The organism is Curtobacterium sp. MCPF17_031, from assembly GCF_003234035.1.
Classification (GTDB): domain Bacteria; phylum Actinomycetota; class Actinomycetes; order Actinomycetales; family Microbacteriaceae; genus Curtobacterium.
This window is the reverse complement of the sequence record NZ_QKSG01000007.1, coordinates 1-218,423: the sequence shown is the minus strand read 5'-3', so window position 1 is coordinate 218,423 and position 218,423 is coordinate 1. Positions and strand designations below refer to the sequence as shown.

Sequence of the window (218,423 nt, the reverse complement as noted above, 5' to 3'; positions counted from 1 at the left end):
CACGGGCGGCCTGCTCGTCGGCACCGCCACCATCACCGCCCAGATCAAGTAACACCCCGATCTGACACACCACGACAACGCCGCCCCGCACCCGCGAGGCGGCGTTCTCGCGCGTCCGGTCCCAGCGCGACGGCCGGGAGGCCCGGATCACCTCACCCGCGTCGGCGCCACCACCGGGACGGTCGGATCTCGGCCGCATGCGCGGCCGCAGCCGACGCGGCGGCCGCGGCACGGGCCTCCCGTCGGTCCCGCCACCGCGCGACCTCGGCGTCGACGTCGCGCATCGGCGTGACCACCGGCGGCCCGCCGAGGAGTTGCCGACGCGCCTCCTTCACACGCGCGTTGAAGTCCACCAGGACGTCCCGGACGTCCGACTCCACTGAGAGTGCGTCCAGGTGGTCGTCGAGCTCGGCGTCCTCGGTCCGCAGGGCGAGGGCCGGCGGCGCGATCCCGCGGATGTCCTCACGCTCGATCTTCGACTTGATCCACCAGTCCGGGTCGTGCTGGCCGTCGAGGCCCGGCAGCGGCTTGCCGTGGTACGGATTGCCCTCGAACACCCCGCGGCGCTCGGCCTCCGCGATCCGGGCACGGGCGTGGGCGGCGACGTCGGCGGCCTTGAGCAGCTGTCGTTCCTCGCGCTCGGCACGGACCTCGTCCGGGTCGAGGGAACCCCGTTCGACCTCGCTGTCCACGAGCTGCTGGTAGCGGTACCGCGCGGCCTTCCGCAGGCGGTCCATCCGGGCGTCGACGTCGTTCATCGTCGGGCCATGATGCCCTGGACCCCCGACGAAGCCGTCCAGCCGGCGCGTGCCGGAGGACGACCCAGCCGTCGGGGTGCATCGTCACCCTCGTGGATACCCTGCCCCTCTGGTTGCTCGTCGTCGTCTTCGTCGCCGGTGCGGCCGTGATCTGGATCGCCGGCATCCAGCTGTCCAAGACGACCGACGTGCTCGACGCCCGCCTGCACCTCGGCAGTGCGCTCGGCGGGCTCATCGTCCTCGCCGTGGCGACGAACCTCCCCGAGATCGCGATCACCGTCAGCGCCGGCCTCTCCGGCTCGATCGAGGTCGCCGCGGGCAACATCCTCGGCGGCATCGCGATCCAGACCGTCGTCATCGCCGTGCTCGACGCGTTCGGCAGGCGCGGGAAGGGCGTCAAGCCGATCACCTACCGCGCCGCCTCGTTGACGCTGGTGCTCGAGGCGCTCGTCGTCGTCGCCGTCCTGGCCGTCGTCATCGCGGGCAGCCAGCTCCCGCCGGACCTCGTCGTCGCGCGGCTCACCCCCGACGTCGTGCTCATCGCCGTCATCTGGGCCGTCGGGCTCCTCCTCGTGCAGCGAGCCGGCACGGGACTGCCGTGGCACGAGAGCGGGCACGCGCCGGACGCCAGCCCGCACGCATCCGGCCACCGCACTCGCAAGCAGGACACGACACCGGCGATGAGCACCCGGAAGGCGGTGGTCGTCTTCACGGTGTCCGCCCTCGCGACCCTCGTCGCCGGTGTCGTGCTCGAACGGGCCGGCGACGCGGCTTCGGGTCAGATCGGACTGTCCGGCGTGCTGTTCGGGGCGACCGTCCTGGCCCTCGCGACGAGCCTGCCGGAGATCTCCACGGGCCTCCAGGCCGTCAAGCAGGGCGACGACAACCTGGCAGTGTCCGACATCTTCGGCGGCAACGCCTTCCTGCCGGTGCTGTTCCTCGTCGCCACCGTGCTCTCGGGCAAGGCGGTGCTGCCGCAGGCGAACGCGAGCGACGTGTACCTGACGGCGCTCGCGGCGCTGCTGACCCTGGTCTACGCGGTGGGGCTCGTGTTCCGGCCGCAGCGGCGGATCGTCGGGATGGGCATCGACTCGTTCGTCGTCGTCGTGCTCTACCTGGTGGGGGTCGCCGGCCTGGTGGCGATCACGGTCGGCTGACCTCCTCGATGGTCAGCGCGGCCTGGATGAGCGCCAGGTGCGACAGCCCCTGCGGGAGGTTGCCCATGAACTCGCCTTCCTCGCTGATCATCTCGCTGAACAGACCCACCTCGTTCGCCTGGTCGACCATCTCGTCCATCAGGTGTTCCGCGTCGTCGTGCCGGCCCACGCACGCCATCGCGGCGGCCAACCAGAACGAGCACGCGACGAACGGCGACTCCTCGTCCTCGATGCCGGAGTACCGGTAGACGAGTGGGCCGCGCTGCAGCTGCTCCTCGATCGCCCGGATCGTCGACTCCATCCGGGGCCCACGGTCGAACGTCGACATCGCGTGCAGCAGGATCGAGGTGTCCAGGGCGTCCGAGCCCGGGTACATCACGTAGTGGCCGAGCTCCTCGTCCCATCCGTGCTCGCCGACCCACTGCTCGATGAGCTCGCGGTTCTCGACCCACTTGTCCCGCGGGCCGTCGATCATGCCGGCGTCGTGCAGCTCGACCGCGGCGTCGAGCGCCTGCCAGCAGCCGATCTTGCTCGTGACGTAGTGCTGCGCGTCCTCGAGTTCCCACATGCCCGAGTCCCGTTCCACCCAGCGGTGGCAGGCGTCGTCGGCCAGGTCCTGCAGCACCGACGCGGTCTTCCGGTCGAGCACGTTGCCGGCGTTGACGTACTGGCGCATGATCGCGAAGACGTCGCCCCAGACGCCGAGCTGCAGCTGGTCACCGGCGCGGTTGCCGATGGTCACGGGTCCGATGCCGGTCCACCCCGGGACGTCACGCTCCTCGACCGTGTCGCTCTTCGAACCGTCCAGGCCGTAGAAGATCGGCATCGTCTCGTCGTGTTCGGCGATGGTCCGCATCACCCACGAGACGGCCGCGTGCGTCTCCTCGCGCAGGCCGAAGCGCGTGAGCGCGTTGACCGTGTACGCGAGGTCCCGGACCCAGGCGAACCGGTAGTCCCAGTTCTTCCCGCCGTCGCGGTTCTCCGGGAGGCTCGTGGTCGGCGCCGCCGCGATCGCTCCGGTCGGCGAGGAGATCAGCAGCTTCAAGGCGAGGGCGCTCCGCTGCACGGCCTCGGACCATGGTCCGTCGTAGGAGAACTCCGTCGACCACGTCGACCAGTTCTCGATCGTGCGGTCGATGCCCTCCATCGAGCGCTGCGGGTCGGGCATGAAGATCGGTTCGTCGTGCGTGCCCACGATCGTCAGGATGTGCTTCGACCCCTCGGTCGTGTGGAAGCGTCCCGAGAACCGCGGCCCGTCGTCGTGCACCGGTTCGAAGCCCTGCTCGACGACCGCGATGGTGATGCCGTCGATCCCGATGACGGTGCCGTTCACGGTGTCGAGACGTTCCGGCTCGGCGGTGTTCAGCAGCGTGCCCGGGACGACGGCCCACTCCATCTCGACGGACCCCTCGACGCCCTGCACGCAGCGGCCGATCTCGGCCCACGGCAGGCGACCGGCGACCCCCGTCACCATCGCGTCCGTCACGGTGGCCTGTCCTGAGGACGTCGTCCAGGTGGAGAGCAGGACGTTCGTCCCCGGTATGTACTTCCGGGAGACCGAGGCGTCGTCGTCGACCGGCCGGAGGGCGACGTGCCCACCGTGCTCGGCGTCGAGGATGCTCGCGAACACCGGTGGCGAGTCCATCGCGGGGATCGGCAGCCAGTCGATCCGGCCGTCCCGGGCGATGAGTGCCACGGTCCTGCCGTCACCGATCGCGCCGTAGGAGCGGAGCGGGACGTACCCGTCGGTGCGCTCCTCGTTGTCGGTGGCGTCGGGGGTGTCCCGTGTCCGTTCGGTCATGGCTCCATCGTGCCCGGAACCGCTCGACGTGCCGCGGACGCCACGTACCCCGGATGTGCCCTCGTGCAGGTGTTCGTGGGCACGCTACGCTTCTCGGTTCTGCCCGGACGGGCGGACCGTCACCCCGACGTCGTCCGACAGGGACACCACCATGCAGAAGATCACGAACCGCTTGCTCTCCTGGGCCTCGATGCTCGAGGAGAGCACCGAGCAGCAGGCCCGCACGACCGCGGACATGCCCTTCGTCTACCCGCACCTCGCGCTGATGCCGGACGCGCACCTCGGGCTCGGCGCCACCGTCGGGTCGGTCATCCCGACCCTCGGCGCGGTGATGCCCGCCGCGGTGGGCGTCGACATCGGCTGCGGCATGATCGCGGTGCGCACCGGGTTCCATCGCTCCGACCTACCGACGGACCTCCGGCCGCTCCGGGAGTCGATCGAACGGGCGATCCCGGTGTCCGCCGGGGCGTCGAACCGGACGATCGTCGAGACCGCCGCCCCGCGCATCGCCGACCTCGAAGCCCGGGCCGAGCGGGCCGGCTTCGACCCGGCCGGGGCGCTCGCCAAGTGGCGGAACCAGCTCGGCACGCTCGGCTCGGGCAACCACTTCATCGAGGTCTCGCTCGACGAGGACGACCGGGTCTGGCTGTTCCTGCACTCCGGCTCCCGTGGTGTCGGCAACAAGATCGCCCAGCGTCACATCGCGGTCGCCAAACACGCCATGGAACGCTGGTGGATCGAGTTGCCGGACCCCGACCTCGCCTACCTGGTGGAGGGCACCGCGGAGTTCGACCGGTACATCGCCGAACTGCGGTGGGCGCAGCACTTCGCCCTGCTCAACCGCGAGGAGATGATGGACCGCGTCGTCCGGCAGCTCGCGGGCGTGGTCGACAGCGAGGTGCAGGAGCTCGAGCGGATCAACTGCCACCACAACTTCACCCAGCGTGAGGAGCACTGGGGCAAGTCGGTCTGGGTGTCCCGCAAGGGTGCGATCCAGGCGAGGTCCGGGCAGCCCGGGCTCATCCCGGGGTCGATGGGCACGGCGTCGTACGTGGTCGAGGGGCGGGGCAACAAGCCGTCGCTCGAGTCTTCGCCGCACGGCGCGGGCCGGTCGTACTCGCGGTCTGCGGCCCGGCGCACGTTCACACACGAGCAACTCCGGCAGGCGATGGTCGGCATCGAGTACCGCGACACCGACGCGTTCCTCGACGAGATCCCGGCCGCGTACAAGCCGATCGACCAGGTGATGGCGGACGCCGCCGACCTGGTCACGGTGCGGCACACGCTGCGGCAGATCGTGAACGTCAAGGGGGACTGACCCCGCGACACGACGACGGACGGGAGGGCCGTGACGGCCTGGCCACGGGCCTCCCGTCCGCCGCGGCCTCACCGGACCGGGACCGGCCGGACAGGGACCGCGTGGTCGGGCAAGCTCATGGGGTGACCGACGCAGCACAGGACGCAGCCCGCGAGACCGGACGACAGGCGCGCCGGGCCGCCGACAGTCGGTGGTTCGAGACCACGGCCAGGGCCGGGTTCGTCGGCACCGGCGTCGTGCACCTGCTCATCGGGTACCTCGCGGTGCTGCTCGGCATCGGCACCGCCGCGGCCGGCAGTGGCGCGCAGTCGGGGGACACCGACCAGTCCGGCGCCCTCGCGCAGCTCGCCTCGGTGCCCGGCGGGGTCGTGCTCCTCTGGATCGTCGCCGTCGGGACCGCCGCGCTGACCGTCCGACTCGTCGTCGAGGCCGTCATCGGCGGGCGCACCGACGACGCGCGCGCCTGGCTGGCCCGGGCGTCGAACGTCGGCAGGGCCGTGGTCTCCGGAGTGATCGCGTACTCCTCGGCCAGTCACGCGCTCGGTGCGGGGAAGAGCTCGAGCGGGTCGACGCGGAGCGCGGCGGCCACGGCCCTCGCGACACCGGGCGGGGTCGTGCTCCTGTTCCTCGTCGCGGCCGTCGCGATCGCCATCGGCGTCGGCCTCGTCGTGATCGGCCTCCGCGGGTCGTGGGAGAAGAAGCTCCGTCCGCAGCCGCGGTCCCTGCGTCGGCCCGTGGCGGTGCTCGCGACGCTCGGCTACATCGCGAAGGGGGTCGCCGTGGTCATCGTCGGGGTGCTCGTGGCCGTGGCGGCCGTCCGGAGCGACCCGGACCAGGCGAGCGGGCTGGACGGGGCGTTCGATGCCCTCCGGTCGATGCCGGGAGGCTCCGTCGTGCTCGTCGTGGTGGGGCTCGGGTTCGCGGCGTTCGGCGTCTACAGCTTCTTCCGGGCACGGTACGCGCGGATCTGACCGCGCCCACGGGATCGTGGCGGACGGTGCGGCCCCCGTGATGGGATGATGCATCGTCGAGTTCTCGACACCAGCGTCGGCGCATCGCGAGTCGCCCACACCGAAGACGAGGAAGCATGGTTCCGACGGAGGGACAGCAGGAGAGCGCTGCGCTCCTGGCAGGCCGGTACCGCTTGGAGCAGGTGATCGGTCGCGGCGGCATGTCCGTCGTCCACCGGGCGTGGGACGAGAGCCTGGACCGGCCCGTCGCCGTGAAGCTCTTCCACCCCGGCATCGTCGACATCGCGCGCCAGGAAGCCGAGCAGGGCGTCCTGGCCTCGCTCGACCACCACAACCTGGTCAGCCTGCTCGACGCCGGCGTCGTCGAGGACGAGCGCGGGTCCGTGCAGCGGTTCATCGTGATGGCGCTCGTGCACGGCCAGGACCTCGAGGAGCGGTTGTCGCTCGGGCCGCTCGCCTCCCGGCACATCGCCGAGATCGGCTTCGACATGGCCGAGGCGCTCGACTACATCCACGCGCAGGGCGTCGTCCACCGCGACATCAAGCCGTCGAACATCCTGCTCGTCGACTACGGCAACGGGTCCGACCGAGCGCGGGCGCGACTCACCGACTTCGGGATCGCCCTGGCCGCCGGGGTCGAGCGACTCACCGCGGACGGCGTGACGACCGGGACTGCCGCGTACCTCAGCCCGGAGCAGGCGCGCGGCACCGAGGTCGGCCCGGCCAGCGACGTGTACTCGCTCGGCCTGGTGCTGCTGCAGTGCTTCACCCGGCGGCGCGAGTTCCCGGGATCGCTCGTCGAGTCGGCGCTGGCGCGGCTGTCGCGGGACCCGGTGGTCCCGGAGCCGTTGCCCGAGCACTGGCGGCAGGCGCTCGCGGCCATGACCGCGCAGGACCCGGCGGCTCGGCCGGTCGGCGGCGAGCTGGTCGCGTTGCTCCGACACGTGGTGATCGCGGACACGGCAGCGGACGAGCCGCAGGCTGACGTCCCGCCGACGACGGGGCCCACCACCGGGGCGCCCGGCGGCACCGCTGCCGCCGCGGCGGGCACGGCCGACAGCGTCCCGGCGCGCCCGACGACGCTCGATGTCCTGCCGGAGGAAGCGCTGCAGCGGACCACCGCGATGGCGGCCCGGCTGTTCGACGCGCCGATCGCCCTCATCGAGGTGCTCGACGAGGACCGGGAGTGGTCGCAGTCCTACGTCGCGGACGGCATCGACAAGTCCGCACGGAGCATCACCTTCCGCAACGGCTTCGCACCGGTGCCGGTCCCGGTCGTGATCCCGGACGGGTCGACCCACCCTGAGATGCGGAACAGCCCGCTCGTCACCGGTCCGCTCGGCATCCGGTTCTACGTCAGCGTGCCCCTGGTCCGCCACGACGGCGTGACGATCGGCACCCTCGCGGTGCTCGACTCGCGTCCCCGCACGGCCGACGACGCCGACATGGCGAACCTGCGGGACCTCGCCGCACTGGCGGTCACCCAGCTGGAGCTCCGGCAGGAGTCCCTGCGCACCAGCGACGCGTTCCCCCTGCCGCACACCGGGGGAGCGCACACCGTCGGTCCCCGCACCGGAGGCTCCCACGCGGGGGCCCTGCACACCGGTGGCAGGCACACCGGGGATGTCCGCGCCACGCCGGAGCCGGACCGCGCTGGCTGACCACCGGTGAACCGGCGGTCGTCCCCGGCATCGCGTGACTAGCGTGGGGTCCGTGGACATGGACGACGAGGCATCCCGGATGGACGAGCGGGTCGCGGACGAGCAGATCACCGGCGACCGGCTCCCGGTGGGTGGTGTCCCGGAGCGGGGCGCCGACCAGGGCGACGACGAACCGGGCACCGAGGACACGACGTCGTCGGTTCCCGAGATCACCTACGACGAGCAGCTGTACCCGGCGCGACCCCGTCGCCTGCGGCCCCGGGTGAACCTGCGCGGCGGCAGTCTGCAGCGCCGGTTCTCCGACCCGCGCGCGGCGAACGGTGAGAACCCCGCCTACATCGAGTGGCTCGTCCGACAGTCGATGCTCAAGGACGCGGACGTCCTGAGTCGCCAGCTGTCGGGGACGCCCGCCATGTGGCGGAACCCCTACGCCCGACCGGACGCCCGGCGTGCCGTGGCGACCTCGGACGTCTGGTTCACGGCCTACCCGATCTCGCTCATCACCCGCCAAGGGGAGTCCTTCCTGACGGCGCTCGCCGACCCCGAGCTGTGGTCGGCGTTCGAGCAGATCGGCATCAACGGCGTGCACACCGGCCCGGTGAAGCGCGCCGGCGGCATCCGCGGCTGGCAGGAGACCCCCAGCGTCGACGGCCACTTCGACCGGATCGGGACGCAGATCGACCCGACCTTCGGCGACGAGGAGACGTTCCAGCGGATGACCGACGTCGCCGAGGAGCACGGCGGCAGCATCATCGACGACATCGTCCCGGGGCACACCGGCAAGGGTGCCGACTTCCGCCTGGCCGAGATGGCGTTCAAGGACTACCCCGGGATCTACCACATGGTGGAGATCCCGCCGGAGGAGTGGCACCTGCTCCCGACCGTGCCGGAGCACCGCGACTCGCTCAACCTGGACGCCGCGACCGAGTCGGCCCTCGCCGAGCGCGGCTACATCATCGGTGAGCTGCAGCGGGTGATCTTCCACCAGCCCGGGGTCAAGGAGACGAACTGGAGCGTCACGGCCCCGGTCGTCGGCGTCGACGGCACCACCCGGCGCTGGGTCTACCTGCACTACTTCAAGGAGGGGCAGCCGTCCGTCAACTGGCTCGACCCGACCTTCGCCGGCATGCGTCTGGTGATCGGTGACGCCCTGCACTCGCTCGGCGACCTGGGCACCAGCGCGCTCCGGTTGGACGCCAACGGGTTCCTGGGCGTGGAGAAGAGCGCCGAAGGTGCACCGGGCTGGTCCGAGGGACACCCGCTCTCGCACGCGGCGAACCACGTCATCGCGGGCATGGTGCGCAAGGTCGGTGGCTTCACCTTCCAGGAACTCAACCTGACGATCGAGGACATCCGTGACACCGGAGCCGTCGGCGCCGATCTGTCGTACGACTTCATCAACCGGCCGGCGTACCACCACGCCCTCGCCACGGGTGACACCGAGTTCCTCCGTCTGACCCTCCGCACCTCGCTGGAGCTCGGCGTCGAACCGGTGAGCCTCGTGCACGGTATGCAGAACCACGACGAGCTCACCTACGAGCTCGTGCACTGGGCGACCCTGCACCAAGACGACGTCTACACGTTCCACGGCGAGGAGACCACGGGTGGAGCGCTCGCCGAGCGGATCCGCGCGGACCTCACCGAGGCGCTGACCGGCGAGGCCGCGGACTACAACCTGGTGTTCACGACGAACGGCATCGCCTGCACGACGGCGTCGCTCATCGCCGCGACCCAGGGGCACACGACCCTCGACGACATCGAGGACGAGGACGTCCCGCAGATCCGCGACGCGCACCTGCTGCTCGCCGCCTTCAACGCCTGGCAGCCCGGGGTCTTCGCGATGTCCGGGTGGGACCTGCTCGGGTCGCTGACGCTCCCGCGGGAACTCGTCACCGACCTCATCGCCGAGGGCGACACCCGGTGGATCGAGCGCGGCGCACACGACCTGCTCGGCGTGGCACCGGACACCGAGCGCTCTGCGTCCGGCATGCCGCGGGCCCGCTCCCTCTACGGTCCGCTGCCGGAACAGCTCGAGCGGCGGGACTCGTTCGCGTCCCGGCTCAGCGAGCTCCTGCGGGTCCGCACCGAGTACGGCATCGCGTCGGCACGCCAGGTGGACGTCCCCGAGGTCGCGCACCGCGGGATGCTCGTGATGGTGCACGAACTCGAGTCGACGGACGAGACGGGTGAGCCGGTCGTGCAGATCACCGTGCTCAACATGACGGACACCGCGCTCGACGGGACCATCCGGTCGGAGTCGCTCCCGCACGGTGCGACGGTCCTCGACGCCACGGACCACAGCGAGCTCGGCACCGTCGACGACCTGTGCAGCTTCCCGCTGAGCATCGGCGCGTACGGCTCCCGCTTCCTGGTGCTCCGCCGCACGACCGAGCAGTGACGACGGCGCCCGCCGCCGTCCCGGTCCCGCGTGATCGGGACGGCGGCCGGTCGGCTGAACCCCGGCGGACCACGGCACCGGTAGAACGGAGGACATGACGACGAGCGCCACTGCCGGTCCTGCCACCGTGTTCTCCGACGTGCAGGTCACCCTCGCCGAGAGCATCGTGTGGGACCCCGACCAGGGGGTCGCCCGCTGGGCGGACATCCCGAACGGCACCCTCATGACCGCGGACGCGGACGGCCGGGTGCTGCGCACCGCCGAGCTCGGCCCGCCGCTGGCCTCCTTCCAGCCCAGGGCGGGCGGCGGCTTCGTCGCAGCACAGGACGACACCGTGGTGCTGACCGACGACGAGGGTCACGTCGAACGACAGCTGGCGAGCGTCGAGCACGCGAACCAGGAGATGCGCTTCAACGAGGGCAAGTGCGACCCGTTCGGACGGTTCCTGGTCGGCAGCATGGACCCGACGGACGGACCGCCCGCCGGGGTGCTGTACTCGTTCTCGCCGGACGGGTCGGTGCGGGTCCTGCGGACCGGGTTCGGCACGACCAACGGCATGGAGTGGAACGACGACGGCTCCGAGATGTACGTCACCGACACCGACACGGAGACGATCTACCGTGGCTCCTACGGCCCGGACGGTGTCCTCGGCGACCTCGTGCCGTTCATCCAGGGGTCAGCACACGACGGGCTCGTGCGCGACGACGCGGGCTGCTTCTGGGGCGCGATCTACGGCGAGTCCCGGGTCGAGCGCTACGGCCCGGACGGCACGCACCTCGAGACCGTCGAGATCCCGGCGCCGAACGTGACCTCGGTGGCGTTCGGCGGCACGGACATGTCCCTGCTGCTCGTCGGGACCGCGCGGGAGAACATGACCGAGGAGCAGCTCGCCCGGGCGCCGCACTCCGGTTCCGTCTTCGCGGTGCCGACCAGCGTGCACGGCCGTCCGGCCTTCCCGTTCGGCGGCTGAGTCCTGCCGCAGTCGACCCGGGTGCGGACCGGCATCGCGGGGACGGTCGCACGGCCGCGGTAGCCTGGGCGACCGCCAGTGACCGCGAGGAGCGCCAGTGAACGACGTGCACCACCCGGAGGGCCCCTTCCCACCCGGCGCACCCGACCCCGGCGGTGCTCCCGCCCGCACCACCGACCCGGCCCTCGAGGTCCGCGTCCACCGCGTCGCCGTGGACGGCACGCACGTTCGCGTCGGTTCCTCCGGGCAGCCCGGTGACCGTGCGTTCGTGCTCGTCGCGGGACCCGGCATCGCGGAGACCTCCCCCGAGCGGCTCGTGTCGCACCTCGACGGGAACGGCCCGGTGCACGCGCTGGACCTGCCGGGCTCCCCGGGAGTGCCGTGGTTCCGGGGAGCCGTCTCGATCGAGCGCTACGCCGATGCGGTCGAGCAGGTCATCGACCACCTCGGGTTGCACGACCCGGTGCTCATCGGCCACTCGATGGGAGCGCAGGTCGTCGTCGAGGTCGCGGCCCGTCGACCGGACGTCTCCGACGTCGTGCTCATCAGTCCGGTCCTCGAGCCGGGTTCGCGGTCGGTGTCGAAGGCCACGATCCGGTTCCTGCGGTCGGCGGTGCACGAACCATCCGCGGTCCGCTGGCACGGGGTCACCACGTCCGCGCTCGGTGGGTGGCACTGGTTCCGCACGCTGTTGCCGGCGATGATCGCCTACCCCATCGAGGAACGCGCCGCCGACGTGCAGGCACACACCCTGGTCGTCCGCGGCGAGCACGACGCGCTGGTGCCACGCTCCTGGATCAGACGCCTGGCCCGGGTGCTCCCGTACGCGGTCCTCCGAGAGGTCGTCGATGGTGGGCACTCGGTGATGCAGGCCCGGGCCGACGCGGTCGCACGGATCGTGGTCGCGCACGTCGACGGTCGTCTGCGGGACCGTGGCGTCTCGTCCCTGCAGCGTGTTCGTGACGACTCGATCGCGTCCGACCTCGACCGCCTCAGCGCGACGGACCGCTGGCTCGTGGTGCGGTCCCGCTTCCTGCAGCTCATCGGCAGGGCGGAGCGCGACGACGAGCAGCTCGGAGCGGCGGAGCAGTCGCACGTCGGCGCGACGACGGACGGAGACGGGGCGCCGGTCGTCCCCGGGGTCCGCGGGACAGTGGCCGACACGGCCCATCCCCGGCCCCGCGGCGACCGCCGCCCGTTCTGACCCGCGGGCGCACGGCAGGCCCGTCACCGGTTCCGCAGAGCCGGTCACGGGCCTCTCGTGTGAGCGTCCCGACCGACCGTCGGCGGCATGCCGACCGTCTGTCCAGGGCGCACGCGTGCGCTCAGATGGTGGCGACGGAGCCGGAGTCGACGCGGTAGTTCGAGCCGTTCACGAAGCTGGCGAGTTCGGAGCAGAGGAACGCCACCACGTTCGCGACCTCTTCCGGCTCACCACGACGCTTGAGCTCCAGGTACGGGCGCTCCTCGTCGAGGAAGCTCGAGATCGCCTCGTCGAACGACGTGCCGAGCTGCTTCGCCCGCTTGTCCATCATGGCGTCAGTCATCGGGGTGTGGATGAATGCCGGGGAGACGGTGTTCACGAGCAGCCCCTCCTTCGCGTAGGACCGCGACAGGCCCTTGGCGAACGACAGCACCCCGGCCTTCGCTGCGCAGTACGGCAACTCGTCGTCGTACGGTTGCGTGGCGTCTTCGGACACCAGGTAGACGATCCGCCCCCAACCGCCGTTCCGCAGGTCCCCGATGAACTCGCGGGTGATCCGGACCGGCCCCATCAGGTCGACGTCGAGCGTCTCCTGCCAGCCGGCCTCGTCGATCTCGTGGAACATCCCCTGGGCGCCGGTGACGCCTGAGGACTGCACCAGGATGTCGATCTCGCCGACCGCGTCCCGCACCTGCTCGTGCAACGCGGCGAGGCTCTCGGCGCTGCGGACGTCCGCAGCGAACGCGTGGAGTCTGCCGGGCGGCGCCTCGAGCTGGTCGGCGCTGGTGTCGAGTCGGCTCTGCTCGATGTCGGTGACGACCACGGTGGCACCCTCCGCCAGGAGGATGCGCGCGGTGTTCCAGCCGATGCCGGAGTCACTGCCGAAGACGAGCGCGGTCTTGCCCTGGATCCCGAGGTCCACGTGTGGCCCGGACTTACTCGTGCTCAGATGCTTCGGCCACCGCGGCGGTCGTCGCGCTCGCCAGCGGCGTCCGGGGGGCACGGTTCTCTGCACTGACCATCCAGGCGAGCTGCTCGAGGCGCTCGATGAAGCCGTGCAGCAGGTCGGCGGTCGTCGGGTCCTCGTCGTCGACCTCGTCGTGCACGTCGCGCATGGTCGCGGTGGCCTGGTAGAGGCGCAGCGTGACCAGGTCGATGGCATCGTGCGTGAGCACCTCGCCGTCGGGGAACGCGTCGAGGTGGGTGCCGGCAGCGACGGTCGCGGCACGGCCGTCCGGGACGGCGTAGAGCGCGCGCATGCGCTCTGCCATGTCGTCGGCGAACTCACGAGCCGCGTCGACGATCTCGTCGAGCTGCAGGTGGAGGTCACGGAAGTTGGTGCCGAGGATGTTCCAGTGGGCCTGCTTGCCCTGCAGGTGCAGGTCGATCAGGTCGACGAGGACCTTCTGCATGTTGGCGGCGAGCTTGTCCGATGCGTGCATGTGACGACTCCTTCTTCGCGGGACTGACCCTTCTGGTCTACGCGCTCCGCGACGACGAGTTCCCAGTGGGTGTCGAGGAACCGTGGCCCGGGCATCCCGACCGGGACGTCAGTGCGCGACGACGGGCGGGTCGACCTGGTCGACGGCGATGCGCATCTCCTCGAGGAACATCGCGACGACGCGGGCGTCGGTCGAGGACAGGTCCTCGGCGATCTGCATCATGCGGCGGTGCATGATGCCGAGCGTGGCCCGGACCTCGGCGTCGGTCTCGGTGGTCGGCACGATGATGAGCCCGCGGCGGTCGGTGGGGTGCGGCTCACGACGCACGTGCCCGCTCTTGACCAGACGGTCGACCAGGATCGTCGTCGAGGCGGACGAGATCTTGAGGTAGGCGGACAGGTCCTTCGGGCTGACCGAGCGGCCGGCGCGCTGGGCCTGCAGCAGGTGGCGGACCGCCAGCAGGTCTGTCTCGCCCATGCCCATCGAGTCACGGGTACGGCGGCGCATCGCCGTCTCGGAGGCCCGGTAGCGACGCAGTGCGTTCAACACGGCGACACCGCGCTGGGTGGCGTCGTCGTCCGGGAACCAGTAGCCGGACGGCTCCTCGATCTCCTGCGTCGTCATCCGATGATGGTAATCCGTCTGGTGACGAGGCTGCCGAACGATCTCCTGGACATGACGGACGGGAGGCTGCCCACCCGCTGGTGGGGAGCCTCCCGTCCGTCGTCGGTCGTGCTGGTCCGTGTCCTGTCCTGTCCCGTCGTGTCGGTTCGGGTCCGTCGCGACGTCGGGTGGGCTACGCGGCGACGGACTCGTCGGCGGCGTCGGCGAGCGCGGTCAGGGCGCCACGGACGAGGCCGACGACCTCTTCGTCCTCACGCGGGTGCGTCTCGGCGAAGCGGACGACGGACTGCGGGATCGCGACCTTGACGTCCTCCAGGACCTTCGCGCCCGCGATGCCGGCGGCCTTGCGGGCGTCGTCGTGGGCCCAGACGCCGCCGTACTGGCCGAACGCCGACCCGATGACCGCGAGCGGCTTGCCGGAGATCGGCGACGAGCCGAACGGACGCGAGGCCCAGTCGAGTGCGTTCTTCAGCACGGCCGGCATCGTGCCGTTGTACTCGGGGGTGACGAGCAGGAGGCCGTCGGCGGCGGCGACGGCCTGACGGAACGCGACCGCAGCGGCCGGCGGGGTGTCGCCGTCGATGTCCTCGTTGTAGAACGGCAGGTCCACGATGCCGTCGAAGACCGAGAGCTCGATGCCCTCTGGAGCGTGCTGGACGGCTGCCTCGGTGAGTTTGCGGTTGATGGATCCGGCGCGGAGGCTGCCCACGAGGGCGACGATCTGGGTCATGACGTTCCTTCTGGTCGTGATGGTTCGACCGACAACCAATCCATCCCGCGCGGGATTCCCGCGCTGACCAGGCGGGCGTGTCCGGGCCTCCCGACACGCGGAGCAGCCGTCGGTAGTGTCGGCCAGGTGACCCCGAGACGCACGCCGAGCGACACGCCCCGCACCACCGACCCGAACTGGTGGCGGCAGGCCGTCGTCTACCAGGTGTACCCGCGCAGCTTCGCCGACTCGGACGCGGACGGCATCGGGGACATCGCCGGCGTCACCAGCCGGGTGCCCTACCTGGCGGAACTCGGTGTGGACGCGCTCTGGCTCTCGCCGTTCTACCCGTCGCCCCTCGCCGACGGCGGGTACGACGTCGCCGACTACCGCGACGTCGACCCGAAGCTCGGTTCCCTCGATCAGATCGACGAGCTCATCCACGCCGCCCACGAGCACGACCTGCGCGTGATCGTCGACCTCGTGCCGAACCACACCTCGGACCAGCACGAGTGGTTCCGTGCCGCGCTCGCCGCGGCGCCCGGTTCCCCGGAACGGGCGCGCTACGTCTTCCGCGAGGGTGCCGGGACGGACGGCGAGCAGCCGCCGAGCGACTGGGTGTCCAACTTCGGCGGCAGCGCCTGGACCCGGGTCCCTGACGGACAGTGGTACCTGCACCTGTTCGCGCCGGAACAGCCCGACCTGGACTGGTCCAACCCCGAGGTCCACCAGGACTTCGAGCACACCCTGCGCTTCTGGTCCGACCGCGGGGTCGACGGATTCCGCGTGGACGTCGCGCACGGGCTCGCGAAGGACCTGTCGGAGCCGTACCGCCCGTCGAACGAACAGCAGCTGCCGCTCGACGGCTCAGACCCGCTGTACGACCGCGACGAGGTGCACGAGATCTTCGCCGCCTGGCGGAAGGTGCTCAACAGCTACTCGCCGCCCCGTGCCGCGATCGCCGAGGCCTGGGCGCCGGCGCCCCGCCGCGTCCTGTACGCCCGGCCGACCGAGCTCGGGCAGGCGTTCAACTTCGACCTCCTCGAGGCGCCGTTCGACGCGACCGAGTTCCGCACGCTCATCGCGCAGAACCTGGACGGAGCGCAGACCTCCGGGGGCTCGAGCACGTGGGTGCTCTCGAACCACGACGTCGTGCGGCACGCCACCCGGTACGGGCTGCCCGACGGTACGGACACCGACGAGTGGCTGATGACGGACGGGCAGACGCCGCCACTCGACCGTGACGGGGGACTCCGACGCGCGCGGGCTGCGACCCTCCTCGTCCTCGCGCTGCCCGGGTCGTCCTACGTGTACCAGGGCGAGGAACTCGGCCTGCACGAGGCGCCCGCGATCCCGCACGACCAGCTGCAGGACCCGAAGTGGCCCCGGACCGGGCACACCGTCAAGGGCCGGGACGGCTGCCGGGTGCCGATCCCCTGGACCGAGACCGGACCCTCGTTCGGCTTCGGTGACGCCGCACCGCACCTGCCGCAGCCGTCGGACTTCGGCGCCTCGAGCGTCGAGGCCGAGGACCGGGTGCCCGGTTCGACGCTGTCCTTCTACCGGGAGGCGCTGTCTGCCCGTCGGCGCCTGCAGCAGGGCGAGGAGCTCGAGTGGATCGAGACGTCGTCGCCCGAGGTCGTCGCGTTCGCGCGGCACGACGGGTGGCGGTCGTACACGAACTTCGGCGCCGAGCCGGTGCCGATGCCCGAGGGCGCCGTCGTGGTGACGTCCGCGCCGCTCACCGACGGCGAGCTCCCCGGGCACACCACCGTCTGGCTGGCGTAGTCGCGGGAGGGCCGCCCACCACCTGACCAGCTCCTCCTGCACAGCAGCCAGGCTCGCAGCGTCGCTCCACAGGTCGTCGACCAGGCCCCTGGGGGAGATCGCCGCGGCGCCACGATCGTGGCATGACACATGACACGAAGCGCACCGGTCCACCTCCGTTCCCCGCACCTCCGGACGTCCGGCCAGGGCTCCGTCGCCGGGCTGCTCGACGGGGGCTGCGGCGCTGGGCAGCCGGGGCGGCGGTCGCCGTCGCCATGGGCGCGGCGACCCCGCTCGGCGTCAGCGGGACCGCCGCGGCGGACGACCTCACCTTCCCGTTCTCGACCGGGTTCGCCACCGCGGACGGCGGCACGCTGAGCGGTGACGCCCACATCGTCGACGGTCGACTCCGCCTGACGGACGCCGTCTTCAACGCTGCGGGTGCCTGGGCGATGGACGACTCGTTCCCGTCCGACCGTGGACTCGACATCGAGTTCGACTACGCGATGTACACCGAGGACGCGCAGGGGGCGGACGGCCTGCTCCTGTCCCTGGCCGACGGCTCCGTGCCACCGGGTGTCGGCGCCTACGGTGCCGCCCTCGGGTACTCCTGCCGGGCCGCGGACACCCAGGGACAGTCGACCTGCACGTTGCCCGGTCTGCCGGGCGCGTTCGCGGCCGTGGCCCTCGACCAGTACGGCAACTTCTCGCTGCCGTTCAACGACAGCGGCCCCGGTCGCACCCCCGACACCGTGACGATCCGGGGTTCCGGTGACGGCACGACCGGGTACCGCTTCGTCCAGCACGCCGTGATCGACGGCGGGGTGGCGACCGGTTCCCGCGTCCCGCGGAAGGTGCGTGTCGTCCTGCAGCCCGAGGACGACGGCCTGACCCTCACCGTCCGGCTGTCCTTCCCGGGCGGTGCCGACCGCACCGTACTCGACCACGTGCAGTTGCAGGGCCCGGGCCAGGCGCCGCTCCCGGAGACCCTCCGGCTGGGTTTCACCGCGGCCACCGGGTCGTTCCGGAGCGTGCACGAGATCGACGCGCTCCGTGTGGCCCAGCCCGCCGACCTCCGTGTCGAGCACGACATGCCGCCGGTCGTCGCCGGGGACCGTGTCCGGTACACCGTCACGGCGTCGAACGTCGGGGTGAACGCATCCGACCCGAGCCCGGTGACGGTGGACGTCCCCGACCAGCTCCGTGACGTCACGTGGACCTGCAGCGTGCCCGGCCCCTCGACCTGCCGCGACGCGTCGGGGAGCGGGGACGTCTCGACCGCGGTCGGACTCACCCCCGGTGCCGCGGCGACGTTCACGATCGAGGGGCGACTCGACCCCGGGGCCTCCGGTCAGATCGCGAGCACGGCGACGATCGACACCGCTCCCGGGTTGTCCGACACGAACCCGTCGGACAACACCTCGCGGGCTGCGGCGCCCGTTGCCACGATCGCCCAGGTGTCGACCGACAAGAGCGTGACCCCGGGACAGGTCGAGCCGGGTGACGAGCTCGAGTACACCGTGACCGCACGCAACGACGGCCCGTCGACCGCGCGCGACGTGGGGGCCGTCGACGACCTGCCGGCGCAGCTGACGTTCGTCGGTCCGGGTGGCTCGGGTGGTGCGTGCACGGCTGCGGGGCAGCGGGTGACGTGCACCGGTGGCGGGGACCTGGCTCCGGGACAGGAGCACGCCTTCCAGTTCCGGGCGCGGCTCGACCCGCAGTACTCCGGAGACGGTTCCGACGTGGTGAACGTGGCCACCGGGACTTCCCCGACCGACCCGGACGGTGGCGAGGAGTCGCCGGAGGTGCCGATTCAGGTCGTCGACCCGGACGAGCCGGGTGAGCCAGATGGGCCGGGTGACCCGGACGGGCCGGGAGAGCCTGACGGGCCGGGTGACCCGGACGGGCCCGGTGAGCCGGACGGGCCCGGCGACCCGGACGGGCCGGGCGACCCGGACGGCCCCGGCGGGACCGGAGGGCCGGACGCGACAGCGACGCCGGGCACCGGCGGGCTGCCGGGCGCGGTCTCCGGACCGGGCGGGCCGAGCGCCTCGACCCCGGCGGGCACCGAGCCGGGGGACGCAGCACCGCCACGGGCGGGCGCGCTGGCCTACACGGGAGTGCAGGGACTGGCGCTCGTGGGGCTGACCGGGCTCCTGCTCACGACCGCCGGGGTCATCGTGTGGGTGCTCCGCCGCCGCCGGACCCATGACGGAGCGGAGTCCACCGAGTCGTGGCAGGTCACCGAGCAGAGCGCCGAGACGGGCCGGTGCGCGCAGACGGACCAGTGCACGCAGGCGGGACAGTGCGCAGGCCGGTGCTCTGGATCGGGCCTGTTCTCCGAGTTGGCCCAGCAGGCCGGACGGGGGTAGGGCGCCGGCGGGGTGGGTGCACCGCCCACCCCGCCGCGGTCCCGCCGGACAGGTGCCCACATCGACGGCGGTAGGATCGACCGTACGAACCGACAGCCCGAGAGAGGTCCCGTGTCCCACTCCGTGGACGACGCCGCGCAGCGAGCACGGTACTGGCCGGTCCCGGTCCTCCGGGCCGTTCCGGCAGCCGTGATCGCGATGGTGATCACGTTCTCCCCGAACCACTCGGCCGGCTTCGGCCTGGTGCTGTTCGGTGTCTTCGCCCTCGTGGACGGCGCGGTGCTCGCCTGGGGCAGCGCGTCCCGACTCCCCGGGGACGACCGCTCACGACGCTCGGGTCTCGCGCAGGCTGCGCTCTCGGTCGTGGCCGGTGTCGCGGCGCTCGCGTGCAACGGCCTCGGACTGCCGGCGTTCATCACCCTGGTCGTGGCGTTCGCCGTCCTGACCGGCGCACTCGAACTGTCACAGGGTCTGCGGGCCCGTCGGCGCTCGCCGTTCGCCCGCGACTGGACGACGGTCGGCGGCCTCACGCTGTTGCTCGCGATCGCGTTCCTGCTGACGCCGCCGGACTACTCGCAGCAGCTCGGCGGGGTGGAGCGGGTGACCGGCACCCTCGACGCGTCGATCGTCCTGGTCGGTCTCCTCGGCGCCTACCTCGCCATCGCGGCGGTCTTCCACCTGATCGCCGGCCTCTCGCACAAGTGGGGAACGGCTGCCCCGGCGGTCGCCCCGGACGGAGCACCACACGCATGAGCACCCCCACCCGCCGCGACCGTCTGCGTCCCGCCGAGCTCCTCGGGATGTCCGCCGTGATCGCGGTCGTCGTCGGGCTCGTCGTGCTGATGTCGACGCGTGAACCCACGCTGTCCTTGATCTTCTTCGGCGTGAGCTTCGTCGTCGTGGTCGTCGTCATGGCCATGCTCCAGCTGACCTCGACCACCGACCAGGACGACAACGACATGCTCGGCGGCCACAACACCCCCGGACGAGGAGACGACGACGGCTTCCACTGAGTCCACGACCCGACGAACCACGTCGGGATCGCACCGGCCCGAGCAGGGTGATCCGCGCCTCCCGGCTCGCTACCGGCACCGGTACCTGATCCTCGCGGTCTGCTGCATGAGCCTGTTCATCGTGTCGATGGACGCCACCGTGGTGAACGTCGCACTGCCGTCCATCGGCCGCGAACTCCACAGCACGATCTCCGGCCTGCAGTGGACCATCGACGCCTACACGCTCGTCCTCGCCAGCCTGCTGCTGCTCTCCGGTTCGACGGCGGACCGCATCGGCCGGCGCACGACGTTCCAGGTCGGGCTCGCGCTCTTCACGGCCGGGTCGCTGCTGTGCTCGCTCGCCCCGAGTGTCGGCTGGCTCGTCGTCTTCCGCATGGTCCAGGCGGTCGGCGGGTCGATGATGAACCCGGTCGCGATGAGCATCATCACGGCGACCTTCGACGACGCGAAGGAGCGAGCCCGCGCCGTCGGCGTCTGGGGTGCGGTCGTCGGTGTCTCGATGGGCGTCGGACCGCTGGTCGGCGGCGCGCTGACGGACACCGTGGGGTGGCGGGCGATCTTCCTCATCAACGTCCCGATCGGGATCGCCGCGGTCGTGCTGACGTTCCTCTTCGTCCCGGAGTCGCGTTCGCCGAAGCCGCGGAAGCTCGACCCGCTCGGGCAGGGCATCGTCATCGTGCTGCTCGCGAGCCTGGTCGGCGGTCTCATCGAGGGTCCGCGCCTGGGCTGGGCATCGCCCGGCGCGCTCGGACTCTTCGTCCTCGCGGCCGCGGCGCTGGTCGCCCTCGTGGTCGTCGAGGGGCGCACCGCCGAGCCGCTGATCGACCTCCGGTTCTTCCGGAGCATCCCGTTCTCCTCCGCCGTCGGCACCGCACTCGTGGCGTTCGGTGCGAACGGGGCGTTCCTGTTCCTCAGCGCGCTCTACCTCCAGGAGGTCCGGGGGATGACCCCGTTCGAGGCGGGCCTCTGGACGCTTCCCTCCGCCCTGATGACGATGCTCGTGTCGCCGATCTCCGGCCGGCTCATCGGCACCGTCGGTACGAGGGTGCCGCTCGTCCTCGCCGGCATCGGGATCGCCGGTGCCGGTGCGGTCCTGACGACCGTGCAGGCGTCGACGCCGATGTGGGTCCTCGTGGCGGCGTTCGTGCTGTTCGGCTTCGGGTTCGGCATGGTGAACGCACCCATCACGAACACCGCGGTGTCGGGGATGCCCCGCGCTCAGTCCGGTTCCGCTGCCGCCGTCGCCTCGACCAGCCGGCAGACCGGGGTGTCGCTCGGAGTCGCCCTCGCCGGGACGGTCACGGGAGCCAGCGCGGTCGCGACGGTCGGGTCCGGGTTCGCGGTGGCCACGCACCCGATGTGGTGGATCGTCGTCGGGATCGGCGCGGCGATCGTCCTCGTGGGCTTCCTGTCGACCACGGCGGCCGCACGACGGTCCGTCGAGAGCATCGCGCCGCTGCTCCGCGGCTGACGCACGGGCGGCGGTCCCGCTCGGTGCGGCCACCCGGCGCTGGGACGCCACCGCCCGGGACGTCCGTGCCCGGGACTTCCGTGCCCGCGACGTCAGCGCCGCGCTGCGACGATCGCCCGGGCCAGCGCCTGCGTCGCCCGGTTGGGCTCCGGGACGCTGCGCATCGCGAGTCCGATCCGGAGCGGCTCGACCTCGTCCTCGAGCTCCAGCACGGCACCGTCGTGGCGGACGCCCGAGTCCGGGACGACGCCCACGCCGATGCCCGCCGACGCGAAGCGCACCACCGCGGGCATGTCGTTCATCTCGGCGACCACCCGGCGCCGGATGCCGAGCCGGTCGAGTACACCGTCCAGGATCATCCGGTTGGCGAATCCGTGCGCGGTGTCCACGAAGGACTCGTCAGCCAGCTCCGCCAGCGACACCGAGGAGCGACCGGCGAGCGGGTGGTCGGCGGCGACGAACACCCGGAACGGCATCTCGCGCAGGGGTTCGACGACGACGCCGGACGGGGTCGTCGGCAGGCCGGTGTACGCGAGGTCCAGCCGTCCCGCGACCAGGTCCTGCACGAGCCCCGTGGTCCCGCTCGGTGAGGTCATGAGCTCGACGGCGACCAGCGGATGGCGCTGCCGGAAGCCGCGCAGGACGCCGGTCAGGTCGACGACGTCCATGCTCGTGAAGATCCCCAACCGGACCCGGCCGCGGAGTTCGGCGTCGGACACCGCGGCGACGTCGCGCATCCGGTCGAGCGACTCGAGGACGGCGCGGGCATGGGGCAGCAGGTCCTCGCCGGTGGCGGTCAGGACGAGGCGTCGGCCGCCGCGTTCGAAGAGCCGCACTCCGAGCGTCCGTTCCAGGCTCGCGATGCCGGCCGACACGGTCGACTGTGCAGCCCAGAGCCGTTCGGCCGCACGGGTGACGCTGCCCTCGGCCGCGACGTTGAGGAACTGTTCGAGCAGGCGGGTCTCCATGCCACCATCATCGATGATCTCGATGGCGCACATCAAGATGATCCGTTTGACCCGATGAACGGGCCGCGCGAGCATCGGAGCATGTCAACCGTCATCGAACCTCCGGCGACCGGCTCACCGGCCACCGCTCCGGCCCCTCGCGGCCGTCTTGCGCACACCCGCCGGCGCCACGGCTACGGCTTCTGGGCCGTCGCCTTCGCGTTCACATCGGTGATGGCCTTCGCGACCGTCCCCGCGCCGCTCTACGTCATCTACCAGGCACGAGACGGCTTCCCGACCTTCACCACGACCGTCGTCTTCGCCGCCTACGGGCTCGGTGTGGTCGGGTCCCTGTGGCTCGCCGGGCACCTCAGCGACGTGCACGGTCGTCGCCCGCTCATCCTCGTCTCGATCGCGCTGGAACTCGTCGCCGCGGTCCTGTTCCTGGTCTGGAACGACGTGACGGGTCTGATCGTCGCGCGACTCGTCACCGGTCTCGGCGTCGGGACACTCACCGCCACGGCGACCGCGCACCTCGGGGAACTCAAGGTCCGGGCGACCGGTGACGAGTCCTCCGCGAAGGGCGCGAGCGTCGCAGCTGGCGTGGTGAACCTCGGCGGACTCTCCCTCGGCGCACTCATCGGCGGCGCGCTGGCCGAGTTCGTCGGACGGCCGCTGATGGTCCCGTACGTGGTGTTCGTCGTGGCACTCGTGATCGCGTTCGTGGTCGTCCTCGCCGTCCCGGAGACCGTCGACCGTCCGACCGAGCCCGTGCCGTACCACCCGCAGCCGCTGCGGGCACCCGAGGGCCAGGGCGCCGCGTTCTGGGCCGCCGGCACCGGTGCCTTCGCCGCGCTCGCCGTGCAGGGGCTCTTCACGTCGGTCGCGCCGACGTTCCTCGGCACCACCTTCCACGTGACCGACCGGCTGGCCGCCGGCGCGACGACCTTCGGCGTCTTCGCCGCGAGTGCCCTGTCCCAGGTGGTGTTCGCGAAGCTCCCGCAGCGCACCCAGATCCGTCTCGGCGTCGTCCTGCTGGTCGGCGGGCTCGCCGTCCTCGCGGTGTCCGCGGTGGTCCTCCAGGTCGCCGGCTTCATCGGTGGTGGCGTCGTCGCGGGTGCCGGCGTCGGCCTCCTCTTCCGCGCCTCCATCGGCAGCGCCGGTGCCCTCGTCGGCCCGGAGGAGCGCGGCGGGGTCCTCGCGGCCACCTTCCTCATCGCCTACGCCGGGCTCACCGTGCCGGTCGTCGCGGTCGGCGCCGCGCTGCTCGTACTGCCCACCCTGCCGGTGCTCATCGGGTACGTGGTGCTCGTCGCGGCGCTCGCGGTCTTCGCCGGAGCCCGACTGGCCGCACGCGCCTGACCGGCACGCGCCTCCCGGCCGAGACGGGCCTGTCTGCGAGAGACGCCGCGGACTCGGCGAGACGCCGCCGGATCCAGCGGCGTCTCGGGCATGCGGCCCTCCGGCCGGGAGGCCCGCACCCCTCCGGCATACTGGCCGCATGCCCGCCCAGCGCTCTCGTTCCGCCCTGACCGGCATCGCCGCTGTGGTCGCCGCCGTCGTCGTGATCGGCGGCTTCGCGCTGACGAACGCCCGTGAGGGTGACGACGCCGTCCTCTCCGCGGCTCCCTCGGCAACGGCGACCGCTCCGGCCGGCCAGGGCGCCGACACCGGCAGCACCGACACCGGCAGCACCGAGACCAGCAGCGACAGCAGCGTCGCGGTCATCACCCGCAGCGGCCCGGACCTGCCCGGCACCGCGGTCCTCGACCGGTGCGCGTCGGACGGCCGCGCCTCGGTCGCGCGGTACGACACGGCCGCACTCGGCGAGGTCGTGCTGCAGTGCGGCACCTCGGCGCAGGGCTACGAGCACATCCGCGTCCGGCACACCCGCGACTGGCAGGACGTCCTGGCGGGGCACACCACGCAGCGGGACTGGGACGACGCCATGCTCACGGCGGTGCGGGCGGCGCTGACGAATCCGCAGAAGGGGCTTCCCGTCGACGCCGGGGACGGCAAGGTCTGTTACGCCGCACCCGTCCGCTTCGACGACGGCAGCACGCCCAGCCCGGACGGGTTCGTCAAGGTGATCGTCTCGGCGACCACCGAGCGGGTGATCACCGCGTACCCGACGCGCGACTCCGACTGCTGACCGGCTGGCGCCGGCCGGCCACCACGCCGAGACGATCGTCGGCATCGGCATCGGCATCGGCATCGGCATCGGCACCGGTACCGGTACCGGCATCGGCACCGGCACCGGTCAGGCGTGCACCTCGTGTTCGTGCCGCTGGTGCGAAGCGGGCTCGAGCTGGAACGTGGAGTGCTCGACCGGCACGTCGAAGTGCTCGGCGACGCACTGCTGCAGCTCGTCGAGGATCGCCGGCGCGTGCGCGGTCGTGAAGCAGTGGTCGTCCACCACGACGTGCGCGGTGAGGTTCGGGACGCCCGTCGACACCAGCGTGGCGTGCAGGTCGTGCACCGCGATGACGTGGTCGAGCTCCAGGATGTGTCCGCGGACGGCGTCCAGGTCCAGGCCACGCGGGGTCGCCTCGAGCAGCACGTCGGCGGTCTCGCGCAGGAGCTTCACGGCCCGGGGCAGGATGAGCACGCCGATGAGCAGTGCGGCGACGGAATCGGCTCGCTGCCACCCGGTCAGGAACAGCACGACGGCCGCGACGATGACGGCGACGGACCCGAGGGTGTCGTTGAGGACCTCGAGCCGAGCGGCCCGCGAGGTGAAGCCCTCACCGGATGCCCGGACCAGCACCGCGAACGCGACGAGGTTGCCGATGAGCCCCACGAAGCCGAAGACCAGCAGCGGTCCGGCATCGATCTCCTCCGGGACGAACAACCGTCGCACCGCCGAGATCACGACGTAGACGCCGACGGCGAGCAGGATCGCCGCCTGGGCCGTCGCGCCGAGGACCTCGGCGCGCTGGTACCCCCAGGTGCGCCGTGCGGTCGGGATGCGCCGGGCGAGCCGGGTGGCGACGAGGCCGATCCCGAGCCCACCGGTGTCGACGACCATGTGCCCGGCGTCGACGAGCAGTGCGAGCGACCCGGTGACGACCGCGCCGACGACCTCGGCCAGCAGGATGCTCGCCGAGATGCAGAACGCGATCAGCAGCGCACGCTCGGACGCGTGTCCGTGCGTGTGGCCGTGCTCGTGTCCCATGTCGCCCATCGTAGGAGCCGCCTCCGACGGCGTGCCAGGATCGGAGCGTGACCGGGTCGCCGTACCAACTGAGCGCGCCCGACGACGGCCTCGCGGCGCTCCACCCGCGGCTCCGCACCTACTTCGGGGCGGTTCCGCCCGGACACGTCGGCCGCGGCACCGGCGTCTTCTCCGTCGTCGGCACCCCGAGGCGCTGGCTCTGGCCGCTCCTGGCCGCCTTCGCGCGGGACGGGGTGATGTTCCCGGTGTGGGAGCACGACGTCCCGTTCACGGTCGAGAACCGCCCGGTCCAGGTGCGTCGCGGACGGCCGGGAACGGACCCCGGCCGGGAGGCGCGCCCAGCGGTCCGCGCGCACCGCACCTTCCACTTCGCGAACGGTGACCGCACCATGGTCGACGCGATCACGGCGGAGCCGGAGGGACTCGTCGACCACCTCGGCCACCGCGGCCGGGTGAGCGCGCTGCTGGCGGTCGAGGTCCCCGTGGCCGGACCCGACGCGGGGGCGCTCCGCCTGGTCTCCACCCGCGTGACCGTGCATGCGCTGGGTCGGGAGTGGAGCCTCCCGGTCGTCATCGCGCCGCGGGTGGAGCTGACGGAACGATTCGATGACGATGCGGACGAGCAGCGCGTGTCCCTGACGCTCTCCGCGCCGGTGATCGGCACGCTGTACCGGTACGAGGGGGCGTTCCGGTACGCCGTCGTGCCCGACGACGTGTGACCGGAGCCGGGAGGACAGCATGGACGAGCAGCAGCAACAGCGGCGTGTGGTGGTGGCGGGGGCGAGTGGTTTCGTCGGCCGGCACCTGCAGGACGCGTTCCGCGCCGAGGGGTACCAGGTCGTCACCGTCGGCAGGACCGGTGACGCGGTGTGGGGCAACACCCTGCGGATCCGCGAACTCGTGGACGGTGCCGACCTCGTCGTGAACATGGCGGGCAAGAGCGTCAACTGCCGGTACGGGCGCCGGAACCGAGCGGAGATCATGCGCTCCCGCGTCGACACCACGCTCGAACTCGCCGAGGCGATCCGGTCGGCCGAGCACCCGCCGCCGCTGTGGCTGAACGCCTCGACTGCGACGATCTACCGACACGCCGACGACCGGCCGCAGGACGAGGCGACCGGTGAACTCGGCGAGGGGTTCTCGGTCTCCGTCGCCCGCGCGTGGGAGGACGCACTCTTCGCGACGGACCTGCCCGGGACACGGCGTGTGGCGCTCCGGATGGCGATCGTGTTCGGCGACGGCAGTGCGTTGCTGCCGCTCCTGCGGTTGGCGCAGGTCGGACTCGGCGGTCCCCAGTACGACGGGCCGTGGTTCCCGACCCGAGCACGCCTGGCCGCGGGGACCTACCACCACGACCGGCACACCCACGGGCGGCAGCGCTTCAGCTGGGTGCACATCGACGACGTCCTCGGTGCGATCCGGTTCATCCGCGACCATGAGGACATCGACGGACCGGTGAACGTCACCAGCCCGGAGCCGTCCGACAACCGCACCGTGATGGCGACCCTGCGCGACGCCGTCGGGCGCCGCTTCGGCCTGCCGACCTGGCGGTGGATGCTCGAGCTCGGGTCGTTCGCCATCCGCACCGAGACCGAGCTCGTGCTGAAGAGCCGGTGGGTGGTACCGACGCGGCTGACCGAGGCCGGCTACGTGTTCCGCTACCCGCACCTGCACGGCGCGCTCGCCGGGATCATCACGGAACGGCGTCAGCACCGGGGCTGAGCTCGGCGGCCGGGGGCTGCTGCCCGCGGGACGCCGGTGTCGGCGCCGACGCCGACGTCCACGGTCGAGACGCCGGCGTCTGTGCAGGACGCCCCGGTGTGCTCGAGACGCCGCCGGATCCCGCGGCGTCTCGGACGCCCGGCGGCGTCTCGCGACCGGCAGCGCCGGCCCGCGGCGGCCGCGACGACCACAGCACCGCGCCCACGACCACCGCGCCCGCGAGCACCTCGACCAGGTCCGGGACCTCGCCGAACGCCGCCCACGATGCCAGCACCCCGACGACCGGCACCAGCATCGAGAACGGCGCGACCGTGCTCGACGGGTACCTGCCCATCAGCCGCGACCAGATGCCGTAGCCGACGACGCTCGCCGCCAGCACGATGTAGAGGACCGCGAGGTCCGCGGGTACGGCGGCGGCGGTGAACGCGGTGCCGAGCGCCTGCCCGATCCGGTCCGGCCCCTCGACCAGGAACGACAGGACGGCCATCGGGATCGGCGGCACCACGGCCCACCAGAGGGTGAGGTGCAGCGGGTTCACCGGGCCGGCCTTCCGGGTCGCGACGTTGCCGATCGCCCAGCCGAGGGCGCCGCAGAGCACGAGCACGACGGGCAGCAGTGCCGCGGTCTGGGCACGGTGCAGGGCGATCACGGCGAGGGCGGCCACGGCGATGCTGACCCCGACCACCTGCCGGGCGCTCAGCCGTTCGCGGAGCAGCACCCCGGCGAGCAGCACGGTGAACGGTGCCGAGGCCTGCACGACGAGCGACGCCAACCCCGAGGGCATGCCGGCCGCCATGCCGAGGTAGAGGAACGCGAACTGCAGCACGCCGAGCGTCGCGCCGACCAGGACGATCCACCGGAACGGGATCGGCGGCCGCGGCACGAACAGCAGCGTCGGGACGGCGAGCAGCGTGAACCGGAGTGCGGCGAGCAGGAACGGCGGGTAGTGCTCGAGGGCGATCGCCGTGGCGGGGAAGTTCAGCCCCCACGCGACGGCGACGACGAGGGCCAGGATGCGGTCGCGGAGCAGCACCGGACGATCGTCCCGCACCGGACGCGGTAGCACCAGCGAACGTTCCGACACTGTCGTTGTAGGGTCCCTGCATGGTCGGCTTCGACATCGCCCTGCTGCCCGTCCTCCGCGAACTCGCCGAGCGGGGCAGCGTCACCGCGGTCGCGACGGCGACGCACCGGACGCCCAGCGCGGTGTCCCAGCAGCTCCGGACCCTCCAGCGGCAGGCCGGTGTCCCGCTCGTCGAGCGCATCGGTCGCGGCGTCCGGCTCACCGAGCACGGCCGGGTCCTGGCGGGCCTCGCCACCGGCGTCGCCACGGCACTGGCGACCGTCGAGTCAGCCTGGACCGAGCACCTGGCGGGGGGCACCGGCACGGTCGACCTGGCGGTGTTCCCCTCGGCCGCCGAGCTGCTGCTGCCCGGCCTGCTCACCCGGATGCGTGCGCACCCTGGGATCGCGCTGCAGCTCTCGGACGTCGACGTCAGCGAGGGGGAGTTCGCGCCGCTCACCGCCGACCACGACATCGTCATCGGCCACCGCCCGGACGGCGGGCGGGGCGCGGACCGCCGGAGCGTCGAGACCGTCCCGCTGCTCCGGGAACCGCTCGACGTCGCCCTGCCGCTCGACCACCCGCTGGCGGACCGGCACCGTGTCGGCATCGAGGACGTCGTCGGCGCGACCTGGATCGGTGTCCCGGAGGACTACCCCATCGACCGGGTGCTCACCGCGATGGCCGCCGCGACCGACGCACCGCCCGAGGTCGCGTTCCGCACGATCCACCTGCCCGTCATCGAGAACCTGGTGGCGGCCGGACACGGCATCGCGCTCGTCCCGCGGTACACCTCGCGGACTCGGGCGCCGGGCCGGTTCCGGCTGGCGACCCTGGCGGACGTCCGCGCCGGACGACGGATCGAAGCCCTCGTCCGTCCCGACCGTGCGGTCCGACCCGCGGTCCGGATCGTCCTGGAGGCCCTGGTCGCCGAGGCCACGGCCGTCACGGCCTGAGACGGCCCGGACAGGCCACATCGCTCCGCTACGCACGGTGCGTATTGCCCGCCCTACCGGGAGCCGCTACGCTGCAGGCGTAGCACGGGGGGTGTTACGGGGCGACCGGTCGTCCGGGGTGCGTGGTTGAGGGGGTCGGGTGACCGGGCTGCATCGCCAGCCCGAGCGCGCGAACCAAGCGACGACCGGCCGGCCCTCGCCCCGGCCCCGGCCCCGGCCCCGGCCCGGGCCGCCCGCGTCTCGGCAGCCCGCGTCTCCGTAGGTCCCGTCCTGCAGGCCGCGTCCCGGGGCCCCTCTCACGACCGGCCGCGTGCCTCCTCGATCTCGTGCAGGAGCGCCGTCAGGCGGTCCAGGTGCTCGGCCGTCACGTCCTGGTTCAGCGTCCGGGCGGCGTAGAGGCTGACCGGGCTGGTGCGCTCCGCCAGGGTGAACCGGAGTGCGGCGTCGATCGTCTCGGTGAGCTGGCTCGCCGGACCGCTCAGGTACGACGGGTCGATCTCGAAGTACTCCGCGATCGCCTGCAGCAGCCGCTCGTCCTCGACCACGTAGCGGTTGCCCAGGCGCATGTACTCCCAGCGCGACCGGCTGAGCTTGACGTCCCGGTCGGCCAGCCAGTCGCGGATCTTCGGGTACGTCACCGGGCCACCGTCAGGGGCGGTGATGGTGCTGCAGAGCAGGTGCAGTTTGCGGGCGAGCTCGGCGCGCTGGGCCTGCTGGCTCGGCGCGCTGGGCCTGCTGTGCCTCGGTGAGCTTGTCGTGGTTCATGGCGTCGACTCGATCCGTTCCGGGTCTCGTTCGGTGTGCTCGTCGCCGGCCGGGACGTCGTCGTCGGGCAGGCTGAGTTCGTCGATCAGGGAGTCCGTCACGCCGGTCGTGGCAGCGACGCCCATCAGGTGGATGACCCCGCGTTCGTACCAGCGGGGCCGGAACTGGCGGAGGCGGATGTTGTCCTCGAGTTCCGCCCACCGCTGGTAGAGCGCCACCTCGGCCTCTTCTCCGCGGCTCCGGAACGCGTGGGCCCGACGGACGCTCCGCGGGTAGACGCTGAACTCCGGGTGCGCCTCCATCGCGCGATCGGTGATCGGCAGGCTGACCAGGAGCAGCAGGCGGCGCCACACCGGCACCACGACCGGGCGGGCGGCCGCGAACACGACCCCGACCGCGGTCAGGCTCGCCATCGACACCACGGCCAGTTCCCAGAGCGGGTCGACGGTGCCGACCATGGCGAAGTGCCGGTCGACGAACAGCCGCACCGCGCCCGCGGCCAGGCTCTCGGTGATCCAGGCGAGGTCGACGAGCGCGGCGATGCCGATCAGCCAGACGCCCCACCGCGTCGTCCACTCGCCGTAGAGGGGCAGCCCCCGGAACGCCACCGCGGCGACCTGCACGCCGTACAGTCCGACGCAGATCGGCAGCACCGCGGCGAACAACTCGCGGGTCGGTTCGCCCGTGTACCGGCCGAGGAACGGGTCCGAGACGGCCCAGTCGCTCATCGCGAAGAGGGCGACCTGCACGGCGACGGCCACCAGGACCAGTCCCCACGTCAGGCGTTCGCCGAGGGGTCGGCGCTCACCGTGCTCGGCGCGGATGACCATGACCTCGAGGCAGCCGAGCGCGACGACCACCGCGGACCGGTACACCAGGTTCGTGACGTTGTGCCCGCCGAGCAGACCGTCGACCCAGAGGTAGACGAACGGGGCCTGCAGCGTGCACCCCAGCGCCCAGACGAGCACCCCGGGGACGAGCATCGAGCGGGGGCCGGTCTGGTCGTCGGCGTCCGGATGCGCCGGCAGCGGCTGGCGCACGTTCGGGGACAGCATCGACAGCGCTGCGAGGCCGACGGACGCCACCGTCACCACGCTCGCCACGAAGACCCAGCCGTCCAGGAGGTTCATCCGCCGAACACCCGCCCGAACCGCACGTCCCGGCCCCGTGCGCGGGCGTGCCGCATCACGCGCACACTGAGCTCCACGCCGACCAGCTCCGCCAGGCGTTCCTCGTCCTCCGAGAAGTCCGTGTGCCCGTAGAGGAACTCGAGGTCCGGCGTGTACTCCTGCTCGAGGGTCTCCCCGGACCGGACCACCCGGCGGCCGGGCATGATGCCGTCGACCTTCTCCTGGACGAACCGAGCGAACCGAGGGTCGATGCCGTGCGACTCCCCCGGTCCGTCCGGGCTGATGAGCATGTGGCCGTGCTCGTGGTTGATGACGACGAGCTGCGTGCCGGAGGGCGCCGGCGGGTAGGACACGACCGCGGTCCCGTCGTCGTACCCGGCCCAGAGCCCGTGCACGTCCTGGTGTGCGAGCCCGCGGACCAACCGGTAGGTGACCTCACGGCCGGTGACCTCCTGCACGAGGCGGCGGATCGTGGACATCGGGACCGCGCCCGGCAGCCCGTGGTCGTCGACGATCTGCACGGCGGTGTTGCGGCTCACGTCCCTCGACACGGATCCCGCTCCCCACTCCTGGCCCCCCGCGGGGCAGCCTGCACGCCCGACGCAGTCAGCGTAGCCGCTCCCATCGCCGCGAGGGCGGTCGTGAGGGCGGTCGCCGGTAGGCTCTGGCCCCATGCAGGACACGGAATCCGATCAGCCCTGGGACGTCGTGGTCGTCGGAGCCGGCCCTGCCGGTGCCACCGCAGCCCGGCACGCAGCGCTCGGCGGCGCCCGCGTCCTGCTCCTCGACAAGGCGGTCTTCCCCCGGTACAAGACCTGCGGTGGCGGCATCATCGGGCAGTCCCGACGGCGGCTCAACGACCGCGCCCTCGCGACCATCGAAGCGGACCTACCCGAAGTCGGTTTCTCGCACCGCATGGGCCGCGTGACCCGGGTCCGCACCGAGGTGCCGTTCGTCGCGATGGTCGACCGGGAGCGGTTCGACCAGGCGAACGTCGACGCTGCGCAGGAGGCCGGGGTCGTCTTCCGCGACGGCGCCAACGTCCGCGCGCTCGCCGACGAGGACGGCCGCACCCGACTGACGCTCTCGGACGGCGACGAACTGGTCGCGCGCATCGTGATCGGCGCCGACGGCTCCGGCGGTCGGGTCGGACGGTACGTCGGCGCCGTGATGGCCGTCACGGACCTCGGACTCGAGGTCGAGGTCCCGCGTCGCCCCGGGGACGCCGCCACCGGTGTGCTCCTGGACTGGGGCCCGCACCCCGGCACGTACGCCTGGGTCTTCCCGAAGGCCGAGACCCTGACCGTCGGGGTCATCGAGCAGAAGGGCCACGCCGACCAGACCCGTCGCTACCTGGACGACTGGATCGAGCGCCTCGGCCTGCACCCGACCGACCAGGACCGCAGCAGCGGCCACCTCACCCAGTGGCGCACGGGGGACTCACCGCTCCGCCGTGGCACAGTCCTGCTCGCGGGCGAGACCGCGGGCCTCCTGGAGCCGTGGACGCGCGAGGGGATCTCGTTCGCCCTGCGATCGGGGGAGTGGGCCGGAACCGCCGCTGCCGCGCACGTCGCCGGTGACCGCGCGGCGCTCGACCGCTACGAGTCGCAGGTGCGCTCGGAACTGGTCCCCGAGATCGACGCCGGGGCACAGCTGCTCCGTGTCTTCACGCGGTTCCCGGCCGGCTTCCACTTCCTCATCTCGAAGACGCCGTTCGGCCGCGGCTACTTCGTCCGGTACTGCCGCGGCGAGACGACCCTCGCCCGGGCCTTCCGGCACCGCTGGGTGCGGAAGGTCACCGGCTGGCTCGGCTGACCACCGGCCGGCCAGGCCGACGAGCCGGCCGGACCGGTCGGGTCCGGCTCAGACCTCGAGGTGGTCGACGAGTTCGTCCGCCAGGCCCGTGTAGGTCGCCGGGGTGAGGTTCGTCAGTCGGGCCTTCGCAGCATCGGAGACGTCGAGTCCGTTCACGAACGCCACGAGCTCCTGCCGCCCGATGCGCTTGCCCCGGGTGAGCTCCTTGAGCATCGCGTAGGGGTCTTCGATGTCCGACTGCCCGGCCGTGACCTCGGCGCGGATCACGGTCTGGATGGCCTCGGCCAGGACCTCCCAGTTGTGGTCGAGGTCCTCGGCGAGGCGGATCTCGTTCACCGCGATCTCGCCCAGACCACGGCGCAGGTTGTCGAGCGCGAGCAGCGAGTGCCCGAACGCGACGCCGATGTTGCGCTGGGTGGTGGAGTCGGTCAGGTCGCGCTGCAGACGGCTCGTGACCAGGGTCTCGGACAGCGTGGAGAACAGCGCCGAGGAGATCTCGAGGTTGGCCTCGGCGTTCTCGAACCGGATCGGGTTGATCTTGTGTGGCATCGTCGACGACCCGGTCGCGCCGGCGACCGGGATCTGCGTGAAGTACCCCATCGAGATGTAGGTCCACACGTCGGTCGCCAGGTTGTGCAGGACGCGGTTGGCGTGCCGCACTCGGTCGTACAGCTCGGCCTGCCAGTCGTGCGACTCGATCTGCGTCGTCAGCGGGTTCCACGTCAGACCGAGGCCCTCGACGAACTCGCGGGACAGCGCGGGCCAGTCCGCCTCCGGGTCGGCGGCGAGGTGCGCCGAGAACGTGCCGGTCGCACCGGAGAACTTGCCGAGGTACTCGCCCCGCTCGACCTGGGACAGGATCCGCTCGAGTCGGTAGACGACGACCGCGATCTCCTTGCCGAGCGTGGTCGGCGTCGCGGGCTGGCCGTGGGTGTGCGAGAGCATCGGCACGGCCCGGAGGCTCGTGGCCATCTCCCGCAGGCGCTCCACGACCGCGCGTGCGGACGGCAGCCAGACGTGTTCGACGGCGTCACGGACGGTCAGCGCGTAGGAGAGGTTGTTGACGTCCTCGCTGGTCGCGGCGAAGTGCGTCAGCTCGGCGACGGCGTCGAGGCCCAGGTCGCTGAGACGGCGGCGGACGAAGTACTCGACTGCCTTGACGTCGTGGCGGGTGGTCGCCTCGATCTCGGCGAGCTCCGCGATCTGCTCCTGGCCGAAGTCGTCGACCAGGGCACGGAGCGCGGCCTTGTCGTCGACGGACAGCGGGGAGGTGGTGAACATCGCGTGGTCGGTGAGGAACACGAGCCATTCGACCTCGACCCGGATCCGGGCACGGTTGAGGCCGGCTTCGGACAGGTGCTCGCCCACCGTGTGCACGATCGGGTAGTAGCGCCCGTCGAGCGGGCTGATCGGCTGCGGGGGAAGGGGGGTCATGGGGCTCCCTGGCGGACTGCCGGCTCGAGCTGGTGGAAGAGCGCCCGGCAGGCCCGTTCGACCGTGCTGAGCACCCGGTCGAACTCGTGTCGGTCCGCGTAGTACGGGTCCGGCACGTCGGCCTGCTGAGGCCAGGCGTCGTCGTACCGCAACAGGAGCGTCACCTTCGCGGCGTCGTCCATGGTGGGGGCCCACGAGCGCAGGATGCGTTCGTGGGATCGGTCGAGTGCGACCACCAGGTCGAGGTCCGGGAACCGGTCCGGGTCGAACTGACGGGCGCGATGCCTGCTGCCATCGTATCCGCGTGCCGCGAGGGCTGCGATCGTGCGCTCGTCGGCGGGTTCGCCGACGTGCCAGTCCCCGGTGCCTGCGGACTCGACCACGAACCGGTCCGCCAAGCCGGCGTCGGCGGCCACCTGCGCGAAGACGATCTCGGCCATCGGGGACCGGCAGATGTTGCCGCTGCAGACGAAGGAGACACGGAAGGGCGACGGGGCGCCGGCGTCCATGGTCATGTGCACATCATGGCCCAGCCGGACGCCGGACGCGATGCCCGGCCACCAGGCGCGATGGTCGCCCGGCCTCAGGCGCGACCGCGGCCGCCCAGGACCGGACGGGCGACCAGGCCGACGAGCCAGGCGAAGACCGCCAACACGAAGGCCCCGACGATGCCCCAGCCGAACGACTCCACCGACAGGCCGAAGCCCAGCCCGGTCGAGATCCCGGCGACGATGAGCAGCAGGACCGCGTTGACGACGAACGAGATCAGCCCGAGCGTCAGGACGTAGAGGGGGAACGCCACGATCCGGATCAGCGTGCCGATCACCGCGTTGACGATGCCGAACACCAGCGCGACGAGCAGGTACGTCAGAACGGTCTCGACGGGACCACCGTCCCCGAAGGAGTCGACGGCGACTCCGCTCACGAGGAGCGTGGTGAGCCAGAGGGCGACGGCGTTGACGATGAGCCGGACGAGGAACCGCATGGCCCCATGATGCCCGCCCTCCCCGCGAACAGGCCGCCGGTACGCTGGGACGGTGACCGACCAGTCCGTGCCGACCGTGCACATCCGCCCCGAGATCGCCGTGCTGCCGCCCTACAAGCAGGGACGTCAGGCCGCTCCGGACGCTCTGAAGCTCTCGAGCAACGAGAACCCCTTCCCGCCGCTGGCCGGGGTGGTCGAGGCGGTGCAGGCGCAGACGGCCTTCAACCGCTACCCCGACGCCACGGCGCTCGCGGTCCGTGCGGTGCTCGCGAACCGGTTCGGCACCACCGTGGACGAGGTGCACGTCGCCCCGGGCAGCGTCGCGATCCTGCACGAGCTGGCGAAGGCGACCTCCGGCCCGGGTGACGAGGTCGTCTACGCCTGGCGGTCCTTCGAGGCGTACCCGGGTGTCGTCACGGTCGCCGGTGCCACGAGCGTGCAGGTCCCGAACCGTCCCGACGGTGGCCACGACCTCGACGCGATGGCGGCGGCGGTGACCGAGCGCACCCGCATGGTCATCGTGTGCACGCCGAACAACCCCACCGGCCCGATCGTCACCGGCGCGGAGTTCGGCGCGTTCATGGAGCGGGTGCCGACCTCGGTGCTCGTGGTCCTCGACGAGGCCTACGCCGAGTTCGTCACCGACGTCGATGCGGTCCGCGGGCCGGCGCTGCTCGAGCGGTACCCGAACCTCGTGGTGCTCCGGACCTTCTCGAAGGCGTACGGACTCGCGGGCCTCCGGGTCGGGTACGCGCTCGGACCGGCATACGTCCTCGACGCCGTCCGTGCCTGCGCCATCCCGCTGTCCGTCACGGCGCAGGGCCAGGCGGCCGCGCTGGCCAGTCTCGAGCGCGAGGGTGAGCTGCTGGACCGCGTCGCCGAACTGGCCGAGCGCCGGGACCGGATCCGCGCGGGGCTGCTCGAACAGGGGTGGGACGTCCCGGCGGCGCAGGGCAACTTCGTGTGGCTGCCGACTGGCGAGCACACCGCCTTCGCCGCCGAGGCCTTCGAGCACGCCGGGCTGATCGTCCGGGCCTTCGCGCCCGAGGGCATCCGCATCTCGATCGGGGAGCACGAGGCTGTCGCAAAGCTCCTCGAAACCGCGAGTGCCGTTGTGGAACGTCTCACAACGACGGCTCCTGAGCGGCCGGTACGCTGACGGACATGTTGTTCCGCGCCGCGGCTCCTGCGACGACCCCCGTCCAGCTCCTCGATGCCGAGGGCCGGTTCGTGGAGACCGACGAGAACGCCGAACTCGCCGCCGTCGCCCGGGCCCTCCCCGATGAGACCCTGCTCGCCATGCACCGCCAGATGGTGCTCACCCGACGCTTCGACCACGCCGCCGGCAACCTGCAGCGCACCGGTCAGCTCGGACTCTGGGCGCCGAGTCACGGGCAGGAGGCGGCGCAGGTCGGCTCCGCGTTCGCGCTCCGCCCCCAGGACCACCTCTTCCCCTCGTACCGCGAGCACGCCGTCGTGATGCAGCGCGGGGTCGAGCCGATGGAGATCATCTCGCTCTTCCGTGGCCAGGCCCACGGCAACTGGGACCCGGACGCCCGCGGCAACACGCACATCTACACGCTCGTCATCGGCGCGCAGACCCTGCACGCCACCGGCTACGCCATGGGTCAGGCGCTCGACGGCGTCGTCGGCACCGGCGACCCGGACGTCGACGAGTGCTCGATCGTCTACTTCGGTGACGGCGCGACCAGCCAGGGCGACGTGAACGAGGCGTACGTGTTCGCCGCCTCGCACACCGCGCCGGTCGTCTTCTTCCTGCAGAACAACCACTGGGCGATCTCGGTGCCGGTCTCGGTGCAGTCCCCGACCCCGCTCGTCGACCGTCCGCGAGGCTTCGGCATCCCGAGCATCAAGGTCGACGGCAACGACGTGTTGGCCTCGTACGCGGCGAGTCTCGTCGCGACCGACCACGCCCGCAGCGGTCAGGGCCCGGCGTTCGTCGAGGCCGAGACCTACCGCATCGGTGCGCACACCAGCTCGGACGACCCGACGCGGTACCGCGGCGACGACGAGCTCGCCGGTTGGGTCGCCCGCGACCCGATCACCCGGTCCGAGGCGTACCTGCGCAGCAAGGGCGCCACCGACGCCCAGTTCGCCGAGTTCGACGCCGAGGGCGAGCAGATCGCCGCCGACATCCGGACCCGCACGAGTGCCCTCCAGGACCCGCCGATGGAGGCGATGTTCGACAACGTCTACCGTGAGCCGCACCCGCGCATCGACGAGCAGCGCGCATGGCTCCGGGACTACGAGGCCGGCCAGGACGCAGGAGCCCACGCATGAGCACCACCGAGCAGCTCTTCGACTACACGTTGCGCACGCACCCCGGCGCGGGCGAGGTCCCCGAGGACCCGACCCCGACCCTCCCGATGGCCAAGGCGCTCAACGCCGGCCTGGCGAAGGCGATGGAGGCGGACGACAAGGTCCTGCTGATGGGCGAGGACATCGGCCGTCTGGGCGGCGTCTTCCGCATCACCGAGGGCCTGCAGGACCGCTTCGGTGCCGACCGCGTCCGGGACACCCCGCTCGCCGAGTCCGGCATCGTCGGCACCGCGATCGGCCTGGCGCTGCGCGGCTACCGTCCCGTCATCGAGATCCAGTTCGACGGCTTCGTCTGGCCCGCCTTCAACCAGATCACCTCGCAGCTGGCGAAGATGGCGAACCGACTGCCGGCCCACATGTCGCTGCCGATCGTCATCCGGATCCCCTACGGCGGGCACATCGGCGCGATCGAGCACCACCAGGAGAGCCCGGAGACGTACTTCGCGCACACCCCGGGGCTGCGCGTGGTCAGCCCGAGCACCCCGAACGACGCCTACTGGATGATCCAGGAGGCCATCGCGTCGAAGGACCCGGTGGTCTTCTTCGAGCCGAAGTCGCGCTACTGGCCGAAGGGCCAGGTCGACCTGGTCGACGGCCACGTGCCGATGCACACGACCCGCGTCGCCCGCACCGGCACCGAGGTCACCCTCGTCGGCCACGGTGCGATGGTCGCGACGCTCATGCAGGCCGCCGACATCGCGGAGGCCGAGGGCACCAGCTGCGAGGTCGTCGACCTCCGCTCGATCTCGCCGATCGACTGGGAGCCACTGCTCGCCTCGGTGCGCAAGACCGGCCGCCTGGTCATCGCGCAGGAGGACTCGGGCTTCATCAGCGTCGGCAGCGAGATCGCCGCGACCGTCGCCGAGCGGGCGTTCTACACGCTGCAGGCCCCGCCGCTGCGGGTGTCCGGGTTCGACATCCCCTTCCCGCAGTCGAAGCTCGAGCACTTCCACCTGCCCGACGCCGACCGCGTCCTCGAGGCCGTCGACCGCGCCCTCGCCTACTGACCCGCACCACTTCCGTACGAACGAACCCTGCTGAAGGAGCCGACGTGGCCGTCGCCGAATTCCCCCTGCCCGACGTGGGGGAGGGCCTGACCGAGGCCGAGATCGTCCAGTGGCGCGTCGCCCCCGGTGACGAGATCGCCGTGGACCAGGTGCTCGTCGAGATCGAGACCGCGAAGTCGCTGGTCGAGCTGCCGTCGCCGTTCGCCGGCACCGTCACCGGCCTGCTCGTCGCCGAGGGCGACACGGTCGAGGTCGGCAGCCCGATCATCCGCGTCGAGTCCGACGCGGTCGAGCCGGTGGGGAGAAGCACGGCCCCCGTCGCCGACAGCGCCCCGGCCGCGCAGGCCCCCGCGCCCGCTCCGGTGGCACCGGCTCCGGTGGCACCCGCTCCGGCGGCACCCGCGCCCGTCGCGCAGGCTCCGGTCCCCGCCCCGGCCGCTCCGGCCCATGCAGCTCCGGCTCACGCCGCCGCTGCCCCCGCGCCGGCCCAGGTCGCCGTCGACGCCGGTGTCGTCGGTGCCGACGAGGGCTCCGGTGCCGTGCTCGTCGGCTACGGCTCCGCCACCTCCGCACCCTCCCGCCGGAAGCCGGGTGCCCGCCGGGCCGCGGCCGCCGCTGCGGAGGCGAGCCGCGCCTCCAGTCGGGAGGCCGACCTGTCGTTCGTGACGGACGAGGGTGAGGCGACCACCGCCGACGCCGTCGCCGCCCAGGGGCGTCGTCCCGCGCGGCCGTCGATGCCGAGCGCCTCGGCGCTGCAGGTGATGGCGAAGCCGCCGATCCGGAAGCTCGCGAAGGACCTGGACGTCGACCTGAGCACGGTCGTCCCCACCGGCCTCGCCGGCGAGGTCACGCGTGACGACGTGATCCGGCACGCCAAGCAGGCGAGCGTCTTCCGCAACATCGAGACGCCCGAGTGGGGCGGTGTCCGCCAGGAGACCATCCCGGTCAAGGGCGTCCGCAAGGCCATCGCGACCGCGATGACCACCTCGGCGTTCACGGCGCCGCACGTGTCGCTGTTCGTGGACGTCGACGCGACCCGCACCATGGAGTTCGTCAAGCGCCTCAAGGAGTCGCCGACGTTCGCCGGGGTGAAGGTCAGCCCGCTCCTCATCATGGCGAAGGCCGTGATCTGGGCCGTCCGTCGCAACCGCTCCGTGAACTCGTCGTGGACCGACCGCGAGATCATCGTCCACCACTTCGTGAACCTCGGGTTCGCTGCGGCCACCCCGCGCGGGCTGCTCGTGCCGAACATCAAGGACGCGCAGGACATGTCGCTCCTCGAGCTCGCGAAGGCGATCGAGGAGATGACCCTCACGGCCCGTGACGGCAAGACGTCCCCGGCGCAGATGGCCGACGGCACGATCACGATCACGAACATCGGTGTCTTCGGCATGGACACCGGCACGCCGATCCTCAACCCGGGCGAGGTCGCCATCGTCGCGATGGGCACCATCAAGCCGAAGCCGTGGGTCGTCGACGGGGACGTGCGCTCGCGCATGGTGACCACGATCGGTGCCTCGTTCGACCACCGTGTCGTCGACGGGGACGTGGCGTCGCGCTTCGTGCACGACGTCGCTTCGGTCATCGAGGAGCCCGCGCTCCTGCTCGACTGAGCGGGGCGACCGCGCGGCCCGATCCGGCCGAACGACGCCGACGGATCGGTCCGGGTCGCGCGGTCTTGGTGTGCCGTTCACGCCGATGTCGGCGGAGCGGGGGATGATCAGCACATGGTCCACCAGCTGCTCGTGCCGCAGCAGGAGATCCGGACGGGTCGCCTGGTGCTCACGCCCGTGACGCCCGCGGACATCGACGCGGTCCACGAGCTCTTCTCGGACGCCCGGACATGGACGCACCTCCCGGCCGGGCGACACACCTCCCGCGCCGCAACGCAGGACCTGGTGCAGCGGAAGATCGGCGGGCGCGTCCGACACGGGCTCGGCTCGTGGGCGATCCGAGCGGCCGACTCCGGTGTGTTCCTCGGCATCGGCGGTGTCGACCTCACCGCCGGCGGCGTCTGGAACCTCGGGTACCGCCTGGCCCCGGAGCACCACGGCCACGGCTACGCGACCGAGGTCGCCCGGGCCGCGGTGGACGCCGCACGCGAACTGCGCCCGGACGTCCCGGTGACCGCCCGGGTGCTCACGAACAACCCGGCATCGGCTCGTGTGCTCGCCCGGGTGGGGCTGACCCAGGTCTGGCAGGGCTCGACACGGACGGCAGCGCCCGAGGGCGTCGAGTGCCAGGTGTGGAGCGACCGGACGCTGACGCCGGCGCAGCTGGACTGGCTCGTCGCGAACGCCTGACCGGCCCGGCGCAGGGCTCCCACGGCGGTTGCACGCGTGGGTGCGGCCGGTACTGTGGGTGAACTGGTCATGTCCGCACAGGACCACCTGATCCACACGAGGAGTCCGCTTGCCGAGCCGCATCACCGAGGGTGCTGAACCGAAGCACCAGCAGCTGCGGCGGATCCTGCTCGACCAGATCACGACCCGCCTCGCGCCGGGCGCCGCTATCCCCTCGGAGCGACAGCTCATCGCCGAGTACGGCGTCTCGCGCATCACCGTGCGGGAGGCCCTGGGCCAGCTGGTGAACGAGGGACACCTCGAGCGCGTCCGCGGCAAGGGCACCTTCGTCGCGAACCGCCCGATGCAGTCGACCCTGCACCTGGCCTCGTTCACCGAGGAGATGCGCGCGATGGGGCACGTGCCGACGACGGTCGTGCTGATCCGGGAGGAACGCGTCCCGCCCGCCGCGACGGTCGCGGCCCTGCACCTCGGCGAGGGCGAGACCGCGCACCACCTCAAGCGCCTGCGGATGGCCGACGGAGCGCCGGTCTCGGTCGACGACGCCTGGCTCGCCGCGGACGTGTTCCCCGGCTTGCTCGACCACGACCTGTCCGGCTCGGTGTACTCGATCGCGGCCGAGGTGTACGGGCACCCGATCGACCGGGCGCAGCAGACCGTGGCCGCCAACCCGGCGACCGACGACGTCGCGACCCTGCTCGGCACGAGGACCGGGGCGCCCCTGCTCGAGTTCGACCGGGTGTCGTACTCGGGGCCGCGGGCGGTCGAACACGCACGGAGCTGGTACCGCTCGGACCGCTACCGCGTGCAGATGGAGGTCACGGCCTCCCGGGCAGGAGCCTGACGCGGAACGGGCCGGGAGCGAGCGGCTGCTCGCTCCCGGCCCGTCCGGTCGTCGGGGTCGCTCAGACCTCGAAGAGCGCGTCGCCCTCGGCCACGGTGGTGCCGACCGTGCCCTGCGGGACGGAGTCCGGCGTCGACCCGAGCACGACCACGGGGACGACGGGGGAGTACCCGGCCGCGGTGATGGCCGCGGGGGTGAAGCGCACGACGGGGTCTCCGGCGGCGACGGTGTCGCCCTCCGCCGCGAGGAGCGTGAAGCCCTCGCCCTTGAGCTTCACGGTGTCGATGCCGACGTGCACGAGGACGTCGGTGCCCGCGGCGCCCTGCAGCGCGAACGCGTGGGGGTGCAGCTTGACGATGGTGCCGTCGACCGGGGCGACCGCGGTGACCGGACCCTCGGCGCCGGTCGGGTCGACCGCGACACCGGCGCCGACGAGCTGCTCGGCGAACACCGGGTCCGGGACGTCGGAGAGTGCGACCACCGGGCCGGCGAACGGCGTGCGGACGACCGTCACAGTTCGTCCTGGATGTCCTGCGCCAGGTTGTCCGCGATCGGACCGACGATGACCTGCCAGCCGGTGCCGCCACCGACGACGGCCTGGGCGCCGGCGGCCTTGAGTGCGTCCTTGTCGACGAGGTCGCCGTCCTCGACCTCGACGCGGAGGCGGGTGATGCAGCCTTCGACCTCGTCGATGTTGTCGGTTCCGCCGAGTGCGGCGATGATGTCGGCAGCCTTGATGTCAGCCATCTGTTTCCTCCTCGTTACGGGTTCGCTCACAGGTTGACATGCAGTCCACGGTCATCGACACTACGAACTGGTCATGACCGGACAGGACCGGGACCTGGCGACACTGCCGAGGGTACCTGCGCCGTCCACGCGACTCAACTCACCCCGAACAGCTCCACCCGATGACGAGAGGAACTCCGCATGAGCACCGCTGCCACCACGGACGTGCCGGAGAAGAAGACGCCGAAGAAGCAGTCACGCTTCTTCGCGAATGCCCAACGGCTGGGCCGGAGCCTGTTGCTCCCGATCGCGGTCATGCCGGCCGCGGGCATCCTCAACCGGATCGGGCAGCCCGACCTGCTCGGTGCGATCCCCGGGTTCGAGACCGGTGCGAGCGTCATCGGCGCCGCCGGCAACGCGATCTTCACCTGGCTGCCGCTGCTCTTCGCGGTCGGCATCGCGATCGGCTGGGCGAAGAAGTCCGACGGCACGACGGCGCTGGCCGCGGTCGTCGGCTACATGGTCATGTACGAGGTCTTCAAGACGATGTCGCCGATCGTCCTGGCGGGCGTCAAGGACTCGGCCGGCAACCAGGCGACCATCAACTTCGGTGTCCTCGGCGGCATCGTGATGGGTCTCGTCGCCGCGGGCCTGTGGCAGAAGTTCCACCGGACGAAGATGCCCGACTTCCTCGGGTTCTTCTCGGGTCGCCGTCTCGTCCCGATCCTCACCGCGGCCGCCGGTCTGGTCATCGCCGTGCTGATGTCCTTCGTCTACCGGTACTTCGACATCGGCCTCACGTGGGTCGGCGAGCAGGTCACGTCGCAGCCGGTCGTCGGTGGCGGCATCTTCGGGTTCGCCAACCGCATGCTCATCCCGGTCGGCCTGCACCAGCTGCTGAACTTCTTCCCGTGGTTCCAGCTCGGCAGCTTCGCCGGTCCGAACGGCGCCGTCTCCGGTGACATCCCGCGCTTCCTGGCGGGCGACCCCACGGCCGGCATCTTCCAGACCGGCTTCTTCCCGATCATGATGTTCGCCCTGCCCGCCGGTGCCCTGGCGATCTGGCGCAACGCCCGCCCGTCGCAGCGCAAGCTCGTCGGTGGCATCATGCTCTCCGCCGCGCTGACGTCCTTCGTGACCGGCATCACCGAGCCGCTCGAGTACTCGTTCATGTTCGTGGCCTGGCCGCTCTACGTGATCCACGCCGTGCTCACCGGCACCTCGCTGGCACTGGTGAACGCGCTCGGCATCCACGACGGCTTCTCGTTCTCCGCCGGGGCGATCGACTACGTGCTCAACTTCGGCAAGGCGCAGGGGGCGATCTGGCTCATCCCGATCGGTCTGGCGTACGCGGCGGTCTACTACTTCCTCTTCAGCTTCGTGATCAAGAAGTGGAACCTCCGGACGCCGGGTCGCGAACCGGAGGACGAGATCGCCTCGGCCTCGGTCGACGACCTCACCAAGGCGTAGGTCGCCGGGCGCGACCGAGTCACGGACGGGAGGTCCGGTGCCAGCTGCCACCGGACCTCCCGTCCGACGTTCGTGCTGATACCGGTTTTGACAATCGTTCTCATGTGGCGCTAGCGTCGTTCCCATGCACACCCGACTCCTCGCCCTGCCGCTCGTCGCCGGCGCCGCCGCGCTCGCCCTGACCGGTTGCGCGACCTCTCCCGGATCGTCCGACGGCGACGGCAAGGTCCGCGTCGTCGCCTCGACCAACGTCTACGGGTCGATCGTCCAGAGCATCGGTGGCGACCACGTCGACGTCACGAGCATCCTGGAGGACCCGTCGCAGGACCCGCACTCGTTCGAGTCGAGCGCGAAGACGCAGCTCGCCGTGTCGAAGGCGGACCTGCTGATCGAGAACGGCGGCGGTTACGACGACTTCATGTCCACGCTGGCGAAGTCCTCGAACACCGACGCCCCCACGATCAACGTGGTGGAGCTCTCGGGTCTCGACACCGGCGGTTCGGACGAGTTCAACGAGCACGTCTTCTACAGCTACCCGACCATGGTGAAGCTCGTCGCCGACGTCTCCGAGCGCCTGACGAAGCTGGACAGCGCGGACGCCAGCACGTTCCAGGCGAACGCGAAGACCCTCACCGGCAAGCTGCAGGAGCTCGAGTCGCAGACCGCCTCGGTCGAGAAGACCGTCGACGGCGACAAGGTGGCGTACACCGAGCCCGTGCCGGGGTACCTCTTCGACGCGATGGGCCTCGACAACGTGACGCCGCCGGACTTCTCCGAGGCGATCGAGGAGGGCGACGACGTCCCGCCGGCCGCGCTCAACGACACGCTCAAGCTCTTCACGAGCGGTGAGGCGAAACTGCTCGCCGTCAACGAGCAGACCTCGAGCCCCGAGACCGAACAGGTCCAGAAGGCCGCGAAGCAGGCGGGCGTACCCGTCATCGGTGTCACGGAGACGCTCCCGAAGGGGGAGGATTACGTCTCGTGGCAGCAGGCGAACATCGACGCGGTGACGGCGGCACTCCAGAAGTGACGACCCTCCAGGACCGGGACCGGACCGCCACTGCCGCGCGCAGTGGCGGTTCCGCCGTGCTCGCGCTCCGTGACGCGGGGCTCGCCTACGGCAGTCGCCGGCTCTGGGACGGCCTCGACCTCGACGTCCAGCCCGGCGAGTTCGTCGCCGTGCTGGGGCCGAACGGCGCCGGCAAGACCTCGCTGCTCCGCACCGTCCTCGGCCAGCAGCGGCTGACGAGCGGGTCGATGTCGTTCCTCGGACGCCCGGTCCGGCGCGGTCACCGGAGGATCGGGTACATCCCGCAGCAGCGGCTGATGGACTCCGGGACCCCGCTGCGTGCCCGCGACATGATCGCGCAGGGTGTCACCGGGCACCGCTGGGGCATCCGACCCGAACGCCGTGCCGAACGCGAGCGCATCGACCGGATCGTGGCGGAGGTCGGCGCGACCGCGTTCGCCGACGCGCCCGTCGCCGAGCTCTCCGGCGGCGAGCAGCAGCGAACCCGGGTCGGACAGGCGATCGCCGCCGACCCGGCACTGCTGCTCTGTGACGAGCCACTCGTCTCGCTCGACCTCCGGCACCAGCGCGGCGTCACCGAGCTCATCGACCGGCAGCGCCGACAGCAGGGTGCCGCGGTGCTCTTCGTCACCCACGACGTGAACCCGATCCTCGACGTCGTCGACCGGGTGCTCTACATCGCGGGCGGGCGCTTCCGGATCGGTGCCCCCGACGAGGTCCTGCGCGCGGACGTCCTCAGCGACCTCTACGGCACGCCCGTCGACGTCGTCCGCACGATGGGCCGCATCGTCATCGTCGGTGCGAGCGACGCCCACGACACCGCGGGCGACGGACACCACCACTGCGAGCCCTCGCCGCACGCCACCACCCCCGACGAAGGACGGATCTGATGGACGTCTGGTCGACCGTCTTCTCGTTCCAGGACTACGGCGAGCTGCTCGTCCTGGTGCGCAACTCGATCGTCGCGGGCGCCGTGCTCGGCGTCGTCGGCGGGCTCATCGGGCCGTTCGTCGTCGCCCGGAACATGCCGTTCGCGGTGCACGGCATCAGCGAGCTGTCCTTCGCCGGCGCGAGCGCCTCCTTGCTCCTCGGCGTCAACGTCGTCAGCGGCTCGGTCGTCGGGTCCCTGATCGCCGCACTGCTCATCGGGGTGCTCGGCAGTCGGGCCCGCGACCGGAACTCGATCATCGCCGTGCTCATGCCGTTCGGCCTGGGCCTCGGCATCCTCTGCCTGGCGCTCTACAAGGGCCGGGCCGCGAACAAGTTCGGCCTGCTCACCGGCCAGATCGTCTCCGTCGACAACCCGCAGCTCGGGATGCTCGTGGCCATCGCCGCGGTCGTGGTGCTCATCCTCGTGGTCATCTGGCGTCCGCTGATGTTCGCCTCGGTGGACCCTGACGTCGCCGCAGCCGCCGGCGTCCCGGTGCGCACCCTCGGTCTGGTCTTCATGCTCGCGCTCGGCCTGGCCACCGCGGTGTCGGTGCAGATCGTCGGGGCGCTCCTGGTGCTCTCGCTGCTGGTGACCCCGGCCGCCGCCGCACTGCGGGTGACGGTGAACCCGGTCCTCGTGCCGGTGCTCTCCGTCGTCTTCGCCGTGACCTCGGTGGTCGGCGGGATCCTCCTGGCCCTCGGCGGCGGACTGCCGATCAGTCCGTACGTCACCACCATCTCGTTCCTCATCTGGGTCGTCTGTCGGGTGCTCGGCGCTCGCAGGGACCGCCGTGGACGTGACCGCGTGACGGCGCGGGAGCAGCAGGTCGACCGTGGGACGGGCCTCCCGGCCGTACCGGAGCAAGGAGTCGCAGCATGAACGCCGTCCAGAAGCCACGACGCAACACCTGGCAGCGCGAAGCGGTGCGCGGAGCCCTCTCCGAGACCGAGGGGTTCGTCAGCGCGCAGTCACTGCACGCGCACCTGCGAGACGGCGGCTCCACCATCGGGCTGGCGACCGTGTACCGGGCACTGTCCGACCTGGCCACCGAGGGTGACGCCGACTCGCTGCAGCAGGACGGCGAGTCCCTGTACCGGGCCTGCACGACCGACAAGCACCACCACCACCTGATCTGCCGCGTCTGTGGGCGAACGGTCGAGATCCAGGCCGACCCGGTCGAGGAGTGGGCCCGCGCGACCGCCGCCGCGAACGGGTTCTCGAACGCCAGCCACGTCGTCGACGTGTTCGGCGAGTGTGCCGAGTGCACCGCGCGTGCCGCTGTCCGGGGTGGCGCGTAGTCTCCGCGACATGCACGTGATCCTGGTCCCCGGGTTCTGGCTCGATGCGAGCGCATGGGACGACGTCGTCCCGGTCCTCCGCGCGGCGGGCCACACCGTCGACGCCGTCACCCGACGCGGGTCGACGCTCGACGAACAGGTCGCCGACCTCGTCGCCCGGGTGGACGACGCCCCGGAGCCGGTCGTGCTGGTCGGACACTCCGGTGCGGGGCCGATCGCGTACATGGCGGCCGACCAGCGGCCCGACCGGGTGCTGCACCTGGTCTACGTCGACACCTTCCCGGGCCCGGACGGTGGATGCGTCAACGACGAACTGCCGGTCGTCGACGGACAGGTGCCCCTGCCGTCGTGGGACGTCTGGGAAGCGGCGACCCTGCGGGACATGACCCCGGAGATCCGTGCCGAGGTCGAACGACGGGCGTTCCCCGAACCCGCTCGCGTCGCGTCCGACCGGTTCCACTACGCCGACTCCGCACGGCACCGGATCCCGGCGACCGTCATCACGTGCGAGATCGCCCCGGACGAGCTGGCCGGCATGGTCGCGGACCACCAGGCCTGGGCGGCAGAGCTCGTCGCGACCGAGGAGCTCGAGATCGTCGGGCTGCACACGGGGCACTGGCCGATGTCCACCGCACCCCGGGAACTCGGTGCGCTGATCGTGCAGGCGCTGGCACCACGCCCGACCGACGGCGTCTGAGGCCGCGCTCGGGCCGGACCACGCGGGTCCGGACAGCCGTCGAGGGAGCCCGCGGGTAGCGTCCGGCGCGTGGATCTCGAGGCGTGGACGAGTTGGGCGGGCGCCGGCGACTACGACGTCGCCCGGTTCGTCCTGCAGCGCGGGGTCGCGGCGATCGCGTGCCTGGCGTTCCTGTCGGCGATCGCGCAGTTCCCGGCGCTGCTGGGGGAGCGGGGCCTCCTGCCCGTCCCGCGGTTCATGGAGCGCCGGTACGCGCAGACCCTGCCCGTCGTGTGGCGGTGGTGGCGGTACACCGATCGACGACTGCGGGTCCTGGCCGGAGGCGGGGCGCTGCTGTCGCTGACGATCGTCGTCGGCCTGCCGCAGCGGGGGCCGGCGTGGGTCCCGGTGCTCTGCTTCCTGGTGCTCTGGCTGGCGTACATGTCGATCTCCGACGTCGGCCAGACCTTCTACTCGTTCGGGTGGGAGTCACTGCTGCTCGAGTCCCTGTTCGTCGTGGCGTTCCTCGGCTCCGACCAGGTCGCGCCACCGATCGTGGTGCTCATCGCGATCCGGTGGCTCGTGTTCCGGCTGGAGTTCGGTGCCGGCATGATCAAGATGCGTGGGGACCGGTCGTGGCGTGACCTGACCGCGCTCTACTACCACCACGAGACGCAGCCGATGCCGAACCCGATGTCGCGCACGGCTCACCTGCTGCCCCGGCCCGTGCACCGGCTCGAGACGCTCGGCAGCCACGTGGTCCAGCTCGGGGTGCCGTTCCTGCTGTTCGCGCCGCAGCCCGTCGCCTCGGTCGCCGCGGCGCTCGTGCTGCTCACCCAGGCCTGGCTGGTGGTGTCGGGCAACTTCGCCTGGCTCAACTGGATCACCCTGGTGCTGGCCTTCGCGGCGGTCGACGACCGGTCGATCACGACGGTGCTGCCGTTCCTCAGCGGGATCGCGGACACCGGCCCGACCGCGACGCCGGCCTGGTTCGTCGGACTGACGGTCGCGGTCGGCCTGCTGCTGCTCGTGCTGTCCTGGCCGTCGGCGAAGAACCTGGTGTCGCGCCGGCAGCTCATGAACGCGTCGTTCAACCGCTGGCACCTCGCCAACGCCTACGGGGCCTTCGGCAGCGTCACGCAGGAACGCGACGAAGTGATCGTCGAGGGCACCATGGCGGAGGTCCCCGACGAAGCGGACTGGCTGCCCTACGAGTTCAAGGGCAAGCCGGGGGACCCGCGTCGTCGCCCGGGGCAGTTCGCGCCGTACCACCTGCGCCTCGACTGGCTGATGTGGTTCCTGGCACTCGGTGCGGACGACGGCTGGTTCCGGGTGTTCGTGCTGCGGCTGCTCGAGGCGGACCGGCCGACGCTCCGGTTGCTCCGGCACGACCCGTTCGACGGGCAGCGGCCGCGGTGGGTCCGGGCGCGGGTGTTCCGGTACCGGTTCGCCACCCGGGCGGAGCGGCGGGAGACCGGGCTGTACTGGATCCGGCAGGAACAGGGGTACCTCCTGCCGCCGTCCGGCCTCCGGCGGTGAGGGCGGACCGGAGGCCCGGCTTGCGACGCGCTCGGCTTGCGGCGCGCTCGGCTTGCGACGCGCCTGGCTTGCGACGCGCCTGGCCGTCGCGTAACGTAGGTGGCTGGTTCTCTGCGTTCATCGTGGAGTGCCCGTTGTTCTGCCCTCCGACCGTCGCGAACGCCGCGGTCGCGCGGTACCGGATCGAGCCTCCAGGCCCGACTGCCGGTCTGGGCGGTGCGCACAACCCCCTCGCTCGTCGCCGTCGTGGACTTCCACACAGGCGGCGCAGCGCGTGCGCGCCAGGCAAGTGACCTTGGGTGCAGCCGATCGGCTGCACGGTATTCATCAGGAGGAAACCATGGCTGCAGTGTGCCAGGTGACCGGCGCCGTTCCCGGCTTCGGACACAACATCTCGCACTCGCACCGTCGGACGAAGCGTCGCTTCGACCCGAACGTGCAGAAGAAGACCTACTACGTGCCGTCGCTGCGTCGTAACGTGACGCTCAACGTCAGCGCCAAGGGCATCAAGGTGATCGATGCTCGTGGCATCGAGTCCGTCGTGGCGGGCATCCTCGCCCGTGGGGAGAAGATCTGATGGCGAAGCGCGGTCAGGACATCCGTCCGATCATCAAGCTCCGTTCCACTGCGGGTACCGGGTTCACGTACGTGACCAAGAAGAACCGCCGGAACAACCCCGACCGTCTCGTGCTGAAGAAGTACGACCCGGTGGTCCGCAAGCACGTCGACTTCCGTGAGGAGCGCTAGGCCATGGCGAAGAAGAGCAAGATCGCGAAGAACAACCAGCGCGCCGTCATCATCGAGCGCTACGCCGAGCGTCGCCTCGAGCTGAAGAAGGCCCTCGTGGACCCGAACGGCACCGACGAGTCCCGCGAGGCCGCCCGCGTCGGCCTGCAGAAGCTGCCCCGCGACGCGTCGCCGGTCCGCTACCGCAACCGCGACGCCATCGACGGCCGTCCCCGCGGCCACCTCGGTGAGTTCGGCATCAGCCGTGTCCGCTTCCGCGACATGGCCCACCGTGGCGAGCTCCCCGGCATCACGAAGAGCTCCTGGTAAGCACCAGTTCTCCCGACGCCCCCGCGACCTCTCGAGGTCGCGGGGGCGTCGTCGTCGTCCGCGGGACGTCATCCACCGACCCGGCAGGACCACGGTCGTCACATCCGCCACTCCAGGCACTCCTGTCGCCGAGGAGGCCCGGAAAACCGGGCGGGTCGACCGGAAACCCCCGAACCGGCTGGTAGGTTCATCAGCGGTTCCCCGGGCCCTCGGCCCGACCGGGCCCACCGCTCGGGGCAACCGTCCCGCAGCATCCGGACGTTCCGCGTCCGACCCATACGCAAGAAGTCCGAGGAGGACATCCAATGGCTGACAAGTCACTGAACCGCACCGAGCTCGTCGCTGCCGTCGCCGCCGAGTCCGGCCAGAGCCAGGCCACCGTCAACGGCGTCGTCGACGCGCTCTTCGCCGTCGTCGGCAAGTCCGTCGCGGACGACACCAAGGTCACGATCCCGGGCTGGATCGCCTTCGAGAAGACCCACCGTGCCGCCCGCACCGGCCGCAACCCGCAGACGGGTGAGGCCATCGAGATCGCCGCGAGCGACTCGGTCAAGGTCAGCGCTGGCAGCAAGCTCAAGGCGTCGGTCAAGTAAGACCACTCAGCTCCACGGAAGGGACGGCGTTCGCGCCGTCCCTTCCGTCGTTCCCGGGAGGCCCGTCCAGCGTCCACAGGTCGGCCCGCGTCGTTGCGGTGGCGCGCTGGGCAGCGCCTAGGCTTGACGGGTGAACCGCATCGCGCGCATCGCCGGCCCCGGCGTCTTGCTGCTCGCGGCGTTCGTGTCCCTGCTCGTGGCGCTCGTCGTCGGCGGTGGTGCCGACGCCGCGCTCATCGCCGACCCCGGTGCGGTCGTCCGCTTCGGGCTCCCGATCGCGCGGATGCTCGTCGACCTGTCCGCCGCAGCCGCCATCGGCGGGCTCGCTCTCGCGACGATCGGACTCTCCCGCACGGCACCGGAGTGGGACCGCGCGATCGACGTCGCGGCCGCGGCAGCCGGTGTCTGGACGGTGACCTCGGCGGTCACGACCTTCTTCACCTACCTCAGCGTCGCCGGCGGCACGGTCAGTCTCGATGCGGAGTTCGGCCAGTCGATGGGCGTGTTCCTCACCGGGACCGACCTCGGTCTCGCCTGGCTCACCACCGTGCTCGTCGCGGCAGCGGTCACCGTGCTCTGCTTCGCCGTGCGCTCCCGGGGCATGGTCGCGCTGACGGCCGGCGTCGCCCTGATCGGCCTCGTCCCGCTGACGCAGCAGGGCCACGCGGCCGGTACCGCCAGTCACGACGCCGCGGTCACCGCACTCGGACTGCACCTGGTCGGTGCCGCGCTCTGGGTCGGCGGGCTCGTCATGCTCGTCCTCATCCGTGACGTCGTCCCCGGTGACCGTCTCGCAGCCGTCGTCGGCCGGTACTCCAGCGTCGCGCTGGGTTGCTTCGTCCTCGTGAGCGTCTCCGGCGTGGTGTCCGCCCAGATCCGGATCGGGGCCTGGGCTGAGCTCGGCAGCCCGTACGGCGTGCTCGTGCTCGTCAAGGTGGCCGCGATCGTCGCGATGGGCGTCATCGGAGCGATGCACCGCCGCCGGGTGATCGCCGCCCTGACCGCCGCACCCGCGCGCGTCCGGCCCTTCTGGACGCTCGTCGTGGTCGAGCTCGCCGTGATGGGCGTCGCGTCGGGCTTCGCCGCTGCGCTCGGCCGCACCGCCACCCCCGCAGGGCAGCTGGCGCTGAGCAAGACCAGCGACCCGAGTCCGGCCGAGGTCCTGACCGACGACCCGCTCCCCGCGGCGCCGGGGCCCTGGGGTTGGCTGACGAACTGGAACGTCGACCTGTTCTGGCTGATGGCCGCCGTGCTGCTCGTCGCCGCCTACGTCGCCGGGGTCGTCCGGCTGCGTCGACAGGGGCGTTCCTGGCCCCTCCGCCGCTCGGTGTCCGCCGGCATCGCGGTGGCGGCGCTCGTCGTCGCGACCTCGGGCTCGCTGCACACCTACGACCGCTTCCTGGTGTCGGCGAACGTCGGAGCGCACGTGCTGCTCGGGCTGGTCGTCCCCGCCCTCGTCTGGGCCGCAGCGCCCGTGCAGCTCATCCGGGCTGCCGTCCACCCGCGAACGGACGACAGCGCCGGTGTGTCCGAGTGGACCACGGTCTTCGTCGACAACGCCGTCGTGCGGTACCTGGTCCAGCCGTTCCCGGCGTTCCTGCTGCTCGCCGGCATCTGGTGGGGGCTGTACGCGACCGACGTGCTGCGCTGGTCCGTCAGCGACGCCATGGGCCGGACCGTGGTGGACCTGGTCTTCCTGCTCGTGGGGCTCCTGGCGCTGCCGACCCTCCTCACGCCGATCGCCCTCGGCGCCCGGCGGCCGTCGGCAGCGGCGTTCCTCGTGCGAGCCGTCGGAGCGGTCGTCGTCGCAGCGGCCACCGTCTCGCTCGGCATCGCGATGCAGGGGCCGCTCGGGCTGCTGCAGGCGTCCTGGTTCGGGGCGATGGGGCGCACTTGGGGTCCGGAGCCGCTCGTCGACCAGGGCCGGGCCGGCACGGTGCTGATCATCGCGGGTGTGCTCGTCGTCGTCGCGGTGGTCGTCGTCGGCGCGGTGCGCCTGCGTCTGGGTGCCGGGGCCGGCGCCGGCGGGGTCGAGGACCAGCCCATCGCACCGGCGGCCGCGTCCCCGGCGGACGTGCCCACGGGCCTCCCGGACACCGACACCGCGAGACCGGTCGGCGACAGCGGCGTCGCGAGCGGATCGAGGGCGCGATGAGCGTCGAGCTCTCCACCGAACAGCGGGCGGTCTTCGAGTACATCGAGTCGACGCGCGATCATGTCTTCATCACCGGACGAGCCGGCACCGGCAAGTCCACGCTGCTCAACCACCTGTCCTGGAACACCGAGAAGCAGGTCGTCATCTGCGCCCCGACGGGTGTCGCGGCGCTGAACGTCGGCGGTCAGACGATCCACTCGCTGTTCCGCCTGCCGATCGGCCTCATCGCGGACGCCGAACTGCGGCAGGGCCCGGACACCCGGAAGCTCCTCAACACCATCGACACCCTGGTCATCGACGAGGTCTCCATGGTCAACGCCGATCTGCTCGACGCCATGGACCGCTCGTTGCGGAAGGCCCGCGGTCGGCAGTTCGAGCCGTTCGGCGGTGTCCAGGTGGTCATGTTCGGCGACCCGTACCAGCTGCCCCCGGTGCCGGGTGACGGTGATGAGCGCGCCTACTTCACCGACCACTACCGGTCCATGTGGTTCTTCGACGCCAAGGTGTGGCTCGAGGCCCAGCTGCACATCATCGAACTCGCGACCGTGCACCGGCAGCGGGACGACGCCTTCGCGGCGATGCTCACCGCCGTCCGCCACGGCCGGGTCACCGCCGACGTCGCGCAGCGGCTCAACGAAGCGGGCGCCCGTCCTGCCCCCGACGACGCGATCACCCTCGCCACCCGGAACGACACCGTCGCCCGGATCAACAAGGCCGCGCTCGAACGGCTGCCCGGCAAGCTGAAGACCGCCAAGGCCGACGTCAACGGCGACTTCGGCGGTCGGAACTTCCCGGCGGACGAAGCCCTCGAGCTGAAGCCCGGCGCCCACGTGATGTTCCTCCGCAACGACCCGGACCAGCGCTGGGTGAACGGCACCCTCGGCATCGTGCGGAGCATCCGCGACACGGTGTGGGTCAGCGTCGACGGTGAGGACTTCGAGGTCCAGCCGTCGGTGTGGGAGAAGTTCAAGTACTCGTACGACCCGGACAAGAAGGAACTCAAGAAGGACACGGTGGGGGAGTTCCAGCAGTTCCCCCTGCGCCTGGCCTGGGCCGTGACGATCCACAAGTCGCAGGGCAGCACCTACGACCGTGCGGTGGTGGACCTCGGCAACCGGGTGTTCAGCGCCGGGCAGACGTACGTGGCGTTGTCGCGTCTGACGTCCCTGGACGGGCTGTACCTGACGCGGCCGCTCCGACCGGCGGACATCATCGTGGACCTCGATGTGCGGCGGTTCATGTCCGAGTCGCCGCGCGTCGTCGCGACCCAGCTCGAGCCGCCGAAGCCCGCCGCCGAGCCCTCGGACGCACCCGAGGCCTGACGCCGACGCGAGGCCGGCCCGCTCCGTCCGTGGTGCGCCCCCGCGTTTCCTGCGGCCTCGACGGGCCGGTGCCGAGGTCGCATGACGTGCCGCTCGCGTCCGTCGAGGTCGCACGATGTGCCTGCTGGGCGGCCGGCCGGCGGCCGTTCGTGCGACGTCGACGGCTGCCCGGCGGCGGTTCGTGCGACGTCGGTAGGTGGGCGGGTGAGCTGCCGCTCGCGTCGCCTGGTCGCTCGACGTGCCGCTCGCGTCCGTCGAGGTCGCACGATGTGCCTGCTGGGCGGGCGGCCGGCGGCAGGTCGTGCGACGTCGGGGAGTGGCCGGCGGCGCGTCGCGCGACCTGGCCGCGCCGCACGCACCCCACGAACGACGACGCCCGCCTGCCGGAGCGGCAGGCGGGCGTCGAAGGGGAGCAGGTCAAGCGCGGGCGCCCGAGGCCCGCAGCGCGCGGATGTTCTCCTTGTCGGCACCCAGCGCGGTGAGCAGCAGGACGACGCCGACGATGGCGTGGAAGACGTTGTCGGTCGTGTTCAGCGCGAGGACGTTCGCCGAGGTGTCGGAGAACACGAACCCGTAGACGGCGAGCACGAGCAGCACGACACCGATGACCCGGTTCACCGTGCGGGACCCGATCGTGTTGCCGAGGCCCACGATGAAGAACGCGGCGGCCAGGATCGTCCACAGCCCGCAGAGCGCCGGGTTGAGCCCGAACGAGTTCCAGAGGAACCCACCGGAGCGGCTGAAGAACGCTCCGCCACCGTCCTGGGCGAAGAAGAAGCCCAGGATGCCCCAGATCGCGAAGAGCGTGCCGGCGGTCATCGCCAACGCGCGGTTCGGCGAGGCGATGATGCTCGGTTCCTTGACGGCCACTTCGGTCTCCTCTTCCTGCGCGACGATCGCGCTGTACGACTGCCCGCCGTCGCGCTGGTCACGCACACTGTCAGCGGCACGCGCTCCGGTGCCGGACCGACCTGTGTCACGCTGTCCGGAGACCTGCTGCAGGACGGCCGTGGCCTTGCTGCGAAGGCCGGCGTTCCCAGCTTCGGACGGGTGCCTCAACGGTATCGTGTCGGACCCCGAGCGACCGAATCGCTTCCCGCTCAGCAGACGGACGACGAGGCCGACCACCATGACTCCCAGGAGGACGATGCCCGTGATGCGGACGCCTGAGCGCACCGCCCCCGAGTCCGTCGACGAGGGGCGTGGACCGAGCGTCTCCCGGAGGTTCCGGTGGGCTCTGCTCGCGGCTCTGGGGTTCGTGATCGTGCCTTCCGTCTACGCGGTCGCCGTGTTGACGCCGCTGGGGCAGCGGGTGGAGGACGCCGCGCTCGGCGGTGTCCGCGAGTCCGACCTGTTCGGGTCGGACACCGCACTCAACGTCATCTCGGTGCCGGTGATCCTGCTGTTGGTCGTCGTGATCGCCGCCGTCGCGTTCGCACGCAGGCGGCTCGCCGTGGGGCTCGGAGCGGGCTTCGTGGTGCTCGCGTCCGCGGCCACCTCGACGTTGCTCAAGCGTATCGCCGAGCGCCCGGAGATTGCTCAGTCGACGACGCCGAACTCGTTCCCGTCGGGTCACGCGACGATCGCCCTCGCGGCGCTGTTCGCCGTGCTGATGGTCACGCCGCGGCGGTTCCGGCCGCTGGTGCTGCTCGTCGGCGCCGTCTACGCGGTGTTCGTCGCGAACCAGACCGTCGTCTACGGGTGGCACCGGGTGAGCGACATCATCGGCGCCTGTGCAGTCGCGCTGTTCTGGCTCGGGCTCGTCCGGGCCGTCGGGCCGCAGGTGGACCGCGGCGCGCGGGGCGACCGCGACGGACGCCGGGGACCGCGACGCGCGGTGACGGTCGTGCTGCTCGTCGCCGTGGCCGCCGCGTTGGCGGTCGGTGTCGTCGCGCTGCTGGTCGGGACCCTGGGTGACGGAGAGCACGGCGCGATGCTGCTGGCGGGTCGGCTGGCCTCGTCCGCCAGCGTCCTGGCGGTGATCACGGCGGTGTGGTTGGCCGACGGCATGCACCACGTGCCGCCGACGACCAGCGCGGACGCGCCTCCCGTCCGCATCTGACCGAGGGCGGTGGCAGTGGCGGGAATGCTCCCGCCTGCGCTACGTTGTACTCGTCAGTTCGATGCAAACGCATAGAACAGCGACGAGTCAGCGACAGACGAGGCGGCACATCATGCAGTTCGGGATCTTCACGGTCAGCGACGTCACCACCGACCCCACCACCGGGACCACGCCCGACGACACCCAGCGCGTCCGGGACATCCTGACGATCGCGCAGCACGCGGACCAGGCCGGCCTCGACGTCTTCGCGACCGGCGAGCACCACAACCCGCCGTTCGTCGCCTCGAGCCCCACGACCATGCTCGGCTACCTGGCCGGCGTCACGAAGGACATCACCCTCTCGACGTCGACGACCCTCGTCACCACGAACGACCCGGTGCGCATCGCCGAGGAGTACGCGATGCTCCAGGTCATCTCGGGCGGACGCATGGACCTGATGATGGGCCGCGGCAACACCGGCCCGGTCTACCCGTGGTTCGGCAAGGACATCCGGCAGGGCCTGAACCTGGCGGTCGAGAACTACGCACTGATCCGCCAGCTCTGGGAGAACGAGGTCGTCAACTGGCAGGGGCAGTTCCGCACGCCGCTGCAGGGCTTCACCTCGACCCCGCGCCCGCTCGACGGCGTCGCCCCCTTCGTCTGGCACGGGTCGATCCGCACGCCCGAGATCGCGGAACAGGCCGCCTACTACGGCGACGGGTTCTTCCACAACAACATCTTCTGGCCGATCCAGCACACCGAGCAGATGGTCGGGCTGTACCGACAGCGCTACGAACACCACGGACACGGGCGTGCTGACCAGGCGATCGTCGGCCTCGGTGGACAGTTCTTCGCGCGGAAGAACTCGCAGGACGCAGTCGACGAGTTCCGTCCGTACTTCGACAACGCCCCGGTCTACGGACATGGCCCGTCGATGGAGGAATTCACCACCCAGACCCCGCTCACCGTCGGGTCGCCGCAGCAGGTCATCGACCGGTACGCCACGATGAAGGACCACGTCGGGCACTACCAGCGCCAGCTGTTCCTCATCGACCACGCCGGCCTGCCGCTCAAGACGGTGCTCGAGCAGATCGACATCCTGGCCGAGGACATCGTCCCGGAGCTCCGCCGCATCAACGAGTCCGATCGGCCCGAGCACGTGCCGTCGAACCCGCCGACGCACCTGGAGCGCGTCGCCGCTGCACGGGCGTCCGGCACGGCCGGTGCCGACCACGTGGCTGCTGTCGACGAGTGGACCGGCGCGTCCGTCTGACCGGTCCGGTGACCACCTGGCGGACGGGAGGCTCGCTACCGGTCACGACCGTCCCGGTGCCCTCGTTGCCTCCGCGAAAGCGACAGATCGCCGCGAAGCATTCGCGGCGATCTGTCGCTTTCGCGTCCCGCAGCCGTGCGGGTCAGCGCCGGACGTCCCGGAAGCCGCGCGGGTCAGCGCCGGACGTCCCGAGGGCCGGCGGGACGTGCGGGGCGTGCGGGGCGCGCGGGCACGAGCTTGAGGCCGACGACGCAGCCGACGATGCCGGCGATGAACAGCAGGCGGAGCAACGTGACCGGCTCCGCACCGGTCGCCATGCCCCAGAGCACCGTGAGCGCCGCTCCGGTGCCGGTCCAGACGGCGTACGCGGTGCTGATCGGGATGCGCTTGACCACGTACCCGAACGCACCCAGGCTCAGCACGATGGTGACGGCGAAGACGAGCGTCGGCCCCGGGCGGGTGAAGCCGTCGCTGGCCCCGAGTGCGGTGGCCCAGACGGTCTCGAACGCGGCGCTGACGAACAGCACGACCCAGGGCATCAGCTGACCACCTTGAGTCCGACGACGCACGCGACCAGACCGAGGACCAGGCCGATGCGGGCGAGCGACGCGGCCTCCTGCTTGCGCAGGACCGCGACGACGACCGTCAGCGAAGCGCCGATCCCCACCCACACCGCGTAGGCGGTGCCGACCGGGATCTCCTTCATGGCGAACGCGAGCCCGACCATGCTCAGGCCCATGCCGGCGACGAAGACGATCGTCGGCACCACCCGTTTGAACCCGTTCGACGCCCCGAGCGCGGTGGCCCAGACGGCCTCGAGCACGCCCGACAGCACCAGGACGACCCATGCCATGGAGTTCCTCCGATCCGAAGTCGTACGACTGTGCGACTTGCTGACGCCCAGTTCTAGCACGAAGTCGTACGAGCGTGCGAGCATGAGTGCATGTCGCGCAGCATCGACCTCGAGGAACGCCGTCGCGCCGTGTCCGCGGCCGCTTGTCGGGTCCTCGCCCGGGACGGCCTCGGCGCCCTGTCCGTCCGGAACGTCGCCGCCGAGGCCGGACTGCCCCCGAGCACCGTCCGCTACGCGTTCCCGACCCAGGCGAGCGTCCGGGAGCACGCGATCGCCTCGGTGTTCGACCGGACCAGGGAGCGCATCGAGGCGATCCCCACGGACCTGCCGCCCCGCGAGTGGGTGCGGGCCGTCCTCGTCGAGCTGTTGCCCCTCGACGTCGAGCGCGTGATCGAGCTCGACGTGTACCTGGCCCTCGGGAACGCGGCGCTGACGGACCCCGAGCTCCGGCCGACGCTCGACCGCGTCGTCGTCGAGATGCGCGAGTGGTGCGAACGCGTCCTCGGCGTACTCGGGGTGCCCGAAGCCGACCGCGAGTACGAGGCCTGCCGACTGCACGCGCTGCTCGACGGCCTCGCGATGCACGTCGCCCGGCTCGCGCCGGACGAATCCGGTGACTGGGCCATCGACGTCCTCGACCGACACGTCGACGGAGTCGCCCGGGTCTGACCGGGGAAAGCCGGACCGGGGGAGGCCTGACCGGCGGAGTCCCTGACCGGGAGGGCTGATCAGCGGAGGACCGGCCCCGGCCTGCCGGACCGGCCCCGGCCTGCAGGACCGGCCCCGGCCTGCCGGACCGGCCCCGGCCTGCAGGACCGGCCCCGGCCTGCCGGACCGGCGCCGACCCGCCGGGGGCAGGACGAGCCTCCAGGTCGGTGGCGCGGACGCCCCTTATCCTGTCCGGGTGACGAGCACCCCCGCCCGCCCCGTCACGACGCGCCCGCGCAGCCTGACCGGCCCCGGTCTGGTCCTCGCCGCCGTCGTGGCGCTCCTCGCCGTCCGCGTGCTCTCGCCGGCCGTCGGGACGGCCGGCCTGCCCGACGTGGTGCAGGACTTCCTGACGCTCGCGATCAGCGTCGTGGTCGAGTCGCTGCCGTTCGTGGTCCTGGGCATCGTGCTGTCGATCGTCGTCGAGGTCTGGGTCCCGCACGGGGTCCTCGAACGGATCCTGCCGACGCGGCCGATGCCCCGGCGTGCGGTCATCTCGCTGATCGGCATGCTGTTCCCGGTCTGCGAGTGCGGCAACGTCCCGCTGGCCCGCGGGCTCATGCTCCGCGGGTTCACCCCGGCCGAGGCGGTCACGTTCCTCGTCGCCGCACCGATCCTCAACCCGCTCGTCATCATCAGCACCGCCCAGGCGTTCGGCTGGTCGGGGTGGATCCTGCCCGCGCGGATCGTCGGCGGGTTCGTCGTCGCGAACCTGGTCGGGTGGATCGTCGCCGCGCACCGCCGCCCGGCGGACCTGCTCCTGCCCGCCTTCGAGGCCCGCTGCCGCGCGGCCGTCGGCGCCCCGCCGGTCCGCGACCGGTGGCGTGAGAGCGCGTCGCACTTCGGGGGCGAGACCGCGACGATGATGCCGGCCCTGTTCGTCGGCGCCGGGCTGGCCGCGGCGATCCAGGTCGCGGTGCCGCGGAGCGCCCTGGTCGCGGTCGGGTCGAACCCGGTGCTGTCGGTGCTCGCGATGATGCTCCTGGCGATGACGGTGTCGCTCTGCTCGAACGTCGACGCCTTCTTCGCGCTGTCCTTCGCGTCGACGTTCCTGCCCGGGTCGATCACCGCCTTCCTGATCATCGGGCCGATCATCGACGTGAAGATGATCGCCCTGCTCCGCACGACGTTCCGCGCGCGCTTCCTGGTGCTGCTCGCCGTCGTCTGCGTCCTGTTCGCCGCGACCGTCGGGTTGGTGATGAATGTCCTCGTCTGACCGCAGCCCGGCCGGGCACGAGCACGGTGCCGCCGCCAGTCACGCGGACCGCACCGCGACGCGGCGGGCACTGCTCGGCCTCGGGTCCGTCCTGGCCGTCGCCCTCGGCACGCTCTGGCTGGGGCTCGCCGACCACCTCGACCTCTACATCAACCCCCGGTACGCCGTCTTCACGCTGGTGCTCGCGGCCGTCGCGGTGCCCGCATCGGTCGCCGGCCTCGTCGTGGTCGCCCGCCACGGCGGCCACGCCCACGACGGGGACCCGGAACCCCGGCCGGGAGGCGGTGGTCGCCTCCTGCACGTCGTCCTCGGCTCGGTCGCGGCGCTCGTCACGATCGGCACCGTCGTCGCGATGCTCGTCCTGCCTCCGACGACCCTCTCCGCGCGGACCGCGCAGCAGCGGAGCGTGGGGTCGGCCTCGCTGTCCGACGCGACGGGTGCCGGGGCGCCGGTGTCGCTCCTCGGCAGCGAGTCGGTCGACACCTCGGGCTACGGCGTGAAGGACTGGGCAGCGCTCATCCGGCAGAGCACCGACACGACGGCGCTCGTCGGCCGCGAACTCACCCTCACCGGCTTCGTCGTGCCCGGCTCGGACGGCACGTTCACGCTGACCCGGTTCGTCGTCAGCTGCTGCGCGGTCGACGCCCAGCCCGTCGGTATCGGCGTCACGACCGACGGCGCACCACCGCCGGAGAACCAGTGGGTCCGGGTCGAGGGCGCCCTCGCCGCGAACCCGGACACGTCCTCGGACGCCCGGCTCGTCATCCGCGCCGCGACGGTCACCCGTGTCGGCCAGCCCTCGGACCCGTATGAGTACTGACGCCGAGCCGGGTGCCGTCCGCCCGCGACGTCCGGTCACCCACCGCTTCCGCCGTCGGTTCCTGGCCGTGGTGGTCGTCCTGGCCGTCGTCGCCGCGCTCGCCGCCGTGGTCGGTTCGCAGCAGGGCCCCCGGCTGCGGTCGGTGTCGTACGACGCCGGCGACCTGGTCACCCGGCCCGCCCAGCGCGTGATCCTCACCGCGAACCAGGCCGTGCAGCGGGTCCCGGCGTCGGCGGTCCGCGTCAGTCCCGCGGCACCGTTCTCGGTCACCTCGAGCGGCAACACGGTCGCCGTGGAGTTCGCCGGCCCGCTCGGGTACGACCGCGACTACACGCTGACGGTCCGCGGCGTCCGCGCCCCGGGGCAGGCGGCCGCCTCGGAGCTCCGCACCACGATCCGCACCGGCAGCACCGACGTCCTCGCCGTGCTGCCCGGCGGGAACGGCGACCCGGACCGGATCATCCGCCGCGACCTCGGCGCCGCCGGCACCCGCACCGTGTACCGCGCGTCGGGGATCGCGGAGTACGCGGTCCTCGCCCGGTCCCTGGTCGTGCTCCGGAACGACACGTCGGGCCACTCGGCGATCGACATCGTGCCGCTCGCCGGTGGCGTCCAGGACCCCGCGGTCCCCGTCGAACGGCTGTCGATGCCGAGCCCGGTCGGGACGGCGAAGGCCCTGCACGCAGCCGACGACGGCGCCTCGTTCGGGTTCGTCTACGCGGACACGTCCTCCGGTCGGTCCGAGGACGTCGGCCTGTACGACGTCGACCTGACGGGCACGCACCAACCGGAGCCGGTCGGGCCGGACGGCCGACCGGCGGTCGGGGCGACACCGCTCTCGGTCGCCCAGTGGGCCTACGTGCCGCGCACCGAGAGCGCCCTCGTCCGGACGGGCGCCGACGACCTGGTGCTCGTCGACATGGGCGGCCGCAACGAAGCCGTCCGGCTGGGCTCCGCGACGTACCTGCACGGCTTCGTCGGCTCCGGCACGACCGCGGTCGTCGAGACCGGCACCGGGATCGTGCAGCTCGACCTCACGGACGGCGACCGGACCCCGCTGCCCACCCCGACGGCGAGCACCGATCAGCCCTACCTCGGACGCATCGCGCCGCTCGCCGAGGGGCGGTACCTGCGGCTCGTCGGCTCGACCCGCGACGACGGCACCCTGGCGGCCCGCATCGTGCGGGTGGACGGGGCACGGGCCTCCCGGCTGGCGCTGACCATCCCCGACGACGCGAGCGTCACCGCGGTCTGTCCCTCACCGAACGGCCAGTTCGCCGCGGTGGCGACGCGTTCCGCCGACGGCGCGCTGGTCAGCGTCGTGGACACCACGTCGGGTGCACTCCAGGCTTCGCTGGCCGGGACCGCGATCGACTGGTGCACCGCCCTGCCGACGGGCGACGAGGTCGGCTGAACGCCGGACCCGGGCCGACCCGGGACCCGGACGCGTGGTCTCTCACTTCCGCAGCGTCTGCCGCGGGTACTCGCCGAATCGCCGCAGGTACTCGCCCGAGAACCGTCCCATGTGCGTGAAGCCCCAGCGTGAGGCGATGTCCGCCACCGACGCAGTTCCCGGCTCGGCGGCCACCAGGTCGTCGTGGACCTGGCGCAGCCGGACCTCGCGGAGGTAGTTCATCGGCGTGCGGTCGAGCGTCCGCTGGAACGACTCCTGCAGGGCACGGACACTGAGGTCGGCGGCACGGGCGATGTCCGACACGCTCAGCGGTTCCCCGGCGTGCTCGTGCAGGAACTCCACCGCAGCCCGGAGCCGGGCGTTGCGGCGCTCGCCGTAGCCGTCCGGTTGGGCTTCGCCGTGGAACTGGTACAGGCCGAACAGGGACCGGACGACCTCGCGCTGCGCCTCGTGCCATGCCAGCGACGAGGAGCCCTCGGTGCGGAGTGCCCGGACGGCGCCGGCGACCGAGCGGCGCCAAGCCTCGACGGCGGCACCGGTGGGTGGGGTGGAGCGGTCGAAGTCGAGCGTGCCGTCGACCAGGTACCGCTCGGCGGCCACGTCGAGCACCAGGTCGCGGTCGAGGTGGACCAGTCGCTGGTCCCAGTCCTCGTACTCCATCTCGAACCGGCGTTCGATCGGGAACAACGCGGGGACGCCGGGCTCCATCCTGACCTCGTCGCGGCCGACGTCCACGCGCGCCCGGCCGGCGTCGATCCACTGGACGACGACCTCACCCTCGACGGCGACGTCGCCGCGCAGGTACCCGTGCATCTGGGACCGGCGGATGCTCATCCGGTCGTCACCGACGCCGACGTACTTGTACCAGTAGTCGCGGTCGACGGGAGATGAGTACCAGGACCGGCCGGCGTACATGCCGGCGAGGTCCTGGATGGCGCCACCGGTGTCGTTGCCCGACACGGCGACGATGGCACCGGTGGGCGCCGAGGTCTCCGGATTGGTCATGGCCCCACCATCCTCCGGTCGGCGGTCGGACGCGAGCCGTCCGGCGCGGTGTGGTCGCGGGACGGCGCTCCGCGGACCATGGCACGCGGATGTCGAGGTCGCGGTCAGGTTCGCGGCCGGATCGGCGGACGGCGAGGTGAAGCCGGGTGGACGACGGAACGGGAGGCCCGTCACCAGCTGGTGACGGGCCTCCCGTTCCGGTGCGGACCGGCCGTCGACGTGCGGGACGACGACGGCGCGGGTCGTTACGCGAGCGTCGCGGCGTCGATGACGAAGCGGTAGCGGACGTCCGAGGAGAGGACGCGCTCGTAGGCCTCGTTGACCTGGTCGGCGCTGATGAGCTCGGTCTCCGGCAGGATGCCGTGCTCGGCACAGAAGTCGAGCATCTCCTGGGTCTCGCGGATGCCACCGATGGACGAGCCCGCCCAGCTGCGGCGGCCCGGCAGGAGCGCGAACGCGGGGACCTGGAGCGGCTCGGACGGGGCGCCCACGTTCACCATCGTGCCGTCGACCTTGAGCAGGCTGAGGTGCGCGCCCATGTCGATCGTCGCCGAGACGGTGTTGATGATGAGGTCGAACGACCCCTTGAGCTTCTCGAACGTCTCCGGGTCCTTCGTCGCGTAGTGGGCCTTCGCACCGAACTTCAGCGAGTCCGCCTGCTTCGAGGTGGTCTGCGACAGGACGGTGACCTCGGCGCCGAGCGCCGCGGCGATCTTGACGCCCATGTGACCGAGGCCGCCGAGGCCGACGATCGCGACCTGCATGCCGGGGCCGGCGTTCCAGTGGTGCAGCGGCGAGTACAGCGTGATGCCGGCGCAGAGCAGCGGGGCGACCTTCTCGATGTCGAGCGACTCCGGGATGCGGAGGACGAAGTCCTGGTCGACGACGACGGCCTGGGAGTAGCCGCCCTGGGTGATCGTGCCGTCGGCGCGGTCGACGGATGCGTAGGTCCCGGTGTTGCCCTTCAAGCAGTACTGCTCCTGGCCGACGAGGCACTGCTCGCACTCGCCGCAGGAGTTGACCATGCAGCCGACGCCGACCAGGTCGCCGACGGCGTACTTCGTGACGTCCGAACCGACCTCGGTGACGTGACCGACGATCTCGTGGCCGACGACCTGCGGGTACTGGATGGGGCCCCACTCGCCGCGGACGGTGTGGATGTCGGAGTGGCAGATGCCGGCGTAGGCGATGTCGATCATGACGTCGCCGGGCAGGAGGTCGCGGCGCTCGATGGTGGTCTTGACGAGCGGTTCGGTCGCGGACGGTGCCGCGTACGCGTTGACGGTGCGCAAGGGTCTCCTCGTGGGGTGGGTTGCGGGCCGGGTGCGGCCCACCGTCGATCCTGCTCCGGTTGTGCGACAGGTGACAGGTACGGCTGGGACACCCTTCGGGTTGCCCGGGCAGGCGTGGCGTACTGCCGCGCCGGTGCTCGCACGGGGTGCGGTCAGCGCGGCGTGCTGCTCGACGCCCGGACGACGAGCCGGACCGGGAGGACGTGGTGCCGTGGGGGACCGTCGTCCCCGGCGATGCGGGCGAGGAGCTCTCCGGCCCCGACACGACCCATCGCCTCCGGTTCGTGCGCGATGACACTGATGCCGAGCACGTCGGCGAGCTCGAAGTCGTCGAACCCGACCAGGGCCGGCCGGTCCGGGCGGTCGGCGTACGCCCGCAGGGCTCCGGTCGTGATGCGGTTGTTCGTCGTCACGACGGCGGTCGGGGGTTCAGGGCTCTCGACGAGGCTCACCGCGGACCGGGACGCCTCGTCGAGGTCGTGGGAGTCGCTGCGGACCCAGCGTTCCCAGTCGTCGACCCCGGCGTCGCGCATCGCCTCACCGAACGCCTCGACCCGCGCGCGATGGGTCGAGAGTCGGCTGAGGTCACCGATGAGACCGATCCGCCGGTGGCCGCGTTCGAGCAGGTGTTCGACGGCGGATCGCACGCCGCCGGCGTTGTCGAGGACCACCGAGTCGACGTCGACGTCCGTGGGGGACCGGTCGAGGAACACGACCGGCGTCCCGAGCGCCCGTTCGCGCGCGAGCAGGGAGTGGTCGTCGTCGGCGGAGACCACGAGCAGACCCCCGACCCGCCGTTCGACGAGTTGTGCCACCAGTGTCCGTTCCCGGTCGGCGTCCTCGTCGGTCGACGCGGACAGCAGGCTGAGTCCGGGCGCCCGGAGTGCGTGCTCGGCTCCGCGGGCGATCCTCGAGTAGAACGGGTTCGCCACGTCGCCGGTGACGAGTCCGACCGTCGCCGAGCGTCCACCCGCACGCAGCTCGCGCGCCAGGGTGTTCGGGCGGAAGCCCAGTTCGGCGGCGGCCGCGAGCACCCGCTCGGCGGTGTCCGCGGCGACGTAGCGCTCGCCGTTCACCACCCGCGAGACCGTCTTCATGCTGACGCCGGACCGCTCGGCCACGGCGCGCAGCGTCGGTCGCTCGGTGCTCACCCGGTCATCGTACGGTTGTCCGCTTTCATGAGTGGTCCTTGACACGACTCACACCGAACGGATAGAAACGCCCAGTGTGACAACGCTGTCATGGTCGACGCGGCGTCACCTCTCCCCAACCCCGAAAGGTGACGATGTCGTCATACGGTTCCCGGCGCGGCCGGACCATGCAGCAGATCCGCGGAACAATCGGCGGGCTCGGGACCCGCGTCACCGCGATCGTCCTCGGCGCGGCGATCGCCTCGTCCGGCGCACTCCTCGGAGCGGTCCCGGCGCACGCGGCGTCCGGCCCCTTCACCACCTCGTTCGAGGGCGGTGAGACGCAGCCCCTCGCGAACACCCCGCTCACCCCGTCGACGACGGTCACCGGGTCGACGCTGCCCGTCGGCAGCCTCCTCGGCCACGTCACGGCGGTGACGGCCGACGCGGAGAACCCGCCGAACGAGGTCGCCGCGAGTCTGGCCGACGGGAACCCCGGGTCGAAGTGGCTCTCGTTCAAGAACACCGGTGTCATCACCTACCGGCTTGACCAGGCCGAGACGCTCCGGAAGTACTCGCTCACGAGCGCCAACGACGCACCCGGTCGCGACCCGAAGGCGTGGACCCTCGAGGGCTCGACCGACGGCAGCACGTGGACGACGGTCGACACGCAGTCGGCGCAGTCCTTCAGCGGCCGCGGGAAGACGAACGACTACACCGCGGCGACGCCCGGCTCGTACGGCCAGTACCGCCTGCGCATCACCGAGAACAGCGGCGAGGGCATCACGCAGCTCGCCGACTGGAGCATCTCCGACGGGTCCACCACCCCGGCGCCGCCCAGCCCGATGGTCACGCAGGTCGGGAACGGCCCCGTCTCCGGGCTGAACATCCGCTCCACCGTGGGCTTCAGCGGCACCAAGGCGCTCCGCTACTCGGGTGCCCACGTCGGTACCGGCGAGGCGAGCGCGACGAACGTCCTCTACGACGACGTCTCGTTGCCGATCACGACGGACAGCGAGCTCAGCTACAAGCTCTTCCCGGAGCTCGGCGGCGACACGACCTACCCGGCGACCTACGCCGCGGTCGACCTGCAGCTCTCCGACGGCTCGCTCGTCTCCGCTTCCCCGCAGGTCGTGGACGAGAACGGCAACCGCGTCTCGGCGAAGGCGCTCGGCCACGGCAAGGTCTTCTTCGTCGACCAGTGGAACTCGATCCGGGTCCCGCTCGGCGCCCTCGCCGGCAAGACCGTGAAGAAGGTCCTCTTCACCTACGACGACGACGCCGCGGGCACCAGCGCCGCGACGAAGTTCCAGGGGTGGGTCGACGACATCCGGATCGACCCGCAGGCCGAGCGCATCGACGGTGCGAGCCTGACGAACTACGTCGACACCCGCCGCGGCACGAACTCGTCCGGCGGTTTCTCACGCGGCAACAACATCCCGGCGGCGGCCGTCCCGAACGGGTTCAACTTCTGGACCCCGATGACCGACGCGTCGAGCCAGTCGTGGGAGTACTCGTGGCAGTCCGACAACGACTCGGGCAACCTGCCGCGTCTGCAGGGCATCGGCATCTCGCACGAGCCGAGCCCGTGGATGGGTGACCGCAACCAGCTCGCGATCATGCCGTCGACCTCGGGCACGAACCCGGACGCCTCGCTCGGTGCCCGTGCGCTCGCGTTCGACCACAACGACGAGGTCGCCCGCCCGGACCTGTACTCCGTGAAGACGAAGTCCGGTGTGGTGGCCGAGGTCACGCCGTCCGACCACGGCGCCGTCCTCCGCTTCGCCTTCCCGGCGTCGAGCGGCAGCGTCGTGATCGACAACGTCGGCTCGGACGAGCAGACCTCGATCACGATGAACCCGGACGGGACGGTCAGTGGCTGGACCCAGGGCGGCTCCGGCCTGTCCGTCGGCGCCACCCGGATGTTCTTCGCCGGCACGTTCGACCACGACCCGTCCAGCACCGGCACGGCAGCGGGCAACCGTTCGAGCGCCCGGTACGCGTCGTTCTCCGGCCTGACCGGCGACCACGTCGTCGAACTCCGGCTCACCACCTCGTTCATCTCGCTCGCCCAGGCCCGGCACAACGCCGACCTCGAGCTGACCGGCAAGTCGTTCGGCCAGGTCCAGCAGGCCGCTGCGTCTGCGTGGAACGACCGACTCGGTGTCGTCACCGTGCCGCAGTCCGCGGCGAGCGACTCGCAGCTGCAGGCGCTCTACGGCTCGCTCTACCGGATGAACCTCTACCCGAACTCGCAGCACGAGAACACCGGCACTGCCGGTGCCCCCGTCTGGGAACACGCCAGCCCGAACATCGCCCCGAAGGGCTCGGCGACCGCCACCACGACGAACGCCGTCGTGAAGGCCGGCAAGGTGTACGTCAACAACGGGTTCTGGGACACCTACCGCACGGTGTGGCCGCTGTACTCGATGCTGTACCCGCACGTCGCGCAGGAGCTCGTCGACGGGTTCGTGCAGCAGTACCGCGACGGTGGATGGACGCCGCGCTGGTCGTCGCCCGGCTACGCAGACCTCATGACGGGCACCAGCTCCGACGTGGCCTTCGCGACCGCGTACCTCGACGGTGCCGTGGACACGAAGACCGCGCTCGAGGCCTTCGACGCCGGCTTCCAGAACGCCACGACCGTCTCCACCGACGTCTCGGGCGCCGGCCGGAAGGCGCTCGACCAGTCCGCCTTCCTCGGCTACGTCCCGGACTCGCTCGGTGAGAGCGTCTCCTGGGGTCTCGAGGGCACCATCAACGACCACGGCCTGGCCGAGATGGCCGAGGCACTGGCGAAGGACCCGGCCACCCCGGCCGACCGCGTCGACGAGCTGACGACCGATGCCGCCTACCTGAACGACCGGGCGAAGGACTACGTCAACCTGTTCGACCAGGACGCCGGGTTCTTCCAGGGCCGCGACGCCGACGGTTCGTTCCAGGTCGCAGCCGACGAGTTCGACCCCGCCGAGTGGGGCGGTGCCTTCACCGAGACCGACGGCTGGAACTTCGCGTTCCACGCCCCGTTCGACGTGCAGGGCCTCGCCGGGCTCTACGGCGGCGACGACCAGCTCATCGCGAAGCTCAAGGAGTTCTACGCCACCCCGGAGACCGCCGAGAACGTGGGCTCCTACGGCGGCCAGATCCACGAGATGCTCGAGGCACGCTCGGTCCGCATGGGCCAGCTCGGCATGAGCAACCAGGTCTCGCACCACATCCCGTACATCGCCGCCGCCGCCGGCGACCCGTCGCTCACGCAGCAGGTCGTCCGGGAGAGCATGCGACGCCTGTTCGTCGGCAGCGACATCGGGCAGGGCTACACCGGTGACGAGGACAACGGCGAGATGTCGTCGTGGTTCGTGTTCTCCGCCCTCGGCCTCTACCCGTTGGCACAGGGCTCCGGGCAGTACACGATCGGCTCCCCGCTCTTCTCGAAGGCCACCGTGCACCTGGACGGCGGCGACCTGCACGTGAACGCGACGGGCAACAGCGCGCAGAACGTGTACGTGCAGTCGGCCTCGTTCAACGGGAAGGCCCTCGACCGAGCGGTCATCTCGCAGGCCGACGTCGCGAAGGGCGGCACGCTCGACTTCGCCATGGGGTCGACCGCGTCGAACTGGGGCGCCGGCAAGACGCAGGGCGCCGAGGGCCTGGACACCCCGGCCGTGGCACCGAAGCCGCTCGTCGACGCCACGACCCCCGGGTTCGGCGCCACGACGAGTGACGACGACACCGCACTCGGCGCACTGACCGACGACGAGTCCATGACCGCGACGACCTTCCAGACCGCCACTCCGGCGATCACCTGGAAGTCGGCGCAGGGCCCCGTCACCGTCGACCAGTACACGCTGACCACCGCGGCGAAGGGCACCCAGCCCACGTCGTGGAAGCTCGAGGGCTCCAGCGACGGCACCACGTGGGTGCCGCTGTCGACGGTCGCGAAGGCGGGCTTCTCGGCACCGCTGCAGACCCGGCCGTTCACGGTCGCCCACCCCGCAGCCCTCAGCTGGTACCGCCTGTCGGTCACCGGCACGGACACCGGCAAGGCCCCGAGCATCGGCGAGTTCGAACTGCTCGCGGACAGCTCGGCGACCACCGGTGCCTTCGCGGTCAACCCCACCCCGGGGCTCACGGCGGAGGTCGGTCAGACCTTCTCCGCGGACCTCGCCGCGATCACCGGTCCGGGCACGAAGGCGTCCGACTACACGGTGACCGTCGACTGGCAGGACGGCAAGGGCCCGCAGACGGTGACGCCGACGAAGTCGGCGCTCGGCGCCTGGGAGGTCCCGGGTGAGCACGTGTTCGACACGGTCGGCGCGCACACGGTGCACGTCGTCGTGCAGTCCGGCACGGAGCAGGCGAGCACCGACGTCCCGGTGACGGTCGCGCGGACCGCACCGAGCCTCCAGGGCGCATTCGACAACGTCTGCCTCGGTGACCCGGGCCAGGCCGCGAACTGCGACTTCGGGGGCCGCGGGTTCTCGCGGTCGTCGCTCGCCGCGGACGGGTTCGTGCAGGGCCAGGCCAACGCCGTGACGGGCACCGACCTGACGTTCGACCTGCCGGCCGTCGCACCCGGTGAGCCGGACAACGCGACCGGCGATGGGCAGACCATCCCGGTCCCGACCGGGAACGGCATCACGGAGCTCTCCGTGATCGGCACCGCCAACGAGCACGATCAGCAGACCGTCGGCACGATCACCTACGCTGACGGGTCCACCGACGCCTTCCCGATCGCCTTCGGCGACTGGGCAGGTTCGGTCGGCGCACCGAAGTTCGGGAACACGCTCGTCGCGACGAGCGACCACCGCACGATCGGCGTCAACGGCAGGGACACCCTGAAGGCGGGCGTCTTCGCGACGGCGGTCTTCGCGGTCCCGGCCGGCAAGCAGGCGGTGTCGCTCACCCTCCCGAAGCAAGAGGGGACGCCGTCCGGCGCCGGACGCATCCACGTGTTCGCGATCGCGACGAACGGCACCCGTGTCGCCACGGCGCCGCTCGCGGCGACCGCCGGTGCGACCCTGACCGGCACCGCCGGGAAGGAGGTCGCGGGCACCCTCGCGACCGCCACCGGTGGCCACGTCGGCACCGGGACCACCGCGACCGTGAACTGGGGCGACGGCACGCCGCTCGAGGACGCGACGGTGACGGTCACCGACGGCACCGCGACCGTCACCGGGAAGCACACCTACGTCGACGCCGGTGCCCGTACCGCGGTGGTCACCGTGGATGACGGGACCGGCAGCGCGGCTGTGCGGACGCCGGTCACGATCGCCGCGGCACCGGTCTGGCACACGGCGCTCAACACCTCAGCGGGTGCGGGCGTCCGGCCGGGAGGCTCGGTGCACGTCTCCGGGACCGGGTTCGAGCCCGGCGAGCAGGTCGCGGTCAGCGTGGACGGCACTGCCGTGCCGTTGACGGTGACGGCGGACGCGGCGGGGGCCCTCGCCTTCGACGTGACCGCGCCGACGACGACGGGCACCCACACGGTGTCGGCCCTCGGTGACCGGTCGGAGACCCCGGCCAGTGCGACGTTCCAGGTGGTCGTCCCCGGCAACGGCAACGGCAACGGCAACGGCAGCGGGAACGGCGGCGGGAACGGCGGCGGGAACGGCGGCGGGAACGGCGGCGGGAACGGCGGCGGGAACGGCGGCGGGAACGGCGGCGGGAACGGCGGCGGCCACGGGTCGTGGGCACCGGCGTTCCGGCTCCTCGCCGACGCCGGCACCGAGGGCACCGTGGTCGGCTACTCGGGCAGCGGGTTCGCGCCGAACGAGCGGGTCGCCCTGACCCTGCACAGCGCCCCGATCGGCCTGGGGACCGCGACCGCGAACGCCGACGGTGTGCTCAGCGGGACCTTCACGGTGCCGTCCGCAGCGCGACCGGGCACCCACCGGGTGGAGGCCATCGGCGCGACGTCCGACGTCACGGTGAGCGCCCCCTTCCGCGTCCTCGCCCGACCGGCTGCCGACGCCGGACGCGCGCCGGCGGAGCCCGGCAACTGGGACGGTCTGGCCTGGACGGGTTCCGACGTGGACCCGGTGCGCTGGGGCCTCGTCGCCGGTGCGCTGATCGCCCTCGGTGCAGCGATCACCGCGGCCGTGGCGGTGGTGCGCCGCCGTCGGAGCAGCCTCGGCTAGCGGTCCACCGGACGTCGCGTCAGCCCTCGGCCCCCGTGTCGTCGTCCGCGGCACCGACCGGCTTCGACTCCGGAGACCCGCGCTGGCGGAGGTGCACCCCCAGGACGGCCATGCTGCCGACCGCCAGGAACTCGGACTGCCAGTTCTGCAACGTCCGGTTCCAGAAGTCCGAGCTGAGGACGTACCGGGCCCAGGTGACCGGCGCCTCCAGGTCGAGCAGGCGTTGCTCGTCGAACGCCACGACGCCAGCCGCGGACTGCGCTGCCCAGGACAGCAGGAAGATGCCGCCCATCACCACCAGCAGGGAGTGCGAGAACACCACCTGCCGGAACCCTCCGGCACCGGCCCACCGCGGCGACCAGGGACCGGCGGACCGGCCGACCTCCTGGTCCTCGTCGGACTCCGGACCGACCTGCTGCAGCTCCTTCGACTCGGGGGAACCGAGCTGGACGAACCAGACCGTCGCCCAGATGTAGAGCACGAACTGCAGGTACTCCGACTGCCAGTTCTCGGCGACGTCAGCGGCGAAGCTCGACGAGGTCACGTACTCGAGGTACCCGATCGGGACGAGCCCGTCCGCGGTCTGCGTGTCGTTGAACACCGCCCACCCCGCGAACGACTGCCCGACCAACGCCGCGAGGAAGATCCCCCCGAAGAACAGGCCCAGGGAGTTCTCCCGGAGGAACCGTCGCACGCCGGTCACCGTCCGAGCGCCGCGATGACGAAGAAGTACGCGAGCCCGGCGACGATGAGCACCAGGTACCCGATGAAGACCCCGCGCACGTCAGCTCCCGTCCAGGACGCAGTCGAAGGGCGCGTCGGCGACCGCCGTGCACCCGGCGGCGCGGACGAGCCAGGAGGACCCGGAGCGTGCCAGGAACAGCGCGGAGCCGTCCCCGTCGCCACGGACGATCGCCGCGCGTCCGGAGACCTCGGTCTGCGTGACCACCTCGGTGTGCGCCGCGCCCCGGGTCGGCAGGTCGAGTTCCAGCACCCCGCCCGCGCAGTCCCGGTGCGTCTCGCTCTCGACCGCGTCCCGTGCGTCGGGGACGAGGAGTCGGCACGCCCGGTCACCCCGGTGGTCCGCGAGCGCGGACGTGAAGTCCACTGCGGCGTCCGCCGCCGACACGCGCGTGCTCCCACCCGCACTGCACGCCGACAGGGTGAGCAACCCGGCGGTCACGACGGCGACGGCTGCGGGGACGCGTCGTTTCATGGTGCCTTGGCTACCGTGGTTGCCCTGAACCGCTCCCCAGCGTCCGACAGGTGCGACCACAGTGCGTCCAGCCGCACGTCAGGAGCGGGACGCCAACCGGGCTCCCGCGACGGCGGCGAACCGGAGCGGGTCCCGTCGGGCGTCGCCCGGTTCGCCGGTCGTCTGCGTCGCGATGACCGTGAGCGAGGCCGCACCCGCGAAGGCGTCGACGGGTGCCGCGACCTCGCCGGCGACGAGCATCACCGGCTTCCCGAGTCCTGCGGCGAGGGCCAGGACGACCCCGGGCGCCTTGCCGACACCGCTCTGCCCGTCGAAGCGCCCCTCACCCGTCACGACCAGGTCCGCCCCGGCCACGGCTCCGGCGAGACCGACGACCTCTGCCACCGTCGCCGCCCCGCTGCCGATCGTCGCGCCCCAGGTGAGCAGCCCGAACCCCGCGCCGCCGGCCGCCCCGGCTCCGGGCGTCATCGGGTCGATGTCCGGGAAGCAGCCCGCCCAACGCTCGAGCCGCGCCTCGTGCACGGCGATCCGCTCCGGCGTCACGCCCTTCTGCGGTCCGAACACCGCCGCGGCGCCGTCCTCACCGAGCAGCGGTGACGTCACGTCGCTCAGCACGACCACCCCGAGCGGCGGGAGCGGTCGCAGCCCGGTCACGTCGACGGGAGGCACGTGGTCGAGCAGCGCCCCGCCGGTCACGCCCATCGGCGCCGTGACCCCGAGTCCCAGGGCCTGGAGCGCACCGACGCCGCCGTCCGTGGACCCGCTGCCGCCGATGCCGAGCAGGAGTCCGGTCACCCCGGCGTCGAGGGCCGCGGCGACCGCCTGCCCGAACCCCGTCGTGTGTGCGCTGTCCGGTCGTGGCTCGGACAGGAGCGGGAGTCCACTCGTTCCGGCGAGTTCGACCACCGCGCGACCGTCAGGCAGGCGCAGCCACGCCGTGCGTACCGGTCGGTCGTCCGGACCGGTGACGGTCACCGGGACGCGGACGCTGCCGGGGACCGCGGCGGCGAAGGCGTCGAGTGTGCCCTCGCCACCGTCGGCCATCGGGACGAGGACGAGTTCGTCGTCCGGACGTCCACGGTGCCAACCGTCCGCGATGGCCGCGCTGATCCCGGACGCGGTGGCCGTGCCCTTGAACGAGTCCGGTGCGATGACGACGCGCATCCCATCACGCTACCGGCGGCGCGTGACCGGGACAGTGCTCCGACAGTCCGGCACCGAGGTGACCCCGGCTGTGTAGCGTCCCCGCCATGACCGACGACCGCCGACGCGAGATCGGCTCCACCGACGCCCCTGCCGAGGACGAACTGGTGGAGTCCTTCGACGCCACCGTCGAGGAGGGCGCGGAACGGCTCCACCGCACCACCCGGGTCGTGCTGGTGACCGGGTTCTTCGGCGGACTGGAGGTGGGGCTCGGCGTGATGGCGTTCCTCGCGGTCCTCACCGAGACGGACAGTCACCTGCTGGCGGGACTGGCTTTCGGCATCGGCTTCATCGCACTGCACCTGGCGCACAGCGAGCTCTTCACCGAGAACTTCCTCATGCCGGTGGCGGCGGTGGTGGCCAAGGAAGGCACACCCCTGCAGCTGCTGAAGCTCTGGGGCGGGACACTCGTCGCCAACCTCGTCGGCGGGTGGGTGTTCATGTGGCTCCTCGTGCAGGCCTTCCCGGAGTGGCACGCGACCCTCGCCGAGTCCGCACACCACTTCATCGACGCACCGTTCGGCCTGCAGAGCATCGTGCTCGCCGTGCTCGGTGGCAGCACGATCACGCTGATGGGCCGGATGCAGCAGGGCACCGACTCTGATCCGGCGAAGCTCGTCGCCGCGGTCGCGGGTGGGTTCCTGCTGGCCGGTCTGCAGCTCTTCCACTCGATCCTCGACTCGCTGCTCGTCTTCGGCGCGATCCAGTCCGGCGAGCAGATCACGTACGGGCAGTGGTTGGGCTGGTTCGGCTACACGCTGCTGTTCAACGTCCTCGGCGGCCTGGTCCTGGTGACGGCGCTGCGGCTCTTCCGCACGAAGGAGCTCGTGCAGGACCGACGACAGGACGCGGCGCCGGACCCCGAGCGTGCCGGCTCCGAGCAGGTCTGACCCCGAGCGGACCCGCACCGGGTCAGAGTGCGAAGCGGGGGTACGGTTCCCCGCCCGTCGCCAGGTCCGCGAGCATCTCGCCGACCAGCGGGGCGAACTTGAACCCGTGCCCGGACGAGCCGGTCGCGACGGTGACGGGCCCGCGCCGGTCGAGCACGAAGTCCTCGGTGGGGGAGTTGTCGTACAGGCAGCTGATGAGGCTCGGCCGTGACGCGTCCACCCCCGGCACGAACCGTGCGACGTACGCCTGCAGCCGTTCCACTTCGGCCGCCACCGGGCTCCGGTCGCGGTGATCCGGGTCGACGACGGGCCCGGTGCCGTGGAAGCCGACCTTGACGCCCTCGCCCGGGGTCAGCAGCCCGTAGACGCCGCCGCCGTCGGCCGGGTGGTGGACGAACGACGGCCACGCCTCGTCCGGCAGGTGGCTGGGGAAGTGCGCGGGCTGCTCCTGGGTGACGCGGATGGCCGGGAGGCTCGCCCCACGCCCGGCGAGCAACGCACCCACCAGGGTGGGCGCCCAGGCGCCGACGGCCGCGACGACGCTTCGGGTGCGGACCGTGCTGCCGTCCGCGAGGGTCAGGGTCACCGTGTCTCCGGCGTCCTGCACGTCGGTGACACGGACACCGAAGCGGAGGTCGGCGCCGTCCGCCGCTGCCAGGTCGAGCAGCGCCTCGAGGGCGTCGGCGGCGCGGATCCGGCCGGCGGTGGCGTGCGCCAGGACGTGCCCCTCGAACGCGATCCCGGGCCACCGTGCCGCAGCCTCGTCGGGGGTCAGGCGTTCGACTGCGATGCCCGCGATGTCGAGCGCGGCGGCGATGGCGTCGACGACCTCGGGACGACCGTGGTCCACGGCGCCCGTGTGGTCGAGCAGGGTCCGACCGGACGCGGACTCGAGCGCGGCCCAGGCGTCCCAGGCCCGCAGCGTCAGGTCGACGTAGTCCGCGTCGGGGTACCCCATACGGAAGATCCGGCTGCCCCCGTGCGAGGACCCGTGCACGTGTCCCCGGTCGTGCTGCTCGAGCAGCAGGACGCGCTCGCCGCGGGCGGCCAGGGCCCGGGCGGTGGCGGCGCCCAGGACGCCACCGCCGATGACGACGTGGTCGGAGGCGTGCGTGGTCAGTCCGTCCGTCGACGTCGCAGGGGGCATGACGACACCGTAGTGAACGCGGCGTCCCGCCCGCCCTGCCGCGAGGCGTCCGGATGCGTTACAGTTCGACGCAGAGGGAAAGAACCCGTTCTGCTCCGGCAGACGGAACCGCGTACGCGTCTCACGGGAGCCGCCACTTCTTCATCGAAGGAGTGCGCCCGTGTCAGTACGAACCTCCCCGCCGACCACACCCGACTCGCCACCCGCTGGTCTCCGCGACGCCTGGCTGCCGTTGGCCGGCCTGTCCGCGGTCTTCCTGTTCGAGATGCTCGACAACTCGGTCCTGAACGTCGCGCTGCCGACCATCGCCCGTGACCTCCGGGCCTCGACGACCGCGCTGCAGTGGGTGTCGGGTGCCTACTCGGTGGCCTTCGGCGGCCTGATGCTGCTGTTCGGTGCGGTCGCCGACCGCGTCGGCCGGCGTCGCACGATGCTCGTCGGCCTGGTGCTGCTGGCCGTGGCGAGCCTCCTGACCGTGTTCGTCTCCGCGGTGGAGCTGCTCGTCGTCGTCCGTGCGCTGATGGGCGTCGCAGCCGCGATGACGACCCCCGGCTCGATGGCACTGGCGTTCCGCCTCTTCGCACGCCAGGACCTGCGGGTCCGGGCGCTCACCGTGATCTCCACCGCCGGGCTGGTCGGCCTCGCCGTCGGGCCGACCGTCGGCGGGTTCGTCCTGGCCGTGGCGCCGTGGCAGGTGCTGCTCGTCGCGGACGTGCCGATCGCGGTCGTCGCCTTCGCCGGCATCCGGGCGGGCATCGCCGCGGACCGCCCGGACGACCTGCACCACGACCCGATCGACGTCGCGAGGGCGGTCCTCGGCACCGCGAGCATCGTCGGCGTCCTCGTCACCCCGACGCTCGTCGTCAGTGGCGCTGCCGGATGGGCCGGGTGGGGCGCCGGAGCGGTCACCGCCCTCGTGGCCGTCGGCTTCGTCGTCCGGGAGCGCACCGCACACCACCCGCTGCTCGACCTGCACCTGATCGCTCGGCCGCTCGTCGCGAGTGGCCTGGCGTACAAGGCCGCGGCGGGTCTCGCGATGGCCGCGCTGTCGTACCTCGTCACCCTGCAGCTGCAGTTCGCCTGGGGATGGCCCCCGGCGCTCGCCGCCGTCGGGACGCTGCCGCAGGTGGTCGTCCTCCTCGCCAGCGGACGCCTCGTCGGCCCCTTCGTCCAGCGCGTCGGACTCGACCGGGCGGCACGCATCAGCGCCGCCGCGGTCGTCGCCGGCCTCGCGGTGTTCGCCCTGACCGCACGGTCCGGGTACCCCGGGGTCCTCGTCGCCCTCGTGCTCGTCGCGGCCGGCATGCGCGTCGTCGGTGCCGTGGCCGGCAACAACGTCCTGCACGGGCTGCCCGCCGACCGGACGTCGATCGGGGCAGCACTCGTCGACACGGCGAGTGAGATCGCCACCGTGGTCGGGATCGCCGCCACGGGCACGATCCTCGCCGCCGTCGTGCCGGGCGACCTCGGCACGGCCCCCTGGGTGCCGGGTCGGACCGCCGCGTTCGAGGACGCCGTCTCGATCGCGGGCGCGGTGGTCACCGCCGTCGCGGCCGTCCTGGTCGTCGTCGGCATGCTCCGCGCCCGCACCGCCGCAACCCCTTCCACCACAACTGCTCAAACCACCATCCAGGAGAACACCGATGTCTGACCTGATCGCCCGCCCGCCGTTCGACCCCGAGCTCGCGCCGTTCCTCGCCGCACTGGCCGCACGCGGACCGTTCGTCCTCACGCCGGAGATGCTGCCCCGGATGCGGCAGCTCGACATCCCGCTGGAGACCCTCGACGAGCGACTGCGCCAGCGCGGCCTCGAACGTCGGAGCACCACCGTGCCCGGCCACCTCGGCGACCCGATCGAGCTGGCGGTCATCCAGCGCATCGGCCGCACCGGCCCGACGACCGGGGTCTACACGATCCACGGCGGCGGCATGATGTTCGGCCACCACCTCGGCAACCTGGACTCCTACGACGACTGGCTGCTCGACCACGACGTCGTCCTCGTCAGCGTCGACTACCGCCTGGCCCCGGAACACCCGGACCCCTACCCGGTCGGAGACTGCTTCGCCGGCCTGGTGTGGGTCGCCGAGCACGCCGACGAACTCGGCATCGACCCCGACCGCATCGTGGTCGCCGGACAGAGCGCCGGAGCCGGTCTCGCGGCGGGGACGGCCCTGCTCGCACGCGACCGCGGGGGCCCGGCCCTCCTCGGGCAGATCCTGGTCTCGCCGATGCTCGACGACCGCGACCGGACCGTCTCGACGCAGCAGATCGACGGCGTCGGCGTCGCCGACCGGCAGATGACCCGGTCCGGCTGGACCGCCTACCTGGGCGACCGCCGGGCCACCGACGACGTGTCCGAGTACGCCGCCCCGGCGCGTGCGACGTCTCTGACCGGGCTGCCACGCACGTACATCGACTGCGGCAGCGCCGAGGTCTTCCGTGACGAGACCGTCGCCTACGCCAGCGCGCTCTGGGCCGCGGGCGTCGAAGCGGAGCTGCACGTCTGGCCCGGGGCCTTCCACGGCTTCACGAGCATGGTGCCCGAGGCCGCCGTGTCGCGGCGGGCGACCGCGGCGTTGGCGGACTGGACCCGGCGGCTGCTCGGCGAGCCGGTCAGCCGCACGTGACGCCGGTCACCGGGCAGCGGTCAGGGCGACAGGCCGAGGTCACGGCAGGTGCCCGCCGTTCCGGGCCGGGTTCGTGTCGAAACGGTACGACGAACCGTCCGCCGACCGGGTGAGCACGCCGGCGTCGACCGCGTCGCGCCGGACGAGCGCGACGTCCTCGACGAACATCGCGAGGGCGGCGTTCAGCGCCGCTTCCGAGACGCTGCGCCGTGCTGGTAGGCGGTCGAAGACGGTCTGGACGATCGCGTTCGAGAGTTCCTGGCGACGGCGCGCATCGGTCGGCAGGTCGCGGATCCGCCCGGTGTGCAGGACGGCTCGGTCGGACAGCAGGAGCTCGATCGTCTCCTTCGCCTCCACCAGCAGGTCGGTGACGACGGCGCCGTCGTCACCGACCCAGTCGAACCGGTCCGCGGGGATGTGCGGGTTGATGGCGACCGCCACCACCTGCCGTGCGCGCCGGAGCGCGGACTGCATGCTCACGTCGAGTACTCCTTCGTCGTCCGGGTGCCGGTGACGATACCGACGGACGTGGCGCGGGCGCGACGCGACGCGACGCGACGCGACGCGAGCGGAGAACAGCGGCTCCAGCTGTCGCTTCTCAGGTCAGGGAGCCTCCGGGACTGCCAGGTACTCAGCCGGAACGGCGGTCGACAGAGGGGGCGAAGATGCTGGTGCAGGTGTCTGGGCCTCCCGGGGAGCCGGGAGATCCCCTTGTCTGCTGCGATCGCGGAGCGGATTCCGGCTACCTCACGAAGCTGCTTGTCGACGCGTACAGCTTGCTGTCGTGGTAGCTCGTCGGAGTGAGCCCATCGTGCGCTCTCCGTGCTGCGTCGAGCCTGAGCACTGCGACGAGCGCAGCTTCGTCCCGGATGCCGATCCTCTACCGGTCGCGCTCCGCTGCCTCAATCCGCTGCGTACGTTGCTGCTGTCGAGCAGCGCGCGGCCCCAACACGAAGAGAACTGATCCAGCCACGGCGGCGGTGACCGCAGCGGCGAGCAGGGGCGGCCACGACGTGAAACCTGTGGCCGCTGCGATGACGGTCACGACGAACAACGCAATGGTCACCGGGCCGAGTATCCAGCCCACCCAGAGTCGATGTGTTCGCATCCCTCAGTTGTACTCGGCCGATGTCTCGGCGGTCGCTCGGCTACCGGGCGCGTTTTGATGTGCTGATGGTCAGCCGTGCTGCTTGGGGCGGGCGGCCAGTCGGAGCGACAGCATCCGGGAGCGGTGGCGCGGATTCCTCGCGGGCTAACCCGTCCGCGAGGTGCGGGGCTGCTCGGGGTAGGTGCACTTCCAGCCTCGGTGGTCGTCGGTCGTGTCGCTGCCTCGTCCGTCATCCAGGTGTCTTTGCACAGTGATGGCCTGACCTGCGGTGAGATGGCCGCCGTCGGCTTCATACAACAGCGCGATGTCGATATGGCAGAGGTCGAACCGCTCGAGCAGGCCAGAGGTGGTGTCGTTGGCGGCGACCACGTACCGGTAGACGCCGGGCGTTTCCTCGGTTGCCTGGCCCATTGCACTCTGACGCTGACCGAGATCGGTTGCGGGCCAATCCTGGGTCGCGTCGCCCAGTGGCGTCGTCGCTGCGCCGGCCTGAGTTCTCGAGCCCGCATCGGAAGGCGATGCTGCATCGGTTGGACGGGAGGTGTCGGCAGGCGTCGATTGCTTCGCCGCGGGAGATGAAGATGGGACACGCAGCTCTTCTTGATCGCTCGAAGCGGAGCAGGCGCTCACCCCCCAGAGTGACGCCCAGAACCAGTGCGATTCCGGTTCCCCGGAGCATGTTGCGCTTGTCCAGGTGTTCCCCCTCGTCACTGGGCAAGTCCGCCCGGTTTCGGTCGACCGGAGCTCACCGTCCCTCCCTCCCGCTCGGCCTGCGCGCGAGTCCCGCTCGCGGAGGGAATCCGCCATGTCTGAAGACGTAGTGGTGAGGCACGACAGTCGGGGAGTTTGGCGGTGGTCACGCCTGCAGCTGGGGGAACGTTCCGCGCGTCCACACCAGGTTGATGGAGAACGACGTGACGAGCCAGGTGTCGCCGTGACGCATCAGTCGGCCGCGCCAGACGTTCGATCCCTCGAACGCCGGCGTATGCGCCGAGTCGCAGAAGACCGCAGTGACATTGCCGCGAACTTCCGCCTGGTTCCCCGCGATGTCGGCGACGACGCCCGAGACGAGGTGCTGCGTGGCGGGGATCGGTTCGTGAACGGCGCGGACTTGCTCGACCACCAAGTCGGCGCCGACAGTGACGCCCATTACCGTCGTGGCTTTCACATCGCTCGCGTACATGCTGAGGAGATCGTCGAAGCGGTGGTCGTCGATGGCAGCGAAGATGCGGGAGATGACGTCGGACGGTGCGCTTGACATGAAGAGCCTCTCGTGTTGTTGGGATCCCAACGTTGGGATCCCAACGATACCTGGAAGAGGGAGTTTCGCCTACCGTGGAGAACATGGCTGAGCGGGAGATTCCGGAGCGACTGAGTTCGCTTCCGAGCTGGCTGCTCGTCGAGGCCGCGGCGCGAGCATCTCGCGTCGTGTCGGAGCTCACCGCAGAGGCCGGCGTCCCGAAGGCGGCGTACCCGGTCCTTGCCGTGCTCGAGGCGGCTGGTCCGCTCAGCCAAGCCGAGGTCGGCCGTCGCGTCCGGATCGACCGCAAAGACCTCTCTGGGTATGCTGCGCGGCTCGAGCAGCTCGGCTTGGTCACGCGGCGTCCCGACCCCGTAGACGTGCGACGAAACCTGCTTGAGAACACGCTTGCGGGGACGGAGCTCCTCGAGCGGCTTGACCCCGCTTTCGCGGCGGCGCAGGACCAGCTACTTGCACAGTTGACCTCAGCGGAACGGGCGACGTTGAAGCGGCTGCTCGATCTCATCACCACTGAAGTCGCCCACTAGCTGCAGGCCCTTCGACCCGGCAGTGTCTTTCGTCATCGCGACGACGGCGCTCCTCCCGTGGCTGCCCCCCCCGGATAGTCCAGCCGGCAACCGGCAGCGATGTTCCGTAAGCCGGTCATCCACCGGTACACGGCTGGCCGTGACAACCACGACAACTTGCCCGTGTCCTGCTTGACCTGGGGATTCCCGTATGACTGTCCGGTGAAAATGCCCGGTGAGGGGGGGGCGCTGAACGCAACACCGTCCACGTACCCGAGCGAGGGTGCGGCACTTCCGTCGGGGGCACCAGCGCGGGGACCAGATCGCTGCGCGTCCCGCTCGAGCACGTCCCTGCCGAACGCCGTGTTCACCCGCCAGCGACCTAGCGCGCACGGCACGCTGCTCCTGACTCGCCGGGAGACGACCCCTGACGAAGGCGGCACCGAAGAACGCGCTCCGGCGACAAGTTGTGTGCGAAGGAGACAAGTTGTTCGCGCTGCGACAACGTGTCGATGGACTCACTACTTGTCGCCAACTCCGCTCACGAGTCTCGGCGACGGCGCGCGTGTCACTCGATCTGACCAAACATGTTGTCGCCGTTTCGGCGGCGCTACGACGGTCTCGGTAGCCGATCGTCTACTGGGGCAGTTGCGTGCGTGGAGCCGTTCTGCGCCCGATCGCTAGCCATGCCACTGGCCGGAGGACGGGTGCCGTAAGGATCAGGGCCGCCCAGGCCAGAGCGAGCAACGGCGACAGCTGTGAGGCTCTCCTGCCGAGCGAGGCGATGGTGATCACGATGAGCACGACGGATGCCGCTGCAACGGCGGACCACGCAATGTCGTAGAACGGCTGAATCAGTGGGTTGTGCTCTTCCATCCGACGAGCGCTGGTCTCGCGGATGAGTTAGTCCTCGTCCTGCTGTGGCGACCGTGTGGCTCGGACGATCTGCCAGATGGAGAAGGCGACCACGCCAGCACCGGCGAAGCCAGCAATCCAGGAACCCGCGACTCCAAGCATCGGCTCGGTCGTGCAGAAGCTCGTACCTTCACCCTGGGCGGCATCGGCGCAGCTGCTCACCTGTATCAGGGTCAGGAACAGCACCGTAACGGTCACGACGACGGCAACGGTGCTCCAGCCGATCACTCGATCCACGATGCGCTCCGTCCATGACACGACCAGGTGTCGCCCACCGTGACATATGCCGGGATCGCGCACCAGTCTCGATCCCGCGACGGAATCAGGACGTGACGACGTCGTGGGCAGGTCGACCGGTAGCCGATCGTTCACCGGGCGTCTGGCCGATTCAGGACCCCGGTCGCGGCGGTTGGCGGGGGTTGAGGAGATCGCCGTCCCAGCTCAGGTCGTCACCCACGTGTACCTCGAAGGCCTCGTAGCGGTCGTCCGCGAGGACCTTGTCAACGAGCGTGCGCGAGCCAGCGACGATCGTTGAGTCCCAGTCTTCCTCCGAGGCGACGACCCAGGCGTGATCCTCCGGCCAGATCAGCGACGTATAGGGCCCTTCCTGCCCGGGGCGGCTGCAATCCCACCCCGGGACGGTGCGCTGCGCCCACGTCGGGTCCGCAAGCTCGCTCAAGCTTGAGCTGAACAACCACATGTCCCGACCGGGCCAGTGCAGCTGCATACGAGCTCGCGCACGGGCCTGCTGCCCGCGCTCGGCCCAGGGCGGGTTGCCGGTGCCTTCCCACGCTGCGATGACCAAATCGTCCGGAGTCCGGGTCGCGTCCCGCAGGTGCGTCGTCAGGACCGCGAGATCCTCGGGGTCGAACCATCCCTCGTCGGTCTGGTCGACCCGCCATCCGTCAGGCCAGTCCCTCGTCTGTTCGTCGTCGGTGAGGCGGCGCCACTGCACCAGGGGATGCATCACCTTGTCGTTGCGCCTTGCGACCTCAGCCCACCGCCAACGCGTGTGCTCGATGTCGCGATCGTTGCCCCACACGTCGGTCCTGTTCGGGTCGGCACGGTGCGCGCCGACCGGGTGCAGCAGCCGCGCGTACGCCTCGAAGCCCGTGCCAGCGACACCGCCGACAGTCGCCCATCGGCCGGCTCGCTCGACGAGCCACGCCCCGCGCACGGTTTCGGTCAGCAGAATCACCCGGCCAGCCTGGCACGGCAGACGCCGTCGTCCGCGCGAAGCAGACTCAGTCGACGATCGGCTACCGGACTGCATCCCACCCTGCTGGCAGCTGCGGGGCGACCCAGTTCGGTTGCGGCGTCCACTGGGACCAATCCGCATCAAACGGGAACGAGCCGGCGTGCACGGCAGCAGCGGCCTTCTCGCCCGTGCGTTCGATCATCGAGCGATCTGCTTCCGAGACCAGGCCCTCGTCCGCGTAGAAGGCGAGTTCGTCTTCGTCCTTGTACCGAACCGACCAACGCCCCTCAGCGTGCCGACGTGCGACGACGTCGAGAGTCCAGTCCTGACTGTCGAAGCCCATTGAGGTTCGGACCCACGGCAGCTCGAGGTTGATGTACCAGTCCGGGAGCCACTGCTTCCCGTCGTGCCAGCGCCACACCGACCACGCTGCCCCCTTCGGGTGCACGCGAACCACGGGCGCTCCGAACCAGCTGTCCTCGACGTAGGAACCATCCCAGTCCGCGGGCAGGACGAGCCTTGCGTTCGGCCCGCTCCCGACACCAGCTCGACGCCGGACCGCGGCACCGAGCGGGCTTGCGACCACGGCGACGTCGTCGTCGTCGACGAGCACTCGGCCCGCGACCGCGAACGAAACTGCCCGGCCGCGGGAGCCGAAGGCGTGCAGACTACGGAGGGCTACGGATTCACCAGCACGGAACGGTTCGCTCCGCACGTCTTTTGCAACGTCGTCGTGCATCCTTTGATGCTCGCACAGCAACATTGGCGCCTCACCCGTCCCGGTAGCCGATCGGCTGTCGAGAATCGAGACTCGCGGGCGGTGTTCGAGCGGAGCGCGGCCTAGGTGAAGAAGATCAAGGTCCCGACGCCAATCCAGGCGAGGCCGATGCTGACCAGCGTTGAGAGGCTGGCAACGCTAGTTGCGATGATCGCTGACACTTGTTCCCGCCAGACGCGAAGAGAGCTTGCCGCGATGCAGAGGGCGAGGACAGCGACAGGCAAGGTTGCGATCAACGCTGCAGCCTGCACGGTCGCGACAGCGCGATCACTGGCCGTGGGCGGCAAGCTCCCACCGTCGTAGTCGAACTGCGATGGCGGAGTCTGACCGGCGGGGCCGAACACCCCTGTCGCGACGAGCACAGCACCCCACAGGACGATCAGTGCAATCGCAACGAGCGCCCGAACATTGACCTGCCGCCACTGTGTCCGCCCCCGAGGCCCCATGCGCCGACCATAGCGCGCCGGCGGCGACGATATTCTCCGACCAGCCCCCAGCCGCCCGGTAGCCGATCGGCCACCGAACGGGGCTGATGCGGTTGATGCGTAAGGGTCACTCTTGCGGCCGATGTGACTCAGGTACGAGGTTGGGAGGCTGTCCGGGTGGAGGCAGAAAGCAAGAACCTGTCGGTAGCGGGCGGGTGGCTGCGGTTGATCGGCTTCGGCGCGGCCGGTGGGGTGACGATCTTCCTGATGGTCCTGGCGTTCCACTTCTGGTGGGTGAACGTCGTGGAACACGACCGAACGTGGGGCCGATGTGGGCTTGTCGCTGGATGGTGCGAGGACGTACCAGTGGCAACCATCAGCCGGTTTTCCCACCTTGACCTCCCCGAGGGCACTGCGGTTCTTGATTCCTCCGCTCAACCGCACGCTGGTGCAAGTTCCGCGAACTCGCTCACTGCCACTGTTCGGCTTCCCGATTCGACGTACGTCCGCCTCCCTCCGGACCACACGTATGACGGGGTAACGGCCTCGACCTACAGGGGGAGCCAGGGCCGCCAGATCATCACGGTGAGAGTGAGCTGGACCGGGACGGAGCCACCCGGGTGAGCCGAGTTGGGAGAAGTCCGGTAGCCGATCGGTGACCGGGCAGGCTGCGCTCATCCCGGAGCCTAGGCTCTGCCCGTGGAGCAATCGGAGACACCGGCCCTGCGCAACCGGGTGAAGTTGGCGTGGATCCTGCCGACCCTCGCTCTTGTCCTCCTGGCCGCACAGGTGTTCGCGTGCGTCCTTACCTACGTCCATACCGCCCCGATCGATGCTGCGTACGACATCAGCCCTGAACGCGGCCGTGGCCTCCTCCACGCTCGTCCCGCCGACGTCACAGCAGCCGGGTTGAGGCTCGGCCTCACGTGGATCGCCACGGTCCCCGTGGCGCTGGCCGCGACACTGCTGGCAGCATCGGCCATCGACCGGTTCCGTGCGGATGGGAAAGTTCGCGTGTACGCGCAGTCGGTGACGCTGGTCGGGCTCGTCGGGTGCATCGCCGGGGTCGTCCTCGCCGTACTTGGCGTCCTCGAGCTCCTGCGGGTCTGATGGCTGACAGCTCCGGCACGAGCCGCCGTCGTTCGTTCCGAGTCGCAGCGTTGCCCCGTTTGACGATCCCGAACCGGGCGGTTGCGGGCGGGACCGGCCCACCATGAGGCAGCCTCCTAGGCTTGCCGGGTGACTACCAACGTCGAGCCGCGTCCCTTCCGCCCCGAGGACGCCGCGGAGCTGACGGTTCTTCTGAACTCGGCCTATCGAGAGCTTCAAGATGCGGGATTGAACTTCACCGCAGCGACCCAGAACGTCGAGACGACCCGCCAGCGGGTGGCAGAAGGCGTCTGCTGGGTGGTGGAACACGACGGCCGGATCGCAGCAAGCATGACAATGTCCGTGCCTCCACCGGACGACGTCCGATCATTGTCCGAGCACGCTCAAGAACCAGGCACCGGATGGCTGTGCCAAGTGGCAGTCGGGCCGGAATTGCGCGGTCGCGCCGTCGCCAGAACGCTGTTCGACGTCGCCTGCGCGTGGGCACTGAGGAACGGCATCACGAGGATCGGACTCGACACTGCGGCACCGGCCGAGCACCTTGTTGCCATGTACGCGCGTTGGGGCTTCGAGCACGTCGACGACGTGCGCTTCCCCGGTAAGCGCTACGACAGCATCGTGATGACACGAAACATAACCGGCTTGTAGAACCGGCCCATGTGGCCAGTAGCCGATCAGGCGTCAGACGGACTCTCGATCGTGCACGACGTCGGACGGGACGTCAGCATCCGGCAGGAACACACCGCCGGAGGCAGCTCCAGTTCCAGGCGCAGAAGCACCAACCGTTTCCGCAGCAGCGGGGGTCAGCCTGTCCGGGTCGATGTGGTGCGTGTCACTCGTAGGCACGGAAACGAGAGTCGCGCCGAGTCCGCTTCGTCGGGATTGGGCGTCTCGATAGCCGATCGGCTACTGGGAGGGTGTGTCGAGGGCGATCGGCGGCGAGTCAACTACGGCGCGTGTCGATTTCTGACGCCGTCTACCATGAGCAGACCGCCGCATGGATCCGGCACCGCAGGCCTCGTGGTCGCGCAAGGTGGTGGTCTGGCGCCAGCGCCGATACCCGATGTGTGCTCGGGTGCTCGGGAAAGCTTGGAGACGGTGCGCCTCCGTGTTCCGGGAGGCGTCTACCGGTTCATCATCAGTTGGAAGCTGATGACTGCGCTGACGCTGCGCCGCGAGAAGTCTGACCACGATTCGCGCCAGGCCTGGTCGACCCGAGCGTCGATCCGCTCAACTGTCTCAGTGCTGGAGCGCGGCGAGTCGAGATAGGCATTCGCCCATGCGAGTGCGGCGACATGCAGAGATCTGACCCGATCCCGCGCATACGCAAGCTCGCTCACCGGGGCAGTGGGGAACACCTCTTCCAGCGCCGGTAGCTCTTCCCGGTGGAGATAGCTCGACAGGCGCGCCTCCGCATCCTGCAAGCTCATGCGTTGAAGGGTCTCGGTATCCATGCGGAGCAACCGGAGCATTTCAGCATCCATGCAGGGAGCGTAGAGCTCACGGATCAGCGCGGGGTCCAGACCGCTGCACGCGTCCCGCTCGGACACGCCCCCTGCCGAACGCCGTGTCCACCCCGACAACAAGCAAGCGCGCACTGCACGCTGGTCCTCTGTCGACGGACTCACTACTTGTCGCCGACTCCACTCGCGAGTCTCGGCGACGGCGCGCGTGTCACTCCATTCGACCAAACATCTCGTCGCCGTTTCTGCGGCGCTAGGGCGGTCTCGATAGCCGATGGCGGTTCGGACGGTAGACAGGGCCATGCCTTCCTCCGACGACGTCCCACACCTCTTGCAGACGGTCATCGACACGCCTGCACCGCGCGAGCTGGCCGAGTTCTACCGGTCGCTCCTGGGACTCCGGTACCGCGATGGTGACGCACCCGACGCCGACGAGTCGAAGCAGCCCGAGTGGTTGGTGCTGACCGCCGACGACGGAACTCGCCGCCTGGCCTTCCAACTCGCTCCTGACCTGCCACGACCACAGTGGCCGGCAGGCTCACCCCCGCAGATGCTCCACCTCGACCTGACCGTGGACTCGACAGCAGCCCTCGAACAGCAGCGGGCTCGCGCTCTACGCCTCGGAGCGGCAGTTCTGAATGATCGATCCGCCGATGTCGACGAACCCCTCATCGTCTTCGCTGACCCTTCCGGGCACCCCTTCTGCATCTTCGTCGCACGCGCACCCCGTCCCGATAACCGATCGGCTACCGGACGGCCGTGGGGACGTCCGGTAGCCGATCGAGGGAGTCAGTCGTCGTGAGCGAGTGAAGAGGACAGCTCCTCATGTGCGGCGACCTGCTGAAGAAGCAGGTTGGCTTTGTCGACACCGGTCTGCACGGCGTCAGCGCCCGCGACCCATCGCAGCGGCGGCTCATCGGAATCGACCAACGACACCAGGCCAGCAGCGAGCTTGGTGGGATCGCCGCCCTGTTTGCCGTTCATGCTCTTCCACGCCTCGATGGTCGTCGCGGTGCGCTCGGCGTAGTCGTCGATGGACAACTCTGGCCAGATGGTGGAAGCCCCTTCGACGAGCAGCTCGGTACGGAAGAAGCCAGGCTCGACGATCATGGTCGAGACACCGTACGGCGCGAGGTCGTACCGGATGGACTCCATCCACCCTTCGAGGGCGAACTTCGACGCGCAGTACGCCGCGACGAACTCCTGACCGACGAGGCCGGCAGTTGAGCTGATCGTGACGACCTGCCCGCTGCGCTGACGACGCATGACGGGCAGGAGCGCACGGGTGACGTTGAGCGGACCGAAGAAGTTTGTCTCCATCTGCTGCCGCATCTGCTCAGGACTGATCTCCTCGAAGAACCCTGCGTAGAACAAGCCAGCGTTGTTCACCAGCACGTCAATCCGCCCGAAGCGAGAGACCGCAGCGTCCGCGGCGGCCCGCGCCGCGTCCTCGTCGGTGATGTCGAGCGACACCGCCAGCAGATCATCCCGCTCACCGAACACCTCGGTGACCTTTGCGGCGTCACGCGCGGTGGCAACGACGCGGTGGCCGGCGGCGAGGGCAGCTCGGGTCAGGTCGATGCCCATCCCGCGTGCTGCGCCGGTGATGAACCAAACGGTGGAGTCAGTCATGGGTGTGCCTTTCGATCGGGAACACCGCAAGTGAACGACGCCGTCACGGCCGGAAACAGACTCCGTCTACACGGTCACTGACAGGGACCCCCTGCGGGCAATCCGGTGACGTACCGTCGGTGCGTGGACACTCAGGCGGAGAGTCGCGATTTCCTCACATCGCGGCGGGCCAGGCTCCTGCCGGAGCAGATCGGCTTGCCGGACTTCGGCGGACGCCGCCGAGTCGCTGGGCTGCGCCGTGAGGAAGTGGCCCTCGTCGCCGGGATCAGCACCGAGTACTACACACGCCTCGAACGCGGCAACGCGTCCGGCGTTTCCGACAGTGTCCTCGACGGTGTCGCTCGTGCGCTGCTCCTCGACGACGTCGAAGCGGCCCACCTCGCCGACCTCGTCCGAGCCGCCAACGCGCCGACCCACCCGCGGCGCTCCACGCAACGATCACACCCGGGCAGCGTGACTGCGGCCGTACAGCAGATCGTGAACGGCATGACGCACATGCCGGTGATCGTGCAGAACACCACCCTCGACGTCGTCGCGTCGAACCCGCTGGGGCGTGCGTTCTACATCGACCTGTTCGGTACTCCGAGCCGGTCGGTCAACTTCGGCCGGTACATCTTCCTCGACCCCCGCTCGCGCGACTTCTACCGCGACTGGCACAGCGTCGCTGAGCAGAGCGTCGCGGTGCTCCGCGCTGAGGCGGCCCGTGCCCCGGCGGACCGTGCACTCGCTGCCCTTGTCGGGGAGCTGTCGCTGGCAAGCGAGGCATTCCGCACGCTCTGGGCCAGTCACACCGTGCGGGAGCACCGTGCGGGGGAGAAGCTCGTGCACCACCCGATCGTCGGAGACCTCGACCTGACGTTCGAGTCACTGGACGTCAGCTCTCGAAGCGGGCTCGCCCTGATCACCTACATCGCAGTTCCGGGATCGCCCTCCGACGACAGCCTGCAACTCCTTGCGCACTGGGCTGCGACGAAGGACGCCGCGAGCGTGAAGGAACCCCGAACGACCGAACCATGAGGCGCCTCGTCGTGCCCATCGAAAGGACCCACCCGTGAAGTACACCCGCCTCGGTAACTCCGGACTGAAGGTCAGCAGCATCGCGCTCGGCTGCATGAGCTTCGGCGACCCCGCCAGCGGCCACCTGCAGTGGTCCCTCCCCAAGGACGACGCGCTGCCCTACTTCCGGCAGGCCCTCGACCTCGGCATCACCTTCTGGGACACCGCCAACGTCTACTCCTACGGCGACTCCGAACGCATCGTGGGTGAAGCGATCCGCCAGTTCGCCAACCGGGACGAGATCGTCCTGGCAACCAAGGCGCACTTCTCCGACAAGCCCGGCACCGGGCCTGGCCTGCACGTCGCCGGCCTGTCGCGGAAGGCGATCATGCAGCAGATCGACGCGTCCCTGACCCGTCTCGGCACCGACTACGTCGACCTGTACCAGATTCACCGCTTCGACCCGGAGACCCCGATCGAGGAGACGATGGAAGCCCTCCACGACGTCGTCAAGGCCGGCAAGGCCCGCTACATCGGCGCGTCCGCGATGTGGACGTGGCAGTTCGCCAACATGCAGCACGCCGCGGACCTGCACGGATGGACCCGGTTCGTGTCCATGCAGGACCAGTACTCCCTGCTGTACCGCGAGGAAGAGCGTGAGATGTTCGGCCTTCTCGCCGACCAGGGCGTCGGCAGCATCCCCTACAGCCCCCTCGCCAAGGGCCGCGTCGCCCGCCCCGCCGGTGAGCAGACCAAGCGCTCCTCCGACGACCCGGTCGGTAACAGCTTCTTCGCCGACACGGAGCGCGACCGGCCCGTCATCGACGCCGTGCAGCAGATCGCCGAGGCGCGGAACGTGCCGATGGCACAGATCGCGATGGCTTGGGTCCTCAACAACCCGGTCGTGAGCGCACCCATCATCGGCGCGACGAAGCCGCACCACCTCCACGATGCGGCCGCGGCCGTTGACATAGACCTCACCGCAGACGAGATCACCGCACTCGAGGAGCACTACAAGGTACGCCCCGCCGGCGGCTTCTAAGCGCCCGCAGCCCCACCAAGACGAAGCGGCCCTGCTGCGCGTACGCGCAGCAGGGCCGCTTCGCGTGTTCCCACGCGTCTCGATAGCCGATCGGCGGTTTCAAGGGGTCGTCGCAACGGGTGGTTGTTTCGGGTCCGAGAGTAGCTGCTCGAAGGCTTCTGCCGGGGTCCGGTAGCCAAGCGTTTTGCGAGGTCGTCCGTTGAGTTCGGTGGCGACTTCGAGGAGTCGGTCGGGGCTGTGGACGGTGAGGTCGGTGGATTTCGGGAAGTACTGCCGGAGCAGCCCGTTGGTGTTCTCGTTCGAGCCGCGCTGCCAGGGCTTGTGGGGGTCGCAGAAGTAGATCGCGAGCACGTTCGGGTGTCTCGTTAGCCGATCGGTCAACGGGGGCGGAATCGGGGGCGGATCGCGTAGCGCCGCACCCGCGCCGTCCCGTGCTGCTCGATCGCTTCGAGCTTCGCCCCGTGGCGTTCGAGCGTCGCGATCGACCCGGCATTGTCGTCAAGACAGAACGCCAACACGGGGTCGGTCCCAAGCGACTCGGCGTGACGCAACACTTCACCGAGAGCCCACGTGGCGACACCTCGCCCACGGGCGGACGGCCGGACCCCGTAACCGATGTGGCCGAAGCGATGCACGCGCTCGTCCTCAGAAGCACGTAACGCGATCCCGCCGAGGACCCTCCCGTCTTCGACGATCCACCACAGCTCCCCCGGGCCCTGATCGATTCGAGCCACCCAGTCACGGAAACCCTCGACCGTGTTCACGTCATCGTCCGCCCCGATGCCAAAGCCGTCCTCGTGCAGTCCGGGACCCCACTCCCGGTGCGCTTCGCTCCACACCCCGAACAACTCCGCACGCGGTTTCACCAGCTCGAACACACCTCATCCTTACAACCAGACAGGGCGGACACCAGAAGCGGACTGTCGTGATGGGGACTGCACTTCGTGTCCGATAGCCGATCCCTCACAGGCACGTTGCGCCCAGCGGGCCAAGCTGAGAGGTTCGAGTCGTGAACGATGAGATCACGGCTGCGGCCTTTCGACAGGCTTTCCGTGAAGCTGACGGTCTGGACCCGCTGGCCCTTCCTGACGCCGAAGTGGTCGGGTCCCACGAGGCTGACGTGAACACGCTACGCGACGCCCTCTGGAGCGCACCCTGGGTCCGCGTTGAGGAGCGCCGAGAAGGTGACGAAGAAAACGAAGGTGAACAGTATTCCGTCTGGCCGACCGACGGCGTCCAGGTCAACTTCTTCTTCAGCTGGGGAGCCCCCATCGAGTTTGACTTCGACCTTCGGGAGATGGTCGATGACGAAGCCGTCGACGGGCTCGTTCGCCTCCTGCGGCTGGTGAGTTCAGCAGTGGGCAAGGATGTCGTCGCTCGGGCCGAGGGACAGCGAGACGGTCCACCGGTCTTGCGGGTCGATGCTGGAACGGGCTGCGTCGTGCTCAGCCCACTCTCCTGAACGGTGAAGGCGCCCGGCAGCCGATCGGCTACCGGGCAGACGCTTGCACGACCCCCACGGCCAGGCAGATCAAAGCGACGCAGTAGATGACGACGACGGGAACGAGCGTGAACCGAGTCCACCACTGCTCGGTCTTGACCAGCCTCCGCACGCCAATCTGCGCCCAACGCCTGTAGGCGTACCGACCGAGGGTTTTGCGCAACAGGAGTTCCACCGTCGCGAAAATCGCCAGCGATATGCCCAGGCCCACCCAGCTACTCGTCGGCATCTCGACCCCTCACTCATCCGACGGTAGGGCACGTTCGGCCGTCTCGTTGAGCGATCCTCGACCGGACGAGCTTTAGCCGGCGGGGCGGAGGCGGGCCAGGATGGCGCCATGCGGGCGAGGGTTGGGTGCTGACGCCGTTCGGGTGTGTGTTTCCTCGACATCGAAACCCGCAGCGATCAGCTCCTTACCGAGCACCGCGCTCGACCACTGGTAGGCGGCGACAACGGCGTGGTCGAACGGCTTCACGTTGTCGGCAACGAAGAAGCCGACGAGCAGGCGGCCGCCTGGCCGGAGCACGCGCGCGAACTCCTCGAGAGGACGACGAATGGTTTCCGGTTCGTGGTGAATCAACGAATACCAGGCGAGAACTCCGCCGTAGCTGTCGGCCGGGTCGTCGAGTGCGTCGACGTTCCCGATTGCGAACGGCGCACTCGGGTGCGAAGCCCGGGCGTGCTCGATGAATCGGGCGACTTGGTCGACTCCCCGGGCGTCATGACCGAGCGCTCGGAGGTAAGCCGTCCAATGGCCCGGGCCGCAGCCGGCGTCCAGCAGCGAGCCTTCAACCCCCGCAGCCCACGTAGAGACGAGGTGCACATCGGATGGATGCACCGCCGTCATGGATCCCAGCCGTTCGGCGTACTCAGCGGCGCGGCGCGAATACGAGCTCGAAACCTCCGATGCCATGAGCAGACCATAACCAAGAACTTGCGAACAGGTGTGCCGTATCCCGATCCGTGACCGGACGGTGGTCCGGCGGACGCCCTGCTACCGACCGGAACAGCGCCTGACGAGCGCAAGTACACGAACTCCGAAGGCGGAGATCAGCCCAAGCGTCGCGGGTAGCAGGCACAACCATGCGGTCACGCGGTTGAACACGTCGATCGCTGCATAAGACGGCACGACAGGTACGCAGGAATTCGTGCAATCCAAATGCTCAAGCCCGAGGGCGAAATACATGAGGGACCATCCGACCCCTCCGGAGAGCAGCGCCAATGTGAAGTACCAGAGCGGGATCCGACGGCCGGGGGCAACCCGGAGGAACACAAACCCAACGACCCCGACCAGCGCCGGCACGAACAATGCATCAGCGCCTTCCTTCGCCCACTCCGTCGGCCGCAGAGGCGAGCCCTGGTCGAACGCAGACCGATGCCACACCGGCCCCCAATGCAGGAAGACCCAGGCTGTCAGTACCAGCGCCCACGGCACCACCCACACCGACAGCACGATCACGCCCCCGCTGCCTCCGACGGCTGCATGCAGCCGAGTCCACCACCGCATCTTCCCTCCCGACCGAAACCCTAGGTCTAATGCGGCCGGTCGACGACAGCGATGTCGACAGCGTGGTGCGTGGCATCTCGGTAGGGGATCGGCTACCGCACGCCTAGTGCCTGGCCTTCTTCGAGGCTGTGCGGATCGACGCCAAGAGTGACCTCTCGAATTGAGACAGCACTGCGTCGGGAGCAGTCAGCCCTCCGCGCCGAGCGGCCAAAATGACAACCTCCACCAGACCGTCTTCGGCGGGGCGAAACCCTAGGGTGATGACCTCGGCACGGGGGATCAGGACGCCCGACCGTTGTGTGATGACCGCAGTGCTGCCATCGATGTCGGTGATCGAGGAACGTGGGATCCCTGCCACTGCGGACCGGATGAGGGCGGGTACGTGCTCCAGTGCCGCATCGACAAGCACAGTGCCACGAGGTTTATCTGCCACGTGTGCCAGCCAAGCACGGCGTCCCGGTAGCCGGTGGGCTACCGAACGCCGCCTCGGTCGCTCTTGGTCGTTCCAGAAGGGGATCGGCGACCGGACACGTTGTTGAGCGGAACACGCGCCCCCGAGAGGGTGTAACTGCCGGTATCGTCCGAGCATGGACGCGGGCGTGGACAAGCACGGCAGGATCGAGCCGGACGTCGGGGGCGACGAGTGGGCCACGTTGAACGGGTTCCTCGACTACCAGCGGGCGACGTTCGCCTGGAAGATCGCAGGACTCGACGCTGCCCAGCTGGCCCGGCCGCTCCCGCCGTCGACCATGACCCTCGCCGGACTGATGAAGCACCTCGCGTACGTCGAACACGGCTGGTTCGACGGCTGCCTGCTCGGTCAGTCCCGTCGGGAACCGTGGGCTTCGGTGGACTGGGCAGCCACTCCGGATTGGGACTGGGACTCCGCGATCGGGCAGGATCCGGCCGAGCTGCTCGCCCTCTGGGAGGGCACCGTGATGCACGCCCGGTCCGTTGCACTCAGAGCCTACGAGACGGGCGGCCTGGGCCAGAAGGCGGTCAGTGTCTGGCGGGATGGGCGCTCACCGAGCCTGCGGTGGATCCTCATGCACATGATCGAGGAGTACGCCCGCCACAACGGCCACGCCGATTTCCTCCGTGAGGCCGTCGACGGGCAGGTCGGCGAATAAGCCGCGACCACGAGCGCTCACTTGCCGAATCGCGTCCGGCAGGGGATGGGTCAACGTACTGTCACAGGCATGCAGGTGGCAGACGTGCTTGAAATCGTCGAAGGACTCGAACTGGCAGGCGCACCCGTCTAGGACCGGTGTCTTCATCGGTGCCTTCGGGCTCATCCTCTCCGCCATACCGATGCTCACCCCCGCATTCCTCCGACTCCGAAACGTCTCCGACGAGTGAACCTGGGTCCGTCTCAGTAGCCGATGGGGCTACGGCGCAGTTGCAGCGCTTGGTGCGTCGATCGCGAGCTTGATACCGATCGCACCGAGGATCGTGCCCGTGACCCACTTCTGCCAGCGCATCCAGGTTGGCTTGCGTTGAAGGAAGGCGGCCACTGAGCCCGCGGCCAAGATGATCGCGCCGTTCACTATGACGCCGACGAGAATCTGAATGCCGCCGAGCTGGAATCCCTGCGCGACAACGTTGCCAGCGGCGGGGTTGATGAACTGCGGGATGAGCGCGAGGTACAGGATCGCGACCTTGGGGTTGAGCAGGTTCGTGAGGAGCCCCATGCGGAAGAGCTTGCCGAACGAGTCGCGGGGCAACTCGCTCGTCTCGAACAGTGACTTACCGCCTGGGCGGAGGGTCTTGTACGCGAGCCAGAGCAGGTAAGCAGCACCGGCGACCTTGAGGGCGATGTAGAGCCAGGGGACGACGAGGAAGACGGCGGACAGGCCGAGATTGGCCATCACCATGTAGACGACAAAGCCAACTGCCGTCCCGGACAGCGAACTGATTCCGGCCCGCCACCCCTGGCTGATGCTCCGCGACACGAGGTACATCATGTTGGGTCCTGGGGTGAGCGCTAGGCCCAACTCGATCAGAGCGATGCCCAGCGCGGCAGTGAGTGAGATCAAACGACGTTCCTCTGTGATCGGCGGCGGCTGACGATGCAGCTATCACCGCGTCCAGCAAGCTCAGATTAGACGGAAGGTCAACTCGCCCAGTGTCTCAGTAGCCGATCGGCTACCGGACGGTTCAATTGGGTGCGTCTACTCCTGACACAACGAAGTCGGCTCGGGCACGCGCTTGGTCCTGCTCGAAGAACTTCCTTTCCTCGCGCATCCATCGCTCCCACAGCCCGCGGTGACCCTCGCCATCCCGCGCAACTCCACGATTAAGACGCTCCTCGGCCGGCGCTTCGACCCATATCCGGCACGCCAGCTGAGCCTGCCCCGCGGCTCTCGTCGACGTGACGCCTTCGACGACCACGACCGGTGACCAAGGAACGGTCCGCCACTCTCCGAGGCCTGCCCCAAACTCATCCCCCGTCCAGTCGCGACGCTGGTACACCGCATCCTGTCCTCGGAGCAGCGGCTGCAGGACCTGCTCCTCGAACCGGGGCCACCACCCGGCGAAGTCAACCCAAGAGACGAAGTCATCGATCTCGATCGTCGGCGCATCGAGATGTGCAGCCAGCGGCGCCGCCAACGTGCTCTTCCCCGAACCCGAGGGGCCGTCCACCGCCACGATGCGAACGCCCGGCACCGGGGCGGACAGCACCTGCGCACATATTGCGTCCAGCAACGCTCGATTAGCTCCGACCATCACACCACTTTGCTACACGCATGCCAGTCCCGTTCAGGGATCGCCGACCGGGACGGCACGGGAGTCACATCCGAGCGCACTCAACGTCGACGCCGCACTGTCAGGCGTACCTGCGCGGAGGGACATCGACCAGTTCCGATCGGCCGGTCTCTCTTCACTTTGGAGGTTGCGCGCGGAGGAGCATTCCGGTCACTTGGAGCCCGCTTGTCACCATCAGCGCGAGAAAGAACCAGCTCCCGAAGCCAGGGATGAGAAAGAGCATCACAACTGAGCCGACTCCTACTACGAGGGCCGCGATGTAGAAGCTCAGGCCGAGTTTCATGGGCGCGCGCCGAGCTTGTCCATCACGGGCTGATGATCGGTGGCGCATGAATCACAGGCTACGGGGCGCGCGCTCGCGAACTTGCGGCTGCCGGCCCAAGCCAGTCGCGATCACCAAGATGCGTCCGGTAGCCGATCCTCTACCGGGACGGGCTTCAGTTGGCCGTCGCTTATTGTCCAGGCCGCAACCAGTGCCGGAGGCGCGCCAGGGCGAGGGTCCGCTCTTCCGCCCCAAATGCTCGGTCCTCACGGAACAGCAGGAAGACCTCGCGCCGCGTGCTTCCCCAGGAGTATCGCCGTTCAACTATCGCGGCTGCAGGGAATCCGACGATGTCGCTCTTCGGGATCGCGCGCGTGGACAACACGTCTCGAAGGATGAGCTCGTCGGGAGTCAACACATACGCCGCCGCACTGCCCGAGTAAAAGCCACAACCGCAACAACAGCCACAACGCTGGCAAGGATGCTTTGCAGTGGACGATGTGGTGAACACCCAGCGATGAACGCGGCGGCCGCCCCCACGACTGCAAGGAGGGCAGAGGCCAGAGCTCTCACCGCGCGTGGGGCCGGGATCGTCGCACTGGAAGTCACCGCATCAGCTTGCACCGTTAGCGGATCCGCTACCGGGCGCGGCTTGATGACGCCGATAGGAGTAGCGATCAGCGTTGCATGTCCATGGCGAGCCCGATCAGGTCTCCGACCGCGACATCCGAGAACTCGGGATAGAGGCCACGATGCGCGTCGCGTACCTCGGTCTCGGTCAAGCCTCCCGCTTCGCGCAGCGACCAAGCCCACCGAGCCGCGTCCGACTCCAGCTCGTCAAGTCGCTGTTGCGCCGTCTCGAATTCGTGCTCCGGCACTCCAGGAAACGCCGCTCGTACATCCAGCGGAGCCCAGTGCCGCCTACGGGCCACTGATGACCGGACCATCGCGTCGTGAAGCGACAGTTGCGCCAGGGTGTCTTGACTGATCCGGTAATACTCCATGTCGCGATCCTAGAGATGGCAAGGAGCGCTTCGGCGTCTCGATAGCCGATCGCCTATCGGACGCCCGCGGGTGCTTCGGGTCCCGGACGTGAGCTTCGATCTGGCCTGTCAGTAGTCTCGCGGGGTGCGCAAATCGATGACCGTAGCCGACGTGAAGAAGCTCCTCGAGCCGATGTTCGACGCGATGCTGCACGACCGCGAACGGCGGACACTGAGGTACCGCCTCGAACGGAGCCGCGACGGGCAGGAGCTCTCAGATGACGACAGTGTCGGCGTGGACCTGACGTGGGTCAGGTGGGAGGTACTCGATGAGGAGGGCGGGTCGAGCACCCTGCCGTTCGACGTCGACCCGGAAGAACTGGTTCGCGCTGTGCAGGGCGACTTGCAGACCTTCATCGCAGAGAGTTCATTCGCCTGGGGTGAGCTTCGCCTCCCGCGTATCCTGCCTTGATCCGCCCGGCGCCCGGCGGTTGTCGATCGTTCACCGAGACGGGCAAGTGGGTCGGCTCATATCGAGCCCGTCAGTTTCTTTCGCGGGCAAATCATTACGAATTTATCGCCCGCAACCAGCGCACTACGATCGGCGGGATGGAGTTGATCATCGACCTCGCTCGGTCTGCTTGGTTGATCCCGCGCATGCAAGCCTTCGGGACCGTCGGCGGGACGGCCGGCGCCGGGTTCGAGGCATACGCCCGAGTGCTGCACCCGCTGAACGCGTTCCGTGACGACCTGTCGGCCACTGACGAACACGGTGAACCGTTGGTGCTCGAGTCGAGCGTGTGGCGGTGGTCCGACGTCGCCGCGAGGGTCGGACGGGCCGTGCACCCCGACGTGGCTTGGAGCGAGGTGAGCGGACGCGACGATGAGATTGAGCTGGTCCTCGACGACGGGTGGCGGGTCGAAGTCCCCGAGGAAGGGTGGTTCGACCCGACGCAGCTCGGAGCGCTGACGGAGCACCTCACGGCCGCGACCACCACCCCGCTCGACGTGTTGGCAGCCTTTTGGGACGGCTGGGCTGATCTGAATGGTGGTTCCACATTGGCCGTCGGGTGGCAGGGCGGAACGCCCGACGCCTCCGAGCAAACCGAACTCCAGGCCTGTGCAGCCCGCATGGCAACCCGGCATCGGGTCGAGCAGGAGGCACTCCGCGCGTCCCTGGCCGGGCCACGACTTCAGCTGCCGCATCGCGAGTACATCGTGCTGGGGATGACACTGCCAGAGTTGGCGGGTCCCTCGTGGATGGACGATCCCCGGGTGGGCACGCGCTTCGGGGTCGGGCACACGCCGCAGCTGCTTTGGCCAGAGGACCACACCTGGGTCGTCGCAACCGAAATCGACACCGACTCGACCATCGTCGCCGGGCCACGCCCGCTGATCGCGAGCGTGCTCGCCGACGCAAGGTTCGAAGCGTTCGAGGTTAAGCCGGACAGCGCCCTCGTCTGACACGCTCGCAGCTCAACGCGGTGTCTCGTTTGCCGATCCCCTTCCGGAACGCCCGCGCGCCCTAGTGTCGAAGCATGTTCGGTGCCCTTCCGCCCTCTGCCGCCGTCCTCACAGACGAGGACCACGCCCTTGTCGAGGCAGCTCGTTCGACCATCGATGCCGTCACTGATGCGGGCCCTAATGAGGACGGTGTGCACACCATGGGTGCAGCTGTTCGCGCCGCAGACGGCCGGATCTTCACCGGTGTGAACGTCTACCACTTCACGGGCGGACCTTGTGCCGAACTCGTGGCGCTCGGAGCAGCCCGCGCCGGCGGCGCCACCGAACTGACGCACGTGGTCGCCGTGGGCAACCATGGCCGGGGCGTCAAGAGCCCGTGTGGCCGCGACCGCCAAGTCTTCGCTGACTACCACCCTCACGTTCGCGTCATCCTGCCCGGACCTGACGGCCTCGTGAGCGTGACAGCGAGCGACCTGCTGCCGCTTGCCTTCGACCACAGCGCCGAACAGGTCTGACAAAGCGTCCGTAGGGGGATCGGCTACCGGACATGACGCAGTCGCGCCGCAGCGGTCGATAGGCTTGGGAGATGCTCACTACAAGGGATTGATCGGGAGCCGCGCTCGTTTCTGAGCGCGCGGCCTTCTGATTCACTTCATCAGCACGCCCCAGGGCGTGCTTTTCCCCTTGGAGTTCTTCGCTCATGTCCACCCGGACTGTGCGTCTTCGTGACGCGCTCGCAACACCACATGTCCTCCCGACCTTCTCCGCCGCACTGATCGGCCGCGCGGCATACGCCCTCGTCCTCCTCCCGCTGCTCTACGCCGTCTCCGACGCCACCGGCTCGATCGCACAGGCAGGTCTCGCAGTCGCCCTCTACGGCGCCGGAGCGAGTCTCCTCGCACCCGCCCGCGCGTGGCTCATCGACCAGCACGGCGCCCGCCCGGTCCTCGGGGTCCTCGTGCTCCTCTTCGGCGGTGCGGTCGCCGTGCTGGCGATCACGTCGCTGGCGGACGGTCCGAGCGCGCTGCTCATGGTCCTCTCCGTCGCCGCAGGCGCGGTCGCTCCGCCGATCGGACCGACCATGCGCGTCGCCTGGGGAGCGCTCGTCCCGAAGGGGGACCTGCTGCGCAAGGGACTGAGTTTCGATGCCGTCGTCGAGGAGTTGCTCTACCTCGTCGGTCCGGCCGCCGCCGGACTGGCACTCGTGGTGATCGTCCCGGGTCTCGCGCTGTTCGTCCCAGCCGCGCTCGTCGTCGTCGGCGGCCTCCTGTTCGTCGCGACTCCCACCGTCGGTGCGATGGGTGGGCGTCTTCGTGACGAAACTGCTGAACGCCGTCGTTCCCTGCTCGCAGAACCTCGATTCGTCGCCGTCCTGCTCCCGGCGCTCGTCGCGGGCAGTGTCTCCGGCAGCCTCAGCGTCGCCCTTCCGGTGATCTTGACCGACCACGGAGGTGCGGCCGCGGCCGGTGTGGCGCTCGGGCTCTTCGCGGGCGGGAGCGCCGTCGGTGGACTCGTCTACGGCGCGGTGAAGGTGCCCGGTTCCCCGGCGCGGCAACTCATCGCACTCGCGCTCGGGCTGCTGACTCTCTCGTCACTCATCGTGGTGGTCACCGGCGCGGTAGCGGTCAGCGTCGTGGTCGCGGCCGCCGGCGTCTTCTTCTCACCGGTCATGGTCGTGGCGTACATCGCCGCGCACGCCGCCGGTGGTGAGCACCGTCAGAACGCGGCGACCACCTGGGTCAACACGAGCCACAACGTCGGTGGCTCGATCGGCAGCGCGCTGGCGGGGGTCCTCATCGCTACTGCGGGCACGCCACTGGCTGTCGCGGTGATGGCGACGGTCGCGCTCCTGCTGCTCGCTGTCTCAGGAGTGCTCACCCGGCGACATTGATCGTTTTTCGGCGGCATAGCGGCGCACCCGTCTCGATAGCCGATCGGCTACCGGACGTCTTGCTCGAGCGTCACCCACTCCTCGTCGCGGACGTAGCCCACCGCATCGTTCGCTCGGAGGATCGCGACGTTGTCCGCGGAACCGCCAGTGCGAAATCGGGTGACGCCCTCTTCTGCGAGCGCGAGTACGGAAGCCGCCTTCACGGCGATGCCCAAACCCTGACCGCGCCAGGCTCGGTGGACAACGGTGAAGTGCGTCTCAGCCTCCACTCCGTCGACGTTCACGAACGTCATCGAGACGAGATCGCCGTCCGGCCCGAACGCGCCGAACGCCCGCCTCGAAACGCCCGGCGTGGCTGCACGTCGGTCGAGGGGCGTGTGCTGCGTCGCAGTACTCCCCGGGTAATCCTCGATCGTTATCGCGTCCAGGTGCAACACGGCATCAACGTCTGCGTCTCCGAGCTCCCGCACCAATCCGCCAGCGCCGGCAATCAACGCGTGCAATCGCTGATCGTTGATGCCGTCTGAGTGAAGCTGCGCTCCGAACGACCGAGCCACGATGACCCACCCGTCGGCTTCAAGTGCAGCTCGCCGCGGATCCTGAGCCGGCAGCACGATCGTTTCCCCCATAACTCGATCCTGGCACGGCGACAGCCCTCCGTCCTGCCGTCGAAGTCAGGTGGCTGCCGCGAGATCCGTGGCTCGTTCCTCGACCTCACGGCCGAGGAGTTTGAGTGCGTTGGAACCGGCGGAGCCGGCGTCCGGCGTGTACATCAGCACGCGGTGACCGGAGTCGTCCGGTGGCGTGAGCACTTCGAAGTTCAGTTCGAAGTCGCCGACCTCCGGGTGCCGGAATGACTTCGCCCCGGACACACAGTTCTCCACCGGGTGCTTCGCCCACAGCTTGGCGAACTCCGGGCTCTTCACCGTCAGCTCCCCGACCAGCGCCGTCAGCTCGGCGTCGTCGGGGTTCCTCCCACCGAGGACTCGGAGCGACGACACGGCGCGAACCGCTTCCTCCTGCCACCGGGCGTACAGCTCCCGGGTGTGAGCGTCGAGGAAGAGCATCCGCGTCATGTTCGGTCGGACGTTCGTGCGTTCCGGACTGTCGAAGTCCAGGTGCCCCGCGACGAGCCGGTGCCCGAGCGCGTTCCACCCGAGCACTTCGCTGCGCTTCCCGATGATCACCGCTGGCGTTGACGCCAGCGACGTGATCAACCGGATCGTCCCGGGACGGGCGTGGTCGGGCCGCAGGACGCTCTTGCGCTTCGGAGCCGAGTGCTCGGGCCGAGCCAGGTTGAACAGGTGCGCACGTTCGTCCGAGGTGAGGCTCAGTGCCCGCGCGATCGACGCGATGACCGCCTCCGACGCATTGGTGCTCAGCCCCTGCTCGAGCCGTGAGTAGTACGTCGCGCTCACCCCGGCGAGTATCGCGAGCTCCTCGCGACGCAGCCCCGGGACGCGGCGCACACCGTACCCCTGCAGCCCGACGTCCTCGGGCCGCAGGGCGGCGCGACGGACGCGAAGGAAGTTCCCCAGTTCGTTCGGACCGTTCATTTCCCCATTCTCGTGCGACGTAGACGAATCCGTCCTGTCACTGGCAGTGACAGGCACGGCGGGGTGTGGCTGATCTGTCACCGCATCGCGATCGTTGCAGCACAGCACTCCCACTGCGGACTCGTTCCGCCCGTGCACGAAGGAAGGGTCACCGTGACCACGGAACACACGACCGAACACACGACGACCACCCCGACCGGCGACGACGGGCAGGTGATGACTGCGAAGCAACGCGTCGCACTGGTGATCCTCCTCACCGCGAGCTTCACCCTCGCCGTCGACTTCTCGATCCTCAACGTCGCCCTACCGACCATCGGAGCGGACGTGGGCTTCGCCCTCGAGAACCTGCAGTGGATCGCGACCGCGTTCGCGCTCTGCGCAGCCGGCTTCACACTGCTGATGGGTCGAGTCGCGGACATCGCCGGTCACCGCCGCATGTTCCTCATCGGCATGGTGCTCCTCAGCGCGGGCTCCCTCGCCGGCGGCCTCGCCATCAGCCCCGCCGTGCTCCTGACCGCACGCGTCGCGCAGGGGTTCGCGACGGCGATCGTCGTCCCCGCAGCGCTCGCGCTCCTGCTCGGGGCATTCCCGGAAGGCAAGGCCCGTGACAAGGCGCTCGGCTTGAACGGGGCGCTGATGGCAGCGGGCTTCACCACCGGTGCGATCTTTGGCGGGCTCCTCACCGACCTGCTGTCTTGGCGGTGGGCGTTCCTGATCAACGTCCCCGTCGCGGTCGGCGTCCTCATCGTCGCGCCGAGGGTCCTGCAGGACAGCCGTGCTGCGCAGCGCACCCGGCTGGATGCCCCGGGCGCGATCACCGTCACGCTCGGTCTGCTGGCGCTCGTGTTCGGGTTGACCCGTGCCGCGGAGACGTCCTGGACGGACCCCGTGAACCTGGTCTCGTTCGCCGCTGCCGTCGTGCTTTTCATCGCCTTCGCACTCATCGAGCGACGTGCGGCGTTCCCACTCGTGCCGCTCAGGATCCTGACCCGTTCGAACGTCTCATGGGGCAACGTCGCGGGGATGCTGGCCTTCGTCACCGAGACGTCGCTGGTGTTCCTCCTCACCCTTTACCTGCAGAAGGTGCTCGGGTACTCACCGTTGGAGGCGGGGCTGTCATTCGCCGTGCTCGGCATCGGCACCGTCGTCGGCGGCCTTGTCGGACCGCGCATCATTGGCCGATTCGGGAACAAGGCGGCGATCGTGGGCGGGTTCCTCGTCCAAGGCGCGGCGACGCTGCTCCTGGTCCTGATCAGCGCTGCCGAAGCGTCGATCTGGTTGGTCCTCGTCGCGACGTTCGTCGGGGGAGTTGCGAACCTGGTCGTCATCGTCGGGTTCATGATCACCGCCACCTCCGGGCTCCCGGACGACGAGCAAGGCCTCGCGACAGGTCTGACCACCATGAGCCAGCAGGTGGGCATCACGATGGGCACCCCGATCATGAGCGCCGTTTTCACCGCGGTCGCGCTCGGCAGTGCCCTCCCGGAGGCTGCTGCCGTGCTCGACGGGGTGACGACCGCGATCTGGGTAAACGGCGGCATCTGCGTCGCTGCCGCCGTCGCCGTCGCTGTGTTCCTCCGAGGCAGGGCACAGACCGCCTGACGCGCCCAGACAAGCGGAGGTGTGCCCGGCGCAAAAGCACGTCGCAGTCGAACAAAGATCTGGCCGCGAACCAACTTCCGTGGGATGAGGCTACGGCCGCACCGGCGTCCAAGCCTGTCTCGATAGCCGATCCCTGACCGGTCGAGCTACGGGACCAGGTGCTGCATGATCGAGCCGTCCGCTCCGTTGAGTCGAACTTCCGCTAGGGCGCCGTTCACGAGTGGCATCTGCGGCGGTTGGTGTCCGGTATCGAAGTCGAGGAGTACCGGCACGTCGAGGTCGCCCAGCGCCCGACGCACGGCTTCTTCGTGGGTCAGTTCGGGCACGGCCGGGCCGTCGGTGCGTCCGATCAGAACACCGTTCGCGTCGTCAAACCAGCCCGCGAGGCGCAGCGAGGTAAGCATTCGAAGAACGGCGATCGCGTTGGAATCGGCCGCTTCGAGGTAGACGATCGTGCCCTCCGGGGCGTACTTCCGCGCGAACCCAGGTACGTCGCCGTAGGGCGTTCCGGCGAGCAGCGAAACGGTTTCGAGGCAGCCACCCATCAGACGGCCGCGCATCGTCACGTCATTCGCTCCGTCGAGGGACCGCCATTTCGTAAGGGCTTCGTACGCGTGCTCGCGATCCAGCGGCTCATCGACCCATGCTCCCCATGGGCGGCTGCGCCGGCGAGGTGCGCTGCGTTGCTCGAAGATGCTTCCTGGCGGAAGCGCCGCGACGTCGGTCCATCGCTCGAACTCGGTGGGGAGCTCGTACGGCTCGTCCATGAGGTTGGCGCCGTGGATTGTCGCGAGCCCGGTCCGCGTGGTCAGGGGCAGCAGCAGTGTGGAGATGTCCGACCACCCGACGAACCACGGGCGAGCTTCGGCGAGGGTGTCCCAGTCGATCTTCTCGACCAATTCGATAGCGAGCTCCCCGCCCCACGGTGGAAGTACCGCGTCGGCTGCCGCGAACGCAGCGTGCAGGTCCTCGGCGCGGGCAGCGGCAGACGCTGGGGTGAGACCAGCCGTGGACGTATGTGGGCGCACGTGGATCTCGAACCCGAGTGTCGTGAGCGCGTCGACCGAAGTTTGCAATCGCTCGAGGAGATGCGCGGGGACTCCCATCGATGGTGCAGGAACCTCGATGCGCCCGCCTGCTCGGAGCGGCGTTGGGTAGCTGATGCTCGCCATGCTTCGACCGTAACGGAAGCCGAAGCCTGTCCCGCAAGCCGGTCGTCCACCGGTACACCGCTGGCGGCGACAACCACGACAACTTGCCCGTGTCCGTCCTGACCTGGGGATTCCCGTATGACTGTCCCGCAAAAATGCCCGGTGAAGGGGCGCTAAACGCAACACCGTCCACGTACCCGAGCAAGGGTGCGGCACTTCCCGTCGGGGGACGCCAGCGCGGAGTCCAGATCGCTGCACGCGTCCCGCCCAAACGCGTCCCTGCCGAACGCCGTGCCCGCCCCGACAACGAGCAAACGCTCACCGCACGCGGCTCCTGACTCGCCGGGAGACGACCCCTGACGAAGGCAGCACCGAGGAACGCGCTCCGGCGACAAGTTGTGTGCGAAGGAGACAAGTTATTCGCGCGGCGACACAACGGCGGCCCCAGGGAGCCCCGCGAACCGCGAGAACATCCCGTGGAACGCCACCGTGATGGTGTCCGACCTCGTTGACGCGCACGCAGCCTCGCCAGCGCCAACGCTTCCGTCGGTTGCGCTCCCTCGGTGTCGACGACCTTCGAGAACGACCTGAGCGTGCTGGTCGAAGCGCGCTCGGGCTGTCGCCGCAGTACCTCGTCGTGCCCGTACCTGAGCCGAAGACCGTCAAGAACCAGGTGCACCTCGACCTGTGCGGCGAGGACGCCGCCGCCGAGGTTCGCTCATCACGCTCGGTGCTCTCCGAGTCCCCGGGATGGACGACGATGGCGGATTCAGAGCGGAACGAGCTCTGCGCTCCTCGAGGCCGTGCCAGGGGATGAGCGGGGCCGTCCTACTCAGCGTCGGCAAGCTCGACCTGTTACGCGTTTCCAGGGCTGGAGTCTCAACTACTTCGAGAGAAGTCTCACCTGTGTTGAGAAACGACAACAGCAGTGGGGGACCGGAGAGAGCGAGTGACGGGAATCGAACCCGCGCTACCAGCTTGGGAAGCTGGAGTTCTACCATTGAACTACACTCGCGCATCCCGTCGAAACAGGACCGCACCAGCCTAGCGGAACTTCCGCCGGGTGCCAGCCGCACCTCCGTGGCGGACACACGCCGGGCCTCCCGTCCGCCCCTGTCTCTCCGCTGTGAGCCGCGCTCTCCGACGGACACCGCCAGGAGCCCGTGTGTACCGTCCGAGGAGATCACCGAGCTCGTACGACCGACCCGAGGAGGAACCGGAATGGTCCGACATCCCCTCATCGACGACGTGGTCGGCCCGGCCATCGTGGTGGACTCCAGTGCCCCCGTGGTGTGGCTCACCGACTCCCTCGACTCCCTGCTGCGCCGCGCCGAGGTGGCCGGGCGCACGGTCGTCCTGCGGACCGGGCCGGAGGCTGCGCTCACCCCCGCACTGCGGCACGCGCTGGGTGCGCACGGCGCCGCATGGGCGGTCCGCGGACCCGACGGCGCCCTGCGAGACGGGCGCACCGGTGTGCCGGCGGCCGGCGTGGAGGACTTCGTCACGCGCGGCTCGGAGCTCCTCGGTGAGCCCTCGCCGGAGCACCGTGACGCCGTCGGCTCGGTCCGGCAGATCAGCATCGACCTGACCCTGCGGCACCACGACGAGCGGACCGTCGACATTGGCTCCGCGATCGAGGCGCTGTGCGCGACGGTCGGCACGTGCCCGACACGGTGGGGCACGTCCGAACCGCTCACCTCGGCGTGGGACCGCTGGGTCGTGACGCAGTACGCGATGCACGAGTCGCCGGGCATCAGCACCTCGTACGCGATCGGCGACGGCTTCGCTGCGACGATGACCGCGCACCTGACCGACGGGGTCGTCGTCGAGACGATGTCCGCGGTCCTCACGGTGCCCGAGAGCGGCGCGGACCCGCAGCTCGCGTCGCGCCTGCTCGATGCCGTGCACCGCGTCGCCGGTGACGTGGAGCCCGTGTTCGGTGTCGTCATGCAGCGCCGTGGGGACGCGGACCACCTGGTGCGCGCGGTCGCCTACGGCGAGCCCGAACCGCTCGCGGTCATCGTCGGACCCGAGGCCACACGCTTCCTGGACCGCCGCGGCGAGTGGCCGCCGGTCCGCACCACCACCGACACGTTCGCGGGCGAGGTCGGCGAGGGCCTGGTCGTCCGGTTCGAGGACGGCTGGACCGCGCTCGAGTCGTTCCTCGACCGCATCGACGAGGACCGGTTCCTGCAGCTCGTCGGGGGTGGGCCGCTCGACCCGGCCTCCGACGACGGCGCACTCGGGCCGCACGCCATGCACCACGGTGGGCAGGGGTCCCAGGGTGCCGCGTGACGTGACCCTCCTCTGTCGCGGTGAGGTGCAGGTCCGCGACGTCGCCGAGGCGCTGCTGCTCCACGACGACGCGTGGGGTGTCCGGGCGCTCGACGACGGACCGATGATGCAGGTCTGCCGTGACGCCACGCACCCGGTCATCACGGTGCTCGGAGTGCGTCGGGTCGACGAACTCGGCGAGGTCACGCGGCTCCTGCCCGACGCCCCGGCGCTCTCGGTGCCGCTGTGGTGGGTCGACACGGTGACGCCCTTCGACGCGGACGGCGAGCGCGGGGTGACGGCGGCGCTGGAGGCGTCGCTCGACCTGGACGCCGTGTGCATCGTGCACGGGGACTGACGCCGGGTCGTCGCAGCGTCCGTTGACCGCTCCGGCCGGATTCAGACGCAGCGGGCGCGCATCCGCCGTGCCGCCGCGCAGAGGACCGGGACGTCGGTCCGAGCCGTGCCGAGCAGCACCGACGCGGGTGTCCCGGCGGGTCGGCGGGTCAGCCGTCCGGCGAGCGCCGACACGTGCGCCCACGGCACGGCGGGTTCGTGCGCGGTCATCATCGGCGGGAGCTGCTGGACCGCCGAGGCGATGTCGACCAGGCACATCCGGACGGCGTCGTGCACGAGCGCCTCGGGCAGGGCCGGGTCGGCGACGTAGGTGCGGATCCGGTCACAGGACGCGATGACGTCGTCCAGGGACTGCGCGACGGGCGTCGTCACAGCGGGACCGTCCGGTCGAGCAGCTCGTCCGACAGGGCATCGGCGGCCAAGACCTCGACGCGCACGCCGAGCAGCTCCTCCGCGTCGTCCTGCATGCGCATCAGCGAGAACATGCCGGTGGGCGGTGCCAGGTCCACGACGAGTTCGACGTCCGCGGGCCAGTCGTCCGCGCCCTGCGCTCCCGAGGTGCCGACGAGCTGCCGGACGGCGACTGCGCCGTGCCGTTCGAGGATCGAGCGGAGTTCGTCACGGTGCCGGGCGACGAGTTCGCGCAGGGGGAGTGGCTCGGCGACGGGTTGCAGGTCGATGGCGGTGCGGAACCCCGCGGCGAGCAGGAGCCGCTGGAGCGCCGCGAGCGAGGGTTCGCGTCGGCCGTTCTCGTAGGTGCTGATCACGCTCTGGGTGACGCCGGCCCGTCGGGCGAGTTGCACCTGCGTCAGGTCGGCCCGGAGCCGGGCCTCGCGGATGATCGCTGCGGCGGAGAGCGTCGTCGTCGACGCGCGAGCGTGTCCTGGCGGCATGTGCGCAACGATACACAGGATTCCGTATTCCGGTTCTGCGGTGGGGATCGATGGTCCGCCGCCCCGACGGAGGCTCGTTCAGCGCGGCTGGGACACGTCCGCCCGGTGGAAGTTCAGTGCCGACCGCGACGCCGTCGGTCCGCGCTGCCCCTGGTAGCGCGACTGGTAGTCGGCGGACCCGTAGGGTTTCTCGGCCGGGCTCGACAGCTGGAAGAAGCAGAGTTGGCCGATCTTCATCCCCGGCCAGAGCTTGATCGGCAGGGTCGCGACGTTCGACAGCTCGAGGGTCACGTGTCCGGAGAAGCCCGGGTCGATGAACCCGGCGGTCGAGTGCGTGAGCAGCCCGAGACGGCCGAGCGAGCTCTTGCCCTCGAGCCGTGCCGCGATGTCGTCCGGTAGCGTGACGACCTCGAACGTCGACCCGAGCACGAACTCGCCCGGGTGCAGCACGAACGCCTCGTCCGGGTCGGTCTCGACCAGACGGGTCAGGTCGGGCTGGTCCACCGCGGGGTCGATGTGCGGGTACTTGTGGTTGTCGAACAGCCGGAAGTACTTGTCCAGCCGGACGTCGATGCTCGACGGCTGCACGAGTGCGGGGTCGTACGGGTCGAGGCCGATCCGGCCCTGGTCGAGCTGGGCGGTGATGTCGCGGTCGGAGAGCAGCACGCTGGAAGCCTAGTCGCCGGCCCGCGCACCGTCAGGAGTCGAACCCGTCCAGGACCCAGTCGTCGGTCGGCAGGGTGCGGTCCTGCCAGCGCATCCGGACCGCGCCGTCGTCGACCAGGTGGGAGTCGGGGTGGCCGGTCCGGAGCTGACAGCGGTGCCCGTGCAACATCCGCGGGCAGCGGTCCTGGTCCGGACCGGCGGAACCACGGCGGCCGACGACGGATCCGGCCAGGCGGGCGGCGACGCGGCGCAGACGAGCTCGGCTGGTAAGCCGCAGGCTGACGCGGCGGGCGACGGGCCGAACGGCGGGCGAGAGGGGAAGTGGTGTGCGCACGGGAGACTCCAGCTGTTCGCAGTGATGCGAATGAACGAGCGGCCGGGGTCTGGGGCTACCGAGATGAACGCTAGTCGAGCCCGCCTCGGAGTGGGTGGAGTCCGCGCGACTAGGCTGAAGTCGTCCGCTTCAGCACCCAGCCCCCGCGCTGCAGCCACCCCCAGCAGGAGCGAAGATGACCACGACGACGACCTCCACCTCGACCACCACGCGCGGCACGTGCTGCCCGACGCGGTGTCGGCGATGATCTCCTTCGCCGACGCTGCCCGTCGCCTCCAGCACGGTGAGGACGGAGCGATCGCCAGCACGTTCGTCGACGTGCTGCCGATCGAGGCTGCAGCGCTGTCGACGCTCGGACCGCCGTTCGGCAGCGCGGTCTTCTCCGCTTCGGATCGACGTGCCGCAGAGTCGGACGAGCAGCAGGTGCTCCTCGGTGAAGGCCCTGGGTGGTCCGCGCTGCGGTACCGGGAGCCTGTCCTCGCGTACGACCTCAGCGGACCTACCGGGGACGACTGGCCGTCGACCCGAGCTGCACTCCGGCAGACCGGCTGGGCGGGACTGCTGTCGTTCCCCCTGTCCGTCGGGACGTTCGACCTCGGGGCCGTGACGCTCTACCGCGCGGACACCGGCCCGCTGGCACCGGCCGAACTCGACGAGGCGAAGCTCCTCGCCCACCTGGCCGCGCTGCGGATGCTGTCCTCGGCCGTCCGTGACGTCGAAGCCGGACGGACCCCGACGTCCGTCTCGGTGGCGCAGCCCTCCGGCCGCCACGTGCACCAGGCGACGGGGATGGTGGTGGCCCAGCTGGACCTGACCGCCGAGGACGCGCTCCTGGTCCTCCGCGCCCGGGCGTTCGCCGACGGGCTGCCGCTCCACGCCGTCGCCGAAGCCGTCATCGAGCGGCGCATCGACTTCCGAGACCCACGCACAACCGATCCCGTACGGAAAGAAGACCGCTGATGACGCAGAGCAGAGAGCAACGCCTCGTCGACACGTTCGTCACGCTCGCCGACACCCTCGTCGACGACTACGACGTCATCGAGCTGCTCCAGCTGCTCGTGGGGAAGGCAGCTGACCTCTTCGACGTCAGCGCTGCAGGGATCATGCTCGCGACCCGGACGGACGAACTCGAGTTGGTCGCCTCCACCAGCGAGCGGAGCAACCTCGTCGGCATCATGCAGCTCGACGCCGGCGAAGGCCCCTGCATCGAGGCCTACCGCACCGGCAAGGTCGTCACCGTGGGCAGCCCCGCCGAGTTGGCCGAGCGGTGGCCGGCCTTCGCGGCGGCGTCGAAGCTGTTCGGCTACGCGTCGGTGCACGCCATCCCGCTCCGTCTGCGGAACGAGACGCTCGGTTCGATGAACCTCTACCGCGAGCAGCCTGGTGCACTGGGCGAGGACGACATCGTCGCCGCCCAGGCGCTCACCGACGTGGCGACCATCAGCATCCTGCAGCAGCGTGGCCTCGAGCAGGCCACGATCGCGCGCACGCAGCTCCAGCGGGCGCTCGACAGCCGGGTGGTCATCGAGCAGGCCAAGGGGTTCCTCGCGCAGACGCACGAGGTCGACATGGACGAGGCGTTCGCCCTGCTCCGGTCCTACGCGCGGTCCCACCAGACGCCACTCGCCGACACCGCACGGCAGGTCGTCGAGCGGACCCTCTCGATCTGAGGGGCAGCGGGGCCGACCGTCAGGCGAACTCGCGCAGGTCGGCCCCGCGCTGGACGACGTCCTCGGCGACGTCGCGCAAGCCGCGACCGGTCCGCCCCGCACCGTCCCGGAGGACGCGGAAGGCCTCGTCGATCTGCACGTCGCGCCGGTAGGCCAGCGCGCCCTTGGCCTGCTCGAGCAGCACCCGAGCCTCGAGGGCGTCGGCGATCTGCGCATCGAGGGAGCGCTGCATCCCCTCAGCGCGGTGTCGGACCAGGGCAGCGGACGCCGCGTCGGCGAGCAGCTGGATCACCACGACGTCACCGTCGTCGTGTCCCCGGTCGTGGTCGGCGAAGACGCACAGCGAACCGATGGTCGCGGTCCGCAGCCGCACCGGTTCGGCGAACGTGCCGACCAGCCCGCGCTCGCGCATGACCTGCGTGAACGTCGGCCACTCGGCTGCCTTCGCGGTGACGTCCGGCACGTCGACCGTCGCGCCGGTCCGGAAGCAGTCCAGGCAGGAGCCCTCGTTCGTACCGAGCTGGGCCTCCTCGGCCTCGATGCTGCGCTCGCTCGTGGAGGCGATGACGTGCAGCGCACCGGACTGGTCGGCGAGGACGATGCCGGCTTCGGTGGCGGCGGTCCAGTGGACACAGGCGTCCACGACGCGGGTCATCGCGTCGAGGACGTCGAGGGCAGGGTCGAGAACGGATCCCACCACTTCGAGCAGGTGGTCGAACCGGTCCTGGTCATCGCGCTGCGCCGTCGTCGTCACGCCGCCCAGGCTACGGCGACGGACCAGGGACGTCGCCCAGCATCCGACGGCACCGGTCGGCACCGACCATCCCGCTGGTCACCGGAGGTGCTGGATCCGTCGGCCGCCGGGCGACCGCATCCACATGGTGGGTCCAGAGGGGCGCGCCTACGATGGAGGGTCCGCGGACCGCGGACGGAACCGACCCGAGACAGGTATGGCCGTCACGTCACCCCAGCCCCACCCGGACGCCGCCGATCGCCCGGACGCCGTCACCCGCCCTGGAGGCCCGGCACCGGACCACGCGCCCGTCACCACGCGCACGTCCACCGTCGCGACCGTCCTCGTCATCGCCCTGCCCCTCGCGGTGGCCTGTGCGGTCCTCGGGATGACGATCACGGGCGCGTTCACCGCCGACCAGCAGCTGGAGTCCGCCGGCGACCTGGTGCAGTTCGGCCTGGTCGCCGCCCGCGGCGTGCACGACGGCGTCGCCGCGCTGACGGTCGGTCTGCTCATCGTGGCCGCGTTCGCCCTGCCGGCGCAGAAAGCCGACCACGGGGCGATGTCCTCGGTGCAACACCGGGCAGCGCGCTGGGCCGCGATCGCCGGGTCGGTGTGGTTCCTGGCCGCCGTCGCCGGCATCGTGCTCACCGGCGCGAACACCCTCGGTGTCCCGCTGACGAGCCCGGTCTTCGCCCGCAACTTCCTGCTCTTCGCGTTCCAGGTCGAGATCGGCCAGTCGCTCGTCGTCTCCGCCGCCGCGATCCTCGTGACGACGGTGCTCGCCGCGCTCGCCACCCGGGCGACGACCCTGGCGTTCGCCACCGTCGCCGCGCTCTTCGCCCTGCTGCCCCTCGCCCTGTCCGGGCACGCGGCCGGGTCGCTCGAGCACGCCAACGCGGTGAACTCGCTCGCGGTGCACCTGGTCGGGGTGTGCGTCTGGGCCGGCGGCCTCGTCGCCGTCGTGCTGCTCCGCACCCGGATGAAGGGCGCCACGGGGCGAGTCGTCGCCCGCTACTCGACGCTCGCGGGGTGGGCGTTCGGCGCGGTGGCGTTCTCCGGCATCGTGAACGCGCAACTCCGCCTCACCGGGCCGCTCGACCTGGTCACGACGCCGTACGGGTGGCTCATCACGACCAAGGCCACGATCCTGGTCCTGCTCGGCGTCGCTGGCGTCGTGCAGCGCCGGAAGCTCGTGCCGGGCCTGCTCCGGGCACCCACCGACCGACGCCTGTTCGTCCGGTTCGCGCTCGCCGAGATCGTCTTCATGGCCGTCGCGATCGGCGTCTCGGTCGCGGTGTCCCGCAGTCAGCCGCCGATCCCGCAGACGCCGGAGACCGGGGCGGACACCCGCTCGGGCCTCATCGGCTACCCGTACCCGCCGGCCCAGACCATGCAGACCTACCTGTCGCACTGGCACATCGACTGGATGTGGCTCGCGCTCGCCCTCGTCGGTGCCGCCTGGTACCTGTGGAGCGTCCGGAAGCTCCGGCAGCGCGGTGACTCGTGGCCGGTCGGTCGGACCATCGCCTGGCTCATCGGCTGCGCGGTCTTCATCTGGACGACCTCCGGCGGCCCGGCCGTCTACGGCATGATCCACTTCTCGTCGCACATGGTCCAGCACATGCTGCTCATGATGTTCGTGCCGCTGCCGCTGGTCCTCGGCGGTCCGGTGCTGTTGGCGCTCCGCACCCTGCCCGTCCGGAACGACGGTTCCCGAGGTGCCCGCGAGTGGCTGATGCTGTTCGTGCACTCGCGCTGGATGCAGTTCCTCGGCAAGCCCGCCGTCGCCGGCGTCATCTTCGCCGGGTCGCTCGTGGTGTTCTACTTCACACCGGCGTTCGAGTACTCGATGCAGTCCCACGAGTGGCACGTCGTGATGATCGTGCACTTCGTGTTCAGCGGGTACCTGTTCTTCTGGGTGTTCGTGGGCATCGACCCGGGACCGCAGCGCCCCCAGTACCCGATCCTCATCATCGCGCTGCTCGCGACGCTGGCGTTCCATGCGTTCTTCGGTGTGGCCGTGATGACCTCGCAGTCGGTGTACGCGATCGACTGGTTCCACGCGCTCGGGCAGACGAACGACCGCGCGCTGCTCGACGACCAGCACGTCGGCGGTGGCATCGCCTGGGGCGCGTCCGAGCTGCCGATGGTCTTCGTGGCGCTGCTCGTCGTGCGGAACTGGGTGCGCTCCGACGAGCGCATCGCCAAGCGCAAGGACCGACAGGCCGAGCGCGACGGGGACGCCGAGCTCAAGGCGTACAACGAGCGTCTGTCCGCCATGCAGCGCCGGGACTGAGGCGAGGTTCCCGAGCGGAGCATGATGGTCGCGTGACCTTCGGCGACTACCAGAACCAGATCCACCTCCGCGGCCTGCAGGGCGTCGTGTCCCGGTTCCCGGTCGCGGCCGCGGACCTCGAGGCCGCCGCGGCGGCAGCGATGGCACCTTCGGTGTGGACCTACGTCGCCAGCGGCGCGGGCGACGAACGCACACAGCGTGCCAACGTCGCCGCGTTCGAGCGCCGCGGCATCGTGCCGCGCATGCTCGTGGGTGCGTCCGACCGGGACCTCTCGGTCGACCTGTTCGGGATGCACCTGCCCTCGCCGCTCTTCCTCGCTCCCGTGGGCGTGCTGGGGGTCGCGGCGCAGGACGGCCACGGCGACCTCGCGACGGCCCGCGCCTCCGCCCGCACCGGCGTGCCGATGGTCGCGTCGACCCTGTCGGAGGACCCGCTCGAAGCCGTCCGGGAGGCTCAGGGCGACACCCCGGGCATGTTCCAGCTCTACACACCCACTGACCGCGACCTCGCGGCGAACCTGGTGCGGCGGGCCGAGGACGCGGGCTACGCCGCCGTCGTGGTGACGCTCGACACCTGGGTCACGGGCTGGCGCCCCCGCGACCTGCAGACCGCGAACTTCCCGCAGCTGCGGGGTGCCGCGCTCGCCAACTACCTCAGCGACCCGGCCTTCCTCGCCGGCGTCCCCGTTCCCACGGACCCGCGGTCGGTCATCGAGCACTGGACCCGGGTCTTCGGCAACCCGCTGCGGTGGGAGGACCTCGCCTGGCTGCGCGGGCTCACCGACCTGCCCCTCGTCCTCAAGGGCATCTGCGCCGCCGACGACGCGCGGCGGGCGGTCGACGCCGGGGTCGACGGCGTGTACGTGTCGAACCACGGCGGACGTCAGGCGAACGGGGTGCCGGCGATCGACCTCCTGCCCGAGGTGGTCGCCGCCGTCGGTGACGATGCTCCGGTGTTGTTCGACTCGGGCGTCCGGTCCGGTACCGACGTGGTGACGGCACTCGCCCTGGGAGCGACGGCCGTCGGGCTCGGGCGTCCGTACGTGCACGGGCTCGCCCTCGGCGGGACCGACGGCGTCGAGCACGTCGTGCGCTCGGTCCTGGCCGAGGCGGACCTGCTCATGGCGGTCAACGGGTTCTCGGACCTCGCCGCCCTGCGGACGGCCGACGTCCGGAGCATCCCGGCCTGGTGACGGTCGGCGAGCGACGGTCGGCGGTGAGGATCGGGTGGTCGGGTGGAACCATCCGGGTGCTGCCGGACACTCCAGGACATGAGAACCGGAAGCGGCGACGCCGAGGACTGGGCGGCAGCGGGCCGCGGTGACGGCGAGGCCTACGGCCGCGTCTTCGACCGCCACCGTGACCGCGTGCACCGGCACGCCCTCCGGCTGGTGCCGCCCGAGGTGGACGTCGACGACGTCGTCGCGGTCGTGTTCCTCGAGGCGTGGCGTCGTCGGCGGAGCGCACGGCTCGTCGACGGCGACCTGCTGCCGTGGCTGCTCGTCACCGCGACGAACGTCGCGCGCAACGCCACCCGCGCGACGATGCGGTACCGGCGACTGCTCGCGACGCTGCCACCCGCCGATCACGCTCCCGACCCCGCCGACCGGCACGACGACGGTGCCGCGGTCGCCGCGTTCCGGACGCTCTCGGCGGCCGATCAGCAGGTCCTCGCGCTCTGTGTCATCGCCGGGCACCGTGAGGCCGAGGCGGCCGAGGTGCTCGGCGTGCCGATCGGGACCGTGAAGTCCCGTCTCTCCCGAGCCCGGAAGCGCCTCGGTGCGCAGTTCGCCGAGCAGACAGCAGTGCCGGCCGCTCCGCCGACCGCACCCACCACGACCGCACCGTCCACCACCGGAGGAGCACGATGACCGAGACGACCCGAGACCGCGCCCTCCGTGCCCTGCTCGTCGACCGCGTGGACCGGTCCGTGCGACGACGACGCTGGCTCGTCCCCACGATCGGCATCGGTGCGTTCGTCGTCGCCGGGTCGCTCACCGCCGGTGCCCTCGTCAGCACCGGGCTGCTGCAGCAGTCGCTCACCACGGAGGACGCGTCCGCCCTCGTCGCCACCGGGGCCGCCGGGGACGTGATGCTGCTGGGGTCGCCTGTGGTCCGTGTCGCCGACGGCCCGACGACACTGACGTTGCCCGGGCGGCCCTCCGGAGCGCGTGCCGTCGCCATCGGCCTGCAGTGCGCGCCGGACGGCACCGCCGCCGTCACCGTCGGGACGAGCAGCGACGACCGCGGTGACCCGGCCACGGCGGACTGCGGGACCTCGGTCACCGTGCCCGTCCGATCGGCAGCGGGGGACCGGCCGACCGTCCGGGTCGACCACGACGGCGGACCGATGACCGTCTGGGCTGCGTGGGCCCGTCCCGATCCGGTCCCTGGGCCGTCGCCCGAACAGCGGGACGCGCTCGAGGACGGCGTCGTCACCCGCTCGGAGTACGTCGCGGCGGTCGACCGGTACGTCGGCTGCATGCGTGCGTCCGGGCATCCGGTGAGCCTCGGGACCGCGCAGCCCGTGCTCTTCTCGCTCGCGATCACGTCCGACGCCGAGCACGCCGACGCCCGCTGCGCTGCGGCCGAGCTCACCGAGGTGGACTCGACGTGGCAGGCCGAGCACCCGCAGGCGGTGTCCGACGACACGGTCGGGGCGGCGACCTACGACCCGGCCGCCGATCCCCGCTACGCCGTGTAGGCGGGGGCACGCGCGCGGTGGACGGCACCGGCCTGGAGGCGCGGGGCGGGCCTCCAGGCCGGGTCACCACAGGGGAGCTCGCCGGGGACGACGGAAGGGCCCCGCCGCTGACGCGACGGGGCCCTTCCTGCTGTGCCGGGGAGACTCAGCCCTTCTTGGCGAGTGCCTCGAGCGTGTCGTCGTTGGCGTACGCCTCGACCGCGTTGTCCTTGGTGACGAGGACCGGGGTCAGCTCGACGGTCGGGACGATCTTCTTGCCGTTGTCGTTGTTCTTGTCCTTCACGGTCTCCGGCTTCTTGCCGGCGGCCAGGTCGGACACCAGGTCGATCGCGGCCTGGGCCTCGTCGGTGGTGTTCTTGTAGATGGTCGAGTACTGCGTGCCCTGCATGATGAGCGGGATCGACGCGGTCTCGGAGTCCTGACCGGTGACGACGGGGTTCTCCTTGCCGGCGGCCTTGGTCGCGGTGAGGATCGCACGGGCGAGCGTGTCGTTCGGCGAGAGGACGCCGTCGAGCTCGGTGTCACCCGTGTAGTACTGCGCCAGGAGGTCCGTCATGCGCGACTGGGCCTTCTGCGCGAGCCAGCCCTGCGTGTTCACCTTGGCGAACGTGGTCTGACCCGAGGTGACCTTCAGCGTGCCGTCGTCGATCTTCGGCTGGAGGACGTCCATGGCACCGTTGAAGAACACGGTGGCGTTGGCGTCGTCAGCGGAACCGGCGAAGAGCTCGACGTTGTAGGGCTTGTCGCCCTTCTTCTCCTCGAGACCCTTCAGGAGCGCCTGTGCCTGGAGCTGGCCGACCTTGAAGTTGTTGAACGCGACGTAGTAGTCGACGTTCTCGGTGTTCAGGATGTTGCGGTCCCAGGCGATGACGGTCGCACCAGCGGCCTTGGCGGCCTTCACCTGCGAGCCGAGCTGCGAACCGTCGGCCGCACCGATGATGACGGCCTTGGCACCCTTGGTGACCATGCCCGAGATCTGCGACTGCTGGTCCGGCACGGGGCTGCCGGCGTTCGCGTACTGGATGTCGGCCTTGAAGCCGGCCTTCTCGATCGACTTCTTGAACGCGGCGCCCGCGAGGACCCAGTTCTGCGAGGTCTTGGCGGGGAGGGCGACACCGATGAGGTCGCCCTTCTTGATGGTCGAGCTGGAGCCGGAGCCCGAACCCGAGCCGGAGCCGTCCGTGTTGCCACGGGCCGAGCAGCCGCTGAGGGCGAGGCCCGCGATGAGCGCCAGGCTGACGCCGGCGACGATCTTCTTGCGCATGTGATTGCTTTCTCTTCGTTGAGGAGTTGGGGCCGGAGCCCCGCTGTGGTGGATGGGTCGTACCGGGTCCCGGCGGTCGGTCGCCCGACCGCCGGGGTCCCGAGCTAGGGGAGGTTGACCTTGTCTGGCTGGTCCGCGATCGATCGCGGCTGCTCCGCGGCGATCGTGTTGGCTTCGGTGTCCTTCCGCTGGAACTGTCGCATCATGCCGCCGATCAGGGACGGACGGCCCTGCGACTTCGAGTAGACGTCGAAGGCGACGGCGACGAGCAGGACCAGACCGCGGATGATCTGCACCTTGTTCGACTCGAGGCCCATGAGCTGCAGGCCGTTGGACAGCAGCGCCATCACGAGACCACCGATGATCGAGCCGGAGATCGTGCCGACACCACCGGCGACGGCGGCGCCACCGACGAACACCGCGGCGATCGCGTCGAGCTCCCAGCCGGTGCCGTCCGCGGGGCCCGAGGCACCCGAGTAGCCGACGAACACCATGCCGGCGATCGCGGCGAGGACCGACATGTTCATCATGACGAAGAAGTTGACCTTCCTCGCAGAGACACCGGACAGGACCGCGGCGTTGGCGTTGCCACCGACGGCGTAGACCTGGCGACCGAAGATGGTGTTCTTCGTGACGAAGCCGTAGATGATCGTCAGCACGCCGAGGATGATCGCAACGACCGGGACCGAGGTACCGACCGGACCGGCGGCGAACAGGTAGGTGGCGAAGACGGTGACGGCGACCAGGACGCCGGTGCGGACGATCGAGACCCACAGCGGCGGGACCTCGGCCTGCATCTTCTTGCGGCGGGCACGGCCGCGGGCCTCGATGATGATCAGGGCGACGATGGTCGCGAGCCCGATGAGCAGGGTGCCGTTGCTGAACCCGAAGTCCGGACCGAAGTCACCGAGGAACCCGGCGCCGATCGGCGTGTAGGCGTCCGGGACGGGGACCGAGGTGGACGAACCGATGATCTGGTTCGCGCCGCGGAAGATGAGCTGGCCGGCGAGCGTCACGATGAAGGCCGGGACCTTCACGAACGCGACCCAGAAGCCCTGCCAGGCACCGATGAGCGCACCGACGGCGAGGCCGAGGATGATCGCGGCCCAGACCGGGAAGTGCCAGACCGACATGGACTGCGCCACGACGATGCCGACGACCGCCGCGACCGAACCGACCGACAGGTCGATGTGGCCGGCGATGATGACCATGACCATCCCCAGCGCCAGGATCAGGATGTAGGAGTACTGCAGGAACAGGTTGATCACGTTCGTGGGCTCGAGGATGAGCCCGTTCGTCGTGATCGAGAAGAAGATCAGGATCGCGATGAGCGCGATGATCATGCCGTACTGGCCGATGGAGTTGCCCTTGCCGAAGAGCAGCTTCAGGTTGTTCATGAGACGGTGGCGCCCTTCCGCGCGGACGTCATGCTGCGCATGAGCGTTTCTGGATCGGCCTGGTCGGCCGGGAGGTCAGCAGTGATCTGCCCCTCGAAGATGGTGTAGATGCGGTCGGAGAGACCGAGGAGCTCCGGGAGCTCGGACGAGATGAGGATGATGCCCTTCCCCTCGGCCGCGAGCTGCTGGATGATCCCGTAGATCTCGAACTTCGCGCCGACGTCGATGCCCCGGGTGGGCTCGTCGAGGATCAGCAGGTCGGGGTCGGTGAACATCCACTTCGACAGGACGACCTTCTGCTGGTTCCCACCGGAGAGCTTGCCGACGTTGTCCTCGACGCTCGGCACCTTGGTGCGGAGGAGCTTCCGGTACTTCTCGGCGACCGAGTACTCCTCGAGGGAGTCGACGACGCCGCCCTTGGCGATCTTCTTGAGGTCCGCCGCGACCGTCGAGCGCTTCACGGTGTCGAGCAGGTTCAGCCCGAGGGCCTTGCGGTCCTCCGAGACGTAGCCGAGACCGTTGTTGATCGCCTGCTGGACGTTGGTGACCTTGATCTCCTGGCCGTCCTTGATGATCTGCCCGTCGAGCCAGGTGCCGTAGGAGCGACCGAACAGGCTCATCGCCAACTCGGTGCGCCCGGCACCCATCAAGCCGGCGAAGCCGACGATCTCACCCCGGCGGACGTGGAAGTTCGATCCCTTGCAGACCAGGCGCGACGAGTCGATCGGGTGCTGCACGGTCCAGTTGCGGACCTCGAAGAAGGTCTCGCCGATCTTCGGGGTGCGGTCCGGGAAGCGGGACTCGAGCGAGCGGCCGACCATGCCGCGGATGATGCGGTCCTCGTTGACGCCGTCCGCCTTGACGTTGAGCGTCTCGATGGTCTTGCCGTCGCGGATGATCGTGATCTCGTCGGCGATCTGCTCGATCTCGTTGAGCTTGTGGCTGATGATGATGCTCGAGATGCCCTTGGCCTTCAACCCGACGATGAGGTCGAGGAGGTGCTGGGAGTCGTTCTCGTTCAGCGCGGCGGTCGGCTCGTCGAGGATGAGGAGCTTGACGTCCTTGTGGAGGGCCTTGGCGATCTCGACCAGCTGCTGCTTGCCGACGCCGATGTTCTTGATCTGCGTGTCCGGGTCGTCGGACAGGCCGACGCGGGCGAGCAGGTCCTGCGCGCGGAGCTGCGCGGCGGTCCAGTCGATGCGACCGAAGCGGCCCGGCTCGTTGCCGAGGAACAGGTTCTCCGTGATGGAGAGCTCCGGGATCAGCGCCAGCTCCTGGTGGATGATGACGATGCCGGCCTGCTCGGACTGCTTGATGTTCGAGAAGCGGACTTCCTCGCCCTCGTAGACGATCTCGCCCTCGTACGTGCCGTACGGGTACACGCCCGACAGCACCTTCATCAGCGTGGACTTGCCAGCGCCGTTCTCGCCGCAGATCGCGTGGATCTCGCCGGCTCGGACGCTCAGCGAGACGTCGGAGAGCGCCTTCACACCAGGGAACTCCTTGGTGATGGAACGCATCTCGAGGATCGTCTCGGGAGCGGTGATCGAACGGGTCTCGAGCCCGCTCTCGATCGGGTCGTGACCCTGTGGGGTTGACGCCACGGTGCATCTCCTTCTGCCGCTGCGATGCGGCAGTCCTTCGGTGGAACAGCTGCGGCATCCGAAGGGCACGAGGGTGCGTGCGGACTTCGTTGTCGCGTCCGGGTGATCCTCGTGTGACAGCCGATGTGAACGGTCACATCGAGGAACGGAGGCAATGTTACGCACACGCCCGGCCTGGGTGTCAATTCGGATTGGTCGCGTTTCGGTAACGCCACGCCTGACGTCCGCGCAGGACGGACCGTCTGCCCCTCGGGCTGGGGACAACCGACAGTCGATCAGCGACGGCGGGGGGCCGACGTCGACCCGCGGACCACGAGCTGCGGCACGATGTCGATCGGTCGCAGCTGCTCGTCGCCGCTCGGCAGCAGGATGTCCACGCTCCGCCGTCCGAGTTCCTCGAAGTCCACCTGCACGGTCGTCAAGGGCGGCCAGAAGTGCTTCGCTTCCGGGATGTCGTCGTAGCCGACGACCGACAGGTCACCGGGGACGTCGAGCCCGTACGAGCGCGCGGCGTGCATGACGCCCAGTGCCATCGCGTCGTTCGAGCAGAACACTGCCGTGCAGTCCCGCCACCGCAGCAGCTCCCGCCCGGCCTGGTAGCCGAAGTCCACCGTCCAGTCCCCGAGGATCGGTGGCTGCACCGGCATGTCCCGGTCCGACATCTCGCGGAGGAAGCCCTGCATCCGGGCGTCCGCCTCGATCCAGTCCTGGGGCCCCGCGATGTGCCGGACGTACTCGTGGCCCAGGTCGAGCAGGTGGGCCGTCGCCAGGCGTGCGCCCTCCATCTGGTCGACCCAGAGCGCCGTCGGGTCCTCACCGACGCTCGAGCGCATCGTCACGTACGGGGTACGGACGCCGAGCTCCTCGATGAGGTCGAACACCCGCTGCTGGGGGGCGATGACGACGATCCCCTCGACGTCCTGGTCGAGCAGGTGTCCGAGTCCGTCGCGGACCGCCTCGTCGGTCGGCACCGCGATGTTCGCCGTCGTCACCGAGTACCCGCGGAGGACCGCGGCGTCCTCGATCGCCTGCAGGGTGATGGTCGGCCCGTAGTGCGACCGTTGCGCCGTCAGGACGCCGATGGTCCTGGTCTTGCTCGTCACCAGTGCGCGCGCGGCCCGGTTCGGCCGGTACTGCAGTTCCTCCATCGCCGCGAGCACCCGGTCACGGGTCTCGGCCCGGATCGCGTCCGAGTTGTTGAGGACCCGGGAGACGGTCTGGTGCGAGACGCCCGCGACCCGCGCGACGTCACGGATGCTGGGGGACCGCGGCTGCTGTGCCCGCGTGGTCGCCATTGCTGCTCTCTCCCGCCCGGGGCCGCGGCACGCCCATGTGCACGTTCACATCCCGAGCCAGATCATTATGCACGGCTCCCGGGTCCGCGCCACCCGAGCGGGCGACGAGGGTGGACGCGACGGGAGGCCCGAGGCGGCATCGCCGTGGACGTCACCTTGCGTCGTCCGGGCGCGTCGGGTCGCAGACGACCCGTCGGTCAGCGGTGTTTCAGCGCTGCGCGCCGAGGGCGTCGAGCGGGAGCTCCGCCAGCTGCCACCCGAGCCACGGGCTGAAGGCGAAGGGCGCGGCGGTCACGGCCTGGCGGAGGTCCTGCTCCGACAGCCACACCCACTCGGCGACCTCGTCGTCAGCGGGCTGCGGGTCGCCGTCGGCCACGGCGCGGAACACCGGGCAGACCTCGTTCTCCACGATCCCGGACGCGTCCACCGCGCGGTAGCGGAAGTCCGGCAGCACCAGGTCGACACTGTGCAGCGTCATGCCGAGTTCGCGTTCGGCGCGACGGGCGATCGCGTCCTCGAAGGACTCGTCCGGGCCGGGGTGCCCGCAGAACGAGTTCGTCCACACGCCGGGCCACGTCTTCTTCACGAGGGCGCGACGGGTCACGAGGAGGTCGCCGGCGGCGTTCTGCACGTGGCAGCTGAAGGCGAGGTGGAGGGGCGTCTGGTCTGTGTGCACCGTGAACTTGTCCGCCGTGCCGATCGGGGTACGGTCATCGGCCAGCAGGACAACGGTTTCCGGGAAAAGGCTCATCTGCCTCGATAGATTAGGCCAATGACCGAGGAAGCGGCCACCGTGGCGCACATCGACCTCGCGCTGGTGGATGAGTGCCTGGAGCGCTTCTTCACGGTGTCGAGCGCCCGGGCCCAGGTTTTCGGCCGACCGTCCGAAGAACTCTGGCGCGTCCTGCGCAGGGCGAGCATGGGCGGCAAACGGTTCCGGCCACGCATGGTCCTGACCTCGTACACGGCGCTCGGCGGGCAGGACGTGCACGCCGCGTCGCAGGTTGCTGCGGCGTACGAACTGCTGCACACCGCCCTCGTCGTCCACGACGACGTCATCGACCGGGACTGGTCCCGCCGTGGGCGTCCGAACGTCGCCGGGTCCTTCCGCGACGACGCGACGACCGGGGGGCTGCCGCTGCCGACGGCCGAACACCGGGGGACGAGCGCCGCCGTGATCGCCGGGGACCTGGCGCTCGCCGCCGCCCCCCGCTTCATCGAGGCCAGCGGGGTCACCGGCGACCGTCGTTCGCGCCTGCTCGACCTGTTCGACGACGCCGTGTTCGCCAGCGCCGCCGGCGAGATGGCGGACGTGGACCTCGCGCTCGGCGTGATGCCCACCGTGGAAGAGGTCCTGCAGATGGAGCGCGCGAAGACGAGTGTCTACAGCTTCGAGGCACCGCTGCAGTCCGGTGCGGTCCTGGCCGGTGCGCCGGAGCCCGTCGTCGCCTCGCTCGGCGCCTTCGGCCGGGAGATCGGCATCGCCTACCAGATCGTCGACGACCTGCTCGGGGTCTTCGGCAACGAGGGATCGACGGGGAAGACCGCCATCGGGGACCTCCGCGAGGGCAAGCGCACGATGCTCATCGCGTACGCCGCGACCACCGAGTGCTGGCCCGACCTGGCGCCGTACCTCGGCGACCCGGACCTGACCGAGGAACGTGCTGCGGGCCTCCGGGGCCTGCTCGTCGAGTGCGGTGCACGTGACGCGGCCCTCGACCGGATCCGTGACCACACCGCGCTGGCACGTGCGGAGCTCGCCGGCCTGCCCTGCGAGCTCGGCGCCGGACTCGAGGGGCTCGTCACCGAACTCGTGGAGCGCGTCCGGTGAGCTCGAGCACCACCGGTCACCGCCTCCCGCTCTACGACGCCACCGCCGAGGCCGCCTCGAGCGTCGTCATCAGCCGGTACTCCACGTCGTTCGGGCTCGCCAGCCGCCTGCTCACGAAGGACACCCGCGAGCACATCCGCAACGTCTACGCCCTGGTCCGGGTCGCGGACGAGGTCGTCGACGGCCCCGCGACCGAGGCCGGCCTGGACCCCGCGCTCGCCCGGATCGTGCTCGACGAGCTCGAGCAGGACACCGACCGCGCCATGGCGTTCGGCTTCTCGGTGAACCCCGTCGTGCACGCCTTCGCCCGGACCGCCCGCACCGTCGGGTTCGGCAGCGAACTGACGGCGCCGTTCTTCGCGTCGATGCGGATGGACCTCGAGCAGACCGAGCACGACCAGGCCTCCTTCGACGCCTACGTGTACGGCTCCGCCGAGGTCGTCGGCCTGATGTGCCTCCGCGCCTTCGTGTACCGCGCCGGGCGCCCGATCTTCGACGACGCCGTCCTCGTCGACGGCGCGCGTGCCCTCGGTGCCGCCTTCCAGAAGGTGAACTTCCTCCGCGACCTGCACGCCGACTTCGAGGTCCTCGGCCGCTCGTACTTCCCGGGCGTCGACGTGCGCACCTTCGACGAGGCGACGAAGGGCCGGCTCGTCGCCGACGTCCAGTCGGACCTCGACCGGGCCGCCGTCACCGTCCCGCTGCTGCCGCGGGACGCTCGCCCCGCGGTCGCCCTCGCACACGCACTGTTCCAGGAGCTCAACGACCGGATCGCCGCCACCCCGGCGGACCGGCTCGTCACCTCCCGGGTCCGGGTCCCGAACCCCGTGAAGGCACGGCTCGTCGCGCGTGTCCTCAGCCGACGCGGCGCACTGCCCGCGCGCACCGTCACCACCCCACAGACTGGAGGCTCGTCGTGAGCCCGACCCGTGCCTCCCGTCCGACCGGCGCCCCGACCACTGCCGCACCGTCCGCCACCCGCACCGTCCCGGTCCGCCGTGCCGTCCTGATCGGTGGCGGCATCAGCGGTCTGGCGGCCGCCGCCCTGCTCGCCCGGGACGGCTTCGCCGTCACCGTCCTCGAGCAGCGCACGCAGCTCGGTGGTCGTGCCGGCACGTGGGAGCAGGACGGCTTCCGGTTCGACACCGGACCCAGCTGGTACCTCATGCCCGAGGTGTTCGACCACTTCTTCCGGCTGCTCGGAACCAGCGCCGACGAGCAGCTGGACCTCGACGTCCTCGACCCCGGTTACCGGGTGTACACCGAGGGCCGCGACGAGCCGATCGACCTGCGGTCCTCGCGCGAGGCCAACATCGCCCTGTTCGAGTCCATCGAGCCCGGTGCTGGCGCGAAGATGGCGAAGTACCTCGACTCCGCCGCCGACACGTACGACATGGCGGTCCGTCGGTTCCTGTACGGCACCTTCCAGGACCTCACGAAGCTCGCCGCCCCCGACGTCCTCAAGCGGATGGGCAAGCTCGCGCGACTGCTGCTCCAGCCGCTGTCGTCGTTCGCGTCGACCGCGGTCGAGGACCACCGCCTGTGGCAGGTCCTCGGCTACCCGGCGGTCTTCCTCGGCACCAGCCCGTACCAGGCGCCGAGCATGTACCACCTGATGAGCCACCTGGACCTGGCCGACGGGGTGCTCTACCCGAAGGGCGGCATCACGCAGGTCATCGCCGCCGTCGAGCGGGTCGCGCTCGCCGAGGGGGCGACGATCACGACCGGTGCGACCGTCACCCGGATCGTCGTCGATGGCGGGCACGCCACCGGTGTCGCCTGGCGTGACCAGGACGGCACGGAGCACGTCGAGCACGCCGACCTGGTCGTGAGCGCCGCGGACCTCCGCCACACCGAGATGGAACTCCTCGAGCAGGAACACCGCACGCACGACGCCGCGCACTGGGCGAAGCGCGACCCCGGCCCCTCCGCGGTGCTCGTGTACCTCGGCATCGACGGCCCGGTCCCCGGACTGCTGCACCACACGCTGGTGTTCACCGAGGACTGGAAGGAGAACTTCGGCGCCATCTTCGGCAAGGACCGGCACGTGCCGGACCCCGCGTCGATCTACGTCTGCGCGCCGTCGCTCACCGACGACTCGGTCGCACCGGAGGGGCAGAGCAACCTGTTCGTCCTCGTCCCGCTGCCGGCCGACGTCTCGATCGGCAAGGGCGGCCTCGACGGAGCGGGAGACGCCCAGGTCGAGGCGATCGCGGACCGCGCCATCGACGTCATCGCCGAGCGGTCCGGTGTTCCGGACCTGCGTGACCGGATCCGCGTCCGCCGGACCATCGGCCCGCAGGACTTCGCCGACGACCTCAACGCCTGGAACGGGTCGATGCTCGGCCCGGCGCACACCCTGACGCAGAGCGCCTTCTTCCGCGAGAAGAACGCCTCCACGAAGGTCGACGGGCTCTACTACGTCGGCGCCTCGACGATCCCGGGCATCGGACTGCCGATGTGCCTGATCAGTGCCGAGGTCCTGCTCAAGCGGATCCACGGCGACACCTCGACCGAGCCGCTGCCGACCCCGCTGCCGCGGTCCGTCGACGCGCCGCCGGTACGGACGACGGGCTGATGCCCGGGCTGTACCTCGCCGGACTGCTGATCTCGATCGCCGGCATCGCGGTGCTCGACGCCCGGTACCGGCTGTTCTTCTGGCGTGCCCCGGTGCGCGCCGCCGCCGTGATGCTCATCGGGCTGGTGTTCTTCATGGTCTGGGACGTCGTGGGCGTGCACCTCGGCATCTTCTTCATCGGCACGAACGGGCTGCTCACCGGGGTGCTCCTGGCGCCGGACGTGCCGCTCGAGGAGCTGTTCTTCCTGGTGCTGCTCTGCTGGACGACGATGGACCTGTTCGGTGCCCTCCGCCCGGTGTTCGCGCGGCTCAGCGCTCGGCGCTCCACGGACGCGGGCCACGACGGGGGCCGGGCATGACCGGGTCCGGCACGTACGCGCTGCTCGCGGTGCCGTTCCTCGGCGTCGCCGTGCTGGTCGCGGTCCTCGCCGGCATCGTGTCGGCACGTCGCCGACGAGCGGGACGTCCGGAGGCTGCCGCCCGTGGCCGTCGCACCACGGTGCTCACCGGGGTCGTCGCCGGCGTCGCGCTGCTCGTGATGACGTGCGTGTTCAACAACGTGATCGTCGGGCTCGGCATCGTCGCCTACGACCCGGCGCTCGTCCTCGGGGCGCGCATCGGCCTGTTCCCCGTCGAGGACCTGGCGTACTCGATCGGCGCGGTCCTGCTGCTGCCGAGCTCCTGGGTGCTGCTCGACGGGCTGGGAACCGACCGGAGCCGGCGACCGGACGCGGTCTCCGGACCGGTACGGTCAGAGCGCCCGACCCAGCCGTCCCGCGCAGCGGAGGAGACCCCATGACCGTGAGCCGAGCCTCCAGGCCGTCGACGCTCCGTGCCCTGTTCGTGTCCTCGCGACCGATCAGCTGGGTGAACACCGCCTACCCGTTCGCCGCCGCCCACCTGCTCGGCAGCGGGGTCGGCGTCGAGGGGGGTGGCGGGTTCTCGCTGCTGGCGTTCCTCGTCGGCGTCGTGTACTTCCTCGTGCCCTACAACCTGGCGATGTACGGCATCAACGACGTCTTCGACTACGAGTCCGACCTGCGCAACCCGCGCAAGGGCGGCGTCGAGGGGGCGCTGCTCGACCGGAGCGTGCACCGGGCCACGCTCTGGGCCGTGGTCGTCACGAACGTGCCCTTCCTGCTCGTCCTCGTGCTGCTCGGCGGGCCGTGGTCGTGGCTCGTCCTCGCGATCAGCGTCTTCGCGGTCATCGCCTACTCGGCACCGGGGCTGCGCTTCAAGGAGAAGCCGTTCCTGGACTCCCTGACCTCGTCGACGCACTTCGTGTCCCCGGCCGTCTACGGGCTCGCGCTCGCCGGCGGCCAGTGGACCGGGCAGCTCGTCGCCGTGTGCGTGGCGTTCTTCCTGTGGGGCATCGCCTCGCACGCGTTCGGCGCCGTGCAGGACGTGCTCGCCGACCGGGCCGGCGGGATCGGGTCCGTGGCGACCGTGATCGGTGCCCGGGCGACGGTCCGTCTGGCGTTCGTGGCGTACCTCGTCGCGGGTGTGGCGCTGCTGTTCTCGGCGTTCCCGGGGCCGATCGCCGCGGTCGTCGTCGTGCCGTACGCGCTCAACGTGCTGCCGTGGTGGAACGTCACGGACGCCGGGGCCGAGGCGGCGAACGCGGGCTGGAAGCGCTTCCTCTGGATCAACTACCTGGCGGGCTTCATCGTGACGATGGCCCTGATCGGCTTCGCCTTCACGCACTGAGCGGGGCGGGGTGGGCCGGGGCGGCCGCCCTGCCGGTGCGGTCCCGCGGGGCCGGCCCCGCGCCTCCCGGTCCCGCGCTCCCGCGTGCGCGTCGGCGTGCGCGTCCGAGATGTCGCAACTCGCCGCGCGTACTCCCCCGAGGTGCCGGGATCGCGGCACCTCGGGCGTCGAGATGCCGCGATTTCGGAACCTCGGCGACGGACCGGGCGACCTCGGGCGACCTCGGGCGCCGGACCTGGGCGACCGACCGGGCGACCTCGGGTGACGGACCGGGCGCGTCAGGCCGCGCCGGCCGCCCGCCGCGCCTGGGCGACTGCGGCCCGCACCCCGCGCGACCACGACGGGCCGTGCCCCGGCAGGACGTGCTGCGCCTCGGTGTCGACGAGCAGGTCGAGGGACGCCACAGCGGTCGCCATGTCCGCCGTCGCCGCGGGCGCCACGACCCGCGGGCCGATCCCGCCGGTGTACGGGTCGAAGGTGACCAGCGCGTCGCCGGCGATCACCGCGTCCCGGTCCGCGAAGTGCAGCGCCACGTGCCCGTCGGTGTGGCCGGGCGTCTCGATGATCCACGGGTTCCCGGGGACGTCCGCACGGGACTCCAGGGTCTCGACCTCGTCGATGCCGTCGACGGTCGCGGCGCCGGCCAGCAGCATCCGGCTGAGCGGTCGGAGGCCGCCGGGGTGCGCGACGACGAACCCGAACCGGTTCTGCTGCGGCCGGTACGAGTACGGGTGCGCTGCGAGGTCACGGTCGCCCGGGTGCACGTACACGGGGGTGCCCCACTCGCGGTGTATCCTCGCCGCCGTCCCGACGTGGTCGAAGTGCCCGTGCGTGAGCAGCAGCGCCTCGACCCGGTCGGGGGAGTAGCCGAGGTCGTGGACGGCGAGCAGCAGGTGCGGCCAGACGGCGGGCAGCCCGGCGTCGACGACGAGCAGTCGGTCCCCGGTCTCGACCAGGTAGGTGTTGGTGTGTGCGAGCTCGAGGCGGTGGATGCCCTCGGCGACGTCCCGGAACAGCATGCGGCGGACGCTAGGCCGACACCCCTGGGTGTGCGTCCGGCTCCGGATCGCCCACTGCACGTCCGCGGACCGCACGCCAGCGCGTGCACTCACCGCGGAGCGTGTACTCAGGGAACATGCCCAACGACTCCATGCCCGAGCTCGAGCTCCGGAACGTACGGACCCGGGAGCGCATCGTCGACACGGTGACGCGGATCCGGCAGAAGTCCGACGTCCCCGCGCGCACCCGCCTCGCCCTCGCGAAGACCCGGCAGCGCTGGCACCGTGACCCGACGCCGCTCGTCGCCGTCGCCCTGACCGCCGCAGCCGGTGTCGCCACGATCATCGTCGGTGCCCGCATCCGGAACGAGCCCGCCGGGCGACTCTCCGCTCTCCGGGAGCCCGCCCCCGTCCCGGTGTTCAAGCCGGTCAAGGTCCGCAAGGACGGACAGTCGAAGGGCGTCCCGGTGTTCACGCGGAAGGACCCGACGGGCAACCCCGTGTACCAGGAACGCCAGGCCGCCGAGAAGCGTCGGAAGAAGGACGCCAAGCGGAACAAGAAGGTCCTCAAGCGGATCACGAAGGCAGCGAAGGGCTGATCATGGCGAAGGAAGCACAGAAGCCGGCGGCGGACGACCCCCGGAAGCCGGACTCCCCGACCGACCTGAAGAAGCCCACGGTCGTCTACACACTGAAGAAGACCCTGCGGGAGTTCACCAGCGACCAGTGCACCGACCTGGCCGCGAGCCTGACGTACTACTCCGTGCTGGCGCTCTTCCCCGGGCTGTTGGCGGTCGTGTCGATCCTCGGCCTCATCGGTCAGGCCGACACCACGATCAAGACGCTGCTCGACATCATCGGCAACATCGGGTCGCAGGACGTCGTGAAGCTGATCAGGGGACCGGTCGAGAACCTGGTCCGTTCGCCCGCAGCGCCGGTGACGTTCATCGTCGGTATCCTCGGTGCGCTCTGGTCGGCCTCCGGCTACGTCGGCGCGTTCGGCCGCGCGATGAACCGCATCTACAACGTCCGCGAGGGACGTCCGATCTGGAAGCTCCGCCCGACGATGCTCGGCGTCACGGTGACGACGGTCGTCCTCCTCGTGATCGGCCTCCTCGCCCTCGTGTCCGGGCCGCTCGCCCGCAGCTTCGGCGACGTCATCGGCCTCGGCGACGCTGCCGCCCTGGTGTTGTCGATCGTGCAGTGGCCGATCCTGCTCGTCATCGCGGTCGTCATCATCGCGGTGCTCTACTACTGGTCGCCGAACGTCAAGCAGCCGAAGTTCACCTGGGTCAGCGGGGGGTCGATCATCGCGCTGCTCATCTGGATCATCGCGAGCGTCGGGTTCGGCTTCTACGTCGGGAACTTCTCGAACTACAACGCCACGTACGGCTCACTGGGTGGAGTCATCGTCTTCCTGCTCTGGATCTGGATCACGAACAACGCGCTGCTCTTCGGCGCCGAGTTCGACGCCGAGATCGAGCGCGGCCGCGAGCTCCAGGCGGGCATCAAGGCGGAGGAGGACATCCAGCTCCCCGAGCGCGACACCCGCCAGACCGAGAAGCAGGACGAGAAGCGCGCCGAGGACGTCCTGCAGGGCATCCGCATCCGGCAGAGCGCCGGCGAGACCAAGGACGACGACTGAGCAGTCTCCGGACACGCCAAACCCGGACGGGAGGCCCGGTACCGGTTCCGTAGGCTGACCTGCGTGACCGACACCGAGCCTCCCGTCCCCGTCTCCAGCCCCGCCAACGACCGTCCGGTCGCTCTCGTCACCGGAGCGACCCGCGGCATCGGCCGCGCGATCGCGGCCGACCTGGGCCGGACGCACCACGTGCTCGTCGGCGGACGCGACGCCGACGCAGTCGCCGCCGTCGTCGCGGAACTGCCGAGTGCGGAGCCCTTCGTCGGTGACCTGGGCGCCGGGGACCTGCCGGCCGTGCCGAGCTGGATCGACGTCCTCGTGCACTCGGCCGGCGTCGAACAGGGCACCCGCATCGCGGACACCCCGCGGGACACGTGGGAGGCCGTCTTCGCCACCAACGTCTTCGCGGTCGCCGAGCTCACCCGGGTGGCGCTGCCGGGCCTCCGGGCGGCGCGGGGCATCGTCGTGTCGATCAACAGCGGCTCCGGGTTCACCGCCGGTGCCGGGGGCGGCGTGTACGCGGCCTCGAAGTTCGCGCTCCGGGCCTTCACCGACGCGCTGCGTGAAGAGGAGCGGGCGAACGGCGTGCGGGTGTCGAGCGTGCACCCGGGCCGTACCGACTCGGACATGCAGCGAGCCCTCACCGAGAAGCTCGGCGAGGACTACGACACCGACTACTACCTCGCGCCGTCCGACGTCGCGGACGCGGTCCGCACCGTCGTCGACCTGCCGGAGCGCGGCACGGTCGAGGTGCTCTCGATCCGGCCGTCCCGGCGGCGCTGACGGCGGACCGGTCCCGACGCCCGAGCCCGACGCCGTACGCCGACGCCCGGCGCTGGCCGCCGGTGTCGTCAGCGCAGGTGCACCCGTCCGTCCAGGTCCAGCCGGTCGAGGAACGTGTCGTCGTGGCTCACGACCACCAGCGCACCCCGGTACGCCCGGAGGGCCGTCACCAGCTGGTCGACGCTCGCCATGTCGAGGTCGTTCGTCGGCTCGTCGAGCACCAGCAGCTGCGGCGGCGGGTCGGCGAGCACGAGGCCGGCCAGCGCCACCCGGAACCGCTCCCCGCCGGACAGCGATCCGGCGGGCCGGTCGACCGTGTCGCCCCGGACGAGCAGCCGCGCGAGCCGGTTCCGCAGTTCGGCTGGTGCGATGTCCGGGGCGACCCGACGGACGTTCTCGAGGACGGTCGCATCGTCGTCGAGGCTGTCCTTCCGCTGCGGCAGGTAGCCGATCCGGTCGGTGTGCGGCACGGCCGTCGTCTCCGGCAGCAGGTGCCGCCGCGCTCCGGGCAGTCCGACGAGGTGTTCGAGCAGGGTCGTCTTGCCCACGCCGTTGTCGCCGACGACGGCGATGCGCTCCGGCCCCTGCACGACGATCGTCCGGCCGCGCACCGTGACGGTCGCGATCCGGCGGGACGCGGCCACCCCGGGGTCGGGCAGCTCGACGTGCAGGTGCTCGTCGTCACGGACCCGCCGGCCGGCCTCCCGCACGATCGCCAGCGCTGCCGCTTCGGCCGACGTGTGCCCGGAGCGCAGCCGACCTGCCGTCGCCTCGGCGCGCTTCCGCCGCTCGTTCGCCACGATCTTCGGCATCGACGACGCCGAGGCCGCGCCTGCCTTCGCCCGTCGCGCGATCGTCGTCTCGGCCTCGATGCGCTGACGCTTCTCGGCACGGTGCCGCTGTTCGGCGACCCGGACTTCGCGCTCGACCGCGGCCTGCTGCACGGCGAGGTGCTCCTCGAACGCCGAGTACGTCCCGCCGAACACGGTCAGGGCACCGTCGCGGAGCTCGACGACCTCGTCGACGTGCTCGAGCAGTTCCCGGTCGTGGCTCACCACGACGAGGGTCCCGCGCCACCGGTCCACCATGTCGAGGAGCGTGGCACGTGCTCGGCGGTCGAGGTTGTTCGTCGGCTCGTCGAGGAACGCGATCGGCCGACCGCGGAGCCGGATGCCCGCCACCGCCACGAGCACGGCCTGGCCGCCGGACAGTGTGTCGACTGGCCGGTCCAGGTCCGCCGGGCCGAGGTCGAGTGCGGCGAGGGCGACCCCGGCGCGCTCCTCGACGTCCCAGGCGTCACCGACCACGTCGAAGAGCTCCGGGGTGGCGTCCCCGGCGAGGACGGCCCGGAGCGCCCTGACCTGCGGGCCGACCCCGAGCACGTCGGCGACCGTGCGCGGGGAGGCGGGACGGGCCTCCAGGCCTCCATCAGCAGTGCGCGACCCGATGTCAGCGAGTCGTTGCGGCAGGCGGTCAACCGGGCCGGTCGTCGTGACGGTGCCCGACGTGGGGGCGAGCTGACCCGTGACCAGCCGGACGAGGGTCGACTTGCCGGCACCGTTCCTCCCGACCAGGGCGGTGCGACCGCGGCCGAAGGCGGCGGTGAGGTGGTCGAGCGCGACGGAGCCGTCGGGCCAGGTGAACGAGACGTCGTGCAGGACGACGGACGGGCTGATGGGCATGGCGATGCCTCCGGTGGTCGTGCGGGCGCACGACACCTTCAGCCGCGGAGGCGGCAGACCCGCGGAGAGGCGAGCGAGGTCACGGTGTCAGCGCAGGGACAGCGGCTGCTGCGGCGCAGTGCCGGTGGTCTCGCGCAATGCCGGATCCGTTCCCGTCGGGAGGCCCCGTGGCCGCCACCCGTGCCGTCGGTCGGTCGTCCCGCACCGGGGCCCCGCGTGACGACGGGGTACGACTCACCGTACGACCGCGCAGTCGCGCCGCGCAAGATGTCCGACATGGCTGACGACGAGAAGCAGACCCGGGACGACTTCGCCGACGCGGTGAACATGACCGCCTCGCAGCTGCAGGACTGGCTGGACTCCGACGAGTCGAAGGAGGTCGGCCAGAAGAAGGACGGTGCCTCCGAGTCGACCGGGCACGAGTCCGGGCGGCACATCGTGCGGATCCTCCGCAAGAAGCAGGGCGAGTACACCGACGACGACTACGCGCACATGCGGAAGGTCGTCGGGTACGTGGCGCGGCACATGGAGCAGCGGCCCTCCGGCGACGTCGAGGACACCCGGTGGCGGTACTCGCTCATGAACTGGGGACACGACCCGCTGAAGTGACCGGGCGGCTCAAGTAGCGTGGCGGGCATGCCGGACAACCTGCTCCCGAACCCCTCGACCAACCCCGAGACGCTGCTGGCCGCCGAGCCCGAGGTGGACGCGGCCCTGGCGGCGGGCGCTCCCGTCGCCTCGGTGGTGGTGTCCTCCCCGGCGTCGAGCCTGGCGTGGGCGATGCTCGCCGACGAGGCATGGGCACGCGGCGCGACCGTCGAGTCCTACGCGTACGCCCGGGTCGGGTACCACCGCGGCCTCGACGCCCTGCGGAAGGCCGGGTGGCGGGGAGCCGGGCCGGTGCCGTGGTCGCACGAGCCGAACCGTGGCGTGCTCCGGAGCCTGTTCGCGCTGCGCCGAGCGGCCGAGGCGATCGAAGAGCCGGGCGAGGCTGAGCGGCTGACGCAGTTCCTCGACGGCGCCGACCCGACGGCCGCCGGGGCGATCGCGCGCGGCTGACGCCGCACCGCGCCGCGCTGGCGCTGCGGCTGGGCGCAACAGGAACCCGTCCGAACCGGGGGATCCCCTGGTTCGGACGGGTTCCTGTTGTGCGGCGCCAGCCGGCACCGGGTGCCGTTGGCGCCAACGGCCCCGGCGCCCCCCGCTACGCCAGCAGGACGCTCCAGCTTCGCGCGCTCGGCCAGAGCTGGTGCTCCGGCAGCACGTCCAGCCCGCACGCCCGACTCCCCAGCCCGTGCTGCGCGTCGTCGAGGTACAGGTACAGCGCGTCCGGCACCGGCAACTCGTGCGGGTGCCCGGCACGCCCGACCTGCTGCGCGGTCCACGGCGTCAGGGTGAACCCGGCGCGGTGCCCCGATGCGGGATCCGGCAGGGTCGTCACGGTGATCGGCCCCACGCTCAGCATCCGGAGTTCCGGCCGGTGCCCGCTCTCCTGCGGCATCGAGTAGCGCGTGGTCATCGCCGACACCGGGGCCTGGAACCGCCCGACCCGTGCCGCGTGCGAGGAGTCCGCGTACGACTCGTCCGGCCCGGTCCCGAACCACGAGGCCGTCTCGGACAGCAGCGCGGCGGGCAGGTCGATGCGCACGCCGATCCGCGGCCAGGTGACGTCCCAGCCGCCGAACGGCACGGCGTCCGTCCGGAGCAGCAGTCCGGCGTCGGTCAGGGTCCACCGGTGCGTGACCTCGACGCCGGCCCCGCTGTTCGCGGCCGCGACCCGGACCCGCTGCACCAGGCCGTCGTCGGTCCGCGTCACGGACACCAGCCGGTGGGTCAGACGGTCGAGACCTCGGGCCTCCCACCGAGACGCCGACGAGGGTGCCGTCGGGTCACCGACGCCGAGGGTCAGCACCGGATCCGCAGTCTCGTACCCGCCCTGGGAGGCACCACGGTCGTTGTCCGTCGGCGCGCGCCACAGCTCGAGCCGCGGGCCGGACACGTCATGGCCCCTGAACGTCGCGAGGTCACCGCGTGCCGTGAAGGTCGCCTCCCCGAGACGGTCGCCGTCCCAACCTGGACTGGAGGCCCGTGGCACCGCCGCCGGTCGGCTCGCCACGAGCGTCTGGGTGCGTGCCACCACGTGCCCGGTGTCCGCCCAGGCGGTCGGACCGGCGAGCTCCGCGACGACGTCGAGCCACAGCTCGTCGCCCGGCGCGAGGGAGTCCGCATCGGCCCGGGCTGCCGCCAGCACCTCGTCGGGTACCGGCACCGTGGCGGACTGCCGCACCGCGACGATCCCGGGGGCGAGCCGCCCGGACGCCTCGACGACGCCGTTCCGCGAGAGGGTCCAGCAGAACCGCAGCCCCGCGGTGGAGGCCGAGTGGTACCGGTTCTCGACCAGCACCGTGGTGTCCGAGACGGACAGGCGGACCGGCGCGACGACCGCCGCGAACTCGGCCAGCCCCGGGGTGGGGGTGTCGTCCGGCAGCACCAGGCCGTCCATCACGAAGTTCCCGTCGTGGACGACCTCGTGGAAGTCGCCTCCGTAGGCGTGGTAGGGCGTGCCGTCGTCCGTGTGCGCCAGCAGTCCGTGGTCCCGCCACTCCCACACGAAGCCGCCGTGCAGGCGTGGGTAGCGGTCGACCAGGGCCTCGTACTCGGCTATCTGCCCGGGGCCGTTGCCCATCGCGTGCACGTACTCGCAGTGGATGAACGGCTTCGACCGCTGTCGTGCGGCCTCGGCGGGACCGCACCCGAGCAGGGGGGTGGCCGGACCGCCGCCGATCGACTCGGTCTCCTGCAGCGTCGGGTACATCCGGGAGTAGACGTCGGTGTACTCGCCCGAGTAGTCGCCCTCGTAGTGGACCGGACGCTCGGGGTCGCGGGAGTGCACCCACTGCGCCATCGCGGCGAGGTTCCGTCCGGTGCCGGACTCGTTGCCGAGCGACCACATCACGATCGACGGATGGTTCTTGTCGCGCTCGACGGTGCGGGCGATGCGGTCGAGGTAGGCGTCCTCCCACGCCGGGTCGTCGGACGGGTTGCCGAGCCACCCCTGGAACTCGAAGCCGTGCGTCTCGAGGTCGCACTCCAGGACCACCCAGAAGCCGAGCTCGTCGGCCAGGTCGAGCACCCGCGGGTGCGGCGGGTAGTGCGAGGTGCGGATCGCGTTGACGTTGCTCCGCTTCATGAGCGCCATGTCGGCGCGGGCGTGGGTCTCGTCGAACACCCGGCCGCGGACGGGGTGCGTCTCGTGACGGTTCACGCCGTGGAACACGACGCGCTCGCCGTTGACCAGGAAACGGTCGCCCACGATCTGCACGCTCCGGAAGCCCAGGCGCAGCGACACGGTCTCCCCATCGAGGGAGTCGCCGACAGCGCCGCCGCCCCCCGACGTCAGCGTCGCGTCGTACAGCCGCGGGAGTTCGGCGCTCCACGGTTCGACGCCTTCGACGGTGATCGGGGCGACGTCGTCGGCGCTGGCCCAGGTCACGTCCACGCCGAGTTCGGCTACGGCGAAGCGCACCGGGAACACGGCGTCGATCGTCGGCACCGAGATCGTGCCCGTCCCGGTCGACGGCCGACCGGACGCAGCCGTCCCGGCGGACACCACGTCCCCGGGTGCCGCGGTCCAGCCGGCGCGCACGAACACGTCGTCGATCGGGGCGGTGGGTCGTGCCAGCAGGGTGACGTCGCGGAAGATGCCGGGCAGCCACCACTGGTCCTGGTCCTCCAGGTACGAGGCCGCCGACCACTGGTGCACCCGGACCCGGATCTCGTTCGACCCCGGGCGGAGCAGCGACGTCACGTCGAACTCGGTGGCGAGCCGGGACCCGGTCGACCACCCGACGACGGTGCCGTTCAACCACACCCGGTAGTGCGACTCCACCCCGTCGAAGCGGAGCAGCACGCGCGCTGCCCCGTCGAAGGAGTCCGGCAGGGTGAACGTCCGGCGGTGGTCACCGGTCGGGTTCTCGTCCGGCGGGTGCGGCGGGTCGACCGGGAACGGGTACTGCACGTTCGTGTAGCTCGGCGCACCGTGACCGTGCAGCACCCAGTGCGACGGCACCGGGAGCGACCCCCACCCGTCGGGGTCCTCGAACCCCGGGGCGTCGGCCACCGGTGACCACCGGAAGTCCCAGTCGCCGTTCAACGACAGGGACGGCGCGTCGGTGTGCAACCAGGCACGCGGTGCCCGTCGCGACGTCGAGCCTGGGGTGGTCGAGTGCAGGTCGTCGAGTGCGGCAGAGGTCAACCTCGACCAGTCCTTCCGTGAGGCCCCGCACCGGTGCACGGGGGAGTGGCGCGGCCGGGCCTGCGGGGGCACGCCGTCGTGCAGTCCAGTGTGGTCGGTTCCTGCTCCGCTGCTGTCAGCATCGTCCGCCGCGGCGCGGATCGGCCGCCCGTCCACCAGGACGCGGCACCTGCGAACGGGGTCAGGGACGCTCGCGGACCGTGGGATGCCCACGAGAGGAGCAACGATGATCGAACGCGGGAACACCACCCACAACCCGGAGCTCGACGACCAGCTCGCGCACGAGGCGCAGAGCATCGTCCAGGGGCACGGCAGCAACGCCCACGTCGAGGAGTTCCGGCAGTCCGAACCGATGCCCGACGACACCGACGACGCCGAGACCCTGCGGGCGTCCGGCTACGACGGCGACCTCGAGGGCACCCTCGTCGACGACACCACCGATGTCGATGCCCCCGATGACCCGGCCGGCGTCGCCGCCGAGGAACCGGACGGCAGCGGGGACGGCGCCGACGCGACGGTCTACTCGACCTCGACGGCCGGTGCCGATGACGACACGGCGGACGTCACCGCCACGAACGCGGCCATGCCCGACGCGACCCCGACCACCCCCGACCTGAGCACCGCGACGACTGGAGGCGACGATGCCGATCACGCAAAATGAGACCACCGAGGACGGTCGGGCACTCGGCTCCCGCCTGGCTGGCGGCGGGACGTGGACCTGGGCCTACGTGGACGCCTCCGGGGACCGCGAGGACCCGCAACACCTCGCCGCCCTGCAGCGCCGGAAGGCCGAGGACGCGCTCCGGGCCGCCGGAGCCGACGCCGCCGTCATCGACACCGTGATGGCGGAACTCGAGGAGACGCCGGGCGTCCCCGCACCCGTGAACCGGTACGTGCTCGTCCACGATGGCGAGCTCGTGCTCAGCGAGGTGCTCCCCGGGCACATGCACGGACCGGAGTCGGTCGGGCACGGAGCCGTCCCCGACCTCGTGCCGCTCTTGGCGCACCGGCCGCTCGACGTCCCGTTCCTGGTCGTCGAGGTCGGACGCGGTGGCGGCGGGTACCGGGCGTACCGTCTCGGTCACGCCGACCACCCGGACCAGCGCGACGAGCAGGAGGTGCAGGGTCGGACCGACACGCTCCACAAGTTCCAGGGCGGTGGCTGGGCGCACCTGCGCTGGCAGCACCACACCGAGGAGCTGTGGCGGCAGAACGAGTCCGAGGTCGCCGCCGCCGTGCAGGACGCCGTCGACCGGCTGTCGCCCCGGCTCGTGATCGTCGCCGGGGACATCCGTGCCCGCCAGCTGCTCATCACCGAACTGTCGAAGACGAAGGCCACCGCGCCGCTCCTGTCCGAGGTGCCGATCGACCCCCGCGCCTCTGACGCGTCGGAGGACGGCGTCCGCGAGCACGTCGACATCGCCCTCGCCCGGGTCGTCGCCCAGCGCCGACACGACGTCGAGGACCTGCTCCGCACCCACGACGGTCGCGGGGACGGCGAGGTCGCGGCCGGACTCGGCCCGGTGGTCGAGGCCCTGCAGCAGGCGCAGCCCTCGATCGTGGTCCTCGACCCCGCGGGCTTCGAGGACCGCACCGTCCTGGCCCTCGACGCAGCGCCGTGGATCGCGACCGCGCCGGAGCAGGCACTCGGTGCGACCGTGCTCGGGCCCGTCCCGGCACCCGTCGGGATCGTCCGCGCGGCGCTCCTGACCGACGCCGAGGTCGTGTACGCCAACACCGCGGCACTGCCGGGTGGTGCACCGGCCGCCGCACTGCTCCGCTGGCGGACCGGGCCGGCCATCCCGGGGGCTTGACCCCCACCCGGCGCGGCAGAGGGTGAGCCGATGACGGACGGGAGGCTCGTGGCGGCGCCGCCACGGGCCTCCCGTCCGTCGCCCCTCCCGTCCGTCGCCCCGGAGCGACGCGGGTCAGTCGGTGTCGCGGGTCAGTCGTGCGACCGGTCCGCCCGCGGCACGAGCGGCAGCGCCAGTACCGGCAGCGCCGCCACCAGCAGGAACGACCCGGCGAAGCCGACCAGCCCGACCAGTGCGCCGATGCCCGGGCCGACGGCGCTCGCCGCGATGAACTGCCCGGTGTTCTGTGCGCCCAACGCCCGACCGGACCACGAGGGGCCGGCGGCTTCGGCGACCGACGTGTAGGCCAGCCCGTTGTCGGCGACCGTGACGCTCGTCGCCACGACCAGCACCACGGCGGCCGCGGGCAGGTGCGCGACGTCGACCAGGGCCAGGACCGCCATCACCGCGGCGGCCGACACGGCGACCACCCGCAGCGGCCCGACCCGGGAGCCGACCCGGTCACTCCAGAACCCGACCAGGATCCGGCCGATCGCGCCGACGAACTGCGCCGCCCCGACCAGCAGTCCGGCGGTGGCGGTCGACCAGCCGAGGGTGACGAGCCAGACCAACCCGTAGGTCGACAGGGTGAACTGGGGGACCACGAGCAGGATCGAGACCGCGTGGATCCGCCAGAGGAAGCCGGTGGCGCGGTAGGGGTTCGCGGTGCCGACTGCGGCGCCGGCATCGCCGCCCGACGCCGGACGGGACGGGCGCGGCGGGTCCACGATCCCGACCGCGCAGACCACCGCGAGCACCGCGCACAGGACGACCGGCAGGACCAGCGCGCTGCGGATGCCCGACGCCTCGGCGAGCCGGGGCACCGTCACGGCCGCCAGGGTCACCCCCAGCGGCTGCGACATCTGCCGGATCCCCATCGCGAGGCCCCGCCGCTCCTTCGGGAACCAGCCGACGACGACCCGGCCGCTCGCCGCGTTCGTCGAGGCGCTCGTCATCCCGGCTGCCAGGAACGCGACCCCGAGCAACACCGTGTCGTCATCCGCCAGCCACGCTCCGGCGACCGCGAGCGTGGTGAGCACCAGACCGCCCGCGATCACGATCCGCTCACCGATCCGGTCGGTCACCGCGCCCCAGGCGATGAGCGTCAGCACCATCCCCGCCGTCGGGGCCGCCGCGAGCAGACCAGCCTGTGCGAGTGGCATGCCCTGCGCGTGGAGGTGCGGGATGAGCAGTGCTGGTGCGGTGACGACGAGCGTCCCGGCGGCCTGCGCGGCGACCCCGAGCGCGAGCATCGTCCACGCTCGGGCAGGTGTCCGGACCACGCGCTCCCCGTCTCGACTCGGCTGGTGTACCGGAACGGTATACCAACGGTGGTCCGACGGCACTACGCTGGATGCCCGTGACCGAACCGACCGACGCAGCACCCGTGTCGCAGACGGCCCAGCTCTACGACAACCTCCGTGCCGCGATCCTGACGCTCGACATCGCGCCGGGGGAACGCATCTCGGAGCGCGGGCTCGAAGCGCGCTTCCACGCCTCGCGCACCCCCGTCCGTGCCGCGCTGTCCCGCCTCGAACGCGAGGGGCTCATCCTGCACGAGGGGCGTTCGTGGACGGTCACCCCGATCGACCTCGACGAGATCGCCTCGCTCGCCGAACTCCGCGGTGTGCTCGAACCCGCCGCCGCCCGTCTCGCCGTTGCCCGCGCGCAGCCGGAGGCACTCGCCGCGGTCCGCGCGCACCTCGACGCCCTCCGGCCGACCCCGGACCAGCAGGCCGGCATCACGATGGGCTCGACGTTCCACCTGGACCTGGCCGCGCTCGGCGGGAACCGCTTCGTCACCGATGCCGTGGCCGACGCCCTGACCCGACTCGAGCGCACCCGGTGGATCGAGGTCCGCACGCCCGAGGCCCGCGACGCCGCGTGGCAGGAGCACAGCGACATCCTCGACGCCGTCCAGCAGGGCGACGCCGACCGCGCCGCGGAACTGGTCGCTGCCCACGTCGCGGGGACCAACGACCGGCTGCTGGGCTTCATCGCCCAGGAGCGGCGTCGGCTCCGCGGCGCGGGCATGGCGATCGTCGGGGCACCGGAGCGGCTGGCGGCCGGGGCCTGACCGATGCGGCCCGGACTCCAGTCGCTCCTCGACCAGTGGACGTGGCCGCTACTCGACCAGCGGACGTTCCTCCGTCCCGTCGAGCTGGGCGGTCACCCACGACAGGTGCGGGTCGGCGTCGTGGTCGAGGAGGGCCTCCCGCACCTCGGCCTCGTCGGTGGAGAGCCGGTACGCATCCCTGCGCCCGGACGGAGTCGACTGTGACATCTGATCGTCCTTTCCCCTGTTGGTCGGGCCAGTGTCGTCCTGCGCGCTGTCGTCCGCAAGGCCCCGGGCTGGACCTGTGGAGAACCGACGCTGCCTAGGATGGTCGGCGTCGCCGGGCAGGATGCCTGCGGCTCCGACCGCAACGGGAGGCACGGCGTGACCACGCAGGGCACCGCACCTCCCACGGTCTACGACGTCGCCTCGGCCGCAGGGGTCTCGATCGCGACGGTCTCCCGCGTCCTCCGCACGCCCGACGCCGTCCGCGAGGCCACGCGTGACCGGGTGCAGGCGGCGATCCGCTCCCTCGGCTACGTCCCCTCGGGGAACGCCCGCGCACTGGCCGGTCGCCGGACCGGCGTGGTGGGCCTGCTGCTGCCGGGGTTCGACGTCGTGCCGGACGAACGGCCGGACGTCGTCACCGACGGCGGTGTGCGCATCGTCGACGACCGCCGGCACGTCACCCAGCCGACGTCCTCGAACCTGTACTTCGACGAGGTGCTGCGCGGCGCCGAGACCGAGGCGTGGCAGCGTGGGCTGGCGCTGATGGTGGCGGCCGGCCGTGGTCCGTCGCGGGACGTCATCGTGAACGACGTCGCCGGCCGGGTCGACGGGCTGGCGGTCCTGGCGCAGACCGTGCCGGACGAGCTCCTCGAACACGTCGCCCGCCGGATCCCGGTGGTGGTGCTCGCCGACGACCGGCGCTCGCGCGGCTTCGACTCGATCAGCGTCGACAACGCCGCGGGTATGCGGACCCTCGCCGCCCACGTCATCGGTCGGCTCGGCATCCGGTCGATCGCCTACGTGGCGGGACCGGTGGACTCCCCGGACGACCAGGAGCGCACCGCCGGGTTCAGGCGAGCGCTCGAGGACCACGGGCTCGCGCCGACGGCGGTCCGGACCGTGCACGGCGACTTCGGTCGGGTCCGGGCCCGTGAGCTGGCCCGGACGCTGCTGGACGAGCGGGTGCCGCGGGCGATCGTCTGCTCGAACGACCAGTCGGCGCTCGGGGTGCTCGACGCCGTCCTGGCGCGCGGGCTGCGGGTGCCGGACGACGTCGTGGTGACGGGCTTCGACGGCATCGACGCGGGGCGGTACTCGACCCCGCGCCTGACCACCGTGCACCAGCCGATGGGGGACCTGGGGCGTGCGGCGGTCCGGGCGATCGTCGACCGACTGGACCGCCGTGAGGGACCACCGCGTGCCGTCCGGCTGCCCGTCGAGGTGCTGCTCCGCGAGAGTTGCCCCCCGGAGCTCTAGCGTGCTGCGCGACGTGCGGACTGCGACTTGCGCACCGCGATGTAAGCGCATACATTGACCCTCGTACCCACTCGACACGGAGGTCGACCGAGCAATGACGCTTCCCCCACAGCGCACCCGCCGTGCTCGCTTCGCCGCTGCCCTCGCCGGCATCGCGGTCGTGGCCATCACGGCGACCGGCTGCAGCATCCAGGTCCGGTCGGAGCCGGACCCGAGCATCGGCAAGGACACGATGCTCATCAACGCCGACCACGGCAACCCGCTGTTCGACCGCAACTTCAACCCGTACATCACGAACGCCCGGACGGCGTCGAAGTGGATGTACGAGCCCCTCATCGAGGTGAACCCCCTCGACGGCAAGCGGAACCCGTGGCTCGCCAGCTCGTGGGAACAGCCGGACGCGAAGACGATCGACATGACGATCCGCCGGGGTGTCGAGTGGTCGAACGGTGACGCGTTCACCGCGAAGGACGTCGTCTTCACGTTCGACCTGCTGAAGAAGTTCCCCGCGATGGACGTCAAGGGTGCCTGGCAGCACATCGACACCATCGAGCAGCAGGGGGACCACGTCGTCTTCCACCTGGAGTCCGAGGACGTCCCGAGCCTGACGATCATCGGCCAGACGTACATCCTCGGCGAGCGGCACTGGGGGAAGGTGGAGGACCCGACGACGTGGCGGGACCCGAACCCCATCGGCACCGGCCCGTTCGTCCTCGGCAACTACACCGACCAGCAGTACTCGATGGACAAGAACCGTCGGTACTGGCAGGCCGACGAGATCGCGATCAAGCACCTCATCCTGCCGGCGACCAACACGCAGCTCGACACCGTGACCCGCGGCTACGACTGGTCGTACTCGTTCATCTCCGACGTCGAGGGCACATGGGGCGCCGCGTCCCGCACCAACACCTGGTGGTTCCCGCCGGGGGGCGTGATCGGGCTGATCCCGAACCTGACGAAGGCGCCGTACGACGACGTGAACGTCCGCCGGGGCATCTCGCTCGCCCTCGACCGCGACGACATCGCCGAGACCGCGACCGAGGGCAACCTCACCGCCGCGGCCCAGACCGGCCTGATCCTGCCGAACCAGGAGCGGTACGCGAACCCCGACATCCCCGACAAGGGCATGGTGACGCAGGACGTCGCCGCCGCGAAGGCCGCGTTCGCGAAGTCCGGCTGGGTGGAGCAGGGCGGCAAGATCGTCAAGGACGGCAAGCAGCTCGCGATCACGATCACCACGGCGAACGGCTACGCGGACTGGCTCCGTGCCGCGCAGGAGGTCCGCCGCGACCTCACCGCCATCGGCGTCGCGGTGACCATCAAGGCCCCGCAGCCCGCCGGGTACCAGCAGGCGATCAACAACGGTGACTTCGACATGGCGATGGGCGGCATGGGCAACGGCGACGTGTACCAGGCGTTCAACTCGCTGATGTCGACCGAGTTCTACCAGCCCGTCGGCAAGCCCACCGTCAACAACTACGAGCGGTACCGTGACCCGGCCACGCAGCGCCTGCTCGACGAGTACAAGGCGACGACCGACACCGGCCGGCAGCAGCAGATCCTCGACCAGCTGCAGACGATCGTGTACGACCAGCTGCCCGTGATCGGCATGTACCACGGCGGCCTCTGGGGTCTGTTCAACACCGGCAAGTTCGTCGGCTGGCCGAGTGCGGAGGACCCCTACATGGCCCCGCAGAACTACGACTCGGCACCGCTGCTCATCTTCACCAAGCTCCGGCTGCGCGACAGCGCCGCAGGGCGCGCGATCGTCCAAGAGCAGGGCAAGTGAAGTACATCGTCCAGAAACTCGTCCTCTTCGTCCTGACCCTCTGGGCCGCGGTCACGCTGAACTTCGTGCTGCCGCGCCTCATGCCGGGCAGCCCGAGCGACGCGGCCCTCGCGAAGCTCAGCCAGAACGGCCCCGTCACCGACGCCACCCGCAAGGCCATCGAGGCGCAGCTCGGCGTCCCGACCGGGAACCTCTGGGACCAGTACGTCAGCTACCTGCACCAGGTCGTCACCCTCGACTTCGGGACGAGCTACACGTTCTACCCGCAGCCGGTCGGCGACCTGGTCGGGAAGGCCCTGCCGTACACGCTGATCCTGGTCGGGGTCGTGACGATCCTGGCGTTCGTCCTCGGCACCCTGATCGGCATCGCGGCGGCCTGGAAGCGCGGCACCTGGCTCGACTCGCTCCCCACCCTGTCCGGCAGCTTCATGTCCACGTTCCCGTACTTCTGGACGGCGCTGCTCCTGCTGTTCTTCCTCGGCTACGTCCTGCACTGGTTCCCGACCACCGGCGCGTACTCGGCGACGACCACCCCCGGCCTGAACCTGGCGTTCACCGGGGATGCACTGCAGCACGCGGTCCTGCCGGCGGTGACGATCCTCGTGACGAGCCTCGGCGGGTGGATCATCGGCATGCGCAACGCGATGATCAACACGCTCGGCGACGACTACGTCACCTTCGCCGAGGCGAACGGCCTGCGCGGCCGGACCGTCGCCATCCGCTACGCCGCCCGCAACGCGATCCTGCCGAACCTGACCGGCTTCGGCCTGGCCCTCGGCGGTGTGGTCGGCGGCTCGGTGCTCGTCGAGCAGGTGTTCGGCTACCCGGGCATCGGCTACCTGCTGTTCAACGCTGTCATCGGGCAGGACTACCCGCTGATGCAGGCCCTCTTCCTGATGATCACCGTGTCGGTGCTCATCGCCAACTTCATCGTGGACGTGCTGTACGGCGTCCTGGACCCGAGGACGCGCCGATGACCACCGTCGCAGTACGTACACAAGAAGAAGCCCAGGCGCCGAGCAAGCTCAGGTCAGCCGCTCGCCAGTTCGGCGTCGTCTGGTCGAACACGAAGGCCCGGATCGGCATCATCATCCTGGCCGTGTTCGTCCTCGTGGCGATCCTGGCGCCCCTCCTCGCTCCGTACGGCGCCAGCCAGAACGGCTTCGCACGGTCCGCCGACGCGACGCCTGACCACTGGATGGGCACCACCGCAGCCGGCGAGGACGTCCTCTCCCAGCTCATCTACGGCGCCCGCATCTCGGTGATGGTCGGAGCCGTCGCGGGCATCCTGTCCACGCTCGTCGCCGTCGCTATCGGCCTCAGCTGGGGCTACGTCCGCGGCTGGATCGCCGAGGTCATCGGCTTCATCGTGAACCTGTTCCTGGTGATCCCGGGCCTGCCGCTCATGATCGTCATCGCGGCGTACCTGCAGAACGGCGGCATCGCGGTCATCATCGCGGTGATCGTCGTCACCGGCTGGGCCTGGGGCGCTCGCGTCCTGCGCAGCCAGACGCAGTCCCTCCGCGGTCGCGACTTCGTGACGGCCGCGCAGTTCTCCGGCGAGGGGGCGACCCGCATCGTCTTCCGCGAGATCCTGCCGAACATGACGTCCCTGATCGTCGGCAGCTTCTTCGGGGCGGCGACCAGCGCGATCCTGGCGGAGGCGGGCCTGGAGTTCCTCGGCCTCGGCGACTCCTCGATCGTCAGCTGGGGCACGATCCTCTACTGGGCGCAGAACTCGAACGCGCTGCTCACCGGCCAGTGGATCCTGCTGTTCGCCCCGGGGCTCTGCATCGCCCTCCTCGCGATGAGCCTCACCCTGATCAACTTCGGCGTCGACGCCGTGTCCAATCCGCGGCTGCGCGAAGGCGCGCGCCCGAAGCGCAAGGAGGCGACCGCATGAGCGGCGCACGTCCCGTCCCCACCACCGGACTGGAGGCACGCACCGGCGCCGCCACGGGCCTCCCGTCCGACACGTCCCACGGAACCACCGGCTCCGCAGGATCCGACGTCCTGCTCGACGTCCGCGACCTGTCGGTCGTCTACGAGTCGTCGGGGCAGACCGCCGTCCAGGCGGTCGACCACGTGTCGTTCTCGCTCCGGAAGGGCGAGTTCGTCGGGCTGGTCGGCGAGTCCGGCTCCGGCAAGTCGACGCTCGGCTACGCGCTCACCCGACTGCAGAAGCCGCCGGCGCGGACGAACGGCGGCAGCATCGTCTTCAACGGTCAGGACATCCGCGAGCTCGGCGACGAGGAGCTCCGGCAGCAGCGCCAGGGCGGCTTCGCGATGGTGCTGCAGTCCGGCATGAACGCGCTCAACCCGGTGCGGACGATCCGCAACCACTTCATCGACGTCTTCACGGCCCACGGCCACGTCCCACGCGAGCGGTGGGACAGCCGGATGCGGGAGCTCGTCGGCAAGGTGAAGCTCCCCGACTCGATGCTCGCGCGGTTCCCCGGGGAGCTGTCCGGCGGCATGCGCCAGCGCGTGTCGATCGCCCTCGCGCTGTCCCTCGAGCCGCAGCTCATGGTGTTCGACGAGCCGACCACGGCGCTCGACGTCCTCGTGCAGCACGCGGTGATGGACACGATCATCGAGCTGCAGCGGGCCGAGGGCTTCACGGCGGTGCTCATCAGCCACGACCTCGGCATCGTGCTCGAGGCCACCGAGCGCGTCCTCGTCATGCACGAGGGCCGGATCGTCGAGGACGGCGGTTCGCGCGAGGTGCTCCGTGCCCCGCAGGACCCGTACACGCAGATGCTGCTCTCGCACTACGCCGACCCGCGCGCGTCGGTCGTGAGCCTCCCCGGCTTCCCGGACCGCTCGCTCCGTGCCGCGTCGGGTGAGAAGCGCCAGCAGGCGACCTCGTCGTTCAGCACGGTCGGCTCGCGGGAGCGCAGTGCGGCACGCAATCCGATCGTCGTCGACCACCTCGTGAAGACCTACGCTCCGCCCCGTCGTGGTGAGGACCCGGTCCGCGCCGTCCGCGACGTGTCGTTCACACTCGAGCCGGGGCAGTCCCTCGCGCTCGTCGGCCAGTCGGGCTCCGGCAAGTCGACCATCGCGAAGCTGCTCACCGGCGTCGAGAAGCCGACGACCGGCACCGTCCGCTTCGGGGACCTCGACGTGGCGAAGCTCGGACGCCGGGGGATGCGGGATCTGCGCTCCGAGGTGCAGATGGTGTTCCAGGACCCGTACTCGGCGCTCAACCCGCTGCACACGGTCGAGTACACGCTCACCCGCCCGGTCGTGAACTACGCCGGGCTCCGCGGGCGCGATGCCCGCCGTCGCGTGCTCGAGCTCCTGGAGACCGTGGGCCTGACGCCCGTGGAGCAGTTCGCGCAGAAGCTCCCGCACCAGCTCTCGGGCGGGCAGCGGCAGCGCGTGGTGATCGCCCGGGCGCTCGCGAGCGATCCGCAGGTGATCATCGCCGACGAGCCGGTCTCGATGCTCGACGTGACGCTCCGTGCCGGGGTGCTCGCGCTCCTCGAGGACCTGCGGGAGCAGTGGGGCGTCTCGCTCCTCTACATCACGCACGACCTGCTCAGTGCCCGGCTCATCACCGACGACATCATGGTGCTCCACGACGGCGCCGTGGTCGAGCGGGGGCGGACCGCCGACGTGCTGCAGCACCCGCAGGACGACTACACGGTCGCCCTGCTGGACGCCGTGCCGAATCCGCGCAAGAGACTGGCGCCATGAACCTGCACGCGTTCCCCACGGTCCCGCCGTTCGGCCACCTGCCCACGCCCGAGGGCGTCGACGTCGTCGGCATCGACCTCCCCGTCGGCCGGCTCACCGCCTACCGCGTCGTCCCGTCGGGTCCGTCGAAGGGCGTCGTCCTCGTCGTCCCCGGGTACACCGGCTCGAAGGAGGACTGGCGCACGTTCATGCCCCTGCTCCGGGACGCGGGCTGGACCGCGGTCGCGATCAGCCGCCGCGGGCAGGCCGACTCGGCAGCGCCGGGCTCGCCGCAGAGCCACACGCTCGACGAGGAAGCCGCCGACGTGGCCCGGGTCGCACGCCTGCTCGACGACGGCGCACCCGTGCACCTCATCGGGCACTCGCTCGGCGGCGTGATAGTCCGCGCCGCCGCGATCGCGTCGCCTCGCTCGTTCCGGTCCGTCGTGCAGTTCTGCTCCGGACCGTACGGCTGGCCCTACCGCAAGGTCACCGAGCTGACGATCATGCACGACACCGGTGGGAACAACCGCACGCTGTTCGACGCCACGAACCCGCTGTGGGCGTACCGCCCCGACGAGGAGCTCCCCGACGACGTCCGCATGGTCCGCGAGCGCTTCGACGCCACGAGCCCCCTGAGCATCGTCGCCGGCGGGCACATCCTCGAGGACCACACCGACAGCTCCGCCGAACTCCGCGCCACCGGGCTGCCCGTCCTCGTCACGCACGGCGAGTGGGACGGTGCCTGGCCGATCCCGTGGCAGCGCGCCATGGCGACCGACACCGGCGCCGAGTACGAGGTCATCCCGGCGAGCTACCACGGACCCCAGGTCGAGAACCCGCAGGGAACCGTCGAGGTCTTCGATCGGTTCTTGTCCGCCCACTGAAAGGCACCATCATCACCACGCTGCACTTCCCCGACGGCTTCCTCTGGGGTGCCGCCACCGCCGCCCACCAGATCGAGGGCAACAACGTCAACAGCAACTGGTGGGTGCACGAGCACGAGCCGGACACCACGATCGTCGAGCCCTCCGGCGACGCGGCGGACAGCTACCACCGCTACCGCGAGGACATCCGGATCGCCGCCGACCTCGGCCTGAACTCCTACCGGTTCAGCATCGAGTGGTCCCGCATCGAGCCCGAGCGCGGGTTCGTCAGCCGCGCCGAGGTCGACCACTACCGCCGCATGGTCGAGGCCTGCCACGAGTTCGGCATCGAGCCGATCGTCACCCTCATGCACTTCACCGTGCCGCGCTGGTTCGAGCGGGACGGCTTCTGGCGCGCCCCCGACGCCGCCGACCTGTTCGCCCGGTACACCGAGGCCGCGCTCCCCGTCGTCCAGGACGGCGTCCGCTACGTGTGCACGATCAACGAGCCGAACATCGCGGCGATGCTCGCCGGCGGCGAGGACGCCCGGAACCTCGTCGCCTACGGGCTGCCGAACCCGGACCTCGGCGTCGCCGACGCGCTGCTGGCCAGCCACCGGCGGTCGCGCGATGTCCTGGGACAGGTGTCGGGCCTCCAGTCCGGGTGGACCATCGCGACCCAGGCGTTCAAGCCCTCCGGCGAGCCCGGGTCCGAGGAGATGCTCCGCGAGTACGGGTACCCGCGCGACGACTGGTACCTCGAAGCGGCTGCCGGCGACGACTTCGTCGGCGTGCAGGCGTACACGCGCACGTTCGTCGGACCCTCCGGTCCGTTGCCGGTCGAGGACGATGTCGAGACGACGCTGACCGGGTGGGAGTTCTACCCGGAGGCCGCCGCTGACGGCATCCGCAGCGCGTGGGAGCTGTCCGGCCACGTCCCCGCGATGGTGACCGAGAACGGCATCGCGACCGCGGACGACACCCGCCGGATCGCCTACACGCAGGGTGCACTCGAGGGCATCCACCGCTGCATCGAGGACGGCATCGAGGTCCTCGGCTACCAGCACTGGTCGCTCCTCGACAACTACGAGTGGGCCTCCGGGTTCCGGCCCACCTTCGGGCTCGTCGCCTGGGACCGGGAGACGTTCGAACGGACGCCGAAGCCGAGCGCGCACTGGTACGGCGGCGTCGCGAAGGCCAACGCGATCTGACGCGTCGCGGCGGACGCCTCCCGGCCCGTCCTGGAGGCCCGTCCTGCTCCCGACGCCTCGGCCACGTCCCCGACGTGGTCCTGCGGGCGTCGCGCCAGGTCTCGGCGGCCCGCGACGTCCGCGGCGTGCGGCGTCCACGAGGAAGAGCCGCCTCACCCGGACGGACAACGTGATTCCCACCGCCCGGTGCGGTGTCACCCGGTCCGATCCCGGTGGGCGCCGTCGAGGATCCCGCCGCCGCCGGTAGCGGTGACTTCCGGTTCCCGTCGCTGCGTGAGGCGCTGCGACAGGCGCAGCAACGGGCGGTCGACCCACTTCCAGACGGCCACCGACGCCAAGACGGACCCGCACGCGGCGAGCAGCCCGACGACTGGCCAGCGTGCGGGGTCTGCGAGCATCGGTAGGCGTGTCAACGCGGCGATCAAGACCGGTACGACGACCGGGTGTGTCAGGTAGAGCGCGTACGACGCGTCTCCGAGGAGCAGCAACCGCCGACCCACCAGACGCCGCCACCAGGTCTCCGCGACCACGGCCGCGAGGATCGCAGTGGTCGCGACCGGCAGGAGCAGCGCGTGAGCGACGGGCGCGCCGCTGATGCCCTCGACGACGACCCAGCACATCAGCGCGCCGAGCAGCCGGACGACGAGCGGACCACGGCGACGGTCGCAGGTCCACTGTCCGACGGCCATCCCTGCGACGAAGCACAGGACGATCGGGTCCGCGTGGAACTGCCACGCTGGCCACGGGTCCGGACGTGCGACGGAGAGCAGTGCGAGCACGGCCAGGACCACTGGCACGAGGGTCGCGGGTCTGGTCCGCAGGGCCAGTGCGCCGGCGACGACGACGTAGAAGAGCAACTCGTGCGAGAGCGTCCACTGCACGGTGTACAGCGGTTGCACCAGGCCGTCGGCGCCTCGTGCAGGGAGGAAGAGGTAGCTCGCCACGATGTACCACGGGTCGACGGCAGCGCGCACGAGCGACGAGGGGTCGATCACGACGAGGAGCAGCTTGATCGTGGTCATCGCCCAGGCGAGCGGCACGATGCGGGCTGCGCGCCGGAGGAGGAACCTGCCCGGACGGACGTCGTCACGGGACGTCACGATGACCGCGACGAAGCCGCTGATGGCGAAGAAGACGGCGACACCCGCGACGCCCACGGGGAATCGGGGGACGTCCTCGTGGAGGCGCTCCTGGACGTAGATCGGGACGTGTGACACCACGACGAGCATCGCGGCGAGGAACCGCAGCGCCTGGACGCCGGTGAACCGCACGGTGGTCGCGGGATCGATCGGTGCCGCCTTGTCGATGGGTCGGTTCATGTCGGACTTCCTTGCTGGGCGGAACGGTGGAACGGTGGGACGTCGTCGCGGAGGGGCGGTGACGGGTGTGCGGACGCTGCCGATCCGTCGCCGCTCGTTCTCCTGTTCTTGCTGGCACCCGCGCTCAGGCTGGCGCAGAGGAGGATCCAGAGGAGCGGGGTGCCCAGGTCAGGGATGGCCACGGTCTTCGCCACCAGGAGTGCCAGGAGGCCGACGGCGGCCGGTACGGTCACGCGCGACCGCAGGCCGGTGCGGACGGTGCGGAAGACGGCGAACGAGAAGAGCGCGGTTCCCACGACGCCCACGGTCGAGAGCAGGGTGACCACGAACGAGGACGCGCGGTTCCCGCCGAGACCCGCCCCGAGGCCGCCGGTGTCCCAGAAGACCTCGAGGCCGACCCCGTCCGCACCGCTCCGTGCCAGCTGGGACTGGCTCCCGAGCTTGCCGGTGGCCAACTCCACGGCCGGCTCGATCAGGTCTGTGCCCATCGTCATCGCGGTGATGAGGACAGCCAGCAGCCCGAGGACGACCCACGGCGCACCGCGGCCGCCGTTCGCGGCGAAACGCGCGACGAGCACGATCAGTGCAGTCCCCGCGACGATGCCCGTCGTGACGAGGGCTGTGCCCGAGGCCGAACCCAGGAGCAGCGTCCCGGCACCGACGGCGAGTGCTGAGCAGGCGACCCTCGTCGCGGAACGGTCCGCGAGGAGCGCTCGTGCGGTGGCGTACGCCGCGACCCCGGTCGCGAAGGCCGCGAGCTCGCTCGGCTCGTTGAAGACGCCACGCCACCTGCTGTCGGTGTCGGCGTAGTAGGTCTGCAACGTGTCGAGGAAGGGTGCCAGGACGTCGAGCCCCGCCTGCCGCAGGGCGCTCCGCACGAGGCTGCCGCCCACGCCGACCCACGTGGTGACGGTCAGTGCGAGCGGAGCGGTCCGGGAGCGGATGAGGAAGGCTGCTGCGCCCAGTGCACTGGCGAGGATCAGCGACTGCGCGAAGTTGGTCGTCGTGTAGCCGAGTGGTGTGAGCGCCGAGAGCTGGCGCTCGACACCGCCCCGGGGCGTGAGCACCGGGACGCCCGCGAACACCCAGGGCGCCATGACGGTCCACGTGAGCGACCACACCGCGAATCCGACCAGCACGGTGAGGACGGGCGTCGGGCCCGCCCGACGTGGTTCCACGAGGAAGGCGACGCCGGCGACGGCTCCGACACACACGAAGATCGGCACCGGCTGGCCGACCACGAGCCCGGCCGAGGAAGGGAGCCCGGCGGCGCAACCGAGAGCGACCGCGACGAGGGCGCGCCGGCGGAGCAGCACGCCGAGGAGCGCGCTGCCGATGAGGACGGCGCCGAGGATCGTCATCTTTTCCTTTCAACTGTTTGGGATATACTATCGTTTGTATATCAGCCCCTCAAGCCCCTTCCCGAAGGAATCGTCATGTCGCTCGCACAGTTCCTGGCCGTCATCCGACGACGGCATTGGTTGCTGACCATGCTCACGTTGCTGGGCGTGACGGGCGGGGTGACGCTGTCGCTCCTCGCGACGCCGCTGTACCGCGCCGAGGCGCAGATGTTCGTCTCGGTGGACGGCGGTTCGACCGCGAGTGACCTGAGTCAGGGTGGGTCGTTCTCCGAGTCCCGCGTGGCGTCGTACGCGAAGCTCTCGACCTCGACCGCGATCCTCCGCGCCGCTGCTCGGGAAGCAGGAGTCGAAGCTGCTCCGTCCGAACTCGAGCGGGCCGTGCGGACCACGACGAATGCCGACACCGTCATCATGTCGATCGCGGCGACGCAGCCCGACCCCGAGAAGGCCGCCGCGCTCGCGGACGCGATCGCCGCGCAGACCATCGAGCTCGTGGGGGACCTCGAGAAGACGGATGCACTCGGCGAATCGCTGGTGAAGTTGAGCGTGTATCAGAAGGCCGAAGTGCCGACCGCGCCGGCCTCACCCCGCGTGCCGGTGGACATCGCAGTCGGCGCCCTCATCGGTCTCGCCCTCGGCATCGGCAGCGCCCTGCTCCGCGAGACGATGGACACGAAGGTGCGGAGCGTCGACCAGGTGGCGTCCGCATCGGGGAAGAGCGTCCTCGCGGAGATCCCGGTCTCCGACGACATCGCCACCATCGCCCTCACCAGCAGCGGAGGGCAGTTCTCCAGCACAGCCGAGGCCTACCGCCAGCTGCGCACGCACCTGACCTTCACGAACCTCGACGGCGACTGTCAGGTCATCGTGGTCACGAGTTCGCTCGCCGGCGAGGGGAAGTCGACCACCGCCTCCAACCTGGCGCTCATGCTGGCGCAGAACGGCCACCGGACGCTGCTCGTGGACGCCGATCTCCGGCGGCCGTCCGTTGCCGACATCCTGGGCATCGAAGGCAGCGTCGGCCTGTCCACCGTGCTCGCCCACCAGGTCGAACTCGACGACGCGATCCAGGTGGTCGGAGAAGGCGGCCTCCGCGTCCTCACCTCCGGCCAGGTGCCGCCGAACCCGAGCGAGCTCCTCAGCTCCCGGCAGATGCAGCTCGTGGTCCAGACGGCGTCGGTGTCGTTCGACTACGTGATCATCGACGCACCGCCCGCGCTTCCCGTCACGGACCCAGCAGTGCTGGGGGCCTCGGCGTCGGGCGTGCTGTTCGTCGCCTCGGTCGACGGCCGGGTGAAGATGGGCGACATCGGGCGGGCAGTCAGCAAGGTCGACGCGGTCGGGGCTCGAGTGCTCGGCGTCGTCGCCAACCGTGTCCGTGTCGGGCACCGACCGGAGTCGTACTCCTACTACGCCACTGCTCGTCCGCAGAGCGAGAGCCCGCGGCGGGCGCGGCGTGCGGCGGTCGAGGGAAGACGATGACGCCCGCTGTGCCGCCCCGGGTGCTGTTCGTCTGCGAGGGGAACATCTGCCGCTCCCCGTACGCCACGGTGGCGTTCTCCGAGCTCTGGTCCGCGAGGGACGACACTCCGGCCGTTCCACTCAGCGCCGGGACGAGGGCACCGCTCGGCGCCGGGGCACACGAACAGCTCCGCCGCTTCGTCGTCGAACCGCGGAGCGTGGCACAGCTCGATGCTCACCGGTCCCGACGGATCGACGCGGCGCTCATCCGCAGCGTGGATGTCGTGCTGACGATGGAACGCGGACACCGGCGCGACGTACTCGCGCTCGTTCCCGGTGCCCTCCGGAGGACCTACACCCTGGGCGAGTTCGCTCAGGTGGCCCAAGCGGCGACCGAGAGCGACGTCCCGTTGCACGGGATGTCCCTCGACGACGTCGTGGGACGGTTCCGCCTGGCCGCTCGGGGAGCCGTGGACATCACGGATCCGGTCCGGGGTGATGCCAGCGACTTCGCCGACATGGCCCACACCGTGGACGACGCTCTGAAGCGTGTGGTCGCGCTGCTCCACGCGGTCGCTCCACGTCCCTGACATCTCGAAGTGCCGGGGAGCAGCCCCGTGACTGCTCAGTACACGAGAAGGGGCCCCGATCGCCAGAACGATCGGGGCCCCTTCTCGTGTAGGGAGCTCAGCGGTTCACGACGTTCTTCGCTCCGGAGTCATCGATCTCCGGCGTGGAGGTCGTCGTGATCTCGTTGGCGTCCCCGGTCACGGTGATGGACGCGACGTCCTTCGCGGTGATGCTGTTGATCGCGCCGGTCACGCGGAGTTCGTCGGCGTCGGCCATGACGATGCGAGCGTTCGAGGTCGTGATCACGACCTTCGCGCAGTCGGGAACGCTGACCTCCTTGTTGTTGAGGTCAGCCACTCGGGCTACCCCGTCGGAGCAGCGCACCGTGGCCTTCTCGAGCTCGGGCGGCGGGGCCGTGGTGATGTCGGTCGGAGTCGGCGTGCGGGTGGGGCCCGTCTCCGATGTGGCGTTGCTCCCGGAACAGCCGGTGAGCGCGGCGGCGAGGGCGAGGGTGAGAGCGGTCGTGGTCAGGATCCGGGTCGACATGATGGCCCTTCGGGTCTGGTCGGTCGTCGTGTGTTGGTCCGGGCGGGACGTCGCTCGGACGTCCCGCCCGGACCGGGGGAGTGTCGGGTCAGCTCAGCTCAGGTCAGGGGGCCACGTTGACGGCCAGCTGCTGCTGGTTGAACTTGCCGCCCTTGGTGAACTGCTGCACGAACAGCTGGTAGCTGCCGGCGGGGAGTGCCACGTCCGGGTCAGCAGTCATCGACCAGTCGGTCGTGCCGCTGAGCGTCGTCGTGGCGAGGTCCGCGGTGATGCCCGAGCCGTGCAGTGCGAGCAGCGCTCCGTCCACTGCGATGCCGGTGAACGTCTGACCCTTCGCGGCGATCTGGCTCCCCGGTGTCGGGGTGAGCACCGTGGGTGCGGTGTTCGGTGCGTACTGCAGGGTCACGTTGGCGGGGTCGGAGGTCTTGCCGTCGGTGGTCTGGGTGACGGTGAAGGCCTGGTCGCCCCAGCCGACCTTGGAGGGGTTGACGGAGAGGTCGAACGCGCCGGAGGCGTTGGCCTTGCCGGTCGTGACGACGCCGTTGCTGTTGGAGATGGTGATCGCCGCGTTCGCGGTGACGCCGGAGCCCTTGATGTGGGCCCACTGCTTCACGTTCGTGGGGAAGTACCCCTCGACGTTGGCCGGCGTCGCCGGCTTGGCGTCCTTCACGGTGACGATGATCGGGGCGTTGTTGAACTTGCCGCCCTTGGTGTGCTGGTTCGCGAACAGCTGGTAGGAGCCGATCGGGAGGGTGATGGCGGGATCAGCCTGCAGGGACCAGTTCGTGGTGCCGTTGAGCGTCGTGGTCGCCAGTTCGGTGCTGATCCCGGCGCCCTTGAGGCCGATCAGTGCGCCGTCGACACCGGTGCCGGTGAAGGTTTGTCCGGTGTTGATGATCGTGTCCAGGTTCGCCGGGGAGGTGAACGTGGGTGCGGTGTTCGGTGCGTACTGCAGGGTCACGTTGGCGGGGTCGGAGGTCTTGCCGTCGGTGGTCTGGGTGACGGTGAAGGCCTGGTCGCCCCAGCCGACCTTGGAGGGGTTGACGGAGAGGTCGAACGCGCCGGAGGCGTTGGCATTGCCGGTCGTGACGACGCCGTTGCTGTTGGAGATGGTGATCGCCGCGTTCGCGGTGACGCCGGAGCCCTTGATGTGGGCCCACTGCTTCACGTTCTCGGGGAAGTACCCCTCGACGTTCGCCGGCGTCGCCGGCTTCGCTGAATCGACCACGCTGACGGCCGACGTGCCGGACGCGGTGAACGCGCCGCGGTTGCTCGTACCGCTCACGGTGAACGTGGCGTCACCGGTGCCAGCAGCCGTGCCCTCGATCGGCAGGCTCCAGCGGGCCTGCTGTCCCGTGTCCTGTGTCCAGCCGTGCTTGGTGTTCAGCGTGACGACGGCCTTCGCGCCGCCGTCCTGCACCGTGACGGTCGCGGTGGCATTGCCGTCGCTCTTCCACTGCCCGTTGGGTTCGAGGTACTGGCTCTTCGAGGTGCCGTCGACGAACTTCGTCCCGGCAGGCGCAGTGACCTTGAACGTGGTGTCCTGCAGCGACGTGAGCGAGTCGGTCGCTTCGAGGCCGACGTAGAGGTCCTTGGTCTCGCCGACCTGCATCGATGCGTCGAAGCCGAGTGCGTCGGTCTTGACGCCGCCGTTCTCGACCGGTGCCGGTGCGACCGCCACGGTGATGTCACCGTGGCCGATGACCGGGGTGGTGCCCTCCGCCACGATGTCGACGCTGCCGCCGGTCAGCTCGGCGCCGCCCTTCTGGCCCTCGAGGACCTGCAGCTTGAACTGGATCTTCCGGAACGTGTCCTCCCAGGTCTGGTCTCCGGCGATGGTTGCCGTCTTCCCGTCCTTTGCGACTGAACCGGACACCACGGCGCCGCTGCCACCGGCTCCCTGAGCCGCGACGAACTTCGTGCCCTCAGGAGCGTGGAGCGTGACCTCGCCCTGCTTCTTGGAGGAGATCGACCCTGACACCCAGTCGGTCGTCGATCCGGCCGAAGTCGCTGGCACGTCGAACGTCACCTTCGCACCGGTCTGGACGGAGAACGTCCCTTCCGCAGCCACGTCCTCCTGCCCGGCCTTCTTGATGGTCGCAGTTCCACCAGTGATCGTCGTGTCCGGCGCCGCGTCGTCGTTCACGCGCAGCTTGAACTGGATCTTCCGGAAGTCATCAGCCCATGTGTTGTCACCCGAGAAGAACGCGCGCTTCCCGCCGTCGCGGATCTGCCCGACGATCGTGGATCCGCTGCCCACACCCAACCCTCGTGCTTCGACGATCGTCGTGCCCGCGGGTGCCTTCAGCTCAAGCTCACCCGCGGCGTTGCTCGACATGGAACCATCGACCCAGTCTGTCGTTGTGCCGGGAGCGGCGACCGGTACATTCGGGAACGTGACCGTTGGCTGCTCGACCACGCTGACGGCCGACGTGCCGGACGCGGTGAACGCGCCGCGGTTGCTCGTACCGCTCACGGTGAACGTGGCGTCACCGGTGCCAGCAGCCGTGCCCTCGATCGGCAGGCTCCAGCGGGCCTGCTGTCCCGTGCCCCGTGTCCAGCCGTGCTTGGTGTTCAGCGTGACGACGGCCTTCGCGCCGCCGTCCTGCACCGTGACGGTCGCGGTGGCATTGCCGTCGCTCTTCCACTGCCCGTTGGGGTCGAGGTACTGGCTCTTCGAGGTGCCGTCGACGAACTTCGTCCCGGCAGGCGCAGTCACCTTGAACGTGGTGTCCTGCAGCGACGTGAGCGAGTCGGTCGCTTTGAGGCCGACGTAGAGGTCCTTCGTCTCGCCGACCTCCATCGACAGGTCGAACCCGACGCCATCGGCCGCGACGCCGCCGTTCGAGGACTTGCCCGGGTTCACCGTGATCTCGACAGTGGTGCGGTTGTAGCCCTTACTCGTCGTGGCGACGACGAGCTTGTACTCACGATCCTCGAGGCCGTCGATCGGGATGCCCCAGCTGCCGTTGTCCTTGTCGGCCTGCATCGACCCGAGGATCGTGCCCTGCTTGCCCTTCTCGTAGACCCTGATCAGCGAGTTCTGCTGCGACACACCGGTGAGCAGGAGCGTGCTGCCCGGTTCGAGCACGAAGTCGTCTGCCGGCGACGTGATCGTCGTGCCCGCGCCGTAGTCGACCTTCAGTTCCGTGTGACCGTTGTCCTGGCCACGGACGACCTGCACGACGTCGAGGGTGTCGACACCGGTCATGTTCGGGGCATTGACCGTGGTGCTCCACTCGCCCCCGCCCTTGACGGTGTCGTAGCCCACGACACTGTTGCCGCGGCGCACCTCGACCTTGGTGCCCGGCGTTGCAGTGCCGCTGATCTGTACGGTCTTCTCGGGGTTCTCGAGATCGAAGGTGTGCTTCGCAGTGACGTCCTGGACCTTGAGCGCGACATCGAGTTCCAACTCACCGAGTTCGGTGCCGCCCTTGAGCGCACGGATCTGTACTGCGTTCGATCCGAGAGCGAGCTTGTCGAGTGTGAAGGTGAACGAGCCGTCCGCGCCTGGAGCGAAGGCCTTGGTCGTCGTACCCCACCGGATCTCGACGAGGTTCGCGTCCGTCGGAACGTACCCGCTCAGGCGCGCCGTGCCCTTCTCGACGTCGGCGTCGAATGCGTTGGCGCTGAGGACCTGCGGAAGGTTGACCTTGGTGCGTTCTCCGCGGTCACCAGACCAGATCGTCGCCGTGGTCGCGGTCGAGGGGACCCGGTCGAGGACAGCTCCGCGGACCCAGCCGTCCGAGCCAGCGGTCAGTGTCTGGTAATCGCCCCCCGGGGTGTCGTCCCTGGACACGTGGATGGTCGCGCCACTGCTGCCCGCGTTCGTGGTGAGGGTCCGCTGACTACCCTTCTTCCCGACCGAGACCTCTGTGAGGGCGGGGTCGTGGAGCGGCACGGTCGTCTGCACGCCATCGGCAGCCTGACGAACCCGCAGGGTCCTGCCGGCCGTGTCCGACCGAGGAGCTTTGCGCGAGTACTTGTACTCTGCGGCCGAGGTGAGCCACTTCCACTTGGCGCCGTTGTCCGCGCTGGTCCAGATGTCCCAGTTGCCCTCGGTCGTGCCGGAGATCGTGAACGAGTCCTCGGTCTTGTCGTAGGACGACGACGCGGTGAACGGTGTCGAGATCGGTACCGACGACGAGACGTCGAAAGACGTCCAGTTGGTGGAGTACGCCGGGGCGGACTGGCCGGAGAAGCGGACGATGACCGAGCGCTTCGGGCCAGGAGTGTCGACCGTCAGGGAGGGCGAGTAGTACCACGTGTGCGAGCCGCCCCAGAATCCCCCCGTGCCGGTGCCGGAGCGCGAGCACAGCATCTTGCGATCCTGGTCGGACAGTGTGCAGTTCTCGAGCCCCGCATGCCCTGACAGCGGTCGATCGAATCCCCCGATCGCGTCGTTCGCCGAGAAGTGCGTTCCGCTGGGTGCGGAGAACTCCCAATGAAGATCCTTCGTATGGCTGTCCGAGTGGATACGGAAGGCAGCATGCACTCGTTGGGTCTGACCGACTGTGAACGGAACGACTGATGAATCGAGACTGCTCCACGCGCTGCTCGACTCGGCCGACGCCGCGGGACCGATACTCAAGCTGGCGGCGAGGGTGGCTGCGGCGACGCCGGTCGCGGCCGCAGCTCGAGGGAATGCTTTCATAAGAGTGAGGTGTCTTTCGGATCGGGCTGCACCGGTGGAGCAGCGAATGTCAGATAGAGAATATCACGTTGATGAAGGCCGGTATGTGGGGCTGCCCAGCCGCCTTGCGTCGCTTGGACGCAACTTCCAGCTCCGGAACTTGACGGGCCTCTCGACGGGAGTAGGGTTGAGCCCAAGGGACGCAAGTCTGTAGACGTCAGCACCACGCGTCGGACCTCCCGGCACCCAATGAAAGGAAGTACCTCCCCATGGGACGTGCAGTAGGAATCGACCTCGGAACCACCAACTCGGTCGTCAGCGTGCTCGAGGGCGGCGAGCCCACCGTCATCGCGAACGCCGAGGGCCTCCGCACCACGCCGTCGATCGTCGCCTTCACGAAGGACGGCGAGGTGCTGGTCGGCGAGACCGCCAAGCGCCAGGCCGTCACGAACGTCGACCGCACCATCGCGAGTGTCAAGCGGCACATCGGTACCGACTGGAAGGTCGACATCGACGGCAAGAGCTACACGCCGCAGGAGATCTCGGCCCGTACCCTCGGCAAGCTCAAGCGCGATGCCGAGCAGTACCTCGGTGAAGACGTCACCGACGCGGTCATCACCGTCCCGGCGTACTTCAACGACGCCGAGCGCCAGGCCACGAAGGACGCCGGCGAGATCGCCGGCCTCAACGTCCTCCGCATCATCAACGAGCCGACCGCGGCCGCGCTGGCGTACGGCCTCGACAAGGGCAAGGAAGACGAGCTCATCCTGGTCTTCGACCTCGGCGGCGGCACGTTCGACGTCTCCCTGCTCGAGGTGGGCAAGGACGACGACTTCTCCACGATCCAGGTCCGCTCGACCTCGGGCGACAACCGCCTGGGCGGCGACGACTGGGACCAGCGCATCGTCGATCACCTGGTCAAGAAGTTCAAGGACGAGCACGGCGTCGACCTGTCCACGGACAAGATCGCCAAGCAGCGTCTGAAGGAAGCCGCCGAGCAGGCGAAGAAGGAACTGTCGAGCCAGCTGAGCGCCAACATCCAGCTGCCGTACCTCACCCTCACGGCGAACGGCCCGCTGAACCTCGACGAGACCATCTCGCGGGCCCAGTTCGAGCAGATGACCTCCGACCTGCTCGACCGCACGAAGAAGCCCTTCAACGACGTCATCAAGGAGGCGGGCGTGTCGGTGAACGACATCGCGCACGTCGTCCTCGTCGGTGGCTCGACCCGTATGCCCGCCGTGGCCGAGGTCGTCAAGTCGCTGACCGGTGGCAAGTCGCCGAACCAGGGCGTCAACCCGGACGAGGTCGTCGCCGTCGGCGCCGCGCTGCAGGCCGGTGTCCTCAAGGGTGAGCGCAAGGACGTCCTGCTCATCGACGTCACCCCGCTCTCGCTCGGCATCGAGACCAAGGGCGGCCTGATGACGAAGCTCATCGACCGCAACACCGCGATCCCGACCAAGCGCAGCGAGACCTTCACGACCGCTGACTCGAACCAGCCGTCGGTCGCCATCCAGGTCTTCCAGGGCGAGCGCGACTTCACGCGCGACAACAAGGCGCTCGGCACCTTCGAGCTGACCGGCATCGCCCCGGCGCCCGCGGGCATCCCGCAGATCGAGGTCACGTTCGACATCGACGCCAACGGCATCGTGCACGTGTCCGCGAAGGACAAGGGCACCGGCAAGGAGCAGTCGATGGTCATCTCCGGCGGCTCGTCGCTGCCGAAGGAGGACATCGAGCGCATGGTCCGCGAGGCCGAGGAGCACGCCGCCGAGGACAAGGCCCGCCGCGAAGCCAGTGAGCGTCGCAACCAGGCCGAGCAGCTCGCGTACTCGATCGAGAAGCTCATCAAGGAGAACGACGAGAAGCTCCCGGCGGACGTCAAGTCCGAGGTGCAGGCCGACGTCGACGCGCTGAAGTCGGCCCTCGCGGGAGACGACGACGACGCGGTGAAGACCGCCTTCGACAAGCTGAACGAGTCGCAGGGCAAGATCGGCCAGGCCATCTACGCCCAGGACCAGTCGGCCGCCGCTGCCGGTCCGGAAGCGGGCGCGGAGGGTCAGACCGCCGGTGACGACGAGGACATCGTGGACGCCGAGGTCGTGGACGACGAGGACGACAAGGACAAGAAGTAACCGATGGCTGACTCCAACAACGCTGACGGCAACGTGCACGACGAGAACGTCGACGACGCCCAGGAGCCGCAGGTCGAGGGCGATGTCACCGACGCGACGGCACCCGAGGACCTGATCGAGGCCGAGGGCCCCGACGTCGAGGTCCCGACGGACGCGCCATCCGCGGCGGACGAGAACCCGGCAGACGGGAGTCCGGCGGACGACCTCAGCCCTGAGGACGAGGCCCTGCTCGCCGACGCCGCGTCCGGCATCGCCGAGGACCGCCTGTCCCCGTCCGACCGCGACCTGGTCGCCGAGATGCGCGCGGACATGCTCCGTGCACAGGCGGAGCTGGTGAACTTCCGGAAGCGCGTCGAGCGCGACCGTGAGGCCAATCGCGAGGTGGCGATCGCCGAGGTGGTGCGTGCACTCCTCCCCGCGCTCGACGACCTGACCCGCGCCGAGGCGCACGGGGACCTGCCCGAGGGCCCCATGCAGGTCATCGGCCAGAAGATCCGCGCCGGGTTCGACAGGTTCAAGCTCGTGCAGATCGGTGAGAAGGGCGAGACCTTCGACCCGAACATCCACGAGGCGATCGTCCAGCTCCCGACACCGGGTGCCACCGGTCAGACGGTCGCGGACGTCGTCGAACCGGGCTACAAGCTCGGCGAGCGTGTGCTCCGTGCGGCCAAGGTCGCCGTGGCGGTCCCGGCCTGAGGGCCGGCATCGGAAGAGGGGAGGTGAGCCGTGGCCAGTCAGGACTGGTTCGACAAGGACTTCTACGCGGTCCTCGGGGTGTCCAAGGACGCCTCTGAGGCCGACCTGAAGAAGACCTACCGGAAGCTCGCGCGGCAGTACCACCCGGACTCCAACCCGGGTGACGCTGCTGCCGAGTCGAAGTTCAAGGAGATCAGCGAGGCGTACTCCGTGCTCTCCGACAAGGAGCAGCGCAAGGAGTACGACCAGGTCCGCGCGATGGGTTCCGGGGCCCGCTTCACGGCGGGCGGACCGGGCGGCCAGGGCGGCTTCGAGGACGTCTTCGGTGGCATGTTCGGCGGCGGCGGCGGCCAGGGCGGGGGCGGACAGCGCGTCCGCTTCGGTCAGGGCGGCGGCGGTGCCGGCGGCTTCGAGGACATCCTCGGCGGCATGTTCGGCGGTGGCGGCTTCGGCCAGAACACCGGCGGCTTCCGTGGCTTCGGCGGCCCGACGAAGGGGCGCGACGTCACCGCGACGACGACGCTCGACCTCGCCACCGCCGTCGCCGGTGACACCGTCAAGCTCGCGCAGGGCAACGGCCGGCCGGTGAACGTCCGCATCCCCGCGGGCGTCGCCGACGGCCAGAAGATCCGGCTGCGCGGTCGTGGTGAGCAGAGCCCCGACGGCGGTGAGGCCGGTGACCTCGTGGTCACCGTCACGGTGCGGAAGCACCCGGTGTTCGAGCGAGACGGCCTCAACCTGCGGGTCGACGTGCCGGTCACCTTCGTGGAGGCCGCGCTCGGCGCGACGATCGAGGTCCCGACCCTCGGTGGCGCGCCGGTCAAGCTCCGCGTCGCGCCCGGCACGCCGTCCGGACGGGTCCTCCGCGTCAAGGGCCGCGGCGTCACGACCAAGAACGGCACGGGTGACCTGCTCGCCACCGTCCAGGTCGCGGTGCCGTCGCACCTGTCGGACAAGGCGCGCGAGGCGCTCGACGCCCTCGCCGCAGCCCTGCCCGACGAAGACCCGCGCGAGGACCTGCTCGCCAAGGCGCGCGGCTAGCGTCACGCACCACATCACCACCAGACCCGGCCGGGAGGCTCGGTGCGGCTCCGTCAGGAACCCGCACCGAGCCTCCCGTCAGTCCCGCTAGGAGCGCTCAGATGGCCGACATGGACGAGACCTCGCCCGTCTTCGCGATCGCGGTCGCCGCCGAGTTGGCGGAGATGCACCCGCAGACACTGCGGCAGTACGACCGGCTCGGCCTGGTCGTCCCCGGACGGACCCGCGGCGGGTCCCGTCGGTACTCGATGCGGGACGTCGCGCAGCTGCGGGAGATCGCGCGGCTGGGATCCGAGGGGGTGTCGCTGGAGGGGATCCGGCGTGTCCTGGACCTGGAGAACGAGAACCGCGCGCTCCGGACTCGGGTCCGGGAGCTCGAGCGCGCCCTCGCCGACCAGTTGATCAGCCGTCCGGGCGCTCGGGTGTTCGCCGCGACGACGACCGGGGCGGCGGTGCCGCTCCGTGCCGGGATGCGGCCGCAGCGCAACACGGCGGTCGTGCTCTACCGGCCCCAGCGCTGAGTGATATACCGAATTTGTAGCGCATCCTGATCCTCCCTACGGTGTGCCCTGGCTCGGACCGAGTCATGACACGAGGAGGAGTCCATGCGCATCACGACCATCGCGATGGCCGCCACGGCGGTCGTCGTCTCCGCATTGGTGGCCGGAGGGCCGGCGTCGGCGACGACCACATCGGCGCCGCCGGGATCGACCAGGACGGTCGCGAACACGCCGACGGGCGTCAGCCTGACGCCGATCGACGACCGGACCTACCGGGTCACCGGGAAGCCACGCTGCGGGTTGTTCGAGACGACCTGTCAGATCCACGTCGGGAACGTCGGCGGTGACTACCACTGGGACGGTGGCACGTCGACCGCGACCTTCGCCGGGTGGCGGTACGGCGAGACCCGGACCCCCCGGTTCTGGACCTACGCCTGCCTGATCGGGTGCAAGAACTCGGCGACGGTGAGCAGCTCACCGGTCACGCGGCCGTACCCGCAGCGGGCGATCACCGCGCAGGTCGCGTCGAAGGACGACGTGGGACGGACCGCTCGGATCACCGGAACGGCGATGGGGAAGGCGAGCATCCGGTTGAACGGCCGTCAGGTCGCCACCGCGAGCGACGCCGGGACGGGGACGTGGGAGACGACCGTCACAGGGCTGCAGGTCGGGAAGAACACGCTGGTCTTCCAGCAGTACGTCGACGGGCAGTACCGGGACCAGACGTCGGTGACGGTGACGATCACCGACCCGGCGAAGCCGGGGCGGATCACCGGCAACGTCGGCACGGCGGACCTGCCGCGCGGTGCCACGACGACGGTGTACGCGGGCTACACCGCGCAGTCCGCCTTCACGACGCCCACCGGCACCCTGGTCTTCACGGCGCCCGAGGGCACCACGTTCGCGCCGGGCCAGGACCGGCAGACCGGTCAGTACCGGGACGGGACCACCTGGAAGGACTTCGGCGGCGACTCGCTCGTCAGCGGATCCCGCTCGGCCGACGGCAGGACGTACTCGTTCTCCCTCGGCAGCCGGAACTGGGCGATCGCCGCGGGTCAGCAGTTCCGCTTCGCGATGCGGATCGAGACGCCGATCGGCGTCACGACGACGACGAGCTCGCTGCGGGGCACGCTCGCCGGTTCCGTCGCCGCGGGCACCTTCGACACGACCGCGACCGTGACGACCACGGTCACCGGCGCGGGCCTGCAGGCGACCGTGGAGGACGTCGACGTGGTGGACGGCACCGCGACCCTCGTCGGCACCGCACCGGCGGGCACGACGTCGGTGGAGGTCACCTGGAAGCGCGACGGCACCGAGGTCACCCGGTCGGTCACGCCCTCGTCGACCGGCTCCTGGAACTTCGGTCTCACCGGTCTGGCAAACGGGACGAACCCCGTCCACCTGGTCGCTCGGAAGGGCAGCGAAGAGGTCGCGAGCGCCGACGTCGACGTCCGGCTGGTCATCGCCGCGCTGACCGCTTCGGCCCAGTTCCCGGCGGACGTCTCGGAGCGTGCGACGGTGGCGGGACGAGGGCAGCCGGGCGCCCGGGTCGAGGTCCGGGACGGCGCCCGTGTCGTCGTCGGCACCACGGTCGGCGAGGACGGCAACTGGACGGTCTCGGTGCCGGCTCCGGGTCGCGGGGGCGTGTTCGCGCTCCAGGTCGTCCAGCGGGTCCGCAGCCAGGACACCGACACCGTGCCGGTGCGCCTGGACTACGGCGCGGCCGTGCGCATCACGTCTCCCGGCGACGGGTTCCCCGTGTCGCCCGTCTGGCCGGAGGTGCGGATCGCCGGGGTGGCCGCGCCGGGAGCTGCGATCGACCTCGGTGAACAGGGCGGGGTCGTCGACGGTCTCGGGCACACCGTGGCCGACGGCGACGGTCGTTGGGTCATCCGGACGCCGGCGCTCGAGGCCCGCGACCACGTGGTCGTGGCGACGGCGACGTCGAAGGGCGCGAACACGACGACCTCGAGCGTGCGGTTGGTCGCCGAGCGCTGACCGTCCTGACGCCCCGGCCGCGGTCGTCGCCCTCGAGCGACGACCGCGGCCGGGCGTTCTGCTGCTCAGGCGTCAGGCGTCAGGCGTCAGGCGTCAGGCGTCAGGCGTCGGGCGGAGGGTCGAGCAGGGCGCGGAGTGCGCTGGGGGACGACGAGCACGGCGGGACGCCGGTCGGCGCCTCGTCCGACGGGGCGCACCGCGTTCGCCGTGCCCCCGGACGACGCGCACGGACGGCATCGATCACCGCTCGCATGCACTCACCGCACACGGTCAGCGGTCCGTCCGGTCTGCTCCGGTGCGCTGCCCGTCGTCGACCTGCGGGCTGCTGCGGTCCGGGTCCGGCAGCATGTGGACAGCCCAGGTGGCGCGCTCGGCGAGTCGACCGTCCCTGCTGTCCACCGCGATCCGGAGCGCGACGACGCCGTTCCGGATGTGTTCCCACGGCAGCGACTCGTGCAGACGGTCGCTGCGCAGCCGGAAGGTCAGGCCGTCGAGTGACGCGCGGAGCGCCGCCGACAGCATCGGGTTCCGGCATTCGCTGATGAACGTCCGGTAGACCGGGGTCGCCGCGTCCGCCGTCGCCCGCCAGCCCGGTGTCTGCATGCAGTCGAGCAGGACCCCGAGTCGTCGGAACAGCGCGGCGCGGTTCTGGTCGCTGAGCGTCGGGACGGAGACGCGCACCAGTCCGCCGAACAGCAGCCCGAGGGCCTGCAGCGCCGGCAGGACGTCCTCGTCCCGCGGGACGGCGACCCGCGTGTACCGGTTCGCGCAGAACTCGACCAGCCCCAGGCGGTCGAGGTCGGCGAGGGCCTCGCGGACCGGCGTCCGGGAGCACCCGAGCCGCTCGGCCAGTTCGTCGTCGTCCAACCGGTCGCCCGGGCGCAGCCGCCCGCTCATGATCTCGCTGCGGAGCCGGTCACGGGCGACGTCGCGGAGCAGCTTCCTCGTCCCGGCCCTGGGTCGCGGTGCGAACATCTACCCCTCCCGCTGCGTCCTGGAGCCGGTGGACCCGACCTCCCCTGAGCGTAGGAGTCCTGCTCACACTTGTCGCGTGTGATATACCGGACGCCGTTGCGACCTGCGCCACGCGACGGCCCGGCCGGGGGAGGGCCGGGGTGGCGTCGGTACGCTCGGGGACATGTCCGCTTCCGACTTCGTCGACCATTTCCGGCGCCACCCCCGGGAACAGGGACCGGACCTCATCGCCATCGAGGGCACCGACCGGTTCCTGCTCGACGAGGCTCCGCACGTGCACGGCGACGCGCTCCGCCATCCTGGCGCCGTCACGGTCGTCGACGACCGGTACGGAGTCCTCACGCTCGGGGTGCTCGCGCTGCACGGCGCGAGCGACGTCCGGGTGGTGCAGGACTCGCTCGTCGGGGAACGCGCGCTGGAAGCGAGCGCCGGGACCTTCGGACGTCGCGGGTTCCACCACCCGGAGGGGTTCGAGGAGTCGTTCCGGGACGCCCGGCTCGTCCTGCTCCGGCTCACCAAGTCGCACGACCGGCTCGACGAGGTCGCCCGCGCGGTCGCCCGGTACGCGGCACCGGACGTGGTGCTGCTGTGCGGTGGCCGGACCAAGTACATGTCGCTGTCGCAGAACGACGTCCTCCGCCGGTCCTTCGGTGAGGTCGTGGCGAGTCGAGGGCGCGGGAAGTCACGCCTGCTCATCGCCTCCGACCCGTTGCGCGCGGCTGCTGCCCGTGCCGACGTCACCGATCCCTGGCCGCGCCGCGTGCACCAGGACGAGCTCGGGATCACGGTCGCCGCTCACGGTGGCGTGTTCGCCGGTGCGACGCTCGACCTGGGGACCCGGGTGCTCCTCGACGCGCTCGACGACGCCGTCCCGGAGGCCCGCCAGGTCGTCGACCTCGGCTGCGGCAACGGGGTGATCGCCACCGTGGTGGCTCGACGACGCCCGCGGGTGCACGTCGTCGCGACGGACGTGTCGGCCGCGGCCGTCGCCTCCACACGGATGACCGCGGACCTGAACGGCGTCGGGGACCGGGTGCGCACCGTCCGGAGCGACGCCGGTGACGAACTCGACGAGGACGGCGCCGACCTGGTGCTCTGCAACCCGCCCTTCCACGCGGACACGACGGTGTCGACCGACGCGGCGGAGGCGATGTTCCGGAACGCGGCGTCGGTGCTGCGCGCCGGTGGCGAACTCTGGACGGTGTGGAACTCGCACCTGCGGTACCGCCCGGTGCTCGAGCGGGTCGTCGGACCGACCCGGCAGGTCGTCCGCACCGCGAAGTTCACCGTGACTGCGTCGGTCGCGCAGCCCTGATCGGGCGGGCCCCGTGGAGCCAGCGCGCCAGACGTGGTGAGTCACCGGCACGGGAGGCCCGGATGACGGACGACGGCCCCGTCCTGCGTCGGCAGGACGGGGCCGTTGCAACGGTCAGCGTCAGATGGTGACGGTGACCTGGGTCGAGAGCCCGCCCGAGACGATCGTGAGGACGTGCTCGCCCGCGGTCAGGCCGGTCACCGTCAGGTGCCCGGCGCCGTGCGCGCCGATGGTGCCGTAGGCGAGGAGGTTGCCGTCGGCGTCCTCCGCCTGCAGCCCGCCGATGCCGGAGGCCGGGCCCCAGGCGTCGATCTCGGCGCTGCCGGTCAGCGCGCTGGAGCTGACGACCGCGGCCGTCACCTGGTCGGACGGGTGCGCTCCGTCGCCGATCACGACGTCCTGCTCCGCCGAACGGTTGCCGTTCGTCGAGGTGACGTGCGCCGTCGTGGTCGTCGCCGCAGGTGCCGGCACGACGACGGACGCCAGGCCCTGGTCTCCGATCGTGACGCGCTCGGTCACGCCGTTCGCGACGACGGTGACCTCCGTGCCCTCGGCGCCGGAGAGGCCGAGTACCACGTCGGCGTCATCGAGGCGCGTCGTGCTGACCTGGACCTCGGCCGGGGCCGGGGTCTCGTCGCCGTCGCCGCCGCCGGGCTGTTCGCCCTCGCCGGAGCCCGGCTCCTCGCCGGAGCCCGGCTCCTCGCCGGCGTCCGTGTCGTAGTGCAGCGTGTACGGGGAGGACGCCCATTTGCCGCCCTGCTCCTGGTACTGCACCGAGAGCGTGTTCACGCCCTCACGGAGGTCCTCGTCGAAGGTGAGCCGGAAGTCACCCTCGGCGTCGGAGGACCCGAACGCGTAGGTCGTGCCGTTCTCGTCCTGCACCGAGATGCGGCGGTACGAGCCGACCGTGGCGCCCTCGATCGTCGGCCGCGGGTCGGTGACCGTCGAACCATCGGCCGGCGTCGTGATCCGGAAGGCATCGGTCCGTGCGACGCGGGTGACCTCCTGGGTGACACGCTTCGTCCAGCTGCCGTCGGGGTTCTCGAACGAGACGGCGATGTCGTTGCCGCCGAGCTGGAGCGTGCCCTCGAGGGTGACCTCCCAGCTGCCGTCGGCGTCGGCGGTCGCGACCCCGAGCGTCTCGCCGCTCGCGGTCTGGACGGCGACGCGACCGTCGGGGCGGCCGTGGCCGGTGAAGGTCGGCTGCGCCGTCCGGACCGTCGCACCGGCGGCGGGGCTCGTGACGTCGTAGACCGGCGCCTGGGCCTCGCCGGAGCCGTCGCCGGGTGCGGGGGTCTCTTCGCCGGAGCCGTCGCCGGGTGCGGGGGTCTCTTCGCCGGAGCCGTCGCCGGGTGCGGGGGTCTCTTCGCCCGAGCCGGCCTCGGAGTCAGTGGACGCCAGGGCCCAGTTGCTCGTCGCGAACTCGTCGTGGTCGTGGGTGTCCGCCGGGATCGCGTCGTTCACCGTGCGGACGAAGGCCTGCTCGGCGGTGGCGCCGCCCGGGATCCGGATCCGGAAGCTGCCGTCGGTGTCCGTGTCCGTCTCGGTGAGCACGGAGGTGCGGTCGATCGAGGACTCGACCCGTGCCTCCCGGTTGGTGTGCCCGGCCACGACGAGGTCGTCGCCGTCCCGGGTCACCGACTCGATGGTCGGTGTCGCGGCGTACGCGTCGAGTTCCGCCTGGGTGGGCGTGCTGTAGGTGCCGTTCGCCTTCACGACGGCTGCCGTGATCGTCTGCGGACCGGAGACGAGCGGTTCGAGCTCGCAGCTGTAGAGGTTCGGTCGGTCCGCCGCCGCCGAGCCGATGCAGAGCACGTTCCCGGACGCATCGACGATCTTCAGCGTGCCGTTCGCGACGGTGCTCGTGACCTGGGCCTCCGGGGTGGCCTGGCTGGTGACGAACAGGCGGTTGCCGTTCCGCTCGTCCTGGGCGGCCACCCCCTGGATCTTCGCGATGCTGGTGCGGCTGTCCGTGATCGGGCGCTCGGCGGTCGCACCCGGGATCGCGGGGGCGTCCGACGATGCGGTCGCGGCGGAGGCGACGGCCGGGACGAAGCCGGCGGCGAGCACGAGGCCGAAGGCTGCTCCGGCGGTGGCTCGGTTGATCTTGCGCATGGTTCCCTTCCTGTCCACGCGGAGCGCATGGACAGGCTGTATGTTGCATGCAATATGCTGGTGATATCTCGAATGCAATGCGCATCCGTGGACAACACCGGAACGCACGAAAGCCCCGACCATCGGGCCGGGGCTCTCCTCGTTCCGCGATGGATCAGGCCGGGACGAAGTCGAACGTGTCGGGGTCGGGGCCCGTGCGGTGCCCCTTGTCGAGCGTCGAGATGTCGGTCATGTCCTCGTCCGAGAGCTCGAAGTCGAAGATCGCGAAGTTCTCCTCGACGCGCGAACGGGTGACCGACTTCGGGAACACGATGTCGCCGCGCTGGATGTGCCAGCGGAGGACCACCTGTGCCGGCGTCTTGCCCGTGGCACCGGCGATGCGGGTGATGGTCTCGTCGTCGAGCACGAGGCCCTGCGCGATCGGCGACCAGGCCTCGGTCGCGATGCCGAGCTCGGTGTCCACCGCGCGCAGCTCGTCCTGCGTCAGGTACGGGTGCACCTCGATCTGGTTCACGGCGGGCGTCACGGTCGTCTCGGCGATGAGTCGGCGCAGGTGGTGCGCCTGGAAGTTCGAGACGCCGATCGAGCGAGCGGTGCCGGCGGCGTAGAGCTCCTCGAGCGCCTTCCACGTCGGGACGAAGTCCGAGACGGTCGGCAGCGGCCAGTGGATGAGGAACAGGTCGGTGTAGCCACCGAGCAGCTCGGCCGACTTCCTGCCGTTCTCCAGGGCTGCTTCGGGAGCGTGGAAGCCGTTGTTCAGCTTCGAGGTGACGAAGATCTCCGAGCGGTCGATGCCGGATTCGGCGATGGCCTCGCCGACCTCCTTCTCGTTGCCGTACATCTCGGCGGTGTCGATGTGGCGGTAGCCGACCTCGAGCGCGGCGAGGGTCGCTGCCTTCGTCTCGGAGGGGTCGATCTGGAAGACGCCGAAGCCGAGCTGCGGGATCGTGCGTCCGTCGTTGAGCGTGATGTTCGGAACGGTCATGCCTCCAGACAACACCCGTGGCCCCACGAGTCGTCCCCGGGTTCCCAGGCGGGCTGGTCCGTCCCGGTGCTACTCGAGCGCGGCGGTGATGTAGGCGGCCAACGCCTGCGCGTAGGAGATCGCCGGGTCGACGGCCGCGAAGGAGCGGTGTTCGCCGGCGATCACGGCCGTCACCGTCCACACCGTCCGGTCGTCCGTCCCGGACCCACGGGTGAGCCCCACGAACGACGGACCGAGGAGTTCCCGGAGCTGGTCCTCCCGGGGCAGCCACAGCGACTCGGCGGCCGAGACCGAGTCGAGCGCCCACTCCGTCGTCCCGTTGAAGCCCAGGAACGTCCCGGTCGGGTGGTCGTGCCGCTCGACGGTCATCTCCGACACCGTGTAGACGTCGTCGTCGACCCCCGGCTTGTCGATCACGAAGCGGTCGCCGGTCTCCGGGTGCCACCGGAGACCGGCGTCACGCAGGGAGCGGGCGAGTTCGACACTGATCATGCGCCCCAGCCTGGCACTCGACCGTCGGAGTCGACCGGGAGGCGCGGGGCCGGGATCGCGCTCTCCTCGCGCACTCGGGACGACGTGGACCGGTTCCGGACCTGGATGACGGACAGCCGTACTAGCATCACCGAGCATCCCGCGTGCGGTCGCCCGTCGATCCACGTGCGTGACGCGACGACCGCCGGGGGACCGGTGCCGAGCCTCCCGGCCGTGGCCGACGGGGGTGGCGGACCGGGGGACGACGTCCCGGACCGCGGTCGACGCGGACCGACCCCCAGCAGAGAAGGACCCGCATGACCCTCGAACGCGAGGAACTCCGCGACGACTGGACCGTGTCCGCGGCCGAGGAAGGGGGACGCGGGAGCGTCCCCGACGCCGTCCGTGGCCGGGCGCTCACGGCGACGGTCCCGGGCCAGGTGCACACCGACCTCGAGCGCGAGGGGCTGCTGCCGGACCCGACTTCCGACCGCAACGAGGCGACGACGGCGTGGGTCGGGCAGACCGACTGGCTGTACCGCCGGACCGTCGACGTGGACCCGCGCGGGTTCGAGCGGGTCGACCTGGTCTGCGACGGCCTGGACACCGTCGCCACCCTGACCCTCGACGGCGTGCAGGTCGGCACGACGCGCAACATGCACCGGCGCTACCGGTTCGACCTGCTCGACATGACCGACGGCACGAACGCCAGCACCGACCGCGAACTGGAGATCCTGTTCGAGTCGCCGTACCGCGAGGCCGAGCGGGTGGCAGCGCGTGCGGGCACGATGCCGGGGCCGTACGACGAGCCGTTCCCGTACGTGCGCAAGATGGCCTCGAACTTCGGCTGGGACTGGGGCCTGACCGCCGTCACGAGCGGGCCGTGGCGCCCGGTCGCCATCGAGCGCTGGTCCACCGCTCGGCTGCGTGACGTCCGTCCCCTCGTGGACGTCGAGGCCGGCGAGGGTGTCCTCGACGCGCACGTCGCGTTCGAGCGCTCCGGTATGAACGACCTGGACCAGGACGGCGAGGACGACGACCTGGTGCTCGTCGTCACGGTGTCGGGCCACGGGACGAAGCAGCGCTCGCGCGTCACCGTGACGCCGAAGGAGGACGAGGCCGTCGTGACGGTCCGGATCCCGGACGCCGAACTGTGGTGGCCCCGCGGGTACGGCCCGCAGCCGCTGTACGACGTCGAGGTGCACCTGCAGACCGTCGACGGCGACGTGCTCGACCGCTCGTCGTTCCGGACGGGCTTCCGCTCGGTGGTCGTCGACACGGCCGAGGACTCCGTCGGACGGCCGTTCGCGATCCGTGTGAACAGCACCGTCATCGACGTCCGCGGGGTGAACTGGATCCCGGACGACGTGATCGTCTCGCGGGTCACGAAGGAGCGGTACGCCGAGCGCCTCGACGCCGCCGTGGCCCTGAACGCGAACCTCGTCCGGGTCTGGGGCGGCGGCGTGTACGAGTCGCACGACTTCTACCAGCGCTGCGACGAGCTGGGGTTGCTCGTGTGGCAGGACTTCCTGTTCGCCTGTGCCTCGTACCCCGAGATCGAGCCGATCCGCAGCGAGGTCGTCGCCGAGGCACGGGACAACGTCGCTCGCCTGTCGCGGCACCCGTCCCTGGTGGTCTGGAACGGGAACAACGAGAACATCTGGCTGCACGACGCCGACGGCTGGGGCGAGGAACTCGGCGACCGCGGCTGGGGACTCGACTACTACCTGGACCTGCTGCCGACGATCGTGGACGCGGTGGACCCCTCCCGCTTCTACACGGTGGCCTCGCCCTGGTCGGGCTCGGAGTCGCTCGAACCGAACGACGTGGACCACGAGACGCACCACTCGTGGGACGTCTGGAACCGGGTGTCCGACGAGCACTACCGGGACTCGGTCCCGCGCTTCGTGGCGGAGTTCGGCTGGCAGGCGCCCCCCGCGTGGCGGACCCTGCGCGAGGCCGTGACCGACGAACCGATGACCCCGACGTCGCCGGGTGTGGTGCACCACCAGAAGGCCGACGACGGCATGGGCAAGTTGGCCCGTGGCCTCGAACCGCGCTTCGGCGAGGGTTGGGAGTCGGACTTCGACCGGTGGCACTGGGTGACGCAGCTGCAGCAGTCCCGCGCCATCGCGACCGGCGTCGAGCACTGGCGGACGCACTGGCCGCGCAACACCGGCGTCATCGTGTGGCAGCTCAACGACCTGTGGTCGGTCTCGTCGTGGTCCGCCATCGACTCCGCGGGCCGCCGCAAGCCGCTCGCGCACGAACTGCGTCGCCTGTACGACGACGTGCTGGTGACGATCCGGCCGGTCTCGACCGTGGTCACCGCGGTGACGCCGCTCGCCCCGGGTACGGAGCGGGTCGACCGGTCGGGAGGCGCGCACCCGCCGACCGCGCAGCTGCCGGTCTCCGACACGGCCGGCGCCCCGATCGAGGTCGCGGTGCGCTCGTCGCGGAACGGCATCGACTCCGTCGTCCGGGTGCGGCGCATCGACCTCGCCGGGCAGATCCTGGCCGAGGAGTACCTGCCGGTGGTCCTCGACGGCCCCGGGGTCGCCGTGGTGCGCCTGCCGGCCTCCGTCGGCGTGGTCGCGGATGCGCGTGGTGAGCTCGTCGTGGCGGACATGGACTGGCGTCGGGCCGTCTGGACGCCCGCCCCGGACCGGGACATGCGCTGGCAGCCCGCGCACTACCGTGTGACGGTCTCGGACGAGCCGGACCGCTCCGGCGTGCGGATGGTCGTGGAGGCGGACTCGCTCGTACGGGACCTGCTCGTGCAGCCGGACCGGGTGTCACCGACGGGCACCGTCGACCGTGGGTTCATGACGCTCCTGCCGGGTGAGCGGGTGGAGTACCGCGTCGGCGGGGTGACGGGCGCGGACGCAGCGGCCCTGACCTCGGCGCCGGTGCTCTGGACGCTCGACCGGGTGCTGGCCGATGACGGACCGATCGCCATGTGAGATGTCGGGGGTGATATGCTGGACTCCTGTGTGGTGACCACGACGGCGGTTCCACGCAAGCCGGCCGCAGCACGGCCGTGCTCGAGCTGGAGGCCCGATGTCCAACACCCTCACCCGTCCGGTCGACGAGAGCGTCGTCGCGCACGCTCACCCGCGTCTCCGCGCGGTCCGGATCGGCATGGCCGTGACAGACCTGCTCGTCCTGATCGCTGCCTTCGTCACCGCCCAGGCCGTCCGCTCCCCGTCGGAGACGCCGACGTCGCACGGTGACGTCGGCTGGCTCGTGGGGGCGCTGACCGTCCTGCTGTGGGCGGTGCTGCTCACGACGATGCGGACCCGCGACCCCCGCATCATCGGTCTGGGCGGGGACGAGTACCGACGGCTGCTGACCGCGTGCCTCACCACGGGCGGTGCGCTTGCCGTGACCGCCTTCCTGCTGGACCTGGACATCGCCCGTGGCTACGTCGCCGTCGCGTTCCCGGTCGCCCTCGTCCTGCTCGTCCTCGGCCGCAGGGCGTGGCGCACGGTGCTCGTCCACCGCCGAGCCGCTGGCCACCACCTGGTCGACGTCCTGCTCGTGGGCGACCTGGACGACGTCGAGTACGTCGGGAGCCGCATCCTCGCGACCCCGGCGGCCGGCTACCGCGTGCGGGGCGTCCTCACCGACACGCTGCCGTTCGGGCGGTCGGCAGCGATCGGGCCGACCGAGACGAGCGTGCTCGGCGGTGTCGACGACGTCCTCCAGGTCGCTGGCCAGACGGCCGTCGGCGCTGTCGTCTTCACCGGGGCGATCGCTGGCGGCCACGAACGACTGCGCCGACTCGGCTGGGAACTCGAGCGAGCGGGGGTCGAACTCGTCGTGTCCTCGCCACTCGTCGACGTCGCTGCCGCACGGGTGCACCACCGCGCCGTCGACGGTCTGCCGCTCATGCACGTCGAGACGCCGGACTACACGCGGCGGATGAGCAAGCGCCTCTTCGACGTCGTCGGCGCCGCGTGCGGACTGTTGGTCCTCGCTCCGGTGGCAGCGGTCATCGCCGTCGCGATCCGCCTCGATGACGGTGGTCCGGTCCTGTTCCGTCAGCACCGAGTCGGCCGCGGCGGCGTGGAGTTCCCGATCGTCAAGTTCCGGACGATGTGCGTCGACGCGGAGGCCCGGAAGGCCGAGTTGCTCTCCGCGGACGAGGGTGCCGGCCCGCTCTTCAAGGTGCACGCCGACCCGCGGGTCACCAGGGTCGGGGCGTTCCTCCGTCGTACGTCCCTCGACGAGTTGCCGCAGCTCTGGAACGTCCTGACCGGCTCGATGAGCCTGGTCGGGCCTCGTCCGGCCCTGCCGTGCGAGGTCGCGGTGTACGCGGACTTCGCCGAGCGTCGCCTGCTGGTGACTCCGGGCATCACCGGGCTCTGGCAGGTGAGCGGCCGTTCGGACCTGGACTGGGCCGAGGGGGTCCGGCTCGACCTGCACTACGTCGAGAACTGGTCCTTCCTGCACGACCTCGTCATCCTGGCGCGGACCGTCCCGTCGGTGCTGCGATCGCGCGGCGCCTACTGATCCCACGCTGCCGGATGCACGGCGACCCTGGACGATCGGTGTCCGTTGCCGCAGGCGTCTGGGCTTCCCGGGCAGCGGGAGTTAGCATGGACGAACAGCGGGACACCGCCGGGTCGGTCGACGATGACCGGGCAACGCGACCAGGAAGCCTGGTCGGACGGCGACCAGTTCCAGTACCGAAGGAGTCATCATGTTGCAAGGCCTCACCGGAGTCCACCTGGTGATCATCCTGGGCATCGTGCTGCTGCTGTTCGGTGCGACGAAGCTCCCGGCGCTCGCCAAGGGCCTCGGCCAGTCGATCAACGTCTTCAAGAAGGAGATGGACACCGACGACCGCAAGAAGACCGGAGCCGCCGCGCAGGACGCCGCAGCGTACGACGCGAACGCCGCGGTGCACACCACCGCCGCTCCCGTCCAGCAGCCGACGGCGCAGTACCCGAGCAGCAACGGCGTGCAGCAGCCGGTCGTGAACCCCGGCCCCTCGACGACGCCGAACGGCGACTCCCGCTCCCTCTAGACCGCCGATCCATCGGCATCCCGGCCCCGGACCGATGACAGCCGCCGTGCGACGAGCACGGGGGCTGTCATCGTCATCGGGCGACGCCCGGTTGCGCGGGGGCGCGGACGGACCACCGATGGGCGCATGATGGCTCCATGACGTCCGCCGCCGCCGCAGACCGCCCGGCGACAACAGCGCCCCTGCACGACGACCGCCGCCTGGTGCTCCTGGTCGCGATCCTGGCCTCGTTCGTCGTCGGACTGGACTCGAGCGTCGTGAACGTCGCCCTCCCCGCCGTCCGGACGGAGCTCGGCGGCGGGCTGGTCGTCCAGCAGTGGACGGTGGACGCGTACCTCGTGACCCTGGGGTCGCTGATCCTGGTCGCGGGTTCGCTCTCGGACCTGTTCGGCCGGGTGCGCATCATCACGTGGGGCCTCGTCGTCTTCGGCATCGCCTCGGTCGTCTGCGCGATCGCGCCGTCCGGCGAGGTGCTCATCGTCGCCCGGGCGTTCCAGGGCGTCGGTGGTGCGCTCGTGACCCCGAGCGCGTTGGCGTTGATCGTGGCGGCCTTCCGCGGTGGCGCGCAGGCGAAGGCGATCGGCGCGTGGACGGCCTGGTCGAGTGCGGCGATGATCCTGGGCCCGGTCGTCGGCGGCGTCGTGGTGGACGGCATCGGGTGGCGCTGGATCTTCGTGCTGACCGCCGTCCCCATCGCGGTGACGATCCCGCTCGTCCGGCGCATCACCACCGAGGTCCGCGTGGGAGCGCACGCCCGGGTCGACCTCGTCGGAGCGGTGCTCGCCGTCGTCGGTGTCGGCGGCGTCGTCCTGGGGCTCATCGAGCAGGAGCGACTGGGGTGGGGTTCGCCGGTGGTCGTCGGTGCGCTCGTGCTCGGCGGGGCCGCCCTGGTGGCGTTCGTGCCGTGGGAGCTCCGGGTGAGCCGTGCCTCGGGGGCGCCGCTCGTGCCGCTCGGGCTCTTCCGCGCGCGGAACTTCACCGTCGGCAACCTCGCGACGCTCTCGATCTACGGGGCGCTCGGGATGGTGTTCTTCGTCGTGACCCTGTTCCTGCAGGAGGTCTGGGGCTTCCCGGCGTGGGTGGCCGGGCTGGCGACCCTGCCCCCGACCCTGATGCTCCTGGCGCTGTCGACCACCGTCGGGTCGCTCTCCGGCCGGTTCGGGCCACGCTGGTTCATGGCGGCAGGGCCGGCGATCGCGGCGGTCGGGGCGCTGCTCATGCTCCTCGCCGATGACGACCCCGCCGGGTACTGGTGGTCGGTCCTGCCCGGGCTCGTCCTGGTCGGGGCGGGCATCGCGACGATGGTCACGCCGCTGACGAGTGCCGTCCTCGGATCCGTCCCGCAGGACGAGGCCGGCGCGGGTTCCGCGGTCAACAACGCGATCGCGCGGATCGCGGGCCTGGTGACGGTCGCGCTCGCCGGAGTGTTCCTCGGCGGCGAGGTCAGTGTCGACGGACTGCACCGGGCGATGATCGTGATGGCGCTGCTGCTCGCGGCGGGCGCCGTCGTCAGCGCAGTCGGCATCCGGAACGAGCCCGCGGAATACACACCCGTGGAGTAAACTTGAGTCATCAGGACTCAACTGAGTCCGAGGACCTGACCACACGACCACCGCAACGGAAGGACGGAACGCATGGCGAACCTCCAGGGCGCGCCGGATTCGCAGGAGAAGCAGAAGACGGCGCTCGAACAGTACGGCGTCGACCTCACGGCGATCGCGCGGAGCGGCAAGCTCGACCCGGTGATCGGCCGCGACGCCGAGATCCGCCGGGTCTCGCAGGTGCTGACCCGTCGGACCAAGAACAACCCCGTGCTCATCGGCGAACCCGGCGTCGGCAAGACCGCCGTCGTCGAGGGGCTCGCGCAGCGGATCGTCGCCGGCGACGTCGCCGACTCGCTCAAGGACAAGCGGCTCGTCTCGCTCGACATCTCGGCGCTCATCGCCGGCGCCAAGTACCGCGGTGAGTTCGAGGAGCGGCTGAAGGCCGTCCTCAAGGAGATCAACGACGCCGACGGCCAGGTCATCACCTTCATCGACGAGCTGCACACCCTGATGGGCGCCGGCGGAGGCGAGGGCTCGGTGGCCGCGTCGAACATGCTCAAGCCGATGCTCGCGCGCGGCGAACTCCGACTCATCGGCGCGACGACGCTCGACGAGTACCGCGAGTACATCGAGAAGGACGCTGCTCTCGAACGGCGGTTCCAGCAGGTGTACGTGGGGGAGCCCAGCGTCGAGGACACCATCGCCATCCTCCGCGGGCTCAAGGAGCGCTACGAGGCGCACCACAAGGTGACGATCAACGACCAGGCGCTCGTCGCGGCCGCGGCGCTGTCCAACCGGTACATCGCGGGGCGACAACTGCCGGACAAAGCGATCGACCTGATCGACGAGGCAGCGTCACGACTCCGGATGGAGATCGACTCGAGCCCCGTCGAGATCGACGAGCTCAAGCGGAGCGTCGACCGGCTGCGGGTGGAGGAGTTCGCCCTGAAGCAGGAGAAGGACGACGCCTCGAAGGCCCGGCTCGCCACCCTCCGCGACGAACTGGCCTCGCGAGGCGAGCGGCTCGCCGCGCTGGAGGCCCGGTGGCAGGCCGAGCGCGCGAACCTCAACCGCATCGGCGAACTCAAGCAGGAGCTCGACGACCTCAACATGCGGTCCCAGCGGGCGCAGCGGGAGGCTGACTACGAGCTGGTCTCGCGGCTCGAGTACGCCGAGAAGCCCCGGATCGAGGCCGAACTCGCGGCTGCCGAACAGGCCGAGCAGGGCGAGCGGATGGTGAACGACAGCGTCACCGACGAGGACATCGCCGCCGTGATCGCCCAGTGGACGGGCATCCCGATGGGGCGTCTGCTGCAGGGCGAGACCGAGAAGCTCCTGCACCTCGAGACCGAGCTCGGCCGCCGGATCATCGGGCAGCGCACCGCGGTCGGCACCGTGTCGGAAGCGGTCCGCCGCACCCGTGCCGGCATCTCCGACCCGGACCGGCCGACCGGTTCGTTCCTGTTCCTCGGGCCCACCGGGGTCGGCAAGACCGAGCTGGCGAAGGCGCTCGCTGAGTTCCTGTTCGACGACGAGAAGGCCCTCGTCCGCATCGACATGAGCGAGTACGGCGAGAAGCACTCGATCGCACGGCTGATCGGTGCCCCGCCCGGGTACGTCGGGTACGAGGCCGGCGGGCAGCTCACCGAAGCCGTCCGGCGCCGTCCGTACTCGGTGATCCTGCTCGACGAGGTCGAGAAGGCCCACCCCGAGGTCTTCGACGTGCTGCTGCAGGTGCTCGACGACGGACGGCTCACCGACGGTCAGGGCCGGACGGTCGACTTCCGGAACACGATCCTGATCCTCACCTCGAACCTCGGGTCGCAGTTCCTCACCGACAGCACGCTGACGCCCGAGCAGCGCGAGGACTCCGTCCGCAACCTGGTCCGGCAGGCATTCCGGCCGGAGTTCGTCAACCGCCTCGACGACATCGTGGTGTTCCAGGCGCTCACGCAGGACGACCTGGGGCAGATCGTCTCGATCTCGGTCGACCGGCTCGCCCGACGCCTGTCCGACCGACGGCTGGAGCTCGCGGTCACGCCGGCCGCGCGGACCTGGCTCGCCGAACGCGGGCACGACCCGGCGTACGGTGCCCGGCCGCTCCGCCGCCTCATGCAGCGGCAGATCGACGACCAGCTGGCGCGGGCGATCCTGGCCGGCGACGTCCGAGACGGCGACACCGTCCGTGTTGACGTCGCGGACGACGGCGAGGGCCTGCTGGTCGAGCCGTTCGCGGTCGGCGAGGTGGACGAGGTCGTCGCGGAGTAGCGATCGGCCGTACGCCCGGGCCCGCGCCGGTCCCTGAGACCGGCGCGGGCCCGCAGGCCTAGGTTCGGCAGCATGCCGGAGATCCGCGCCCTGCGCCGCCTGACCGAATCCATCGAACACGCCAGCGTCCTCGACAAGGCCGTCGACCTCGACCGCAAGGTGGTGCGCGTGTTGGCTCGCCCACGCGCACTGCGGCAGCTGCTGCACGGTGTCCCGTTCGGGCACCCGATCCACCCGCTCATGGTGCAGGTGCCGCTGGGCGCCTGGATCTCCGCGGCGGTCCTGGACCTGGTCGGCGGTCGCGGCAACGCGAAGGCCGCGAAGACCCTCGTCGGCGTCGGTGTCGTCTCTGCCGGCAGCGCGAGCGTCGCCGGCTACGTGGACTGGTCGGCTCTGGACCGCGAGCAGCTCCGGACCGGCTGGGTGCACCAGGCCGTGAACTGGGTCGGACTGACGCTCTACGGGTTCTCCTGGTTGCAGCGGAAGCGCGGCAACACCGGGGCCGGGAAGCTCCTGGGTTTCGCCGGACTCACTGTCGTCAGCGTCGGCGGGTACCTGGGTGGACACCTGTCCTACCGGCAGCGTGCCGGGGTCAGCCGCGACGGCGAGGTCCCCTACGAATCGGACGGTGCGTCCGAGTCTGCGTGACCGGTCCCCGCTGATCCACCCAGCGAACATGTAGCATTCCACCGTACGGTACCGCGATGCGCGTACTGGTGGTGGACGACGAGATCCCGCTTGCCGACCTGATCGTCCGGGGGTTGCGGCGGCAGGACATGGCCGTCGACGTGGCGTACCGCGGCGACGACGCCGACGAGCTGCTGTCGGTGCACGACTACGACGTCGTCGTGCTCGACCGGGACGTCCCGGGGATGCACGGCGACGAGGTCGCGCGACGGGCCGCGGCTCGTGGCACGCTCACCCGGGTGCTCATGCTCACCGCCGCGTCGACCCTGACCGACCGGGTGAACGGGCTCGAACTCGGTGCGGACGACTACCTGACCAAGCCGTTCGAGTACCCGGAACTCGTCGCTCGGGTGCGGGCGCTCGGCCGTCGGAGCGTCGTCCCCGTCGCGCCCGTGCTCGGACGCAACGGCATCGTGGTGGACTCCAACCGCAGGATTGCGACCCGCGACGGTCGCCCGCTCGACCTGACGAGCAAGGAGCTCGGCGTGCTCGAGGTCCTGCTGCGAGCGGACGGGCGGATCGTCCCCGCCGAGGAACTGCTCGAGAAGGTCTGGGACATGAACGTCGACCCGTTCACCGCGGCGGTGCGGGTGACGATGTCGAAGCTCCGGCGGAAGCTCGGGGCACCGGACCCGATCCGCACCGTGCCCGGCACCGGTTACGCGCTGTGAGACACGCCTGGAGCATCCGGACCCGCACTGCGCTCGCGTTCGCCGTCACGTCCATGGCGCTCGCCGCGGCCGCGATCATCGTCGTGAACCTCGGGTCGCAGGCATCGCTCGGACAGGTGGTGCTGGAGCGTCAGGCCGACGGGAGCGGGGGTGGGCAGGCCGGCACCGTGGCGGCGGTGACCGTGTCGGCGGTCGCCGACCTGCAGTGGCGCTGGACCGTGCTCGGCGTCGCCGGCGCCGGCGTCCTGGCCGGCGCCACGGGATGGGTCCTCGCGCGGCGGATGCTCGCACCCGTGGACCGGATCACCGCCACAGCCAGGCGGCTGTCCGCGTCGACGCTGCACGAGCGCCTCGGCCTCGACGGGCCGGACGACGAACTTCGACGTCTCTCGCGGACGATCGACGAACTCCTCGACCGGCTCGAGGCGTCGTTCGCGAGCCAACGGCGGTTCGTGGCGCAGGCCGCACACGAGCTCCGGACGCCGCTCGCCGTCCAGCGCGCCGCGATCCAGATCGGCCTGCCGGACGACGCCGGCCCGGACGAGGTCTCGGCGGCGCGGACCGAACTGCTCGAGCAGAACCGGCGGACCGAGCACCTCGTCGAGTCGCTCCTCGTGCTGGCCGAGGCGGAACGTGATCTGGGCGGGCAGACGGCGTCGGTCGACCTGGCCGCGACGACGGCGGAGGTCGTGGCGGAGCACGTCCGCGCCGCGACCGATGCCGGGGTGACGCTCACCTGGCGGACGGTGGGCGAGCCTCCCGGCCGGACCGTGCTCGCCGAACCGGTCCTGTTCCGTCAGCTGCTGCGGAACCTCGTCGACAACGCCCTCGAGTACAACGTCCCCGGCGGGTTCGTCCACGTCGACGTCACAGCCGGCACCCTGACGGTGGAGAACTCCGGGCCACTGCTCACCGCCGGCGCCATGGCGACGCTCACCGAACCGTTCCGACGAGCCCCCGGAACGGTCGCACGCAGCGGGAGGCGGCACAGCGGTCTCGGCCTGTCGATCGTGGCGGCCGTCGTGCAGGCGCACGGGTGGTCGCTCGCGGTGGATCCACGCGTTGCCGGCGGACTGACGGTCCGGGTGCACGCGGGGTCGGCGGCCGACGGTGTTTCGTCGGTGTCTCCTCCCGGGGACCGCTGACGAAACAGCCCGTCCGCTGTCCTGGTGGCATGCGAACAACGAACCGACCTCCGACACGGATCCTCGTCACCGCCGTCCTCGCGCTGGGCCTGGCCTCCGGCCTGACCGGGTGTGCCGGCGGCGGAGCAACCGACCCCGACAGCACGACCGCAGCGGCCGGGCTCGGTGCACAGTGGGGCAGTTGCATGCGATCCGCGGGTTTCGACGTCCAGGACCCGAGCGATGACCAGGTCCGCTCCGGCTCCGTGGTCGCCCCGCAGAGCATCGACCAGGAGGAGTTCGGCACCGCGGCCGACTCCTGCGCCACCGAACTCGGTGTGCAGCGCGCCGACTCGGCCGCGAAGGAACAGTGGCGTCGAGAGTACGACCAGGTCGCCTCCTGCGTCCGGGACGCCTACTCGGACTTCCCGGAACAGCGGCCCGGCACCCTGTCGTTCGACGAGGCGACCTACCCGCCGGCGGACGACCCGGAGTTCCAGCAGCTGGTCGACGAGTGCCTGCAGCGGTACTCGCCCGACACGAAGACGCAGGACGCCGGATGAGCCGCCGGACGCGGGTGATCGGCATCGCCAGCGCCTGCCTGGTCGGCGCGCTCGCCGTCGGCACCGCCACCTGGTCGCTCGCCACCGCAGCGGACGGTGCCGCGACGCGGGCGGCTGCTGCGCAGTCGGATGAGGACCGCCACGGCACGACGACGGTGCCGGTGGAGCAGGGCGACCTCGTCGAGACCCGGACCATCGCGGGCGCGCTCGGCTACGGCACGCCCACCTCGGTACCCGGGGCAGCGAGCGGCACGCTCACCTGGTTGCCGCAGCCCGGCCAGGTCGTCCACCGCGACGAACCGCTCTACGCCGTGGACGAGCGACCCGTCCGCGCCCTGTACGGCACGACACCGCTCTGGCGGTCACTTCGCGCCGGTGCCCGGGGCGCCGACGTCCGGCAACTCACCGAGAACCTGGCCGCCCTCGGGTACGACGTCCCCGCCGACGACGTGTTCGGCGCCCGGACCGGGGCCGCCGTCCGCCAGTGGCAGCGGGACCGCGGGCTGCCCGTCACCGGGGTCGTGGACGGCGATCAGATCGCCTTCGTCGACGGTGCGGTTCGTGTCGCCTCGGTCGTGGGGCAGCTCGGGCAGCCGGTCGGCGGCGACGTCCTGCAGGTGACGAGCACGCACCGTGTCGTCTCGGTGCGGGTCCCGGCGCGGGACGCCGGACAGCTCGGCGTGGGGAGACGTGTCCGGGTGCTCGTCAACGGCGTCGGCGTCGCGATGCCGGGGTCGGTCACCGACGCCACCCCGGCCGAGACCGAGGACGGCCGGGACGAGGTCGACGTCACCGTGGCGTTCGACTCCGGCGACCGACGGCTGCCCGCGGCGGCCTCTGCGCAGGTGGTCGCCGAGGGGCGGACCGAGCGGGACGTGCTCTCCGTGCCCGTCTCGGCACTGGTCGCCCGTGGGAGTTCGGGGTACGCGGTCGAGGTCGTCGATCGGGACGGGTCGACCGAGCGCGTCCCGGTCGAGGTCGGTCTCGTGGCGGACGGGCGCGCGGCGGTCACGGGAGACCTGGACGAGGGTGCGCGCGTGGTGGTGCCCTCGTGAACGGCGCCGTGCCCGTCCTGCCCGTACCCGCACCGCCGGTGCCGGCCCGGTCCGGGTCGGACGCCGTGCTGGTGCTCACGGACGTCACCCGCACCCACGGCGAGGTCCGGGCGCTCCGCGGCGTCTCGCTCCGGATCGACCGCGGTGAACTCGTCGCCGTGGTCGGACCCTCCGGTTCGGGGAAGTCCACGATGCTCAACGTCATGGGCACGCTCGACCGTCCGACCTCCGGCAGGGTGGAGGCCGCCGGCCGGGACGTCGGCGCGATGACGGACGACGCGCTCTCCGCCCTGCGCGCCGAGCACATCGGTTTCGTCTTCCAGCACTTCCACCTGCAGGCAGGAGCCAGCGCCGCCGAGAACGTCGCGGACGGGCTGCTCTACACGGGCACACACCGGCGGGAGCGGATGCGGCGGGCCGTGACGGCGCTGGAGCGCGTCGGCCTGGGACACCGGACCGACCACCTGCCGAACCAGCTCTCCGGTGGCGAGCGCCAGCGCGTCGCGATCGCGCGGGCGATCGTCGGGGAACCGACCGTGCTGCTGGCGGACGAGCCGACCGGGGCGCTCGACACGGCCTCCGGCACCGCGGTCCTCGGCGTGCTGCGGGAGCTCAACGCCGCCGGCACCACGGTGGTCGTCATCACCCACGACCGGGAACTCGCCGCGGTCCTCCCACGGCAGGTCCGGATGCGTGACGGTGCGGTGGAGGACGACACCGGTGCCCACGACACCGGCCCACGTGACGCCGGCCCACGTGACGCCGGCCCACGCGACACCCCGGCGGGTCCCGTCGAGCTCGCCCCCGCGATCGGGGCCGACCGATGACCGCCGGCCCCGTGACGGCCACGCGACGCACGCTGGGCTCCGGCGACCTGCTCCGACTCGGGGTGTTCGGGCTCCGGACCCGCCCGACCCGGGTGGTCCTGTCCGCCCTGGGCATCGCCATCGGCATTGCGGCGATGATCGCGGTCGTCGGCATCTCCTCGTCGAGCAAGGCCGCGCTCGACCGGGTCCTCGACGCGCTCGGCACGAACGTGCTCACCGTGACGAAGGCCGAGTCGTTCGGCGAGACACCCCCGCTCCCGGTCACCGCGGTCGACTCGGTCCGTCGGCAGGAGGACGTGCTCGCCGCAGCGGGGGTCGGCCGGGTCGACGACGGCCGTGTGTACCGGAACCCGTTCATCCCGCCCGCCGAGACGAAGGGCATCGGCGTGCTGGGGACCTGGGGAGACGTGCCCGAGGTCCTCGGCGGGTCGCTGGCGTCCGGGCGCTGGCTCGACACGGCTCCGGACGCACCGCCGCAGGTCGTGCTCGGAGCGGCCGCGGCACACGCGCTCGGGATCGACCAGGTGACGACGGACAGTCGCGTCTGGACCGGTGGCCGATGGCTGCAGGTCGTCGGGGTGCTCCGGCCGCTGGAACTCGCGACCGACCTCGACAACCAGGCTTTCGTGCCGCGGGACCTCGCGGCGGAGCTGGGCTTCGACGGGCACCCCACCGCCGTGTACACCCGCGTCGACCCGGATCGGGTGGCCCCGGCGCGCGACCTGCTCGCCCGGGTGGTCAGTCCGGCAGCCCCCCAGGACGTCGGGGTCACACGGCCCTCGGACGCGCTCGCCGCGAAGAACGCCACCGACGACTCCTTCACGGGCCTGCTGGTCGGGATCGGTGGGGTCGCGCTCCTGGTCGGCGGGATCGGCGTCGCGAACACGATGGTGATCACCGTGCTGGAGCGTCGGACCGAGGTCGGCGTCCGCCGTGCGCTCGGAGCGAGACGGCGGGACATCCGGAACCAGTTCCTCGTCGAGTCGCTGCTGCTGTCGTTCCTCGGCGGTGTCGCCGGGGTGGTGATCGGGCTCGGCGCCACCGTCGTCTTCGCTCTGGCGCAGGGCTGGCCGATCGCGGTGCCGCTCTGGGCGGTCGCCGGCGGACTCGGCGCGACGGTGCTGATCGGCGGGGTCTCCGGGCTCTACCCGGCCGCGCAGGCCGCGCGGATCCCACCGACGAGCGCGCTCGCAGCAGCCTGACCGGACGACCGCGACCCGACTGCCGGACGCGACGGTCTGGAGGCCCGGTGCCGGTTCGGCGGACCGGCACCGGGCCTCCTTCCCGTGTTGGGATCATGTTGGTTTCAGTTCACAACAGTTGCGTTCGAGTGGGTTTGCTGCGTACAGTGCTCGAAACCCACGGGAACGAAGGAGTTCGGGCATGTACGCAACCGAGCGGCACGACGCCATCGCCGCCGCACTGCAGACCGCCGGCCGCGTGTCCGTCACCGACCTCGCCGCGCACTTCGACGTCACCACCGAGACCGTCCGCCGTGACCTGGACGCCCTCGAGCAGGCCGGGGTCCTGCGCCGCGTGCACGGCGGCGCGGTCTCGGTCGAACGGTCCAGCCTCGTCGAGCTGAGCGTCGCCGAACGCGAGGGGCAGCACGGCCGGGAGAAGACCGCGATCGCCCGTGCCGCGATGCGCCTGGTGCCGCCCACCTTCACCGGGTCGATCGCGCTCGACGCCGGCACCACCAGCGGTGCCGTCGCCGCGGAACTCGCCCGGTGGGAGCCCGAGCGGGCCGGAGCGACGATCACCGTGATCACGAACTCGGTCCCGATCGCCAACACCCTGCAGCACAGCGACCACGTCGAGCTGCACCTGCTCGGCGGTCGGGTCCGTGGCGTCACGAGTGCCGCCGTCGGGACCGCCACCGTCGACCAGATCGGGGCACTCCGACCCGACGTCGCGTTCATCGGGACCAACGGGTTGTCCGCGGGCTTCGGCCTGAGTACACCCGACGAGTACGAGGCCGCGGTGAAGGCCGCGTACGTCCTCGCCGCCCGACGCAGCGTGGTGCTCGCCGACGCCGCCAAGCACGGGGTGGAAGCCCTGATGCGCTTCGCCCGCCTCGACGAGATCGACACCGTCGTCACCGACCAAGCCCCGCCCGCCGACCTCGCCGGAGCACTCGCCGACGCCGATGTCGAGGTCGTCGTCGCATGACCGGTCGCATCGTCACCGTGACGCCGAACCCCTCGCTCGACCGGACGATCGAACTGGCCGGGGAACTCCAGCGCGGTGCCGTGCAGCGGGCCACCCGTTCCACGGCGGAGCCCGGCGGCAAGGGCGTCAACGTCTCCCGGGTCGTCGTCGCCAGCGGCGGGGACACCGTCGCGGTCCTGCCGGGCGACGAGCTCGACCCGGTGCTCGTCGGCCTGGCCGCCCGGGGCATCCCGACCGCCGCGCTGCCGATCGGTGCCGCGCTCCGCTCGAACGTCACCGTGACCGAACCGACCGGGACCACCACGAAGCTCAACGAACCGGGTCCTTCGCTCGCCGGACGCCTGGACGACCTGGCGGAACTCGTCGCCACCACCGCGGGGCCGACGCCGACCGGTCCGGCCGCCCGGTGGGTCGTGTTCGCCGGGTCCCTGCCGCCCGGGCTGCCCGACGACGCCCTCGCGGTGCTCGTCCGCGCCGTCCGCGCCCGGCACGGCGACGACGTCCGGATCGCGGTCGACTCCTCCGGCGTGCCGTTCACCGCGCTGCTGCAGTCCGGGGAACGGGTCGACCTGGTCAAGCCGAACGCCGAGGAGCTCGCCGAGGTCGTCGGCGGCGACCCGGAGCAGTACGAGCAGGACCCGGAGCGCGCCGCAGCCGCAGCCGCACGCCTCCGGGAGCGCGGAGTCGACACGGTCCTGCTCACGCTCGGCAGCGCGGGCGCCGTCCTCGTCGACGGCACCGGTTCCTGGAGCGCCGCCGCCCCGCGCATCACGGCACGCTCCACGGTCGGTGCGGGGGACTCGGCGCTCGCCGGGTACCTGCTCGCCGAGGTCGCCGGTGCCCCGCCCGAGCGTCGACTCGCCCAGGCCGTCGCCACCGGTGCCGCCGCCGCCGGACTGCCCGGCAGCGACGTCCCGGCACTCGACGCCACCGACCCGGACGCGATCGTCGTCCACCGCCTCGGCACACCGCCGACACCGGCCGGGCACCGCCCGTCCGTCCCCGTCCCGCACGGCGCCTGACCGCACGGTCCGTCGTCCCGTCGGTCCGGCCACGACCCCGGCCTCCGGTCCGGTCCGGTCCGATCACTCGTCCCACCAGCACAGCCCGGCGCACCGCGCCACCTGCGAAGGAGCAACCCATGTCCGCTGCGCACACCACCGGCGCCGGCGACGGCGCCGACCTGATCGGTGTCGACCTCGTCGGCCTCGACGAGGACCTCGGCGCCACCTCGTCCGACGTCATCCGCGTCCTCGCCGACCGCATCGCCGCGACCGGTCGAGCCGCCTCCGGCGACACCCTCGCCGCCGACGCCATCAAGCGTGAGGCGAGCGTCGGTACCGGCGTCCCGGGCGGCATCGCCATCCCGCATGCCCGGTCGACCTCGGTCACCGCTCCCACGCTGGCGTTCACCCGCCTGGCGCGGACGGTGCCGTTCGGTGCACCGGACGGCGACGCCGACGTCGTCTTCATGATCGCGGTGCCGGACGGGGCCGACAAGGACCACCTCACCGTCCTCTCCACCCTCGCCCGGGCGCTGATCCGCGACGACTTCACGGCCGCCCTCCGCGCCGCGACGACACCGCAGGACATCGTCGACCTGGTCGACCGCGAGGTGAGCGGCGAGGTCGCCGCAGCCGGCGTCGGCACCGCTGGACGAGCCTCCGGTACCCCGGCCGGCACCGCCACCGCCACCGGCCAGGAGGCCCGCCCCACGGCCGGCGCGGACACCCACGTCGTCGACAGCGACACCTCCGGCACCGGCGGGCGCCGCAAGGTCATCGTCGGGGTCACCGCGTGCCCGACCGGCATCGCGCACACCTACATGGCCGCCGACGCCCTGGTCGCCGCCGCCCAGCGCGCGGGCGCCGAGATGCACGTCGAGACGCAGGGGTCGTCCCAGGTGGAGCCGCTCGACCCGGCCCTCATCGCCCGCGCCGACGCCGTCGTCTTCGCGGTCGACGTGGACGTCCGCGACCGCAGCCGCTTCGCCGGCAAGCCGCTCGTGTCCGGCCCCGTCAAGCGCGGCGTGGACGAGCCGGACGCGATGATCGCCGAGGCCCTCCGCGCCGCCGACGACCCCAAGGCCGCACGGGTCTCCGGCTCCGCCGCCGAGGCCGGTACCAGCACCGCGAAGGACGAGCACTTCGGGCAGTCGCTGAAGCGCTGGCTGCTCACCGGCGTCTCGTACATGATCCCGTTCGTCGCGGGCGGCGGGCTCCTCATCGCGCTCGGCTTCCTGCTGTCCGGCTACGGCATCGCACTGACGCACGGCGACGACGGCGTCAACAACGCCGTGTGGACGCTGCAGCACTCCACGCTCCTCGACCTGCCGGCGCAGGGCCTCGGGTACTACCTCGGCGCTGCGGCGTTCCAGATCGGCTCGGTGTCGCTCGGGTTCCTCGTGGCCGCCCTCGCCGGGTACATCGCGTACGCGATCGCCGACCGGCCGGGCATCGCGCCGGGCTTCGTCGCCGGGTCCATCGCCGTCTTCATGAACGCCGGGTTCCTCGGCGGCCTGGTCGGTGGCCTCATCGCCGGTGCAGCCGCCTACTGGATCGGACGGATCCCGACGTGGCGCTGGCTGCGCGGGCTGATGCCGGTCGTGATCATCCCGCTGTTCGCGTCGATCATCGCCTCCGGCCTCATGCTCCTGGTGCTCGGCGGGCCGATCGCCTGGCTGATGACCCAGCTGACCGAGTTCCTCAACTCGCTCTCCGGAGCCTCGGCGGTGCTGCTCGGGATCATCCTCGGCCTGATGATGGCCTTCGACCTCGGTGGCCCGGTCAACAAGGTCGCCTACGCGTTCGCCGTCGCCGGACTCGGTGCCGGGTCCGCCAGCAACGTCGTGCCGTTCGAGATCATGGCCGCGGTGATGGCCGCCGGCATGGTCCCGCCGCTCGCCCTGGCGCTCGCCTCGACCGTGCTCTACCGCAACGGCTTCACCAAGCCCGAGCGGGAGAACGGCAAGGCCGCGTGGCTGCTCGGCGCCTCGTTCATCTCCGAGGGTGCGATCCCGTTCGCCGCCGCCGACCCGTTGCGGGTCATCCCGGCGTCGATGGTCGGCGCTGCCGTCACGGGAGCGATCTCGATGGCCGCCGGCGTGACGTCTCGGGCGCCGCACGGTGGGATCTTCGTGTTCTTCGCGATCGGTGGCATCGGGATGTTCATCGTGGCGGTCCTGGCGGGGACGGTCGTCTCCGCGCTGGTCCTCGTGGCGCTGAAGAAGTGGGTGCGCCGGGCGCCGGCGGCGACGGATGCTGCCGCCGCCCAGGCGGCCTCGGCCGGCGAGACGGTCGGCCAGCGCGCGCCGGTCGCGGTGTAGCCGCACCACCTGACGGACGGGAGGCCCGATGCCAGCTGGCACCGGGCCTCCCGTCCGTCACGTGCCGGTGGTGACACGGGTGGCGGGACACTCCCGGACGCTGACGCCGAGTGGTCACGAAGCGTCGTTCTGGAGGCTCGAGAACGACAGTTCATGACCACTCGGCGGAGGTGAGCGGGGTGTCGCCACCGGTGGGCGCGCCCCGCAGGCAGCCGGACTACACCGCGATGTTCGCCGTGACCGCGTCGATGTAGGCGGCGCGCTCCTCGCGGGAGTGCGGGCGGCCCGGGACGCCCGGGCGCTCCTCCCACGGCAGTGGCCCGGACTCGTGGCGGTACTCCACCCCGAGGGCGTCGAGGCGGGTCAGGTGCTCGGTCAGGCGCTGCCGGAAGTCCGCGACGTCCCGCGGCCCGGCGACGTCCGCCGACCAGAGTGCCTCGGACAGCGCGACCACGCGGGGGAACAGCTGGTAGTCGAGCCGTCGGACGGTGTCCACGTGCTCGGTCCACATGTTCGCCTGGCCGCCGATCACGTGCGCCCGCTCGGCCTCGGTCAACGACGACGGCACCGGGTCGAACGCGTAGACGTCGTCGACGGTGAGCACGATCGACACCGGGATCGGCTCGTTCGGCAGGTCGCTCTGCCGGTAGTCCAGGTACACCTGGTCGTCCGGCGTCGAGATGACGTCGTGTCCCCGACGGGCCGCCGTGACCGCGCCGCGCATGCCCCGCCAGGACACCACGGTCGCGGACTGGGAGAGCGTGCCGCCCTCCAGGATCTCGTCCCACCCGAACGCCCGGCGGCCGTGCGACTCGATGTGCGCCGCGAGCTGCCCGATGATCCAGGCCTGCAGCTGCTCCTCGTCCTCGAGCCCGAGCTGCCGGATGCGCTCCTGGGTGCGCGGGTCGTCCTCCCACTGGTCCTTCGGGCACTCGTCGCCGCCGAGTCCGATGTACGCGGACGGGAACAGCGCGACGACCTCGTCGAACACGTCCTCGAAGAACCGCACCGTGCTGTCGTCGGCGTTGAGGACGTCGTGCGCCACGCCCCACTCCGTCCAGACCTCGACCCGACGTTCCGGATGGACGCCGAGCCCCGGGTACGCGGCGAGGGCGGCGCGGACGTGCCCGGGCGTCTCGATCTCGGGCACGACGGTCACGAAGCGGTCCTCGGCGTAGGCGACGATCTCGCGGATGTCGTCTTGCGTGTAGAAGCCGCCGTGAGGACGGCCGTCGTACCCGGCGACCTGCAGCACCCCGTCGGCGTCGGGGACGTGCGCGCCGACCTGGGACTCCCGGCGCCAGGAGCCGACCTCGGTGAGCCGCGGGTACTTCTTGATCTCGATGCGCCAGCCCTGGTCCTCGGTGAGGTGGAAGTGCATGCGGTTGATCCGGTGGGCGGCGAGCTGATCGATGACGCGCAGCACCTCGGCCTTGGTGCGGAAGTGCCGGGCAACGTCGAGCATGACGCCGCGCCAGGCGAACGCGGGAGCGTCCTCGACGACGGTCGCCGGCAGCGTCCACGCCGCGGTGCGCACCTGCCCTCGGCGGTACACGTCGGCGGGCAGCAGTTGCAGCAGCGCCTGGACGCCGTAGAACACCCCGGCAGCGCCGCCGCCCTCGACGGTGACGGCGTCCGGCGTGACGGTCAGGCGGAACGACTCCTCGCGGTCCTCGCCCGGTCCGGCGGGCAGGTCCTCCGGCGTCGCGGCGATCCGCAGGGCGATCACCGGCGCGTCGGGGTCGTCGGCGCCGGACAGCGGCAGCCGCGTGGAGGCTCGGAGCACCTGCTGCAGGTACTGTGCGGTCGACTCGGTGGCGGGCTCGGCGCTGATGCGCGTGCGCTCGTCGATGGTGAAGGTGCCGGACGAGTCGTTCCGGGATCGCGGTCGGGGGATCAGCATGTCGGTTCCACCATTCCTCAACGGTCTTTCGTAATGTGGAGATTATGGCGACGCACTCGAGCATGTCAACGATCGGCAGCTCCCCGGCCCTGCTCCGCAGGATGAACTCCCGCGCGGTCCTGGCCGAGTTGTTCCGGGCCGGACCCGACGTCGGGGACCCGGGGCGGGCCTCCCGGACGGTCACCGAACTCGTCGCCGCCGTCGGTCTCACGCGCCCCACCGTCGAGGCGGCCCTGACCGACCTGGTCGCCGAGGGGTGGGTCGAGGAGCTCAAGGCCGTCGCCACCCCCAACCGCGCCGGACGACGAGCCCGACGCTTCCGCATCGACGCGCGATCCGGACTGGTGCTCGGCATCGACCTCGGCCTGCACGCCGTCGTCGGCGTCCTCGCCGACCTGCACGGCGACCCCGTCGCCCGCACCGAGCAGTTCGCCCCCACCCTGGCGCCGATCGAACAGGCCGTGGCCGCCGTCCGCGAGGTCGTCGACCGCCTGGTCGGCACCCTGCCGCCCGGACGGCTGCTCGCGGTCACCGTCTGCGTGCCCGCGATCATCGACCGCACCGGCAGGATCGTGCACACGGTCGCCGCGCCCGAGTGGCAGAGCGAGGGCATCACCGAGCGCATCGCCGCCCTGGTCCCCGACGCGGTCACCGTGTTCGAGAACGACGCCAAGGCAGCGGCCCGCGCCGAGGCCGCCTGGGGCCGGCTGCACGGCGTCCGCGACGGCCTGCTCCTGGTGATGGGACGACAGATCGGCGCGGCACTGGTCGTCGGGGGTTCGGTCGCGCAGGGAGCCCACGGCGCAGCGGGCGAGGTCGGCGGACTCGCCGCGACCGGGTGGCCGGGTGCGGCGCGCGCCCTGGAGGCACGGAGCGGTCCCGGCGCTGGCCCGACGTCCACGGGTGGTCCCGGTGGCAACGCCCTGCCGGGCGGGTCCGGCGCCGGACTGGGCGTGGAGGACGGGCGGGCCGCCGTCCGCGCGCTCGCCGCGGACGTGGCACCCGGGGTCGCGCAGCTCGTGGCGGCCGTGGACCCCGAGGTCGTGGTCGTCGGCGGCGAGGTGCTGCCCGACGGCGAGGAGTTCTGCACCGCCCTGGCCGCCGAGCTCGAGAAACTGCCGGGCCTCGGCGTCCCGGGTGCCCCGGCGGTCGCGGCGGTCGCGGGCGGCGCGTTCGGTCGCGCGGGCGGGCCGCACACCGGAGTCTGTCAGCCCGCTCAGGCAGGGTGACGGGATGACGACTGCCGTGCCCTCGACCGTCGCCCACGTCGGTGTCCCGACCGCGTCCTCCGGGTCAGGCGGTGAACCGGACCCCGACATCGGCGGGCTGACCGGCCTGGTCCTGCAGGTCATCGACTCGATGGGGGAGTGGGGCGTCGCCCTCATGCTCTTCATCGAGACGGTGTTCCCGCCGATCCCGTCCGAGGTGATCCTGCCCCTCGCCGGGTTCCTGGCCGGCGCGGGCCGGATGGACCTGACGCTCGTGCTGGTCCTGGCGACCGCCGGCTCGTACGTCGGGGCGCTCGTGCTCTACTGGCTCGGCGCGGTGATCGGCTTCGACCGGACCGTCCGCTGGTTCGGCAAGCTGCCGCTCGTCGACGAGGACGACTTCCGGAAGGCCGCGTCCTGGTTCCACCGGCACGGCAAGAGCGCGGTGTTCTTCGGGCGTCTGGTGCCGGTCGTCCGGAGCCTGATCTCACTGCCTGCGGGCGCCGACCGGATGCACCTGGGCACCTTCAGCTTGTTCACCGTGCTCGGCAGCGGGCTCTGGAACTCGATCCTGGTCCTCGGTGGCGCGGCCCTCGGCACCCAGTACGAGCGCGTCGAGGCGTACACCGAGTGGATCGACCGGGCCGTGTACCTGGCGGTCGTCGTGATCATCGTGGCGTTCGTCGTCCGCCGGGTCCGACGCGGCCGGTCCGCGGCGCGGTCGACCGCGTCGGAGTAGCCGGCTGGCCGCCTCTGAGTGGTGGCCCTTAGGCCTTCGTGAGCGCCGACTCCTTGTGGGCCGCCTTCTTGCCGGACTTCTCCGACTCGATGATCCAGTACGGGTCGTCGTCGGTCGGCTTGAAGGTCTGCCCGTCGAACTCGAAGTCCGCGGTCTTCTTCTCGACGAGCTTGCCCGTCGTCGTGCCCTGGGACGTGTTCCAGTGCACTTCGTCGCCCTTGCGCATGTCGGCCTCCCGCCTGGTCCGGACGGCTCTCCGGGACCCGGACGGTACCCGGGCCGCTCCACAGGACGCTGGCACCATCCCTGTTGCGCAGTTGCGCCCCGAGGACGGGTCACATTCGGGTAACCGGGCCTCGGATCGAAGGGGCCGCGCGTACCGTTGCCGAGGAGTCACACCGCGAGGACCGACGCGGATCCGGACTCCCGAAGGATCGACGAACGCATGAGCTTGGCCACCGACACCGCGCGAGCGGACACCGTCCTGGCAGGACGGTACCGCCTCGTGAAACTGATCGGCACGGGCGGCATGGGCTCGGTGTACGAGGCACGTGACGAGCACACCTACCGTGCCGTCGCCGTGAAGATGTTCGCGACGCCGGAGCGCATGACCACGGCCGACCGGGTCCGCCAGGAGCGCGAGATCCGCCTGCTCAGCATGCTCTCGCACCCGGGCCTCATCCCGCTCTACGACGCCGGCACCCACGACTTCGAGGACGGCCCGCACCGGTTCATCGTGATGCAGCTCATCGCGGACGCCACCCTGCTGCGCCGCCTGGCCGAGGGCCCGCTGCACAACTACGAGGTCGCGGACCTCGGGGCGCAGCTCGCCGATGCCCTGGCCTACGTGCACTCCCGCGGGATCGTGCACCGCGACGTCAAGCCCGCGAACATCCTGCTGAGCGACGAGGGTGCGTCCGGGTTCGTCCGGACCGTCAAGCTCACCGACTTCGGCGTCGCGCACTTCGTCGACGGCTCCCGGCTGACCAACGACGGTACGATCATCGGCACCGCCGCCTACCTGTCGCCGGAGCAGGTCGCCGGCGAGCCGATCAGCTACGCCACCGACGTCTACTCGCTCGGCCTGGTGTTGCTCGAGTCGCTGACGGGCGTGCAGGAGTACTCCGGCACCGTCATCGAGGCAGCCCTCGCTCGGCTCCGCCGCGACCCGCAGGTCCCCGACACCGTCGCCTCCGAGTGGCGGGAACTGCTGACCCTGATGACCGCGCGGGACCCGGCACGCCGACCCACGGCTGTCGCGGTCGCCCGTGCCCTGCGCGGCGGGTCGACGCAGGTCACCGGTCCGGTGCCGCTGGGACCCGATCGGGAGGTCCGCCGCAAGGAGCACCGCATGCACCGGGCCGCCCACCGGCACGCCCGGCGCGGCACGTTCGACGTGGTCCGGCGCTGGCGTCGGCGGAACGTCCTGGCCGCATCGGCCACGGCCGTCGCGGTCGCGGTCGCGTGCGTCGGCAGCTACGTCGTCGGCGCGCTGCACTGAGCGGGAGCACGAGCCGCCCCCCACTGGCTGCTCGCCGCGGCCGATCAGGCAGGATGGGTGCATGAGCGACCAGCGATGGATCAAGATCTGCGGCCTCTCCACCCCGGAGACGGTCGACGCCGCCGTCGAGGCCGGGGCGGACGCCGTCGGGTTCGTCTTCGCCGCCGGCAGCCCCCGCACCGTCACCGCCGACACCGCGAAGGAGCTCGCCGAGCGCCTGCCGGACGGCATCGACGCCGTCGGGGTGTTCCGTGACCAGCCGATCGACGAGGTGGTCGGCATCGCCTCGGCCGTCGGGCTCACCACCCTGCAGCTGCACGGCCGCGAGTCCGCGTCGGACTTCGCCCGCGCCCGCGACGCCGGCTTCTTCACGATCCGCGCCCTGGCCGCCGCCGACTACCTGGCCGAGACCGCGGAACAGCGCACCGCGTTCGACCACGACCTGCTGCTGCTCGACGCGGCCGTCCCCGGCAGCGGGCACCTGGTCGACCCGGCGACGCTGACCGGCACCGTCGACGAGGCGTGGATCCTGGCCGGCGGCCTCACACCGGAGAACGTCGCGGGCCTCGTGCAGCGCCTCGACCCCGACGGCGTCGACGTGTCGAGCGGTGTCGAGTCCGAACGCGGCGTCAAGGACGTGCGCGCGATCCGGGCGTTCGTCGAGGCCGTCCGCAGCATCCGCTGACGATCCGACGACCTCGGACGGGCCTCCCGGCCGGGAGGCGCGTCAGGCGGTCCGGAGCGTCGGGATGAGCTCGCGGAGGAACGCGTCGGTGTCCTCCCATCCCTCGACCGCGTGCGTGGGCACGCCGAGAGCCTTGACCGGGTAGTCGTTGCCCTCCGGGTCGAGCCGGTCGCCGACGAAGAGCATGTCGTCGAGCGCGATGCCGGTCAGCTCGGCCAGGCGCTGCATGCCGTAGGCCTTGTCGATGCCCTTGCGGGTGATGTCGATGCTGGTGGAGCCGCCGGAGCGGACCTCGAGGTCGGGGAGCTCGGCCTGCACGCGGCGGCGGAGGTCGTCCTTCTTCGTTCCGGTCGGGTCCCAGCGCTTCTTGACGTCCACCGGAGCCGCCTGGCCGAGTGCGGAGAACGTGACCTGCGACCCGCGGTCCTCGAGGATCGCGCCCCACGTCTCGGACTCCCAGTAGCCGGCGTCCTTCGCCTGCGCCTCGACGGCGGCGAGGGCGCGGGCCTTCTCGTCGTCGGTGAGGTCCTCGGCGTACTGCAGCACCCAGTCCCGTTCCCACGCGTAGTACCGGGTGCCGCACGTCGGCAGGAGGTGCAGGTCGTCGAGACGCAGACGGGAACGCTTCCGCAGCGGTGTGACGAGCTGCTGCTCGAACTGCTGGAAGTTCCCGCCGCTGATGACGGCGACGGGGACGACCTCGAGCAGTGCGGCGAAGGTCTCGAGCATCTGCGGATCGAGCGGGGACTTCGACGGGGCGAGCGTGTCGTCGAGGTCGAAGGCGACGAGGCGAGGTGCGGGCATGCCCTCGATCATGCCAGGCGACTACTCCTTGACCAGCACGACCTCGTCGAGGGGGATGCGGGTGCGCGGGGCGACCTCGCGCGCGGCGGCCTTCTCGTCGAGCTGCGCGGCGTCGGCGACGTGGCCGATCGCGGTGACCGTCACCGGGACGAGGCGCTCCGGCAGGTCGAAGGCGGCGCGGACGGCGTCGACCTCGAAGCCGCCCATTTGGTGCAGGTGCAGACCCTCGGCGTGTGCCTGGACGGCGAGTGCGGCGATGGACTGGCCGAGGTCGTACTCCGCCCAGCGTCGCTCGTCGCCGTCGGCCGTCACGGGCTCGGCGATGGCGACCAGGAGTGCGCCGGCGCGGTGGGCCCAGACGCCGTTGAAGCCCATCAGCGTCGCGTGGATCGCATCGAAGGTGCGGGTGCCGCGACGACCGACGATGAACCGGCGGGGCTGCGTGTTCCCCGCGGACGGCGCCCACCGAGCGGCCTCGAGGAGCGCGTCGAGCTGCGCGTCCGAGATCGTCGCGGTCTCGTCGTAGGAACGCGGGCTCCACCGTTCCTCGAGCAGGGGCACGAGGGGCTGGCTGGAGTCCGTGGAGCGGGAGAGCGTCGTCTGCGTGGTCATGGTTGCCGGAACAACCGTGGGCGCACCGGTATTTCCCGACGGGCCTGCGAAGATGGGCAGGATGAGTGGCGTCCTGATCGGCTTCGCGATCATCGCCGCCGTCATCGTGACCGGCTACGGCGTCGGTCGCGCCGGACTGCTCGGACCGCATGCGCAGTTCGTGCTGAGCCGGCTGGCGTTCTTCGTCCTCATGCCGTGCCTGCTGTTCCACACGATCGCCACGGCCGACGTCCGGACGCTGTTCTCGCCGATGCTCGCCGTGTCGGCGATCACCGCGCTGTCCGTCGCCGCCGGCACCGCCCTGGTCTTCGCACTCGTGCTCCGGCGGCCGCTCACCACCACGACCGTCGGGGCACTCGCCGCCTCGTACTCGAACGCCAACAACATCGGGTTGCCGGTCGCCGTCTACGTCCTCGGTCAGGCGACCGCCGTGGTGCCGGTGATCATGCTCCAGCTCGTCGTGATGGCCCCGATCGCGCTGACCGTGCTCGACGCGGCCACGGCCTCCGGTGGCGGGTGGCGACGTCGGGTGCTCGGGCCGGTGTCGAACCCGCTCATCATCGCGTCGCTGCTCGGCCTGCTCTGCTCCGTCACCGGCATCACGCTGCCGGACCCGGTGCTCGAGCCGTTCGCCCTGGTCGGCGGCGCAGCGGTCCCGGTCGTGCTGCTCTCGTTCGGGATGAACCTGCACGGCGCGGCACCGCTCCGGGACGCGGCCACCCGGGCCGACGTGCTGCTGGCGAGCGGCGTGAAGCTCCTGGTGATGCCGGCGGTCGCGTTCCTGCTCGCCCGGTACGCCTTCGGGCTCGACGACCAGCGCGTGTTCGTGCTCACCGTCCTCGGCGGGTTGCCGGCGGCGCAGAACGTCTTCAACTACGCCCAGCGGTACGGAGCCGCGGTGCCGGTCGCACGGGACGTGGTGCTGCTCACGACCGTCGGGTCGGTGCCGGTCCTGGTCGGGATCGCGGCGCTGCTGCACCCGTAGGGGCGGCGGGGCCGTCGGACCGTGCCGCGCCGGTGTGCCTCCGCCGAGGGGTCACGAAGTGTCGGTCGGGGGCGGCCTGAGCAACAGGGTGTGACCGTTCGGCGGAGGTGAGCGGGGTGCCGCGGGGGCAGCCGGCAGGGGCCGGACGCGCCTCCCGGCCGGTCAGAAGATCATCGGGCGGTCGTCGTCCAGGACGGTGTCGAGGTCCAGGTCGACCGACACCGGAACGTGGTCACTCGGAGCGTCGCCCTTGCGCTCGTCGCGGTGGATGGTGGCGCCCACCGTCACGTCAGCGAACGCCTGCGAGCCCATCACGAAGTCGATGCGCATGCCCTCGTTGCGGGGGAAGCGGAGCTGCTTGTAGTCCCAGTACGTGTACCCGGTGGGCACGAGCGGCCGGACGACGTCCTGCAGGCCGCGCTCCTCGAACGTGCGGAACGCCGCACGCTCCGGCTCGCTGACGTGCGTGGAGCCCTCGAAGACACGCATGTCCCAGACGTCCTCGTCGAGCGGTGCCACGTTCCAGTCACCCATCAGCGCGAGGGGCAGGTCGGGCTCGGCCTGCAGCCACTCGGCGGTGCGGTCGGCCAGCTGCGCCAGCCAGTCGAGCTTGTACGTGTAGTGCGGGTCGCCGAGCTCACGGCCGTTCGGGACGTACAGGCTCCACAGTCGGACGCCCTCGACCGTGACGCCGATGGCACGGGCCTCCACGGGCAGGTCCGGGCCCTCCTGCCCCTTGAGGAAGCCCGGCTGCCCGGGGAAGTCGCGGGTGACGTCCTCCATCGGCAGACGGCTGGCGAACGCGACGCCGTTCCACTGGTTCAGGCCGTGCGCCTCGACCGTGTAGCCGGCGGCCTCGAACGCCTCGACCGGGAACTGCTCCGGCTTGCACTTGATCTCCTGCATGCCGAGGACGTCGACGTCCTCCCGCACCAGCCAGTCGACGACCCGGCCGACTCGGGTGCGGACGGAGTTGACGTTCCAGGTCGCGACGCGCATGGGATCGAACCTACCGGGAGCGACCGACCGGCCGCCCGGGGCGTCCCGGCCCCGTCGGCGGACACGCCCCGGTGGCAGGGTGTTGCCTGGACCCACATCCGACCAGCACCGCAGGAGGCACTCATGGCAACGACGACGGACTCCGACCGCGTGGACGGCACGACCACCGGCAGCACCACCACCCAGGTCACCGCGAAGGGCCGCACGATCATCGACGACGCGGTCGTCGCGAAGGTCGCCGGCATCGCCGCCCGTGACGTCGCCGGCGTGGTCGCCCTGGGGGGCAACACCGCGCGGGCGTTCGGCGCGATCCGTGACGCCATCGGCTCGAGCGACCTCGGCCAGGGCGTCCGCGTCGAGGTCGGCGAGACCCAGGCCGCCGTCGACCTGACCCTCGTCGTCGCCTACCCGATGCCGATGCAGCAGGTCGCCTCCGCGGTCCGCCAGGCCGTGACCGACGCCGTCACCGACCTGGTCGGACTGCAGGTCACCGAGGTCAACATCGCGATCGTCGACGTCGACATCCCCGCGCTCGACGCCCCCGCCACTGCGCCCGAGACGCGCGTCCGGTGAACACCACTGTCGTCGGCATGGCCGTCGGGGCGGTCCTGGCGATCGTCGCCCTCACGCTCGGGTTCTGGGCGTTCGTCGTGGTGGCCGTCGCCATCGCGCTCGGCGGCCTGATCGGCCGCATCGTCAGCGGCGACGTCGACGTCCGCCGCCTGCTCGACGTGCTCCGCGGTCGCCGGAGTTCCTCGTGAGCGCAGCCGCGCTGCCCGGCACCGACCGGATCGCGTCCCCGGCACTCGTGCACACCGCCCAGGCCGTCGCCGCCGAGGCGCTCCGTGCACCCCTCCGGGAGGTCCGTGCCCGGGTGGTCGACGACGGTCGCGGCGCGCTGGCGGTCGAGGTCACCAGCCCGCTCGTGCTGCCGGCGCTCGGCTCGCACACCGTCCCCGACGAGCCGGTCCTCGTCACGGCGCACCGCGCCCGCGCCACCATCGCCGAGCGTCTGCGGACGATCACGGGGCGGAAGGTCGAGCGCGTCTCGGTGACCTTCTCGTCCGCCGTCCTGGACGTGCCTCGGAGGGTCCGGTGAGCCCGGAGCCGGTCAAGGACACCCCGCCCGCGGACGACGACCGCTTCGTGCGTCGCATGGTCCGGCGCGAGACGTCGGCGTCGAGGACACCCTCCGTCGTCGCCGCGTTGGTCCTGCTCCTGGTGCTCGCCGCGGCCGTGGGGACCGCCGCGGTCGTCGTCCTGCTCGACGAGCGCATCGCCGGCATCGACCCGCGCACCGTCGTGGACACCGCCGTCCGGGCCCCGGCCGGCCTGGTCGACGCCGTGGTCGTCGCCGTCGGTGCCGTCATCGCCCTGGTCGGCCTCTGGTTCCTGCTGCACGGGCTCCTGCCGTCCCGACGACCCCGGCACGCCGTCCGCTCCGCCCGACTCGGCGTGGTCGTCGACGACGAGGTCCTGGCCTCCGCCGCAGCCCGCGCCGCCCGCGCCGCGACCCGTCTCGCGCCGGACGCCGCCGTCGGCTCCGTCGGTCGCCGGACACTCGACGTCGTGCTGCTGCCGGCCTCCGGGGTGGACGTCGCCGCGCTCGCCGCCACCGAGGCCGTGGAACGCGAACTCGCCGCCGTGGACGCCGTCCCCCCGCTCACCGCACACGTCCGCGTGCGCTCCACCGGCCGGATCGACGGATGAACGGCACGAACCGCGCACTGAACCGGGTCGTCCTGGTCCTGGTCGGCCTGGTGTTCCTGGCGCTCGGGGCCGCCGTCGTCCTGGTGCAGACGCTGCCCGCCGCGGCGGACCTCTGGCACACGGCCGCGGACCGGACGCTCGGCGGCGTCCGGTCCGGCGCTGCCGACTCGTCCGCGTGGTGGTGGGCGCTCGGCGGCGCCGTCGTCCTCGGCGTCCTGGCGCTGCTCGTGCTCAGCGCGATCGGGGGTGGCCGCACCGGCACGGTCCTGCAGGACGACGGGCCCGACGGTTCACTGCCCGGTCAGGTCCGGATCGAGGCCGCGGCGGTCGAACACGCGCTCTCCGCCGCCATCAGCCCGCTGCCGCAGGTCGCGTCCCTGGCGGTCGACGTCCGGCGCGTCCGCCGCCGCACCGCGATCCGGATCGTCGTCCGCACCCGGCGCGGAGCACCACCACGAGAGGTCGTCGACCGCGTCGAGGACGTCGTCCGCGACCTGGACGCACTGCTCGGACAGCGGTTGCCGGTGCTGCTCCGGATCGTCCGCGGGGGCTCCTCGCGCCCGGACCGGGTGCGCTGACCCGTGGAGCGACCGGACGACCTGGCCGGCCGCGGTGGGCAGCCGGACGAACCGGTCACGGTCCCGGACGCCGTCGTCGAGGTCGCCGACGGCCGGACCCTCGTGCCGGTGTGGGTCAACTCCGCCGGCGGCACGACCTTCCGGATCGGCCCGTCACCCGACCGCGCCGAGGCATACGTGAAGTGGGTGCCGCCGCACCACGCGCCCTGGATCGCCGCCGAGGTCGCCCGACTGCGGTGGGCCGGCCGGTGGCTCACCGTGCCCGAGGTCGTCGACCACGGAGCGGACGGGTCCGGCGCCTGGATGACCACCCGGCCGGTCGTCGGGTGGAGCGCCGTCGACCCGCGGTGGCACGACGACCCGCGCACGGCGGTGATCGCGGTGGGGGAGGGGCTCCGGGCGATGCACGAGACCCTGCCCGTCGCGTCGTGCCCGTTCGTCTGGTCGACAGAGGGGCGACTCGACCGTGCCCGGGCAGCCGGACGCGACGTCGACGCGATGGGCCCGCAGCCGGAGACCGACCAGCTGGTCGTCTGCCACGGCGATGCCTGCACGCCGAACACCCTCGTCGGCGACGACGGGCGGTGGATCGGGCACGTGGACCTCGGCGCCCTCGGGGTCGCGGACCGGTGGGCCGACCTGGCGGTGGCGTCGATGAGCCTCGGGTGGAACCACGGTCCCGGGTGGGACGACCTGTTCCACGAGGCGTACGGGCTGCCGCAGGACCGGGACCGGACGGCCTGGTACCGCATGATGTGGGAGCTGGACGTCGACGACGTCGACGATCGGCGCGGCTCGGGAGGGGCCTCCCGGCACTGATCGCAGGAGGCGCGGACTAGAAGCCGACCCCGCGAGCCGCCATGAACCCGACCGGGTTCACGGTGCCGCCGCCGACGTGCGTCTCGAAGTGCAGGTGGCAGCCGGTCGAGTTGCCGGTCGACCCGACGAGCGCGATCAGGGCACCAGCGCCCACCCGCTGCCCGGGGGCGACCCGGAACCCGCCGTCGACGATGTGACCGTAGGCCGTCTTGACGCCGCCGCCGTGGTCGATGCGGACGTAGTTGCCGTAGCCGCCGTACCGGCCGACGTACTCGACGGTGCCGGCGGAGGCGGCGACGATCGCGGTGGAGCAGCCGCTGCCCAGGTCGAGGCCGTCGTGCATGGCGACCGCACCCGTGTACGGGTTCACGCGGACGCCGTAACCGCTGGTGATCCAGCCACCGGCCGGGCGGACCCAGCCGGACCCGGAGCCGGAGCCCGGTGCCGCCCCGCCGCCACCGGCGGACGGAGCGCCGCCGCCACCGCTGCCACCGCCGCCCTGGTTCGCCGCAGCCGCGGCAGCCGCCGCCTGCTGGGCACGCAGCTGGCGGGCCAACTCGGCCTCGAGCGCCTTGCGCTTGCGCTCTTCCTCGGCCTTGCGGATCCGTTCGCCCTTCTCGTACTGGGCCTCGGTCGTGGCGCGGCCGGACGTCAGCGAGGTGAGCTGCGCCTCGAGCCGGGACTTGTTGTCCTCTTGCTCGTCGTAGGCGGCCTGGGCACGGTCGGACGCGGCCTGCGCTTCGCCCATCCGGTCCTGCGCGGCCTGGGCGAGGTCCTTCAGCGCGACGGCTGCCCGGTCGGCCTGGGCGGTGAGGGAGCGGGCGACGGATGCGTCGGTGGTGGCCGCGGTCTCGACGCGTTCGGCCTGCTCGGACAGCTTGCTCAGTGCTCCGAGGTCGTAGAGCAGGTCGCGGGTGCCTTCGCCCCCGGTGATCACGCTGGTCGTGACGTCGCCACCGCCCGAGCGGGCCATCTGTGCGGCGAAGCGGCCGGCCTGCGCCGCGCTGGCGTCGGCGATCTCGGCGTGCTCCTCGGCGTCGTCGCGGAGCGCCTGCTCCTTCTCGGCGGCGCGGAGGGCCCTGCGCTGGGCGATCTGGAACACCTCACCGAGTCGATCGGCCTCGGCCTTCGCGGCGTCCGCCTCTTCCGACAGGCTGGCGATGGTGCCGCGGATCTCGACTATCTGGGACTGCTTGGCGGACTCCTTGCCCCGGGCCGCGAGGACGTCGTCCCACGACGGGTACGAGGCGGCCTGCGCGACCGGTGCGTCGAGGACCAGCGAGCCGACCAGGCCGGCGATCGCGAGCGCGGTGGCGAGCAGGCGTCGGCGGCCCGCGGAGGCGGAGCGGGGACGGGAGGCGGGGACCACGGTGCGAGACATCGGAACGGAGCCTATACATCCACACAGGTGGAACCCTGCGGCGACGCTCCGCTGTGGACGACACGGGCGCGAGATCGGGATGTGGAGGGTCCGTACCCCGGTGCCCCGGACCGGGCGCGAGGGCTCCCGTCGCGCGGGACCCGCCCGCTCAGAACCCGCGGTCGCGCAGGATCTGCTCGGCCGACCCGACGACCCGCTGCCGCAGCACGTCGACGCCCCGGGTGCCCGCGTAGTCGTACACGTCGTACCCGGTGCAGTGCGTGATCGTCGCCGGACGTCCGAGCGAGTCCTCGACGGGGGTCGTCCAGACGTCCCCGGAGCCGATCACGACGTAGTCCGGGCGGGCGTCCCGGTAGGCGCCGAGGTCGACGAGCCACGGGTAGGTGTCGAACGAGTCGCGGACCTGCAGCAGTCGGACGTCCTGCTCCGCGTAGGCCGCGAGCGGACGCACCGTCCAGAACTGACCGACGCCGACCGGGTCGCGACCCTCGTTCCGCTGCGCGTCGACCCAGCGGTCCAGGCAGGTCACCGGCGTGTACCGCGCCGCTGCCACGGTCCCGACCGTGCCGGGTGTCACGGCGATCCCGAGGACGAGCACCGCGGCGGCCGCGACCACCAGCGCGGTCCGGAGACCGCGCACCGGTCGGTGCAGCCGGGTCCGACGGACGGCGGTCCGGGTGAGTTCGCACACGGCGACGACGGCCAGGAGCGGCATCGCGACGACCGGCTCGAGGTAGCGCGGTGTCTCCGAGCCGGCGACGACCACCCCGACCGACACGGCCACGATCGTCACCAGGGGCAGCGCGGTCGCCACGAGCACCGTCCGGGAGGTCCGTGCGCGCCACGCCCAGACCGTCCCGCCGGCGCTCAGCAGCACGCCGAGCAGCATGAGCAGCAGTCCGGCGTCCCCGGCCGCCGACGCCGCCCGGTCGTCGGTGAGCGAGGCGAAGAACCCCGCGGTCGCCCCGGCCCGCTCCGGGTGCACGTAGGTCGAGGGGTCGAGGGAGACGAACGGCCGCAGCGGGATCCGCAGGAGGTACCCGACGACGGCACCGAGCGTCAGCGTCACCGAGACCCAGGTCGCCGGTCGCCAGGGCACCCGACGGGCGAGCGCGAGCAGTGCCAGCGTCACGACGACCGGTCCGGCCGACCACGGCACGTACAGCGGGTTGGAGGCCGTGCTCAGCGCCGCCACCAGCCCGAGCGTCACGAGGACGGGGACGGAGGCCCGCCCGGTCCGCACCGTCCGGAGCACCAGGACGGCGGTCCCGAGCATCGCGAGCACCGCGCCGTAGTAGTAGGTCGTCGTGAGGAGCAGCGAGGCCAGCTCGAGCGAGGTCGCGGTCGCCGAGGACTCGGTCAGCACGAGCATGGTCAGCAGGACGACGGCGACCACGGACACGGCGACCCGAGCCGGGCGACCGGCCGACGGCATGAGTTCGTTCGCCGCTGCCCGGACCAGGGCGTACACGGCCAGCAGGACGAGGACACCGTTCAGCGCCAAGGCCTGCTGCGGTGTCGCGGTCACGGCCGCGGTCGCCAGGTAGACCGGCAGTTCGGGGAAGAAGAACAGCGCCGGGGACATCGCCCACTCGAACGGCTGTCCGAGCGCGATCGACCGCGCCACCAGCGGCAGGAGCACCGAGTCCCCGTCGTACCAGAGGAGCGCCACCCGGGCCGTGGCGAGCACGTGACGCAGGGCGAGGACCGCGAGCACCAGCGCGAGGACCGCACCGAGGGCCTCCTGCGCGACCGCCCGGACGACGGTGGATCGGGGGCGGCGGCCGCCGGCCTCGATCGGTCGGACGCCGTCCCGCGGACGGGCGAGGGGCATGACCGGAGCGTACCGGCGTCGGCATCGGAGCAGCCGGACAGTGCGCTCGGGTGAGCGCGGAACGGCCGTCGCCGCTACCCTTGACCACCGTGACCCACGCGCGCGAGCAGTTGATCGAGCACATCAAGGCCGATGCGGTCTTCCACGGCGACTTCACGCTGACCAGCGGGAAGCAGGCCTCCTACTACATCGACCTCCGCAAGGTGAGCCTCGACCACCGCGTCGCGCCCCTGATCGGCCAGGTCATGACCGACCTCATCGCGAGCGTCCCGGACGTCGACGCCGTCGGTGGTCTGACGATGGGCGCCGACCCGATCGCGAGCGCCGTGCTGCACCAGTCAGCGGCACGTGGCGGCTCGTACGATGCCTTCGTCGTCCGCAAGGAGCCCAAGGACCACGGCCGCGGCCGTCAGGTCGAGGGCCCCGACGTCCGCGGCAAGCGCGTCATCGTGCTCGAGGACACCTCGACCACCGGTGGGTCCCCGCTCAAGGCCGCCGAGGCGCTCGAGCGCGAGGGCGCCGTCATCGCCGCCGTCGCCGTCGTCGTCGACCGGGACACCGGCGCCAAGGAGAAGATCGAGGCGGCCGGCTACCCGTACCTGGCGGCGATCGGGCTGGCCGACCTGGGGCTGTCCGCGTGACCGAGGAGCGTCCGGAGGGGCGCGACGAGTCCGACCGGTCGGTCGCGCCCGAAGACGGGGGCGGCGGACAGGAGGCTCGGCGCGGTCCCGACCCGGACGCTCCGTTCCACGGTCTCCGCAGTGCGGCGGACATCTTCGGCGCGCCGATCACCGAGGAGGAGTGGCCGTCGCGCCGTGAGCGTCGGGAGGCCGAACGTGCCGCTCGACAAGCGGGGCAGCCGGAGCCGGAGCCGTTCACGGCCCCCGCGTCGGTGCCGGCCTCCGCGCCGCGGGCCGACCACGAGCACGACGACATCGTTCACGGGCAGGCCGACGACGTCCACGGGCAGGCCGATGCCGCGGGGGAGCCGGACCCCGCGGCGACCCAGGCCATCTCGATGCCCGAGGAGCTGGCGCTACCGGGCGGTGTCGCAGGCCGGGTGCCGCCGCCCGCCGCCGTCCCGCCGGTGTCGAACGCGCCGGACCCCCGCGCGATCTCGCTGCCCACCGCCCGGACCGATCGGGACCTCCGCGCTGCCGAGGCCCGGGCGATCGAGGACGAACGCCGCCGCACCGACCCGGACGGCGTCGGTCGTGACGACGTCGACTGGCTCGGCCGTGCCCGTCCCACCGCGGGTGCTCCCGCCGGGACCCCGGTTCCGCCCGCGTTCCGCGGTGGTCCGGACGCGCAGCCGCTCGGGGTGCAGGACTCGCTGCCGCCCACGTCCGAGCCGCCCACCTTCACCGAACTCCTGCGTCTGGGCGACGACGTCGATGCCGCTCCGCAGGCCGACCGTCCGTTCGACTGGTCCCTGCTGGACGACCAGACCGGCGAGGTCCCGACGACGCTGACCCGTGATGCGTTCGACACGAACCTCGTCGCGGCGGGCTCCTGGGCGACGGGCACCCCGGTCGGTGCCGAGCCGGTCGCGGAGCCGGCCGCGGTCACCCCGACGGAACCGGCCCGCCAGCGCGGTCACGGCACCGTCCCCGAGCACGACCGTACCGACGAGCGGACCACCCCCTCCGGCTCGAGCTGGTCCCTGAGCGACGACGCGGCCCGTACCGGCGAGGTCTTCCCCGGTGACGTCGAGGTCGTCGTGCACGACACGGCCCCCGCCGACGACGACGACCTCGACGACGACGACCGCGGCGCGTCCGCCACCGCCGCCTTCTCGCCGCGCTCGGCCGCCGCCGTCCCACCGCCCTCGGTGCTGCCGACGCCCGCGGTCCCGTGGCGGGGAGCCGAGGACGACGACACCGACCGACGCTCGGCCGTCCCGCCGCTCGTCGAACCCGAACGCCAGGCCGAGACCCGGTCGCAGCCGCCCGGCCCAGTGTCGTCCGCCCCTCGTCAGGACCCGACCCCCGCGTGGCCGATCCCGGACTGGCAGACGCCGACGCACGCTCCGACGGACCCGTCGTTGCGGCTCGACGACGGCGTCGACCGCGCGCGCGGACCGGCTCCCGAGGACATCGACCAGTCCGAGTGGCAGGGCCGTGAGACGAGCGACACCGGCGTCATCAAGGACCTCTTCGGCACGGAGGCGATCCAGCAGCTCCGTGACGCCGACGCCTCCCGCCCGGAGGACACCAGCACCCGGATGCTGCCCGCCGTCGCCGCGGCCCAGCAGCCCGGCGCCGCCGCGGGTGGCCCGGGAGCGACCGGCGCCGACCGCGACAACTTCATCAACGAGGGCTTCGCCCGCCTGCAGCACGAGGGGCGCCGCGGCAAGCAGCTCCTGGTCTACGGCTCGATCGCGATCATCGTGGTGCTCCTGCTCCTCGTGTTGCTCTTCACCTCGTGGATCCGCGGCAACACGATCGACGAGCACCCGGCCTCGCCGTCGAGCAGCCCGGCCGCGGCGCTCTCGGTGCAGCCACCGGGCGCACCACTCGGCACCGGACACTGACCGCACGCACCACGTGACGGACGGGAGGCTCCCCACCTGCTGGTGGGGAGCCTCCCGTCCGTCGGTCGGTCGCGATGCGTGACCGTGTTCCGGTCAGGACGCCGCGGGGACGGCCGCCGAGACGTCGGTGAGCGTCTGCAGCTCCTCGGTGCTGAGGTCGAGTTCTGCCGAGGCGAGGAGCGCCGGCAGCTGCTCGGTGTTGCGCGCCGAGGCGATCGGGGCGACGACGTCCGGCTGCGCCTGCAGCCAGGCGAGCGCGACCGAGGCGATCTCGGCGGAGTGCGCCGACGCGATCTCGGACAGGGCGTCCACGACGGCGAGACCCTGGTCGGAGAAGTAGCCCGAGACCTGGCCCTCGCGGTCCTTGCCGGCGAAGTCCTGCTTCGTCCGGTACTTGCCGGTCAGGAAGCCGGCGGCGAGGGCGAAGTAGGGCACGACGCCCAGGTGCTCCCGGGCGGCGAGCGGTGCGATGTCGGACTCGTAGGGCTGGCGGGTGACGAGGTTGTAGTGCGGCTGGATCGCGATCGGAACAGCCAGGTCGTGCTCCTTCGCGATGCGGATCCACTCCGAGGCACGCTCGTTCGAGTAGTTCGAGATCGCGATGTAGCGGACGAGGCCCTCGCGGACGAGCTGGTCGAACGCCCGGACGGTCTCCTCGAGCGGCGTGTCCTGGTCGTCGAAGTGCGCGTAGTAGAGGTCGATGCGGTCGGTGCCGAGGCGCTGCAGGCTCGCCCGTGCGGCCTTCGCGACGTTGTCCGCCGACAGGCCGGGGAATGCCGGGTGCTGCGACACCTTGGTGGCGATCGTCACGTCGTCGCGCTTGCCGGACGCGGCGAACCACGAGCCGATCACGGTCTCGGACTCGCCGCCGGAGTTGCCCTCGCCCCACGCCGAGTAGACGTCAGCGGTGTCGATGAAGTCGCCGCCGGCACCCGTGTAGGCGTCGAGGACCCGGTGTGAGGCCTCCTGGTCCGCGGTCCAGCCGAAGACGTTGCCGCCGAGGGCGAGGGGGAAGACGGTGAGGTCACTGGAGCCGATACGGGGCATGGTAGGAGTCCTTCCAGGTCGGTACGAACTCGTCCACGCTATGCCCCTCGCCGGGCTGCCACTCAGGTGCGCGGGGTGAGGTGGAGGAGCCATGCCGACGCTCGCTTCGTACCTCTCCGACCCTCGTCCCGCCGTCCGACTCCGGGCGGTGATGGCCGCCGGGACCACGCCGTCCCTGGACGAGCTCGACGTCCTCGTGGCGCAGTGCGCGGTGGAGCCGGACCTGCAGGTGCGGGAGATGCTCACGTGGGCGCTGGTGCGCCTCCCGGCTGACCTGGTGGTCCCGCGGCTGCTCGACGAACTCGACCGTCCGGAGGTGCAGGCGCGGAGCCAGGCGCTGCACACCCTCTCCAAGATCCGCGACGGGTCGGTGTACCCGGAGGTGGCGCAGTTGCTCGGCGACATCGACCCGGGTGTCGCCCGGACCGCGTGGCGTGCCGCGGTGTTGCTGGCCCCCGGGGACGCCCGGCCCGCACTCGCCCGCACGCTCGCGGTGCAGCTCGGGCACGGGGACGCGGAGACCCGGCTGGCGCTGAGTCGAGCGATCGCCGGGCTCGGGGCGGACGTGGCGTCGCCGGTGCTGGACGCGGCGGCGGAGCACCGGAACCCGGACGTGCGGGAGCACGCGGCGGAGACGGCGCGGCTGCTCGAGGACCCGGACGCGGGGTCGGCGTTGGCGCTCGCGCGGGCCCGGCGCGAGGTCGCCCTCGGGCGGACGCGGTCCGCCAAGGGCTGACCGGGCGGGACGGGCGCGGGTCGGGCGCGACGGGCCGGAGCACGTGCCTCCCGAGATTCCGCAACACGCCGCAGGGAGCCCGCCGTGGATGCAGAATTCGCGCATCTCGGGTTCCGAGATGCGCGAATCGCGGCATCTCGAGGGCCGCCGCCCGCGCGTGTCAGCGCGGCGGGCGCGTCAGCGCGGCCCGCGCGTCAGTGGGGAGCGTCGGGCGTCAACCAGATGGCGGTCGCGGCGGCGGCCGGGAGGTCCACCATCGCCTCCGCCCCGCCGGCGTCACGCCGCGAGACCGCCACCACCCCCGCGTAGTCCCGCACCTGCTCGACCCGCAGGTGCGTCCCCAGCCCGACACCGAGCTCGTCGAAGTACCGCAGCAGCGCCGGGTCGTCGTCCGAGACCCGCTCGACGGTGCCGCAGACGCCCGGGTCGACCGTGCCGAGGAGCGCCCCGGGGGAGTCCGGCACGACGCCGTCCGCGCTGGGGATCGGGTCACCGTGCGGGTCGTGCGTCGGATGCCCGAGGTCGGCGTCGACGCGGTCGAGGAACGTCTCCGACACGGCGTGCTCGAGTGCCTCGGCCTCGGTGTGCACCTCGTCCCACGAGTAGCCGAGTCGTTCGACCAGGAACGTCTCGATGAGCCGGTGCCGACGGACCATGGCGACGGCGGCCTGCTGCCCGAGCGGGGTGAGGACCACGCCGCGGTACAGCGTGTGCTCGATGAGCCCGTCGCGGTCGAGCTTCCGGAGGTTGCCCGACACGGTCGAGGCGGACACGTGCAGGGCGGCCGCGATGTCCCGCGTGGCGAGACCCCCTTCGCCGCCGCGTTCGCCGGCCTTCCAGACCAGCTTGACGTAGTCCTCCGCCATGGTGCTGAGCGAGGGCAGGCGCATGCGCATGCGCCAATGGTACGGCCGACCCTGGTACAACCGTGAGGTGACCCCCGTGCAACCTCCCGCCGTCCGTCGCCGTCGACGGTGGTGGCCGGTCCCGCCGTCGCTGCTCGTCGGCATCGCCCCGCTGGTCCTCTTCGCCACCTACAGCATCGTCCGCTCGCGCCCGGATGACGACTACGACTCGCTCGGCCTGACGACCGACAGCGTCCTGCACGACCTGGTGGTCCCGGAATCGATCGTCGCAGCGGTCCTCGTGGTGGTCGTCACCGCGCTCAGCTGGTGGCGGATCGCGACCGTCGACCCGACGCGTGGTCGACCGCGCTGGACGATGGTCGCGCCGATCCTCGTCCTCGCGGTGTGCATCGGACGGCTGCCGTTGGTGGACTGGGCGGGGAAGTCGGTGGACTACTTCGTGCTCCTCACCGTCGGGGTGCTGCTCGTCGGGGTGTTCGAGGAGCTGCTGACCCGCGGCGTCCTGATGGTCGGACTGCGGCGCCGGCTGCCCGAGTTCGGAGTGTGGCTCGCGTCGTGCGCCCTGTTCGGGCTGCTGCACTTCGTCAACGTCCTGGCCGGGGCCCCGGTCGGCCAGACGGTGGTGCAGGTGGTGTTCGCCGCCTCGTTCGGGTCGACGCTGTACCTGGCGCGACGCCTGACCGGCAACCTGCTCGCCCCGGTGCTGCTGCACGCGTTCTGGGACTTCGGGGCGATCGCGGTCAGTGCCTCACGGGGCGCTGGGCTCGACTTCTTCCTCGTCGGGCTGCTCGGTCTGGCGGCGTTCGCCGTGCTGCTGCTCGGCGTCGTCGCCGGCGCGCTCGTCGCTTGGCGGGACGACCGCGCCTGGCGGTTGCGGCGACGGTGGCGGACCGTGCCGGCGATGGACCGGCTCTAGATCTCGACCTCGTACGGCTCCGTGTGCAGGAGCTCGTGCACGCCCGCGATGACCTCGCTCGGCCGGAACGGGTACTTGTCGATCTCGGCCTGGTCGCTGATCCCGGTCATGACCAGGACGGTGTGCAGCCCCGCCTCGATGCCCGCCTGCACGTCGGTGTCCATCCGGTCGCCGATCATGCCGGTGTTCTCGGAGTGGGCGCCGATCCGGTTCATCGCCGATCGGAACATCATCGGGTTCGGCTTGCCGACCACGTAGGGCTGCTTGCCGGTGGCCTTCTCGATCATGGCGGCGATCGCACCCGTCGCGGGCAGGACGCCCTCGGCGCTCGGGCCGGTCGCGTCCGGGTTCGTCACGATGAAACGCGCGCCGTCTCGGATCAGACGGACGGCCTTCGTGATCGCCTCGAACGAGTAGTTCCGGGTCTCGCCGACGACGACGTAATCGGGTGCGGTCTCGGTCATGATGAAGCCCGCCTCGTGCAGGGCGGTCGTCATTCCGGCCTCGCCGATCACGAACGCGGAGCCGTTCGGCATCTGCGACGCGCAGAAGTCGGCGGTCGCCAGGGCCGAGGTCCAGATGCGCTCCTCGGGCACGTGCAGTCCCGACTGGCGCAGTCGGGCGCTGAGGTCACGCGGGGTGAAGATCGAGTTGTTCGTCAGGACGAGGAACTCGGTGCCCTGGTCCTGCCACTGCCGGATCAGCTCCGGGGCGCCGGGGAGCGCCTGGTTCTCGTGGACGAGCACGCCGTCCATGTCCGTCAGCCAGCACTCGACCTCGTCGCGGGATGCCATGGGGTCAGCGTAGTGCGGTGAGCCGGCTCGATCGGGCGTGTGCGGCCGTGCGGGGTCCGGACGGGAGGCGCGGCAGACGCACCGTACGCTGGTCACGTGACCCAGGGCCTCCCGTCCGGCGACCTGCCGGAGCCGACGCCGGCGCTCCCACCCAGCCACGAGGCGACGACGCATGGCGTCGGACCACACCCGCGGCCGTGGCCCGAGGGCCCGCAGTACGACCCGGAACTGCTCGAGCACGGCGACACGCGCAACGTGGTCGACCGCTTCCGGTACTGGAGCATGGCGGCGATCGTCGCCGACCTGGACACCCGCCGACACAGCTTCGACGTGGCCATCGAGAACTGGCAGCACGACCTGAACATCGGGTCCATCGTCCGGACCGCCAACGCGTTCCTGGCCGGGACCGTGCACATCATCGGGCGTCGCCGCTGGAACCGCCGCGGGGCGATGGTGACCGACCGGTACCAGCACGTGCGGCACCACGAGGACGTCGCCGCGTTCCTCGCGGTGATGCGCGCCGAGGGGCGTCCGGTCGTCGCGGTCGACAACACGCCCGGGGCCTCGCGCATCGAGACGGCGGAGATCCCGGCGCGGTGCGTGTTCCTGTTCGGGCAGGAGGGGCCGGGTCTGACCGACGAGGCCGTCTCGGGCGCGGACGGGCACCTGGAGATCACGCAGTTCGGGTCGACGCGGAGCATCAACGCCTCGGCGGCGGCGGCCATCGTCATGCACAGCTGGGTCATCCGGCACGCGGTCCTGCCGGGCTGAGGGGTGGCGGGTGTCTCGCCGATCGCGAGGTCGCACGACTCGCCGCCGACGTCCCGCCGAGGTCGCACGATGTGCGCATCTCGGGCCGCGAGAGCGGGGGATTGCGCGACCTGGGCGGGAGGCGCGCGGCATGTCGTGCGACCACGGCGCGGGCCGACCGGGCCGGGCGGCGCGAGCCTGACACGGTGCGCAGACCGACCGCGGGCGGGGTGACGGCACCGAGCGGGAGCCCGGCCCCGTCACCCCGGGGATCAGGCCCGGCGGCGGCGTACTGCGGTGAAGGCGGCGAGGGCGCCACCGAGGAGCATCGCGACCAGCGCGCCGACGCCCACTCCGAGGCCGACGGGCGAGCCGGTGAACGCGAGCTCGCCGGTGCCGTTCGAGCCCGGACCGGTGCCCGGTGTTCCGGCGGCCGTGGTGCTCGCACTGGTCGGGGTCGTGCCTGGGGTCGCCGTGCCGTTCGGCGTCACGTCAGCGGTCGGGGTCGCGGGTGCACTCGGCGCGGGGGTGCTCGTCACCACGGCCGGGGTGGCCGGGGCGTTCGGCGTCGGGGTGTCCGTCGGCGTCGGCGTCGCTGGGGTGGTCGGGACCGCGGGCGTTGTCGGGACCGCGGGCGTGCTCGGGGTCGCGGGGGTGGTCGGCGTCGGCGTGCCCGGCGTCGGTGCCGGGGTCGGGGACCCGGTCGGGGTG

The 218,423-nt window shown here is 71.0% G+C and carries 210 protein-coding genes, 1 tRNA gene and 1 pseudogene; 130 read left to right on the top strand and 82 right to left on the bottom strand.

Going from position 1 to position 218,423, the window contains the following annotated elements:
* Positions 1 to 152: 152 nt before the first annotated feature.
* On the bottom strand, positions 153 to 758 hold the full coding sequence (locus DEJ31_RS11885) for a DUF1992 domain-containing protein (protein ID WP_110905024.1): 606 nt from the start codon (positions 756 to 758) through the stop codon (positions 153 to 155).
* Positions 759 to 850: 92 nt separating this feature from the next.
* Between DEJ31_RS11885 and DEJ31_RS11880 the strand changes: the two genes are divergently transcribed.
* Positions 851 to 1,915: a sodium:calcium antiporter gene (locus DEJ31_RS11880; protein WP_110905023.1), complete on the top strand. Its 1,065-nt coding sequence runs from the start codon at positions 851 to 853 to the stop codon at positions 1,913 to 1,915.
* On the opposite strand, the gene DEJ31_RS11875 is transcribed toward DEJ31_RS11880, so the two are convergent.
* Positions 1,902 to 3,716: a glycoside hydrolase family 15 protein gene (locus tag DEJ31_RS11875; protein WP_111121950.1), complete on the bottom strand. Its 1,815-nt coding sequence runs from the start codon at positions 3,714 to 3,716 to the stop codon at positions 1,902 to 1,904. The two genes, DEJ31_RS11880 and DEJ31_RS11875, sit on opposite strands and share 14 nt — an antisense overlap.
* Positions 3,717 to 3,867: 151 nt before the next feature.
* Between DEJ31_RS11875 and DEJ31_RS11870 the strand changes: the two genes are divergently transcribed.
* The 6 genes from DEJ31_RS11870 (at position 3,868) to DEJ31_RS11845 (ending at position 12,238) form a co-directional block, all read left to right on the top strand.
* On the top strand, positions 3,868 to 5,034 hold the full coding sequence (locus DEJ31_RS11870) for an RtcB family protein (RefSeq protein WP_111044540.1): 1,167 nt from the start codon (positions 3,868 to 3,870) through the stop codon (positions 5,032 to 5,034).
* Positions 5,035 to 5,156: 122 nt separating this feature from the next.
* On the top strand, positions 5,157 to 6,005 hold the full coding sequence (locus DEJ31_RS11865; RefSeq protein ID WP_146243147.1) for a DUF1206 domain-containing protein: 849 nt from the start codon (positions 5,157 to 5,159) through the stop codon (positions 6,003 to 6,005).
* A gap of 116 nt (positions 6,006 to 6,121) precedes the next feature.
* Positions 6,122 to 7,666 (top strand): GAF domain-containing serine/threonine-protein kinase, encoded by a 1,545-nt coding sequence (locus tag DEJ31_RS11860; RefSeq protein WP_111121948.1) that lies wholly within the window; start codon positions 6,122 to 6,124, stop codon positions 7,664 to 7,666.
* A gap of 58 nt (positions 7,667 to 7,724) precedes the next feature.
* Positions 7,725 to 10,064 carry a maltose alpha-D-glucosyltransferase gene (treS, locus tag DEJ31_RS11855; protein ID WP_258366279.1) on the top strand — a complete coding sequence of 780 codons (2,340 nt, stop codon included), beginning with the start codon at positions 7,725 to 7,727 and terminating at the stop codon, positions 10,062 to 10,064.
* A 94-nt stretch (positions 10,065 to 10,158) separates the two neighbouring features.
* Positions 10,159 to 11,034: an SMP-30/gluconolactonase/LRE family protein gene (locus DEJ31_RS11850; RefSeq protein ID WP_111121947.1), complete on the top strand. Its 876-nt coding sequence runs from the start codon at positions 10,159 to 10,161 to the stop codon at positions 11,032 to 11,034.
* A 97-nt stretch (positions 11,035 to 11,131) separates the two neighbouring features.
* Complete coding sequence (locus tag DEJ31_RS11845; protein WP_111121946.1) at positions 11,132 to 12,238, top strand: alpha/beta fold hydrolase; 1,107 nt, start codon at positions 11,132 to 11,134, stop codon at positions 12,236 to 12,238.
* A gap of 121 nt (positions 12,239 to 12,359) precedes the next feature.
* Here DEJ31_RS11845 and DEJ31_RS11840 read toward each other — a convergent pair whose 3' ends face one another.
* The 4 genes from DEJ31_RS11840 to DEJ31_RS11825 all read right to left on the bottom strand — a co-directional run bounded on the left by DEJ31_RS11840 (position 12,360) and on the right by DEJ31_RS11825 (position 15,034).
* The gene (locus DEJ31_RS11840; RefSeq protein ID WP_111121945.1) at positions 12,360 to 13,160 is read right to left on the bottom strand and encodes an SDR family NAD(P)-dependent oxidoreductase; all 801 of its coding nucleotides are present in this window, start codon (positions 13,158 to 13,160) and stop codon (positions 12,360 to 12,362) included.
* A 13-nt stretch (positions 13,161 to 13,173) separates the two neighbouring features.
* Complete coding sequence (locus DEJ31_RS11835; protein ID WP_110905015.1) at positions 13,174 to 13,680, bottom strand: Dps family protein; 507 nt, start codon at positions 13,678 to 13,680, stop codon at positions 13,174 to 13,176.
* Between the two features lie 108 nt (positions 13,681 to 13,788).
* Positions 13,789 to 14,304, bottom strand: a complete 516-nt coding sequence (locus tag DEJ31_RS11830; protein ID WP_110905014.1) for a MarR family winged helix-turn-helix transcriptional regulator — start codon at positions 14,302 to 14,304, stop codon at positions 13,789 to 13,791.
* Between the two features lie 172 nt (positions 14,305 to 14,476).
* Positions 14,477 to 15,034 carry an NADPH-dependent FMN reductase gene (locus tag DEJ31_RS11825; protein WP_111044544.1) on the bottom strand — a complete coding sequence of 186 codons (558 nt, stop codon included), beginning with the start codon at positions 15,032 to 15,034 and terminating at the stop codon, positions 14,477 to 14,479.
* A 126-nt stretch (positions 15,035 to 15,160) separates the two neighbouring features.
* Here DEJ31_RS11825 and DEJ31_RS11820 point away from each other — a divergent pair, with 126 nt between their 5' ends.
* From DEJ31_RS11820 to DEJ31_RS11800, 5 genes are all read left to right on the top strand, one after another.
* Positions 15,161 to 16,801 carry a glycoside hydrolase family 13 protein gene (locus DEJ31_RS11820; protein ID WP_110905012.1) on the top strand — a complete coding sequence of 547 codons (1,641 nt, stop codon included), beginning with the start codon at positions 15,161 to 15,163 and terminating at the stop codon, positions 16,799 to 16,801.
* 122 nt (positions 16,802 to 16,923) lie between these two features.
* Entirely contained in the window at positions 16,924 to 19,155 is a 2,232-nt protein-coding gene (locus DEJ31_RS11815) for a DUF11 domain-containing protein (protein ID WP_146243146.1), read from the top strand.
* Positions 19,156 to 19,266: 111 nt separating this feature from the next.
* A complete protein-coding gene (locus DEJ31_RS11810; protein WP_258366276.1) occupies positions 19,267 to 19,908 on the top strand; it encodes a DUF308 domain-containing protein in 642 nt (213 codons plus the stop codon).
* A complete protein-coding gene (locus DEJ31_RS11805) occupies positions 19,905 to 20,168 on the top strand; it encodes a hypothetical protein (RefSeq protein WP_110905010.1) in 264 nt (87 codons plus the stop codon). The genes DEJ31_RS11810 and DEJ31_RS11805 overlap by 4 nt, the downstream gene beginning before the upstream one ends.
* 85 nt (positions 20,169 to 20,253) lie before the next feature.
* Positions 20,254 to 21,639: an MFS transporter gene (locus DEJ31_RS11800; RefSeq protein ID WP_309146538.1), complete on the top strand. Its 1,386-nt coding sequence runs from the start codon at positions 20,254 to 20,256 to the stop codon at positions 21,637 to 21,639.
* A gap of 92 nt (positions 21,640 to 21,731) precedes the next feature.
* Here the strand turns inward: DEJ31_RS11800 and DEJ31_RS11795 are convergent, their stop codons facing one another.
* Positions 21,732 to 22,640 (bottom strand): LysR family transcriptional regulator, encoded by a 909-nt coding sequence (locus DEJ31_RS11795; RefSeq protein WP_181421697.1) that lies wholly within the window; start codon positions 22,638 to 22,640, stop codon positions 21,732 to 21,734.
* A 48-nt stretch (positions 22,641 to 22,688) separates the two neighbouring features.
* Here DEJ31_RS11795 and DEJ31_RS11790 point away from each other — a divergent pair, with 48 nt between their 5' ends.
* Positions 22,689 to 23,948 carry an MFS transporter gene (locus tag DEJ31_RS11790; protein ID WP_110905007.1) on the top strand — a complete coding sequence of 420 codons (1,260 nt, stop codon included), beginning with the start codon at positions 22,689 to 22,691 and terminating at the stop codon, positions 23,946 to 23,948.
* A 139-nt stretch (positions 23,949 to 24,087) separates the two neighbouring features.
* Entirely contained in the window at positions 24,088 to 24,738 is a 651-nt protein-coding gene (locus tag DEJ31_RS11785; RefSeq protein ID WP_111121943.1) for a hypothetical protein, read from the top strand.
* 108 nt (positions 24,739 to 24,846) lie between these two features.
* Here the strand turns inward: DEJ31_RS11785 and DEJ31_RS11780 are convergent, their stop codons facing one another.
* Positions 24,847 to 25,761 (bottom strand): cation diffusion facilitator family transporter, encoded by a 915-nt coding sequence (locus DEJ31_RS11780; RefSeq protein ID WP_111044566.1) that lies wholly within the window; start codon positions 25,759 to 25,761, stop codon positions 24,847 to 24,849.
* 47 nt (positions 25,762 to 25,808) lie between these two features.
* Between DEJ31_RS11780 and DEJ31_RS11775 the strand changes: the two genes are divergently transcribed.
* Entirely contained in the window at positions 25,809 to 26,480 is a 672-nt protein-coding gene (locus DEJ31_RS11775) for a DUF4166 domain-containing protein (protein ID WP_110905004.1), read from the top strand.
* Positions 26,481 to 26,499: 19 nt separating this feature from the next.
* On the top strand, positions 26,500 to 27,483 hold the full coding sequence (locus DEJ31_RS11770; RefSeq protein WP_111121942.1) for an epimerase: 984 nt from the start codon (positions 26,500 to 26,502) through the stop codon (positions 27,481 to 27,483).
* On the opposite strand, the gene DEJ31_RS11765 is transcribed toward DEJ31_RS11770, so the two are convergent.
* Positions 27,455 to 28,516 carry an EamA family transporter gene (locus DEJ31_RS11765; RefSeq protein ID WP_258366275.1) on the bottom strand — a complete coding sequence of 354 codons (1,062 nt, stop codon included), beginning with the start codon at positions 28,514 to 28,516 and terminating at the stop codon, positions 27,455 to 27,457. The genes DEJ31_RS11770 and DEJ31_RS11765 overlap by 29 nt on opposite strands.
* A gap of 71 nt (positions 28,517 to 28,587) precedes the next feature.
* Here DEJ31_RS11765 and DEJ31_RS11760 point away from each other — a divergent pair, with 71 nt between their 5' ends.
* Entirely contained in the window at positions 28,588 to 29,502 is a 915-nt protein-coding gene (locus DEJ31_RS11760) for a LysR family transcriptional regulator (RefSeq protein ID WP_111121941.1), read from the top strand.
* A gap of 296 nt (positions 29,503 to 29,798) precedes the next feature.
* Here the strand turns inward: DEJ31_RS11760 and DEJ31_RS11755 are convergent, their stop codons facing one another.
* From DEJ31_RS11755 to DEJ31_RS11745, 3 genes are all read right to left on the bottom strand, one after another.
* Positions 29,799 to 30,140: a hypothetical protein gene (locus DEJ31_RS11755; RefSeq protein WP_111121940.1), complete on the bottom strand. Its 342-nt coding sequence runs from the start codon at positions 30,138 to 30,140 to the stop codon at positions 29,799 to 29,801.
* A gap of 123 nt (positions 30,141 to 30,263) precedes the next feature.
* Entirely contained in the window at positions 30,264 to 31,397 is a 1,134-nt protein-coding gene (locus tag DEJ31_RS11750) for a hypothetical protein (RefSeq protein WP_111121939.1), read from the bottom strand.
* Positions 31,394 to 31,936 (bottom strand): hypothetical protein, encoded by a 543-nt coding sequence (locus tag DEJ31_RS11745; RefSeq protein ID WP_111044572.1) that lies wholly within the window; start codon positions 31,934 to 31,936, stop codon positions 31,394 to 31,396. Before DEJ31_RS11745 ends, DEJ31_RS11750 begins: the two co-directional genes overlap by 4 nt.
* Before the next feature lie 133 nt (positions 31,937 to 32,069).
* Here DEJ31_RS11745 and DEJ31_RS11740 point away from each other — a divergent pair, with 133 nt between their 5' ends.
* The gene (locus DEJ31_RS11740) at positions 32,070 to 33,212 is read left to right on the top strand and encodes a geranylgeranyl reductase family protein (protein ID WP_111121938.1); all 1,143 of its coding nucleotides are present in this window, start codon (positions 32,070 to 32,072) and stop codon (positions 33,210 to 33,212) included.
* A 48-nt stretch (positions 33,213 to 33,260) separates the two neighbouring features.
* Here the strand turns inward: DEJ31_RS11740 and purB are convergent, their stop codons facing one another.
* From purB to DEJ31_RS11725, 3 genes are all read right to left on the bottom strand, one after another.
* Positions 33,261 to 34,646, bottom strand: a complete 1,386-nt coding sequence (gene purB, locus DEJ31_RS11735) for an adenylosuccinate lyase (RefSeq protein WP_111121937.1) — start codon at positions 34,644 to 34,646, stop codon at positions 33,261 to 33,263.
* Positions 34,643 to 35,155: a low molecular weight protein-tyrosine-phosphatase gene (locus tag DEJ31_RS11730; protein ID WP_110905026.1), complete on the bottom strand. Its 513-nt coding sequence runs from the start codon at positions 35,153 to 35,155 to the stop codon at positions 34,643 to 34,645. The genes purB and DEJ31_RS11730 overlap by 4 nt, the downstream gene beginning before the upstream one ends.
* Before the next feature lie 74 nt (positions 35,156 to 35,229).
* Entirely contained in the window at positions 35,230 to 35,631 is a 402-nt protein-coding gene (locus tag DEJ31_RS11725) for a phage holin family protein (RefSeq protein WP_110904996.1), read from the bottom strand.
* A gap of 52 nt (positions 35,632 to 35,683) precedes the next feature.
* On the opposite strand from DEJ31_RS11725, the gene DEJ31_RS11720 reads away from it, so the two are divergent.
* The 6 genes from DEJ31_RS11720 to DEJ31_RS11695 all read left to right on the top strand — a co-directional run bounded on the left by DEJ31_RS11720 (position 35,684) and on the right by DEJ31_RS11695 (position 42,125).
* Positions 35,684 to 36,790, top strand: a complete 1,107-nt coding sequence (locus DEJ31_RS11720; RefSeq protein ID WP_110904995.1) for a histidinol-phosphate transaminase — start codon at positions 35,684 to 35,686, stop codon at positions 36,788 to 36,790.
* 5 nt (positions 36,791 to 36,795) lie between these two features.
* Positions 36,796 to 37,932, top strand: coding sequence for a thiamine pyrophosphate-dependent dehydrogenase E1 component subunit alpha (locus DEJ31_RS11715; RefSeq protein WP_111121936.1), 1,137 nt, complete (start codon positions 36,796 to 36,798; stop codon positions 37,930 to 37,932).
* Positions 37,933 to 38,018: 86 nt separating this feature from the next.
* Positions 38,019 to 38,978 (top strand): alpha-ketoacid dehydrogenase subunit beta, encoded by a 960-nt coding sequence (locus tag DEJ31_RS11710; RefSeq protein WP_110905025.1) that lies wholly within the window; start codon positions 38,019 to 38,021, stop codon positions 38,976 to 38,978.
* Positions 38,979 to 39,022: 44 nt separating this feature from the next.
* Positions 39,023 to 40,591 (top strand): dihydrolipoamide acetyltransferase family protein, encoded by a 1,569-nt coding sequence (locus DEJ31_RS11705; RefSeq protein WP_111121935.1) that lies wholly within the window; start codon positions 39,023 to 39,025, stop codon positions 40,589 to 40,591.
* Between the two features lie 114 nt (positions 40,592 to 40,705).
* The gene (locus DEJ31_RS11700; RefSeq protein WP_111121934.1) at positions 40,706 to 41,281 is read left to right on the top strand and encodes a GNAT family N-acetyltransferase; all 576 of its coding nucleotides are present in this window, start codon (positions 40,706 to 40,708) and stop codon (positions 41,279 to 41,281) included.
* Positions 41,282 to 41,390: 109 nt separating this feature from the next.
* Positions 41,391 to 42,125: a GntR family transcriptional regulator gene (locus tag DEJ31_RS11695; RefSeq protein WP_110904991.1), complete on the top strand. Its 735-nt coding sequence runs from the start codon at positions 41,391 to 41,393 to the stop codon at positions 42,123 to 42,125.
* A gap of 61 nt (positions 42,126 to 42,186) precedes the next feature.
* Here DEJ31_RS11695 and DEJ31_RS11690 read toward each other — a convergent pair whose 3' ends face one another.
* Together DEJ31_RS11690 and DEJ31_RS11685 are read right to left on the bottom strand one after the other, a co-directional pair.
* A complete protein-coding gene (locus DEJ31_RS11690) occupies positions 42,187 to 42,639 on the bottom strand; it encodes a PTS glucose transporter subunit IIA (RefSeq protein ID WP_110904990.1) in 453 nt (150 codons plus the stop codon).
* Complete coding sequence (locus DEJ31_RS11685) at positions 42,636 to 42,872, bottom strand: glucose PTS transporter subunit EIIB (protein ID WP_110823137.1); 237 nt, start codon at positions 42,870 to 42,872, stop codon at positions 42,636 to 42,638. The genes DEJ31_RS11690 and DEJ31_RS11685 overlap by 4 nt, the downstream gene beginning before the upstream one ends.
* Before the next feature lie 180 nt (positions 42,873 to 43,052).
* On the opposite strand from DEJ31_RS11685, the gene DEJ31_RS11680 reads away from it, so the two are divergent.
* The 13 genes from DEJ31_RS11680 to DEJ31_RS11620 all read left to right on the top strand — a co-directional run bounded on the left by DEJ31_RS11680 (position 43,053) and on the right by DEJ31_RS11620 (position 54,921).
* Complete coding sequence (locus tag DEJ31_RS11680; RefSeq protein ID WP_110904989.1) at positions 43,053 to 44,321, top strand: PTS transporter subunit EIIC; 1,269 nt, start codon at positions 43,053 to 43,055, stop codon at positions 44,319 to 44,321.
* Positions 44,322 to 44,445: 124 nt separating this feature from the next.
* Entirely contained in the window at positions 44,446 to 45,351 is a 906-nt protein-coding gene (locus DEJ31_RS11675) for a metal ABC transporter solute-binding protein, Zn/Mn family (protein ID WP_110905113.1), read from the top strand.
* The gene (locus DEJ31_RS11670; RefSeq protein WP_111121933.1) at positions 45,348 to 46,241 is read left to right on the top strand and encodes a metal ABC transporter ATP-binding protein; all 894 of its coding nucleotides are present in this window, start codon (positions 45,348 to 45,350) and stop codon (positions 46,239 to 46,241) included. The genes DEJ31_RS11675 and DEJ31_RS11670 overlap by 4 nt, the downstream gene beginning before the upstream one ends.
* Positions 46,241 to 47,161, top strand: a complete 921-nt coding sequence (locus tag DEJ31_RS11665; RefSeq protein ID WP_110905115.1) for a metal ABC transporter permease — start codon at positions 46,241 to 46,243, stop codon at positions 47,159 to 47,161. The genes DEJ31_RS11670 and DEJ31_RS11665 overlap by 1 nt, the downstream gene beginning before the upstream one ends.
* A complete protein-coding gene (locus DEJ31_RS11660) occupies positions 47,158 to 47,580 on the top strand; it encodes a Fur family transcriptional regulator (protein WP_110905116.1) in 423 nt (140 codons plus the stop codon). The genes DEJ31_RS11665 and DEJ31_RS11660 overlap by 4 nt, the downstream gene beginning before the upstream one ends.
* Positions 47,581 to 47,590: 10 nt before the next feature.
* On the top strand, positions 47,591 to 48,277 hold the full coding sequence (locus DEJ31_RS11655; RefSeq protein WP_111121958.1) for an alpha/beta fold hydrolase: 687 nt from the start codon (positions 47,591 to 47,593) through the stop codon (positions 48,275 to 48,277).
* A 69-nt stretch (positions 48,278 to 48,346) separates the two neighbouring features.
* Positions 48,347 to 49,795 carry a lipase maturation factor family protein gene (locus DEJ31_RS11650; RefSeq protein WP_111044579.1) on the top strand — a complete coding sequence of 483 codons (1,449 nt, stop codon included), beginning with the start codon at positions 48,347 to 48,349 and terminating at the stop codon, positions 49,793 to 49,795.
* A 340-nt stretch (positions 49,796 to 50,135) separates the two neighbouring features.
* Positions 50,136 to 50,372: a 50S ribosomal protein L28 gene (rpmB, locus tag DEJ31_RS11645; protein ID WP_110905118.1), complete on the top strand. Its 237-nt coding sequence runs from the start codon at positions 50,136 to 50,138 to the stop codon at positions 50,370 to 50,372.
* The gene (gene rpmG / locus DEJ31_RS11640; RefSeq protein ID WP_110905119.1) at positions 50,372 to 50,542 is read left to right on the top strand and encodes a 50S ribosomal protein L33; all 171 of its coding nucleotides are present in this window, start codon (positions 50,372 to 50,374) and stop codon (positions 50,540 to 50,542) included. The genes rpmB and rpmG overlap by 1 nt, the downstream gene beginning before the upstream one ends.
* Positions 50,543 to 50,545: 3 nt before the next feature.
* Positions 50,546 to 50,851, top strand: a complete 306-nt coding sequence (rpsN, locus tag DEJ31_RS11635) for a 30S ribosomal protein S14 (protein ID WP_110823155.1) — start codon at positions 50,546 to 50,548, stop codon at positions 50,849 to 50,851.
* A 305-nt stretch (positions 50,852 to 51,156) separates the two neighbouring features.
* Positions 51,157 to 51,444, top strand: coding sequence for an HU family DNA-binding protein (locus DEJ31_RS11630; protein WP_110823157.1), 288 nt, complete (start codon positions 51,157 to 51,159; stop codon positions 51,442 to 51,444).
* Between the two features lie 130 nt (positions 51,445 to 51,574).
* The gene (locus tag DEJ31_RS11625) at positions 51,575 to 53,599 is read left to right on the top strand and encodes a cytochrome c oxidase assembly protein (RefSeq protein WP_111121932.1); all 2,025 of its coding nucleotides are present in this window, start codon (positions 51,575 to 51,577) and stop codon (positions 53,597 to 53,599) included.
* On the top strand, positions 53,596 to 54,921 hold the full coding sequence (locus DEJ31_RS11620; protein ID WP_111044581.1) for an ATP-dependent RecD-like DNA helicase: 1,326 nt from the start codon (positions 53,596 to 53,598) through the stop codon (positions 54,919 to 54,921). Before DEJ31_RS11625 ends, DEJ31_RS11620 begins: the two co-directional genes overlap by 4 nt.
* A 417-nt stretch (positions 54,922 to 55,338) precedes the next feature.
* Here DEJ31_RS11620 and DEJ31_RS11615 read toward each other — a convergent pair whose 3' ends face one another.
* Positions 55,339 to 55,857 carry a DUF4383 domain-containing protein gene (locus tag DEJ31_RS11615; RefSeq protein ID WP_181421702.1) on the bottom strand — a complete coding sequence of 173 codons (519 nt, stop codon included), beginning with the start codon at positions 55,855 to 55,857 and terminating at the stop codon, positions 55,339 to 55,341.
* Between the two features lie 220 nt (positions 55,858 to 56,077).
* Between DEJ31_RS11615 and DEJ31_RS11610 the strand changes: the two genes are divergently transcribed.
* On the top strand, positions 56,078 to 56,983 hold the full coding sequence (locus DEJ31_RS11610) for a phosphatase PAP2 family protein (protein WP_181427400.1): 906 nt from the start codon (positions 56,078 to 56,080) through the stop codon (positions 56,981 to 56,983).
* A gap of 112 nt (positions 56,984 to 57,095) precedes the next feature.
* A complete protein-coding gene (locus DEJ31_RS11605) occupies positions 57,096 to 58,235 on the top strand; it encodes a CE1758 family FMN-dependent luciferase-like monooxygenase (protein WP_111121930.1) in 1,140 nt (379 codons plus the stop codon).
* 173 nt (positions 58,236 to 58,408) lie between these two features.
* Here the strand turns inward: DEJ31_RS11605 and DEJ31_RS11600 are convergent, their stop codons facing one another.
* Both DEJ31_RS11600 and DEJ31_RS11595 read right to left on the bottom strand, forming a co-directional pair.
* On the bottom strand, positions 58,409 to 58,774 hold the full coding sequence (locus DEJ31_RS11600; protein WP_111044582.1) for a multidrug efflux SMR transporter: 366 nt from the start codon (positions 58,772 to 58,774) through the stop codon (positions 58,409 to 58,411).
* The gene (locus DEJ31_RS11595) at positions 58,774 to 59,088 is read right to left on the bottom strand and encodes a multidrug efflux SMR transporter (RefSeq protein WP_110905126.1); all 315 of its coding nucleotides are present in this window, start codon (positions 59,086 to 59,088) and stop codon (positions 58,774 to 58,776) included. Before DEJ31_RS11595 ends, DEJ31_RS11600 begins: the two co-directional genes overlap by 1 nt.
* A 90-nt stretch (positions 59,089 to 59,178) precedes the next feature.
* Between DEJ31_RS11595 and DEJ31_RS11590 the strand changes: the two genes are divergently transcribed.
* From DEJ31_RS11590 to DEJ31_RS11575, 4 genes are all read left to right on the top strand, one after another.
* Positions 59,179 to 59,757: a TetR/AcrR family transcriptional regulator gene (locus tag DEJ31_RS11590; protein WP_111121929.1), complete on the top strand. Its 579-nt coding sequence runs from the start codon at positions 59,179 to 59,181 to the stop codon at positions 59,755 to 59,757.
* Between the two features lie 235 nt (positions 59,758 to 59,992).
* Positions 59,993 to 61,012 carry a permease gene (locus DEJ31_RS11585; RefSeq protein WP_181433519.1) on the top strand — a complete coding sequence of 340 codons (1,020 nt, stop codon included), beginning with the start codon at positions 59,993 to 59,995 and terminating at the stop codon, positions 61,010 to 61,012.
* On the top strand, positions 60,999 to 61,832 hold the full coding sequence (locus DEJ31_RS11580) for a TIGR03943 family putative permease subunit (RefSeq protein WP_110905129.1): 834 nt from the start codon (positions 60,999 to 61,001) through the stop codon (positions 61,830 to 61,832). Before DEJ31_RS11585 ends, DEJ31_RS11580 begins: the two co-directional genes overlap by 14 nt.
* Positions 61,822 to 63,246: a hypothetical protein gene (locus DEJ31_RS11575; RefSeq protein ID WP_111121928.1), complete on the top strand. Its 1,425-nt coding sequence runs from the start codon at positions 61,822 to 61,824 to the stop codon at positions 63,244 to 63,246. The genes DEJ31_RS11580 and DEJ31_RS11575 overlap by 11 nt, the downstream gene beginning before the upstream one ends.
* Before the next feature lie 42 nt (positions 63,247 to 63,288).
* Here the strand turns inward: DEJ31_RS11575 and DEJ31_RS11570 are convergent, their stop codons facing one another.
* The 3 genes from DEJ31_RS11570 to DEJ31_RS11560 form a co-directional block, all read right to left on the bottom strand.
* Positions 63,289 to 64,251 carry an AraC family transcriptional regulator gene (locus DEJ31_RS11570; protein WP_110905131.1) on the bottom strand — a complete coding sequence of 321 codons (963 nt, stop codon included), beginning with the start codon at positions 64,249 to 64,251 and terminating at the stop codon, positions 63,289 to 63,291.
* A gap of 245 nt (positions 64,252 to 64,496) precedes the next feature.
* A complete protein-coding gene (locus tag DEJ31_RS11565; protein ID WP_111121927.1) occupies positions 64,497 to 65,543 on the bottom strand; it encodes an NAD(P)-dependent alcohol dehydrogenase in 1,047 nt (348 codons plus the stop codon).
* A 152-nt stretch (positions 65,544 to 65,695) separates the two neighbouring features.
* Positions 65,696 to 66,694 (bottom strand): LacI family DNA-binding transcriptional regulator, encoded by a 999-nt coding sequence (locus DEJ31_RS11560; RefSeq protein WP_220033203.1) that lies wholly within the window; start codon positions 66,692 to 66,694, stop codon positions 65,696 to 65,698.
* A gap of 167 nt (positions 66,695 to 66,861) precedes the next feature.
* On the opposite strand from DEJ31_RS11560, the gene DEJ31_RS17240 reads away from it, so the two are divergent.
* Positions 66,862 to 72,813: a GH92 family glycosyl hydrolase gene (locus DEJ31_RS17240; protein ID WP_111121926.1), complete on the top strand. Its 5,952-nt coding sequence runs from the start codon at positions 66,862 to 66,864 to the stop codon at positions 72,811 to 72,813.
* A 19-nt stretch (positions 72,814 to 72,832) separates the two neighbouring features.
* Here DEJ31_RS17240 and DEJ31_RS11550 read toward each other — a convergent pair whose 3' ends face one another.
* The 3 genes from DEJ31_RS11550 to DEJ31_RS11540 form a co-directional block, all read right to left on the bottom strand.
* The gene (locus tag DEJ31_RS11550) at positions 72,833 to 73,507 is read right to left on the bottom strand and encodes a DUF6766 family protein (protein ID WP_181433518.1); all 675 of its coding nucleotides are present in this window, start codon (positions 73,505 to 73,507) and stop codon (positions 72,833 to 72,835) included.
* Between the two features lie 90 nt (positions 73,508 to 73,597).
* On the bottom strand, positions 73,598 to 74,029 hold the full coding sequence (locus tag DEJ31_RS11545; protein ID WP_111121924.1) for a hypothetical protein: 432 nt from the start codon (positions 74,027 to 74,029) through the stop codon (positions 73,598 to 73,600).
* Between the two features lie 78 nt (positions 74,030 to 74,107).
* Positions 74,108 to 75,193, bottom strand: a complete 1,086-nt coding sequence (locus tag DEJ31_RS11540; RefSeq protein ID WP_111044587.1) for a glycerate kinase — start codon at positions 75,191 to 75,193, stop codon at positions 74,108 to 74,110.
* Positions 75,194 to 75,279: 86 nt separating this feature from the next.
* Here DEJ31_RS11540 and DEJ31_RS11535 point away from each other — a divergent pair, with 86 nt between their 5' ends.
* Entirely contained in the window at positions 75,280 to 76,122 is an 843-nt protein-coding gene (locus tag DEJ31_RS11535; RefSeq protein WP_111044588.1) for a formate/nitrite transporter family protein, read from the top strand.
* A gap of 22 nt (positions 76,123 to 76,144) precedes the next feature.
* Here the strand turns inward: DEJ31_RS11535 and DEJ31_RS11530 are convergent, their stop codons facing one another.
* Positions 76,145 to 77,269, bottom strand: coding sequence for an FAD-dependent oxidoreductase (locus tag DEJ31_RS11530; RefSeq protein ID WP_181427401.1), 1,125 nt, complete (start codon positions 77,267 to 77,269; stop codon positions 76,145 to 76,147).
* A gap of 160 nt (positions 77,270 to 77,429) precedes the next feature.
* Between DEJ31_RS11530 and DEJ31_RS11525 the strand changes: the two genes are divergently transcribed.
* Complete coding sequence (locus tag DEJ31_RS11525) at positions 77,430 to 78,920, top strand: MFS transporter (RefSeq protein ID WP_258366274.1); 1,491 nt, start codon at positions 77,430 to 77,432, stop codon at positions 78,918 to 78,920.
* A complete protein-coding gene (locus tag DEJ31_RS11520) occupies positions 78,913 to 79,896 on the top strand; it encodes an alpha/beta hydrolase (RefSeq protein ID WP_111121923.1) in 984 nt (327 codons plus the stop codon). Before DEJ31_RS11525 ends, DEJ31_RS11520 begins: the two co-directional genes overlap by 8 nt.
* A gap of 39 nt (positions 79,897 to 79,935) precedes the next feature.
* Here DEJ31_RS11520 and DEJ31_RS11515 read toward each other — a convergent pair whose 3' ends face one another.
* The 3 genes from DEJ31_RS11515 to DEJ31_RS11500 form a co-directional block, all read right to left on the bottom strand.
* Entirely contained in the window at positions 79,936 to 80,370 is a 435-nt protein-coding gene (locus tag DEJ31_RS11515) for a DUF2087 domain-containing protein (RefSeq protein WP_258366277.1), read from the bottom strand.
* A gap of 778 nt (positions 80,371 to 81,148) precedes the next feature.
* On the bottom strand, positions 81,149 to 81,415 hold the full coding sequence (locus tag DEJ31_RS11505) for a hypothetical protein (protein WP_111121922.1): 267 nt from the start codon (positions 81,413 to 81,415) through the stop codon (positions 81,149 to 81,151).
* 445 nt (positions 81,416 to 81,860) lie between these two features.
* On the bottom strand, positions 81,861 to 82,265 hold the full coding sequence (locus DEJ31_RS11500) for a nuclear transport factor 2 family protein (protein WP_110903806.1): 405 nt from the start codon (positions 82,263 to 82,265) through the stop codon (positions 81,861 to 81,863).
* An 83-nt stretch (positions 82,266 to 82,348) separates the two neighbouring features.
* Between DEJ31_RS11500 and DEJ31_RS11495 the strand changes: the two genes are divergently transcribed.
* Complete coding sequence (locus DEJ31_RS11495; RefSeq protein WP_146243145.1) at positions 82,349 to 82,792, top strand: MarR family winged helix-turn-helix transcriptional regulator; 444 nt, start codon at positions 82,349 to 82,351, stop codon at positions 82,790 to 82,792.
* A gap of 882 nt (positions 82,793 to 83,674) precedes the next feature.
* Here the strand turns inward: DEJ31_RS11495 and DEJ31_RS11485 are convergent.
* The 4 genes from DEJ31_RS11485 to DEJ31_RS11470 all read right to left on the bottom strand — a co-directional run bounded on the left by DEJ31_RS11485 (position 83,675) and on the right by DEJ31_RS11470 (position 86,108).
* Positions 83,675 to 83,923, bottom strand: coding sequence for a hypothetical protein (locus tag DEJ31_RS11485; RefSeq protein WP_146243144.1), 249 nt, complete (start codon positions 83,921 to 83,923; stop codon positions 83,675 to 83,677).
* A 151-nt stretch (positions 83,924 to 84,074) separates the two neighbouring features.
* Positions 84,075 to 84,884, bottom strand: coding sequence for a hypothetical protein (locus tag DEJ31_RS11480; RefSeq protein WP_111121918.1), 810 nt, complete (start codon positions 84,882 to 84,884; stop codon positions 84,075 to 84,077).
* A 61-nt stretch (positions 84,885 to 84,945) separates the two neighbouring features.
* Positions 84,946 to 85,623, bottom strand: coding sequence for a DUF402 domain-containing protein (locus DEJ31_RS11475; protein WP_181433517.1), 678 nt, complete (start codon positions 85,621 to 85,623; stop codon positions 84,946 to 84,948).
* A 101-nt stretch (positions 85,624 to 85,724) separates the two neighbouring features.
* Positions 85,725 to 86,108: a hypothetical protein gene (locus DEJ31_RS11470; protein WP_110902877.1), complete on the bottom strand. Its 384-nt coding sequence runs from the start codon at positions 86,106 to 86,108 to the stop codon at positions 85,725 to 85,727.
* Positions 86,109 to 86,786: 678 nt separating this feature from the next.
* Here DEJ31_RS11470 and DEJ31_RS11460 point away from each other — a divergent pair.
* Both DEJ31_RS11460 and DEJ31_RS11455 read left to right on the top strand, forming a co-directional pair.
* Entirely contained in the window at positions 86,787 to 87,197 is a 411-nt protein-coding gene (locus DEJ31_RS11460) for a hypothetical protein (protein ID WP_111121915.1), read from the top strand.
* A gap of 129 nt (positions 87,198 to 87,326) precedes the next feature.
* A complete protein-coding gene (locus tag DEJ31_RS11455; protein WP_111121914.1) occupies positions 87,327 to 87,845 on the top strand; it encodes a GNAT family N-acetyltransferase in 519 nt (172 codons plus the stop codon).
* A 476-nt stretch (positions 87,846 to 88,321) separates the two neighbouring features.
* Here the strand turns inward: DEJ31_RS11455 and DEJ31_RS11450 are convergent, their stop codons facing one another.
* The gene (locus tag DEJ31_RS11450) at positions 88,322 to 88,681 is read right to left on the bottom strand and encodes a hypothetical protein (RefSeq protein WP_146243143.1); all 360 of its coding nucleotides are present in this window, start codon (positions 88,679 to 88,681) and stop codon (positions 88,322 to 88,324) included.
* A 253-nt stretch (positions 88,682 to 88,934) separates the two neighbouring features.
* Here DEJ31_RS11450 and DEJ31_RS11445 point away from each other — a divergent pair, with 253 nt between their 5' ends.
* Positions 88,935 to 89,462, top strand: a complete 528-nt coding sequence (locus DEJ31_RS11445) for a VOC family protein (protein ID WP_309147279.1) — start codon at positions 88,935 to 88,937, stop codon at positions 89,460 to 89,462.
* Here the strand turns inward: DEJ31_RS11445 and DEJ31_RS11440 are convergent.
* Complete coding sequence (locus tag DEJ31_RS11440) at positions 89,450 to 90,292, bottom strand: SDR family oxidoreductase (RefSeq protein ID WP_111121911.1); 843 nt, start codon at positions 90,290 to 90,292, stop codon at positions 89,450 to 89,452. The genes DEJ31_RS11445 and DEJ31_RS11440 overlap by 13 nt on opposite strands.
* 123 nt (positions 90,293 to 90,415) lie before the next feature.
* On the opposite strand from DEJ31_RS11440, the gene DEJ31_RS11435 reads away from it, so the two are divergent.
* Both DEJ31_RS11435 and DEJ31_RS11430 read left to right on the top strand, forming a co-directional pair.
* Positions 90,416 to 91,309, top strand: a complete 894-nt coding sequence (locus DEJ31_RS11435) for a helix-turn-helix domain-containing protein (protein WP_111121910.1) — start codon at positions 90,416 to 90,418, stop codon at positions 91,307 to 91,309.
* A gap of 34 nt (positions 91,310 to 91,343) precedes the next feature.
* Entirely contained in the window at positions 91,344 to 92,330 is a 987-nt protein-coding gene (locus DEJ31_RS11430) for an aldo/keto reductase (RefSeq protein WP_111121909.1), read from the top strand.
* 99 nt (positions 92,331 to 92,429) lie between these two features.
* Here DEJ31_RS11430 and DEJ31_RS11425 read toward each other — a convergent pair.
* Both DEJ31_RS11425 and DEJ31_RS11420 read right to left on the bottom strand, forming a co-directional pair.
* Positions 92,430 to 92,678: pseudogene (locus DEJ31_RS11425) on the bottom strand (IS30 family transposase); the annotation flags it as partial.
* Between the two features lie 29 nt (positions 92,679 to 92,707).
* The gene (locus DEJ31_RS11420) at positions 92,708 to 93,208 is read right to left on the bottom strand and encodes a GNAT family N-acetyltransferase (RefSeq protein ID WP_111121908.1); all 501 of its coding nucleotides are present in this window, start codon (positions 93,206 to 93,208) and stop codon (positions 92,708 to 92,710) included.
* A 131-nt stretch (positions 93,209 to 93,339) separates the two neighbouring features.
* Between DEJ31_RS11420 and DEJ31_RS11415 the strand changes: the two genes are divergently transcribed.
* Positions 93,340 to 93,792, top strand: a complete 453-nt coding sequence (locus DEJ31_RS11415) for a hypothetical protein (protein WP_111121907.1) — start codon at positions 93,340 to 93,342, stop codon at positions 93,790 to 93,792.
* Positions 93,793 to 94,132: 340 nt separating this feature from the next.
* Here the strand turns inward: DEJ31_RS11415 and DEJ31_RS11405 are convergent, their stop codons facing one another.
* Positions 94,133 to 94,744, bottom strand: a complete 612-nt coding sequence (locus tag DEJ31_RS11405; protein WP_111121905.1) for a class I SAM-dependent methyltransferase — start codon at positions 94,742 to 94,744, stop codon at positions 94,133 to 94,135.
* An 81-nt stretch (positions 94,745 to 94,825) separates the two neighbouring features.
* Entirely contained in the window at positions 94,826 to 95,290 is a 465-nt protein-coding gene (locus DEJ31_RS11400) for a hypothetical protein (RefSeq protein ID WP_111121904.1), read from the bottom strand.
* Between the two features lie 635 nt (positions 95,291 to 95,925).
* Here DEJ31_RS11400 and DEJ31_RS11390 point away from each other — a divergent pair.
* Together DEJ31_RS11390 and DEJ31_RS17235 are read left to right on the top strand one after the other, a co-directional pair.
* A complete protein-coding gene (locus DEJ31_RS11390) occupies positions 95,926 to 96,468 on the top strand; it encodes a DinB family protein (protein WP_111121902.1) in 543 nt (180 codons plus the stop codon).
* An 88-nt stretch (positions 96,469 to 96,556) separates the two neighbouring features.
* Positions 96,557 to 96,697 carry a hypothetical protein gene (locus DEJ31_RS17235; RefSeq protein ID WP_181433515.1) on the top strand — a complete coding sequence of 47 codons (141 nt, stop codon included), beginning with the start codon at positions 96,557 to 96,559 and terminating at the stop codon, positions 96,695 to 96,697.
* Between the two features lie 29 nt (positions 96,698 to 96,726).
* Here the strand turns inward: DEJ31_RS17235 and DEJ31_RS11385 are convergent, their stop codons facing one another.
* The 3 genes from DEJ31_RS11385 to DEJ31_RS11375 form a co-directional block, all read right to left on the bottom strand.
* Positions 96,727 to 97,374 carry a LysE family translocator gene (locus DEJ31_RS11385; RefSeq protein WP_110902880.1) on the bottom strand — a complete coding sequence of 216 codons (648 nt, stop codon included), beginning with the start codon at positions 97,372 to 97,374 and terminating at the stop codon, positions 96,727 to 96,729.
* Between the two features lie 121 nt (positions 97,375 to 97,495).
* Positions 97,496 to 98,068, bottom strand: a complete 573-nt coding sequence (locus DEJ31_RS11380; RefSeq protein WP_220034860.1) for a uridine kinase — start codon at positions 98,066 to 98,068, stop codon at positions 97,496 to 97,498.
* Positions 98,069 to 99,043: 975 nt separating this feature from the next.
* A complete protein-coding gene (locus tag DEJ31_RS11375; RefSeq protein ID WP_111121900.1) occupies positions 99,044 to 99,370 on the bottom strand; it encodes a hypothetical protein in 327 nt (108 codons plus the stop codon).
* A 151-nt stretch (positions 99,371 to 99,521) separates the two neighbouring features.
* On the opposite strand from DEJ31_RS11375, the gene DEJ31_RS11370 reads away from it, so the two are divergent.
* The 4 genes from DEJ31_RS11370 to DEJ31_RS11355 all read left to right on the top strand — a co-directional run bounded on the left by DEJ31_RS11370 (position 99,522) and on the right by DEJ31_RS11355 (position 102,704).
* Entirely contained in the window at positions 99,522 to 99,821 is a 300-nt protein-coding gene (locus DEJ31_RS11370; RefSeq protein ID WP_111121899.1) for a hypothetical protein, read from the top strand.
* 137 nt (positions 99,822 to 99,958) lie between these two features.
* Entirely contained in the window at positions 99,959 to 100,813 is an 855-nt protein-coding gene (locus DEJ31_RS11365) for a hypothetical protein (RefSeq protein ID WP_111121898.1), read from the top strand.
* Positions 100,814 to 100,887: 74 nt separating this feature from the next.
* A complete protein-coding gene (locus tag DEJ31_RS11360; RefSeq protein WP_111121897.1) occupies positions 100,888 to 101,328 on the top strand; it encodes a cytidine deaminase in 441 nt (146 codons plus the stop codon).
* Positions 101,329 to 101,513: 185 nt separating this feature from the next.
* Complete coding sequence (locus DEJ31_RS11355; protein WP_111121896.1) at positions 101,514 to 102,704, top strand: MFS transporter; 1,191 nt, start codon at positions 101,514 to 101,516, stop codon at positions 102,702 to 102,704.
* 47 nt (positions 102,705 to 102,751) lie between these two features.
* Here the strand turns inward: DEJ31_RS11355 and DEJ31_RS11350 are convergent, their stop codons facing one another.
* Positions 102,752 to 103,333 (bottom strand): acetyltransferase, encoded by a 582-nt coding sequence (locus DEJ31_RS11350; protein WP_111121895.1) that lies wholly within the window; start codon positions 103,331 to 103,333, stop codon positions 102,752 to 102,754.
* Positions 103,334 to 103,378: 45 nt separating this feature from the next.
* Positions 103,379 to 104,260, bottom strand: coding sequence for a helix-turn-helix transcriptional regulator (locus DEJ31_RS11345; protein WP_111121894.1), 882 nt, complete (start codon positions 104,258 to 104,260; stop codon positions 103,379 to 103,381).
* A 216-nt stretch (positions 104,261 to 104,476) separates the two neighbouring features.
* On the opposite strand from DEJ31_RS11345, the gene DEJ31_RS11340 reads away from it, so the two are divergent.
* A complete protein-coding gene (locus DEJ31_RS11340; RefSeq protein ID WP_111121956.1) occupies positions 104,477 to 105,862 on the top strand; it encodes an MFS transporter in 1,386 nt (461 codons plus the stop codon).
* A gap of 146 nt (positions 105,863 to 106,008) precedes the next feature.
* On the opposite strand, the gene DEJ31_RS11335 is transcribed toward DEJ31_RS11340, so the two are convergent.
* Positions 106,009 to 107,034 carry a S66 peptidase family protein gene (locus DEJ31_RS11335; RefSeq protein WP_111121893.1) on the bottom strand — a complete coding sequence of 342 codons (1,026 nt, stop codon included), beginning with the start codon at positions 107,032 to 107,034 and terminating at the stop codon, positions 106,009 to 106,011.
* A gap of 487 nt (positions 107,035 to 107,521) precedes the next feature.
* On the opposite strand from DEJ31_RS11335, the gene DEJ31_RS17790 reads away from it, so the two are divergent.
* Positions 107,522 to 107,830: a VOC family protein gene (locus tag DEJ31_RS17790; protein ID WP_375537624.1), complete on the top strand. Its 309-nt coding sequence runs from the start codon at positions 107,522 to 107,524 to the stop codon at positions 107,828 to 107,830.
* Between the two features lie 127 nt (positions 107,831 to 107,957).
* Here DEJ31_RS17790 and DEJ31_RS11330 read toward each other — a convergent pair.
* Positions 107,958 to 108,028 (bottom strand) — tRNA-Gly (locus DEJ31_RS11330).
* 206 nt (positions 108,029 to 108,234) lie between these two features.
* Here DEJ31_RS11330 and DEJ31_RS11325 point away from each other — a divergent pair.
* Positions 108,235 to 109,308, top strand: a complete 1,074-nt coding sequence (locus tag DEJ31_RS11325; protein ID WP_110903793.1) for a DUF6177 family protein — start codon at positions 108,235 to 108,237, stop codon at positions 109,306 to 109,308.
* 1 nt (position 109,309) lies between these two features.
* The gene (locus DEJ31_RS11320) at positions 109,310 to 109,645 is read left to right on the top strand and encodes a hypothetical protein (RefSeq protein WP_146236729.1); all 336 of its coding nucleotides are present in this window, start codon (positions 109,310 to 109,312) and stop codon (positions 109,643 to 109,645) included.
* 41 nt (positions 109,646 to 109,686) lie between these two features.
* Here DEJ31_RS11320 and DEJ31_RS17225 read toward each other — a convergent pair whose 3' ends face one another.
* From DEJ31_RS17225 to DEJ31_RS16900, 4 genes are all read right to left on the bottom strand, one after another.
* Positions 109,687 to 110,016, bottom strand: a complete 330-nt coding sequence (locus tag DEJ31_RS17225) for a hypothetical protein (protein WP_110903791.1) — start codon at positions 110,014 to 110,016, stop codon at positions 109,687 to 109,689.
* On the bottom strand, positions 110,013 to 110,537 hold the full coding sequence (locus DEJ31_RS11310) for a helix-turn-helix transcriptional regulator (protein ID WP_110903790.1): 525 nt from the start codon (positions 110,535 to 110,537) through the stop codon (positions 110,013 to 110,015). The genes DEJ31_RS17225 and DEJ31_RS11310 overlap by 4 nt, the downstream gene beginning before the upstream one ends.
* A 78-nt stretch (positions 110,538 to 110,615) precedes the next feature.
* A complete protein-coding gene (gene dcd, locus DEJ31_RS11305) occupies positions 110,616 to 111,203 on the bottom strand; it encodes a dCTP deaminase (RefSeq protein ID WP_110903789.1) in 588 nt (195 codons plus the stop codon).
* 31 nt (positions 111,204 to 111,234) lie between these two features.
* Positions 111,235 to 111,537, bottom strand: a complete 303-nt coding sequence (locus tag DEJ31_RS16900) for a hypothetical protein (protein WP_146243142.1) — start codon at positions 111,535 to 111,537, stop codon at positions 111,235 to 111,237.
* A gap of 219 nt (positions 111,538 to 111,756) precedes the next feature.
* On the opposite strand from DEJ31_RS16900, the gene DEJ31_RS11300 reads away from it, so the two are divergent.
* Positions 111,757 to 112,497 carry a GAF and ANTAR domain-containing protein gene (locus DEJ31_RS11300; protein WP_181433513.1) on the top strand — a complete coding sequence of 247 codons (741 nt, stop codon included), beginning with the start codon at positions 111,757 to 111,759 and terminating at the stop codon, positions 112,495 to 112,497.
* Positions 112,497 to 113,207 (top strand): GAF and ANTAR domain-containing protein, encoded by a 711-nt coding sequence (locus DEJ31_RS11295; RefSeq protein ID WP_111044953.1) that lies wholly within the window; start codon positions 112,497 to 112,499, stop codon positions 113,205 to 113,207. The genes DEJ31_RS11300 and DEJ31_RS11295 overlap by 1 nt, the downstream gene beginning before the upstream one ends.
* Before the next feature lie 19 nt (positions 113,208 to 113,226).
* Here DEJ31_RS11295 and DEJ31_RS11290 read toward each other — a convergent pair whose 3' ends face one another.
* A complete protein-coding gene (locus DEJ31_RS11290) occupies positions 113,227 to 113,961 on the bottom strand; it encodes an ANTAR domain-containing protein (protein WP_146236726.1) in 735 nt (244 codons plus the stop codon).
* A 196-nt stretch (positions 113,962 to 114,157) separates the two neighbouring features.
* Here DEJ31_RS11290 and DEJ31_RS11285 point away from each other — a divergent pair, with 196 nt between their 5' ends.
* From DEJ31_RS11285 to DEJ31_RS11270, 4 genes are all read left to right on the top strand, one after another.
* Complete coding sequence (locus DEJ31_RS11285) at positions 114,158 to 116,239, top strand: cytochrome c oxidase assembly protein (protein ID WP_111121891.1); 2,082 nt, start codon at positions 114,158 to 114,160, stop codon at positions 116,237 to 116,239.
* Between the two features lie 32 nt (positions 116,240 to 116,271).
* The gene (locus DEJ31_RS11280; protein ID WP_110903784.1) at positions 116,272 to 117,432 is read left to right on the top strand and encodes an alpha-hydroxy-acid oxidizing protein; all 1,161 of its coding nucleotides are present in this window, start codon (positions 116,272 to 116,274) and stop codon (positions 117,430 to 117,432) included.
* 78 nt (positions 117,433 to 117,510) lie between these two features.
* A complete protein-coding gene (locus DEJ31_RS11275) occupies positions 117,511 to 118,110 on the top strand; it encodes an RNA polymerase sigma factor (protein WP_111121890.1) in 600 nt (199 codons plus the stop codon).
* Positions 118,107 to 118,943, top strand: coding sequence for a hypothetical protein (locus DEJ31_RS11270; protein WP_111121889.1), 837 nt, complete (start codon positions 118,107 to 118,109; stop codon positions 118,941 to 118,943). Before DEJ31_RS11275 ends, DEJ31_RS11270 begins: the two co-directional genes overlap by 4 nt.
* A gap of 145 nt (positions 118,944 to 119,088) precedes the next feature.
* Here DEJ31_RS11270 and DEJ31_RS11265 read toward each other — a convergent pair whose 3' ends face one another.
* The 5 genes from DEJ31_RS11265 to idi all read right to left on the bottom strand — a co-directional run bounded on the left by DEJ31_RS11265 (position 119,089) and on the right by idi (position 125,254).
* Positions 119,089 to 120,207, bottom strand: coding sequence for a sugar-binding protein (locus DEJ31_RS11265; RefSeq protein ID WP_110903781.1), 1,119 nt, complete (start codon positions 120,205 to 120,207; stop codon positions 119,089 to 119,091).
* 104 nt (positions 120,208 to 120,311) lie between these two features.
* Positions 120,312 to 121,604 carry a multiple monosaccharide ABC transporter permease gene (gene mmsB / locus DEJ31_RS11260; protein WP_110903780.1) on the bottom strand — a complete coding sequence of 431 codons (1,293 nt, stop codon included), beginning with the start codon at positions 121,602 to 121,604 and terminating at the stop codon, positions 120,312 to 120,314.
* Positions 121,601 to 123,124, bottom strand: coding sequence for a multiple monosaccharide ABC transporter ATP-binding protein (gene mmsA / locus DEJ31_RS11255; protein WP_181421573.1), 1,524 nt, complete (start codon positions 123,122 to 123,124; stop codon positions 121,601 to 121,603). The genes mmsB and mmsA overlap by 4 nt, the downstream gene beginning before the upstream one ends.
* A 359-nt stretch (positions 123,125 to 123,483) precedes the next feature.
* Positions 123,484 to 124,503: a LacI family DNA-binding transcriptional regulator gene (locus DEJ31_RS11250; RefSeq protein WP_110903779.1), complete on the bottom strand. Its 1,020-nt coding sequence runs from the start codon at positions 124,501 to 124,503 to the stop codon at positions 123,484 to 123,486.
* Positions 124,504 to 124,711: 208 nt separating this feature from the next.
* Positions 124,712 to 125,254, bottom strand: a complete 543-nt coding sequence (gene idi / locus DEJ31_RS11245; protein WP_110903778.1) for an isopentenyl-diphosphate Delta-isomerase — start codon at positions 125,252 to 125,254, stop codon at positions 124,712 to 124,714.
* Between the two features lie 21 nt (positions 125,255 to 125,275).
* Here idi and DEJ31_RS11240 point away from each other — a divergent pair, with 21 nt between their 5' ends.
* The 6 genes from DEJ31_RS11240 to DEJ31_RS11215 are packed head-to-tail and all read left to right on the top strand — an operon-like array spanning position 125,276 to position 130,619.
* On the top strand, positions 125,276 to 126,334 hold the full coding sequence (locus DEJ31_RS11240) for a polyprenyl synthetase family protein (protein ID WP_181421568.1): 1,059 nt from the start codon (positions 125,276 to 125,278) through the stop codon (positions 126,332 to 126,334).
* Entirely contained in the window at positions 126,331 to 127,254 is a 924-nt protein-coding gene (locus DEJ31_RS11235) for a phytoene/squalene synthase family protein (protein WP_110903777.1), read from the top strand. The genes DEJ31_RS11240 and DEJ31_RS11235 overlap by 4 nt, the downstream gene beginning before the upstream one ends.
* Complete coding sequence (gene crtI, locus DEJ31_RS11230) at positions 127,251 to 128,912, top strand: phytoene desaturase family protein (RefSeq protein WP_111121888.1); 1,662 nt, start codon at positions 127,251 to 127,253, stop codon at positions 128,910 to 128,912. The genes DEJ31_RS11235 and crtI overlap by 4 nt, the downstream gene beginning before the upstream one ends.
* Positions 128,912 to 129,271, top strand: coding sequence for a lycopene cyclase domain-containing protein (locus DEJ31_RS11225; protein WP_110903775.1), 360 nt, complete (start codon positions 128,912 to 128,914; stop codon positions 129,269 to 129,271). The genes crtI and DEJ31_RS11225 overlap by 1 nt, the downstream gene beginning before the upstream one ends.
* Positions 129,268 to 129,711 (top strand): lycopene cyclase domain-containing protein, encoded by a 444-nt coding sequence (locus DEJ31_RS11220; RefSeq protein ID WP_181433511.1) that lies wholly within the window; start codon positions 129,268 to 129,270, stop codon positions 129,709 to 129,711. The genes DEJ31_RS11225 and DEJ31_RS11220 overlap by 4 nt, the downstream gene beginning before the upstream one ends.
* Positions 129,708 to 130,619 carry a prenyltransferase gene (locus DEJ31_RS11215; RefSeq protein WP_110903773.1) on the top strand — a complete coding sequence of 304 codons (912 nt, stop codon included), beginning with the start codon at positions 129,708 to 129,710 and terminating at the stop codon, positions 130,617 to 130,619. Before DEJ31_RS11220 ends, DEJ31_RS11215 begins: the two co-directional genes overlap by 4 nt.
* Before the next feature lie 278 nt (positions 130,620 to 130,897).
* Here the strand turns inward: DEJ31_RS11215 and DEJ31_RS11210 are convergent, their stop codons facing one another.
* Positions 130,898 to 131,638 (bottom strand): MBL fold metallo-hydrolase, encoded by a 741-nt coding sequence (locus DEJ31_RS11210; protein ID WP_111044947.1) that lies wholly within the window; start codon positions 131,636 to 131,638, stop codon positions 130,898 to 130,900.
* A gap of 116 nt (positions 131,639 to 131,754) precedes the next feature.
* Here DEJ31_RS11210 and DEJ31_RS11205 point away from each other — a divergent pair, with 116 nt between their 5' ends.
* The 3 genes from DEJ31_RS11205 to DEJ31_RS11195 all read left to right on the top strand — a co-directional run bounded on the left by DEJ31_RS11205 (position 131,755) and on the right by DEJ31_RS11195 (position 134,045).
* Positions 131,755 to 132,216, top strand: a complete 462-nt coding sequence (locus tag DEJ31_RS11205; protein WP_146236725.1) for a hypothetical protein — start codon at positions 131,755 to 131,757, stop codon at positions 132,214 to 132,216.
* Positions 132,217 to 132,218: 2 nt separating this feature from the next.
* On the top strand, positions 132,219 to 133,262 hold the full coding sequence (locus DEJ31_RS11200; RefSeq protein WP_110903770.1) for a YihY/virulence factor BrkB family protein: 1,044 nt from the start codon (positions 132,219 to 132,221) through the stop codon (positions 133,260 to 133,262).
* Between the two features lie 63 nt (positions 133,263 to 133,325).
* Complete coding sequence (locus DEJ31_RS11195) at positions 133,326 to 134,045, top strand: SDR family oxidoreductase (protein ID WP_111121887.1); 720 nt, start codon at positions 133,326 to 133,328, stop codon at positions 134,043 to 134,045.
* A gap of 68 nt (positions 134,046 to 134,113) precedes the next feature.
* Here DEJ31_RS11195 and DEJ31_RS11190 read toward each other — a convergent pair whose 3' ends face one another.
* Complete coding sequence (locus tag DEJ31_RS11190) at positions 134,114 to 135,727, bottom strand: ABC-F family ATP-binding cassette domain-containing protein (protein WP_111121886.1); 1,614 nt, start codon at positions 135,725 to 135,727, stop codon at positions 134,114 to 134,116.
* 276 nt (positions 135,728 to 136,003) lie between these two features.
* On the opposite strand from DEJ31_RS11190, the gene DEJ31_RS11185 reads away from it, so the two are divergent.
* Both DEJ31_RS11185 and DEJ31_RS11180 read left to right on the top strand, forming a co-directional pair.
* The gene (locus tag DEJ31_RS11185; RefSeq protein WP_110903826.1) at positions 136,004 to 136,336 is read left to right on the top strand and encodes a DUF3140 domain-containing protein; all 333 of its coding nucleotides are present in this window, start codon (positions 136,004 to 136,006) and stop codon (positions 136,334 to 136,336) included.
* Between the two features lie 27 nt (positions 136,337 to 136,363).
* Positions 136,364 to 136,786 carry a DUF3151 domain-containing protein gene (locus DEJ31_RS11180; protein ID WP_110903825.1) on the top strand — a complete coding sequence of 141 codons (423 nt, stop codon included), beginning with the start codon at positions 136,364 to 136,366 and terminating at the stop codon, positions 136,784 to 136,786.
* Between the two features lie 145 nt (positions 136,787 to 136,931).
* Here the strand turns inward: DEJ31_RS11180 and DEJ31_RS11175 are convergent, their stop codons facing one another.
* Positions 136,932 to 139,982, bottom strand: coding sequence for a glycoside hydrolase family 2 TIM barrel-domain containing protein (locus tag DEJ31_RS11175; RefSeq protein ID WP_111121885.1), 3,051 nt, complete (start codon positions 139,980 to 139,982; stop codon positions 136,932 to 136,934).
* A gap of 226 nt (positions 139,983 to 140,208) precedes the next feature.
* Between DEJ31_RS11175 and DEJ31_RS11170 the strand changes: the two genes are divergently transcribed.
* Together DEJ31_RS11170 and DEJ31_RS11165 are read left to right on the top strand one after the other, a co-directional pair.
* Positions 140,209 to 140,643 carry a hypothetical protein gene (locus tag DEJ31_RS11170; RefSeq protein WP_111121884.1) on the top strand — a complete coding sequence of 145 codons (435 nt, stop codon included), beginning with the start codon at positions 140,209 to 140,211 and terminating at the stop codon, positions 140,641 to 140,643.
* On the top strand, positions 140,624 to 141,796 hold the full coding sequence (locus tag DEJ31_RS11165; RefSeq protein ID WP_111044943.1) for a Vms1/Ankzf1 family peptidyl-tRNA hydrolase: 1,173 nt from the start codon (positions 140,624 to 140,626) through the stop codon (positions 141,794 to 141,796). The genes DEJ31_RS11170 and DEJ31_RS11165 overlap by 20 nt, the downstream gene beginning before the upstream one ends.
* A gap of 131 nt (positions 141,797 to 141,927) precedes the next feature.
* On the opposite strand, the gene DEJ31_RS11160 is transcribed toward DEJ31_RS11165, so the two are convergent.
* Entirely contained in the window at positions 141,928 to 143,088 is a 1,161-nt protein-coding gene (locus tag DEJ31_RS11160; RefSeq protein ID WP_111121882.1) for an MFS transporter, read from the bottom strand.
* Between the two features lie 107 nt (positions 143,089 to 143,195).
* On the opposite strand from DEJ31_RS11160, the gene DEJ31_RS11155 reads away from it, so the two are divergent.
* A complete protein-coding gene (locus DEJ31_RS11155) occupies positions 143,196 to 143,912 on the top strand; it encodes a GntR family transcriptional regulator (RefSeq protein ID WP_258366273.1) in 717 nt (238 codons plus the stop codon).
* A gap of 48 nt (positions 143,913 to 143,960) precedes the next feature.
* Here DEJ31_RS11155 and DEJ31_RS17220 read toward each other — a convergent pair whose 3' ends face one another.
* Complete coding sequence (locus DEJ31_RS17220) at positions 143,961 to 144,119, bottom strand: hypothetical protein (RefSeq protein ID WP_181421567.1); 159 nt, start codon at positions 144,117 to 144,119, stop codon at positions 143,961 to 143,963.
* A 156-nt stretch (positions 144,120 to 144,275) separates the two neighbouring features.
* On the opposite strand from DEJ31_RS17220, the gene DEJ31_RS11150 reads away from it, so the two are divergent.
* From DEJ31_RS11150 to DEJ31_RS11120, 7 genes are all read left to right on the top strand, one after another.
* Positions 144,276 to 145,376: a LacI family DNA-binding transcriptional regulator gene (locus DEJ31_RS11150; protein WP_258366272.1), complete on the top strand. Its 1,101-nt coding sequence runs from the start codon at positions 144,276 to 144,278 to the stop codon at positions 145,374 to 145,376.
* Positions 145,377 to 145,470: 94 nt separating this feature from the next.
* Positions 145,471 to 147,165, top strand: coding sequence for an ABC transporter substrate-binding protein (locus DEJ31_RS11145; RefSeq protein ID WP_258366271.1), 1,695 nt, complete (start codon positions 145,471 to 145,473; stop codon positions 147,163 to 147,165).
* Complete coding sequence (locus DEJ31_RS11140) at positions 147,162 to 148,142, top strand: ABC transporter permease (protein WP_111121879.1); 981 nt, start codon at positions 147,162 to 147,164, stop codon at positions 148,140 to 148,142. Before DEJ31_RS11145 ends, DEJ31_RS11140 begins: the two co-directional genes overlap by 4 nt.
* The gene (locus tag DEJ31_RS11135; RefSeq protein ID WP_111121878.1) at positions 148,139 to 149,068 is read left to right on the top strand and encodes an ABC transporter permease; all 930 of its coding nucleotides are present in this window, start codon (positions 148,139 to 148,141) and stop codon (positions 149,066 to 149,068) included. Before DEJ31_RS11140 ends, DEJ31_RS11135 begins: the two co-directional genes overlap by 4 nt.
* Complete coding sequence (locus DEJ31_RS11130; protein WP_111121877.1) at positions 149,065 to 150,867, top strand: ABC transporter ATP-binding protein; 1,803 nt, start codon at positions 149,065 to 149,067, stop codon at positions 150,865 to 150,867. The genes DEJ31_RS11135 and DEJ31_RS11130 overlap by 4 nt, the downstream gene beginning before the upstream one ends.
* Complete coding sequence (locus tag DEJ31_RS11125) at positions 150,864 to 151,733, top strand: alpha/beta fold hydrolase (RefSeq protein WP_111121876.1); 870 nt, start codon at positions 150,864 to 150,866, stop codon at positions 151,731 to 151,733. Before DEJ31_RS11130 ends, DEJ31_RS11125 begins: the two co-directional genes overlap by 4 nt.
* 8 nt (positions 151,734 to 151,741) lie before the next feature.
* Entirely contained in the window at positions 151,742 to 152,923 is a 1,182-nt protein-coding gene (locus DEJ31_RS11120; RefSeq protein WP_375537625.1) for a glycoside hydrolase family 1 protein, read from the top strand.
* A 194-nt stretch (positions 152,924 to 153,117) separates the two neighbouring features.
* Here DEJ31_RS11120 and DEJ31_RS11115 read toward each other — a convergent pair whose 3' ends face one another.
* Positions 153,118 to 154,242, bottom strand: coding sequence for an acyltransferase (locus DEJ31_RS11115; RefSeq protein WP_110903758.1), 1,125 nt, complete (start codon positions 154,240 to 154,242; stop codon positions 153,118 to 153,120).
* On the bottom strand, positions 154,239 to 155,603 hold the full coding sequence (locus tag DEJ31_RS11110; protein WP_110903757.1) for a hypothetical protein: 1,365 nt from the start codon (positions 155,601 to 155,603) through the stop codon (positions 154,239 to 154,241). The genes DEJ31_RS11115 and DEJ31_RS11110 overlap by 4 nt, the downstream gene beginning before the upstream one ends.
* Before the next feature lie 75 nt (positions 155,604 to 155,678).
* On the opposite strand from DEJ31_RS11110, the gene DEJ31_RS11105 reads away from it, so the two are divergent.
* A complete protein-coding gene (locus tag DEJ31_RS11105) occupies positions 155,679 to 157,085 on the top strand; it encodes a polysaccharide biosynthesis tyrosine autokinase (protein WP_110903756.1) in 1,407 nt (468 codons plus the stop codon).
* Entirely contained in the window at positions 157,082 to 157,654 is a 573-nt protein-coding gene (locus DEJ31_RS11100; RefSeq protein ID WP_111121875.1) for a hypothetical protein, read from the top strand. Before DEJ31_RS11105 ends, DEJ31_RS11100 begins: the two co-directional genes overlap by 4 nt.
* Before the next feature lie 97 nt (positions 157,655 to 157,751).
* On the opposite strand, the gene DEJ31_RS11095 is transcribed toward DEJ31_RS11100, so the two are convergent.
* Positions 157,752 to 158,180: a DUF3060 domain-containing protein gene (locus tag DEJ31_RS11095; RefSeq protein ID WP_111121874.1), complete on the bottom strand. Its 429-nt coding sequence runs from the start codon at positions 158,178 to 158,180 to the stop codon at positions 157,752 to 157,754.
* A 103-nt stretch (positions 158,181 to 158,283) separates the two neighbouring features.
* Positions 158,284 to 162,501, bottom strand: a complete 4,218-nt coding sequence (locus DEJ31_RS11090) for a hypothetical protein (protein ID WP_111121873.1) — start codon at positions 162,499 to 162,501, stop codon at positions 158,284 to 158,286.
* A 581-nt stretch (positions 162,502 to 163,082) separates the two neighbouring features.
* Here DEJ31_RS11090 and dnaK point away from each other — a divergent pair.
* From dnaK to DEJ31_RS11065, 5 genes are all read left to right on the top strand, one after another.
* The gene (gene dnaK / locus DEJ31_RS11085) at positions 163,083 to 164,948 is read left to right on the top strand and encodes a molecular chaperone DnaK (RefSeq protein ID WP_110903752.1); all 1,866 of its coding nucleotides are present in this window, start codon (positions 163,083 to 163,085) and stop codon (positions 164,946 to 164,948) included.
* A gap of 3 nt (positions 164,949 to 164,951) precedes the next feature.
* The gene (locus tag DEJ31_RS17610; RefSeq protein WP_258366270.1) at positions 164,952 to 165,644 is read left to right on the top strand and encodes a nucleotide exchange factor GrpE; all 693 of its coding nucleotides are present in this window, start codon (positions 164,952 to 164,954) and stop codon (positions 165,642 to 165,644) included.
* 30 nt (positions 165,645 to 165,674) lie between these two features.
* Positions 165,675 to 166,685, top strand: coding sequence for a DnaJ C-terminal domain-containing protein (locus tag DEJ31_RS11075; protein WP_111121872.1), 1,011 nt, complete (start codon positions 165,675 to 165,677; stop codon positions 166,683 to 166,685).
* 110 nt (positions 166,686 to 166,795) lie between these two features.
* Entirely contained in the window at positions 166,796 to 167,206 is a 411-nt protein-coding gene (locus DEJ31_RS11070; RefSeq protein ID WP_110903820.1) for a heat shock protein transcriptional repressor HspR, read from the top strand.
* 84 nt (positions 167,207 to 167,290) lie between these two features.
* The gene (locus DEJ31_RS11065; RefSeq protein WP_111121871.1) at positions 167,291 to 169,183 is read left to right on the top strand and encodes a hypothetical protein; all 1,893 of its coding nucleotides are present in this window, start codon (positions 167,291 to 167,293) and stop codon (positions 169,181 to 169,183) included.
* Positions 169,184 to 169,453: 270 nt separating this feature from the next.
* Here DEJ31_RS11065 and DEJ31_RS11060 read toward each other — a convergent pair whose 3' ends face one another.
* Positions 169,454 to 170,158 carry a GntR family transcriptional regulator gene (locus DEJ31_RS11060; RefSeq protein ID WP_111077470.1) on the bottom strand — a complete coding sequence of 235 codons (705 nt, stop codon included), beginning with the start codon at positions 170,156 to 170,158 and terminating at the stop codon, positions 169,454 to 169,456.
* Between the two features lie 163 nt (positions 170,159 to 170,321).
* Between DEJ31_RS11060 and DEJ31_RS11055 the strand changes: the two genes are divergently transcribed.
* On the top strand, positions 170,322 to 171,473 hold the full coding sequence (locus DEJ31_RS11055) for a class I SAM-dependent methyltransferase (RefSeq protein ID WP_110903748.1): 1,152 nt from the start codon (positions 170,322 to 170,324) through the stop codon (positions 171,471 to 171,473).
* Positions 171,474 to 171,593: 120 nt separating this feature from the next.
* Here DEJ31_RS11055 and DEJ31_RS11050 read toward each other — a convergent pair whose 3' ends face one another.
* From DEJ31_RS11050 to DEJ31_RS11040, 3 genes are all read right to left on the bottom strand, one after another.
* Positions 171,594 to 173,588, bottom strand: a complete 1,995-nt coding sequence (locus DEJ31_RS11050; protein ID WP_111121870.1) for an Ig-like domain-containing protein — start codon at positions 173,586 to 173,588, stop codon at positions 171,594 to 171,596.
* Positions 173,589 to 173,742: 154 nt separating this feature from the next.
* Positions 173,743 to 174,573, bottom strand: a complete 831-nt coding sequence (locus DEJ31_RS11045) for an aldo/keto reductase (RefSeq protein WP_110903746.1) — start codon at positions 174,571 to 174,573, stop codon at positions 173,743 to 173,745.
* Positions 174,574 to 174,642: 69 nt separating this feature from the next.
* The gene (locus DEJ31_RS11040) at positions 174,643 to 175,065 is read right to left on the bottom strand and encodes a pilus assembly protein CpaE (RefSeq protein ID WP_111121869.1); all 423 of its coding nucleotides are present in this window, start codon (positions 175,063 to 175,065) and stop codon (positions 174,643 to 174,645) included.
* Between the two features lie 296 nt (positions 175,066 to 175,361).
* Between DEJ31_RS11040 and DEJ31_RS11035 the strand changes: the two genes are divergently transcribed.
* The 15 genes from DEJ31_RS11035 (at position 175,362) to DEJ31_RS10965 (ending at position 194,312) form a co-directional block, all read left to right on the top strand.
* The gene (locus tag DEJ31_RS11035) at positions 175,362 to 178,007 is read left to right on the top strand and encodes a glycoside hydrolase family 2 protein (protein ID WP_111121868.1); all 2,646 of its coding nucleotides are present in this window, start codon (positions 175,362 to 175,364) and stop codon (positions 178,005 to 178,007) included.
* A gap of 97 nt (positions 178,008 to 178,104) precedes the next feature.
* The gene (locus DEJ31_RS11030; protein WP_111121867.1) at positions 178,105 to 179,559 is read left to right on the top strand and encodes a sugar transferase; all 1,455 of its coding nucleotides are present in this window, start codon (positions 178,105 to 178,107) and stop codon (positions 179,557 to 179,559) included.
* Positions 179,560 to 179,749: 190 nt separating this feature from the next.
* On the top strand, positions 179,750 to 180,076 hold the full coding sequence (locus DEJ31_RS11025) for a twin-arginine translocase TatA/TatE family subunit (protein ID WP_111121866.1): 327 nt from the start codon (positions 179,750 to 179,752) through the stop codon (positions 180,074 to 180,076).
* A 137-nt stretch (positions 180,077 to 180,213) separates the two neighbouring features.
* A complete protein-coding gene (locus tag DEJ31_RS11020) occupies positions 180,214 to 181,638 on the top strand; it encodes an MFS transporter (protein WP_111121865.1) in 1,425 nt (474 codons plus the stop codon).
* A gap of 72 nt (positions 181,639 to 181,710) precedes the next feature.
* A complete protein-coding gene (locus tag DEJ31_RS11015; RefSeq protein WP_111121864.1) occupies positions 181,711 to 183,888 on the top strand; it encodes an ATP-dependent Clp protease ATP-binding subunit in 2,178 nt (725 codons plus the stop codon).
* A gap of 72 nt (positions 183,889 to 183,960) precedes the next feature.
* Positions 183,961 to 184,536 (top strand): DUF2231 domain-containing protein, encoded by a 576-nt coding sequence (locus DEJ31_RS11010; protein WP_111121863.1) that lies wholly within the window; start codon positions 183,961 to 183,963, stop codon positions 184,534 to 184,536.
* Positions 184,537 to 184,592: 56 nt separating this feature from the next.
* Positions 184,593 to 185,246 carry a response regulator transcription factor gene (locus DEJ31_RS11005; RefSeq protein ID WP_111121862.1) on the top strand — a complete coding sequence of 218 codons (654 nt, stop codon included), beginning with the start codon at positions 184,593 to 184,595 and terminating at the stop codon, positions 185,244 to 185,246.
* Complete coding sequence (locus DEJ31_RS11000) at positions 185,243 to 186,391, top strand: HAMP domain-containing sensor histidine kinase (RefSeq protein WP_111121861.1); 1,149 nt, start codon at positions 185,243 to 185,245, stop codon at positions 186,389 to 186,391. Before DEJ31_RS11005 ends, DEJ31_RS11000 begins: the two co-directional genes overlap by 4 nt.
* Positions 186,392 to 186,420: 29 nt before the next feature.
* Positions 186,421 to 186,933 carry a hypothetical protein gene (locus DEJ31_RS10995; RefSeq protein WP_111121860.1) on the top strand — a complete coding sequence of 171 codons (513 nt, stop codon included), beginning with the start codon at positions 186,421 to 186,423 and terminating at the stop codon, positions 186,931 to 186,933.
* Positions 186,930 to 187,988: a peptidoglycan-binding protein gene (locus DEJ31_RS10990; protein ID WP_111121859.1), complete on the top strand. Its 1,059-nt coding sequence runs from the start codon at positions 186,930 to 186,932 to the stop codon at positions 187,986 to 187,988. The genes DEJ31_RS10995 and DEJ31_RS10990 overlap by 4 nt, the downstream gene beginning before the upstream one ends.
* Positions 187,985 to 188,815: an ABC transporter ATP-binding protein gene (locus DEJ31_RS10985; protein ID WP_309147278.1), complete on the top strand. Its 831-nt coding sequence runs from the start codon at positions 187,985 to 187,987 to the stop codon at positions 188,813 to 188,815. The genes DEJ31_RS10990 and DEJ31_RS10985 overlap by 4 nt, the downstream gene beginning before the upstream one ends.
* Positions 188,812 to 190,017 (top strand): ABC transporter permease, encoded by a 1,206-nt coding sequence (locus DEJ31_RS10980; protein ID WP_111121858.1) that lies wholly within the window; start codon positions 188,812 to 188,814, stop codon positions 190,015 to 190,017. The genes DEJ31_RS10985 and DEJ31_RS10980 overlap by 4 nt, the downstream gene beginning before the upstream one ends.
* A 181-nt stretch (positions 190,018 to 190,198) precedes the next feature.
* Entirely contained in the window at positions 190,199 to 190,987 is a 789-nt protein-coding gene (locus tag DEJ31_RS10975; protein ID WP_111044921.1) for a DeoR/GlpR family DNA-binding transcription regulator, read from the top strand.
* The gene (locus DEJ31_RS10970; protein ID WP_111044920.1) at positions 190,984 to 192,009 is read left to right on the top strand and encodes a 1-phosphofructokinase family hexose kinase; all 1,026 of its coding nucleotides are present in this window, start codon (positions 190,984 to 190,986) and stop codon (positions 192,007 to 192,009) included. Before DEJ31_RS10975 ends, DEJ31_RS10970 begins: the two co-directional genes overlap by 4 nt.
* A 119-nt stretch (positions 192,010 to 192,128) precedes the next feature.
* A complete protein-coding gene (locus DEJ31_RS10965) occupies positions 192,129 to 194,312 on the top strand; it encodes a fructose-specific PTS transporter subunit EIIC (RefSeq protein ID WP_111121857.1) in 2,184 nt (727 codons plus the stop codon).
* A gap of 217 nt (positions 194,313 to 194,529) precedes the next feature.
* On the opposite strand, the gene DEJ31_RS10960 is transcribed toward DEJ31_RS10965, so the two are convergent.
* The gene (locus tag DEJ31_RS10960) at positions 194,530 to 196,215 is read right to left on the bottom strand and encodes a beta-N-acetylhexosaminidase (RefSeq protein WP_111121856.1); all 1,686 of its coding nucleotides are present in this window, start codon (positions 196,213 to 196,215) and stop codon (positions 194,530 to 194,532) included.
* A 62-nt stretch (positions 196,216 to 196,277) separates the two neighbouring features.
* On the opposite strand from DEJ31_RS10960, the gene DEJ31_RS10955 reads away from it, so the two are divergent.
* Both DEJ31_RS10955 and DEJ31_RS10950 read left to right on the top strand, forming a co-directional pair.
* Complete coding sequence (locus tag DEJ31_RS10955; protein ID WP_181433510.1) at positions 196,278 to 197,444, top strand: ROK family protein; 1,167 nt, start codon at positions 196,278 to 196,280, stop codon at positions 197,442 to 197,444.
* 4 nt (positions 197,445 to 197,448) lie between these two features.
* Positions 197,449 to 198,162, top strand: a complete 714-nt coding sequence (locus DEJ31_RS10950; RefSeq protein WP_110903729.1) for a DedA family protein — start codon at positions 197,449 to 197,451, stop codon at positions 198,160 to 198,162.
* A gap of 28 nt (positions 198,163 to 198,190) precedes the next feature.
* On the opposite strand, the gene DEJ31_RS10945 is transcribed toward DEJ31_RS10950, so the two are convergent.
* Positions 198,191 to 198,388 (bottom strand): DUF2945 domain-containing protein, encoded by a 198-nt coding sequence (locus DEJ31_RS10945; protein ID WP_110903728.1) that lies wholly within the window; start codon positions 198,386 to 198,388, stop codon positions 198,191 to 198,193.
* Positions 198,389 to 198,607: 219 nt separating this feature from the next.
* Between DEJ31_RS10945 and DEJ31_RS10940 the strand changes: the two genes are divergently transcribed.
* Positions 198,608 to 199,663, top strand: a complete 1,056-nt coding sequence (locus DEJ31_RS10940; protein WP_111121854.1) for a serine/threonine-protein kinase — start codon at positions 198,608 to 198,610, stop codon at positions 199,661 to 199,663.
* Between the two features lie 61 nt (positions 199,664 to 199,724).
* Positions 199,725 to 200,348 (top strand): phosphoribosylanthranilate isomerase, encoded by a 624-nt coding sequence (locus DEJ31_RS10935; RefSeq protein WP_110903726.1) that lies wholly within the window; start codon positions 199,725 to 199,727, stop codon positions 200,346 to 200,348.
* A 42-nt stretch (positions 200,349 to 200,390) separates the two neighbouring features.
* On the opposite strand, the gene DEJ31_RS10930 is transcribed toward DEJ31_RS10935, so the two are convergent.
* Both DEJ31_RS10930 and DEJ31_RS10925 read right to left on the bottom strand, forming a co-directional pair.
* On the bottom strand, positions 200,391 to 201,152 hold the full coding sequence (locus tag DEJ31_RS10930) for an HAD-IIB family hydrolase (RefSeq protein ID WP_111121952.1): 762 nt from the start codon (positions 201,150 to 201,152) through the stop codon (positions 200,391 to 200,393).
* 21 nt (positions 201,153 to 201,173) lie between these two features.
* Entirely contained in the window at positions 201,174 to 201,764 is a 591-nt protein-coding gene (locus DEJ31_RS10925) for a nitroreductase family protein (RefSeq protein WP_110903725.1), read from the bottom strand.
* A 61-nt stretch (positions 201,765 to 201,825) separates the two neighbouring features.
* On the opposite strand from DEJ31_RS10925, the gene DEJ31_RS10920 reads away from it, so the two are divergent.
* Positions 201,826 to 202,749, top strand: coding sequence for an AEC family transporter (locus tag DEJ31_RS10920; protein WP_110903724.1), 924 nt, complete (start codon positions 201,826 to 201,828; stop codon positions 202,747 to 202,749).
* A 162-nt stretch (positions 202,750 to 202,911) separates the two neighbouring features.
* Here DEJ31_RS10920 and DEJ31_RS10915 read toward each other — a convergent pair whose 3' ends face one another.
* Positions 202,912 to 203,748 (bottom strand): exodeoxyribonuclease III, encoded by an 837-nt coding sequence (locus DEJ31_RS10915; protein WP_110903723.1) that lies wholly within the window; start codon positions 203,746 to 203,748, stop codon positions 202,912 to 202,914.
* Between the two features lie 123 nt (positions 203,749 to 203,871).
* On the opposite strand from DEJ31_RS10915, the gene DEJ31_RS10910 reads away from it, so the two are divergent.
* From DEJ31_RS10910 to DEJ31_RS10885, 6 genes are read left to right on the top strand one after another with little or no spacing between them, the layout of a single operon-like run.
* Positions 203,872 to 204,321 (top strand): Asp23/Gls24 family envelope stress response protein, encoded by a 450-nt coding sequence (locus tag DEJ31_RS10910; RefSeq protein ID WP_110903722.1) that lies wholly within the window; start codon positions 203,872 to 203,874, stop codon positions 204,319 to 204,321.
* The gene (locus DEJ31_RS10905; RefSeq protein ID WP_110903721.1) at positions 204,318 to 204,509 is read left to right on the top strand and encodes a DUF2273 domain-containing protein; all 192 of its coding nucleotides are present in this window, start codon (positions 204,318 to 204,320) and stop codon (positions 204,507 to 204,509) included. Before DEJ31_RS10910 ends, DEJ31_RS10905 begins: the two co-directional genes overlap by 4 nt.
* Positions 204,506 to 204,847 carry a hypothetical protein gene (locus DEJ31_RS10900; protein ID WP_110903720.1) on the top strand — a complete coding sequence of 114 codons (342 nt, stop codon included), beginning with the start codon at positions 204,506 to 204,508 and terminating at the stop codon, positions 204,845 to 204,847. The genes DEJ31_RS10905 and DEJ31_RS10900 overlap by 4 nt, the downstream gene beginning before the upstream one ends.
* Positions 204,844 to 205,458 (top strand): hypothetical protein, encoded by a 615-nt coding sequence (locus tag DEJ31_RS10895; RefSeq protein WP_111121853.1) that lies wholly within the window; start codon positions 204,844 to 204,846, stop codon positions 205,456 to 205,458. Before DEJ31_RS10900 ends, DEJ31_RS10895 begins: the two co-directional genes overlap by 4 nt.
* On the top strand, positions 205,455 to 206,036 hold the full coding sequence (locus tag DEJ31_RS10890) for a hypothetical protein (RefSeq protein ID WP_111121852.1): 582 nt from the start codon (positions 205,455 to 205,457) through the stop codon (positions 206,034 to 206,036). Before DEJ31_RS10895 ends, DEJ31_RS10890 begins: the two co-directional genes overlap by 4 nt.
* Before the next feature lie 3 nt (positions 206,037 to 206,039).
* Complete coding sequence (locus DEJ31_RS10885) at positions 206,040 to 206,855, top strand: aminoglycoside 3'-phosphotransferase (RefSeq protein WP_258366269.1); 816 nt, start codon at positions 206,040 to 206,042, stop codon at positions 206,853 to 206,855.
* A 16-nt stretch (positions 206,856 to 206,871) separates the two neighbouring features.
* On the opposite strand, the gene DEJ31_RS10880 is transcribed toward DEJ31_RS10885, so the two are convergent.
* Together DEJ31_RS10880 and DEJ31_RS10875 are read right to left on the bottom strand one after the other, a co-directional pair.
* The gene (locus DEJ31_RS10880) at positions 206,872 to 208,236 is read right to left on the bottom strand and encodes a M23 family metallopeptidase (protein WP_111121851.1); all 1,365 of its coding nucleotides are present in this window, start codon (positions 208,234 to 208,236) and stop codon (positions 206,872 to 206,874) included.
* Positions 208,237 to 208,384: 148 nt separating this feature from the next.
* Complete coding sequence (locus DEJ31_RS10875; protein ID WP_111121850.1) at positions 208,385 to 210,070, bottom strand: hypothetical protein; 1,686 nt, start codon at positions 210,068 to 210,070, stop codon at positions 208,385 to 208,387.
* A gap of 89 nt (positions 210,071 to 210,159) precedes the next feature.
* Here DEJ31_RS10875 and pyrE point away from each other — a divergent pair, with 89 nt between their 5' ends.
* Together pyrE and DEJ31_RS10865 are read left to right on the top strand one after the other, a co-directional pair.
* Positions 210,160 to 210,711, top strand: coding sequence for an orotate phosphoribosyltransferase (gene pyrE, locus DEJ31_RS10870; RefSeq protein ID WP_110903816.1), 552 nt, complete (start codon positions 210,160 to 210,162; stop codon positions 210,709 to 210,711).
* Complete coding sequence (locus tag DEJ31_RS10865; protein ID WP_111121849.1) at positions 210,708 to 212,603, top strand: hypothetical protein; 1,896 nt, start codon at positions 210,708 to 210,710, stop codon at positions 212,601 to 212,603. The genes pyrE and DEJ31_RS10865 overlap by 4 nt, the downstream gene beginning before the upstream one ends.
* 93 nt (positions 212,604 to 212,696) lie before the next feature.
* Here DEJ31_RS10865 and DEJ31_RS10860 read toward each other — a convergent pair whose 3' ends face one another.
* A complete protein-coding gene (locus DEJ31_RS10860; protein WP_111121848.1) occupies positions 212,697 to 213,650 on the bottom strand; it encodes an aldo/keto reductase in 954 nt (317 codons plus the stop codon).
* A gap of 91 nt (positions 213,651 to 213,741) precedes the next feature.
* Here DEJ31_RS10860 and DEJ31_RS10855 point away from each other — a divergent pair, with 91 nt between their 5' ends.
* A complete protein-coding gene (locus tag DEJ31_RS10855; protein ID WP_111121847.1) occupies positions 213,742 to 214,386 on the top strand; it encodes a HEAT repeat domain-containing protein in 645 nt (214 codons plus the stop codon).
* 194 nt (positions 214,387 to 214,580) lie between these two features.
* Here the strand turns inward: DEJ31_RS10855 and DEJ31_RS10850 are convergent, their stop codons facing one another.
* Positions 214,581 to 215,282 (bottom strand): metal-dependent transcriptional regulator, encoded by a 702-nt coding sequence (locus DEJ31_RS10850; RefSeq protein ID WP_258366268.1) that lies wholly within the window; start codon positions 215,280 to 215,282, stop codon positions 214,581 to 214,583.
* Here DEJ31_RS10850 and DEJ31_RS10845 point away from each other — a divergent pair.
* Positions 215,275 to 216,168 (top strand): CPBP family intramembrane glutamic endopeptidase, encoded by an 894-nt coding sequence (locus tag DEJ31_RS10845; protein WP_181433509.1) that lies wholly within the window; start codon positions 215,275 to 215,277, stop codon positions 216,166 to 216,168. The two genes, DEJ31_RS10850 and DEJ31_RS10845, sit on opposite strands and share 8 nt — an antisense overlap.
* On the opposite strand, the gene DEJ31_RS10840 is transcribed toward DEJ31_RS10845, so the two are convergent.
* Positions 216,165 to 216,962, bottom strand: a complete 798-nt coding sequence (locus tag DEJ31_RS10840) for an HAD-IIA family hydrolase (protein ID WP_110905264.1) — start codon at positions 216,960 to 216,962, stop codon at positions 216,165 to 216,167. The genes DEJ31_RS10845 and DEJ31_RS10840 overlap by 4 nt on opposite strands.
* Positions 216,963 to 217,058: 96 nt before the next feature.
* Between DEJ31_RS10840 and DEJ31_RS10835 the strand changes: the two genes are divergently transcribed.
* Positions 217,059 to 217,733, top strand: coding sequence for a TrmH family RNA methyltransferase (locus DEJ31_RS10835; protein ID WP_375334562.1), 675 nt, complete (start codon positions 217,059 to 217,061; stop codon positions 217,731 to 217,733).
* Between the two features lie 251 nt (positions 217,734 to 217,984).
* Here DEJ31_RS10835 and DEJ31_RS10830 read toward each other — a convergent pair whose 3' ends face one another.
* Both DEJ31_RS10830 and DEJ31_RS10825 read right to left on the bottom strand, forming a co-directional pair.
* A complete protein-coding gene (locus tag DEJ31_RS10830; protein ID WP_146243141.1) occupies positions 217,985 to 218,251 on the bottom strand; it encodes a hypothetical protein in 267 nt (88 codons plus the stop codon).
* A partial coding sequence (locus DEJ31_RS10825) for a hypothetical protein (protein ID WP_220034859.1) occupies positions 218,205 to 218,423 on the bottom strand: 219 nt, incomplete at its 5' end. The genes DEJ31_RS10825 and DEJ31_RS10830, both read right to left, overlap by 47 nt.

Bases quoted from the DNA above. Each gene is read 5' to 3' on its own strand.
- DEJ31_RS11885 (WP_110905024.1), bottom strand. From the start codon at position 758: ATGAACGACGTCGACGCCCGGATGGACCGCCTGCGGAAGGCCGCGCGG.
- DEJ31_RS11875 (WP_111121950.1), bottom strand. From the start codon at position 3,716: ATGACCGAACGGACACGGGACACCCCCGACGCCACCGACAACGAGGAG.
- DEJ31_RS11870 (WP_111044540.1), top strand. From the start codon at position 3,868: ATGCAGAAGATCACGAACCGCTTGCTCTCCTGGGCCTCGATGCTCGAG.
- DEJ31_RS11860 (WP_111121948.1), top strand. From the start codon at position 6,122: ATGGTTCCGACGGAGGGACAGCAGGAGAGCGCTGCGCTCCTGGCAGGC.
- treS (WP_258366279.1), top strand. From the start codon at position 7,725: ATGGACGACGAGGCATCCCGGATGGACGAGCGGGTCGCGGACGAGCAG.
- DEJ31_RS11850 (WP_111121947.1), top strand. From the start codon at position 10,159: ATGACGACGAGCGCCACTGCCGGTCCTGCCACCGTGTTCTCCGACGTG.
- DEJ31_RS11835 (WP_110905015.1), bottom strand. From the start codon at position 13,680: ATGCACGCATCGGACAAGCTCGCCGCCAACATGCAGAAGGTCCTCGTC.
- DEJ31_RS11830 (WP_110905014.1), bottom strand. From the start codon at position 14,304: ATGACGACGCAGGAGATCGAGGAGCCGTCCGGCTACTGGTTCCCGGAC.
- DEJ31_RS11825 (WP_111044544.1), bottom strand. From the start codon at position 15,034: ATGACCCAGATCGTCGCCCTCGTGGGCAGCCTCCGCGCCGGATCCATC.
- DEJ31_RS11815 (WP_146243146.1), top strand. From the start codon at position 16,924: ATGACACATGACACGAAGCGCACCGGTCCACCTCCGTTCCCCGCACCT.
- DEJ31_RS11805 (WP_110905010.1), top strand. From the start codon at position 19,905: ATGAGCACCCCCACCCGCCGCGACCGTCTGCGTCCCGCCGAGCTCCTC.
- DEJ31_RS11795 (WP_181421697.1), bottom strand. From the start codon at position 22,640: ATGTGCGCCATCGAGATCATCGATGATGGTGGCATGGAGACCCGCCTG.
- DEJ31_RS11790 (WP_110905007.1), top strand. From the start codon at position 22,689: ATGTCAACCGTCATCGAACCTCCGGCGACCGGCTCACCGGCCACCGCT.
- DEJ31_RS11785 (WP_111121943.1), top strand. From the start codon at position 24,088: ATGCCCGCCCAGCGCTCTCGTTCCGCCCTGACCGGCATCGCCGCTGTG.
- DEJ31_RS11780 (WP_111044566.1), bottom strand. From the start codon at position 25,761: ATGGGACACGAGCACGGCCACACGCACGGACACGCGTCCGAGCGTGCG.
- DEJ31_RS11770 (WP_111121942.1), top strand. From the start codon at position 26,500: ATGGACGAGCAGCAGCAACAGCGGCGTGTGGTGGTGGCGGGGGCGAGT.
- DEJ31_RS11760 (WP_111121941.1), top strand. From the start codon at position 28,588: ATGGTCGGCTTCGACATCGCCCTGCTGCCCGTCCTCCGCGAACTCGCC.
- DEJ31_RS11750 (WP_111121939.1), bottom strand. From the start codon at position 31,397: ATGAACCTCCTGGACGGCTGGGTCTTCGTGGCGAGCGTGGTGACGGTG.
- DEJ31_RS11740 (WP_111121938.1), top strand. From the start codon at position 32,070: ATGCAGGACACGGAATCCGATCAGCCCTGGGACGTCGTGGTCGTCGGA.
- purB (WP_111121937.1), bottom strand. From the start codon at position 34,646: ATGACCCCCCTTCCCCCGCAGCCGATCAGCCCGCTCGACGGGCGCTAC.
- DEJ31_RS11730 (WP_110905026.1), bottom strand. From the start codon at position 35,155: ATGGACGCCGGCGCCCCGTCGCCCTTCCGTGTCTCCTTCGTCTGCAGC.
- DEJ31_RS11725 (WP_110904996.1), bottom strand. From the start codon at position 35,631: ATGCGGTTCCTCGTCCGGCTCATCGTCAACGCCGTCGCCCTCTGGCTC.
- DEJ31_RS11715 (WP_111121936.1), top strand. From the start codon at position 36,796: ATGTTGTTCCGCGCCGCGGCTCCTGCGACGACCCCCGTCCAGCTCCTC.
- DEJ31_RS11710 (WP_110905025.1), top strand. From the start codon at position 38,019: ATGGCCAAGGCGCTCAACGCCGGCCTGGCGAAGGCGATGGAGGCGGAC.
- DEJ31_RS11700 (WP_111121934.1), top strand. From the start codon at position 40,706: ATGGTCCACCAGCTGCTCGTGCCGCAGCAGGAGATCCGGACGGGTCGC.
- DEJ31_RS11685 (WP_110823137.1), bottom strand. From the start codon at position 42,872: ATGGCTGACATCAAGGCTGCCGACATCATCGCCGCACTCGGCGGAACC.
- DEJ31_RS11680 (WP_110904989.1), top strand. From the start codon at position 43,053: ATGAGCACCGCTGCCACCACGGACGTGCCGGAGAAGAAGACGCCGAAG.
- DEJ31_RS11675 (WP_110905113.1), top strand. From the start codon at position 44,446: ATGCACACCCGACTCCTCGCCCTGCCGCTCGTCGCCGGCGCCGCCGCG.
- DEJ31_RS11665 (WP_110905115.1), top strand. From the start codon at position 46,241: ATGGACGTCTGGTCGACCGTCTTCTCGTTCCAGGACTACGGCGAGCTG.
- DEJ31_RS11660 (WP_110905116.1), top strand. From the start codon at position 47,158: ATGAACGCCGTCCAGAAGCCACGACGCAACACCTGGCAGCGCGAAGCG.
- DEJ31_RS11655 (WP_111121958.1), top strand. From the start codon at position 47,591: ATGCACGTGATCCTGGTCCCCGGGTTCTGGCTCGATGCGAGCGCATGG.
- rpmB (WP_110905118.1), top strand. From the start codon at position 50,136: ATGGCTGCAGTGTGCCAGGTGACCGGCGCCGTTCCCGGCTTCGGACAC.
- rpmG (WP_110905119.1), top strand. From the start codon at position 50,372: ATGGCGAAGCGCGGTCAGGACATCCGTCCGATCATCAAGCTCCGTTCC.
- rpsN (WP_110823155.1), top strand. From the start codon at position 50,546: ATGGCGAAGAAGAGCAAGATCGCGAAGAACAACCAGCGCGCCGTCATC.
- DEJ31_RS11630 (WP_110823157.1), top strand. From the start codon at position 51,157: ATGGCTGACAAGTCACTGAACCGCACCGAGCTCGTCGCTGCCGTCGCC.
- DEJ31_RS11620 (WP_111044581.1), top strand. From the start codon at position 53,596: ATGAGCGTCGAGCTCTCCACCGAACAGCGGGCGGTCTTCGAGTACATC.
- DEJ31_RS11610 (WP_181427400.1), top strand. From the start codon at position 56,078: ATGCGGACGCCTGAGCGCACCGCCCCCGAGTCCGTCGACGAGGGGCGT.
- DEJ31_RS11605 (WP_111121930.1), top strand. From the start codon at position 57,096: ATGCAGTTCGGGATCTTCACGGTCAGCGACGTCACCACCGACCCCACC.
- DEJ31_RS11600 (WP_111044582.1), bottom strand. From the start codon at position 58,774: ATGCCCTGGGTCGTGCTGTTCGTCAGCGCCGCGTTCGAGACCGTCTGG.
- DEJ31_RS11595 (WP_110905126.1), bottom strand. From the start codon at position 59,088: ATGGCATGGGTCGTCCTGGTGCTGTCGGGCGTGCTCGAGGCCGTCTGG.
- DEJ31_RS11590 (WP_111121929.1), top strand. From the start codon at position 59,179: ATGTCGCGCAGCATCGACCTCGAGGAACGCCGTCGCGCCGTGTCCGCG.
- DEJ31_RS11580 (WP_110905129.1), top strand. From the start codon at position 60,999: ATGTCCTCGTCTGACCGCAGCCCGGCCGGGCACGAGCACGGTGCCGCC.
- DEJ31_RS11575 (WP_111121928.1), top strand. From the start codon at position 61,822: ATGAGTACTGACGCCGAGCCGGGTGCCGTCCGCCCGCGACGTCCGGTC.
- DEJ31_RS11570 (WP_110905131.1), bottom strand. From the start codon at position 64,251: ATGACCAATCCGGAGACCTCGGCGCCCACCGGTGCCATCGTCGCCGTG.
- DEJ31_RS17240 (WP_111121926.1), top strand. From the start codon at position 66,862: ATGCAGCAGATCCGCGGAACAATCGGCGGGCTCGGGACCCGCGTCACC.
- DEJ31_RS11545 (WP_111121924.1), bottom strand. From the start codon at position 74,029: ATGAAACGACGCGTCCCCGCAGCCGTCGCCGTCGTGACCGCCGGGTTG.
- DEJ31_RS11540 (WP_111044587.1), bottom strand. From the start codon at position 75,193: ATGCGCGTCGTCATCGCACCGGACTCGTTCAAGGGCACGGCCACCGCG.
- DEJ31_RS11535 (WP_111044588.1), top strand. From the start codon at position 75,280: ATGACCGACGACCGCCGACGCGAGATCGGCTCCACCGACGCCCCTGCC.
- DEJ31_RS11530 (WP_181427401.1), bottom strand. From the start codon at position 77,269: ATGCCCCCTGCGACGTCGACGGACGGACTGACCACGCACGCCTCCGAC.
- DEJ31_RS11520 (WP_111121923.1), top strand. From the start codon at position 78,913: ATGTCTGACCTGATCGCCCGCCCGCCGTTCGACCCCGAGCTCGCGCCG.
- DEJ31_RS11515 (WP_258366277.1), bottom strand. From the start codon at position 80,370: ATGCAGTCCGCGCTCCGGCGCGCACGGCAGGTGGTGGCGGTCGCCATC.
- DEJ31_RS11505 (WP_111121922.1), bottom strand. From the start codon at position 81,415: ATGGGCCAGGCAACCGAGGAAACGCCCGGCGTCTACCGGTACGTGGTC.
- DEJ31_RS11500 (WP_110903806.1), bottom strand. From the start codon at position 82,265: ATGTCAAGCGCACCGTCCGACGTCATCTCCCGCATCTTCGCTGCCATC.
- DEJ31_RS11495 (WP_146243145.1), top strand. From the start codon at position 82,349: ATGGCTGAGCGGGAGATTCCGGAGCGACTGAGTTCGCTTCCGAGCTGG.
- DEJ31_RS11475 (WP_181433517.1), bottom strand. From the start codon at position 85,623: ATGCACGACGACGTTGCAAAAGACGTGCGGAGCGAACCGTTCCGTGCT.
- DEJ31_RS11470 (WP_110902877.1), bottom strand. From the start codon at position 86,108: ATGGGGCCTCGGGGGCGGACACAGTGGCGGCAGGTCAATGTTCGGGCG.
- DEJ31_RS11450 (WP_146243143.1), bottom strand. From the start codon at position 88,681: ATGGATGCTGAAATGCTCCGGTTGCTCCGCATGGATACCGAGACCCTT.
- DEJ31_RS11445 (WP_309147279.1), top strand. From the start codon at position 88,935: ATGGCGGTTCGGACGGTAGACAGGGCCATGCCTTCCTCCGACGACGTC.
- DEJ31_RS11440 (WP_111121911.1), bottom strand. From the start codon at position 90,292: ATGACTGACTCCACCGTTTGGTTCATCACCGGCGCAGCACGCGGGATG.
- DEJ31_RS11405 (WP_111121905.1), bottom strand. From the start codon at position 94,744: ATGGCATCGGAGGTTTCGAGCTCGTATTCGCGCCGCGCCGCTGAGTAC.
- DEJ31_RS11390 (WP_111121902.1), top strand. From the start codon at position 95,926: ATGGACGCGGGCGTGGACAAGCACGGCAGGATCGAGCCGGACGTCGGG.
- DEJ31_RS11375 (WP_111121900.1), bottom strand. From the start codon at position 99,370: ATGGAGTATTACCGGATCAGTCAAGACACCCTGGCGCAACTGTCGCTT.
- DEJ31_RS11365 (WP_111121898.1), top strand. From the start codon at position 99,959: ATGGAGTTGATCATCGACCTCGCTCGGTCTGCTTGGTTGATCCCGCGC.
- DEJ31_RS11360 (WP_111121897.1), top strand. From the start codon at position 100,888: ATGTTCGGTGCCCTTCCGCCCTCTGCCGCCGTCCTCACAGACGAGGAC.
- DEJ31_RS11355 (WP_111121896.1), top strand. From the start codon at position 101,514: ATGTCCACCCGGACTGTGCGTCTTCGTGACGCGCTCGCAACACCACAT.
- DEJ31_RS11350 (WP_111121895.1), bottom strand. From the start codon at position 103,333: ATGGGGGAAACGATCGTGCTGCCGGCTCAGGATCCGCGGCGAGCTGCA.
- DEJ31_RS11345 (WP_111121894.1), bottom strand. From the start codon at position 104,260: ATGAACGGTCCGAACGAACTGGGGAACTTCCTTCGCGTCCGTCGCGCC.
- DEJ31_RS11340 (WP_111121956.1), top strand. From the start codon at position 104,477: ATGACTGCGAAGCAACGCGTCGCACTGGTGATCCTCCTCACCGCGAGC.
- DEJ31_RS11335 (WP_111121893.1), bottom strand. From the start codon at position 107,034: ATGGCGAGCATCAGCTACCCAACGCCGCTCCGAGCAGGCGGGCGCATC.
- DEJ31_RS11325 (WP_110903793.1), top strand. From the start codon at position 108,235: ATGGTCCGACATCCCCTCATCGACGACGTGGTCGGCCCGGCCATCGTG.
- DEJ31_RS11310 (WP_110903790.1), bottom strand. From the start codon at position 110,537: ATGCCGCCAGGACACGCTCGCGCGTCGACGACGACGCTCTCCGCCGCA.
- DEJ31_RS11295 (WP_111044953.1), top strand. From the start codon at position 112,497: ATGACGCAGAGCAGAGAGCAACGCCTCGTCGACACGTTCGTCACGCTC.
- DEJ31_RS11285 (WP_111121891.1), top strand. From the start codon at position 114,158: ATGGCCGTCACGTCACCCCAGCCCCACCCGGACGCCGCCGATCGCCCG.
- DEJ31_RS11275 (WP_111121890.1), top strand. From the start codon at position 117,511: ATGAGAACCGGAAGCGGCGACGCCGAGGACTGGGCGGCAGCGGGCCGC.
- DEJ31_RS11270 (WP_111121889.1), top strand. From the start codon at position 118,107: ATGACCGAGACGACCCGAGACCGCGCCCTCCGTGCCCTGCTCGTCGAC.
- DEJ31_RS11265 (WP_110903781.1), bottom strand. From the start codon at position 120,207: ATGCGCAAGAAGATCGTCGCCGGCGTCAGCCTGGCGCTCATCGCGGGC.
- mmsB (WP_110903780.1), bottom strand. From the start codon at position 121,604: ATGAACAACCTGAAGCTGCTCTTCGGCAAGGGCAACTCCATCGGCCAG.
- mmsA (WP_181421573.1), bottom strand. From the start codon at position 123,124: ATGCGTTCCATCACCAAGGAGTTCCCTGGTGTGAAGGCGCTCTCCGAC.
- DEJ31_RS11250 (WP_110903779.1), bottom strand. From the start codon at position 124,503: ATGGCGACCACGCGGGCACAGCAGCCGCGGTCCCCCAGCATCCGTGAC.
- idi (WP_110903778.1), bottom strand. From the start codon at position 125,254: ATGAGCCTTTTCCCGGAAACCGTTGTCCTGCTGGCCGATGACCGTACC.
- DEJ31_RS11240 (WP_181421568.1), top strand. From the start codon at position 125,276: ATGACCGAGGAAGCGGCCACCGTGGCGCACATCGACCTCGCGCTGGTG.
- DEJ31_RS11225 (WP_110903775.1), top strand. From the start codon at position 128,912: ATGCCCGGGCTGTACCTCGCCGGACTGCTGATCTCGATCGCCGGCATC.
- DEJ31_RS11220 (WP_181433511.1), top strand. From the start codon at position 129,268: ATGACCGGGTCCGGCACGTACGCGCTGCTCGCGGTGCCGTTCCTCGGC.
- DEJ31_RS11215 (WP_110903773.1), top strand. From the start codon at position 129,708: ATGACCGTGAGCCGAGCCTCCAGGCCGTCGACGCTCCGTGCCCTGTTC.
- DEJ31_RS11210 (WP_111044947.1), bottom strand. From the start codon at position 131,638: ATGCTGTTCCGGGACGTCGCCGAGGGCATCCACCGCCTCGAGCTCGCA.
- DEJ31_RS11205 (WP_146236725.1), top strand. From the start codon at position 131,755: ATGCCCAACGACTCCATGCCCGAGCTCGAGCTCCGGAACGTACGGACC.
- DEJ31_RS11200 (WP_110903770.1), top strand. From the start codon at position 132,219: ATGGCGAAGGAAGCACAGAAGCCGGCGGCGGACGACCCCCGGAAGCCG.
- DEJ31_RS11190 (WP_111121886.1), bottom strand. From the start codon at position 135,727: ATGCCCATCAGCCCGTCCGTCGTCCTGCACGACGTCTCGTTCACCTGG.
- DEJ31_RS11185 (WP_110903826.1), top strand. From the start codon at position 136,004: ATGGCTGACGACGAGAAGCAGACCCGGGACGACTTCGCCGACGCGGTG.
- DEJ31_RS11180 (WP_110903825.1), top strand. From the start codon at position 136,364: ATGCCGGACAACCTGCTCCCGAACCCCTCGACCAACCCCGAGACGCTG.
- DEJ31_RS11170 (WP_111121884.1), top strand. From the start codon at position 140,209: ATGATCGAACGCGGGAACACCACCCACAACCCGGAGCTCGACGACCAG.
- DEJ31_RS11165 (WP_111044943.1), top strand. From the start codon at position 140,624: ATGCCGATCACGCAAAATGAGACCACCGAGGACGGTCGGGCACTCGGC.
- DEJ31_RS11160 (WP_111121882.1), bottom strand. From the start codon at position 143,088: ATGCTCGCGCTCGGGGTCGCCGCGCAGGCCGCCGGGACGCTCGTCGTC.
- DEJ31_RS17220 (WP_181421567.1), bottom strand. From the start codon at position 144,119: ATGTCACAGTCGACTCCGTCCGGGCGCAGGGATGCGTACCGGCTCTCC.
- DEJ31_RS11145 (WP_258366271.1), top strand. From the start codon at position 145,471: ATGACGCTTCCCCCACAGCGCACCCGCCGTGCTCGCTTCGCCGCTGCC.
- DEJ31_RS11135 (WP_111121878.1), top strand. From the start codon at position 148,139: ATGACCACCGTCGCAGTACGTACACAAGAAGAAGCCCAGGCGCCGAGC.
- DEJ31_RS11130 (WP_111121877.1), top strand. From the start codon at position 149,065: ATGAGCGGCGCACGTCCCGTCCCCACCACCGGACTGGAGGCACGCACC.
- DEJ31_RS11125 (WP_111121876.1), top strand. From the start codon at position 150,864: ATGAACCTGCACGCGTTCCCCACGGTCCCGCCGTTCGGCCACCTGCCC.
- DEJ31_RS11115 (WP_110903758.1), bottom strand. From the start codon at position 154,242: ATGAACCGACCCATCGACAAGGCGGCACCGATCGATCCCGCGACCACC.
- DEJ31_RS11110 (WP_110903757.1), bottom strand. From the start codon at position 155,603: ATGACGATCCTCGGCGCCGTCCTCATCGGCAGCGCGCTCCTCGGCGTG.
- DEJ31_RS11105 (WP_110903756.1), top strand. From the start codon at position 155,679: ATGTCGCTCGCACAGTTCCTGGCCGTCATCCGACGACGGCATTGGTTG.
- DEJ31_RS11100 (WP_111121875.1), top strand. From the start codon at position 157,082: ATGACGCCCGCTGTGCCGCCCCGGGTGCTGTTCGTCTGCGAGGGGAAC.
- DEJ31_RS11095 (WP_111121874.1), bottom strand. From the start codon at position 158,180: ATGTCGACCCGGATCCTGACCACGACCGCTCTCACCCTCGCCCTCGCC.
- DEJ31_RS11090 (WP_111121873.1), bottom strand. From the start codon at position 162,501: ATGCTGTGCTCGCGCTCCGGCACCGGCACGGGGGGATTCTGGGGCGGC.
- dnaK (WP_110903752.1), top strand. From the start codon at position 163,083: ATGGGACGTGCAGTAGGAATCGACCTCGGAACCACCAACTCGGTCGTC.
- DEJ31_RS17610 (WP_258366270.1), top strand. From the start codon at position 164,952: ATGGCTGACTCCAACAACGCTGACGGCAACGTGCACGACGAGAACGTC.
- DEJ31_RS11070 (WP_110903820.1), top strand. From the start codon at position 166,796: ATGGACGAGACCTCGCCCGTCTTCGCGATCGCGGTCGCCGCCGAGTTG.
- DEJ31_RS11065 (WP_111121871.1), top strand. From the start codon at position 167,291: ATGCGCATCACGACCATCGCGATGGCCGCCACGGCGGTCGTCGTCTCC.
- DEJ31_RS11060 (WP_111077470.1), bottom strand. From the start codon at position 170,158: ATGTTCGCACCGCGACCCAGGGCCGGGACGAGGAAGCTGCTCCGCGAC.
- DEJ31_RS11055 (WP_110903748.1), top strand. From the start codon at position 170,322: ATGTCCGCTTCCGACTTCGTCGACCATTTCCGGCGCCACCCCCGGGAA.
- DEJ31_RS11050 (WP_111121870.1), bottom strand. From the start codon at position 173,588: ATGCGCAAGATCAACCGAGCCACCGCCGGAGCAGCCTTCGGCCTCGTG.
- DEJ31_RS11045 (WP_110903746.1), bottom strand. From the start codon at position 174,573: ATGACCGTTCCGAACATCACGCTCAACGACGGACGCACGATCCCGCAG.
- DEJ31_RS11040 (WP_111121869.1), bottom strand. From the start codon at position 175,065: ATGATCAGTGTCGAACTCGCCCGCTCCCTGCGTGACGCCGGTCTCCGG.
- DEJ31_RS11035 (WP_111121868.1), top strand. From the start codon at position 175,362: ATGACCCTCGAACGCGAGGAACTCCGCGACGACTGGACCGTGTCCGCG.
- DEJ31_RS11030 (WP_111121867.1), top strand. From the start codon at position 178,105: ATGTCCAACACCCTCACCCGTCCGGTCGACGAGAGCGTCGTCGCGCAC.
- DEJ31_RS11025 (WP_111121866.1), top strand. From the start codon at position 179,750: ATGTTGCAAGGCCTCACCGGAGTCCACCTGGTGATCATCCTGGGCATC.
- DEJ31_RS11020 (WP_111121865.1), top strand. From the start codon at position 180,214: ATGACGTCCGCCGCCGCCGCAGACCGCCCGGCGACAACAGCGCCCCTG.
- DEJ31_RS11015 (WP_111121864.1), top strand. From the start codon at position 181,711: ATGGCGAACCTCCAGGGCGCGCCGGATTCGCAGGAGAAGCAGAAGACG.
- DEJ31_RS11010 (WP_111121863.1), top strand. From the start codon at position 183,961: ATGCCGGAGATCCGCGCCCTGCGCCGCCTGACCGAATCCATCGAACAC.
- DEJ31_RS11005 (WP_111121862.1), top strand. From the start codon at position 184,593: ATGCGCGTACTGGTGGTGGACGACGAGATCCCGCTTGCCGACCTGATC.
- DEJ31_RS10995 (WP_111121860.1), top strand. From the start codon at position 186,421: ATGCGAACAACGAACCGACCTCCGACACGGATCCTCGTCACCGCCGTC.
- DEJ31_RS10990 (WP_111121859.1), top strand. From the start codon at position 186,930: ATGAGCCGCCGGACGCGGGTGATCGGCATCGCCAGCGCCTGCCTGGTC.
- DEJ31_RS10980 (WP_111121858.1), top strand. From the start codon at position 188,812: ATGACCGCCGGCCCCGTGACGGCCACGCGACGCACGCTGGGCTCCGGC.
- DEJ31_RS10975 (WP_111044921.1), top strand. From the start codon at position 190,199: ATGTACGCAACCGAGCGGCACGACGCCATCGCCGCCGCACTGCAGACC.
- DEJ31_RS10970 (WP_111044920.1), top strand. From the start codon at position 190,984: ATGACCGGTCGCATCGTCACCGTGACGCCGAACCCCTCGCTCGACCGG.
- DEJ31_RS10965 (WP_111121857.1), top strand. From the start codon at position 192,129: ATGTCCGCTGCGCACACCACCGGCGCCGGCGACGGCGCCGACCTGATC.
- DEJ31_RS10960 (WP_111121856.1), bottom strand. From the start codon at position 196,215: ATGCTGATCCCCCGACCGCGATCCCGGAACGACTCGTCCGGCACCTTC.
- DEJ31_RS10955 (WP_181433510.1), top strand. From the start codon at position 196,278: ATGTCAACGATCGGCAGCTCCCCGGCCCTGCTCCGCAGGATGAACTCC.
- DEJ31_RS10950 (WP_110903729.1), top strand. From the start codon at position 197,449: ATGACGACTGCCGTGCCCTCGACCGTCGCCCACGTCGGTGTCCCGACC.
- DEJ31_RS10945 (WP_110903728.1), bottom strand. From the start codon at position 198,388: ATGCGCAAGGGCGACGAAGTGCACTGGAACACGTCCCAGGGCACGACG.
- DEJ31_RS10940 (WP_111121854.1), top strand. From the start codon at position 198,608: ATGAGCTTGGCCACCGACACCGCGCGAGCGGACACCGTCCTGGCAGGA.
- DEJ31_RS10935 (WP_110903726.1), top strand. From the start codon at position 199,725: ATGAGCGACCAGCGATGGATCAAGATCTGCGGCCTCTCCACCCCGGAG.
- DEJ31_RS10930 (WP_111121952.1), bottom strand. From the start codon at position 201,152: ATGCCCGCACCTCGCCTCGTCGCCTTCGACCTCGACGACACGCTCGCC.
- DEJ31_RS10925 (WP_110903725.1), bottom strand. From the start codon at position 201,764: ATGACCACGCAGACGACGCTCTCCCGCTCCACGGACTCCAGCCAGCCC.
- DEJ31_RS10920 (WP_110903724.1), top strand. From the start codon at position 201,826: ATGAGTGGCGTCCTGATCGGCTTCGCGATCATCGCCGCCGTCATCGTG.
- DEJ31_RS10915 (WP_110903723.1), bottom strand. From the start codon at position 203,748: ATGCGCGTCGCGACCTGGAACGTCAACTCCGTCCGCACCCGAGTCGGC.
- DEJ31_RS10910 (WP_110903722.1), top strand. From the start codon at position 203,872: ATGGCAACGACGACGGACTCCGACCGCGTGGACGGCACGACCACCGGC.
- DEJ31_RS10890 (WP_111121852.1), top strand. From the start codon at position 205,455: ATGAACGGCACGAACCGCGCACTGAACCGGGTCGTCCTGGTCCTGGTC.
- DEJ31_RS10880 (WP_111121851.1), bottom strand. From the start codon at position 208,236: ATGTCTCGCACCGTGGTCCCCGCCTCCCGTCCCCGCTCCGCCTCCGCG.
- DEJ31_RS10875 (WP_111121850.1), bottom strand. From the start codon at position 210,070: ATGCCCCTCGCCCGTCCGCGGGACGGCGTCCGACCGATCGAGGCCGGC.
- DEJ31_RS10860 (WP_111121848.1), bottom strand. From the start codon at position 213,650: ATGCCCCGTATCGGCTCCAGTGACCTCACCGTCTTCCCCCTCGCCCTC.
- DEJ31_RS10855 (WP_111121847.1), top strand. From the start codon at position 213,742: ATGCCGACGCTCGCTTCGTACCTCTCCGACCCTCGTCCCGCCGTCCGA.
- DEJ31_RS10845 (WP_181433509.1), top strand. From the start codon at position 215,275: ATGCGCATGCGCCAATGGTACGGCCGACCCTGGTACAACCGTGAGGTG.
- DEJ31_RS10850 (WP_258366268.1), bottom strand. From the start codon at position 215,282: ATGCGCATGCGCCTGCCCTCGCTCAGCACCATGGCGGAGGACTACGTC.
- DEJ31_RS10840 (WP_110905264.1), bottom strand. From the start codon at position 216,962: ATGGCATCCCGCGACGAGGTCGAGTGCTGGCTGACGGACATGGACGGC.